The organism is Mangrovivirga halotolerans (genome assembly GCF_026241165.1).
Lineage (GTDB): Bacteria > Bacteroidota > Bacteroidia > Cytophagales > Cyclobacteriaceae > Mangrovivirga > Mangrovivirga halotolerans.
Genome location: NZ_JAPFQN010000009.1, coordinates 57,672 through 255,910, shown reverse-complemented (window position 1 = coordinate 255,910; position 198,239 = coordinate 57,672). Strand labels below are relative to the sequence as shown.

The window sequence follows — 198,239 nt, the reverse complement described above, 5'->3', positions numbered from 1 at the left end:
TTTTTAGGATACTTTAATGAAAACGATATAAGAATTAAACAACAATCGATAAGGCTCAGTACGATTTTAGTGTAAAGCATGTGACTTTAACTTTGTAAACCATCTGCCTTAACGAACATTAGGAAAAACTACATATGAAAATTTATATAATCATATTTACACTACTTTCATCTATCAATTTGTTCGGTCAAAATTCAATAAAAAGGACTATTGAACTTTCAGAAATAAAACTTTGTGAATTAACACTATCTGAATTAAAAAAACAGGATGAAAATTTGAAAGAAGTTGAATTAGAGGAAATGAATTTATGCTCTGATGGTTTTATTCAAGATGCTCGATTTGAGAATAGAAAAGGATATGTTTCAAAATATTATAATGGAATGATTTTCCAAAAAGACAGAGATTCTGATTTAATTTCGAAAATTAGATTAACGAAAGAGTTTAAGGGAAAACTACCAGATGGAAATTATATTGACCTTTCAAATTTGAATGCGGAAAAGGTTCTTGAGAAGTATCCGAAATTTAATACATGGAAATCTAGTGGTTGTTCAGACTATTGGAGTCTAACTGATGAATCAATGTATTTCTATGTCGCTATTGACAAAACGAAAGAATCAAGATATCCAATAGATGAAAAATTCTATATAACAAAACCAATTGAAGGAATTGATATTGTATCAAACTGTTATGAATTTACTCAAAATAATAAAAAAGAACCTTTGATAATTTTGAACGGAAAGGAAGTTACTAAAGCCCAAATTGAAAAATACAAACCTGAAGATATTGAATCAATTACCGTTTTGAAAGAATCTGCAATTGAAGAATACGGAGAAAAAGGAAAAAATGGAGTTATAATAATAATAACAAAATCGGTAAAATAACGTGTGCCAACACTGCCTAAGCTTCATACCCCACCCCGAGGGATGGGGTTCGCCGCTTAGCCTTAACGAACATTATGAAAAGACGTACAACAAACATATTAATCGGATTAATAATAGTCGGATTTGTTTCCTGCTTGGGAATTAAATCAATCGATAAGACTGATTATATAGGAAATTTCGAAGAGAAGCAATATGACTTCTTTGAATCATTTCGTCATAACCAGCTTGCGGACTATTATTATGAATTGCCGTTTGAGTTGAAATTCGGAGGAATTAGACCTTTCCCGTTTGATTCAACTGGAAATAAAGATTATTCTTGGTTGAGAAAACCTGAGAACTTGAAAATTGCCTTTAATGCATTCTCAACAGTCGGGCTTGATAAGTTTGTTTCTAAGGAAAAGTATTTTGAGAAAAATAACGAATGGTGTTGTGATACTGATTGGGAAAATAAATCATTAAACGAAATTGTTTCAGGTTTCATAAATTCAGACACCACTTCAAACGGACATGATTATTATTCAAAGTTTTGGCAACGTAGGAAACTTGAAAATAATGTAACAGTGACTTATGAAATCTTATCACAGATTGATAGATTCTACAATCAAAATGACCATGATTTGATTTACAAAAAGCAGGATTCTGTATTAATTGGACTTCTTGATTTTGATTCAAAGCTAACTCTCTCTGATTCTGCTAAATATAAAGCAAATGCAATTGAATATTTTAGTTTTCTAAAATCGGTTGGACTTGATTATTCAGCATTCAAACTGATTTGCAATAATCCTCGCCTTGACATTGATAAAAAACTGAAAGACAGCCTGATTATGACAATGAAATATGACACTTTATCAATTGACAATTGGGAGAATTTAAACGACAATAGAAACGGTTGGATAACGAGTGATTATTATCCTGACCCAAATAGATATTATGGACCTTAAAAAATAACGAAATGCCAACAATGTATAAAAAACATAAGTGGCTCAGTGCTTTACGAAGCTTTCGAGCATTTAATCAGCTCCGCCAAATCTGCGATTTGACGGGTTTGTTTAATATTTTAAAATTGTGTCAAAACGCAAATTTGGCTAAGTGCAACTTGACAGGTAAGAGCTTCGAAATCACTTACGTTTCTTATACTCACCGTTATGCTACATAAAACAATACTCTCATGGGAATGATGCCCCCTGGGCAAGATTAATCTTGTGCTTTTTACCCATTTAAATTCTGATAAATTTTTACAGATAAGATAGTCCACATATAATATTATCGTATAAAGTAAAATAGCAGGAAAGTGATAACCTGCTATTTCTTAAAGAATAATTCATTGAAAAAACTATATTTACTTAAGTTACATTCCCGGGCAATAGACTTAGGTGCATTGAATGACTACCTTTCCCCTTACTTTACGGTCCATCATTTCTTCTAGTGCTTCGGAAGCCTCTGCTAATGGGTATACCTTATGTATATGTGGAGTGACTTTTCCTTCTCCCAGCCATTGCATGAGTTGTTTAGTATTTTCCATATTCTTTTGTGGCGTTTTCATGGCAAAATTACCCCAAAACACACCAACAATAGAACATCCTTTTAACAAGGTGAGATTTAAAGGAATTTTGGGTATATCCCCGGCAGCAAAACCAACGACCAGATAACGGCCTTCCCAGGCCATGGTACGCAATGCCTGCTCTGAATACGCACCTCCTACAGGATCATATATCACATCCGCACCGTCACCATCAGTCAATTCTTTGATTCTTGTCTTTAAATCTTCTTGAGTATAGTTGATAAGTTCATAAGCACCATATTGCTTGCAAAGCTGTAATTTTTCATCAGTGGAAGCGACAGCAATCACTTTGGCACCCATTAGCTTGCCGAGTTCTACCGCTGCCAGTCCTACTCCGCCGGATGCACCTAAAACGACCAGTGTTTCCCCCGACTGTAATTTTGCCCGGTCCTTTAAGGCGTGATAAGAAGTTCCGTAGGCTATCATAAAAGATGCAGCGACTGAAAAGTCCATCTTATTCGGTTTTTTAAAACAAACATTGGCTGGAACTGCTACCTCCTCAGCATATCCTCCTTGCATGACAAAACCAAAAACTTCATCACCAACTTCCAGGTGTTTGACACCAGCGCCCACCTCCTTAACCACGCCCGCTACATCACTCCCCGGAATGAAAGGCAACTCGGGTTTAAATTGGTATAATCCCTGGATGATCAAGGTATCCGGAAAATTAACACCACAGGTTTTTACGGTAATTAAAACTTCTTTGTCTTTAATCTTTGGTGACTCAACATCTTCTACCGTGAGCTTCGATGGTGGACCAAACTCTTTACATACTACTGCTTTCATGTTACTCTTCGATCACTTTTAATACCAATTTACCCATTTTCTCTCCGGAGAATAAGCGCAAGAATGTCTCGTGAAAATTTTCTATCCCTTCATACACATCTTCTTTACTCTTCAATTTCCCTTGTGCGATCCAACCTCCCATTTCCCGGGCAGCTTTTCCGTAATCCTTCGCATAGTCCATGACCACCATGCCCTGCATAGTTGCCCGGTTTACCAATAAGGACAAATAATTACTGGGGCCCTTGACGTTTTCTTTATTATTATACTGAGAAATAGCTCCACAGATAACCACTCTGGCGTGCATCCGTAGCCTGGCTAAAGCAGCATCCAGAATTTCTCCTCCAACATTATCAAAGTACACATCAATACCTTTAGGACATTCCCGCTTAATTGCAGTGTGTACATTTTCTGATTTATAGTCGATAGCACCATCAAAGCCTAATTCTTCCTTGATATAGTTGCATTTCTTTTCACCACCGGCAATTCCCACTACTTTGCATCCTTTGATCTTGGCTATTTGCCCGACGATACTACCCACAGCGCCAGCTGCACCGGAAACAAGCACTACATCTCCTTCTTTAATCTTTCCTACTTCTAAAATACCAAAATAGGCAGTCATTCCCGGCATTCCCAGCGTGCCAATATACGTTGGTAAAGAGGCCAGGTTAGGATCTACTTTGTACCAATTATCACCATTTGTAACGACATACTGCTGTACCCCGCCCCAGCCAGTCACAAAATCTCCTTCGTTAAACTTTGGGTGGTTGTTGGATTTAATCACTTTCCCTATCGACCCTGAACGCATTACATCGTCAATTTTTACAGGCTCAATATATGATTTGCTATCGTTTATCCATCCCCGCATGGCCGGGTCGAGTGATATATAATGCTGCTGAATTAACACTTCGCCATCGCCAGGTTCCGGAACCGGATTAGATTGTAGTTCCCAGGTATCTTTTTCCGGTAGCCCTTGAGGTCGCTTTTTTAATATGATTTGCTTATTCATGATTATTTAAGGTTTTGTGTTTATGATTTTTTACAGGGAAGTTCCTCCATCTAAGGTGATGGTTTGCCCGGTAATAAATTTAGTGCTTTCTGATGCTAACCACACGATAGCTTCTGCAACTTCTTCTGCCTGTCCATAGCGCTTCATAGGTATCACACTTTTAAGCATCTCGTCCATGTCGGGCCTTACAGCTAATAGCTTATCTAACAGGGCTGATTCAGTATAACCCGGACACACGGCATTGATTCGAATATTTTTTGTCGCATATTCTAATGCTGCTGATTTTGTCATACCTACTACTGCAAACTTACTGGCAGAATAAGACAAGTTATTGAGCGATGCCTTAAGTCCTGCCAGGGAAGCCACATTAACAATATTGCCATGCCCTTGCTTCATCATCTGCTGCAAGGCGAGCTTCATGCCATAGAATACTCCCGTTTGATTGACAGCAATTACACTGTCCCAATCTTCGAGGGCATAATCGCCTGTTTTGGCCATCGTTTTTGGACCGATGCCTGCATTATTGACCATTACATCTAATTGCCCAAACTCTGCTACCGTATTATTTACCAGTTGTTCTACTTCATCAAACCGGGCAACATTGGCTACGATCGCTTTTGCCTCGCCACCTCTATCAGTGATTTCATCAACTATTTTTTGTGCTTTATCTTCTCGTATATCGGAGACTACCACTTTTGCCCGGTGGTTTGCAAAATGCTTTGCCGTAGCCGCCCCGATACCAGATCCTGCCCCGGTAACTATCACTACTTTATCTTTTACTTCCATAGGTCTATTTTCTTATTCTGGGTATCTAAAAATTTCTATTAATGATTACCGGAATGCTTTCTGATTACACTTTTACCCAATTGATACATGTGCACTTCGTCGGGCCCGTCAGCTAAACGCAATACCCTTGCCGCAGCATAGAAATGCGCGAGTGGCGTGTCCGGGCCAACTCCCATACCTCCGCGAATCTGAATGGCCCGGTCTATGACTTTAAGTGCCATATTTGGAGCAACTATTTTTATCATAGCGATCAGGTCTTTTGATGCTTTATTGCCAAGCTTATCCATTTTATCTGCTGCAGAAAGTGTTAATAACCGGGCCTGCTCTATTTCGCATTGTGATTGGGCAATCTCCTGACGAATACTGCTGTAATCTTTAAATGTTTTGCCAAAGGTAGATCGTTCTGTAGCCCGCCTGGACATTAGTTCTAACGATCGCTGTGCCATCCCTATCAACCGCATGCAATGATGAATACGACCAGGCCCTAATCTACCTTGTGCTATCTCAAAACCCCTTCCCTCTCCAAGGATCAGGTTTTCTTTGGGTACTCTTACGTTTTCTAATTCAATTTCTGCATGCCCTTCCGGCGAATCATTAAAGCCAAATACCGATAATGGCCTGGTCACCTTTACGCCCGGATTGTCCATCGGAACTAAAATCATGCTCTGTTGCTGATGTCGTGGCGCCTTGGGATCGGTTTTACCCATTACAATAGCAATTTTGCACGCAGGGTTCATTCCTCCTGAAGACCACCATTTTGTACCATTAATAAGATAGTCGTCACCCTCTGGCGTAATGGTCGTTTCGATATTGGTGGCATCAGAAGAAGCAACCTGAGGCTCAGTCATTAAAAAAGCGGAACGGATTGTACCTTCCATTAACGGGTTCAGCCATTGTTTTTGCTGTTCTGGTGATCCGTATTTTGCCAGCACCTCCATGTTTCCCGTATCCGGGGCATTACAATTAAAAATCTCTGATGACCACAAAATACGCCCCATTATTTCTGCCAGGGGGGCATACTCAAGGTTTGATAATCCTGGGCTTAAATCTCCATAGCTTTTTGGCAAAAATAAGTTCCATAATCCAGCAGTTTTAGCCTTTTCTTTAAGATCTTCCATTCCCGGCCATGGTTTCCATCGATTATCAGGATTGTAAAGAAACGCATTGACCTCTCCTTCTATCGGGAGTATGTACTCTTCAAAAAAACTGGTGAGCTTCTTTTGGAGTTCAATTATTCTTTCTGTGTAATCAAAATTCATCGTTTATGTATCTTTTTTGGTATTGGCTTTACAACATTTTAGAGCAGGAGCCATCGCTTTTTTTATGTTCTTTATGCGAGGAAAATGAATGGCAAATCGCGATAATCTAAGTTCATGAAATACGAGAAACTGTAAGGATCTACCCTTGCAAACGAATATACCCGTATTTAACCGGCAATTATACAGCTTTCAGGCCGGCATTTTCAATTCGTTAACTCCTTCATGAACTCCGTCTTGCCATTAATTAAAAACTTCTTTTTCTCCGGCAATTGTCAATACCTCCTCATTTTGTAACACTTCTGCCAGCCCATTAGTCTTAGGCAATTCGTATTTAAAATAGAATTTCATTGAGTGAATTTTGCTTTCATAGAACTCTTCCGAATATGTTTTCTTTCCGGTAACCAAAGCATTTTTAGCATTTGCAGCCATCTCTAACCAGATCCAGGATAATGTAATGGTGCTTAAATACTCCATAAAGGGGGTAGCATCTGACAAGAAACGTTCATAATCGCCTTTTTTGGCAAAACCAATCAAGTGCTGTATCACCCTGGATGCTTCTTGTAGTTTATCTCCTAATTTCCCGGCATATATTTTCAGATCATCATATTTTAAAGCGCTATTAATGGTCTGTTTAATCTCCTCAGTCAACAGTTGCAAGGCTTTGCCATCTTGTAACAACAATTTTCTACCTAACAAATCTTGTGACTGGATTCCTGTGGTTCCTTCATAGATAGAAAAAATACGGATATCGCGATGATATTGCTGTAAGATAAAATCAGTACAGAATCCATAGCCACCTAACACCTGCAACCCATTAGAAACTGATTGTGCCCCCATTTCAGACGGGTAAGTTTTGACCATTGGTATAATCAATTCCAATAATAAACCGTACTTCTCCTTCTCATTTTTATCTGTCAGGGTATGTTTTAAATCATAGTATTTAGATGCTAACAAAACCAGGCCCAAAGAGCCTTCTGATACAGTTTTCTGGAATAGCAACATTCTTCTAACATCCGGATGATTGATGATAAAGGTCTGTCCTTCCTCCGGGTCTTTTTTACCAGTACTGGCTAATTTTCTACCTTGGGGACGTTCTTTGGCATATTCTAATGATGCATGATATGCAGCCGTAGCAATGGCAGCACCACCCCTTCCTACTGCAATGCGAGCCCCGTTCATCATTAAAAACATATATTTTAGCCCTTTATTGGCCTCACCGACCAAATACCCCCGACACTCACCGGCATCGCCAAAGCCTAAATGAGTTGTACAATAGCCCCGCTGGCCCATTTTCTGAAAGTCTGCAACTGTGGTAACATCATTGGAAACCAAATTCCCATCTTCATCCGGACGTTTTTTTGGCACTACAAATAAAGAGATCCCTTTAGTTCCTGCCGGAGCACCCTCTATTCGTGCCAAAACCAGGTGTACAATGTTATCTGCATATTGATGGTCACCACCAGAAATAAAAATTTTCTGTCCGGAAATTTTATAAGAACCATCGCTTTGAGGAATTGCCTTTGTAGTAATATCAGATAAAGAACTTCCTGCCTGGGGTTCTGTCAAACACATGGTTCCACCCCAGTCTCCCGAGAGCATTTTGGGCACGTAAGTATCCTTTAATTCCTGGCTGGCAAAATTGATAATCAGTTCTGCTGCCCCTAAGGTTAACCCGGTGTAGCCGGTCAAATGATTATTGGCAGCTTCCTGTATAAAAGAAGAGGCCGTATAAAGCATCATAGGAAGTTGTAAACCTCCCTCTTCGTAATCAAAGGGCCCTGAGATAAATCCCATTTCTCCTCCTTGCTTCATCATTACACCAACCTGTTTATGTACTTCTACCCCACCATCTTTATAGTGGGCCGGGTGTTCGTCCATTTCTTTAAAATAAGGATACAACTCCCTGTCAGAAAAATCCTTAACAGAATCTAAAAATAAATTCATTGATGAGATATCATGATCATCAAATCGACCTTGATTTAACACCTCTTCTAATTGATACACATCATACAAAAGGTACTTCAATGTATTTATATCTACATACTTTTTTGCCATCACTAAAAGTTTTAAAGAATTTGATTATTAACGATTCAATAAATTACGGAGATATTTATTAAATAATAATTAAACTGGTTTAATAAATCATTTTCTCAGGAATGCCTGCTTTGAGGAACTGAAAAACGGTGGAAATAGTCTTTATTGTTAGCAGCTTACCATACCTGGTAAATACTTAAATAAAGGTATTATGAACTGACGGCTTTGTTCAGTGACTGGATAAAACTAGTCGGAAAGTAATTTTAGTTTTTAAATTGCCTCCTTGCTCAGTCTTTTGCGAATTTTAGAAAGCCCAACAGGAGTCAGTCCCAGATAAGAGGCTATGAGATATTGTGGTACACGCTGAAAAAGGGACGGTCTTTTTTCTAATAATTCCAGGTATCGTTCCTGGTTTGATATGTTCTTAATTTGGTGAATGCGTTGAAAATTATTGATAAATGCTTTTTGCATTGATAACCTGCCAAACCGCTCTAGCTGATGAGAATAATCAAAGATTTTTTCAACATCCTTTTTAGAGATTGTATATAAGGTAGAATCTTCCATCACTTCGAGGTAAGCGTGTGACGGCACTTCCTGGATATAGGCATATAAATCCGTAAAGAAATAACCTTCGGTAAAAAACTCCATCACTTGAGAGATACCCTCATCAACGGTATAATAAGTAACACAACCCTCCTTCATAAAGTAGAAAGAATCGATATACTGGTCAGGCTTTAATAGAAAAGAACCTTTAGCAACAGATTCCTTTTTATAAAACTGCAAAGCAAACTTCATATCAGCGTCGCTAACAGTAGTAAATGATCTTATTTTGCGTTGTAAATCCTCCAAGTTAGTAGTTTAGATAAGTACTACTAAAAAACAAAATATTCAATGATTGAGCAAGTATAGTCATGGCAATAAATAGATTAATCACTTTGCTAGTATAGAAAACCATTCAGGAATTGTTAGGGACTATTGTGATTTGCGTACAATTAAGAAAAAAGCGGTTGGAGCTCAGGTAATAAAGATTTTCCGGGGTTTTAAACGGGTATAAAATTATCCGATTACAGTCGGTTACAAACGCTTACTAACGGGTATTAATAATAGAAAATATTTGATTTTGAGCTGGGAACAGCTATTTTTAAGATTTAAAGGGATTTATTAACAACTAAAACAACGATAGTTATATAAGGAATAAGCGCGACAGAGTTGCGCATAGCCAATCGTTAGCTTGCATTAGGTACGATAAAGGTTCATCATTTATTAAATCATTTAAAGAATAGAATTTGATAAAAAACACTTGATTTTTAAAAAGAAAATATCAGCTTGATAAAGTAATTCTCAATGATTTTTAAAAAGAAAAAATCGACAAATCAATATGATCCAATAGTTAAAGAACTTAAGCTTAAAAAAGACTATAAATTCATGTATGAGAATTTTATTTTTTCAACTCAACATGAGTTATACCTATTGCTTGAGGAAAAAGAAGGACAAATTGAAGCATTAAGATTTCCATTTGCCATTTTTAAATATGGGTATCCAAATGACGAGATTAGTCACTCTTTAATGAAATATGGATTAGGATTTTATGGTTTATTTGAAACTCAAAATTCACCCTGGATTCAAGAACTCCTTGATTTAAACAGACAACATCCAAGCCATAAAGATGAACATTATTCAAACAGAAGACATTTCATTGCAAAATTTAAGGATGTGACTCTTGAAGTGATTGCTGATAGTTTTGAGGAATGTACAATTTCAAAAACTGATTTGATGGATTTATTTTCAACCGAGATAGATAATTTGAAAGAGTAACCCAAGCTAACATGGGCTATGGTCCACCGTTTTGTTTTTCAGTTGGGGCTATTATCTTTGGGTGTTAGCTATGCGTTTTTTTAAGTAGCCTTAGGTTTCGGCGGACACATAGCCTTGACGTTGTAGAATTTAATCGAGAAAATAATGAAAATCATATTTACTTTTTGCTTTCTTTTGACCTTATCAATTAATACAAATGGCCAAACTGATTCTACTCTGAAATATACTTTTAATGAAGAAAACGTAGTAGCCAGTGCCATTGATGGTGTTTGGAAGTCGAAAAAATCAGGTCTGAAGATTACTTTCAAAAAAGACACAACAGTACTCGCCATTATACCAAAGAAACACTATGATTTTCTAAATAATAAAGTTATATATCATGCCGGCTATATGACAATTGAAAATCAGGGTGGCAAAAAAATCAATACTCTATTTGTTTTAACGGAACATCATGGTAATCCGTATTTGATATATTATAAAGATAGCAGGGGTATACCTTATGGAAATCCTGATAGCCTAATTCTTTTTACTGTAACAGGTGAGGAGAAAAAAGATGATAAATTATTCCTTTGGGGCGATCGTAACTATGAACCATTTGTTGAATATATGAGAATTGAATGAAATACTTAAACATTGTGCATTATTCATACCTGGTGAACACCAAGGCTGTGCGGAGATTTGCGATAGGGTGATTTCAAACCTATAATGCAATGCCGGAAATGTATCCCCACTGTACAACAATATGTTTTATAAATAATCTCTTTTCTTCAATTTCATTTTGATTTAACATCTCAACTCAATTTCTTTTTTAAAATCTTTCCTGTGGCACTCAGTGGCAGCGCATCCATAAACTTGATGATCCGTGGATATTTATAGGCTGCGATGTGTTCTTTAGTCCATTCGATCAACTCACCTTCAGATATTTCCTGACCGTCCTTTAGCACTACACAGGCTTTGATCTCCTCCCCGGCTTCGTCATCCGGAACTCCGATCACCGCGACCATCGATATTGCATCGTGCTTCATCATCACTTCTTCTATTTCACGCGGATATACATTCAGTCCCTTCCTGTTGATCATTTCTTTTGTTCTGTCCACGATATAGAAAAAGCCGTCTTCATCTTTTACCGCGACATCACCTGAATGAAGCCAACCGTTTTTCAGAGTCACTTTATTGGCTTCAGGTTTATTGAAATAGCCTTTCATCACATTATGTCCACGGTAGACCAACTCCCCTTTTTCCCCAACGGGCACTTCTTTGTCGTTTTTATCGACAACCTTTACTTCAACGCCCCACACAGGAGTTCCAACTGATCCGGGCTTTTTACCAAATTGTTCCTGGTTAAAGGTCACCACCGGGGAACCCTCAGACATCCCATATCCCTCCAGGATATCCACACCGAATTTCTCAGCAAAACTTTCCAATACTTTAACAGGTAAGGCAGCACCGCCTGAAACACAAGACTTCAGGTTTGCTGCAATTGCTTTCAGATCGAACTTGGTATTTTCATAATGGAGTAATCCCCAATACATAGTTGGCACTCCGGCGAATATGGTGATCTTGTGCTTCTCCATTAGTCCAAGAACGGCCTCTGCATCAAATCGTGGTAAAAGTACTGATGTAACACCTTTATAAAGACCTGCATTCATTAGTACCGTCATGGCAAATATGTGAAACAGGGGCAAAACAATTAATAATTTATCCTCGCTGCCAGCCTCGACAATTTCAGTGGAAATAATAGCATTGAGTAGAAGATTTGAATGGGTTAGTTCTGCTCCTTTTGGCTTTCCTGTAGTTCCGGAAGTATAAATTATTACTGCTGTATCATCGGAAGAGGTCACTACATTTTCAAAAAACGGATCCTGGTCTTTCATCAGCATCCCCATGGTTTTTGTTCCTTCTATGGGTGAAGGAGCAGTCGGGTCACTGGTGATCACATAAAATTGTTCACAGCCGTCTGTTTCATCAAAACCGGCTTTCCCTTCCGTACCCATGGGTAATTCAGTACTGCCCTCAAAACAAAAGTAAGCCGAAGCACCGGAATCCTGAAGGTGGTAGGCTACCTCTTCCCTTTTTAAAAGAACCGATAGCGGAACTACGATGGCTCCCGTTTTGAGGATACCAAAATAGACCATCGGGAAATAAGGCAAATTAGGACAGCTAAGTGCAACCCGATCACCTTTTTTAATACCTGCTGCTACAAGCCCGTTAGCGATCTGGTTTGCCGCCCCATTAATCTGAGCAAAACTCAAATGCTTATCCATAAATATAAAGGCGTCCTTATCGGGAAATTTACGGGCGCTATCTTCTAATACCACTGATAGGTTAGTCATAATTTGTTCTTTTAGATTTTAAACCAGGCAAAATATCACTTTGACGATTAGACAAATTATGTATTACAATATACAACTAAATAACCTTTAGGGGTTTGATTTTTAAAGGAATTTCATCTTATGAAATTTAAGGATTGGCAATATGAATAAGCCTGACATCATTTGAACGGTTGCGAATATATTTCAAAAGTTGATTTCAGCTTTAATTCCAATTTTAACTTCAATTTCTTTGAGGTTCATCTATTATGATTATTTTATTCACTTATAAACATGGAGATAATCATCAAAAACAACTAAAACAGGACATCTAAAAAATTCTCAATAAATATGTTAACTATATAAATAAATAACCATTAATCTATAAACCTAAAACAATTTACAAATGACAACTTTTAGAGTAACCAAAACAATTTTGTTTAAAGCTATTTTTATAATGACACTCTTAGTGGGAGCTGTATCATGTGAAGTATTTGAAGGGCCTGAAGGTCCACAAGGACCTCAAGGTCCGCAGGGAGACCAGGGACCACAAGGCCCCCAGGGACCTGCCGGAGATGATGGAAATGCTGAAGTAATTTACAGCGACTGGATTCCAGCAAACTTCGAAGGGACATCATCTTCTGTCAAATATATGAATATCGATTTCCCAGCCGAAGTACCGAGTGCCGCAAGCATAAAAGACACGCACATCATACTGGTTTATTTTACCGGGTATGGCGATGGTAATGTATATCAGTTACCGATACTGAATTTCAGAGGAGCCCAATTTACTTTTGGTTTTGGCAGCCTTAGTACAGCTTCAGAAGATATTAGAATTCGTGCACAGGCATTAAGTGGCGATTTGAATGAATTTCAGATTGATCCTGCAAGAGGGAATAAATTTCGATATGTCATTATTCCTCCTACTGTACCTGTAGGAAGATCTTCAATGGACTTTTCTGACTATGAAGAAGTAAAAGAGTACTTCAATATTGAAGACTAACAAAATATCTTTATAAAACACTTAAAACCTTTGGTAAGATTTCACCAAAGGTTTTTTTATTGCTTCGGTTTATTACTTTTGAAAAGTGAAAACCCGGCACTGACTAAAACACTTTATGAAATCTTTTATTCCAATATTTTTGCTGATTACTTTTTTCACTTGTAATGCTGAAAATGTTTATGTAAACAAAGTCAGGCACATTAAAGATGATCTGTTTTACATTGATTTGAATTACAAAGATGGATACGATTGGAAAGCTCATGATGAAATAGAGATTTACTTAGGCAAAGCCCGGGAAGCGGGATCAGAATCTACAATAAGAAAAGTTCCCATTGACATAGCAAAAAAATATTTCAATCTACCACCGAATGAGGACTTATGGCTCTTTGATAATAGTTCTTATTCCAAAATTGGACTTTTACATTTTGAAGGCGTCGAATATTATGAAGACATGATATCTAGTTACTATGTCGCAATATTCAAAATCGAAAATTATCAAGTACCATCAAACAGTGAAAACCGTGAATACTTCTGCATAAGCTCCAACTCTTCATCTGGTTTCAAAAAGATAAACCCTGAAAAGGTAGATTCTGATTTATACTGTGAAGTAATTAAAAATAAGTATGAATACAATGACAAAATGCAACTTAGCTATTCATCTTTAGAACATGATAATTCAACCTTCACGCTCTGTTCATTCTATGATAAGAACTATAGTGGTAATTCAGTATTAATGGAATCTATTCAAGGCAAGCATACTATTCTAAATGAAATCCTCAACGATGAATATGTCATATGGGATTTTATAATAACTCCTGTGTATTACAATAATAAACCAGTTCTGATAATGGAAATGGCCGTACCCGACACAGATAACTACTGGACTCAAATTGGTATATATAACGGATCAAAATATATTCTCCAATCACCTGACAAAGCGATAGTAATAGAATAATAATTCTGTCCTATTCTCTCAATACATTATTTTGTCTCCCGCACCCCAATTTGATAGTAGGTAACATTTAATTACCTCTCAATTAAACCTATCCCCTTATTTTAGCGTTTGCTAAAATAAAAATAATTGTTACCTTACTGATCATGAGCGACACCAAATGCATAAGAAAAAAGGCTGATATCGATCAAATAAGCCGTTGTAAAGACAACGTAACTGGTTTGAGTGAAACGTTTGAATATTTAGAAAACGGACTCACAATGGCCGGCAACAACGTTCGGTTAAAAATCCTTTACTTATTATTTGAAGAAAAAAGACTGTGTGTCTGTGACCTGAGTGATATTCTGGAGATGAGTGTATCAGCAATTTCTCAACATCTTCGAAAATTAAAGGATAGAAAGCTCATCCAGGCAGACCGGGAGGCTCAGACGATCTGGTACTCTTTAAGCACGGAATACGAGAGGGTTTTAATTCCTTTCTTTTTAATACTTGATGAAAATAAATTGAAAACAGCATGAAATCTGACAATAAAATAATTGGGGCTGGTGTACTTACGGCAATCACCGCATCATTATGTTGTATTACCCCGGTCTTAGCACTAATAGCCGGAACCAGTGGTATTGCATCTGCTTTTTCCTGGCTCGAGCCATTCAGACCATATTTAATCGGACTAACCATTTTTGTTCTCGGTTTTGCCTGGTTTCAAAAATTAAGACCCCGAACAAAGGAAGAAATTGAATGTGCTTGTGAGGATGATGAAAAACCAAAATTTACTCAGTCAAAAACATTTCTGGGGATAGTCACAGTATTTGCGGTAGTCATGCTTGCTTTCCCCTACTACGCGGATGTATTTTATCCTCAAAATAACAACCAGGAGATAGTTTTTGAACAGGCAGACGTCAAGACCGTTGAGTTTAAAGTCTCCGGAATGACCTGCGCCGGATGCGAAGCCCATGTAAATAATGAAGTAAACAAGCTCGAAGGAATAGTAACTGTAAATGCTTCATATGACAATGGAAATGCAATTGTGAAATATGACCCGTCTAAAACAAGTAGTACTGAAATAGAACAAGCTATTAAATCAACAGGTTATAAAGTAACCAATGAAAATCAGCAGCAATGAGAGAATTTGATGTTTTTGTGATTGGCTCAGGAATGGCTGGAATGACTGTCGCAAACAAATGTGCTTCCGAAGGACTTTCAGTGGGTATTACCGATGAGCTTCCTTATGGTGGAACCTGTGCATTGAGGGGCTGCGACCCCAAAAAAGTCCTGATTGGAGCCACCAAAGTCATCAAATCGGCTAAAGATCTTCAGGGTAAAGGATTAGATGGATATCCTCAGGTCAACTGGAAAGACTTAATGTCATTTAAGAAATCTTTCACGGAGTCCATGCCTTCAAAAATAGAAAAGGGATATAAAAAGAATGAGATATCCACTTTTCATTCCCCTGCAAGATTCATTAATGAAAATCAGTTGAAAGTCGGCGATGAAACTGTCAAGGCAAACAAAATAGTTATTGCGACTGGAGCTCAACCTCACAAGCTGGATATTCCAGGTGGTGAATACGCTATAACGAGTACTGATTTTCTTGATTTGGACAAACTTCCCAAATCACTATTATTTGTTGGCGGAGGCTATATTGCTTTTGAATTTGCCCACCTCGCAGCTCGTTGCGGAGCCGAAGTAACAATCGTACATCGGGGTGAACTCCCTTTGGAGAAATTTGATCCGGATATAGTCAGTCATCTGATCTCAGCTACTGAAGATCTGGGAATCAAATTAATACTGAATACCGAAGTCACCCAAATACAAAAACATAAAGACGGCTACAAAGTCATTGCAGAAGGTCCTGAAGAATCTACTGAGTTGTTTACCTCGACTGTTGTGAATTCTTCAGGGAGAATACCATCAGTTTTTAACCTTGACCTTGAAAAAGCCAATGTAAAATTCAGTAAATCGGGAATTGAAGTCAATGAGTTTTTTCAGAGCGTCTCAAATAAGCAGGTGTATGCAGCCGGTGACACGGCAAACACTGATGGATTGCCCCTAACTCCCGTTGCGATTAAAGAAGGACATATAACTGCTTCAAATATTATTAACGGAAATCAAAAAAAGGCTGAATACAACGCAATTCCAACGGTAGTTTTTACCCTGCCGGCAATGGCATCAGTTGGATTGACCGAGGAAGATGCTAAATCAAAAGACCTTAATTTTAAAACAAATTATCAGTCTGTTCCCGAATGGTTTAATGCCAAAAGGATGAATGAAAAGCAATATGCTTTCAAAACGCTGATCGATAAAGACACAGACAAAATCCTGGGAGCACACCTTATCGGACCAAAGGCCGATGAAACAATCAATTTATTTGTACTGGCGATGAATGCCGGATTAAAGGCCAGTGAGATAAAGCAAATGATATTCTCCTATCCCACTCTGGCTTCTGACTTAACAAGTATGCTTTAAAAAATATTATATGGATATTATAACAACATCAATTATTACCTGTCCGGAATGTGGACACCAGAAAAAAGAAGAAATGCCAACCGATGCCTGTCAGTTCTTTTACGAATGTGAGAATTGTAAAACGGTTTTAAAACCGGAAAAAGGTGATTGCTGTGTGTTTTGTAGCTATGGCACTGTGAAATGCCCACCACTGCAACAAAACAAAAGTTGCTGTTAAATTAATTTAAAAGCAGGTCTGCTATACTTGTAATTATTACCCTTACAACTTGATAGATTGGTCTTTATATCCTTACTTAATAGTACTTAATTAATAAAGGTCATGAAGAAAAACACGATCGCATTCCTGGTATTAATTATTATCCCAACTACTATTCTTGCTCAGGATTCTAACCAGAGTTTCACCTCGCTCTGGGGTGAAAGTGCTAAAACTGCACTTGGGTTTTTCTGGAAATCAGGCTGGGCATTTGTTCTCGGATATATGATCAGCGGGGCTATCCAGGCTTTTGTTCCTAAAAAGAAGTTAACCCGTCATATGGGAAAAGGTGATGCCAAGAGCGTTTCCCTGTCAACTGCATTTGGCGCCATATCGTCCTCCTGCTCTTTTGCCGCCCTGGCAGCAGCCCGTTCCTTATTTCTTAAAGGTGCCCATTTCATCAGTACCGTGGCTTTTATGTTTGCGTCGACCAACCTGGTAATAGAATTGGGCATTTTGATATTCATTTTCCTTGGCTGGCAATTTATTGTAGCAGAAGTTATCGGTGGATTACTATTAATAATCATCAGTTCAATTATTATCAAACTCACCTATCCAAAAAAATGGATAGAGGCGGCCAGGGAAAGAGTTGAAGAGGAATCTGAAGAGGAAGAGGATTTTGACTGGCGGGAAAGAATTAAATCTAAAGAGGGCTGGTTTTTAGTAGGTAAAAAGTTCGTAATGGAATGGAAAATGGCCTGGGAAGATATTTTAATCGGCTTTACCATTGCCGGATTTGTTTCTGTTTTAGTACCTCAATCTTTCTGGGAAGCGATTTTCCTGAATAATATGCAGGAAGAATTGCCTGAATTTGTTATCCGTGTCGAAAATGCATTAGTAGCACCCTTTGTGGCAGCAGCAACTTTCATTGGATCCATGGGAAATATCCCACTTGCTACAGTTCTCAATGAAAACGGAATATTATTCGCAGGCTTGATGGGCTTTATCTATTCTGACCTGATGGTACCACCATTAGTTAATATAAATCGTAAATATTATGGTGTTAAGGTAGCTTTCTATATTGCCGGGGTAATGTATGTGAGTATAGTATTAACAGCTTTAATACTCAATTACAGCTTTGATCTACTCAATGTATTACCCGAAGGCAGCAGAAAAGTTAAAGAGGTGACTCAATTTAAAATAGACTATACATTTTATTTTAATATAGTCTTTGCTGCTTTTACTGTGTTGATGTTATACTTTAATTCAAAGGCTTCTAACAAAAGTCATGGACACGATCACGATCATAATGGTGGAGGTATTTCATTTAAAAGAATTGTCGTATATGTATTTGCTGCAATCGTGCTGATCGGGTTAATAATTCATTTTGTTTAAAAACTATATCAATAAAATCTAGATAAACCAATTTCAAATAATTGAGATTTGATTTTGGAATAAAAACAACTATTTTCGGAAAACAGATGGCAAGATTACTATGCCATAGATTTATTAATCAACCAAAACTATACTGCACTGTTAAATTTAGTGCTGAAGTAATTTGAATACCAAAGAGCAAAACAATCAATGTTGCAAAAGGAATTATATCAATTGTCTTAACTTAAAATAGCATTATTCCTTCGCGTTTAACACTTATTAATTTCAAAACCACCATACCTACATCAATGATCAACCTTTTTAGAAAAATCAGAAAACGACTTATATCCGAAAGTAAAATAGGCCAATTTTTAATCTATTCAATTGGTGAAATATTTTTAGTCGTCATTGGTATTTTATTCGCTCTTGGGATAAATAATTGGAATGAAAATAGAAAACTTCAGAAAAAAGAAATATCAACAGTAGAGAATATAATAGAAGAAGTTGAATTCAACAATGCAGTTTTAAAGGCTATAAATAACACTGACTCCTTGTCAATTATCAATAATAAAAAACTTTTAAAAATATTAAAGGACGAAAACTCTCAATACACCGATTCAATGAGTTATGCCTTTGGATACATGTTGGCCAATAAATTATTTATTATACGTAAAATCATATACGAAAACCTAAAATCTAATGATTTCAATGTAATAAGATCAGACTCCATTCGAACGAAGCTTTCATTTTATTATGATGGTATTTATTCATACCTTGAAAACCAGCAAAATCAAAGTAAACGATATGCTCGTAATACATTCATCGTGTCAATTTATAAGAATTTCGAACAAATCTCATTAGGTCGTTTAGTTCCGAATAATTATAATAAGCTAAAAAATGACAGGGATTTTAAAAATGCATTTTCGTTTTACACACATACTGTAGAGGCTTCTTATAATCAGAATATTTCGTATTATGTATATCTCGAAAGCTTCAAACAGGAATTGGATCAATATCTTTCTGAATTAAAAATCAGAGAAAAGAATCAACATTTATTTTCATGGCAATAAACAACAAATTAAAAAGAGATAATTGACAAGCAGTTTCAAGATAGAAAATGATTCAAAAACTATCAGCAACTCATATATTATCTAAAGGAAAAGATAAAATAAATCAATTTAAAAGATTAACTGATTCCTGAAATTCAAAGGAAAAATTCAGTGAAAAAAATTGAAACTTCAATTCTATTTTAGGAAAAGTACTTTTATAAACTGAAAATTTATCAGGTAGTAACTTTTAAAGGATTTATCATCTACAACAGAAAAAATATTTTACAATACCGATAGATTTCCTTGTAAAACATTATTAAACAGCTGCTTCTTTTTATATATTAATATAAATTCATTTATATTCCTCAAATGAGAAAGCATTTTTACCTGGCCTTAAGTATCGTCCTCTGGCTAATAATGATAGTTGGGTTTTCTGATAACTGGTTAACAGACATTGGTCAGCCCAGCAATTCTCAACCAAAATTTTTAATTCATGCCTTTTTTGCATTTAGCTGGTTTACTATTCTGGTTATTCAAAATGGTTTTATTAAAAAACAAGACTTCAGAACCCATATGAAAGTTGGAAAGGTGGGATTTCTTATTTACATAGGATTCCTGATAACTACTTTACCACTTTACCTAAAGGAATTTAAACCTCTTTCCATCATGGTTTTTAGTCAATTAGTCTTTGGTAGCACCCTGATAGGACTTTCCTATTATTATAGAAAGAGAGACTTGCAAACACATAAAATGAATATGATGTTTGGCTCCTTTTTATTGGTCCAGCCTGCCTGGGATCGGGCAGCAGGACACTTGTTTGGTTCACAGGGTTTAGAATGGCTTTTGTTCTACCTAATATTCTTTGGTTTATTTATATGGTATCACAAAAAGTTAAAATGGCAAGTTGCAACCGGATTTCTCATATGGGCTGCAGGATTGACTAACATAATACTCAATATGAAATGAAATGTTACCACAGATTTTCATAGAAAAAAGATAATCAGTTTAAATGAAAAATCTGACTCATTTTAAGCTTGGCGGTCTCTTTTTATTCCTTGGTTCTCTGATTTTACTAATCACTATATATTTTGAGTATCAAACAGGGTGGATCGGCGTGGAAAGAACCAATCAGGAAGTTCCTGTTTTTATGTTTGGAAATTGGACTGTTCTTGAAAAGATCTGGGGTTGGCAACTATTCACCCATGTGTTTTTCGTCATTGCCTATATCATGTTCATCAAAAAAGCTAACCCATTCATGTCGGTAATATGGTCTGCTATGCTGATTGGTTCCATCATGGCAATAATTGGTTATGGAATCACCCTGGGAAGCTACTATCCTGCCCTGGAAGTATTTGATACTCAACCGGCACTTTTTAACAGCATAAGAGGGGCGGTTCGGATTTTATTTGGCACAGGAATGACAGGAATGCTTTTATTTATTATCCCATTCTGTTACGAGTCTTTTACTTCTGAGGGAGCAATTAATAAAACATTTGGAATAGTGACTTTAGCTATTATTGCGCTATCAATAATCCTTGGAATGCTAACTAGCCTGGACATTAAAATTACCGGAGTTTCCTGGTTTTTCATGCCACTCATTCTTGGTATATCGTATTCCTTAAAATCAGCGAAATAAATCCCTGGTTTAATCGATGTTTACGTGCAATAAACTCACATTTTATTGTTAAATTTAGTTTAAAGCTCCCCTAATCTATCAATTGCTTTTAAAAGCAAGGTAGTTACTTTGATTTTACCACTTAACCACACACAATTATGAAGTCCTATCAAGTTAAGTCTCTCACTTTGATCATTGCTTTTATCCTCACAAGTTTCATGATCAACATTCAAGCTCAAAATGGTGCTTCAACTGATGATAGTCCAAAGCTAAGCCTTCAACACGTCACCATCGTAGTAACCAACTTTGAAGAAAGTAAGTATTTCTACACTAAAGTATTGATGCTAAAACCAATTAAAGCTGACTGGTTACCTGAAAAACAAATGTTCATTTCACTGGGAGACAATCTTGAATTGCATATGGGAGAAGTCGAAGGTGTAGAAGTCAACCCCAATAGTTTTAATCATTTCGCTCTGGCTGTTCCAAATTTTGACGAATTCCTGAAAGACCTTAAAGACAGGGGTTATACCTATGGTTCACTGGGTAAAGGAAATGATGATTTCATTAGTGAAAGACCGGATAAAGTACGACAAACATGGATCAAAGATCCCGATGGATACTGGGTTGAGATCAATGACATGTATAAGTAACTACCCAATCAAAAATAAGATTAATAGCTTAATGGGTTTCAAATGGAGTCAAAAATGGTTATTTTAGAATAACCCGTAAAACTTATAATCCCACTATAAGTAAAAGGAAACATAGAGCGAGAAGAAACCATGATCAACATTCTTTCGCAGAAGTAACCAAAATAAATAAAGATTAAAATATCACACACCATGGAACACGAAAACAACAATGGAAGTAATTACCTAAGGTTCTTTGCAATGATTGCTACATCAATGATTGCAATGTTCTTTTTAATGTACACTCATTCTTACCAAATCATTGATCATTTCTGGTATAGCGAAACACGATTGTTTATGACTTTGATTATGGGTGGAGCAATGATCATTATTATGCTTTCTTATATGCTTCATATGTATAAAAACAAAAGTAAAAATATGGCAATCTTTGCTCTTGGTATTTTAATGATCGGAGGATCTATTTGGCTGGTAAGAAGCCAGGCAACGGTTACAGGCGTTGATTACATGGAAGGAATGATTCCCCACCACTCCATTGCTATATTAACCAGTGAACGCTCTAAAATAAAAGATGTACGCGTTAGAGAACTGGCTGATGGCATCATCAAAGCTCAAAGAAAAGAAATTATGGAAATGCAGTGGCTGATCGATGATATTAAAAAAAATGGGATAGTAGAGACAGAAGAAGAAAAACAAGCTCGGCCGGTCCCGAAATTTAAGGGGAAACTTGATGAAAAAACAAGACAAACTGAAAGCGTCGAAACGAATTGAATTAGGGGCTACTTTTAAAAGCTGTTATTGTTGAAGCATCTATCGTCCTCGTTTGCAACGAGGATGTGCGAGAAGGGCAATTGTATTGCCTTGTATGAAGCGCAAGAGATAACTGAGGAATTAAAAACAGCGTTACAAACGCTGATCTCGGACACACTCGTTACGCTGCGCTAAACAAGTGCGATTGAAGCACCTTTTATTACGGATAACTACGGAGAACATAATCGTCCTCGTTTGCAACGAGGATGTGTGAGAAGGGCAATTGGATTGCCTTGTATGAAGCGCAAGAGATAACTGAGGAATTAAAAACAGCGTTACAAACGCTGATCTCGGACACACTCGTTTCGCTGCGCTAAACAAGTGCGATTGAAGCACCTTTTATTACGGATAACTACGGAGAACATAATCGTCCTCGTTTGAAACGAGGATGTGTGAGAAAGGCAATTGGATTGCCTTGTATGAAGCGCAAGAGATAACTGAGGAATTAAAAACAGCGTTACAAACGCTGATCTCGGACACACTCGTTACGCTGCGCTAAACAAGTTCGATTGAAGCACCTTTTATTAAGGATAACTACGGAGAAAACTATCGTCCTCGTTTGCAACGAGGATGTGTGAGAAAGGCAATTGGATTGCCTTGTATGAAGCGCAAGAGATAACTGAGGAATTAAAAACAGCGTTACAAACGCTGATCTCGGACACACTCGTTTCGCTGCGCTAAACAAGTGCGATTGAAGCACCTTTTATTACGGATAACTACGGAGAACACAATCGTCCTCGTTTGCAATGAGGATGTGTGAGAAAGGCAATTGGATTGCCCTGTATGAAGCGCAAGAGATAACTGAGGAATTAAAAACAGCGTTACAAACGCTGATCTCGGACACACTCGTTACGCTGCGCTAAACAAGTGCGATTGAAGCACCTTTTATTAAGGATAACTACGGAGAACACAATCGTCCTCGTTTGCAACGAGGATGTGTGAGAAAGGCAATTGGATTGCCCTGTATGAAGCGCAAGAGATAACTGAGGAATTAAAAACAGCGTTACAAACGCTGATCTCGGACACACTCGTTACGCTGCGCTAAACAAGTGCGATTGAAGCACCTTTTATTAAGGATAACTACGGAGAACACAATCGTCCTCGTTTGCAACGAGGATGTGCGAGAAGGGCAATTGTATTGCCTGTAATAAATAAAAGTATTAGACATTAAAGCAGCGTTACAAACACTAATCTCAACAACAACCTCGCTACGCTGCGCTAAACAAGTTCGATGGTCCAGTTTTAAATATGTTTCCACGGAGAACACAATCGTCCTCGTTTGAAACGAGGATGTGTGAGAAAGGCAATTGTATTGCCCTGTATGAAGCGCAAGAGATAACTGAGGAATTAAAAACAGCGTTACAAACGCTGATCTCGGACACACTCGTTTCGCTGCGCTAAACAAGTGCGATTGAAGCACCTTTTATTAAGGATAACTACGGAGAACACAATCGTCCTCGTTTGCAATGAGGATGTGTGAGAAAGGCAATTGTATTGCCCTGTATGAAGCGCAAGAGATAACTGAGGAATTAAAAACAGCGTTACAAACGCTGATCTCGGAGACACTCGTTACGCTGCGCTAAACAAGTGCGATTGAAGCACCTTTTATTAAGGATAACTACGGAGAACACAATCGTCCTCGTTTGCAATGAGGATGTGTGAGAAAGGCAATTGGATTGCCCTGTATGAAGCGCAAGAGATAACTGAGGAATTAAAAACAGCGTTACAAACGCTGATCTCGGACACACTCGTTACGCTGCGCTAAACAAGTGCGATTGAAGCACCTTTTATTAAGGATAACTACGGAGAACACAATCGTCCTCGTTTGCAACGAGGATGTGTGAGAAAGGCAATTGGATTGCCTTGTATGAAGCGCAAGAGATAACTGAGGAATTAAAAACAGCGTTACAAACGCTGATCTCGGACACACTCGTTTCGCTGCGCTAAACAAGTGCGATTGAAGCACCTTTTATTAAGGATAACTACGGAGAACACAATCGTCCTCGTTTGCAACGAGGATGTGTGAGAAAGGCAATTGGATTGCCTTGTATGAAGCGCAAGAGATAACTGAGGAATTAAAAACAGCGTTACAAACGCTGATCTCGGACACACTCGTTTCGCTGCGCTAAACAAGTGCGATTGAAGCACCTTTTATTAAGGATAACTACGGAGAACACAATCGTCCTCGTTTGCAACGAGGATGTGTGAGAAAGGCAATTGGATTGCCTTGTATGAAGCGCAAGAGATAACTGAGGAATTAAAAACAGCGTTACAAACGCTGATCTCGGACACACTCGTTACGCTGCGCTAAACAAGTGCGATTGAAGCACCTTTTATTAAGGATAACTACGGAGAACACAATCGTCCTCGTTTGCAACGAGGATGTGTGAGAAAGGCAATTGGATTGCCCTGTATGAAGCGCAAGAGATAACTGAGGAATTAAAAACAGCGTTACAAACGCTGATCTCGGACACACTCGTTACGCTGCGCTAAACAAGTGCGATTGAAGCACCTTTTATTACGGATAACTACGGAGAACACAATCGTCCTCGTTTGCAATGAGGATGTGCGAGAAGGGCAATTGGATTGCCTTTCTTTATTTCTCATCAACCTCCACCAGCTCATCGTCTTTCCAGATTCCACTTGCCACTACTTCACCATCCGACCCATAGAAGATACCTCGTCCATTTCTTCCATCATTGGCCCATTGGCCGACGAATTTCTCCCCATTGGGCCAGAAATAAGTTCCCGTACCATGGCGCTTGTCATTTTTATACTCCCCTTTATAATATTCTCCATCAGGCCAGAAAAAAGTACCTTCTCCATGACGCTGGTTGTTTTTCCATTCCCCTTCATAACGGCTGCCGGTTTTCAAAAGAGCAACTCCGGTTCCATTTGCCATTCCATCTTTAACTTGCCCGACATAATGCACTGTACTTCCCTTACTACTTTTAAAAGTAATATACTGGCCAAAAGACTTTTGTCTGAGCTGCTTTCGAAGGTTATTAAGTTGAACTTTTACTTTTCTCAAAGCAAAAGTCAACGAATCATATTGTCTAATCTCTGCAGGAGTCGCGACTCTTGTTGTTTGCTCAAGCGAATCAATATATGCCAGGGTAACACTATCTGTATCTGCCTCTACTTTTGTCTGTGGTTCATACATTAAACTTCGAACGAGCTTAATACGTTTCCTTATCGCATCGGCTTCCTTCTCAACACTTTCCTCAAGTTGCTTTTCATAAGCCTTCAATGCTGATGAATAATCGCCTTCCAACAAAAGAGAATCAATAGCCAGTACTTCTCTTTGCTTTTTAACATTCTCAAGAACCTGGTTTAATTCCTCGTTTCTGGATTCAACCTTCTTTTTGAGGCTTTGAGTTCTGAAAAAATAAAATCCAGCCAGGGCTATTGCTACAGCCAGGGCTACATATATGATTATTTTAATGCCTTTTCTTTTCATTGAAAACAATTATACCTTTAAAAAATCAATCATCCTTATGGATCGAAGGAAGTTTGTGCTTAACCTTTCTGAAATCGGGCGAGAAATAAACATGAAATCTCAACCCCATCTTTTGTTTGTAATACCCTCCATTGTGTAGTTCCTGACCTAAAGAATACAGAAAACCTGTAGCCATAGTTAATCTTGGACTAAGAATGTATCCAAAAGAAGCATGTAATCGCAAATCCTCCATCGGACTGTCAACAACAGCCTCCCCGCTCTGCATGATCAGCTCTGCCTCCGGAGCTATATAGAAAGTATTTGAAGCAAGTTTCGGCTTGTTGATCGGGATTTTGATTCTGAACATATATCTCCACCGGTTACGGTAAATATATTCGCTATCTTCCAGATATCCTTTAGACCATCGCTGTTCAAATCTAAAGCGATGATAGATCATCATCCTATCCAGCGGCATTGCAAATTGAGCCTGTTCCCAAATACGCCACTCAGGTACAGCTGACTTCTCGCCAGATTCAAGTACATCGCTGGTATTAAAATTAATACGCAGGACACCACCTACTGCAACATTAAATTTCTTAGAAAACAGGTATCCAAGGGCATGTCGGTTATAAACCTGTGCGATCTGACCAACCATCGGGGTTCCGCCTTTTTCCTGAAACCTAAAATGGGTCTGAGCTACCCAAAACAACCTTTTAGATAAGCGGATATTTCCGTAGGTATTAATCCAGAATATTGTAGTCGGTTCTTTTATTTTAGATTTTTCCGGCAAGACATTGTCTTGTGAAAAAGCCGGAAAGGAACAAATGACCAATAAAAGGATCAATAAAGTGGTATAGGTTTTATTTACTGTTCTCATCCGTCAATCTCATTATTTACTGCCTGAATATTTAGCATCTGAAGAACTTCCTGTGGATCCTTCTCTTTCTTCAACTTCCTCTCGATACGGGAAGTATCCTCTTCTTTTAATTCCAGTACTCTCAGGTAGGACTTATTAAGAAGATCATTGATCTCCTCTGTATTTTCACAAGTAAGATCGGACTGTACCTTTTTCAGGAAGTGAGGGATAAGTACTTCGTTATAGGCATTAGTTATTCTCTTCTTTACTTCTTCATCCATTAATGTAGCTGTAAATGGATTAAAAACTTCTTCAGTATATTCTTCCTTTATCTCCTGAGCTCTTGCCGGAAGATTCCCAATTGTTAATGATAGCTTTGTCAGATCACTAAAACATGTAATCAATTCACGTGCTCTATCTATTTTCACATTCGGATCCTCAATCGAAGAATAGTTTTTTAAATCACTATTCACCTTTTCTTTTATACTTAATACAGCTTGCTTTTCAGGTCCTTCAAGGATTGAACTTAAAGAGTCTGTAGCTTCATTTGCTGCATTCAAGCCCATAATAAGTTCTTCTTCCAGGTTTGCCAGTTTTTGTTCCTGCTGGCGCTCGGTGAGTTTATTACTCAATTGATCTTTTATATGCTCCAGACTGAAGTAAGAATATTCTGCTACCTCAGCTACAAGTTCAAGACCATCTTTATTGAAATTAAATTGTCTATTTTGTGGCCCTAAAAATGTACCTGATAATCCTTCGTCTTGTCCCTGATAGTTAACTTCAAATTCAGAACTATAATTTTCTTCCCCCTTAAATTCATTACGAGGTACGAATTCAAGAATATCAGATTCTTCATAACGGACAACATCCTTTACCAGTGAAAGGTAATTAGAGTTAATCCCCTTTGTAGCAGCAACCAAAAAGGCAACATCGTCATCGGAAAGTTGAAGGATTTTTAATTGCGAACTTTCAATAAAAAATTGATTAATCTCTTCTGACTTTATAACATATTCTTGTATATCATCGAGCAACTCCTTTTCATTATCAGTCAGTGGAAAATATTCAGCTTTTACTTTAAATTCAGGCATGAACGATGATTTACCGAGATTAGATAAAATGTCATCAATCTTTTTATAATTTGAAGCATTTTCGGCCAGAAGATTACCCATCTGGCTATCGTTAAGAACAGTATCACCTTTATTGATCAATTGCTGTCTCAATTGCAGGATTTTAATAAACCGCTCATCGAGATTTATAACCTTCGGGTTTTGCATCTTTCGCGGAAAACCTTTAAGTGTCCTGGTATTATTATCTTGCTGAATAATTATCTGCTCTAACCTTCCATCCTGAAAATACCAGTTCTCAGTTGCTCCCAGTGCGTCTGAACTATATAATTCCCATACATCATGAGCCAGACCATCGCGTAAAAATCTGCCGATTAGAGTCAGGCGCTCATTTTCAATATTAAAGCTTCTCTGCGGAACCCCATATTCAAAATTAATAGAACTATTAAACAGGACTCTTTCAATTTCTGAATTATCAAGTTCTTCTATTTTATGGGTCCATTTACCATTAGGCTTTCCGTTGTTGAGACTACCGGATGCTCTGTGAATGATACCATCTAATTTTACGCGGTAGGCATTATCTTCAAATTCAGCATTATTATTTGTGCCAAACTCACCGAAAACAAATTTCCAATACCCGTCAGGCAGATCATTTTTAAATCCTCCTTTGAAAAGGAAATAATCATCCTCTTCCTGGATCAATGATCGGGGATCTATCTGACTTAATTCAAAAGGTCCAGTTAAAATTGTATCGCCTTCTTCTATCTGATACTTAAATTCAGCAATCCCAGTATAACCGGATACGCTAAAAGGCCCTGAATATTCTGCTTCTCCCTGCCCCGCCATAGTAAAAGGTACTAAAAGCAGTACAAAAAGAAATCCTTTCAGGAATAGTGAAATTTTATCTGGTAAAAAGTACTTTCTAAACATTTAAAGCAGGTTTCATCTTTGCGAATGGCGCAAAATAACATCTATAAAATTAATAAAAAAGCTAATCTAGCATTTAGACCTTTTCCCATTTTAATAGATAAACTGAAATCCCTTTAAATTATAATTGAGACAATAAACAGAAATCATTTTATTATCCAGACTGACAAATAAAAAACAAACCAGATTGAAGGTCTATAAATATGTCATAAAAAAAAGGTAGTTCTTGCGAACTACCTTCTTTATGTGGAACAGCTAAAACTATTTATTTGATGTCAAACCGATCTGCATTCATCACTTTATTCCATGCTGCAACAAAGTCCTTATAAAATTTATCTTTAGAATCTTCCGTTGCATACACTTCTGCAAGTGCTCGTAGTTCAGAATTCGAACCGAAAATCAGATCTACACGAGTTCCTTTCCATTTTACTTCACCTGTTTTTCTGTCCTTACCTTCAAAAAGATCATCAGATTCAGAAACAGATTTCCAGGTTGTCCCCAGATCCAACAGGTTTATAAAGTAGTCATTAGTCAGTTTTCCAGGAGTTTTAGTGAATACTCCATAATCAGAACCATCAAAGTTCGTATCAAGGGCTCTCATACCGCCGATAAGCACTGTCATTTCAGGAGCAGACAAAGTAAGAAGCTGGGCTCTGTCGAGCAACATTTCTTCAGCTGTCACTGCATATTTTTGTCTCAAATAATTCCTGAAGCCATCCGCTTTAGGCTCTAATGGCTCGAAATTTTCAATATCCGTTTGTTCCTGAGTCGCATCTGTTCTTCCTGGTGAGAACGGAACTGATATATCCTGACCTGCATCTTTTGCGGCTTTTTCAATAGCGGCACTACCACCCAATACGATCAGGTCTGCGATAGATACCTTTTTATTACCTGATTGGCTATCATTGAAATCTTTCTGAATTTCTTCAAGTTTCCCAATCACTTTAGATAATTGCTCCGGATTGTTTACATCCCAGTCTTTTTGAGGAGCTAACCGTACTCTTGCTCCATTTGCACCACCTCGCTTATCCGATCCACGGAAAGTCGATGCAGATGCCCAGGCTGTTGAAACTAATTCAGATACAGACAATCCTGAATCTAAAATTTTTCCTTTCAGGGTTTTTATGTCTTTATCATCAACTAAATCGTAATCCGCTTCAGGTACAGGATCCTGCCAAATCAAATCTTCTTCAGGAACTTCAGGTCCAAGATACCTTGATTTTGGCCCCATATCCCTGTGAGTAAGTTTAAACCATGCTCGTGCGAAGGCATCAGCAAACTCATCCGGATTTTCCATAAATTTCCTGGAGATCTTTTCATATTCAGGATCAAACCTCAATGAAAGGTCAGTAGTCAACATGAATGGAGCATGTTTTTTATCCGGATTATGCGCATCAGGTATAGTTCCTTCTCCTTCTCCGTTCTTTGGTTTCCACTGATGTGCACCAGCAGGACTTTTTGTTAACTCCCAGTCGTATTTAAATAAATTCTCGAAATATTGATTACTCCATTTAGTAGGTGTTGATGTCCAGGCTCCTTCCAGACCACTGGTAATGGTATGTTCGCCTTTACCACTTTCAAAGGTATTTTTCCATCCCATTCCCTGCTCTGCAATGGTAGCTCCGGCAGGTTCAGGTCCAACAAACTTTAATGGATCAGCAGCACCGTGAGTTTTACCAAAGGTGTGTCCTCCGGCTATTAATGCAACGGTCTCCTCATCATTCATCGCCATACGACCAAAAGTCTCTCTTATATCATGAGCTGCAGTAACAGGATCCGGGTGACCATTAGGTCCTTCCGGGTTAACATAGATCAATCCCATCTGAACTGCGGCTAAAGGATTTTCAAGCTCTCTGTCTCCGGTATATCTTTCATCGCCTAGCCATTCTTCTTCAGCGCCCCAGTAGACATCCTCTTCTGGTTCCCATACATCTTCACGCCCTCCTGCAAATCCAAAAGTCTCAAATCCCATGGATTCCAGAGCTACATTCCCTGCTAAAATCATCAGGTCTGCCCAGGATAACTTACGGCCATACTTTTGCTTAATAGGCCATAATAACAAGCGAGCTTTATCAAGGTTGGCATTATCAGGCCAGCTGTTTAGAGGTGCAAATCTTTGTGCTCCTGCTCCTGCTCCTCCCCGACCGTCACCGATACGATAAGTACCGGCACTATGCCAGGCCATACGAATGAAAAAAGGACCATAATGACCATAATCAGCCGGCCACCAGTCTTGTGAGTCGGTCATTAGATCATTCAGTTCTTTTTTAACTTGTTTAAGATCTAGCTTTTTAAACTCTTCTGCATAATTAAATTCCTCATCCATTGGATTAGACAAAGAAGAGTTCTGCCGAAGAATACTTAATTTAAGTTGATTAGGCCACCAGTCACGATTAGAAGTACCTGTACCAGCGGTATGTTTTACCACGCCACCCATAAACGGGCACTTACTTTCCTTGTCAGCATTTACTTTGTATGTAGTTGCTCCGGCCAGAGTGTTGGGGTGTTTTTTATTTTCCATACAAAAATTATTTTGAGTTGTTTAGATTCTAATTTAATCAAAATTTACCGATAATTTTTATCGATAATTTCTATGATCACATAGAATTAATCTATGAGAGGATTGTAGATTTATCCTTTATTAATTTACAGAATTAAAGCCAGTAAACAAAGATTAAAATATATGCAGGAAATGGTTTAAATGACTAAGGCCATTTAAGATTTGATCATTCAAAAATCATTGATCTTTAACTAACTAAGGAGAGTTAAATGATCCAGAATAATATAAAGCAGAGTTCTAATAAACTAAAAGCCACCCGTAGGCTCAGATATTCATCAGGGATCTTATTTTTTCGGGAGTGAAATGCATACCGTCATCAGATTTGGATACCAGGAATAGATGAGCACTTAAGTTATTATGATCTGCATTTACCCACCCAAATATACAATGAGAATAGCCGGTATCTTTAAATGTTGATTCTATATATTCGTCTATAAAATTAATATCGTATCCTTCAGATTGAAAACAGGTGTTCTCACCCATTATTTTATATTTAATACATAGTTCACCAAGCATAATATTGGGAAGGGTATAGACAAATACTGCAGGGCTGGGCATATCTATTTCCTGTTGATGTGCTGTATCAGATAGTATAGAAGAACTACTATTGCCTATAACTATAAAAATATCTTCAGGGGGTACATCTTTTAAAATTTCACCCTTATCCGTAAGTAATTCAGCTGTAAGGAAGGCAAGTTTGCATAATGGATCCATTTTATGGAATTTCCCATATTTAATACCCAGCGCTTTATATATGTGCAATAAAAAATCATCTTGCCCCTCTTGATGATTAGGAACCACCAATTCTCCATTTTTAAAGGCTCCACCTGTATCTATTCGTGCGAAAGAGGATATTTTTAGTGTCATAGCTTACTAAATATTATTGCAGCATTACACCCTCCGAAACCCGAGGATGTTTTTAATACTCTTTCAATTTTAGAATCTATAGTATGTTTAATAACATTCATTTTCCCGGTAACCCCAATTTCATTAGTTCCTTTTGATCCTATTATAGTATTAGAATTCATTTGCCTGACAGCCATAATTACCTCGATGGTTCCTGAGGCACCTAAAGTATGTCCAAAATATCCTTTGAGACTATTAAGAGGGATATTTCCCATTTCAAGATCATTAAATGTGATAGACTCCATTTCATCATTGAAAAGAGTAGCTGTACCATGGGCATTGATATAATCAATTTCATCCACAGTAAGCTTTGCTTGTGACAAAGCTCTTAAAACAGCTAGTTTAAGTCCTGCTCCCGTCCTGGAAGGCCCTGAAATATGGTTAGCATCATTAGATTGTGCGCCACCCTTAATATACGAAAGGGCTTTATTGTTTCGATTTTGATCCTTTTTATTGGAAATGACAATAGTGCCTACTCCCTCACCCAGACTTATTCCATTTCTTGTACTATCATAGGGCTTACAGGGATGATCACTTACTGCCTTTAAACTTTGAAACCCTGACAGAGTAAACTTTGACAATAGATCTCCTCCACTGATTATAGCATTATCATATTTCCCTGTATTAATTAACTTCTGCGCTACCAGAATAGCTGAAACACCTGATATACAGGCATTAGAAACCAGCACAGGAGGATTGACAAAATTAAAATAATCACTAATACGTGTTGCTAAATCAGTTAATTTGACCCGGATACCAGAACCATTGTTTTCAAGTGTGTCAATATTTCCTTTTGTAGAAGACAGAACCAGAACCGTTCTTTTTAAATTAATATCGACTTCATCTAAAACTGTTGAAATTGACCTGCAAAACATGCCTTCCAATCGAGTTAAACTTTCATCAAACTCAGTAAATGGCTGTTCTATAAAAGCTCCTTGAAATGCTTGCGTTGAAAGTTTCTGGTTTTGCACCAGGTGAATACCAGTTTTACCATCCAGAATTGCTTTAAAATTAGCTTCTGTCGTTTCTCCTAACGGACTTAATATGTTATCTGCGATGGTATACAATAAATTAAAGATTTTATTGATGAATTATGCCATGTGATGATTTCCACTCTTCAAAGAATGGAGGAGTAACCAATTGTAATTCTCTATTGTGATTTATAAATACTTGAACAGTCTTTCCTTCAGCTAGTGTTTCCCCTGTTTCTTTACTGATAAGGGTATATTCAAATATTAATTTGGATGCTTTTTTGGGAATATATTTAGTTCGAACAATTACTGTCTGCTCATATTGGATAGGCTTTTTATACTCACAGTTTATCGAAACAATTGGCATAAAAAACCCTTTCCTGTACACATCCATATATTCAAGGTTATATTCTTTACCAAATGCCTCTCTGCCATCTTCGAAGTATTTCACATGGTTTCCATGCCAAACCACCCCCATGCTATCCACTTCACTAAATCGAATATTCACCTCCTGATCTACTACCAATTCCATTATGATTCTTTAATAAATATTCTTAATTCACACGATGCAATTAACTCACCTGCTTCACTTTTAACTTCACCATTTACTATTTGAATATTATTCAATTCGTTAGTAACCGTTGTTTTGGTTATTAACTCATCTCCTGTTTCAGGAAGTTTATTAATTTTCAGGTTCTTAATTCCGGCAATGTATCCCACTGGAACTTCTTTTCCTGAATCTTTAAAACTCACTCCTGCAAATAGCGCAGCAGTTTGTGCTATATTTTCAATTATCCCACCTTCCCTAAGCTGTCCATCTTCAAATAAAATATTGTCAGATGAAACTTTTAAGCCCGAAACCACAAAATTATCACCTTTTTCATATAATTTATCAATCATAAAAAAGGGAGGCCTTTGTGGTATATAGTTTTGTAAATCGGTTCCTTCAGATATACTATTCATCAATTAATATTTTAGAAAGATCATTCTTCAATAATTGCTCCGGTAGCTGTTTTACTCCAAAAGTCATAATAATTGAACCACTGATCAGGGTATTGAATTAGTTTCCCTTCTAATGTCTTTATATAATCATTTATTATTTCATTCTCCCCATTTTTGTTCAGGGGATCTAATACCGGAGTGGAAGATAATTCATAGTGTAAAGAATCTTTTGAAGATTTCATACAATACACGAAGGTATAAGGCACTTTAAATTTTTCAATGATTGAAAAAACGCCGGTAGGAAAATATGCCTTTTCACCCATAAAATCTTTTTGAATGACACGACTTCCCTGTACAAACCGATCGCCATGCATACATATAATTTCATTATTCGCCAGAGCTTTACGGATACTAATTATATGAGAAAGATCCCTTTTTATAGGAATTACTTTCATATTACCACTATCCATAATAGAACTGAGATACTGTTTAATTTTCTGATGTTCTGCTTCAAACATTACAACATTGATTTTCACATCAATTCGTTTCAGCAAAAACCCGGCAATATCCCAATTACCCAAGTGTGCACTTACCAGTACTCCGCCTCTGCCTTTCTTCTTAAGCTCAATAAGGTATTCTTCACCAACAAAATCGTAAGAATATTTTTCCTTCATACCAGACATAATAGCAACCTTATCCAATATGGTTTGTCCGAAAACATAGAAATTGGAATAAATTGCTGAATAGGCTTTTAAGCCTTTGACCCCATGAATCTGATTATAGTATTTTTTTATACTACGAAAAGCAGAGGGTGAAAACAACACAAAATAAGCAGCAACGACACGTAACAGCCAGTATGCAGGTTTGATTCCGAATGTATTTAAAACGGAAATAAAAATTTTATACCCTAACAGGCCACCGCGGGTCTTGCCCTTCCATGCCATTATTTAGTCTCTACTCTATCTGTTATATAATCGTAGAAATCCTGAAAGGTCTTGATATCAACAAAGTCTTCAGGTTGAACTTTAAAGCCAAAATTGCTTTCAATTTCTATGACAAGATCAACATAGTCAAGACTATCCATGTCAAGAGTTTCCTTCAAATCAGCATCTGGCAAAATTGCTTCTTGTTCAACTTCAAACTCCTCAACAAGAAATTCATTTACCTTTTCAATAATATCCTCTTTGCTCATTACTTCCATAAAAAATCAAATTTTTCTAATAATAATTGATGAATTTGTTCCTCCAAAACCGAAGGAATTAGATAAAAAAGTATTAAAATCAGTATCGACTCTTTCCTTAGCGAAGTTAAGATGTTTTATTTCGTCGTTGGGCTTATTTAAGTTAATGCTTGGGGCAATAAAATTGTTTTCCATCATAAGCAATGAGTACACAATTTCACTCGCTCCGGCCATCCACATTTCATGACCAGTCATTGATTTGGTTGATGAAATAAATGGTTTTGAGTTTCCAAAAATAGAATCTATCGCCTTTGCCTCATTCAAGTCACCAATTGGAGTTGACGTTGCATGGGCATTTATATAATCAATATCCTCAGGTTTGAGATTAGCCTGATTAAATGCATTTTCCAGAGACCTTGAAGGGCCATGCTGGTTAGGCCTGGAAATGTGATCTCCATCAGAGGAAAAACCATATCCTAATATCTCTCCATATATCTTTGCTCCTCGTTTCTGGGCAGACTCAAGACTTTCAATAATTACTGTTGCTGCTCCTCCACTTGGCACTAATCCATCACGTTCTACATCAAATGGTCTGGATGCTGCTGTCGGATCATCAGTTCGTACTGAAAAAGTACTTAACCCATCGAAGCTACCCATGCTTTGAGCGTTAATCTCCTGGGCACCTCCACATATCACTTTATCCTGGTAACCATGCTTGATCAACATATATCCCATCCCTATGGAATGCGACCCGCTTGCACAGGCAGCACTTATAGTCATATTGATCCCCTTCAACTTTAAAATTGTTGAAAGGTTCATTGTAACAGTAGAATTCATCGATTGAAAAATCGATCCACTGCCTATTAATGTTGTATCTTTTTTCTCACGGACAATATCAGACGCTTCAATTACAGGCTTAGCACTACTATCATTGCCATAAATAATGCCAACGATATTGTTATCCAGAAACTCCTGGTTCATTTTAGCATTATTTAAAGCTTCAAGAGTGGCCAGATAAGCATACTGTCCTTGTTCAGGCAAACCTATTCTTTCTCTTCTTTTTAAGTAAGGTTTAAGATCAGGAGTCTTTATAACTCCTGTCAATGGTGATCGGAAACCCATATCATATCGTTCTTCATCAATCCCGATACCAGATTTCCCATTGTATAACGAATTAATTACCTCCTCCAGGTTAACACCTAAAGTAGAATAAATACCAATTCCCGTTATAACTACCCTATTATCCATAATTATAGTAATCCCCCATTTATAGAAATAACTTCTCCAGTAATATAAGAAGCATCTTCTGATGCGAGAAAACCAACAAGTTTAGCTACTTCATCAGATGTCCCAAAACGCTTTAATGGAATTGTGGATTTATATTGCTTCTCATCAATATCTTCTGTCATATCTGTTTTTATAAAGCCGGGAGCCACCGCATTTACCGTTATGCCTCGACGCCCTACTTCCTGGGCAAGTGATTTTGTAGCTCCTATAACTGCTGCCTTCGCTGCTGAATAATTAGTTTGACCCGGCAATCCTTTAATACCTGAAAGTGAAACAATATTAATTATTCTTCCACCTTTATTTTTGATCATTGTATCCAGCGCAGCCTTGGTAACATTATAAAATCCTCCAAGGCTAATATTAAGTACCTGATCCCACTCTGAATCTTCCATCCATAGCATCAGGTTATCTTTTCGAATTCCAGCGTTATTAACTAATATTTCAAGCTTATCATCCGGGTGATTTTCAAACCAGGAATGAATATTTTTTCGCGTAACCTCCCGATCAGAAACATCAAACTGAAGTAATTCTGCCTTTACCCCTAGTTTTTCAATCTGAGCTTTTAATTCTTCAGCTGCAGTTGTACTGGAGTTATAATTAATTAAAATATTATACCCCTTTTCAGCTAAATTAAGACAAATAGCCTTTCCTATTCCTCTGGCTCCACCGGTTACTAATGCGTACTTCATTAATTAGTATTATAAAAATCGATCAAAAATAAATTATAAAATCAACATCCACAAGGTAGAAAATTTAATTATGCATGCAGACATTGCATGACTATTATAAATTTTCAATTGGTGAATTTTCCAATAAATATTTCTTCACCCTTTCTAAATCTTCATAGATTGGATAATCATTGGTAAACTTGGGCACTATATTTCTTACAGCATTGTAACACTCTTTAGATTTAGCTGATAATCCATCTGTTTTCTTAATTAAGTCCAAAGATTGAACAATGCTTATCAGCTCTATAGCTAATACCTCAAAAGTATTATCTATAACTTTTCGGGTAATAGTAGCTGCATTGGTCCCCATACTCACAATATCCTGATTATCATTGTTGTTGGGAATACTATGAATATACATAGGAGTTGAAAGTGTCTGGTTCTCTGCTGTAGTAGATGTAGCTGTAAATTGCACACCCTGCATCCCAAAATTAAACCCTAGTTTTCCAAGATTTGCAAATGGTGGAAGTAATCCGTTAAGTGCCGGATTCATTAAGAAGTTTATTTGCCTCTCAGCTAACATTGAAAGTTTGGTGATGGCAATTTTCAATTTGTCCATTTCAAATGAGACATAATCACCATGAAAATTACCTCCGTGAAGTACATTCCTGGCTTTTACATCAACGATAGGATTATCATTGGCAGAATTTATTTCTTCTACAAGTAATTTCTGACTTTGCTTAACTGTCTCTAGTATCGTCCCGACTATTTGAGGAACACATCGCAATGAATAATACTCCTGGACTTTATCTTCGAAATGTTTTTTATCTGAATTATCTCTGTATAAGCTAGACTCTCTTTTACGTATATATTGACTATCATTCATATAGTCATATAAAATTGAGGCTACCTGTTGTTGTCCTACGTGCTTTTTTGAATGATTTAATTCCCTGGAAAAATAATCATCATAAGAATCTACCATCTCGCAAATCATGAGAGTACTGGCTATAGACCATTCAATGGCTCGTTGGGCATAAATTGAGTTCACTATTCCTATGCCTGTCATCACACTAGTCCCATTCATGATTGCCAGTCCTTCTCTTAAATGGACTTTCATGGGTTCTATATCCAGTTCCTTAAGTACTTCTGCGGTAGGCCTTAATTCACCTTTATAAAACACTTTCCCCTCACCGATCATCACCAATGCAAGGTGTGCTAACTGCACAAGGTCTCCACTTGCTCCAACTCCACCATGTTCAAAAATTAATGGTGTGATATCATTATTAATGAATTCCTTCAGAATAGTTACTGCTGATAAATGAACTCCCGAATAGCCCAGGGAAAGCGTATTCATTCTGGCAATCATCGATGCTTTTACATCTTGAGGAGATATAGGCTTTCCGAAACCAGAAGAGTGACTTCTTATTAAATTATATTGAAGATCGAGCTGGTCTTTTTCTTCTATTTTATATTGAGCCATAGGGCCAAAGCCAGTATTGATCCCATAAATAACTTTATCCTTAGAAAAATCAGTTAAGAACTTATAGCTCTCTTCAACTTTCTCAATTAGCTCATCAGAAAGAACAATTTTTTTACCTTTGAAGACAATATCATTTATCCCCTCAAGGTTTAACGAAGAATACCCGATTTCTACCATAATATCACACTTTAGATCCCTAGCCCTATCCTAATAATGTTTGCAAGCTCAAAAATGTGCGCAAACTAACAAAAATCATCCTAAAGTACAATTAGCTAACCACATAAATCTAAAATGATTAAAAATTAAAATTATATTCTTAACTTGCAGGTTTTTAGAGCTATCGCTATACCATTTTTTTTATTGAACGATATTTTTTGTAGATGGAAAAGACTCAAGTTCTTATAATCGGAGCAGGACCTTCAGCCACTGTTGCCGCAGGTGTATTAAATAAAAAAGGGGTTTCTGTCAAAATAATTGAGAAGGAATCCTTTCCAAGATTTGTCATTGGTGAAAGCCTACTCCCAAGATGTATGGACAACCTTGAGAAAGCAGGGCTAATTGATGAAGTTAAAAAACAGGGTTTTCAAACTAAAAATGGCGCTAAATTCATCGATAACAACAACGTATGCGACTTTAATTTTTCAGATCAGTACACTGACGGATGGTCCTGGACATGGCAGGTAAAACGTGCTGATTTTGATTATTGCTTAGCAAAAGCAATTGAAGACAGAGGGGTCGAAATAGAATATAATACTATGGTGACCGATGTTGAGTTTTTTGAAGATGGCAAATCAATAACTACCGTATCAGATAAAAATGGCAACAGCAAACAAATTAGTGCTGATCATATTATTGATGCAAGTGGCTATGGCAGAGTATTACCCAGGTTATTGAATTTAAATAAACCATCTGATTTTCCGGTTAGAACCTCTCTTTTCGCTCATTTTAAAGATGATTTAAGACATGAGGAATCCGAAGGTGATCGAATAACAATTATTGTTCATACTCAGGAAATTTGGATATGGATTATCCCTTTTTCTGATCACACCACATCAGTAGGAATTGTCGGTAGTCCGGAAGATATTGATTGCTATGATGGTTCTGCAAATGAAAAGTTACAACAATGGATAGATAAAATACCTGAGCTAAAGAAAAGGTTTGGATCCATGCCAACTCTGTTTGATGCCAGGCAGATCACTGGTTACTCAGCAGCAGTCTCCCAACTTTATGGCAAAGGATTTACCCTTACAGGAAATGCCACTGAATTTTTAGATCCTGTATTTTCTTCCGGAGTAACTTTCGCTACTGAATCGGGAGCTCTGGCAGCTGAGTTGGTTGCCAAAAACCTGAATGGAGAAAATGTAGATTGGGAAAAAGAATATGCTGATTATATTAATAAAGGGGTAGATGTTTTCCGAACATTTGTAACCGGATGGTATGACGGAACTCTTCAAAAAATATTTTTCACTGAGAAAGAAAATGAGCTTATGAAAAAACAAATCTGCTCAGTTTTGGCAGGTTATGTCTGGGATAGTAGTAATCCGTTTGTTAAGAAACATAAAAGGGCTCTAAAGGCATTAAGCAATGCAATATAATTTATATCTATTGTAAGATGATCAATTAATTATTTTTTAAGAATTGACATTATTGACATCATAAATTAGCTTTAGAGCTATTAAATAAATCTTAATTATTGAAACAGTATTTTTAATTTGAATTCAACTATGAGAAATTTATTTACCGCACTCACACTATTTTTTATCGCATCAACCTTAATTTTTGCTCAAAATACCAACAAGTTGTTCTTCCCGGAGACACCAATAACCTGGCTAGGTGTTGATTATTCTCATATGAAAATAATTGGTGATTTTTCACAATTTGCCGGTAATGGTACGCTAACAGAAAGAGATATTAAAGACAAGTATTTTAAAAGCTGGAATAATCTATTCATTCGGGAATCAGAAAAATACGACATAAAAGGAATGTTAGATAAAACATCTATTTCCAATGACATAGATATGATCAGAGAGGTTAACCAGGCAACAGATCCTTCACAGATGGTTAGTAAACTAGTCCCTGGTTATACATCAGATCAAATCACTTCATTTGTCCAAAGTTATAACTGGGATAAGGTTGACAATAAAAAAGGTGTTGGTGTTTTATTCATAGCAGAAGCTTATGATAAAGTAGGCCTTGCAGGTTATTATTGGTTTGTCGCTGTAGATCTTGAAACAGGAAAAATATTGCTTAAAGATCGATTAATAGGTAAACCAGGAGGTTTCGGTATCAGAAATTACTGGGCAGGTTCATTCTACAGAATAATTAAAGATATTGACAGAAGACATTATAAAACCTGGATAAAAAGCAACTCTTAAACTCAATAAGAAAAAAAGTTAAAGGAATAGCGTTTGCTATTCCTTTTTTTATTTCCTTTTATTTCCTGAAATCGAAGTATTTCACGGGCTTCCGGCTATTTTTGGGATGGATTATGCGATAAAGGTCTTCAAAAGATTCTTCGATAAGCATCGGAGTTGCCCGAATATTTACACTAAACTGTTCCTTTAATACTTTTAAATCAAAATTACGTTCAGCGCTAAATCTAACTCTGATTTGATCATTCCCCAATTCATCTGAATACACTTCTATACAATATAGAGATATAAACTCTTGATTATCTAAAACATTGAATATTGCCGGAGGATAAATCGTAGTGCCTTTGAATTTAATCATTTGATTTTTTCTTCCTAATAAAGGCCCCAGGCGCGATGTTGTCCTGCCACAGCTACATGGGTCAGTAAATTTTCTACAAATATCCCCTGTTCGAAATCGAATAAGGGGCATCCCTTCAACTCCAAGCGTAGTTATTGTTAATTCACCAAACTCTCCATCCTTGACATTATTTCCCTCTTCGTCGATGATTTCAGTAATTATCAACTCGGGATGCTCATGTCCTCCCCTTCCGAATTTACATTCTGTAAAGGCTGTCCCCATTTCTGTGGAGGCATATGTAGAAAATAATTCTATATCCCACTTTTCTTTTATCCGGCTGCCTAAAGCATTTAATTTAAGATTATCATCTCTAATTGATTCTCCAATACAGACAGCCTTTTTAATAGAAGAGTTCTGGTAATCAATATGATTCCGTTCGGCATAGTCAATCAGCTTTACTAAAAATGACGGGACAATAATTAATGTGGTCGGGTTGAGTTCTTTAATATTTAACCATTGAAGTTCAGCTGGTGCAGGCCCCACCCTTACTAAGCCGGCGCCCAGGGCAATTACCCCCTGTGCATAAGCCAACCCAGCCATAAATCGGCGATCAATAGTTGTTGATAATTGATATATATCCTCGTCACTACCTTCAGCACAAGCAAGTGAAATAGCTTCGTTATAGGCTAGTCGATCGAGGTCACTTTTAGTAAGAGGTATCGTCACGGGCTGCCCTTCTGTACCGGAAGTATTACAATAGTCAACAATTTGCTTTGCAGGTGCGCACCAGAAATCTTTATTCCTTGATTGTAAATCTTTTTTACTAATCGGCGGAATTTTATTTAGCTCTGATATACTATTAATATCCTCAACATTGAGTTTATTGACTTTAAAATGATCTTGATAAAAAGCAGAGTTTTCTAACACATATTTTATGGTGTCCTTTAACAGATCATCTTGCTTTTTGATTATTAAAGCCTTGTCGCTTCTTTCTATGGTCGGATCAAACTCTTTCATTTCATTTCTCTAGTATCACCATGGCAGTTGCATAGCTCTTACTATGCGAAATTGATAAATGGATTGCTTCTATTTCACATTCTCTGGCATATTTTTCCACCTCCCCTTCCAATTCTATGAAAGGCTTGCCTTTTGAGTCATTTTTAATAACCACATCAGAAATTTTCATATTACCTGACCATCCAGTACCCAAAGCTTTAAACATTGCTTCTTTTGCAGCAAAACGACCAGCATAGGAGGATACTGTATTTGGGTTTTGTTCACAAATAGCAATTTCTTCAGGATGAAATACCATCCTTTTAAATTTCTCGCCTTTTTGAAGTGAAGATTTAACGCGATCTATTTCGATTATATCTGTACCTATTCCAAATATCATTTTTCTATGGCTGCAAGACATTCTGACAAAGCTTCCTCCATATGTCTCTTTTCACTTTCCCTTGCTACGTTTTTATGGAGTCCTAATTTAAAGGTTTCGATAGCTTTAGATAAATCTCCACTAGCCCTGTAGTAATCCCCTAAATAATAATAGGTCAGAAAACTTTCATCATTGCTATCGATAAATCGTTCAATTTCCTTATTTGTGAGCTCACCATTTTTTCCTGTAGATAAAAACACCTGAATTCGTTCTTTTATTTTCAGGAAATACTCATAATCTGTATACTCTTTAGAAAATAAAAAAGGATCAGCATCAATATTTGAACGATCGTTCTTAACATCATTAAATATTGAATTAAGATCATATTCCACAAATTCACCAAGGCTGTATGGAGCAGTAGCAACCCAGGCTGTTAATTCATATGGAGAAAATATTATTGAATGGTGTGCGATCAACTGATTCACAGCCTTTTCATTACCCATACCTAAAACATCACCATTTAAGCCTGAACGATCTCTTAAGATTAAAGCCATATCCTGTGGATTTAATAATTTTAATGAATCCATTAATAACTCTACTCTTTCAAATCTGTAGTCAGAGACTCCTTCGTTGCGATATTCAATATTTTCAGGAAGGTTCACCAGCCCTTCCCCCTGAAAATGATTTGTGACAATCATCCTTGAGGTATCAGGCATCATTAACCCTGTTTGATCTTTGGTTTTTTCAATCAGGCCTACCTTTTTATCCTTGCGAGATCCAATTAAAAAAGACTCTGAAACAAACGATTCATATTTATTGGCAATTTCATATGCCTCCTCAATAGTAGATGCATATTGTAATATATCCCTGGCAATAATTGAAACCGGGGTTTTCCCCTTCAAGGGAATAGTCGATTTAGCAGAATTAAGGGTAACAGTTAACCCATGTTCATTCATTCCTGAAACCACCCCGCTAAAGCATGCCCAGGTGACAGACATAAATTTATAACCTTTATCGGGATTATAGTAAGCGATGATCTTATCTTTTGCGAATTGCTGACCAAAGTAAAAATCAAAATTTCTGCCTATCAGCAGGAGACTGTCATCACTTTGTTCGTCCCATGAAGCAAAAGCTGTACAACCCACCAGGTTCATATTCTGAAGGGCATGTCCGATGTCATGCGCTGCATGATAATTCAATATTCTGTTATACTTTGGACCAACATAGTCAAAAGAATCAGACATATATTTAGATGCCCCATAAATTTCTTTCAGGTATTCTTCAGGAATGTAGTCATCCAGATCTCTATTAATCCAACCGACAACATATTTTAAAAATGTCAGAAAACCATCGTTAGGAACTCTGTTTCCTATTTCAGCAATAAATGCAGCCTCTTTTTCTTTGTGAAGTTCTTTGGTAAGCTTTCCAAAAGCTATTCCACGATCATAGGCAGACCCCTCCAGGTACATTTCCCAGGTGCCAAACTCATTTTTTTTAAGCCAATTTTCTCCTAAGGTATAATGATCTACTCCTGCAACCTTTCTTTCAATGGTCTCTAATTCACTAGATTTTACTTCTGGTGCATTTACATTTACATCGATTATGTAAATAGCTATTCCAAATAGTAAAAAGAGAATTAAACCAATTAAAAAATACTTTATTCCCTTAAAAAATTTACTCAATTCTTATCTTGTTTAAGTTCTTCAATATTATTTCCTAATGTACCACTCAGTCGCTTCCAGAAAGACTCTCTTTCTTTGATAGACTGAAAATTATCACGCTTTGCTAATGAAGGATCTATTTCAGGAGTTGACCTTTCCATGGTTTTTAAAGTATCAATAATTACTGGCAGATAATCTATTTCAAGATCATGTCTGTTAATAAATAATTTCAACAAAGCCATTTGATATGGATCTGTAGCTAAAGCTACCTTTTTATACCCTAATGAATCAGCCATTTGTAATGAATAATATACATTTTCACTACTATGTTCAGCTTTAGTTTCTGTATAAATATTTTCTTCCGGTATGCCTAATTCCAATGCATATAAGCGCATTATTTCAGCTTCAACATAAGGTGTATACACTGCTGAACCGGAATATATTATATTTTTAGTATAGCCTTTTTTATATAAATAATTTGACCAGTACACCCTCATTTTCATTACATCGTGCCATTCTTCCCCTTCGAATGGAAAACCTGGTACTATTATGGCTTCAAAGGGAGCTTTTTTGACTCCTTTAGTATATTCTTTATTAGCCTTATTAACTGCACATGAATGAAGAAGTATAGAAACTAAAAGGAAAGCAATCAACGGTGAAATTATAATTTTCAACCGGGAAACCTTCTTTTTTTTAGTCGTGTGTTTGGTAGATTTCATTGAGCCTGGTTAACTTTTTTCATAATATAATCATTTCCCAAGAATTCTGAACAGGTAATGATTGACCCAATGGTAACTCCTAAAACACCATGCATGTTTAAATTTTGTCCGGTAAGATATAAATTAGGCACTTTGGTTCTCGAAGAAATAAATGTCTTCAAGGGAGACTTATAATCTTTAACTATGCCATACATTGATCCTTCCCGGTCTCCAATATAATCTCTGTATGTCAAAGGACTTGAAGTGTAATAACTTTGTATACAACTCTTAATACCCGGCATCCGGCTTTCAAGAGTTTCTATCATTTTTTGAGCTTTCCTTTCTTTAAATTCATTATAGCTTTCTCCTCTTTCAGCCACTTCAGATACCACATTATAGGTATCTTTCCATTGCCTGGTTTCCTCTTCTCTCATATAAGCCATCATGGTCAGGGTATCTGCAAATTCATTTTGATTACTTGTTACCCCGGTAAATACTGCATAATTCATCGGCCAGTTTTCCTGAGTATATTGAGTCCCATTCCAAACGTCCGGATTATTAAAATGATAAAGATTATGATTAAAATATTTTAGCTTGTCTTTTTTTAATACTGCATGAAGAATAAAAACTGAGATAGAATTTTCAAGACTTAAAATTCTTTTTCGGTAGGCTTTTCGCATTAATCCTTCATCAACCATTTCAATTGTAACCGCAGGGTGAATGTTAGAAATAAATTTCTTACCAAAGAATTTTCTACCATCCTTAAGTTCAACTGACTCAATTTCCCTACCCTTGAAACCAAATTTTGTTGCATGGGCGTGTTTCAGTACTTTACCTCCATTATCTAAAATAATCCTGGTAAGAGCTTTAGCAATTTGAGTACTACCATTGACGCATCGATAAGCACTTTCTATATATGAATTAACCACCAAAGCATGAACATACAGAGGTGTTTTATCTGCTTCGCCTGCATATAAAAGATTAGAGCCAGCTAGTACCTGTTGAAGTCTTTCGTTTTTGGTGATGGATCGTATAAAATCATACGTATTTATATCCAGGTAAGGTAGTTTAGTGACATCTCCCCCGCTTTTTTCCAAATTATACATCGGAAAGGTATTACACACTTCACGGATTTTATTACAGTAAAGTTTGATTCCCTCCCTCTCTTCAGGAAAAATCTCACTAAGTTTATTTATAAAGTTATCATATCCTTGAGCGTGAGGATAAATAGTATCATCGTCATTAAAAGATATCCGGTCATATCCATCTTCATCTAACTTCTTAATTTTCAGACTATCCATAATCCCGAGATATTTAAAATATCCGTTTAGATTCTGGCCCTCATCTAACCCGCCGATATAATGAATACCTGTATCAAATATTCGCTTTTCCCTTGAAAATGTCTGCAAATTTCCTCCAAGCTGCTTATTCTTTTCCAAAACAAGAACCTTATAGCCTTCTCTACTAAGAATAACACCACATTCCAGTCCCCCAAGACCACTTCCAAGTATCACAACATCGTATTGCTCTTCCATCTTATATGCTCTTTTTCATTACAAAGACAGTATTTGAAGTAAGCTTTGTATTATCGATTATTTCAAGTTTTAAATTATTCTTCTGCGCAAATGATTTCATCATAGAACCTGAGATATAATTTAATTCATTGGCAGTTTTATTAAACCCTGATTTTGTGGAGAAAACCTCTGTCATTTTCGTTCCATTATGACGATTTTCTTTTTCGCTATCTCCGTCTCTTATAATTATCAATCCTCCTGGCAATAACTTTTCCAAAATATTATTTAATAGCAATTGCTGCTTTTCCGGTTTGATATAATGAAGCACGTCACTTACGATAAATGCATCTGCCTCTTGGTAATTATATTCAACCACGTCCCTCTCAAAAAATTGTATGTTTTCAGGCCGGTCCGGGCAATTACGAGCAACGGCAATTTTTTCTTCGTCGTAATCAATCGCCGTGATCTCCCGATCGGGTGAACTATAGCCAAGGGCATATGTCATTAAACCGTAACCACAGCCTACATCAACTACTTTACCTTCATTTGGTAATAGTTTATGAAACAGACTATAATTCCCTTCAAGTGAGTTTTTCACTTTTAAATACCATTCCAGAACAGGTCCTTTATAGATATAATTAGAGATCATGATATCTTTAAAAAACTCGGGTTTTTCCAGGCTTGCCCTTACCTTTCCGTATTCTTCCTTGAAATATTTACTTATCTTTTTTGTTCTTTCCGAATATCCGTTTCCAAACGCATTATCATCATGAAAAATCCTTGGCAAGGCTTTTATTGTTAGTGTTCCGGATTTTAAAAAGAAACCATCCTTTTTAGGTAACAGGTAATTAGTACCATGAAGTATCACCGGTTGAATATCTAATTTAAATTGTTCTGCCAGGTAAAACGCGCCTTTTTTAAATCTGCTAAGTTTAAATCCGGGTTGCCGGGTTCCTTCAGGAAATATAAAAATAGAATATCCGTCGTCTATGAGTGATTGAATTTTAGCTGATTGATCCTCAATACCATCAGAAGCCAAAATAAAATCTGCATATCGAACTATCCTACCAAAAATTGGTGAATTATAAACCCATTCATTAGTCACCAAAACCAATTTATGACTTAAGGTAAGTACAGCAAGAATATCTATAAAGGAGTGATGATTTGCAATAATTACTGAAGGCTTATCAAAATTAAGATTATCCAGATCAATCTTATTTTTCTTAACACTAAATGCTGAAAAAATAATAACCTTACAAAATCCCTGCAGGGCTTTATGAAAAAATAATTTCTTTTTCTTTTTATCTCCTATTGGTATTCTTAAAACAGGGATTAGCAATGACAAAATAAAGCACCCTAGCACAAAAAGGACAAACTCAAATAACGTATTGAGTATCTTTGAAAGGGTAAAAGGTATTCTACCTTTATCTTTTCTTGATTGAATTAATAAATCATATAAAACAGGAGGAATAATAAAAGTCAGAACCACAACTGAAACAATGCCGGTTATTGCTAAAAATGCGATAGACTTAAGTGCGGGGTGCTCAGCAAAAATCAGCACTCCAATACCAATCAAAGTAGATAAAGCAGATAAAATAATGCTTTGCTTAAACGAGACCTGGTCATCTTTATCATATTTATACTTTTGAGTAAGTCCCCTGACCATAAAAATTGAATAATCTATGCCCAGTCCAAAAATAAAAGTGCTGATTATTATGTTTACAATATTAAACTTCAAACCAAACAGTCCCATCAAACCCAATGTCCAAAGCCAACTGAGTGCAATTGGAGCGAAGGTTATAACAGCGAGTTCTATTCGGCCATAGCTCAATAAAATTATAATGAAAACTACTATAAGAGAGATATTTACCAGAAAAGAAAAATCTTCATTTAATAAGGATACCAGCCTTCTGGTAAAATAACTTTTATCCAGAATCACCACGCCCGGAATACCCTCTACCCTGTCTATAAACCTGGCTTTGTTTGCATCGGAGAGCTTAACATTTGTAACTACTCCAACCTTATCATCATAATTAATGAGGAAATTACCTCCAAATATATCTAAAAACCGCTTAGCATCTTCAGCAGAAATCCCGTTGTAATCATCTTTAATTAATTCCGTAAATGAATCGAATGTATTGGCTGCAAATCCGATTTTGACAGCTTGAGAATCTAATTTATTAATCAGTCTGCTTTTTGAACGCTGGTCCCAAAACTTATTCCATTCCTGTTCCTTAATTTGTTGCTCATTCGTTGTAGGAATAATTTCATTTACAGATATCACGTCTATAATTAAGGAATCTTCCTTTGCAGAATTAATAACTCTTAAAAGATCCTCATTCCGATCAATTGCAGACCATATATCATCCCCTGAAGTCACTAAGTAAACATTATTCAGCGTAAAATCAGATATCGAATTTAAATTATCCTGATAGTGCTCCAGTTCAGGACGCATATAATTGAGCTCCATCATATCTGATTCAAACTCATAGTTTTTCCAGGTAAACAGACTTACGACTGTAATAAGTGCAACTAATACCAGGATAGCTTTACTCTTATAAAATTGGTATGAAGCAATCTTGTTCATTATTCTTTGAATAAGATTGCTGCTTTTATTTTCGTCCCTCTTTTTATTTACAACCAAATGAGGAATCACAGTTAAAGTAAATAATGCAGCACTCAATACACTGATTCCAGCAAACAGACCAAGATCTTGTAATGCTCTTGATCCTATAAAAAGCAGACAGAAGAAAGCTGAAGAGGTGGTTAAAGAACTAATTATAATGGGAAGTGAAATATCTGAAAACAATCGCTTTACATTACTTTCATGTTTAGAATGAGTGATAAAATGTAATGCAAAGTCTAAAGTAACCCCAACCAAAACTGAACCAATCCCTAAAGAAATCGCAGAAATAGCAGGCCTTATCAGCACCAACAAAGCTATTCCCACGAGGGCACCAAACGCACCCGGTAAAAGAATAAGAAAAAATGAATGTAAATTTCTATAGAACAGCCCTACAAAAACAAAAAGAACTATTAATGCTAAATTAACCGTCAATAGTATGTCTTTCTTAATTCTTTGAGCATTTCCCACTGCTACGGCAGCCTTTCCAAAGTATTCAAAATGATAAGGCGTATCGACACTTTCAGTCAGGTCATCAAGAATTTTTATAAGTTTACCATTATTCTCTGTTTCACTTGACGGGTATTTTAAGTCTATAAAAAAAATAAGATGTCTTTGGTCTTCAGAAATTAGGTGATTCTGATACAATTCAATTTGCCCGCCACGGTTAAACTCACGTGTACTTTTTAATGGTCCACTGGCAAGGCCAAATGGATCCTTTAATAAATACTCTTTTGTCACCACACTTACAGGTGACATTAGCGTTCTTATTCCTGAAGACAAGGTTTTGTTTATTCCCTCGTCTGTTATTTGAGAATCTAACCGGGAATAGTCATCTTTTGATAAATAGTATGGAATATTTTCTATGTAATAATCATATAACCTGCCAATCGCAGCATCAGAAAACTCGATTCTAATTGAATCAATTAAATCCTCTCCGGCAATTGATACAGTATCTGCTATTTCATTAGCTTTTTTAATTAGTTGATCTGCACTAAGCTCAGCAGTTGAATCAACATATACATGAGCAACAAGCTGCTCATTCATCTTTAACTTACTGAATACAGACTCTGCTTCTATAATAGTATCATCTTGCGGGATCAGGTTAAGAATATTTTCTTCAAGTTTGATTTGGGTTGCAATCAACCCTAAAGCCACTACAATAAAAGAAATTCCCCCAAGAAAGGTTTTCTTATGTTGTCTGGTTTTTAAGTAGAATAAATAGAAAAAATTATTCATATTAATAAAAAATTACCCGAAGAATAAATTGAAGAAATCACAAATTTACTTAAACAATAACAATAGATTCCTAATTTATATCTTCACTATTTTTTAACCTGATATACCTCGAAAGCGAAAAATAAAAATAAGAAGTCACGAAGGTTAATAAACCCGCTACAACTGAAAATACCACCGCTCCTGCCAAATACTGCATTAGATTATTTTTAATTTGTTCCAGTGTTATACCATGTGAAAAGAATAAATCCATGGTTGGATTAGAAACAAAGTAATATCCTATACGATAGCTAATATATATTATAAAAGGTATCATCGGTGGTATACTTATATTCGCTGCCAGAATAAATAAGGCCTTGTTTAATCTGAAAAAATGCGCTAGTGGTATCCCCACGAGCAATTGATAACCCCAAATAGGAAAAATGCCCATAAACACTCCAAAACCCATAGATAAGGCTTTTGTATGGACAGGTTCGTCGGCATTAAAAAAATTCTCATTTATAAAATCCTTTATTCTTTGTTTGGTTAATGATTTAACAAAACGAACAGGAATAAAATATAAGGCTGCAAGAATAAAGAGATAAGTATTTAATATGCTTATTCGAGTAAAATCCCTGAAAGGACGGAAATGAGTAATTCTTTCTTTTCCGGGTTCATAATGCACCTTTATAGGAATGTTTTTTACATTTATTCCGCTCCAGGCGGACTTTACAATAACTTCGACTTCAAATTCAAACTTATTCGTATAAAATGTTATATCCGCTATCTCCTTTATTGGATACAACCTGTATCCAGACTGGGTATCTTCCAGGTTAATCCCCGTATCAATTTTAAACCAAAAGTTTGAGAATTTATTTCCAAAGCTACTTTTACCAGGGACATTCTCCTGAGTCATATTCCTGGCTCCAATTACTAAAGAATTCGGATTGACTTTAATTTCATCCAGGAAATATTTTAGATCTTCTGGAAAGTGCTGGCCATCACTATCAATAGTTATAGCATGGGTATATCCTAAATCCAGTGCCTTTTTAAAGCCATTTCGTAAAGCTCTGCCTTTTCCTCTGTTTACTTCATGATTTACTACTTCAATGTTATTGCTAAAGCTTCTTAAAATTTCTGATGTATTATCTGTCGCTCCATCATTCACCACAATAATATTTGATGTTACTTCAAGCACACCCTCAATTACCCCCGACAAAGTATTTTGATTATTATACGTAGGGATAATAACACAACAGTTTAACTCATCAAATTTGCTTTGCAATTGCATAATCAGTAAAAAACACCCTTAATTTTAAATGAAACAGACGTATCAGCCAGCTTAGCGTTTGCGGATACTTTTAGTTTACCTTCAGAATCAGAATAATTAATTTCAAATGTTAAGGTTGAATTCTTTTCAGGATCAACCAAGGATAAAAATTTAATATTCCCCGCTTCTTCAAGTTTATATTTTCTTCCTTTTGATTCCTCAATCAATTCCTTCATTATCTCCAAGGTACACACACCCGGAAGAATCGGCTGACCGGGAAAATGGCCTGCAAATATCTTGTGATTCTTATCCAAAACCACTGTTGCCTGGATTGCAGAACCATTATCAGTTAATTCTTCGACTTTATATAAATTGTCTTTAAACATATCTTCTATTTATAAATATCTAGCTTCATTAGTGAATCAACCATATTATGGCGTAATTCGATCGATGTTGGCACGATTGATTCATCATCATTATAAGAGTAACTAATCTTTGTCCTTGCTAGCACACAAAATCCTGATTCTCTTAAGTATAAATATTTATTATTATTGACTTTTAGTTTATATGAATATTTGCCTTTCACTTTATACTTCACACCCTCCTCATCAGAATTTTTAATTTTCACTTTACCCCGATCGAGATCTGTTAGCATTAACAGGGAAAAGTCTTTTTCCAATACCTTTTTAATTAATTTCTTATCTAAATATTTTAAAATTTTTATCCAGGTAAACTCACCTTCAACTATTTCAAATTCTAAAATGCCTAACCCCAACTTTGAAATAAATGCTCCATGGTAATTAAGAGAGTCACTTTTTTTTAAAATTAAAATCCCGCTTCCGTAATACTCCTTATATGAGAGTTTCATATCATAGATCACTTCATCCTTCTGATCAAGATATGAAATGGGTTTTTGATCTTGAGAATAAACATTACAGAATGAAATGATAAAAAATATAAATACCCTACTTAGCTGAGAAAACATCACTTGAAATTGAACTATTAAATTCTTTATTCTGGAATACAATTTCAGTATGATCGCCCCCAGGTTCATACATTTCAACTTTCTTTACTGAATAATCTGTCTTGTTAAAGTAAATAACTATTTCGGAGAAAAAAGCCCCGATTTTTTCTTTATCAATTGGAATTAAATTAACCTTATAATTCTCACTATTCTCAAAATAAGATAGTTTGAAACGACTTTCATCTAATACATTTCCCTGAACACTATTTACGATTAAGTCATTCATCTCAGAAAACATCTTACTTGAGTTTACCGAAAATGCATTGACGTTTCCATCATCATTTATTATAATCTCGTTTCCATTAAGTATTATATCATATTTATATGGCTCCCTATAAGTCCACCTAACTTTGTTTGGAGCTTTATACCTTATAACTCCTTTTGATTGTAGGGGCCGGGTTAAAATTTTCATGTGTTTATTCTGCAGAAAATCAGCCTCAATACTTTTAATAGATGCAGTTTGTTTCTCTAATTCTGACTTAAACAGCTTAACATTATTCATTTCGGTATAATCTTGCTGTGCAAAGCCTGTGGCAAGTATACATGAAGTGAATAATATGAAAATTATTGTTCTCATAATTGTATTGATTTATTATCCAGAGATACAGTTTTTAAATTATTCTCTGAGATATACTGCAATATTCCTTCCAGAATTTCCGGTGTCTTTTCTCTATCGTCATGTAGAAGAATAATTGATCCGGGTTTTATTTTTTTTATGATACGATTTACTACTCTTTCTGCATTGTGACCTACCGTATCAAATGACCGAATGCTCCAGCCAATAGATTTAACCCCAGATCTTTTTATGCCTTTTGATACGCTGGGATTAGTAACTCCAAAGGGAGGTCTGAACAATACATTCTTTTTTCCAGTAACAGTCTCCAGAAGATTATTGGTATCAACTATCTCCTTTGCTATTTTTTTTGAACTGTAGATTGGAAATGAAGAAGAATGAGAATAGGAATGATTTCCGATACTATGTCCTCTTGTAATTATTTCCTCTGCTATCTCTTTATTTTCTGTAATTCTCTTACCAATTAAAAAAAAGGTTCCTTTGGCATTATAATCGTCTAATACATCTAAAACCTTTAAGGTGTTTAATGTCGGGCCGTCATCAAATGTAATTGCCACCTGATTTGAATTTACTTTCAGGCGATTAATAGATGAAACAAAAAAATTAAATCGAATAAAATAAGCCCCTCCAGCAATGCTTAAAGCAAATAATATCATTGGAAGCATCACCCAATACAAGGATAACGCATCAGCTAAATAATGAGCTAATACGATCCCAATAACACAACCAATGGACAATATTTTTATAACCTGGTACTTCAAGGCTTACTTATAAGAATTAAAGTTCGATACTGATTTCCGTAATTATTTATCAATAACAAATGCTTAAATTCACCTTCTTTGTTATCGTTAATATTTATAGTTTCTATGCCTTTTTGAGCGTGCATAATATCAACCGAGACATGCAAGCCAAATGCGGTACTGGTAAAGTATTCTCCGGATAATTTTTTAAACTCATATACAGGTTTATCATTATAATGCCCGGCTATACTTTTATAAAATGCCGGATCATTAGGTAAGCCATTAGCACCGGAAACAATTCCACTCAAATCCTCCTCAGAAAGCCCGTTTTTGTTAAGTAATTCTTCTATTTCAGATATGATATCAACATTCGAGTTATCACCGAAAAAGCATTCTATATCAATGATTTCAACGATAGCATTATCTGGCTTATTAGTCAACATAAACATGGAAGCCCCCTCACCAGCTACAGGGATTTCCGAGTTATTTATTTTTCCGGAGCAGTTAAGTAACTCCAGCAATTCGATCGACTCAGATGTGATTTCATCAATACCTCCAATCAAAATATCATCATCACCTTCAGCAAGTTTTAATATTCCATCTTCCAGTGCATTTTCAAAAGAAAATCCACGGTTGGAAAAGGTGAAATTTTGATTTTCACATCCAATAAATAATGCAATCTGACCCGCTATTGTATTATGGGTTGACTGTATAAAAGAAGTTGGTGACAATAGACCTTCATCACTATCATCGATTTGTTTAAAAAACTTATAAGTATCTTCTAGGCATCCGAGTCCTGTACCAATTGAAATTGCTCCGGGATTTTCTACCTTAGCAGAAGAAAGACAGTCTAAGGCAGTAGCCATGCCCATCTTTATAACCCTGGCCATTCTCCTTGCCATCTTTGGGTTTAATATCGAACGATATGATGGCTCTATCGCTTTTAAATACCCCACCTCTTCTTCATTAAATTGAGTTAGATCTTTTTCGACTCCAAAGGATCTAACGGGGGATATAGATGAAGTAGCTGAGATAAATGCTTTCATGTTATTTATTAAATATAAGCGAGGTGCAATTACCTCCGAACCCTAAAGAATTAGAAAGTACAGCACTGGTTTCAGACTCGATAACTTCTAAAATCGGAGAACTGGAAGAAATTTCTAACGGCTCCTCTATACGTAAACAAGGAAATCTTACCCCTTTATTAATGGATAATAATGAATACACCGCTTCGATAGCACCTGCTGCACCCAGTGTATGCCCGGTAAAAGCTTTAGTTGAACTAAATTGAGGTATATTTTCACCAAAAACATTCTGAATAGCTGTGCTTTCAGATGAATCATTATTATTGGTACCGGTGCCATGTGCATTAATGTAATCAATGATAATATTACCAGCCATATTTAATGCCTTAGTCATTGCTAGTCCTGCTCCTCTACCTTCAGGAGATGAAGCTGTTTGATGATGTGCATCATTAGCATTTCCATATCCGACAACCTGACCTAAAATATTTGCGCCTCGTTGCAAGGCATGCTCTTCAGATTCAAGAACAAGATATGCTGCGCCTTCTCCCAGATTCAACCCCTGACGATTAAGGTCAAAAGGTTTACATGGTTGATCATCCAATATTTTAAGGGAATTAAAACCATTGATGGTGAATTTCGATAAGGCATCAGTTCCTCCAGCAATAACAACATCACACTTACCGGCTTTAATATATCGGGCAGCTTGCATTATTGAATTTGCTGATGAACTACACGCTGTACTGATAGTGATTGTTCCTCCTTTTGAATTAAGGTATTCAGCTATCTTATCAGTACTATACCCACAATCATGACTTTTAAAAAATTTTTTATACTCAGAATTTTTATTTTGAGTATACAACTTATGGTACTTTTCAGTACTCACCATCCCACCAACAGAAGTTCCATTAATAACCTTTGATGCAGCCAATATTGCATCAGTCAAATTACTTGAACTGATTGCCTCCTTAACAGCAAGCAATCCTAATAAGGTGGTACGACAATAAATATTTTTGGCAAAGTCTCCGATAAGTTCTCTAAGCTCATGATCAGTATACCTCACCTCTCCACAATACTTAGAGTTACCATAGTTAGAATCCAGAATTTCAGGCAGCTTAACTCCACTTTTAGCAGACTTGAGTGCCTGGAAATTTTCTTCAACACCAAATCCAAGTGCTGAAACTATCCCCCAACCGGTGACAACAACTTTACCAGCCATTATTATTTATTCTCTTCAATAAATTCAGCCATTGTTTTCACTGAATTAAAAACCTTACGTCCCTCTTCAGGATTTTCAATCTTGACACCATGGTTTTTTTCCAGGTAAACAATCAGTTCCAGTGCATCGATCGAATCCAGACCAATTTCATCACCAAATAATGGCTCTTCAGTTCCGATGTCTTCAACTGTAAGATCTTCCAGGTTTAATTGCTCTATGATATCTTCCTTGAGTTTTAGTATCAAATCATCCATTCTATACAAAATTTCAAAATCTAAAAAATCGTCTCAAATAAAAAAGTCCCACTTTTATAACAGCTCTTATACTATTATTCAGCTGGCAAATATAATAATTTAATGACAGAATATTTTTTTAAAAACAGAATTGTTAGTTACATGTAATTTGTAACCTAATAATAAAATAAAACTAAAATCATTTAAAAATACGCTAGTATAAAATCTTGCCTGAATAAGTATTCGGGTGATTTTAAATAGTAGCAAAAAATGGCTAATTTCACCTTCGAAATCAAAACACTATTTATGACTATCAACGAACTTCTAACATTAACTTTAGTTATTCTATCATTGGCATTATGGTTCTGGGCGATGCTTGACATTACAAGATCCAGATATAAAGATAACACCGTCCGATTATTCTGGTTTGCTATTGTCTTGATTTTCCCTATGCTAGGCTCATTAATTTATTTTTCATTCAAAAGAAAAATAACCTTAAGAGGGAAAAGGAAGTTTAACCCTGAATTTTAATCTTGTTTTGACGAAAAATCAGTTTTATTTCTAACTCGATTTCTTGTTTTTATTTTCTATTTAAGCAATAGAAGGCAGTTTATAGTTTGATTTAAAAGATCTTATCTTTAAATTATTACTAACGCCACTTACCAATTATTAGTGGTTATTATCAACAGGAAAATAACTGCCTTTTATGATTGAAACAAAGCCAAAATCCATCAAAATAGCCGGTGTAATTATCATTGTGATATCCACATTGGTGATACTGCTTAATTTAATTGGAGCGGCTATTTTCATGTTCTTATCAGATTTAAAGGACAACAGTTATGCTCACTTAAACTCATTAGACAACCAACTGTCTTTGGATAGCCTTTTAATTGGTGTTGCTGTATTTATGACTATTCTGGGAGTTCTATTTTTAATCAGTGGGATCAATATTTTTAAATATAAATTGTGGGCTAACAGACTAGCTACTTTTATATCTGTTTTTTATATCATCTACATATGGATCCTGATGTGGTGGGCTTCTTTTTATCTTATAGAAAACCCTGGTAATGTTTTGGGCACCTTAGAATTTTGGGAACTTTTTACTGCAGTATTCCTGACAGTACCTGCTATCATCCTGATTTGGTATTTAAACATCAAAAATATCAAAAGACATTTTGAACGGTGAAATAGTCAGAAACTTCCTTTTTGTAATAAAAAAGATCGTTAATAGTTTCATAATTGGATTAATTTTTGCTTTAATCTTGATTTCAAATAATCAATTATGAAACATATCTACACACTTTTAATTTTTATTTTATTTCTATTTACTTTTTCATCAAATGCACAAAATTCTGAAATCAAGAAAGTATTTATTGCCAATGGAAAAATCATAACGGCGGAAGAAGTAGCTACTTTAAAAAAAGAGGGCAAGATCAAATCAATGAAAGTCAGTCAGACTGATAAAGAAAAAGAGGAACTGGCCAAAATCCATGGAGATTTTATTAAAGATAGTTTTGTAGCAATACTTACCTTGCATTCTGATAAGCCTTCTAATGAGGAAAACTTAGATACCAAAGGTACTAATACTAAATCTATCGTCATTAAAAGAAATGCTGATGGAAAAATAGATAAGTCAGACCTGGAAAATCAGCTGACCAATCCAGTTTTGATAAAAGAAGGTGAGCAGGCTCCGGATTTTACAGCAAATTATACCAATGGTGAAAAAATCAACCTTTCAGATCTAAAAGGTAAAGTCGTTTTATTGAACTTCTGGGCAACATGGTGTGCTCCATGTCTGATGGAATTTCATGAGATACCTTCAAAAATATTAGAGCGATTTGAGGGTAAAGAGTTTGTCTTTATTCCGGTTGCCGTAAAAGAATCAAAAGAAAAAGTAGCTGGTAAAATGAGCAAATTAAAGCAAAAAGGTATTGATTTTCCGGTAGTCTATGATCCGAATAATGAAATCGGAAGCCAGTACTTTACTTCAGGGATTCCAAAGAATTTTATTATTGATCAAAACGGAGAGATAGTATACATCTCTACAGGTTATAATGAAACATCAGTTGATAAAATAGCCGACAAAATCGAAGAGACATTAATTAAAGTGAATTAAAGTCCCTTTTTATGGCTAAAATCAAGAAAGCATATTCAAATAGATTTTGGATATGCTTTCTTAAATATCATTAAATATCTTTCTTAGATATCAGTCGGTTATTCTTTGACTTTCTTATACCTAAATACAATCCCATAATTATAACAATACCCAGTACTAAATACCAGATCTCATTTTGTGCCTTTGATAATGGCTGAGCATTACCCTGAACAATAAAAGCCGACCAGTAATAAGGATGCTTAAAATATTTATTAGCAGGATCAGATAGAAAATCCTTTTTTGCCATAGCCAGTGCTTCATCCTTTGCCATGCCTTCATTTAAGTATTTAAAATATGACTCGATAATTAGGGAAGAAGACTTGTCACTTATATTCCATAAACTCATAGTAACTGAAGGACACCCGCTACTTTGAAAAGCTCTACCGAGGCTGATTACTCCTTCACCCCTGGCCCATCGCCCAAAACCTGTTTCGCAAGCACTTAATACAGCCAACTCTGAGTTAAACTGATAGTTATATAGTTCATAAAGATGGAGAGCACCATCCAATTCGAACCGTTGCTCATGCCTGGCTGAGTCAGTTTGGTCTATAAAATACACAGCACTATAATTCGGATTGTCATTATCAACAATTGCATGGGCGCTTAAATGTAAAATGCTGGCATTCTCAGCATACTTATTAAAATTAACTTCTGAAGCTTCCCTTCCAGTGAAAATTCGTCCACCCAATATGTTCTCTACAGATTTTACCTCCTGATTGTTGTAAGCCAGTGGTGAAAGATCTTTTCTGATCCCTGAAAAATTCTGATTATCCATTACAGCATAATCGGGAGCAAATCCGAGGTATTTCATCAAATCAGTTGCTTTATTATCAGATTTTGTTGATTTGAGTAACAACCTGATAGCAGACGAATAATATAAGCTTTTCCTTTCAAGTAACCATTTTTTCTTTTCAGACACTAAAGCTCCAAAAGGCAAATAAGAAAGCGGCCCATCCGGAATTATTATGATGGAATTTATTTTGGAATCTTTAACTCCTGAAGCGGCAGAAAATAATTCATAAAGCTTATTGCCCTTATTATATAATTCTTCCGGAACAGACCCCATATTTTCAGGTGGAGTCCTGATCAATTTTAAATATTGAAATAAGCTTTCTTGTAAAGTGGGGGTTTCAGATATCAAATGCAATTCAGCCCTGTCATCCATCAGCTCAAGACAATAAACATTTTCTTCACCCCAGAAAAACGACAAAAGTGACGAACTCCCTTTTATTTCAGAAATAACTTCATTAAAAGTCACCATCTCTGCATCAGGCATCCAGTCTTCATAGCTTGAATTTTTCTCTTTAAGAGATCGCTGAAAATCTTCATAATCTGCATATAACTGATCGAGAATTAAACGGTGCTTTTCAGGAGATCTACCCTCTTCGATCTGACGCTTATTAAAAGCAATCTTACTTTTGAATTGCTGTTGTTTCTCATATAATTCCTTTGACAGAATCCCCGCTTCAACCGCTTCAATATCTCTTACGGAATTAAATAATTGAATAGCCCTGTTTTTCTCGAAAAAGTAAATCAGATCATCTTCCCAATTCTCCACATCCTCTTTGTCTTTTTGCAAATCAAACAAGGTCGTAATTCCATTTTCAAAAACACGATATATATCAGATGATAAATACTGCCTGGATTCCCAGGATAAAAAATCTTTGGAGGTTCTATCAGCTAAACTAATTGTTTTCTTATACCAATTAATCGCTTCCTCCGGGTCTTTTAATCGGTAAGCATCTCCACGAAGGGAGTAAATTTCAAGCACCTCATAGTTATTGATCACTTTGATTTCACCTTCTCCCCCTCCAAACACAAAGAATTTTTCAGCACGATCCAATGCCACCAAAGCCGAATCAATATTCTTTTCTTTTATAAACTTTTTGGCTTTTTGCTTATTGATTAATCCATAATAACGGTGTGTAGGATCATAGTTTTCTTTGACAACCGAGAGTGCTTTATTAATAAACTCATCAGCTCTGGACAGGTTTCCTGTTCTTAGATATAATTCAGAAGCATGAATATAATTTCTGACTTTATCAGAAACTGACCTTGTTGGCCTTTCTATTAACTTTGAAAGGTATTGTTTTGCGCGTTCAGGCTGATTGCTTTCCAGATAACAGGACGACAAACTACGGTAAATAGCATTAACAAGACTCCAGCTTCCTTTTTCATTCATTAATGGTTTGATTAATTCCAACGCTTTTAAATAATGATCAATGGCAGCTGTCGGTGCTTTACTATTTTTATTAGCTTCCCATTGCCTGAACTTTACATGTCCCGACTGAGTATTTACAAAAGCCATCTGATAATCAAACCCCCGGCCAGCACTATAAACGGGATGTTCTCGCGGAACCCATGATCGAGCTAAATCAAAATGATGTTCGGCTAGTGCAAAGTCAGCCATATTCAGAGCGCTTTGAGCGATCGACACATGAGTATCAAAAAATAGTAAAGAATCTTTCTCTATTTCCGGCAGGTCGATAATGCTTTTATATGATTTGATTGCCTCTCTGTAATTAAAAAGTTCATAATAATATCTTCCCTGGAAATAATAAAAATTAGATCTCAAAAAGCCAGTTGAATCGTACTTTAAAATGTAGCTAGAATGTTTTTCGAGTACTTTCTGCCCTGCCTGAAGATAGGCATCCAATAATCTGAGACTATCAAGGTGGCTCGATACTGATGCCAGGTTAATAATGGCATGCAGATATTGATCCCACATTTGGATGTTCTCAGCCTTAGTGAGATTTTTCTTGTAAAGAAGTGCTGCTGTATCCGGACTATCAAAATAATACTTCTCCCCTATTTGCTGAAAATCCTTTTCAAACTGACTTCTGACACTATCATCATTTTGGCCAAAAAGAAAGGCAGTTATCTGAAAAATCAGAAATACTGCCAATGTCTTAGTATGCATATATAAAAATTATATGATATAATTATTCACTGAAAAACCCTACTCCAAGCTCTTTTTCGTATTGTAAATTATGGGTGGTCTCATCTTGTAAAGTTACCACAGAACTCACTTTTAAGGTTAGGATCTCTTCTCTAGGATATCCATCTACCCATCCAAGACCTGCTTCAACACTATTTGACTCTTCATCATATTCAATATAACCACCATTTTGAAGATCTGTATTAGCATATACCGCTCCATTATCATTAACAATTTGAACTACGGTCGAATTAAATTCTGCATTTGGAATTATAAAAACCAGATCTTGCAGTGCGGGCGGATTAGGAAAGCAATCTGCTCCTATTTCACATCCTCTCCCTCTGATCACAGTTGCGGTAGCAAAGGTGGTATTTTGATCAGAACAGACCAGATCGCAAAATGTGGGATTATCAGTTCGTTCACATTCACAATTCACTAATGATATCTGCTGAATTTCAGGATCTTGCGACACCTTATCCTCCTCGCAACTAATGAATAAAAATAATAATAATAGCGTGGTAATTGGTTGAATAGCTTTCATAATGTTTAATTTTTAAAACACTAAAATAATAAATTAATTCATGAATTCTAATTCATTCAAAATCAATCCAATAATAAAAATTCCCTTTTGGAAAACACTAATAATTTGATAAGCTGATTCTTATTTAAGATATTTCACAATAATTAGGGTAACCTTTTATATTTTCAACCCACTAATGAATACAAAACAAGTAAAGATCGGCGACAATGATTTGCTATTTTCAATAAGAAATGGCGATGAATCATTATTAAAGGAACTTTACGAAAATCACAGGTCTAAATTCATTGGCTGGTTTATGAAAAATCATTCCCTCGAACGAGAAACAATACTGGATATATACCATCGTGCTTTTACGATATTTTATTTTAATATTAAGGACCAAAAGATCCAGACCCTTGACAGTACGATTGAAACCTATTTATTCGGAATTGGAAAAAATCTTGTTAAAGCAGAATACAGAACTTTAAAAGTATCTGGTTCGCTGGAAGAAGTTTCGGGAATTGATCTGTCAATCAGAGATTATGAGGATAATGAAGAAGAAATAGAAAAAAAGAACTATATAAAATCTATTTTAAGTAAACTGAAAGACCCATGTAAAAAAATCCTCGAACTATATTATTTCCGGAATTTCTCCATGGAAAGTATAGCAAATGAATTAGGATACAAAAATGAATCAGTTGCAAAGAAAAAAAAGTGTCTTTGTCTTCAAAAAATCAGAGAAGAGATAGTAAAAAAAAATAGATAATAACAAGTGGAATACGACAGCGACATATTATTTATCGAAGCTTACTTTGAGGACAGGTTGACTCCTGATGAAAAGAAAGAATTTGAACAAAGGAGAATGGAAGATTCTGATTTTCAAAAGAAAGTCGAAGATTATCTATCAATATTCCGATCGATAAAAGAATCAGAAAAAGAAGCATTTCAAAATAAACTCAGGGACTGGGATGAAGAAATCGATTCAAAATCAAAAACAAGGAAACTACCTCCTTACCTAAAATATGCTGCAATAATAATTCTGCTAATCATTCCCATAGGTTTGTGGCAATGGGGCGTTTTTGAAAATGAATTGGGAAGCAGAGAAGCTTATTTAAGTTATTATTCACCCTATGAAGATGTAATTACACAAAGAAATGGAGATAAATCATCAATATTTATTAAGGGGATGGAATACTATAATACTGGTGATTATGAAAAAGCCGTTGAAACCTTATCTGCATTTACGGATGAAAATCCACAATCTGATATGGCTAAAATTTATCTGGGCATCAGTTTCATGGAAACTGGACAGAATAATAAAGCAATCTCTGTATTTCATGAACTTAAATCAAACGCTAACGGCCTTCCAAAAGAGCTCTCGGAATGGTATCTTGCTATGGTCTATTTAAAAACAGATAATGTCGATGAGTCCAGAAAGCTTCTTAATTCCATACATGAAAGCGACCATATCTATTCAGGCAAAGCTAAAAAGCTCCTTTCTCAACTTAAATAATAATTTTTCAAATATTTTTTTCATTCAATGGTAACCTTTTGATTTCAGCCTGCACTAAAGGTGAAATTAAAACTATTAACACTATGAAAAAGGTATTAAAACCAATCAGTAAACTATGGCTATTATCACTTTTAGCGATATTTTTTGCTTGTGATGAAGAGTTCGTTGAACCACCAGCCGTTGACAACTCAGATTTAAGAGTTGATTTAAGACCTCAACAAACCAGTGTCAAAAGCCAGGGAAGCAGAAATACATGTATCACTTTTGCAGCAGTAGCGGGACTGGAAGCCGCTTATAAAAGATTCGGTTACGGAGATCTTGACCTGAGCGAGGAATTTATGAACCACTTTGGTAAAACATTCTGGATTCACCCGGATTGGGATGATATATTAGCCAAAGGAGAAGATGGTAGTGAAACTCAGGTTGGTGCTTTTGGAGGTGGTGGAGGTGCCGGTTATATCAATGATATGATGAACACCGGCCTGAAAATTCCCCTGGAAACCTTAATGCCCTATGGTTCCGTCAATATTACTCCCAGTATTGATCCAACTCTGGCAGATTCAGACTGGCAATCTGACGTGTATAAAAAACAGCGTGTAATGAGTAATTATAATTTGGATCCAAACAAATTAACATGGGAATTACAGCACTCAGATAAGTTCTATGGTGTAGCTAATGGTAAGTTCTTCGGACCTTCAACAGGAAAAGCACGTGACACGGATTTTATCGAACAAATTCTGAAAAGAGAAATTGAATTAGTTTGGGATTTTTCAGGCACTGTAAAATACGGTGAAACCTGGAAACCATGTGATGCCGGTGATGAAGCTGTTTGCGATACCATTGCTCACAGTATGCTCATTGTCGGTTTTGACAAAACAAGTGAAAATCCGGACGATTATTATTTCCTTGTTAAAAACAGCTGGGGAAGTTGGCAGACAGGAACAGACGATAATTACACTAAAGTTTCTTATGACTTTGTCCGACGAAATGGTAGTGCCGTAGCATATATTGAGATTCCAATTCTGGATCCACAGGAATGGGAGGAATTTAAATTTATCGGAAGATGGAACCTTGTATTCGATGGTCATGATGGAATACTTGACATTTACCATTTACCAGGTTACTGGAATGATAAAATTGATGATAAACGAATTGGTTCTTTTTATACGACAGATGGGTCTGCATATAAAATTAACGGATCAATTGAAGGGAATAAAATAACATTCTATTTCGACGGTTCTAATCCAAATGCACACTGGGGAACTATCGGTAATGGTAGAAAGTTCGAATACTATTTAAGTGATGAAAACTACATGGCCGGATTCCATACAGACCCTGATGGTAAAAAATATGCTGGCTATGCAAAAAAAGGAGAATTATTTAGTGAAGGAGCTACTACTCCACGCCCGTACTTACCTGAAAGTTATGAGAATTCCACCTGGGATATAGTGATCGGTGAAACCAGGGGTACAATCACAATAGGTGAGTATGAATTAGACCCTGGAGTGGAATTTCCTGAATTCTATGACCTTCCGGGTACATTTACAGATGAGTCTGGTACAGTAAGCGCTTTTCAAATGCGCATACCACAAACTGTATACAATCATTTTTATATGCAAATGATGGTAAATGGTGGTGCCATATCTTTTGAAGGCAGGCATTTAAACCATACTCAGGGTAATATTTCAGGTCATACTACAGGTGCTGACCTTGTAAAACACCCATTCATTATGACCAGACAATAAAAAACAGGTTTAGCTTCTTAACACCGGCCCGGTACTTTGGTATCGGGCTATTTTATTCATTAAAAATGATGTTTATATCCTACCATCTTTTCCAAATGTCACAAAAAAATCACAACATAAAATAAAGACATTGATATACAGCCACTTATATAGATTAAAAAATATATAGTTTCGTTAATTACTTGTGATTGACAGGTAATACTTCCTCGCTAGTTTGCAGTAAACCTTAAAAGAACTAGCACAATGAAAAAGCATTTTATTTTACTTATGATTTTTGGTGGTCTTTCATTATTGACCATCAGTTGCGATGACGACGATGATGTAACTATTAATACTGAAGCAGGAACCCTCAGCGGAGGTCCATTTAATTTTGTTATTGATGGTAATCCTGATATGGTTGATGGCATTACTCAATCCGGAGAAATGCGGGGATCGAATTCAAGCTTTGTAATAACGGATGATGCTGGAAATATCCTGGGACTACCTCCTACCATGACTGATCTGGAAGGTGTAAATTTTGACGATGCCGGCCCGGGTATTTGCCTGATCTGGTATATCAGATATGAAGATGGTCTGATGGGACTGGAACCTGGTGAGAATGCAAATGATCTTTCAGGAAATTATGATCTATCCAATTCAATCACTGTAAACAGAGACGGTCTGAATGGAGGAATGATCGATGGCGGTCCTTTTACATTTATTATCGATGGTGAAGCAGACATGGTTAGTGGTATAAGCCTTGATGACACAGAGGTCAATGGCCCGAATACGACCTGGGTAATCACCGATGATGAAAATAATATATTAGGCCTTCCTCCTACTCTGGCTGATGTTGAAGGAGTTAACTTTGATGGAGCAGGTGGTGGAATATGCCTGATCTGGCATATGTCTTTCGGTACTGACCTGATGGGAGCGGAAGTCGGTAACAATGTTTCAGATCTTACCGGCAGCTATGGACTTTCAAACTCAATCATGGTAACCCGAGGTACTGCTGGAATGCTTGATGGCGGACCCTTCAATTTTGATATCGACGGCAGTCCGGATATGGTGAGTGGAATTACTGTATCAGATAATTTTGATCTTGCGAACACCAGCTATGTGATTACAGATGATCAGGGAGTTATACTCGGGTTACCTCCAACCATGGCAGATCTTGAGGGTGTGAATTTTGACGATGCAGGCACAGGGGTTTGCCTGATCTGGAGAATCACCTATTCAGAAGGATTAACCGGCCTGGAAGCAGGTGAAAACGCAGCAAATCTTCAAGGAACTTTTAGTTTGTCCAATTCAATTACTGTAAACAGGAATTGATTTTAGTTGAATTTTTGGTCACAAAAAAGCCTCTGCAGATATGCAGGGGCTTAATTTTTTTCAAAAAAATAATTGTAAACTACTGAAATACTCCCTCAAGCACATCCTTTGCTATGGGGCCATCCTGATAAACCACAAACAATATTGAACAGAATAAATTACCTGCAACAACCAGGTAATAGGGGAAGTAACTCCTCTTTTTTCTGTAAAAATCTAAACCGATAAGAATTAATATAACCAAGGCCGGAATGATAGTGCTGATTGCCAAAACATTTCCAACATTTGGAAATGTATCAGGTACAATTGTCATGTGCCATCTCATTGCTATTCTGAAAGTAGCCGGGGCCATAATCCAGAAAACTGTAGATATCATCCATCTTGCATGTGCATCGACATCCTTTGATTTTATTATTGCCATGACAACAGAAAATACAAACCCGGCTATTATAATCACGTTTGCCAGAGTAAGAGTATATTTTACCGGCATCAAGGGGCCTGAATCAATCAAGAAATTTGTCTTAATCACCATTAATGATGAAGCTGTGACTGCCCCAGCAATCAAAACCCCTATTATTCCAACTTTACGATGTGTTTTTATCGATTTATTATTATATATCCAGGGTTGAATAGCCAAAATTCCAAACCAGGCTATGGCAGACAATGAATGTAAATGTTGTTGAAATGAGGCTTCCTTAAAATAAATGAAATAGTTTTTGAACCCGTATAAAACAACAATAAAAACCAGGATTAACCAATAGTGTAAATTGGAGAATTTTTTCATAAAAACAGAAGTTTGATTAATAGTTTAGCTCTTTAATTAATCAAAATAATAAACAAATCAACAAATGCCAAATCACTGATATTTGCAGCATCAACCTATTTTCTAATTGCAATTATACAATTATTTATTATTTTATGAATAACTAAATACTTCTAAATTCTATTGAGTTAAATCGACTTATTACTATGAAAAATTTCATTTCCATCTTAATTTTTATAACCTGTTTTAACGGGGTTTATACACAATCAACCAATATAAAAATTGTCAAAGATTCTATATATTCAGAAACATTAAGAAATAAAGCCGGTAATAGTCTAAAGAGAAGTGTCACGGTTTATTTACCTCCTGGATATGAAAATAGTGAAAAGAATTATCCGGTAATATATTTTCTTCATGGATTCCTTGTAAATGACCACATTAACTCAATGTGGTTTAACACCGCGAAAAAGCTTGAATATGCTTTCAATAAAGAAAAGATAAGACCTTTCATTATGGTAATTGTAGACCAGTATACACTATTCCGCGGTAGTTTTTATACTAATTCTTCTTTAACAGGTAATTGGGAGGATTTTACGACCAAAGATTTGGCGAGTTACATGGATAAAAATTACCGAACCATTCCGGATAGAAATAGTCGGGGAATAGCCGGTTGGTCAATGGGTGGATTTGGAGCGATTAAACTAGGTATGAAACATCCGGACATTTTCGGAACTGTCTATGCTTTATCTCCTGCTACACTTGATCTTGTTAGAGAACTTGGTATACATGGTGAGGGCTATAAACAAGTTAATAATATAGAAAATAGGGAACTGCTTATTGATGGGTATAATTACATGTATCCAAATATAATTGTTGCTATGGGAAGAGCATTTACCCCAAACATGGATAATCCTCCTTTTTATGCTGATCTTCCATATACACTTGAAAATAAAACTGTTAAGATTCATCCTGAAATAATTAGTGAGTGGAAAAAGAACATGCCAATTTATATGATAGAAAATAATATCGAGAATCTTAAAAGTCTTAATGCGATTAAGCTTGATTGGGGAAGAAATGATTTTCATAAGCATATTCCTGAATCCAGCAAAGCTTTTAGTATGAAACTGGAACAATATGGCATCGATCATTATGCAGAAGAATATATTGGTGACCATGGAAATAAATTATGGACTTTAGATGGTCGAGTCATTAATGACATGCTTCCTTTCTTCGATCAGTTTTTAACCTTTGAATCAGATAAATTATAATTCACATCCTCATCATATATCACAATATCAAACCGGGTAAGTAAGATTTATCCGGTTTATTTTTTGTATAACTTAATCCTACTATTAACTTGGGTAGTTATTTTCTTAATACAATATGAACATCACAAAAGATCTAAAAGAACTAACCGAAAAGGGAGTTATTTCAGATGATATTGCTGAAAATATTCGAAGTTATTACGCATCGAAAAAGCAACCCGAATCTAATAAATTAGTATTAGCTTTTAGCATCCTGGGTTCCCTGTTGATCGGCTCTGGCATCATTTTGATAATCGCGCACAACTGGGATCAGTTTTCCCGGCTAACCCGAACAGTTATTGCATTCTTACCCCTTGTTTTGGGTCAGTTAGCCTGTGGTTTTGCCATTTTAAAAAAGAAGGACTCTCAAAGCTGGAAGGAAGGTAGTGCTGTCTTTTTGTTTTTATCGATTGGAGCAACTATTTCACTGATCAGCCAGATCTACCATATCCAGGGACAGCTTTCCGGATTCCTTTTAACCTGGGTTCTGTTAGGGCTACCCATTATTTACCTGATGAGATCTTCCATTAGTTCGCTATTTTATATTATTGGCATTACCTGGTATGCCTGTGAACTTAGCTATTGGAACTATCCCTCAACTACAGCCTATGGTTACTGGCTACTATTAGCTGCAGTTATTCCCTGGTACCTGTATTTACTGAGATCCAAACCCGAAAGTAATTTCACCTATTTTCATCATTGGTTTTTACCTCTTTCTGTAACTATCTGCCTGGGCTCATTATCAGGGAAGTTTGAAGAGTTAATGTTTATAGTCTATATTTCTTATTTCGGATTGATTTACCTCGTTGGTAATGGATTTAACGATCTGAAGCTAAGAAACAATGGATTTAAGATTTTCGGTGCCTTAGGAACAATGGTTGTTTTATACAGCCTGAGTTTCGATGAATTCTGGAACCATTTAAGAAGTGAACGATTTGATATCGATGGTATCAGCACCTCTCCGGAGGCTATTGCTTCGCTAATTTTGTTTGGAATTGCCTCCGTATTTCTCACGTTGAAAATAAAAAGCAAGGGCATAAAGAATGTTTCATTTCTTTCCCTGGTTTTTCCTTTAGTTGGGCTCACCTTTATTATTGGTTTGAGAGCACCAATGGCAGTTTTCCTAATTAATATATCCATCCTCACCATCGGGATCTTATATGTTAATGAAGGGGCTAAAAAAGACCACTTAGGAATAATGAATTTCGGAATGGTAACTATTGCCTTACTGGCTATCTGCCGATTCTTTGACTCTGACCTGTCATTTTATGTTCGGGGCGCACTATTTGTCATTGTAGGTATAAGCTTTTTTGTAGCGAATTATTGGATGTTAAAGAGAAAAAGTAAAAATGAAAAATAAAAAGATTTTACTCCCATTGTTTATCCTGGTGTGCCTTATCCAATTATATATCCCGGCCAAAATGATCATGGACAGAGAGGAAGTACTCAGTGAGGGACAAACTTATAAATTCAGGACCCAGCCAATTGACCCGACCGATCCGTTCAGAGGAAAATATATTGTATTGAATTATGAAGCTAATTCTGTCGAAATAGACACTTCAGATCAATGGATATATGGTGATCAGATATTCGTCACCCTCACTGAAAATGAGGAAGGATTCACTGTTCCTGATAAAGTATTTAAGGAGAAACCAGGGTCAGGTGAAACGTTTATTACTGCAAAAATTGGTGGAACCCAACCTTATAACAAACCACCAATCCTGATCATAGATTATCCATTCAATAAGTTTTTTATGGAAGAATCGATGGCTCCGGTAGCAGAGACAGTCCACAGGGAGTCTCAGCAGGATTCTCTTGTTGATTCATACAGCATTGTGAAAGTTCTTAATGGAGAGGCTGTGCTGGATGATGTGGTTATTGGGGATCGTTCGATAAGAGAAATCGTAAAAGAAAGACAAGATCAATCAAATAATAGTAACTAATTAGTTAATGTCTGTTTATAGAAAAATTGCGGAAGTAGGTTCAAAATTTATAAGTAAAGCAACATTATTTAAATATGGCTTTAATCTTTCCCCCATGTATCGTCGTAGTACGGGAAGGATAAAGTATGTTTCAGATGACCTGCTTGATATTACTATCAAAATACCCATCAGCTATAAAAATAAAAATTATGTCAATTCCATCTTCGGTGGAAGTATGTTTTCTGCGGTAGATCCCATACCCATGGTTCAGCTCATGAACCTTTTGGGTGATAATTATATAGTATGGGATAAATCAGCAAAAGTCCGTTTTAAAAAACCGGCAAAAGAAAATCTCTACGCAGACTTTCAGTTCACTAAAAATGAATTGGATAATATAAAATCATTAATTGAAGATCAGAATGAAATGGAACTTATAAAGCAGGTACATTTAAAAAATAAGGATCGTTCTGTGACTTTTTGCGAGGTTCAAAAGATATTATACATTTCTGATAAAAAACATTTTAAAAGAAAAAAGCGGAAAAAGTAAATAAAAACAACGACTATTAATATTTATATTTCCAAATCCCCCTTTCTTTTTATTGTCTAAAAACAATATATTTACCTTGTTGATTAGCTATTCAACATAAATCGGTTCATATTTTTTAATTTTCAACTAAAGATCCATGAAATCTATCATTTTTATTTTTTCAATTACGCTTTTATCATTCATAGGCAATGCACAAAGTACTACTCAGTTTAAAAAAGGTGAAGACTACAAAAAAGCTGAAAAGGAAGTTTTACAAGCATGCAATTATTTATTGGATAACCCCATTGATAAAGAGGAAGGAAAGCGTCAGCAATTGTTTCAATTCATTTTTCAATGGATGTCAGGAACTCCTGACCATACTTTTGAACTGGATGAAGAAATAGCAAAATTATATGGCAACAAGGAAGAAATACTTGGCATTTACCTTGTGTCTGCTGCCAAAGTCAGCATTGAGAATAATAATTTTACAAAAGAAAACCTCAAGAAAAAAGCTATTAATATGACTGTTGATTATTGCGCAATGGAAGAAAATAATATCAAACCTTCAAAAGAAATTAAAAAACTCATAAAAAAAAGAACTGAATAACCGATATCGGTAACTTAAAATAAAGATAGCTTCAAATGCCTTTAAGGAAATTCTAATGTCGATTTTCCTGAATTAATTAGTATATTAAATCAAACAGTGCAATAATGGTTATACGCTATCAATAAATGATTCAGCAATCAAACTCAAATAAATGACCACGAACTCTCTTGATCGTAAAATCGGAGTTCTGGGACTCAGCGCTAACCTGATCAATATTATCATTGGTGCAGGAATATTTGCTCTACCGGCTATCGTTGCGGCTAACCTGGGATCTGCCAGCATATATGCATATCTATTCTGTGGAATATTGATCTCCCTGGTAATGCTTTGCTTTGCTGAAGTTGGTAGCAAAATAACCAAATCAGGAGGTGTATATTCGTACATCGAAGTTAGCTTTGGCCGATACTTTGGTTATTTAACCGCTATCTTTTTTAGCCTGGCGGCCATATCCGCAGATGCGGCAGTAGCCAATGCCCTTGTCAATTTATTGGGTGCTTATATTCCGTTATTCCAGGAAAAGATTATACAGATTCTTTTCTTCCTCATTGTGTTTGGAGGATTGGCATGGATCAACATAAAAGGTGTCAAAGAAAGTATTGTGCTGGTCAAAACAATTACCTTTTTAAAGATTGTCCCCTTATTAGCTTTAATCTTTTTCTCCATACCTGAATCAAACATTGCAAACCTGAAAATCGAGTCATTTCCTGACCTTGAAAGCCTTAGTCAAACAGCATTAATACTATTCTTTGCTTTTCAGGGAGCAGAATCCGGATTATCTGTGAGTGGGGAGGTGATTAAACCAAATAAAACAATACCGAAGGCAATCCTGATCAGTATCCTTTGTGTGTTAACAATCTACATTTCCCTTCAACTGGTTTCTCAGGGCGTTTTGGGAGATGATCTCCCAAACTATACCGAGAGTCCCTTAAGTGAAGTTGCCAGCCACATTTTTGGTCCGGCTGGTTTCCTGCTCATATCAATCGGAGCAGCAGTATCTATGTTTGGAAACCTGAGTAGTGAAATATTCAGTATGCCCAGAGTATTGTTCCAGGCATCTCAGGATCGTATAATTAATATCCAGGCACTTTCACGGGTCCATAAAATATTCGGCACTCCATTTATTTCTATAATCATGTACTCAAGTATCGGGTTTGTTTTTGCTTCAATAGGGAGGTTTGATCAATTGGCTGTAATCTCTAGTGCAGCGGTCTTGTTTATTTACCTTGGAGTAGTTTTATGTGTTTTCAAACTAAGAATTATCAAACCATCAAAAGATAAAGACGCGTTTACTATTCCCGGAGGATTAATCATTCCCATACTCTCTTCCGTTGTAATAATTTTAATGCTCTTTGGTCTGAAAAGGTCCGAATGGATAGGTTTCCTAGCCGGTACAGCTGTATTAACTATTATTTATTTCCTTAAGAAAAAGTTCTTTTTTAAATAATGAAGAAAGATATTCTCAAGCTGGAAATCACTAATCATATTTAGTCGAAACAATAATCGCTTGAAATTGAATTATTAAAAGAATGAATATACCTTTTTGTTAATATTAATTCTTATATTTATTATAATAAGCCGTTAAACTGTCTTTAAAACAGAAAAGAGCCCAACAGTTTCACTGCATTACCACTATCAAATTTTATACTCATTATGAAAAAAATAATGTCATATTTTTCCCTGGTCATGATATTGATATTCATGACCTATTTTAAAAGTGATGCTCAGGAAATAGACCCCTTGACTTTGGTTGTTGACACCGAAAACATACAGGAACCAGCATATAAATATTGTTATTTTAGCGGCCAGCAACCTGGCACTGATATTCGTAATCACGTAGATACAGTAAGTGTCGGTGATATTGTAATTTGGAATGGGGTTTCGTCCTCTTCATCAAATCACAAAGTGAGAATAACAACCATCAGTCATCAGAGTGGTGATAACATTTTCGAATCAAATGTGCTTCGGGAAAGAAATGGTAACGGTAAGGTCCGGGGAAAAGTAAAAGAGGGAACCGAGGGAATGCAGGAAAAATACATAATCACCTTCAAGGTAATAATACCCGGATCAGGAACTGAAGAATATAGCATTGATCCAAAACTAGTAGTCCGGTCTAATTGATCTTAATGATTAAACTTATTACAAAATATTATCTCAATCTGAATAGCACTATATTCCAAATTGTGATACTTTTTGCTTTGCTTATTTTTCTTAGCGTACCCGCTTTAAAAGCTCAAAGCTCCAGTAACATTGATAGTGCAAGAATTATTTATGAATCGGGTGAATTCGTGGGTGAAGACCTTCTTCCCGTGCTTAGAATACTGGCAGAATACTCAGATGTGCCAGACAAGCTTCAATTTAGTAACGAGCTAATCGAGCTCGCATCAAAATACGACTCTCCTGAATACCTTTACATTGGTTATTTACAAAAAGGTAATTCCTACTTATTAATTAGTGAGTTGGTTCCTGCTTTAGAAAATCTTTTCGAGGCCGGGAGAATTGCAGAAGCTGAAAATATGAGTATAAAGGCTGGCAGAGCTAGCATTGCAATTGCTGATGTATATTCTGTGAGAGATGATCATACAAATGCCATCAGGTATTATAACCGGGCAATATCACAACTTAAAAATGAAAATGATTCGTTGGGCATTGCCACAGCCTATGAGAATATGGGCGATGAATATCTCACTGTTGGGGAACCTGATTCAGCTCTTAAATGCTTTGAAAAATCAGGCAAAATCTTCAAAGCATACAATTTCGAGGATGGAATCGCATATAATAATGGTAACAGGGGAATTGCACTTGCAATGATGGGGTTAAATGACTCAGCCAAAGTCATGCTTAATAAGGCTATTACTCAACTGGAATTGATGGAGGATTATTATCCGATCCCTATCTATCTAAGTTACATGTCTGATGTTTATATGAATCAGGGGAATGAAGTAGTGGCAATAAATTATTCCAAACAAAGTCTTGATATTGCTAAAAAATATGGCCTGACCGATCAGATAAGCGATGTAAATCTCAAATTATCTGAATTATATGAACAAACAGGTGATTATAAAAATTCTCTCGAGCACTACAAACAATACAAGGAATTCCGGGATAGCGTAAACGATCAGGCCTCGATTCAGGAAATGGCTAACCTGAGAACTGATTTTGAAATCAATAAAAAACAAATGGAGGTAGACCTGCTCAACCAGCAAAAAGAAAACCAACGGATAATTTTTATTGCAGTAGTGGTCGCCTTATTCCTCATGATAGTTATCGCTGTCGGATTATTTAGACGCAATAAATTTATCGCTCATACTAAAAAGATTATAGAAAGAGAAAAAGGCCGTTCTGATGACCTGCTTTTAAATATTTTACCCAGTGAAATTGCTGAAGAATTAAAAGAAAGCGGAAAGGTAAAGGCCAGAAGGTTTGAAGAAGTCTCCGTCCTTTTTGCAGACTTTATCGGGTTCACCAAACACTCTGAAAGTTTATCTCCGGAACAATTGGTTAACACAGTCGATTATTATTTTTCAAAATTTGACGAAATAATCGAAAAAAACGGATTGGAGAAAGTCAAAACGATAGGCGATGCTTATATGTGTGCCGCTGGATTACCTTTTCCAGATGAAGATCACGCCCTGAAAGTCACCAGGGCTGCATTTGAAATGGCTGAGTTCGTAGATCAATCAAAAATTATTGAGAACAATGAAATCATCCACTTTGACGTAAGGATCGGTATCAGTTCTGGTCCGGTGGTAGCCGGTGTGGTTGGGACTAAAAAGTTTGCGTATGATATCTGGGGAGACACGGTAAACATTGCATCAAGAATGGAATCTAATTCACAGCCCGGAAAAATTAATGTGTCTGAGTATACCTGTAAATTGATCAGTAATCACTATAACTGTGTGTCAAGAGGTGAAATAGATGTTAAAAATAAAGGTAAAATGAAGATGTATTTTGTTGAGCCTACAACCACTATTGCATCAAAAGAAACTGAAAAATCAAAAATCAGGGAATCCAATTATTAGTTTTAATCGGCCTTCTGCCTGGCAAATCTTCAGGATTAAGAGTATGAACAAATAACTTTTTTAACGGTTACTTTTTAATGGGAAATTTGATCACACAAGACCTCTCGCTTAATAAAATCAAATCAACTATACTCAATGAATTACAAAGAGCCGGTGAAGATAATCGTTCTGAATTTCACTTTGTCATACTGTCAACTGTCAACAGGCAAACGCCGGATTCAAGATATGTTGTCTTAAGAAAATTCATTCCTGAAGAAAGGAAGGCCTTTATATATACTGACATACGGTCAGATAAGATCGAACAAATAAAAGGTAATTACAATGTTTCTATCCTGACTTATGGAAAGAACAACCGATGCCAGGTTAAGCTTACCGGGACCTGCATCATCCATCATAAAGATGAAATAAGCAGAAACTATTACAATTCCCTATCTGATGGTAAGGAATCTTATAACTCAAAAAATCCACCCGGAACCAAAAAGGAAAATCACCAGGCTACGCAAGAACTTAAGGATGAATTTGACGATGAATATTTTGCAGTGCTCGAAGTAAATATCAGCCAAATAGAAGTTTTACAACTTAATAAGGAAAGACACATCAGATGTCTGTTTGATTTTGACAAAAAAGAAGAATCCTGGCTGGTTCCTTAGCCCCATACATACAGCTAAATTCTCGCTTACACTTTTTTAAAACCACTGACATAAATATCTAAACGATAGAGCTGTTTCATGCATCTTAAATATAAACGCAATTTATATGAAACACTTTTTTACTCTATTATTAATCATTACCAGTCCTTTTTTAAATGCTCAAAATTTCCCGGAGAAAATCGATTCTCTTATCAATGCCTCATTTAAAACCGGGGTGTTTAATGGGAATATTTTAGTTCATTATAATGACAAATTGATATATTCTAATTCTTTGGGCTATGCTGACAGTCAAAGAACTCCGCTAGCTAGTGATCATAGCATGCCCATAGGCTCAATATCTAAAGAGTTTGGCTCTGTTGGAATTATGTTTCTTGCCGAACAAGGTAAAGTTAACATTGATGAGCCCCTAATTAATTACTTGGATTTCTTACCGGAATACTGCTCAGATATAAAAGTTAGTCAAATCTTAAATTATACATCTGGTATAATTGCGACAGCGGGTTATGATACTGAAAGCCTGAAAGAATCATTATCTGAAGCCAAAGAATTAAAATTCAACCCCGGAACACGCTATGATTACAATTATTCCAATATCATTCTTCAGAAAGCATTGATTGAAAAGTTATCCGGAATGACTTTTAAAGACTTTCTGGAAAAAAGATTATTCAATCCAATTGGCATTGATCAAATATATCAACCAGAAAACGGAAAGCTATATGGAAAAATGGCTGAATCATTTAACAATGATGGTGAGAATACCACTTTTATTCATGACTACACAAAGGCAATTTATCTAACCCCTGATGATCTTCATCAATGGCTTAAATCATTGTATAATGAAGATATTATATCCTTTGAAACAATTTCTACGCTTAACAAAACATTTGACAAAGGCAGTCAGTCAGGCTTGGGACATCTAAGCTTAGATTCATTAGGTGTTTTAGAGCACTATCATCATGGATCAGGGAACAATTATGAGGCAATAATTTACTATTCCAGGGAATTGGAATTAGAAATAATTCTGATGACCAACAATCTGAATTTTAAGCTGGCTGAAATAGGAAATGGCATCATAAATATCATGCAAAACAAGCCATTTAAAACGCCAAAGAGATCTGTCTACCTCGACATCAGGGAAAAACTAAACGATGACTTTGAATCGGGAATTGCATTTTACCATCAGATCAGAACTGAAAAGGCAGATTCTTATGATTTGGATAATCAAGGAAATGACTTAATTAAGACTGCTCAATACCTGATGAGAAGAGAAAAATACACTGACGCAGCAACTTTACTCAATTTGGGATACATAACTTGTGAACTGAATAAAAATGATAAATCCAGTTTCGCCGAACTAATTGCTGATTGCTATTCCTCACTGGGCAAAAACGAATTAGCAAAAATCTATTACCAGAAAAGTATTCTTTTTAATGCCTCAAACAAAGGTGCTCAAAATAAATTAAACGATTTGATCTGAAAAAAGGATAAGCATAATAACAGGAGACGATTGGTAAATCTAATCGTCTTCTATTATTTTCTTATATTCATCTGCAGCCTCTCCCCCTTTCAAGTCTTCTTCAAGTTGCTTGTCGTTTACCGGGTATAACGAATGCTGAAAAACATGACCGTAAATCTCCCAAAAGGCCAAAAATAAGGCAGCGACCAGTGGACCAATGATTATCCCGGCAATACCAAATATTGCAAGTCCTCCGAGGGTTCCAAACAAGATCATGAGATCAGGTAATCCGGCATCTTTACCAACTAATTTAGGTCGGATCAGATTATCAATATTCCCGACCACAACCACACAGTAGATACCAAGTATTATCGCCGGGGTAGTATCTCCGATGATGAACAGATAAATTACTGCCGGCACCCACACAATCGCTGTTCCCAATGCAGGAATAATAGAAAATATAACCATCACCACACTCCAGAAAATAACATTTGGAATTCCTGCTATAGCCATTCCGATACCTCCTAATACTCCCTGGATAACACCAATTAAAAGCGTGCCTTTCAGGGTCGCTTTGGTTACCTTAACAAACTTGGTCAGAAGGGTCTTTTCCTCATCATTTTTTAATGGCAGGTAGTATAAAAACTGCTCCAAATAACTTTTGCCATTGATCAGGAAATAATAAAAGGTAAAAAGGAAAATAAAGAAGGAAAATATAAAATTAGCCGTTCCCGAAGAGAAACTCTGTAGTCCATCAATGATAAAATTGCCCAATCCCTTAACGACATTTCCAACGGTGCCAGCCAGCTTTTCATTATCCGGAAAAACTTTATGTACAATCGGTATCTTTTCTAATTCTGTTACAATTACGCCCGGCTGTTCTGCATATTTAGACAACCAGGGGCCTGCCAGTTGAACTGCACTGACAGCCTGCTCAATCACTACAACCATCAATGCTGCAAAAGGAAGCAATATGATGAGTACGAATAAAACTAACGTTATAGCTGCACTGGCAGATTGCCTCCCTCCAAGTTTAGCAGTCAGTCGTTTATAAAAAGGATAAAGCATTCCTGCGAAAATTGCCGCCAGGAAAATGGCCATCAAAAACCCCTTAACCATTATTAAAAACAACAAGGAAATTCCAAGAGTGAGGATTAAAACAGTGGCTTTATTCAGGCTTTGATCTTTCATTTTAGTTTTAATTAATAATTCCTAAATCTATCTGGAAATTATACTCCTGACAAATTTGTTATGCATCTTTAAAAGATATATTATCTGTTATAGTATTTTTGATACAATTTTTACTGATATATGGTTCTGTGATCAGATAAAAACTCAAATAAGATATTCACAAATTTTTATTATTAAAAGTCCATAATGATTTCAACTATAAAAAAGCACAGAAAAAAGATCTATTATTCATTATTGGTAGTAATTGGAATCGCCATGATCTTCTTTTCAATCAATAAAACCGAAAAGAATATCGATATCGGATCTGATTACTTTGTTTTCTGGAAAGCTGGTGTGGATTTCTTTGAAGGTAATGATCTGTATGATCCGATTGAAGGAGCCAGGGATTATATCTACCCTCCTTTTGCTGCTTTTCTTTTTCAGATTCTCGCAATCTTTCCTTTAAAAGTTTCAGCAAATATATTCTTGCTGTCAAATGTTTTTGTGCTTTTACCACTGGCTATTATCATTTTAATCCGAATTTGTAAAACACTCAATCTGTCTGAAGATCAGTACAAGATTCCAGTAATCCTTACCGTTGTTTTTTCTCTAAAGTATTTCTGGAATAACCTGATTACCTACCAGGTCAACTTTTTATTGCTTACTATAACTTTACTGGGAATATATTATTTCTTTAAAAATAAACCTGTCGCATCTGTTATAATTCTGGCAATTGCCGCATCTATTAAAATAATCCCGGTTGTTATTCTTGGCTTTGTGGTAGTTTATCACTGGAAAAAAATCAAAGTATGGATTGCAGCTTCAGGCACGGTTTTATTATGCTTTTTAATTCCATTTCTAATAAAAGGATGGCAGGTTTATGTCAATTATTATGAATTTTTCCTGAAAAAAGCGCAGAATCAGGCTGCGGAAGGGTTGATTTCTTATACAAACCATTCATTAATGGCATTTATCGTCAAACTAATTGCTCCGGAAACAATAAATAAGTCTGTTGGCAGTGAAATTATGGAACAGGCTGCCTTTTACAGAAACATCATCTTATTAGGATTAATTATTCTGATTTCCGCAGTTATTATTATATCAATCAGAAGGAAAAACAACATTACAAATCTTTTTGTGTTTGCAATTTTATTTTGTTTTACTCATTTAGTTTCTACAATCACCTGGACGGCACATTTAGTTACTTTCATGTATATTCTCCTGCCTCTATTTCTCACACAAAGGGAGTTTGTCCGGTTAAAATGGGAAAAAATATTTATTTACCTTCTGATCATAATCGCATTCTTCCTGGGAATTGAAGGTAGCGACACAACCGGCAAATTGCTCTACAATGTTTTACGTACCTATGATATTTTCACGCTATACCTGATCGTAGTCTTATTGTATTATAGTGGAAAGATATTCTTTTCGAAGGACCTGAAACAGAACAGGTTATCAAGAGTATATTAAATGTCAGGGATTTAACCACAGTCTAAATAAAACCTCTCCTTTTTTATAGAATTGATTGTTATTAATTAAATTCTATCTGATCAAAAAAAGGTGAGTTTATGACTGTATCAGAACAACTTTTAGGCATTCTAAGTAATGAAGGAGTAAAACACATTTTTGGAGTCGCCGGCGATGCGCTTAACCCTCTCGTTTGTGCCATAGGAAGCCAGGATAAAGTAAAATGGATTAAAGTAAAACACGAAGGAAATGGAGCATTTGCTGCTTTTGCCCAGGGCGAATTAAACGATAAGCTGGGAGTATGTGCCAGTACTGTGGGCCCGGGAGCCCTTCACCTGATTAATGGCCTCTATAATGCGAAAAAAGAACGGTCGCCGGTACTGGCCATCACCGGACAAATACCTGTGGAATATATTGGAACAAACTTTCATCAGGAGGTTGACTTGAAAAACATGTTTAACGATGTGTGTGACTACCAGGCAATCATCAGGAGTCCGGAAGAAGCTCCTCGAATATTCATCAGGGCAATGAGAACGGCGATCAACAATAAAGCTGTCTGCAGAGTAGAGTTACCGGCAGATATTGCTGAAATGGAAGCCAAAAACAATTATTTTATTCAGGATGTATTTGTCTCTGATTCAATCGTTATTCCTCCTGAATCAACTATCGATCAGGCAGCAAAGCTCATTAACGAAGAAGATAAGATCGGCATTCTGGCTGGTACCGGTTGCCGCGATGCACGAGATGAAGTGCTGAAATTTGCCAGTAAAATTAAAGCCCCGATAACTCATACCGTTCGGTCTTCTGATATATTCGACCATGAAGCTCCCGGTGTGGTGGGGCTATCCGGACTGATTGGAAATTCTGCCGGGTATGATGGAATCATGGAATGCGACCTATTGATCATGCTGGGTACGGATTTTCCTTATTTTGATTTCCTCCCAAAAAACAAAAAGATCATTCAAATCGATATCCGGCCGGAAAGCATCGGTAACCGGGCCCCGGTAGACCTGGGTATTCATGGTGATGTGAAATATGTAGTTGGTGAATTACTGGAAAAATGCACCGATAAAACTGATGACAGCTTTCGCAAAAAACTGGTCAAATCATTTACCAGTTGGAAGGAATCTAATTTGAAAAAATCGGATCCCAAAGGAAAGCTTTCTTTAGTTCAGGCCTCGGCGGTTTCCAAAGGCCTTAGTGATATTGCTTCTGATGACGCTGTATTTGTGGTCGACACCGGGACATCCACTATCTGGTCGACCAACTTCATGAACTTCAAAAAGGAAAGAAGAATGATCGGATCGTTTAATCATGGATCGATGGCTGTAGGATTACCGGCAGCGATTGGTGCACAGCTTGAATATCCTGACCGGGAAATCTGGGCAATGGTCGGCGATGGATCGTTTCACATGACACTTCATGAGTTTTCTACCGCAGTTGAATATAATCTACCCATTAAGATAATCGTATTTAATAATGCGGAACTGGGCTTCGTGAAAATTGAGATGGAAGAAGCTGGTCTGGCTCCCAATTATGATGCGTTGGCTATTAAAAATTTCGACTTCCAAAAATTTGCTGAAGTCACCGGAGGAAAAGGATTTACTATAGACAAGCCAGACAAGATTATCCCTGTATTAAAAGAAGCTCGTGCAACTAACGGACCTTGTATTATCAATGCCATTGTCGAACCCGGAGAACTATCTCTTCCACCGAAAATAGGCTTTGAAGAAGCGAAGAATTTTGGCACCTCAAAGATTAAAGAAGCCCTGCAATCGGTTAAAGGAGATAAAAGACAATGGGAAAACATCAAAAGTGAGATCAACGCCTTTATTGATAAAGAAATAAATGGAAGAAAGGAATAATTTAAAATCATTCCTCTTCATCCTGAAATATATCTTCAATAGGCTTTTTAAATAACTTTGAAAACTTAAAGGCCAGGGGTAAACTGGGGTCGAATTTACCTTTCTCAATGGCATTGATGGTTTGGCGGGATACATTAGCAGCATCCGCTAACTGAGCCTGGGTCATATCGTGCTCCGCTCGGAGTACTTTTAAACGATTTTTCATTTGTATCTGAAGTTTCCGATGATAATTGATACCATGTAAGTGATTCCGATCATCATCACTACGATCGATATTTCTGCATCGCCTTTGATGACATTCGTAATATCCATCATTGAGTAGGCCAACCCTCCGACTACCGCTACGCCAAGAGCCATCGCCATTGCATCCATAAAAATCTTGCGTTGCAGTTCATCGAGATCCATAATGTAACGTCTGTTAGCCAGTATGAGTCCGATACCCGTAATCAGGTTAAGGATAATTGCCGCAATAGAGATCGCCTCATTAAAATCCCACAGGAATTTAGCTCCGAAAGACACAAGGGCAACTGTAATAACCCAGGCAAACGTCCAGATGGACAATCGTTTCGTATTTTTCTTTAATTGGCTTTTGAGATTAGTGTGTTCTGCATTCATAATTGTAAAGTCTTATTTAATTAATGTAAAGTTTTATTGACACAAATATACAAAAAGAATTCATAATGTAAACAAAACTTTACAAAAAGATTATAAGAGTTTACTTTTCAAGTTATAGGCATGCAATACTTGTTGGCTGAACCTTTGAAATTTGAACATTTAATATTTATTTCAATCCGGGATTATCAATTAAGCAGTTTTTTAATGAGCACATTACTTTTTCAGTTTATCATCACAATTTCATCGCTAAATACCTTTTCACATAATGTTACATTTGGTGATATTAATTTAAACGATTCCAGATCACCCTCGGAATCTGAGCACTTATACCAAAACTATTTCAATTATGATCAAATCGATTATTACAGATTGATTTCAGATCAAAGAAAAGATTCTTTGCTAGAAGAAGCCTCAGAAAATGATCAGTCAATAATTAGTGGTTTCATGGATTCTGAATACCCAAAATATCAGAAGGATACTATCCACATCGATAAACTCGAAAAGTATGGCTTTAAGAAAACCCGAGTCCCCTATAGGAAATTTAGTTCTATTAATAAATTATTCAGAGTCAAAGAAGGTGATCTTATAAACCCGGATGACTGGGGCTGCTTCCCCATTTACAGAGACATCCTGGTTTTTAAAAAGAATAATCAAATAGTGGGTATTGCTAAGATCTGTTTTGGTTGTTCCGGAAGTTACTTTATTGGCACAAAAGTCACCACAAAGGGTTTTGGCACCCCGGAAGATTACGATAAACTGGAAAAGATTTTACATGGTAAATAAAGATTCACATTGTTTTTCAAAATCATCTTGGCAGTTTTCGAAGCATGTCGGTGGATAAATTAATATATCCTATGAGCCCGGGTTTTAATTGACAGCAGGCTTCTCTCCATGCATACAATGAGCGCCGAATCTTACCTGATCATTGCTTTCTGTTTTGCAATTTATAAATCCTGCATCACGAAATAATTTTTCGAGATCCTCAAGCTTATGCATGTAAAATTTTTCAGCCATGACCGGTTTATATTTTCCGAATTTTTCACGGAAGGGAAAGGTAACGGCCCCACGCCCGCTGGGTTTGAGCACCCGGTACATTTCTTTAAATACCGCACCCGGATCTTCAATTACGTATACCGTTGCTACTGTGATTGCCTTGTCAAATTCACCATCTTTAAATGGCAGTTGGCTGCCCGGAGCCTTATGAAGTTTTACCCTATCCTCTGAAATAGCTTTGGAATTTTTATCAGAAGCCATTTCTATTGCAGTGTCTGATACCTCGATTCCTGTAACGGAACCCCCGGACGCTTGTTGTGAGAGAAACTTAATGTTAGCTCCATTTCCAAAACCAATTTCAATGATATCATCATCCGGTTGGATATTCATAAGACTGGCCGTCCAGCGTGCAGGCTCAATAGTCGATTTTGTCATCACCGTCAACATGAGCTTTCCGAAAAGTCCTCTTGGGTACTTTATCTGCTTCCCTATTTCTTTGAGTATATTCATTATTCCAGGAGATTATACTTTAAAGCTGTCAGAACTAATTTACTTTTTGAAGCTGCCTTTAAATGTAATAATAAAGGGTGTGAGGTGAGCGAATCAGGTCGCTTAGACCATATTGTAAGTTAATGAAATGGATATTAGCCTACAACAAGAATGAAGCAGAATGCACCTTCAATTAGGGTTGTGTGCTGTTTTTAAATACTTTATCCCTCACTCCTCTCCTGTTTAACCAGACTGTCAATCCACAAAATAATATGGTTAAAAAATGATTAACAGAAGATACTTCACAATCCCCATTGTATATCGACCCGGAATATTCATGATAATGCCAGGGAAAAATATTATCGTACTCTGGAAGATTTATCCCTGTCAATCCGTTTAAAATACCCGGAGACAAGTCTACAAGGTCTGGAAACAAACTTCCCAAATAAATGAACCCGACAATAGAAATCCATTTCATTCTGGACTTCCAAAGAGCAAAAAGAATTAGAATCAGTCCGACAATCGCATCCCATTTAGAATTGATTGGGTAGCAATGAGGCGAGTAGTCTAATATTCCATGGGAAATCACTCCTAAGGTGAATCCTGTAATCGAAAGTTTTACCTGGTTACTCAGGCTATCATTCCTGAAATTAGAATGCCCGGCAATTATTGCTGTACCTGCAGCGATATGGAATATTACGTTCATTAAATTTTATTGGGAACCTTTAAAGTAATTTTAGAGCCATAAGGTGTTTCTAAATTTATAGCTAAACGAGTTATGCGAAAAAGTAACACAGCAAAAGGGAAAAATTCAAAAGCGGTTATAAAGTTAAATTTCGACTTTTTTATTTCTCTAATTCAGTTCTCCTTAAAATAGCAACATCAAAGATCTATTAATAAAAATTGTCGCAATTAAACAAGCAGTTATAATACTCAAATTAACAGATGCCCGAACTACCCATGACTGCCTTGAAAAATTATGTCTAAGGATTCTGGTGATCAAAACCGCTAATCCCATAATTAAAAACCAAATTGAAAAGAAAAACGATAGTTCACCTCGATAGATTGTGGTAACAGCATCATGTATCAGTCCACAAAAAATAAAGGTTAATAGTAATGAAAGGGCAACCGGAAGAAACCTTTTTAATGGTTTAAATATGAATTTCCCCAGATAATATCCGAAAATCGGATTCCAATAGTTCCAAAATGTAGAAAAGTTTTTTGAACCAAGTGAACGGTAAAGATTATTTCTTAATGATTTTGGACTTCCAATAGATACTCCATTCCTTTTTTTGATATAGTCAGTCAAAGTCATATTCATAGGTTGCTTTTTGGTTGGGCGTTAGGGTTAGTATATATTTCATAAGGAATTGCGAGTTTCAAATTAATCAAAATACCATTTAAAATCCATGCGTGTGATTTCACGAGAGGTATCTGAAACCCTTTTATATTTCTATTGGCGCGTAGCAAAGTAATTTGCCTACCTATAACAACAGTTTACAGGACAAGCGTATTGCTGAAAAAGCAATTCACGACTGTGGATATAAACTGATTTAATTTTTATTGGCATATTTCTTTTTAATCATTTTGTTTTTCCATTCTTCTCCGAAAAAATCAAAACTAATGAAGGAATAAATTCCTAAGAAAGCAATCCAGGCAATTAGCATATAAAAAAATACCCACCAGGCTTCTGAATCTGAATCATTAATTGCAATAACAAGGAATAAAATCAGGTTCACTACCGCTAAACCAAGAAGGCCATAAAATCCTTTTAACTTTTGAATATAAGCCTCCTCTTTTCTAATTTTTTCTAATTCTACTTTTTTATTTGAATCTTCAATATTGGTATCGAAAACAGCTGCTAATGATTTTAGAGATTCTAATCCTGCGTTTTCACCATTTTCAATTCTTTGAATGGTCCGAATACTTAACCCGCTCATTTCGGCTAATTGTTCTTGCGACCAGTGACGCTCTAATCTCATTTTTTTGATGTCTCTTAAATTTGTTTTGTTTGAATCCATTATTAATATTTTTTGATTTCGATGTAAAAGTAATATTTGAAGATTATTTGTTATTGTCAGCTACCTGACCTGCATATGACAGCAATACGACATTAACCGGACATACAGTTCAGATAGCTTAAAATGATGAGATTTACACCACGCGTCACTTTAATTGCAGTTAAAGGGTAGCGGTTCCGAAACACTGAACTTTCAGGTAAGCACAAGTTATAACATGAGATAAAAGTCCTTATTTCATTACCTTGTCGACTTTTTTCATATCCATTATTACCCCCTGGCTTTCTATTCATTTAATAATTTCTTCATTGTTGGAATTACCATTTGCCATCCTTGTTTTGATTCTTCGTATCTTTTTTCGGCATTATCTGCATCCTGAAAGTCGCCTTGCGTTATGACTAAATCACAACCATTTTCCTTTGGAATAACTTCATAAGTTAGATTCACGTAATTAGTTGGAATATCAGGTATTCCCATATTTGGGTCAAACATAGAAAAGGTTGTTTTTTTACCTTCTTCAAATTCTATAATCGAGCCTTTTACATAAATAACTTCTTTTCCATCTTCTGTTTTACCTTTCCAGATAATTGAGCTGCCTATTTGCCAATCAGAAAGAACTTCACAACCAAACATATATTGTTTAGTCATTTCCGGATTGATAACTAAATCCCAAACTGTTTTTGCATCAGAATTAAACGCTACTGTTTCTTTAATAATCATTGAATTACTCATTTTTAGCATTTTAAATTAAAAGTCCAAATTTGATTTTTTTTCAATTTGAGTAATTACAGAATCGGGATTTACTCTAACACTATTGGGAGAAATACCATATTCCTTTTTAAAGGCAGTAGAAAAATGTTGAGGAGAATTATATCCAGTTTGGTAAGCAATTTCCTTTGCTGATTTATCTGTACCTAAAAGTAATTTTTTGGCTAAGCTCATTCTGCTTTTGTGAATATATCCAAAAATGGTAGTTCCAAATAATTCTTTAAATCCCTTTTTTAATTTGTATTCATTTATTCCTGAGAGTTTTGATAATTCGGTTATCGTTGGGGGATTGTCAATTCTTGAATTTAGAAGTTCTTTTGCTTCTATAAGTTTGTCTCTGTCTTTAGTTGTTTTTATGAAAAGGTTGTTTTCCTCTTGTTGATATAGGTCAGCTTGTAAAACAAGGAGCTCGATACTTTTAGAAAGTAAAAACAAGTCTTTTAGTTCTTGTTGATAAGGACAATCTAATATTTCCTTTATGACTTGTTGTATTTTGAAATTGTTGGTTTTCCAATGATTGGATAAAATTGAATTTTCCTTTTTCAGAACTTTATCAGCGAACCTTTTTAACGGTTCATTGCCATTTTGAGCAATCTCTATGAATGATTCGCTCGTAAAATTGATTCCAAAAGTTTCAATTCTTTGACTTCTGTTTTCTACTTCAATTTCAAGCCCTTCAGAATACATGATGTTATTGTGGCTTCCAGAAAGGTCAAAAGAACTTCCCAATTGTGTATAATTGAATTGATAGCTACCGTGAAGTCCGAAATGAAGTCTTACTAAATCTGAATCGTTTCGAGATTTTGTTCTACCAAAGTCTTTATAGTCAATAACATTATGAGAAATCGAAAGCTTGTCTAATTCCCATGTTTTGGATATTCTATTTTCTATGTTATTAGTTTTATTCATTGGTTTTTTGCTGGTAGATTTTAGTATAAACTGCGTTTTAATACTTTTACAAAGTGTTGTAGTGAGTCATGTTTTAACAATAATTTTCCCGTTTGCTTTATTGTCTTCCATGTATTGATGCGCATTTGCTACTTCATCCAATTGGAATACTTTGTCAATATTCAAATTGATGTTTCCATTTTCAACCTCATCAATAAATTCCTGAAGTAACTCTTTGGAAAGGTTTTTTGATTCTCCCATGTAGACTGTCAACCTGCCTAATGATGGAATGTCACCCATTGGTGTGAACTCTTTCATAGTCCATTCATTTCCTAATATTCCTGTCATGCATACCATTCCTTTGGGTGCAATGCATTGAAGTGAATCTTTCAAAGTTCTTGTTCCAATTAATTCAAGCACTTTATTAACCCCGTCAGGGCGAATTTTTCTGATCTGGTCTTTGACGCTTCCTTTATCGATAGCCACATAGTCGGCACCATTATCTAGCAGTGCTTGTTTATTGTTAGGGTTTCTAGTAGTAGAAATAACGGTTAACCCTTTCGCTTTCGCAAGCTGGCATGACAACATTCCGATTGAAGAGGTACCCCCTCTGATGAGTAAAGTTTCACCATCCGCTATTTCCAAAGCTTGATTCAATGAGCCAGAAACAGTTTGAAACATTTCAGGAATTGCTCCAAGTGTTTCCCAAGGTAAATTACTTTTAAATGGAAATACGATCTCCACAGGAACACAGGTGTATTCTGCGTAGCCACCATCAAAAAACCTACCCATTCCACCCATGATAGCAGCTACCTGTTGTCCTTTTGAATAAGTACCGGAAGCATCTTCTTCAATAACCCCAACACATTCAATTCCCTGAATACGAGGAAATACAACACCTGGAGAATCACCCCTTCTTGTGAAAAGCTCAGATCTATTTAAGCCGAATGCCTCTACTTTAATTAAAACCCATCCAGTTTTAACTTTTGGCTTGTCAACTTCCTGAATTTCGATGACTTCTGGGTCTCCAGCTTTTGTTGTTATTGCTGCTTTCATTTTTTTAATTCACTACAACGAAGTAATAAGTACGAAGTTATTGCTCTTATTCCTTATATGGTGTTACTCATTTTGGTTGATAAATATTCTCCTGAAAATCCGAAAATAGCTTAATTAAACTCAAAATCAAATATTTTCACTTTTTAATACCAGTTGTAATAATCGTATACTAATGGAAAATATTCATATATATTTTTGAATCAATCTGGGTTTGAGCTTCAAAGAAAAACTTGATAGGTCATGCATCTATTTTTACGATGAGAACCGGTGAGGTTAAATCCAAATATTTATAGATGATAAAAAAGAAAGAAGTAACTAAGGAGCTTATTTCCCTAATTACTTCTTAATCATGTTTCTGTAAAATCAGAATTTCCTGACTTTATAAATCTTCATTCCCTGATATGTACCTTCCATTTTGACAAATTCTCTTCCTTTTTTAGTATACCAAAACTTGGTTGGTTGCGTACCTTTATAATCTGTAAACAACACCCAGGCATCTACAGATCCCAAACCTTCTACGTCTATTTTGGCTGAAGTTACTGTGTATTTATACCAACCAGGATTTGCCTGACCTCCTGCATGAAAAAATGGGATATAGAGCTCTTTACCGTCCTCAAAGGGCAATATGGAATACGTTTCTAAATCAAGCTCAAAATTAAACATCGGTTCATTAAGATCAGTTTTATAGTCCGCAGCTGTGTTTTGTTTTGCGCTATCCAGGCCAATTACCTGATTATCTAAAAAACGATATGCTTCTTTTCCTTTTCTTGAATTTCTAATCTGGATAACCGGCTTAAAAGTTTCCGCTTCCACTAAGGCAGTAAACCCTCCTTGCATTGAAGGGAGGCTAAAAGCATGACTGATTTCAACATATTCTTTTCCATTAATAATCACTTTTTTAGTTGTGCTTTTCATAGGCATAGAAGGGGTTTTCTTACCATCACGCACCATGTATACCTCAAAGTCATAGGGTTCATAATGTAACTCATCAAAGTCCTTAAATGGTTGGCCTACTTTTATGGAATCGGCATTTTGCGAAAAAGCAGAAATAGTGAATGTGAAAAAAAAAATTAATTGTAGGTATTTCATAATTTCATTTATTGTTTTGAGGTAATTTTGACTTAAATCCTTTTAACTATGAAATTTTTTAGATGCCTTAGGTTTATCACTCTGCCTTCTTATAAAATTTATCTACGGATCGATTTATCGACCCAACTGTGCAATCGGTAGATTCATACTTACTGACGGTCTAATTAGGTCTTTTCACATTACTTTCATTAAATAATTGGCTTATTTTTAAAAAATGAGATTGATCATAAAGCACAAGGTTCTGTTACTCCATATAATTTTTTGGGGCCTTTTTATCTCTTATCAGCTATACGACTATACCCGGTATTTGTCTTTTGATAAAGCCGCTCTTTTTTTGCTGTACCCAATGTCGTTTAACTTCGCCATAAGCTATGTGCATTATTTCTTCGTCTTGCCCTACTTACTCAAGAAAAACAAGCTTCTAAAATATATTGGCCTAACTCTATTACTATTTCTGATATTTGGAGCAATAAGAATTGCCTTTGATGAGTATACCGTGGCGAAAGCATCCCCGGATCCTGCCTATTATGAACAAATACATGTAGCCAGAATACTTAGTATTTTATGGGGATTTATTTCTTTTATGGTGTTTACGAGTATGATAAAGCTAACTGCCAATTGGTACGACCTGGAAAGTAAGAGAAAGCAACTTCAAAATGAAAAACTCACTGCTGAATTAAACCATTTGAAGGCTCAGATCAATCCACACTTTTTATTTAACACTCTGCATAATCTTAATTACTTAACTCTTAGAAAAAGCGATGAAGCCTCTGGTGTGATCATCAAACTTTCTAACATAATGCGCTATATGATCTACGAGGCCAATAAGGAAAACGTTCCGATCTACAATGAAATCAACTATATGAAAGATTATATTGATTTGGAAAAAATAAGATTAAATAAAAACTTTAAACTTGATCTCAATACTAGTGGATTAGATAAAAACATAACCATCGCCCCATTACTTTTAATTACCTTTCTTGAAAATGCATTTAAGCATGGAGTATCTGACAGAGCAAATAATTGTTGGATAAAGATTAAAATAGAAGCTTATAACAATGCATTGACCTATACGGTAGCCAACTCCAAAGTGAAAATCTCAAACAATCAAAATGCTTCTGGTTTTGGCCTTGATAACCTTAAAAAAAGACTCGCTCTTCAATACCCCGATTCACATAAACTTTCTATTAGTCAAAATGAAGACGAGTTCAAAACAAAACTTACTTTGAATTTATAATGATACGTTGCTTAATTATAGATGACGAACCGTTCGCCAGAAGCCTCCTGGCCGACTACATCAATAAGGTGCCATACCTTGATCTTATTGGTGAGTATTCTACAGCTATTGATGCTATTGAACATATAAATAGCAAAGAGATTGACCTGTTATTTTTGGATATACAAATGCCGGAACTTACCGGTGTCGAGTTTCTAAAAGTGATCGAGCACAAACCTCAGGTCATTTTTACTACGGCATTTTCAGAATATGCATTAGAGGGCTATGAACTTAATGTGATAGATTACCTTCTCAAACCTTTCGATTTTGCCCGCTTTCTCAAAGGCTGTGAGAAAGTAAAAAAAGCCTTACAACCTAAATTAGAAACAAAGGTTGAATCTAAGGATTATATATTCTTAAAAGACGGCAACAGCTTGCAAAAACAATATTTTAGAGATATTTACTATATCAAAGGATTAAAGGATTATGTCCGTGTGTTGGCCAAATCAAAGGAGCATATAGTTTTATATACATTTAAAGAACTGCTGAACGAACTACCGGAAAGGCATTTCATACGAATTCATAATTCGTATATAGTTAACGTTGATCATATATCAGCTATCGAAAAAAACAGGGTTTTGATAAATGATCAATATATCCCTATAGGCCGCACGTTTAGAGAGGAGATGAATAGAATACTTGAATAACAGTTATTACAAATAGGTTTATTCTCTCTGTTTGGAGTATTCGACAGGAACCCCTCCCCTCGATCGTGTAGCGAAGCAATATTCGCGTGCCTATATTAACAGTTCCACCTTTACAATACCCTTTTGATCTCAACAGGGCACGCGTTTTGCTAAAAAAGCAACGCGCCAGTGGGAAGTTATTTATTCAGTTTCTTTTTCTGTATTTGAGTTAATAAGTTGAATTAATCTTTCGAGAGATGACTTTATTTTGTCCGACTCACTCTTTTTTAGCATTAATTCCGCCTTGTTCTTCATTCCACTATATTTTGCGTTTGGATAGAGTTCAATTAAAGCAGGAAAATATTTGTCAATTCCCTCCGCTAGTTTTGCTCTTCCCTCTTTTGTTAATGCATCTTCGCGATTTATTAGATCCAAATAAATGAGATAGTTTTGTATCAGTGTACTAATATTCGAATTAATTTGGTTTTTTATTCTTGAAGAGTTTGGATCATCTGCATTTTCTTTAATTTGGATGTTTCCTAAATCGAAATATTTTAATTGAAGCTCCAAACCAAAATGCCAAACTTCAAGCATTTCCTTGTCGTATAAAAATTGGTCTTTTCTGTCAAGGTCATCATAGATTTTCATCATATCTTTCCACTCACTAAAGAATTTATCCGCAACTTCGTTTTTATAATTTAGCCCTAATTCGGTATCATCAAGTACAATGTTAAAATTCTGCTGGTCGGTGAGTTTTTCTACTATGATTCTTGTTTCAGGGTCGTCAAAAGTAGGGAGTTTTTCATCCTCTTCATAGCCATAATTTAATTTCAGAACTATCTCATCATAATCGTTCACATCCCAATATCGCTTGTCAACAGGAAAATCGTGTTTATCGGTATTACAATTTGTCAATATAATGCTTGCTAAAGCAAAAATGATAACTCTAATTTTAGTCATTAAATTCAATTTTTGGTTTTCTATATTCTATAAGTAAATTCAGTAAACTGTCGACTTCTCTTTCATATCTTTTTTGTTCGCTCAGAACGTAACTATGAAAAGTATTAAAGTCATAATCTTTTTGAAATTTTCTTTCTTCTCGCATTGTTTGCCTTATTATTCCCTCGATTTTGTTTTCATCAAATCTTTGGAGCTCTGAAATCCTTTCTTTTGCTTTTCTAACAAACAATTCAGTTATTTTTATATGATATTTTTCGTGTGTGAGTAGTTCTTTACTGTTTATGTTCTTTTTGTAAACAAATGATCTTGACGGATGGAAAAGACATTTAACAGTTACAGAATTGCCATCAAATTTACTTTCTATTGATGTCACTACGTAAGCAAACCTCTCATTTCCATAAAGTGATTTCTTGAAAAATTCTAAGCCTCTAAAATTCTCAAATGTTATCTGGTCATATTTATCAAAAGTCAAAGGCTTTTCGTAATTCAAAAAATTGGTGTGACTTAAAATGCCAAATCCAATGACTAAAAAAATTATAATCGAAAAACTATATTTGAGAAAGGTTTTGATCTTTTTTGAATCAATTTTATTCTCTTTTATTCCTAATCCCAATTGGTAAAAAACTGGAGAATATAATATTAGAATTATTAATATAACTATTAGTTTGTCATTCATTTGTTTTGGTTGGTCACAAATGCCTACACCGATCGTTTATGAGCCACACAGCACTACATAATTCTTATATAAATATCGTTTTTGGTTGTTAATAAATTCAATTAAAAGTCAAAATTAGCTACTTACAGCTTAAATTCAAACTTTTTCACATTTAATGCCGGTTAGCAAACATTTGTAACTTACTATAATCCAAAATCTCAAAAGTCCTCCTACTGACGCGTTGCGAAGCTCCACCTTTAACAACTCTTTTTTATGATCACAATAATCCCTGGCCGAACTCTGCTAATAATTTTCAGCTTCGTCAACTATTTCAGCATCTACTTACAGGGCACGTGTTTTGCTAAAAAAGTAACGAACCAGTGGAAGCCTGCGGATTTATTTATTACCCTCTGTATTCACTTATCTCAAATAAATGACCATCAGGGTCTCGAAAGAAACACCGGGTCTCCGCTCCCCTGATCACTGGCGGGGTAATAAATTCAGCTCCTCTGTCTTTTAATATTTCGTAAGATTTATTGCAGTCTTTTACCCGGATGGTATAAGAATGACTTACTCTATCCTTATTGGGTGGAATAACAAAATGAGTATCTTGTTTATCCTCTGTTGGCCCTCCGGGAGTTACTAGTAAAAGCCAATTTTCTAAAAACTCTAATACCAAAGAATCGCCGCCATATTCGCGAAATATATTTGCCCCTAATACATCAACATAAAAAGCTTTGGATTTGTCTATATCAGACACCACCAAAATGGTAGTCAAAGCTGAATCTTCAAATGGGTTATCCTGATTGTCATTCATATCTATAAATTTTATAGAAATATCTCAATTGTAAAGTAAAGGCGTGTAGCGAAGCAATACGCGTGACTATATTAACAGCTCCACCTTTAAAAACCCCTTTTTATGATCACAATAATCTCTTTCCGAACTCTACCTATAATTTTCAGTTTCGTCAACTATTTCAGCATCTGCTTACAGGTCACCCGTTTTGCTGAAAAAGCAATGAGTGCCAGAGGAACCAGGATCAATCTTCAACCAGTTCTTTACCTACCAATTTCGCACAAGTACATACTTGCGCAATTGGGGGGCATGTCTGGCATAGTCTATATTTGTTTATAATCATGTTCAAATAAGTACTTTTGCCCATTTACATATGATCCATAAATAGCATTAAAATGTCCTTGTGAGTATCCATTTTCACTCTTCAATCTATTATTTTCATCATAAATCTTCTTATGATATTCAATAAGCCTACCACTTGGGTCTTTAAATTCCTGACTTATTAAATTATTATTCTCATCGTACTCATTCTCTACGGTATAATATTCATCAATTTCATAATCTTTATGATCTTCAAAAATCACAAGATCATTTTTGATTTTATATTCAGAATCAATCAAAACATTATCATTTTTATTTTTCAGAGTGAATTTTAAAAGGTTTTTATTATCATCAAAAACCGAAAGACTATTAGAATAAATATCTCCATTTGAGTCAAACGTTTGAACAAATTCTGTATTTGTTTTGGGATCGAATTTGCCAATACGCTTTTCGTATAAATTTGAATCATCAAAAAATTCCTTTGTGAATTCAAATCCATCAGCCGACTCTTGATAATATTCTAATTTTTCACCTAGCCTGTTTGTGGTAATGGTATGTCCTTCTTGATTATAATCATAAATAACTTCCTCAAATAATTCATCTGCTACATAAAGACTTCTGGAAATCAAATTTTGATTTTGATCATACAGATATTCAGTTCTTGAACTTTCAATACCGTTTATAATTTCCCGATAAGATTTAATAAGTTTATTGGAATAATATTCATGAATCGCTTCAAATTCATCTGGTGATTGATAATCCTTAAAAGACAATAACAAACCGTGTTTATTAGTAATCTCTTCGTAGACTAATTCCTTTTCTCCTTCTTCAAGAATTTTATATGTTTTTCTATGTATCATCTGAATATTGGCAACCAATTAATAGCACCATCCTATTGCTATTATTCGGTATTTAGAATGCGAGTTTGTTGATAAATTTTATACTAAAAGTGCGAAAATAGGTGTTTCAATCTAAAAATCAAATATCCCCCAGCTGTTTGGAGTGTTTCCCCTGACGCGGGTAGTAAAGCCCCCGCTGTTTGGAGTGTTCCGCAGGACAACTTCAAACTTTTGTATAAAATGCAGAGTCTGTGACTCGGACACTTTACAACAAAATAACATCAATTAATCCCTGTTCCCCACTATAATTACTTGCACTTGAATAAAAATAATCTTCAGGACGTTTCACTATACCAGATTCTACAGGATTATTATGAATATATTATAATTTTTGATCTTTAAATTGATTAGTTATTAATTCTCTACTGGTGCCCCCGCTGTTTGGAGTGTTCCGCAGGACAACTTCAAACTTTTTATGAAATGCAGAGTCTGTGACTCGGACACTTTACAACAAACTAACATCAATTAATCCCTGTTCCCCACTATAATTACTTGCACTTGAATAAACATAATCTTCAGGACGTTTCACTATACCAGATTCTACAGGATTATGATGAAAATATTCTAATTTTTGATCTTTGAATCGATTGGTTATTAATTCTCCACTGGTGCGCGTAGTGAAGAAATACGCTTGCCTGCCATAATAATTCCAAAGCTATTAACCATTTGTATAAAGGATACGTGTTTTGCTGAAAAAGAAGCGCACACCAGTGGAGTCTCGAATTTTATAGCCTTTATCCATCAGTCAAATATAATGAAGCAAACTTATTTATTTGACCGGGATACAATCCCTGCTTTTCATTAAAAGTCTGAAGTTACACTATCGCTAAACTCCAAACAGCTGGGAGCGTTTTTAATTTATTTCGGCAGGACCAAATTGATAATCATAAATTATTCTATTCAGTACAAGTTTATTAATATTTTTAACCCCAATAGTTTTATCTTTTATGGGACTTCCAAATAAAGCAAGGTTCCAAATTGTACATGTTTTTTCAAATTCTTTATACTGAGGAATTCTTCTTGTTGAAATTCCATAAACCGTTGGGAATGGAATTTTTCCTGACCTTACTAAACTAAAAAAAGAAGGATAGATAATGCCATCAAATCCTTTATCTTTTACATAGAGACTTAATTCTTTTGAAATTTCATAGGAATGTTTGGAAGCTAAAAACAACATTTGTATTGATAAGTCAAGACTTTCAAATTCAGTGCATTCTTCATCAATAAGCTCTGTCAAGTCTAAAAGTTTTAAAGTCTTCTTTGGAGTTAATGTTGCAACATATATTTCGTCCTCTACTGTTACTCTGCATTCGTGTATGCACACTTCTAAATCTTGAGAACCATATAATACTTGATGATTTTCACTGTCTAATCTTCCTTTTCCTGGATATGGTGAGCTATCATATTCATTTTCAGCTCCTGGGTTCTCAGGGTTTATTCTAATTCTATAGAACAATTCATTTTCTTTTAATAAAACTGTCGGGAATTCTTTGATTATTCTTTTGAAAATTGATTTTCTTGTTTTCTTATCTTGCAAGTCTTTAAGAGGTTCAATCTCTCCTAGCATCCAAAGTCTAGGTCCATAATGAAAAAATCCAACCCCTAGTTCTTTTTCAAATAACTTGATGTCTTTTTGTAGTGATTTAGATAACTTAATATTTGTTTTTTTATGTTCATTGAATTGAATTATAGGTGATGCGCCATAGTCTGGTTTAAAGATACTGCCTACGACGAAAAATCTATAAGCTAAAGTTTCTATTTGTTCAATGTTTAATTTGATTCCATTTGAATTTGAACAATTGATGCAATTTTCGGGATTTTCTATTCCAATTCTCTCCGCCAAGAGTTTAAGTCCTTGATCTGTGAAACATTCTGAACAAAGTTTTTCTTTTAAATTCATTTTTTTTTTAAAATGACGCACAATGGTTTAACTAAAATGAGTTGTTATCCTGGTAAATAGAAATATTACAATTTCTCGTCTTCATTATTAAAACAAAAATGTTAGTTTGCATTTCCATTTTAGTGTTTATTGGGCAAAGTTGATATATTTTCTTTATTAGGTGCTTTACTCTCTAATTTTTCAATTCGTTTCTCTATTTCAATTAATTTGATATTTCTCAAACTATCAGAAGTTAAATTTTGCTCTACCGATTCTGACTTTAAATTTAATTCTAATTTTAAAATTTCAATTATTTGCTTGAGTTCATCATTCTTCTTCTCTTTAGGTTCCCCGGTAAATGGAAGGAACACTGCTATCACAATTCCAAACAGAATTGATTTTGTTTGGTAATCAAACCAGTTGGGATCAATGTTATCTTTAGTTTTCCAGTTACCTGATTCCCCACTTTTCTTAACAAGTTGGATTCCTTTCCCCCCAAAATACATACTTACAACAAATGCAATTAGTGCAAAAGAATATAGTGTGTAAAACCAACAAGTGGGGGTGCGGTTGGTAAGAACGAATGTTACTATCCCACCAGTTATTGCTATAAATGCAAGTGAGGCAGCAATCAATTGACTACTTAAGCCAACGGAAATTAATACCGCATCTTTTTTATGTTGTTCATTTTCAGTCATTCCACCATTCTTGTTTTGAAATATTCAGAGAATCCCAATGCTTATCTATTAAGGATAATATAGTATGAGCTGTGACTTCTTTCACCTGTGAGTTTTGTTTTTCCTCTTTTGCAAAATTCATCAAATCATTAATATCACTTTTAATAAAGCTATTAATGTTTTCAGTATTTACTGATTTTTTATCACTTAATATTGGGATGGCGACCATTTGGTGAAAGATTATTAAGGTAAATAGTTTTGCATCTGGTCGGATTGTTACATTACCAACTTTGAATTTTTCTGACTGTTTTAATTCTTGTTTTATAATTTGGATGATACTATTTCCTAATTCTGATCCAACATACATTTTCTTTTCGGGTGTATATAATATCCTACCGAAGAAGGGATACCCTTCATAAAAATCATTATAAATATTTTCAAGCTCTTTTCTCATTTGTATAAGGTGTAGGTTTATGTTCGTAAAGGCAGATGGTTTACAAAGTTAAAGGCCCACGCTTTATGAGCCATTGTTGTCTGCAGTTTATTGTTAGCTAATAACATTAAAATTTCTATCAATAGTTTGATTCAATTCCCTAATATAGATAGAATTAATATTTTGAAATTTAAAAAGTAAATCTTTTGCATAATCCATATTCTCAACACAAGGCCACCACCAGTTAATTGAATTATTATAAAGGATCTCATTGTATAGATAGAAATCACCTTTAAACCTCCATTCTCTCTCATGTGACCAATCTATTGGAGGAATTGAGTCTAAGTTTGTATTTACTAGTCTATATTTTTCTGTTAATGGCCAATTTAATCCCACACTATCTGTATAAATTACAGGTCTACCTCCTAGATACCAAAAAATTCTTTTTGCTACTATAATGCCAAATCCTTTTCGTTTATTTGGATTTGTGTCTATTAGTTGTTTTAGCGAACCTAGCGGCACATCGTAAAAACACGTTGCTCCTTCAGGATCAAAATTTGTAATTTGATAATGTTTTGAGGAATTGATTTTAAAAGAATTAAGAATACTTAATAAGTCCAAATATGCTTCGTCTTCATTACCTTTTGTTAAGTGAAGTAACCATTCTGAAAGGTCTGCTCTTTGAAGAGCTAAAATATAATCTTGGTTCATTTAAAGTATATTCAGATTATATCAACCAAACTTTCATCATGCCACACATTCTCATAATTATTACCATCAATCAAAAATCGATAACCAGCTGACAAATCCAAGTATTCAGTCAAATCCATTTTTATATATTTCGCAAGTTGTTTAATACAAATCGGTAAAAGGAATCTCCAGACCTAATATACAAGTAAATTATGTTTTCTTCTAAATGGTGTCTCAATCCATGTATTTCTCCATTTCCCAATGAATCAATCGCTAATCCAATAATTGAATCAGAATTTGGTCTATCAGGTTTTCACCTATCCATTCGCAAACTTTTTCTTTTTTTTCTAACCTTCATTTGTCAATCAATTAAGTGTCAGGGTGTCAGGCTAAATCGCACAAAACTATTGGCTAACTACGACTCTGTTGCGCTTATTCCATATATAGTGTTATGCTTAGTTGTTGATAAATTTCTTTCTAAAAGTTCGAAAATAGCTGTTTCCTTTACGAATTCAAACTCTTTCTATTATTAATACTAATTGATTAATGTTTGTAACCGGTTTTATTCACAAAATACCAAAGGTTCTTGTAATAATATAAAATGAACTTTAGAGGATTCTTAAACCATCATGTTAGTATTAAGAATTCCATTCGTTTTGAAAAATAGAAACAAAATATCCATCGCCTCAATACAATCACTTAACTTCTTTAAGCACATACCTCCCACCTCTAAACAAATAATATCCCAACCCTATTCCCATAACAATCAAATAGATAACCAGTAGCACCTTATTCCAGATCAGTAGTTGGGGAAGGTATTTTTTGATTTTCCATTTCTGCACTTCGAATACCGGGACATTGGCATTTTCAGGCAGTTGTTCCACATCAACCAACTCACCACTCACATAAATATCCTGGTGGTAGACTTCATAGTTGTAACTTTGAAGTAATGAATTGGAAGTCAGGTTGATCTCTTCTTTGTATAGATTCTTGTATTTACGGGTAATACTATCCGGTAATACTAATTCTCCGGATAGGATCTTAAATTCCGGGCATGGGCACCCCATCTCCTGCCCCTTGATGACCAAATCAAATTTTTCGTCCGGTATAAAAAATGAAAGTGGTTTTATCGGTAAAAAACCGGTTAGTATAATTACCAGGAATGGTAGGTTAAGTGTTTTATAATCATTAAATGCTTTAGTAGTCTCGGATAAAAAGGTTTCATCGTATTATTACTGCTTTTCAGGTCTTCGTTTTATCTTTTTCCAGGTTTTAACAGGTAATATGGGTTCGATAATTTGCCCTAAATATGTGTTCGGAGATTCTTCTTTTATTCCGAATTTCTCGGGTTCGGTATCCGGGCATTTATAGGTTCCGAATATCACATCCATAATGGGTGAAATATTGGCATAATTCCCGGCTCTCCTGTCCAGATCGTGATGCCAGTGGTGTAACTCCGGTGCCCCGATTAAAACTCTCAAAGGACCGATGGGTAACCTCACATTCGAATGAATATATATCGCCCATATTCCTCTAAATGCAATAATACCGGCAATAGACTCTAGCGGAAATCCCATGATAAATGCCGGTAAATTGATTAATCCAATAGTGTAAATAGAATCTAGCGGATGTTCACGGTGTGCAGCCAGCCAATCTAGATGCTCTGCACTGTGATGTACCTTATGAAATCGCCACAAAAAATCTACGCTATGCTGTAGCCTGTGCCCCCAGTAAATAAGAAAGTCACTCAAAAACAGCACTTCAAATACTTGAATTATAAACGGCTGACTTTTAATTATTGATTGAAAGGATTTGGGCACAATTGACGTTAAATATTCTCCAAAGTAGTTCAGAACCCATAAAACTAATCCGCTCCAAAGGAGATATTGTCCCAGGAAAAAGCAAAAATCCAGTATCCACCTGGGTCTGAAGAACTTTTGGTTTCTTTTTGCCGGGAATACTTTTTCCATTGGCAGAAATACCAAAATCAGGAAGACTAGGCTGATCCCGGTTGCTTCGATTATTTCATATAGTTCCGATCCTGTCATTTTCTAATCAGGGTATCGATTAATATTGAATCTTTCTTTAGTTTTTTATAATCCTCCGGCTTTAAAATGATTCCGGATTTCGAACTGTATATCAATGGGTTGATTTTCTTAGTTGAATCTGTTTGAACTGCATTAGTATCGTTAGTCTGAATGGTGTGATCTCTTAAAATCAACACTTTGGATGAGGACATCATTTCTATTCTTTTGAGCGAATCATCACCGGGAACAGTACCTGTTTGATTGTTTAACGCACTTCCATTTGGACTTACCTGGTACGTAGATTTCAACCCACCTAAATATCCGGACTTATATGCTACAAAAGAGATTATCAGACTTGAGAACATTAGTAGTGTAATTCCTTTTATGATACTGCTCTTCATTTTATTCATTTTTGATAATATCCTCTGATTTGGTTAATGTGCCACCTACAATGTCACGGTAATTTTTTATTTTTCAAAACTGATCTCTGCGTTCTTCGGCATATTTCCGATATAAATCTTTTAATGATCCATCAGGATAATTTGAGAATTCAATGTCCAGCTGGTCCATTAATTTTTCAGCATCCTCATCTGAGTTTTCATAAAACCAGCTACCGTCTTTTGGTAATAAACTAACGGCTTGTTTAATTATTTTTGACGATTGAATCGCTCCAATTTCATTTAGTGATTCTATTACCCTTTCCTTATATCCCGGAAACTCTTCTTGTAAAAAACTTAAAATACTATCTGCCTGGCCTGCATCTTCTAAATGCATAGTCAGAAATAAATTCAATTGTACTTCATTAAGTGAACTCGGATTTTCACTGTATCGCTTTACCAGTATTTCCTGGAGAGCTATCGAAAAATCCGAATTGTCAGTTAATAAAAACACCTCTTCAAGACCTTTATTGTCATTCATTTCAGGCACATTATTCATTCCCTTCCATTTCCTCCTCTGACCAGGCTGAATCGAGGAAATATTTATTGTTTTCTTCTTTAAAACTTCCAAACATCAATGTTGTATCTGAAGAACTTATTGTAAGCCAGGCGCCACTATTGATGGAATAATCATATTCAGCTGAATTTTGTATTAGTATACCGTCTATGCTACACGGATAATGTCCAAACAAATGATGCCATTCGGGTCCGTTTATTGGCTTTGATTCGTTGATTATCTTTTTTATCTCCGCTTTACTCAAGGTCCATTTTTCACATTTCGCAGTATCTGTATCGGAAGATGGATAATCATTTGATTTCTGAAGGTCTACAATGTCAAAATCTTTGTTGAGATCAAATAGTTCAGCCTTTTGCTCGGAGGTGGGTTGAAGGAAAATCGTGTCTGTTGAATTGTTTTGGAGGGTTATTTTCTCAGTTGTATACCCGGTTTTTGTGAAATACATAGTAATCTCGTTACAACTTCCTGCGACTCCACTAATTTCATACGACCCATTTTTTGTAGTTATTGTTTTTCTATTAAATGGATTATCTAAATCAGCCGTATCGGTCTTACCAATTGCAACACTCTCGATAGGATTACCAGACCTTTGGTCTAATACAACACCCGATAGCTGGTATCGACAATCACATGAACTGAATGTCAGGCAGAGGATAAAAAATAGGTTAATTGTATATTTCATTTTATAGGTTAATATAAGAATGATTAAAAAATTTATTCCTACAAAGTTATAATTATCGTGTATCCTTTAACTTTTCAGATCCTTTTCTAAAATAATCTTATGTTTACATTGTATTCCATTTTCAAAAATCGGTTCAGTATAATTTCTAATAAAAAAGTCTCTGTCAATTTCTTTAATTCCAAATCCTTCCTTTTGGTATAGCGCAAGTTGCCCAATGCTTGAGTTTCCTGTTGCAATAACTAATTTCTCATAACCTGATTCCCTGCTTATTATTTCTGAATGTCTTAAAAGTTCTTTACCTAGTCCTTCGCCTTGTTCGGATTCTACAATGGCTATGTTTTTTATTTCAATGCGGGTAGAGTCAATTTCATCCAGAACTAACACTCCCACTATTTTAGTATCCAGTTTTGCGACATAGCAGGTACCGGTTTTTAAATATTCATTTATATGACTCCTTGACGGATCCGCTAATTCAAGTAAATCAAATGGAATATCCCGGTTCTGTGTTACAGGCTTGATATGTAATTTGGATGCTGTCAATTTTAAGTCATTTGAAGATATACAATAGCTAAGCTCCAGCGAGAAGGAGTTGATCTTTTATTTACTTGCTGTCGGTCTGAATTTCTGAACCTTATTACTTAAAATGTCTCCTGTGTAAATATTTCCCGATCGATCGATTTGGATGTCGTGGTATCTCGCAACAGTGCCTTCGTAATTTCCGGATCTTCCAAACTGGACTTGTTGTTCTAAATCCAGATCAAACCGAAATATGTCTGAGCCTTTTACCAGGGTGTCATTTTCAACAAAGAAATCTACTCCGAAGAGATGCTCTCTGCTATTGTCCAACGTTACAGAATACAATTGCTCTGCTACCTTATTTTGCCATAGATTGATGAAATTCCCCAAAGAATCGAATTTTTGAATTCTGTTATTTTCCCTGTCTGCAACATAAACATTGCCATATTTATCCAAATCAACAGCATGTGGTGTATTAAATTGACCCTTTTCAATACCAAATTCGCCCCATTGGTATAAAAATTCTCCTTCCTTAGAAAATTTAATTATCCGACTGTTGCCATATCCATCACTGATGTAAAATGAGCCATCGGGAGTAACTGCGATATCTGTTGGCATATTAAAATGCAGGGAATCACTTCCGGGAATTCGTGCTTCACCAAGGGTCATTAATAAATTCCCCTCTTGATCAAATTTAAAAACCTGGTGCAGACCACAGTCTGTAACCCAAATGTTGTTTTCATTATCTACTTCCAGTCCATGAGGCATAATAAACAGATTCTTACCCCATGACCTCAATATTTCGCCTGTATTTGTGTCGATGGTGGATATGGTATTCTCCGGTATCAAAGGTAGAGTTGAAATAGTATCTCTATCCCATCTTCTGCTCGATCGGTGAAAAACCATTAGATTACCCTCCGTATCGAGACCTAAGCCTGCCGGACTACCTAACACCAGGCCTTCCGGAAGGTTTGGCCAGTCGGCAACTAATTCATACCGCCCCTTGGTATCTTCCCTGTTTGCTTCCCTGTTATCTTTACTCTTTGTGCAACTGAGGGTTAGCAATAAGACCAGGGTGCATATAAGAAAGCTATTATTGTATTTCATAATTGATGAATTAGATATCTGTAAATGACTGTTGCTATTAATCAAGTATAGTGGATATACAGTTGAAATTGAAATTTCTGAGTAATAATCGATGGTTACCGTTTCAGGGAAAATTTTAATACCCACTGTATTTTTCCGATATAGTGTTATCAGTTCAATTTTTTCATCATCTCAAATTGTTTTCCACTGATATTTATATTCTTTGATTCTAAAAATTTAGTCATTGAAAGACAGTCTGAATCGGCATTGATAATCTTTACTGTATTATGATGATTGTACTTTAAGAACTCATTCAATAATGATGATCCAACTCCTTGTCTTCTGTGATTTTTATCTACTGCGATCTGCATCAGATCACCAGAATGAGGGTCTGAGACGCTATATCCGATCAAGGTTTGTTCGATAAAAGCACCTGTGATATTGAAGTTACTTTCTTGCCTTTCAATTGCCTCAAAACTATTCTGCCATGATGGGTGGAAGTCCCAAAAGTTGGTGGCAGAAAGTATAGGGTTCAGGTCAACTTTTATTAGTTGAACCGGAAGTTTTCTGTAATGAACTTTATTATTTATGTTTTTTACAGCTTGTCTGAAGAAGTTAAATTCCCTGGTAATTTCGAATCCAAAATTCTTGTATATCGAAATTGCCTTATGGTTATGTTGCAAAACTTCAAGAAGATATTGTCTGATGTTTCTTTTTTTAAGCCAGGGCAGGGAATATTCCAAAATTTCAGAGACAAACCCCTTACCACGATATTCCTTCACTGTTCCGGTACCGGTATCGTAGACTGTCTTTTGATTGTTGAAATATCCTGTTCCGTTGAGGATGAATGAAACAATATCTTCACCTTCAAAAACGGCAAATGATAACTCCGGATCAAAACCTCTCCTGGAAAGCATGGCCTTAAGTTCATCACTGTTCCAATGAACTTCATAATCAGCAAAGGCCAATTGAAAAGCACTATTGATTTTTTTGAATGAAATATTTTTGAGGGAGTTTATATACATCGTTATTACTTCATTCGATTTTGAAAATAGTTAAACCGGGTAATTTAAAGTGAGGTCTTGATGTTTTTAAAACTATGTTATGATTATTATAATTTATAATAGCTACCAGGTTTCTTAGACTGATACTTATTTTACTTTTATAATATATTTCTTCTGTTCCGGGTTCTTAATTTGATACTCCATTTTATATACAATGTATTCACTCCTCTGGCGAGCGTAGCGAAGCAATACGCGTGCCTATTAATAGCCTTTACAATTCTTTACTGAAAAAGCAGCCCTCCTTTACTTTACAATAATCCACTTCTCTCCTTCTGTATCAGTAAATTCTATTAGCCCGATTTCCTTTGATACGATCATTGACTGCATTCTGAATCCTTCACATCTTTCGTCATTTTTACATGTTACTTTTAATATTGTCACTTTTTCATTTTGAAATAAATAATCTGTGACCAATTCAACGTTTGTAAAATCAGGAGAAGATGAAACATAATCATTCTGTAAATACAAACTAGCTGCAATCAACGTCGAATCATTCCCTGAGAATCGGCTTTCATTAATAGCTATTAAATCATTAAGCCTGGCATCAATGCTAAAAGCTAATGTAGAGTCTTCGGATGTTTTTAGTAAAGCTCTTTCTATTTCACAACCATTTACACACTCATCACCACCGCAAGATTCTACATCGGTTTCAAAAGCCACCCACAAAGTATCTTTTTGATTGCTCGTGTTTTCATAGACAAAATAATCTTTTCCCTGGTAGATACTTAACCATGATTTTGCTTCCGGAGTAAGTTGAGGATCAGGCGGATCTCCACAACACTCCTGGTTTGTATCACAACAGGAACTAAAAAATACGACCAGAATTATTACAAATACAAATCTTTTCATTTTCTTAATAATTTATCTGCTGATGAAGGCACAAATGCTTTCAATCAATTTAAATTAGATGTTTATTGATAATGGCGAGTGTAATAGAACTTATTAAATATACCATTAATTCTTTTTCAACCAGTCACCAAACGCTTTAAGTTGATCCGGATTTTCTAAAAGCCATTTTTTTGAATTTTCATTACCGCTCTGTGTGATGTATTTGCAATAAGCCTCCAGGTGTTCACTTTTTGCTATTTCATAAAATAATGGAGTATAAAAGTTCCACCAGATCTCCTTATTTTTTTTCTCTCTTAGCTCTCCCAGTATTTTGAAAAATTTCTCAGTATTTTGAACAAACATTTCGTCATCTGTCTTTCCCTTATTCTCATCTAATGATTTAGATGCCTCAAGCATTGAAACCATTAATTCTGCCGCTCCCATTTGACTGTCATCATTTGATGAAAGCATGATATTAATGGTTTTCACCTCATTCTCATCCTTAGTTACATTTCCACCGAAGCGTTTTTGAAGTATTGCATACCCTTCCGGTGACCTTTGACTATTAGGTTCTAATAATAAAAAATAATGCGATGCCAGTAAGGTTTGAATAGTATTACCTTTCTCATTATGAATACTTGCTAAAATTAAATGGCTACTCGAATGACTTGGGTTAAGTTCTATAGCTTTGATGATATTTTCTTCAGCATTATCGAGTTCATTTATTTTATAATAATTCAATCCCAAATTGTAATAAAGTAAAAAATGCTCTCCTGATTTTTTAATTGCCTTATTAAATAACTTAATCGACTCTTTAGTTTTCCCCAGCATATCCAGGGCCGAGCCCTTTATAATATAAGCTGGAAGCATATGATCCTTGTTTTGCTTAAGGACTACATCTGAATATTGCAGAGCTGCTTTATAATCTCCTTTTTCAAAATAGCTTAATGCAATTTCATAATTAACCAGGGAAGATTCAGGGTTTAGCTCTAAGGCCTTTTCATAGGTTTCAATGGCCTTTTCGTACTCACCTTTATCGTGGTACTGAATTCCTTCCTTTACAAATTTTTCAATATCTGATTGAGCAATAGCTTCCGGTGATAAAAAAAGCACGGCGGCTAAAAAAATAATTACATGTTTCATCTTTGTTTGGTTATGTGACATCCAACGATTAATTATGAGTCATTTGTTTACCCATATACTTTATTCAATATCGTTGGACTTCTTGTTAATAAATCCCTTAAAAATCCCTGAACAAGTAATGCTTGCCAGGACTTGTGGCCATGACTTTCAATGATGTCAAAACATGGCTTGCCAAAAATATCTGTTTTCAGCTCAAAAACAAAAATTTGTTATTTATACTAATAATAGAAAATTGTATTCCAGGGAAACTTTGATCACTTTTTCTTCTTAAACACAAAGGATATCAGTCTTGGAAGTTCTTTCTTGTTTTCATCATCAAACCATTCGTTTATTTCTATCAGTTCAAAGCCATTTGCCAATGCACCCTTAGTATACTCAGTAATGTGATGAGTGAAAACTTCTAATTCCTCCACTCCTTCTGCTGTGGTATATTTGGCTTTACTTCCTAGGTATTGTTTAAATGGATGTAACTCACTAATAAAAAATATCCCGTTTTTAACGAGTTTCTTATTTGCCTGTTCAAAAATGTGATTCAAATCTTCAATATGCTCTAGCGTAAGACTTGAAGTGACCAGGTCTGCAAATTGATTTTCGATTTCCCATTTCTTGTTGAGATCTGCTCTTTTAAATTCTACTCTATTACCGGTTATTTTCTTTTGGGCTTTATTTAACATTTCCTGAGAAAAATCAAGCCCGATTATTCGTTCAGCCTTTGTTAATAACCATTGGGTGTTTTTTCCGGTACCACACCCAAGTTCAAGTACATTTTTAAACTGATACTTCGATAAGGTTTCAATAGTTGCTATAGCATCCAGATCACGAGTTTTGTTTTCATTGCCATCATATTGAGCAGCCCAGGAATTATATGCTTTTTCTACACTCATTTTGATTTTAATTCAGTTTTTCAAAGCCACGCCCTACCCAAAAAATAATATGCATAATTGCAGGAATAAAAACCCAGAACAAGGTGAAATACAGTCCCGCTTTAAACATTCTTGGCCCATAGGTTTTAGTTCTCTTCATAAATATCTCAGTTAACCACCCCAACGAATATCCCAAATTACAAAGAATGGCGAACGAAATTATTGCTAGTGGCTCCTGCAGCTCCTCTCCTGCATCTAAATCTGTAAGAACTGACATTATTAACAGAGAAATAACTCCACACACTAATACAATTAGGTTGTATAGAATCCTTCTTACCTCCCACCAACCAATTATCTGAATAATGCTTCTGTCTTTCTCACGAACTTGCAAGAATGTATCTAATATATTCATTTATATTTCATAGATGTGACCTAAAACAATTCTATAAAAAGGTATAACTATAAACAAATTGTTGTTGATTATTTTTAATCTGTACAACAATAAAATAAGGATCATCATTAACTATAGAGGTACTTTGTTTCTCATTTTAACTGAATAACAGACCCGGAATTTTATTACGCACATAATGTTATCTTTTATAATTCAATACAATTGGGGTTGTCTGGTAGCGTTTTACTTTTAAGCATAAAAACATAAACTGAAATTAAACCTGAATAGTAAAATCTTAGGGGGAAATCTTATTTTCAATTATTCTTCAAAAACATTTTTCATTTCCGGGTTAAATATTACATTTGCCGTCAATATTTTTTTTAAGGGTTTTCAACTAAAACAAAATAAGCTTTAATCGTAATCGAGCATTAATCAGTTTTTTAATCCAAATATAAAAAGCTGTACTTATTGCCAAGTCAACTATAATTAAAAATCAAAACAAACACATTGATGAACAAGTATTACTTTTTTTTATTTGCCCTAATACTGGGTGTATCGAGCTGTAAAGATGAAGAAGCAGCTATTATTTCTTACACATTAACAACACAAGCTGAGGGATCTGGAAGTGTAAATCCTAATTCAAAAAAAGTTAAGTCAGGTGAAACAATCGAGGTGACGGCAACCCCTGAATTAGGGTCTGAATTCACCGGCTGGACGGGTGACATCAACTCAAGTGACAACCCTTTGGTTTTAACAATGGATAAGGATCTTAATATCACAGCTAATTTCACAAAATCCACTTATACTTTTACTGCAGAGGTAAATGGACCAGGATCAGTTTCTTTATCAACCAAAGAGGTTACATTTGGTGAAAAAGTTGAGATAACCGCAACTCCTGAAGAAGGTTATATATTTCATGGGTGGTCTGGAGATGTTAACACAATTGAAAACCCGCTATCAGTTACTATCAATCGAAACATGAATATTAAAGCTCAATTTATTGATGGTAATGGAATAATCAAATTAGCAGAAAATGGCGTTACACTATATTGTGAGCAAGAAGCTAAGATTGGATTAAAATATCCATACAATGGCGAGATGTATGAGATCGTTGATAACTCGAGATTAAAATCGATGACATATTATTCCGAAGATATGACTAAGGTTATTACAACGAAAGTCACTAGTATGGAAGACTTATTCCTTAGTAATTCTACATTTAACTCAGATATATCATCCTGGGATGTAAGCAATGTAACTAGTATGAAAGGAATGTTTGATGGAGCAGAATCTTTCAATCAAGATCTGTCAAATTGGGACGTGAGTAATGTAACTACAATGAATGCTATGTTCGAAAATGCAAAATCTTTTGATCAGGATCTATCATCATGGAATGTAGGTAAAGTAGAAAATATGGTATTGATGTTTCAGGATGCAATAAAATTCAATCAGGATTTATCATCCTGGGATGTTAGTCAGGTAACTTCATGTACTAATTTTGCAAATCAAGCTGAAAGCTGGTCAAAACCAAAACCCAATCTTGAGTGCGCTCAATAAAAATGATTTATAAATAGATAAAGATAATCTTTATTTATTTCGATAGATAAAAAAAGCTGCCTGGACGGGCAGCTTTTTATTTTTCTTTAAGATTGTACTCTTTAGGATGTATCCCGATGTCAAATGTTCAACGTTAGCCTGACTTAGTACCTTTTAGTAAATACATGTCAGCAGTGATTCAGGATTTATTGAAATATTATTTCCTGAGTTTGATCAACGAGTTCAGCGCCAGACTCAAGATAGTATTTAACTGTAAAAATAGCTTTATCAGGAATATTATCTATTTTAGTCATATCTGCTTGAAAAGCTTCTAGCATCATAGGGTTCTGTTCAAACAGGTCATTAATAGATAAAGATTCTCCTCCGTAACCCGGAATAGTAAAATTATTGGTAACATTGATCGTTTCCTGAGTTTCGGTATCTGTCACCTGGATGACTATCAGTATAATAGGATCAGTATCAATATATTTATGAGGCAGACAATCACAAGATGTTGCATATGCAGATGAATAACCAAACGAACTCAGATCGAATGCAGGTTGGTTATAGGCTACCTCATTTAAATCAAAAATTGTCTCAACAGTTATACCAAAAGAATTTTTATAGACTGTATCTGCAGAAGAAACAGGTCTGAATCCCGATGTATCCCAGGATTTAATTTCTACCCCATTATAAGTCTTTTCATACGTTAAAACCGGATCACAATTACAACAAGAGGTTATAATAAATTGCAAAAAATAGATCAGAAAAATTGAGGTGATTTTTTTACTCATAGTTAATAGTGTTTATAATGACAAAAGCATATCCAATATTAAAATATACCTTCGTCGCCAGATGTTTTGGTTGAATAATAAAGCCCATGAAAGCACTTCATAAGGCACGTTATAAGTCAAAAATATATTATTTCAACTCAAAAAGCTATGGTTTAAATAATAAATATTTCTTTAATGAGAAGGTTTCCAGGGACAAATTAATTCAACGAATAGTCTTATTTTTTTTAATATTATTACCGTTTGAGGTTGAAAAATAGTTCAAGGAGTTTTAATACCAAACTTACCCATTAAAAGCTATTATGGGTCTTAATTTTATCCAGCCCGATCCATTCGTGTTCAATATCTTTCATTAATAAGGCATTGTCGAACTTCACTGAACCTTCGGGAAATATATCCAGATTCTGAAAAAAGCTTGATTTGACTTCTTCCACTTCCAATGGAGTCACCTTCCAATTAATGGCTTTCAGCTTTAGGCCATCGAAACTATTGTTATCTCTTTCAGGTGAAAACCCCACAGCTCCCTTCTCAAAAAAATCTGACACGCATTCTAAATTATCAAAGACGCTTTCTTCATTCCAGGCATTTGTTTCTTTAGCCCGAATTGATATTGAAGTTTTATCATTACTTACAAATGAAACTTCATAAATCCCATTAGATTCATTCACTTTGAAGTCAGCCAAATGGTGTATCCCGGGAAATATGGTTCCACCAGCCATTGAATTTAGTTTGGAAGATGTATCTCGTCTGGGAATATAAACTCCTTCTTTCTGTTTACCATTTTCAGTCCACTGGACCGCAATTCGATGAGCTCCGTTTTCCGATGAGATTCCAATTTGCTTTGGAAGTCCTTTTGGCCTGATTTCCTTAAGTCTGATCAAACAGATCCCGGCTATTCCTTTACCATTGACAAGCTTTGGTTTAAAAGGCTCAGGTAAAAAGTCTGACAATACATCTTTATCAACCTGATAGTTTATTAAAATCCGTCTTTCAATCTTACCAGATATTGTTGGGATATGCATTGTCAAACTTTAATTAAAATCCTCCTATACTATTTATCATCCTTCGATAAAGGCGATATCATAATATGTGCTCTATGAGTTCCCGGCTCCATTATCCATGGATGATTAGGTGCTGATGGTGATTTAGGTAATCCGGTAGATTCTTGTGTAGCATAAGGCATATATACTACATAGCGAAGTCGCGCATCCTCTACTTCGTATGTTTCAGGATTATACGTTTCATTAGGACCGTAATATATATGCAGAGTTAATCCGGGAGTTATTTTAAGTTTACCTGATTCCATTTCTTCACCACGGATTTCAAAAATTTCATCCCTGGTCTTTCCTTCTGCCCTTAATTCTCTTCCTCTTGCCATGAAAGGCTCCAGGTCTTTGTGATAACAGGCTGCATTGAAGCCTTCTTTATTGGGATTATCTGCTAGTACAATAAACTCATTTTCTCCTTCTCTGAAAGTCACAAATTCACCCTCCATATTATAACCTATCACCTTACATCCTGAACGACTATCTTTAGGTGCAGCCATTAATGAGGTTGCTATTAGAGCTTCTTCCGTTTCGATGGGCTTAAATTGTTTGTCGGTATCAGATGTTAATTTCTCTGACACCATATCTACAGAAGTGGTGTCTTCTGTTTCAGTCTCCGATTCACTTGATGAATTACAGGAAAACAATAATCCTGATATAAGAATTGCTGTTATAAGATGTTTCATTTTATTGGGCATTTTCTTTCAACTTAATAAATCTACTGTTAAAAATGAAATGAGTTCAAAATTCATATTTTATTAATTTTTAATTATCCCGATCTAAGCATACCCAGAACAAAAACATATATCTTTAGGTATCGCAAATTACAAGTACATATACTATAACAGCAATTCCTCAATTATTCTTGTAATTTCTTTATCTGTCTTTTCCGTTGTATATCCAATTACTACTTTTTTAATCACTCTGTCTTCATCAAGAATGAAAAAAACAGGTACTCCTTGAATCTTATATTGTTCACTGGTCTTCTTGTTGGATACCAAAAATCTGTAATTAAGTTCGTTTCTATCCTTATACCGACCAATTCCGGAAACATTATCACTCCAGGTTTCAACAGAAACCAGTTCAAAGTTTTTGTCTTTATATTCGTCTGCTAATTTTTTTAGAAATGGAATAGATTTATGGCAAGGTCCACAACCAATTCCTGTAAATTGAATTAATACTATTTTTTGTTTTATCTCATCTAATGAAATGCTATCCCCGTGAATTTCTTTGAGCTTCCAGGATGGTGCTTTTGTATTCTCAAGATCATATGTCTTATCCTTTCTGAATTCTCTACCCTTTATTTTAAAATCAGCAGAAATCTGTTGCATTGAACTGAATTCAAAATCAATGTGCTTTGATATGTTTATATCCTTACAAGTTTCCCAACTTGTCTGATGGGGCATTTTTCTCACAAATTTGTATGGCAGGAAGTTTTTATCTACCACTATAACATACCTTGATTTTTTCCCGTCAAATTGTTTTACAAATGGCTGCAGGCTTATAAATTCAACTATCTTATCCTTAAAAGAAATATCTATTTGAATGGAATCTTTATACTCAGTATATTTTACTTCAGCACTATCAATATTGTCTTGAGTATACTGAATCAATGATTTTATTTTTACGAAAAATGGAGCAATTGGTCTTCCATATCTTGAAGTAAAAGTATCAATCTTTACCACCCTGTTTTCCCAATCAAATTCTACCCCATAATTTCCATCATAGCAATACTCATACTGATTGTGGTCATCAATAGAAGATCGTGTAAAAGCCGCTCCTAAGATGGTATCTTTTGGATTTATAAACATTGATACAAATTTCTCAGTAGTATGGAAAACAGTTGTATCACCTGGGGCACTTCTTGAAGATTTGCTTAAATAAGTGGCTGTTTTAATCGTATCTAACCGTTGTAAAATCTGGCTTAAGGTTTCATTTTGTTTCTGACCATATATCAAACCTACGGTCATGAATAGCATTACAGAAAAAAATAATTTTGTCATGGTAAAAAAATGTTGCTCTTAGATAGAATATATAGAATTCTAATACTTCTTTATAATTAGCGCAATATATTATAAAGCAACTAAAATTCTATAAATTTTTATTAACTATCCGGTCTTGAATTAGAAGGCATTTAACAGCAGGTTAAACCAACCATACATGAGATAAACGTGTTAAACAGCTGCTTTGGCCATGTACATCACATGGTGTAAACGTGAAGTTTCTATTAATACTGATGCCCTTAGCTTTTAGTCAAATCAAACCTAAAATCTACCCCCGCTATAAAGATCTACATCCATATGAGGCCTTACCCTTGGACCATTAGGACCAAAATCCATACTTACTCCTGCACTGGTGCCCCATCTCATATTGGAACAACCACTTAGTGTAAGTATTATCAATAGAATAAATGCGAAGACTATTCTTTTCTTTTTAAATCTCATGACTGTTTTATTATTAATTTTCTATAGGCCATTCCTGAACTGTAAGTTGTGCTCCCAGGGGATCTATCAATACTGCCACTTTCCCATTTCTAATTCCTTTGTCCGGCTTCATCATAATATATGCTCCGGCTGCTTCCGCTTTTGCCACAACCTCGTCAACATTTTCTACTTTTATATACGGCATCCAGGCACTCCTTCCTTCTCGTATTGGATTTTTAATAACTCCGCTAAGTTTTTTGTCATCCCTGGAAAATATGTAGTATGGAGCTTTAGCCTGCTCTACCTTTTCTGCATTATATTGAACTAGTCCTTTATAAAAGTCAAGGGACGAGTCTAGATCTGTTGTCCAGAGTTCATTCCATAACCATCCGTTGTTCATACCCGGCCCGATCTCCGGATCACCAGTAGATGATCTTAACAAGGCTACAATAGCTCCCTGGGGATCCTGAACCAAAGCTGTTTTTCCCCTGCCGTTGAATTCAGAAATCTGAAATATGGTCTTGCCTCCTCTAACTTCATTATAAGTTACAGCGGCATTCAAATCCAGAACAGAAATAGATCCAAGCCATTCGCTTTTATCTCCATATTTCTCTGCCAGTTGAAAAATTCCTCCAATTGGTTTTCCTTGATTTTTTACCACATGGTAAAGATCATCACCACTGCCCAAAGTCTCAAATTCCCAACCAAAGACATCTCCATAAAACTTCATAGCCCCTGTTGGGTTTGACGTAGCAAGATCATGCCATACGAATTGACCAGGATGGTAATTCTCTGCATCAGTTTCTGATATTGCCGGATAAGTAATACTACTGCCACAGCCCCAGCCCAACATAACTAAAATTGAGAAACAAAAAGCTTTGTACATGTGATTAATATTCATGATAATCTGATTAAAATTCCCCTAAATTCCAGGTTGTAACAAATGATTTATATTAAATAGAAACCCATTCTTTTTATATCCCAAAGCCGGTTATTATTTAAAATCCTGCTCTGTATCTATTAATGAATTTCTTATTATTGAATTTGATTATTATTTAAAATAATAAATTTAAGACAAATTTTCGGCATTTTCTGGTGTAATTATTTCAACAAAATATTAATAACGGTTTCGAATATATATTAACATGAAGTCACTAATATTTTTGTTAATAATCATTCCTTAATATTCACATATTCTATCTATTGTTTAATTTTTTAATCCCCACACTTTATCGAAATACTTTACGGATAGGAAATTTTGATACAGGACACCGGCATCAGCTATCAATTCTTCATTAAAATCAATTTGATAATCAAATAGTTAGGCCGTATATTATCCTAAAACATCCAATCAAATAATGTCCAACGATTCTATCTACATTAGTAAGAGATTTTACAAAAACTCATTCCTATTTCTATCATTGGGATTATTGGCAGTGATCATTGGTTTTTCACAATCAGTCACTTCAAGGTTTTCTACTTTTACATGGGTATATCATGTACATGGAATTAGTGCAACGCTCTGGATGATCTTACTAATAATCCAACCTCTAACCTATCGGTTTGACAAACTAAAAGCTCACCGGATTATTGGCTGGACTTCTTTGATTCTCGTACCTGTCATCGTCGTTGCAGGCTCAATAATGATGAAAAATATGATTCTTAATCAGGATAATTATCCTCCTCAAACTGTCTATAAACTTGCTTTTATCGATGCAACTACCCTGGTCGCATTTATAGGTTTTTATTCCCTGGGTATATACTATAGAAAAAAATTAAAATTGCATGCCCGATTTATGGTCTGCACCATATTTGCTCCACTAATACCTGCATTGACCAGAGTTTTCTTCGTTTTAAATCTTGCCGGCGGTTTTAATTCAGCTCTGACTTACTCCTACCTCGTGATTGAGTTAGCTATTCTAATTATATTATTCAGGGAAAGGAAGGCCACAGAAATAAAATTCACCTATCTTCCGGCACTAATATTCATTATTGTCCAGCATTTGCTTATGTATGATGCCAATAATTGGGACTGGTGGATACATTTCATGGATTATTATGCAGGGACCAATGTTTAATTGGGAAAATAATAAAATAGTAGGCTATATTGATTAATTTATAGGATAATTACCACCAGGGATTATGAAATATATGATTGAAAAAACTATTAACAAGCCCCTACATGAAGTTGTAGCGAAATTTGATAACCCTGACAATATGGATAAATGGATGGACGGGTTAAAAAGTTATGAGCATATTAGCGGAACACCCGGAGAAGAAGGAGCAAAAGCTAAATTAGTATTTAATATGAATAGCCGGGAAATTGAAATGATTGAAACAATTACAAGAAGAAATCTACCAGATGAATTTTCCGGAACTTATGTTGCCAATGGAGTAGTCAACAAGAATACTCATCGATTTCAGAAGATCTCGGAAAATAAAACCAGATATATTTCTGAACAGGAATTCCAATTAAAAGGCTTTATGAAATTGATGGGATGGTTTATGCCAGGTAGCTTTAAAAGACAAACTGCAAGGTATATGGACAGCTTTAAAAATTTCGTTGAATCAACAAATTAAATTATGACTGACAAATTACCGGCTGAATACCTTGAATTCATAGATAATAATTCAAAAAATGGTTTTAAAATATTCTTTAAGATCGAGGACTGGAACTTTTGGCCTATAGATGAGGCTGTAAGAAGAACAGAAGACTTGATACGAGACCACATTCTTGATAAGGATGAGTTTGCCATTGCAGATAATGAGGACGGGCAGTATTTATTTTATAAAACAACCCATCAGCCACCACATAATATTTTCATGGCTGATGAAAGTTTTGGCAAACCGTTTTTTACATTTTCAATTAAAGATTTTGAATTATTCGAAAAGACGAATGAATTGATCTCCGAGACCAATAGTAATAATTATAAATCTGCAGATATTTCGGCTATAAAAGATCATCCCGGGTCAGTTTATTGGTATGCCTTCAGTTTGATGACTTCCCCTTACGATGATGACTATTCTGAAGAACTAAATGAATATGCAGCTGAATTGTTAAAAGAAGCAGCTGAAGCCGGGCATCCGGAGGCCGCTGCTGAACTGGCTGATTATTATTCTTTTCAGGATGATATTGACATTGAAGAGGTAATTAAATGGAGAAAGAGATCAATAGAATTAGGTGACCAGGATGAGAAATATGAGTTAGCTGATTTTATTATCGATAATAAACCCGAAGACATCACGTTTGCTACTTCCCTATTAGAAGAGTTAACCCGGAATGAACGATTTTCAGACAGAGCTTATTTAAAATTATCAAAGATCTACATGTCTGAAGATAATGGATCTCACGATCCCCAAAAAGCTATTGATGCAGTAAACAAAGCCATTGAACTGGGTAATTTCGTTGCCAAAGCTGACCTGGCCTTCTATTACTATAATGGACTGGGAGTTGATCAGGATAAAAAGAAGGCATTGGAATTACTCATTGAAGCCAATAAGGAAGCAAGAAAAAAGATGGGTGACGAACCGTGGAACGAAGTCATTGATCACATAAAGAAAGAAATTGAAAGCTAAAAAGTAGCTGTTCGACATTTGCAATGTCGTACTGTTATCATAGGATTTGTAATCCATCGGCCTTGTTTAGCGAAGCGTAACGAGGTTGTTATTGAGACCAGCGTTTGTAACGCTGTTTTTTAAACGTTTATATTTTCCTGAATAATTTATTAGATCTTAAATTTAGATCGGTAAGGAATATAAATATTAATGTCTGGAGATAGATATAAGATTACTGATCAAAACGGAATTCATTTTTGCACAATCACTGTAGTGGATTGGATTGATATATTTACAAGAATGGAATATAGAGATATTATTGTTGAATCTCTTAAATATTGTATTTCGTCTAAAGGATTAGAATTATATAGCTGGGTTATAATGTCTAATCATATCCATTTAATTGGATCGGTATCTCCCCCACATAAATTTTCTAATTTCCTAAGAGATTTCAAGAAGTTCACTTCAAAAGAAATTGTTAAAGAGATTAATAGAATTAATGAAAGCAGAAGAGAATGGTTATTAGATAGATTTAGTTTTCAGGCAAGAAAGACTCAAAGGGCCAGGAATTATAAAATATGGAAAGATTCCAATCATTGTATTGAAATTGATTCTTCTATAGATATTTGGGAAAAGATTCATTATATCCATGAAAACCCTCTTAGAAATGGCTTGGTAGATGAGCCAGAAGATTATCGATACAGCAGTGCACGAGACTATATCAATTCTAATGGTTTATTAGATATAATTGTTATTTAAATGGCGATAAAATCGCCAACCTCACACATCCTCGTTGCAAACGAGGACGATTGTTTCTCTGTAGGCCAAATATTTAAATTTTGTTCCATCGACCTTGTTTAGCGAAGCGTAACGAGGTTGTTATTGAGACCAGCGTTTGTAACGCTGCTTTTCATACTTGATCCTTTCTTATGACTACATTCCAGGCAATACAATTGCCCTTCTCACACATCCTCGTTGCAAACGAGGACGATTGTTTCTCTGTAGGCCAAATATTTAAAATTTGTTCCATCGACCTTGTTTAGCGAAGCGTAACGAGGTTGTTATTGAGACCAGCGTTTGTAACGCTGCTTTTCATTCTTGATCCTTTCTTATGACTACATTCCAGGCAATACAATTGCCCTTCTCACACATCCTCGTTGCAACCGAGGACGATTAAAATCAAACATTTCGAAGTGTGAAGTTTGAGGTTGATAGTGTGAAGAAATAAAAAAAGAGGCCGAATTTCGCTCTCGCTTCTTTCGTCCTCTTTTCTTATTTTGTGAGCCCCCAGTCGGATTATTACTATTATTTTTTCATCAGCTTACCATTAGTATCAAATCTCTTGATCATCGCAAACAACATTCTTGACAACTCCTCCAACTGAGATAAATGCATATCATATTTTGATTTATCTATTTTACCTGAATCATATAAGTACTCCAAAACTGCCACACATTCAAAAGCACTTCCTCTTGAAATAACTGCATAATGTTTCTTCTCTTTTAAACTAAACCTGGAGCTTCCTTCTGCAATATTTAATATGATACTTAATGAAGCCCTTTTTAATTGATCGTTTACTGATCTGTGAAATTTATTCTGCTCTAACAATTCATCGATTCCCTGGACAAACAATTTACCCTTTTGGTAAACAGTTAATTTTTGAAAGTCAAACATTGGTAAGTGTGAAGTTTGAGGTTGATAGTGTGAAGAAATAAAAAAAGAGGCCGAATTTCGCTCTCGCTTCTTTCGTCCTCTTTTCTTATTTTATGAGCCCCCAGTCGGATTCGAACCAACGACCTACTGATTACAAGTCAGTTGCTCTGGCCAGCTGAGCTATGGGGGCGTTCCTTGTTGCTCAAATGCGATGCAAATATATGTAAGCTATTCTTAACTGACCAACCTTTTTTTTAAAAAAATTTAAGTATTTTTTTCATCAATCAGGATTAGCCTCATTTTCAAGATCTTGCAATACACGAAGCTGTTCCTTTAATTCTATAATCTTTTCTTCAGCTTGTTCGATCTTATCTTCAAAGTCTTTTAACAACTTATCTGCTGTCTTTGAAGAAGCAAAAAATGACATATTATTTTTCCAATTAACAATGTCATCCTGTAGCTTACTGATCTGTCTTCTGATCGCCCCTTCTTTTCTGACCATCTTTCTCTCAGCTTTATCACCCTTCATATTTCCAAAGCGAGCAACCATCTTGACTCTGGCAGCCTCCTCTGAATCTATTTCTGTGCTTTCATCGAGATACTGGTCAATAGCATGAATAAATTTATCTAGAGTAGCTTTAATATCTTTCTTTGGAACAAAGCCAATCTCAAAAAAGTCATCCATTTTATCTTCAAGCTTATCTATGTCATTGAGATCTTTCTCCCTCATATCATGGATCTCAGAAATTACCTTTTCTTTAGCTTCAAGATTCTTTTCGTAATTCTGGTCAAACTGTTTGTTTTGCTCTCTCCTGTTTTGGAAAAAGGTATCACAAGCGGCTTTGAATTTCTTAAATACTTCTTCTCTTACCTTTTGGGGAACAGGACCGACTTTTTTCCACTCTGCCTGTAGCTTTTTCATCTCTGCAGCTGTCTGTTGCCAATCAGTGCTATCCTTTAATTCTTCTGCCCTGGTAACGAGATCTTCTTTAAGCTTAAGATTTTCTTTTCTTTCTTTTTCAAGTTCTTTAAAGAATTTACCCTTACTGTTAAAAAAGGATTTAAAAGATCCCCAGAATTCTTTATTTACTTCCTTGGCTTTATTTCTAGGCATACCACCAATAGAATCCCATTCTTTCTGTATTGCCAGAATTTCTTTGGTCTTAGCATTCCAGTCGTTAATCCTGTCTGAACTAAACTCAGCAAAAGGCTTAACTTTCTCTACCAATGCAAGCTTCTTTTCCAGGTTTTCGCTAAGATCTTTTTTAAGCTGCTCAACATAATCTTTACGACGCATGTAAACCTTATCAGAAGCAGCTTTAAATCGAGTCCAAAGGTCTTCCTGAACCTCTTTTGGAACCGGCCCTACATGCTTATATTCTTCGTGAAGTTCATTTAGCTCTGCTATAGCATCTTTCAGAATCTCTACAGTCTCAAGTGCTTCTGCCCTTTTGATAAGATCTTCCTTGAGCGTCTGATTTCTCTTTCTATCAAGCTCTTTAAGCTCAAAGTAAATACTTCTGTTATCGTAGAAGCGGTCGATTAATGCATTATAATTTGCCCAGAGTGATTTTGCTGATCCTCCAGGTACCGGACCAACCTCTTTCCACTCTGTTTGAATTTCTTTTAACTTATTGATGCTAACATTGGTCTCTTCACTGTCAACGATCTCTCTTAATCTCTCAAGAATCTCATTCTTCTTATCAAGGTTTTTTTGCTTTTGCTCTTTTTGAGAACGGTAATGCTTAGACCTGCGGTCTTTAAGTAACTGAACTGTCGCATCAAATTCCTCAGTTACCTTGTCATATTTATAATCAAAGCCGTCTTCTTCTCCACCCTCTTCAATAAATTTATCCAACGCTTCCTGTCGTTCTTTATCTTTATATTCTTCATAGATAGGAACAACTTCTTTGAGAACACGACCTATTTTAGCCATATTATCAATTGCTGAAAGATCTTTTACTACTTTAAGTAGCTCTTCCTTTGAAAGATTGTGATAATCAATCTCCTCTTCGTGATCATCATCTTCCTCTTCATGATCATCATCGTGATCATCATCCTCATCCTGATCATCAGAATTTTCCGGTTGATCTGATGCAGAAGAATCCGTTTCTTCTTTCTTACTTTCTGAAACGGGCTCCTCTTTCTGCTTTTCTTCAGATTCGGGAATTTCCTTCTCTTCTTCTTTTTGATCTTCAGCTTTAGTTTCTAACGGACTCTCCTGAGTCTCATTCACAGGATTCTCTTGTTTTGAATCCTCACCAGCTAGCTCATTTTTTTCTTTATCTGTCATGACAGTGTTATTATTCTATAAAACCACTTCCCCCAAAATTATAAAATCCAGCTTAATTTAATCTCGGGTCTTGTGGATAATTTGCAAACATCTTAAATTCTCCCCCCATCTTCTTCAAAATATTCCCCCAGATCTGATCAGAATCGTGATTAAATACGATCTCTGGATCTGTTTCATCTGAAACGATCCAGGATGTTTCTTCAAGTTCCCTTTTGAGTTGTCCTTCAGACCATCCTGAATAGCCAATAAAAAACTTAAAGTCTTCATCCAGGTATATACCAGATCTCAATAAAGCAACTACCTGTTCAAAATTACCACCCCAAAAAATACCGTTTCCAAGGGGAACAGCTTCATCTACAAGATCCGGCCTTCGATGGATAAAGTGTAGAGTATCTTGCTGAACCGGCCCTCCTACATATAGCGGAATATCAATAGCCGTTTCTTCATCTAGTACTTCACTTAATGTTAAGATCGAAGGTTTATTGAGAACAAATCCAAAAGATCCATCATCATTATTCTCACACAACAATACCACCGAACGTTCAAAATTCGGATCCGGAAGGAAGGGTTCCGATAAGAGAAAAGAACCTTTTTCCGGATTAACTGATCCTGGTTTGGGGAAGAATTCCATAATTATCTTTTCATTACTTTTATTATAATCTTATTAAAGAGCTATTACTTTTAATTTAACCATATTTTTTTGATATAATCAATAATATCCTAATGTAAAGCTGCCCGTATTGGTAATTCTTTTAATATTTCTCCTTCTATTTTATTGAGTTCATCAAGCCTTGCATAAACCTCATCCTCAGGAAAATACAGCAACGCCATCTTAACGAAAATATTACCATGTTTAGCCTCAGAGGCCCATAATCGATGATAAAAACTCTTCAACTCTCCTTCGGGAAGTGCCTCATAAATCAATCTGAATCTCTCAGCTCCTCTGCATTCGATAATGGAAGCCAGTAATAATCGATCTCTGAACCTCTCCTCTCTCCCACTATGACATTTGTCAACTAATTTTTTAACGTAAATATCCTGACTTATTTGATGGGGCAGCTGTATATTTCGTTTTTCCATTACTTTATATACATCCTGGAAATGCTCAAGTTCTTCAATTGCCGTCTCGATCAACTCGGGAATTATTTCAGTCCTGTTTGGATATTTTGCCACCAGACTCATTGCCATAGACGAAGCTTTCCGCTCACAATTAGCGTGGTCCTGTAAAAATGAATCAAAATCATTCATGACAGCATCAACCCATTCCTGGCTGCTTTCCACAGATACCTCTAAACTTAACTTCATTTGTATTAAAAGATATTTAGATATTATTTTTGTCCAGCCTAAAACAAATCAGTTATTATTAAACAAACAAAGAATAATTGATTTTATATTGGTGATTTACAAAGGTATTCTCAATTTTACCCCTCTATAACAAGAATTCGTTTATCATGGATATAGCTGACATCAGAAAAGAGTATTCAAGACATTCTCTTAATATTGATGGCGTTGACAAAGACGCTGTAAAGCAATTTGAAAAGTGGTTTGAAGAAGCTGCAAAATCGGAGGTTCTCGAACCGAATGCAATGTCATTATCAACGATTACTGCTGATGGCAGACCATCATGCAGAATTGTTCTCCTGAAAGGTATCTCTGATGGAGGGTTTGAATTCTTTACTAATTATCAAAGCAAAAAAGGTCTGGAGATAGACGAAAACCCCTGGGTAGCACTAACATTCTTCTGGGGAGAACTGGAAAGACAGGTCAGAATCGAAGGTATTGCTGAGAGACTTACTGAAAAAGAATCTGAAGAATATTTTAACAGCAGGCCTGAAGGCAGCAAGATCGGAGCCTGGGTGTCACCTCAATCTCAACCTATTGCCAGCAGGGATATTCTCGATGAACGTCATGAACAGGTCAAACACAAATTTGAAGGGAAAACTGTGACTAAACCCAAACAATGGGGTGGATATAGGGTTAAACCCGTCATGCTAGAATTCTGGCAGGGAAGACCAAACCGTCTCCATGACCGAATTTCTTATAATCTTCAAAAAGACTTTACCTGGAAAATAACGAGACTGGCTCCCTGATGAAGGTTGAAAAAACGTTTTCAACATACCTGAACAGATATGCTACTGATGATTATCAGATAGAAGAAAAAATCCCTGAAGACACTGATGCTATAGTTGTTTTACCTTCTTTTTTTGAGGAAGGCCTTTTAAAAAGTCTTCAGTCTCTTGCTGATAACATTACTAATTTTACTGTTTGTGTTTTTGTTGTTATCAATGAACCAGAAAGCACAGATGATAAGATTGCACAGTTTCATAAAGAGCAATTTGAACAACTGAAATCCTGGATTAAAAAGAATGAAAGTCATAATCTGCATTTCTTTCCGGGTAATATCTGCAAAATAAGAAATAAGATCGCTGGTGTAGGCATGGCCAGGAAAGCAGGTATGGATGAAGCATTCAGACAACTGCAAAACATCAACAACCTTACAGCTCCCATAATCTGTTTTGATGCAGATGCTACTTGTCAGAACAATTACCTGGAATGTGTAATAAGCTATTTTAAAGACCACCCTAAATCCCCCGGTGCCTCCATTGCTTTCGAACACCCACTTACAGATAATGATCTGATCAATAAAGGAATAATCCTTTACGAAAGCCATCTGCATTATTATATAGCAGCTTTAAGATATGCTGAATATCCTTACGCATATCATACAGTGGGGAGCAGTATGGCCTGCAGAGCAGATGCTTATGCCACCATTGGTGGTATGAACAAACGTAAAGCCGGAGAGGATTTTTACTTTTTACATCGAGTAATCCCAATGGGGAATTACGGGCAGGTCCACAATACAAGGATTTTTCCTGAAGCCCGAATTTCTGACAGGGTGCCTTTCGGAACGGGCAGGGCAATGATCGAATTCACTAATGGAAAGGAAATTGAGACTTATTGTCCTGAGATCTTTTATATTTTAAGGCCATTATTCGAAATACTCAATAGCGGAAATGTCATAAGTGATTTTCATTTGAACCATCTGAAGGATATTCTTCATCCGGCTTTAATGGAATATCTTAGAGAAAATGATCTGATAGAAAAAATCAAAACAGCATCAACTGGTGCTAAAAACAATCATTCTCGTTTTAAAAAATATTATGAGGTTTTTGATGGTTTAACAGTCTTAAAGATTGTCCATCATTTAACAGACCATTATTATCAAAAAGTTCCGGTAGAAAGTGCTTCAAAATTTATTTTTCAAAAACACTATAAACTGAAGGAAATACCAATAGAGCCATTTGAAATACTTAAAACCTGGCGAGTTCTGTTTTATAATGAAGAGTACTCAATGCCTTTTGACTCATAAGATCTCCTGAACAAATTGCAGTGCTCTTCTTTCAGACCAGGTATATTCATCTCCTCTTTGCATAAACCCTACGTGTCCTCCGGTTTCTGGAGTTTCCAGAAAAAAATAAGTATGGCTTTCTGCCAATTTATAAGGGTAGCATGAATCAGAAAGGATTGGATCATTCTTTGCATTCACTAATAAAGATGGCACTTTTATCCCTTCAATAAAATTACCACAAGAGGCATTCTCATAAAATTCATCAACAGATCCGAAACCACTTATATTAGCGGTATAATGAGCATCAAAATCCTGAAAGTTTTTCACTTCATCAATTTTATTGAGGTCGATGAGCCCGTCAAACTGGTCTTTTTTTAATAAGAGTTTGTTTTTTAATTTATTTAAGAAACGCTTGCGATAAAAACCATTCCCTTTTTTATTCAGAGTCAGGCTACTTCCTCTCAGATCTGTAGGCACACTAAAAGCTATCACTCCCTTTAGATCCTTAATTTTCTCTTCCCGGTCTTCTCCAGCGTACTTTAAGCTCATAGCCCCTCCCATACTTAAGCCTGCAAGAATAATATTTTTGTTATTATAAAGTCTGCTAACCTCTTCAAGTACATAATGAAGATCATCGGTATCGCCATGATGATACAAACGCGGTAGCCGGTTTATTTCCCCACTGCAGCTTCTGCAATTCCAGGCACAGACATCAATGCCATTTTTAAAAAATAATTTAGCCAGCCCCATCACATACGGCCGATCAGAGCTTCCTTCAAGACCATGAGAAATTACGAGAATACTATCTTTTCTTTTGTCATGGAGAAGAAAATCAAGATCCAGAAAATCCCCATCCTGCAATTCAAGTCTCTTCCGTTCATAATTCACATCACTAACTTTCCTGAATGCAGATGGTATAATCGTTTCCAGATGCGAATTGATTAAATAGAATGGTTTCTTATAGTTGGATTTGATTAAAGGCATAAATTCTCTAACGGCTTATATCCAAAGTTATTAACGGCTTATGAAATTGACACTAATAATTGAAAATTTTACGTAACATTCGGTTGACAACCTCTTTTTATAGATATTTGTGTATATGAAAAAAGCATTTTTTGCCCTTGCATATATTATTTTATTTGCATCAACACCTGTTTTTTCACAGAATGTCAAAACCATAAATAAAGAAACCGGACTACCGGTTCAGGGTGTATCTATTACTTCTGTAGACGGATCCAACCAGGTGATCACTGATGAGTCAGGTATAGCAGATTTGTCTGTTTTCAATCAAGATGATCTGCTTAATATTAACCATTCATCTTATTACCCAGTGACCCTGACTAAGCAGGACATGCTTCAGGGAAATAAAGTTATATCCCTGGAAGAAAAGGTTATCAAGATCGATGAGGTGGTGATCTCAGCCAACAAATGGGAACAACCAAAATCAGATGTTCCTCAGCAGATGGCATCGATAGATGCTCAGGACATAATGGATACACAACCGCAGACCAGTGCAGATATGCTTGCGGCCACTGGCCAGGTTTTTGTCCAGAAAAGTCAGCTGGGAGGTGGTAGCCCAATGATAAGGGGTTTTGCTGCCAATTCAGTTCTTTTGATAGTTGATGGAGTAAGAATGAATAATGCGATCTTCAGAAGTGGTAATCTTCAAAATGTACTTAATATTGACCCGCTATCTTTACAAAGTGCTGAGGTTATATTTGGACCGGGATCTGTTATTTACGGTTCTGATGCACTGGGAGGAGTTATGGATTTCCATACAATCAACCCGGAATTCAGTATAGAAGGGACGAAGATCTCAGGAAGTGTTTCCGGAAGATACAGTACCGCTAATAATGAAAAGACAGGTCATCTTTCTTTGAATATTGCTGGTAAAAAACTGGCTTCTTTTACTTCTTTATCTTATTCTGACTTTGACGACCTTCGGGCAGGAGCAAATTATCCTGATGGATATGAGAGTTTTTTTAAAAGAGATTGGTATGTTAAACCTGCTGCTGATGCAAATGATGAAATCATTATAAACCCTGATCCCGAAAAGCAGATTCCCTCGGCATATGATCAGTATTCTTTCATTCAAAAATTCAAACTTAAAGTTTCTGACCGTATCGATGCAGGAATAAATTTTTACTATAGTTCTACCAGTGATATACCACGCTATGACAGACTGATCCTTGAAGATAATGGTAATCCTGAAAATGCAGAATGGTATTACGGTCCTCAGCAATGGATGATGAATAGCCTTAAACTAACATTTAATACACCTAATTCTGCTTTTGACAGGTTAAAACTCACATTAGCGTACCAGGATTATGAAGAAAGCAGAAATGACCGGAAATTTCAAAACGAAAGCCTGAGGACAAGAACTGAAAATGTAAAAGCATACTCAGTAAATGCTGAATTCGAAAAGAATTTTGAAAAATGGGCTTTATACTATGGCCTTGAATACTTCCATAATGATGTATTTAGTGACGCGATCAGAAAAAATATCATTAGCGGAGAAACCACACCTACCTCCACCAGATATCCTTCTGAAGGTTCTGATTATTTATCTGCAGCTATTTATTCATTTGCTAAATATCATCTCTCTGATCAATTACTCATTAATGCAGGACTGAGATATACTTATATTGAAACGACTGTTAATTTTGGAGATATAGGTCTTCCTTCCGATGGATTTACTAATAAAAATGGTGCATTAACAGGTTCTACCAGCCTGGTATTCCAACCCAATGATATTCACAATCTTAGTATAAGCTACGGATCAGGATTCAGAGCCCCGAATGTAGATGATGCTGCTAAAGTATTTGATTCAGAACCCGGGAATGTCGTTGTGCCAAATCCGGATCTCGAACCAGAATATAACCATAGTTTCGAATTCGGATATAAGGCTTATAATCCTGATAAATTCACTTTTGAATTTGCTGCTTTTTATAGCATCCTTGTCAATGCAATGGAACGCAGAGATTTTACATTCAAGGGAGAAGATTTCATCACCTACGACGGCACCTTAAGCAGAGTTCAGGCAGAAGTAAATGTCGGAAAAGCCGAAATTTATGGAGTATCCTTAAATGGATCATACCTGATCAATGAAAATTTCTCACTGGCTAGTACTTTAACTATTTCTGACGGCGAAACCTCCGATGGCAAACCTGTAAGACATGTTGTCCCGCTATTTGGAAGGACGTCATTACGTTATGACCGGTCTGAATGGGATATTTTTATAGATATGAGATACCAGGGAGGAATCGACTTTCAGGATTTAGCTCCATCAGAACAAAACAAAACCCATCTTTATACTGAGGATGGAGCATTAGGTTGGGTCACGATTAATTTGGGAGGTTCTGTGAATATTTTGAATAGCCTGATTGTTAATGCCGGTCTGGAAAATCTGGCAGATCTTCATTACCGCCCTTATTCTTCAGGAATCAGTGCCCCTGGCAGAAATTTTTATCTTGGTTTAAGGTATTTATTTTAAATACAATAGAGGCTAATTAAAGCCTCTATTGATCACAATTTTCTTCCTTCTTCATAAAGATCACGCAGGCAGGTTTTTAACAGATAATCCTTATGAATAACATTCAATGTTAAAAGGAAGAAAAATTATTTAATTATTTTTTGCTCCTGCATCTATCCAGCACACAATATCATCTCTTTGTTGCTGAGTAAGATCATATCCAGAGTTTTGCGGAGGCATAATCCCAGTACTTACTCGCTGCCTGATATTACTTGCATTAGCTTGTATATCATTATAATTGGCGAAAACAACTCTACCTGTACCCGCTACATGGCAACCAGGCACAGCACAATTATTCTGTATTAAAGGCTCAACATCGGAGTTAAAGGAAATTGACGCATCAATATTAAAACTTACCGTTGCTGAACAACCATTATTATCAGTTATTGTTGCAGTATAATCTCCAAATGTCAAACTATTAAACGAACCGGTCTGATTTGTAGAGCCACCCACATCATAAGTATATGGTTCGGTGCCTCCTGAAGCAGAAAGAGATACGGAACCATTGTCCACATCACAATCTGAAGGTGTAGTCTGATCGAGTGATGCAGTCAGGCCACTTTCAGAAGGAATAGTAACATTTGCAGTCGATTCGCAACCATCTTCAGCAACCAGAACCAGTTCATAAATACCGGCGGACAAACTTGTAACTGTTGATGAAACTGCAACACTTTGACCTCCTACAGACATGGATACAATTTGCTTTCCAGGGGTAGTGGACCACTCGAAAGATCCATCTTCTGCATCACAATTTGCCGGCATCGTATTATTTATTGTGATATCAAAAGGTTCTTCACAACTACCTCCCGGAGCAGGATTCTTCTCTGACTTACAACCAATTATGATTGCTGTCATTAATAAGATTTTACCAAGATTTTTCATCTTTATTTCTTTTTAAGTTAAAGGCTCTTGAAATATTAAAACCGAAGTGAATATCACCGGAGAAAAAGTCATTTACTGTACCGGGAATAATAGTATTCTCCACCATCCCTAGGTTATTTGTAAAAATCAATTGGAAAACATGTCCTCCGGTTTCCAATTCCCAACCAACTCCAAATGCATTATTTGTGTTTTCAGGGAAAGCAGAATCATTCAATCTCACAAAGTATTCCGCTGTAATGGCCATTCTTTTGGTGATCTTTACTCTTGTAGCAAGATTCAAAGCGAATGCCTCATTTTCCTCATTATATTCTACAACATTTCTATGCAACCAATACGGGGCAATCTGAAATGAAAATGCTGAATTAAATTTTCGGGCAATTAAAATTCCGGTCGCATAGCTTAACCTGTCCTCGGCCGGAGGCTGCTCCTCTCTGATATTGATGTCTAATGCAGCACTGCTAATTATAGTTGCACTAACAGGAATTTTACCAGGGGTTTGCTTAAGAAAGGAATACTTAATATATCCATCAAGATATTTAGGACTGCTACTACGACCAATTCCAATACTAAGATCATCAGTTATTCCATAATCTAATGCTAATCTGATTACGGCTTGATCTAATCCAAAAAATTCATCAATCCCCGAATTCAGTCTACCGAACCTGTGCATAATTAAAAAATCCAGATTCCCTGCTCCCCTGGTCTCAATTGTATGACCATTAATTAGCCTGGTACCCTTAAAAGTAGATTTAACCGGATATATTTCGTCATCTTCTGATAACTCACTTAACAAGTCATCTTGTGCATTCACCCTACAGAGAGAAAAAAACGTTATTATGGTCAGGAATATGTAAAATTTACATTTCATCATAAATAAAGTTGAGGTTTACTTCTATTTTGTCTGCTATATTGTAAAAGAGCACTTTAGGTTTTTCGATATCAAATGTTTCAAGGGGAACAAAAAAGGTTGTTTCCAGGTGGATTTTTCCATTTTTAACATACATCACGCCTTCTGCATTCCATTTTTCCTTTACTCCATGGATATAAATTTCTCCACTTGCTGTCACATTTTGTTTGCCGGAGGCATTGATATCAAACCCTGAAAAGCTACCCGAAAAAGAAGCTTTTGGATATTTATCAGACTCCATATAATTCTCATTGAAGTGCTCTTGCATGAGATCTTTTTCAAATTGGAAGCTTCTGATTGGCACTTCAAAAGCAATTCTATTTGATCCTATATCAACAATACTTTGACCTTTCTCGGAATGTGCTTCAATATCTTCTACAGGGGCTTTAGAATAAAAGTGAACTTCTCCATTTCGCTCAGCATATTTCTGTCCCTGAATAGATATTGATATCGAGGTAAACAATATGAATAAGTATAACCATTTCATGATCTTGTAATTTTCGTTTTACTAATGTTTCCTGAGTTTTTTTTATAAAAAGCAACACTTCAGAACCTCTAATTAAGCACATAGATATCCCATTCTCATATTTTTATGAGGTCAATTTTAAGTTTAATTAATCGTTATTTAAAAATTAATATTGTATCTGGGATAGTTATTAAAAGTCGGGGAATTTCGGATCCCCCGACTTTTATTCTTTCTTATTTATTGTGCATTTACACCAATATTGGCCTGGCTCACAATAACATCAATTGCTGCCGAAGAAAGATGGACATTTATATGACCATCATAACTCGTGGTTAAATCGTCATAAGAAACAGGGTTGGTTTCATTGTCTTCTCTAATTGTTGTCAATGCCATTCCAGTTGTTCCATCAACAGAACTCAGAGGAATAGTAACACCTCCACCTGTTTCAGCTGGATTAGCATGAATATGTGAAGGATGCTCAGTACCCTCTATTGTTCCGGTAAGATCAACAATTAGTAAGCTATGACCTCCTGCCCTTTCGTGAAATCGCGCAGTTCCAGATACTCCCGAGGCATTTACTTCTTGCATTGTATACTCAGTAAAAGTTCCCGTTAAAGCATTAGAACCGATATCTCCTTGAGCGATAAGGGTTCCCATTTGATCTACACTCATATGAATATTGATATAGCCATTATAGGAAGAGAGGGTAGCAAAATCCTGATCTTCAAGCAGGGTCGCTGAATAGTCAGTAGTACCATTAAGGCTATCTAAGGTTATCGCTATCCCACCGGTTTCAGCGGCAGAATTATCATGTATATGCATTGGATGCATTACTCCATCTACGCCGGGTTCAGCACTTACGGCAACCCATACATTCCCATCTGATCTCTCCACAAAGAATATTCCTCCATTTACTTGTTCCACAGTATTTGGCATAAAAAGAGGGTATGTTGCTAATTGACCACTCAATTCATTAGGACCTAAATCAGCTGTTGCTGCTACCGCAAGATTTTCAGGACTAACGTGAGCTGCTACATAACCGTTGTAATTAATGAGTTCATCATATGTGATGGCTGTTCCATCATTAGTCTCTGTAATAGTCGTAACACTTTCACCGTCCTCAATTGTATTTAAATCTATTACAATCGGTCCCTGTGCAAATGTATTTCCTGAATGAATATGTGCAGGATGTGGCCCGCTATTATCATTCAGGCTTATTGTTACCCGGGTGGAATTCTCATTGGTAGAATTATCGAGATACTCTTCAAATGTTACTGTACCAAATTCATTAAATGAATTATTGTATAATATAAACGATTTCTGTTCACCGGTTGGCAAAGGCCCTACCGGATCTTCATCGTCATCATCACAGGATATGGTCATTCCTGCAATTGCGAGGATCATTAATAAATAATGTAATCTTGAAATTAATCGTGTTAGCATCATAATAGTTTTTTAATAATTAGAAATTGGTTTTAGTTGAATTTTAGACCTATTTTCAGACCATTGCTAAGAAGTCTGACCTGCCCGTTACCTACACCTTTAAGCGGTAAGTTAAAATAAGGCGTAGCTGTAATTGACCATTTATTTGTTAGCCTGCGTTCGAGGCCGGCTTCAAAATTGAGAACACCAAACCAATGATAATTCTCATTTTCGCCGTACCATCCTGTTGGATTTTCATATTGATTATATTCGTAATAATAGTCATATCTTTCCTCAAGCATTAACCAACTTGATATCCCTGAAGAAATAAACCAATGTGTTTTACCTTTTGTATTAAAATAATATCGAACATTTAATGGAATATCCAATACCTCACAAACACCATAAGTTTGATCCGGATCTGAATAATAACCTCCAGTAGTATAACTGCCTTCATCTGCCCAATAGTATTTATTACTGATATTAGCTCCGGTTTCTATAGACCAATTTTCATTTAAATTAAGAAAAATCGAGAAACCAAATCGCTCGTCAAACCTGTCAAACCCACTAAAATTAACAGTAGTCATATCTGCTGCAACATATGCAGCTAATGAAATTGCCGGATGAAGGTTTACAGGTGATTCGAGTTCAATAATATTATTGTTTACCCCATAAAGAATTATTTGAGGTTTATCATGTACTAAGCCATTGTAATGAATAGTCTTCTTTTTTGTATAAAAGAAGTCCGAAGAGGCTTCGAGCATTTTCACATTACTTCCACTAACAACCTTTGAATCACCAATATTGCTATGGTCGACCCCTCCGGACCCAATGCTTTTTAAAATTTCATCATTCCCGGAAATGTCATTAGTTCCGGCAGTGTTATAACCATCAGAGTTACCATATTGTTTGTGTAGATCTCCAGGATTTGATTTACTAAAGGTTTGAGTAGATTTATTGCTTTCTGAATATTTCAGGGAGTTAGATTCGGAGTCATCGTTAAGAAAATCTTTAGATATAGATTCGGATATATTTTGATCGGTTATTTTTGATTCATCGATCTGATATTCTTCCTCACCGGAAATATTAAGTTCTGATAAATTTTCTCTATAAAGGGCATATTCCCGCCCACCCAGATACATCAATAATAAAATTATCACTCCAGTAAGTATGTACGAGATCTTCTTCCACTTATTAACCTGAGCTTCAGGGGCAGCATCTAATTTCTCAGACATACCCTCCCAATCAGACTCCCTGTAGTCTGTAGGTTCATAGGCTAAGCCCTTTCTGAACAATTCTTCCAGATTATCTCTATTTTCCATAATCCTCATTAAAAATTTTACTAACAGCCTGCTTCAAGTATTTTTTAGCTTTAAATAAGTTTGACTTAGAAGTTCCTTCTGAAATTTCTAATAATGAAGCTATATCTGAATGCTTATAACCCTCTATAACATATAAATTGAAAACTGTTCGGTATGATTGCGGTAATCCTCTGATTACTCTAAGCATTTCCTGGTAAGAAATTCCTGTGACAATCTCCTCCTCTCCTCCAATATTTAATGCATTATCAAGCTCCTGATGATTGGTGTGTTTTTTGTATTTTTGAATATGATTAAGTGCTGTATTAACCACTATTCTGCGAAACCAGGGCTTAAATGATCTTTTTTGATCGAACGATTTAATATTTTGAAATACTTTAAGGAATGAATCGTTCAAGACCTCAACAGCTTCATCTCTATTGTCCACATACCGTAGACAAATACTCATAGCATATCCATGATACAATTGATATAATTGCTTCTGGCTGTCCTTTTTCCATTTTCCACAGCCTTTTAGGATATTCCTGAATTCACTGTCAGATTCGAGTTCCAATTTTCACTGATTTTAATACCAGTACAGTGGGATAAAAGAAATGGTTGCCTTACTAAGTTAATTAATTTGAAAAACTTTAAATATTGATTGGTATAATTAATAAAATAAAATCCATGGCTGGGCACCATGGATTTGGATAGATAATATACTATGTAATCAACTGTTAAAAATATATATTCAAGCTCTTATCATTTCTATTTTCAGTATTAGTCTGATCTCCCAACTCTGGTTTTAATAGAAGTATTTCTTCTGCCTGATTTTTTTTCTCATTAAAGAATGTAGCCACTTCTTTTTTCTCACCTTCATCGGGAGTTAAAAACAGAGCCAGAAAAGAAAATAATAATTTAGCCATATAATTAATATTTGGTATGTAGAAAGTCAATTTCATACCAAAAATCACAAATAACTGAAAATCAATAAGTTATAAATTTGTTAGTTTTATACAAATAAAAAAAGTGTATCGTTTTGATACACTTTTATTTTCTTTTCGGACAGTTTTACGATAATTCTTACTCGTATCTAAGTGCATCAATAGGATCAAGCTTAGAGGCCTTATTTGCCGGAATAAAACCAGCGACCAAACCAACAACCATACAGACTGCAAATCCTAAGAAAATCCAGACAACAGGTAACACTACTCCTCCTTCACCTATTAATGATCCAACAATATTACCAATTAAAGCTCCGGCAATTATTCCTCCAACTCCTCCTATCAGACAAATAAGTATTGCTTCAATTAAGAACTGCCACCTGATAGTACTCGGTTTAGCTCCCAGGGCTTTTCTTAATCCAATTTCTCTTGTTCTTTCTGTCACAGAAACAAGCATGATATTCATAAGAGCTATAACTGCTCCCAATAAAGTCACACCACCAAGAGTAAAACCACCTACTCTCATATAGCTTGCAATATCTTCAAGCCTTTCAGCGACAGTTTGATTTTTTTCAATTGAAAAAGAATCATCAGTACCAATTGCATCTTCTCTAATCAGTCTCATGGTCTGACGTGCATTCGCTATAATGTCTTCGGTTTTAGTAGGATCCATTACATTGATTGTAACCTCATACTCGGGGCTTTGAGTAACTAATTGCCGAGCCGTAGTAATTGGAATCACAATTCTCCGGTCCTGACTATTGTTTCCACCTAATCCTCCTTGTTCTTCGGTTGTAGCTATAACCTTAAACCTCTTGCCCAGCACAAAAATGTAAGAACCGACGGCTTGTTCATAGTCTTCAAATAAAGACTCCTTAATAGCATATCCAATGATAGCAGTATTGGTACCACGCTCCACATCAAATGAAGTGAAATTTCGACCCTCTGCAATGTTTAAGCCTCTTAGTCCAAGATAATTTTCATCTCCTCCCGTAACACGAGTATTTGGATTGGTCTTTTTAGAACCTCTTTTAACTTCTGCTGTCCAGCTAGCTACCACTGAAAGACCAACCCTTTCTTCTTCTCCAAACCTATCTTTAAATTCTTCTACTTCAGCAAAAGTGAGTTTTGGATAAGACTTTTCATCTTTACCTCTTGAACTCCGGTCATAATTTCTCTTCGAACTTATTTCGATAGAATTTGCCCCAAGACTGCTAAATGAATTGGTAATGCTTGATTTCATAGCTTCGATTGCAGTAAGCACTCCTACTAAAAGCATGATCCCCACTGTAATAATCGCAGCAGTTATGATAGATCTTAATAGATTAGACTTTATCGAATCCAGGCTTACAGAAATATTTTCACGAATGTCCATAGTTCGCAATTGTTTTATTAAATTAAATATAGTTAATGCCCGGTTTACACATTAACCTTATTACGAAGACGGATAAATGGTTATACAAACGGTAATGATACTGGATTCTTGTAACCGTTACAGCTTTATTATCGTCTTAATTTTAAAGAAAGAGATATGCGCGGAGTTTTACTTTATTTATTTTTATTATTTATTGGATTTCAGGCCTGGTCAACGACCCTGCTAATACCAATGGATGAATCTCAAAAAAATCATCTTAAAGCTTACGGTATTACCTTCTGGGTACTTGAAAAAAAGATCCCTACGGACTGGCTGCTCAATTACAGAGGGGGAAGTTTTGCTATTGAATTTTATCCTTCTATTGAGAATGAGCTAATCATTAGGGGCGTGACCTATGAAAAAATAAATGCATCACAATATAAAAGTATTTTAACTGAGATCAGTAGTCCTGCTTCTAACATGGACATTATGAAGCTGGAAAAAGCTCCAAAAGTGGCAGTATATTCACCAAAAAGTAAACAACCATGGGACGATGCCGTAACTCTGGCACTTACCTATGCTGAAATACCCTATGACGTCGTTTTTGATACAGAGGTAATGGAAGGTAAGCTAACTGAATACGATTGGCTGCATCTCCATCACGAAGATTTTACCGGACAGTATGGCAAATTTTACAGAAATGCCAGAAACCAACCCTGGTATATCGAACAAAAAATGGAATATGAAGAACTGGCTGCAAAATTTGGATTCAAAAAAGTATCTCAATTAAAACTTGAAGTTGTTAAAAGAATTAGAAATTATGTATCTACCGGGGGGTTCATGTTTGCTATGTGTTCAGCAACTGACACTTATGACATAGCACTATCAGCTGATGGAGTCGACATGATCGATTACATGTTTGATGGTGATCCTCCTGAACCAGATGCGCAGAGTAAGCTGGATTTTAAAAGCACCTTTGCTTTCGAAGATTTTAAAATCAGTAAAAATCCTTACGAATATGAATATTCGAATATTGATATGCAGCCCGAATCAAGAGGGGTAACTGAAAAAAATGATTATTTCAATTTATTTAAATTTTCAGCTAAATGGGATCCAATTCCTACTATGCTTACTCAAAATCATACAAGGGTTGTGAAAGGGTTTATTGGTCAGACTACTGCGTTTAGGTTAAGTCTTATCAAACCTGATGTTGTAATAATGGGATCTAATGAGGCAATCGGAGAAGCAAGATATATTCACGGTGTGTATGGCAAGGGTTTCTGGACTTTTTATGGTGGCCATGATCCGGAAGACTATCAACATTTTGTTGGTGAGGAGCCAACTGATTTGAATCTCCACCCTAACAGTCCTGGTTATCGTTTGATACTTAACAACATTCTGTTTCCCGCTGCTAAAAAGAAGAAACAAAAAACCTGAGAAGTCCTAAATCCTGTTATTTTACCTTAAGTAGATAATCGCTCCAAGAGATAGATTAAATATCGACAAGGGTGAAAGGTAATCTGTGTTTTGAACATAACTCACAAGTTCCAGATCATGAGTTGAAAAATCGTAATATAAAGAGATAAAATCTTTATCGGAATTTCCTTTCTTTATATTCAATCCACCACCAACAAAAACTCCAAATCTGACTGACGGTGTCCACCAGTAATACCCATCCGGGTAATGAGAACTCCATCTGTTGAAATAATTGTCGCCAAATGCATAGTTTATAAAAAGCCCGACACTAAAAAAATTCAGGTCAACCTTATCATTTATATCAATTCTAACATCCGGAATATAGGTAAGCTTTGTGTTTAATGAATATTCTTCTATACCGCCAATCTTCTCTGGCAAATAACCAAAATAAAAGCCTAAGTTCAGGTGAGTAGGTTTTTCTGGCTTTAATAAATCATATCCTCCTCCGAATGAAATAAACCCAAAATTGCCTGCATATTGAAAATTGACGAAATCCGGTTGCAAATCTATCTGTGATTTAGATTCAAACGGAATCTGAAACAATAATATTAATATGAATTTAGATATTGTTTTCAAAACTCAATTATTTTAAAATCGAATCCATCCTCCCAAATTCTGATTTTCGTAAATGCTCTATCATCCATACTGGTTGTTATCCAATATGGAATATTTGTTTTAGGGTAAATTCCTTTTTTAAATTCATGACTATGACCATGTAAAGCAAAAAGGAAATTATCTCCGGCTGAATTAAGTATTGACCGGTATCCAGCAGCAAGCTTTGGATCAAACTCGCCACTTTCAGGTCCCATATGAGAGATTAAAATTATTTTTTCTGACGGTTGTCTTTCTGAAATTTGCTTTTGAAGCCATTCCAAATCTGGTATTAAACCATTAAATCCATATTCAAGAGAATTGGTATTGAGGAAAATAAAATGATGGTTGTTCCAGGTAAAGGAATAATTATCAGGCCCGAATATTTTTCTGTAGGCTCTATGACCATAAACAGGCACATCATGATTACCTATTACGGTTAAATAAGGAACATCCAGTTTAGAGAGTATATCATTGATCCACAAAAATTCCTCGGCTAAACCGAAATCGGATATGTCTCCTCCATGAATAACGAAATCAAAATCCTCCGAAACCGAATTAAAATGATGAACAAAGGACTCAGTCTCATCATAAAACCTTTGTGAATCACTTATAAAAGCTATTTTTAAAGTATCTGAACTTGGTAAGGAAAGTATCTTATCAATATTTCGAAGATTAACATCCTTTTCATCATGATCTGGGGTGATCTGATGTGCACTATACTCAAAAAGATCGCATGCTGTTATCAATATGCTAAAAACAGCATAAAATAAGTAGTGGAGTCGCATACCTGTTTAAACAGTAACCGACTCCACAAAGTTATATTTTTTCGATATTAAATACAAAAATGTCGTTAAGACTACATTATTATAGTAATATCAACAATATAATAATTAATATCAGGACACCAGCTCCAATATAGATCCCTCCACTAGCATGCTGCTTCATTTCTTTCTTAATCCCTCTCAATTCCTTCTTTATCTCTTTTCGTTCTGGTCTCTCCATTGTTTTGAGATCCATATTTTCGATCTCCTTAATTCTTTCTTCTAATAACCTGACACGCTCAGTTCTTTGCTGGTCAGTCATATTTTTAATTGTCTCTTTGTCTAGTGGTTTTATTTCACCTGCAAATAGTATTGTCGAAAAAGCAGTGAATAAAATAATTAAGATTGATTTTCTCATGGCTTATTATATTTATAAGTGATAGATACAATAATTTAACATATAATAAGCTTAAACCCAACACTTTAGAAATTATAATAAAAAAAAGGCTTCAAAAAGAAGCCTTCAATTGGTTTTACGCAATAAATAATTTATTTCTTTAAAGGGGATTCTATCTTTTTCTCTGCAAGCAAAACTGCTTTATAAATATTCAAGACACCACCAGATCTGCTTAATTCTCCAAATTTAACTTCATCTTCTGATCCAGGAAGTATTACACTACTATCGGAAAGGTCGGTAGTAGTTTTAACCAGAATATCTTTAACTTCTGAAGCTTTAAGATTTGGGAAATAAGACATTAAGATCGCAGCTGCACCTGATGTTACAGGGGCAGAAAAAGAGGTTCCCGAAGCAATCTTATAATTATTATCAGGTGAAGTGCTATAAATATCTACTCCCGGAGCAAAAAGATCAACTGTTTTGTCACCGTAGTTACTAAAACTTCCAACCATCTCTTTTTCAGGTTTCCAGTTTAAGGCTCCAACCTCAAGCCAGTTTGAAGCTTCTGATCCATCCAGATAAAACCTGGTAGGGAAATTATCTTTTTCATCAATATCTTTTGAACTATTACCTGCAGCATGGACTAACAGGACATTGTTTTCTTCAGCATATTTCACGGCCTTTTCTACAACCTCACGGTTTGGGGAAAATGATTTACCAAAACTCATATTGATTATTCTGGCGCCATTATCAACTGCATAATAAATAGCATTAGCCACATCTTTATCTCTTTCATCTCCATTAGGAACAGCTCTTACTGCCATAATTTTAACATTGTCAGCCACACCATCTATACCAATTCCATTATTTCTAATTGCACCGATAACTCCTGCCACAAAAGTGCCATGAAAGGCAAAACCTCCCTCTACATCATTATTACCATAAAATCTCTCATTAACATTTTCTATACTATCACCGACTATTTTTCTGGAATCATATTCTGTATTATATCCATATTCAATAGCAGTGGTGAAGTAATCTTTAGCTTCTGCTAACTGTTCCGGGGAAATCTCCTGGGAATAAACATATCCCATAAAATTCTTAGCCATTAAAAGAGACTCATCTTTTGTCTCAAGTGACATAACCAGTTCACTGGTCAGGCTATCAGTATCAAAGTGTTCTTTAAGAGCCTTGCTATATCTTTCATAACTTGAATAAAACCCTTTAAATCCCTCGTATTGTTTTACTATTTGACCCTTTTGCGCTTCGAATTGTTTTTTCACCGCCAGGTAGTAATCATACTCCGGATCGTTCTCTTTATCTTTATCCTGAATATTATCGAATTTTTCTGTAAGTCTCTTATATTCTCTGGTCAGTTCATAAGTATCTCGGATCACATTTTCATCCTTGCCTCCGATAAAATTCCATCCGTGAATATCATCGATATAACCATTTCCATCGTCATCAATACCATTTTCAGGAATTTCATCTTCATTAACCCACATTACTTCAGCAAGATCCTCATGATCCGGATCAACACCACTGTCTATTACTGCAACTATTACAGGACTTGATTTTTTGCCTTCGAGAATTTTATAAGCTAATTCAGTTTCAACACCGCGTATAGCATCCATTCCAAAAGATTTATTAAACCAGTTATCAGGTGCTTCGGAAATATAAATTGAGGTGTCTTTTTCAGTGTTTTGATTTTGGCCAAATACGATAAAAGAAATTGATATTAAGCCAAAAAAAACTGTGCTTTTGAGAGTAACTAAATATTTCATATATGTGAACGTAATTCTATAAAATAAACGGAAGAAAGCCAGAAATGGTCGGTTTAAGTAATATTTTTGGCAATTCTACATATTTATTACCTTCAATTATAGCAAAAAAAGAGGTTATCCGATAGAATTATCAAATAAAAGAGACATGCAGTCATCCACATCATTCACCCATTTTACTGAAGTATAAATACTTTTTGACAAAAACCCTTCATTTACGCAGTTTTCAATATGATTTTGCAGATGATCGTAAAATCCCTCACTGTTGATCACCACAATAGGTTTGACATGATATCCCAGCTGAAACCATGTATATATTTCAAAAAATTCATCTAAAGTACCAATGCCACCGGGAATTATAATAAATGCATCAGAAAGTTCATACATTTTTTCTTTTCGACCGTGCATTGTATCTGTCATATATAAACGAGACAATGACATGTGAGCCACCTCTCTTTGTGCCAGGCTTCTGGGAATTACTCCTTCAACTTCACCATTATTTTCAATAACTGCATCTGCAATTACCCCCATCAACCCAACTTTACCTCCTCCGTAAACTAATTTTATATTTCTTTTAGCAAGAGACTTGCCTAAATATCTTGCATATCTGGAGAAAAGAGGGTTATCACCGGGGCGGGATCCACAAAAAACGGCTACACTATTTATTTGCATATTGGTAAATTAATATTAATGCATTCTATCTGACCTTATTTCAAGGTTTTTAATAATCTCCGCTTCCTCATTGAGTAATTCTTGCCACCTTTTCATTACCTTTTCTTCAGAATTATATTTTTTTGCCAGTTCAAGGAAATTCCTGTAATGCCCGGCTTCGGAGATCATTAACTGATAATAAAACTCGCTAAGTTCTTTATCTTCAATATTTTTATGAAGCATTTTAAATCTTTCGCAACTTCTGGCTTCTATTAAGGCGTTCATAAGAAGCTTCTCTACGAGTTGATCCTCTCTACTTCCTCCTTTCCTGATTTTTTTTGCAAGAGCAGCAACATATTCATCCTTTCTCATTTTTCCTAAAGTCATGCCACGCTTTTTTAACTGCTCAATTACCATTTCAAAGTGTGACCATTCTTCTGACACAACTGGAGTAAGCATTTCTACCAGTTCTTCTTTATCAGGATAGGTAACTATTAAACTAATACAAGATGAAGCTGCTTTTTGTTCACAATATGCATGATCTACTAATATATCTTCGATATTCATGCCTGCTATGTCAGCCCATCTTGGGTCTGTTGGCAAATGAAGCCCAAGTACACTTTTATCTATATTGTCATTCATAATTTAATCAAAAAACAACCAGCTAACTCCGAAGTCAAATACTCTTCCTTGCAAAGGATATGCTGGAGTTATATAATACCCATCATTTATAAACCCTTGGTTAAAATGCTTTAACTTAAGTGAAAACCTCCAGCGATCTACTTGAAAATTTACGAAAAAATCTGCGATTATATAATCTTTACTCATATAGGCATTTTGGATAAAATACCTTTGAATTGCAGGATCGTAGGCCATTGCGTAAAATCCTGAACGATAGTTTGCGCTGAACCCGGTTCTTAAAAGAAGCGACCCCTGAAATAAAGAGTTTTGGTAAAAAATAGAAGCATTACCAAATAAATCCGGCACTCTGTACACTTCAGAAGCATTATCTGATACTATTGAATATTTACCATCTAAATCAATCCCTATATTTTTAAAAACTCTGAATTGAAGGCTCAACCCTGCATTCAATACCTGAAAACTTTCTGAAAATTGTGCTGGCAGAGTATCGGCGGAATAATAAACATAATTATTGTAATTATTGACACTTACGTATGGAGCAATCAGCTGTTCCCCAAGTTTAATTTTAAGTTTGCCATACAATTTATCTGCAGACACGTCATCAAAATTATTTTCCCAGCCTCTGTGATTTCCAAGATACTTCTGAAAAATGTAATCAGGCTTATAGGTGATTCTTTTAAAACCGGCGTCTATCCAATCTGTTTCAAGTAATGCATCAATATTATAGGTTTGTCCAAGCAAATATTCTACTGTACCTGATAATTTATTTCGCTGATTTAAATCGTAAGAAAGATATCCTCCAAGAAACAACTCATTTCTGGTAGCAACACCATTAATCTGCTCAGAATCAATCTTCAGATATCTATGCTTAAAGAAGGCTCTGTAAAAAATTCTGTTTGTACCTCCCGTGAGTCCAGCTTCATTTTTCAGGGTGGTGAAAAACACTCTGTCATAAGTATTTTCCTCATCAAGATAAATATCATTAAAATAACCGGAGGCCAGGTTTCCATCTGAAGGCTCTACTGTGAAGGTATTCCGCTCCTGGTTATATTCCAACTCATGATAAAATCTCAAAATACCAGTTGGCCTGAATGTTTGCAATAAATAACCATTCGCAACCCTATAATTTGAACCTGCTCCCTGAAGGGCCGGAGAGATACTTGACTGGTCATTTAAGCCTTGAAGAGCCGTGTTTCCATCTAAAAAATTTAATACACCACCTGACTCGGCCACTTTATGAGAATGCCGGAATATCCTGGTCATAAAGCTATAGGTGCTATCTTTATTGATAAAATTGGCATTTATATCATAAGCAATACCAACAGCTTGATTATCAAACCGTCTTACAGGGCCAAGATTCTTATCCGCCGCAATCCTGAATAGATTAAACCCAAGGTTAAATCGTTCGTTGACATTTCTTGAAAAGGCGATGTCAACTTTATTACGATTACCTCCACCAAACAACACTTCTACTTCTGTAAAAGGCCCTTTGGTATTAAAAAATCTTTGTTCATATGGAGTCCGTATATAAGGTTGATATGCAGTAAAGCCAGATCGCAAACCTGGGGTAGACGGTAATTCTGGATACAATTCAAAAATCGCAGTAGCCATGTTACCTAAATTCTGAGCCTCGTAATTCATTATTTCGAGCATCTCAAACTTGCCAAAGTTACCCAGTGTTGTATCTATCCTATAATGAATATCTTTACTATTCTTGACATCCTCAGCTTTAATGTAATATAGAGTGAAAGGTCCATAAGGATTTTTGGCAGAATCAAGCTGCAGCTTTCCATCATCCTCTTCAGGAACTGATACAGTATCTTCGTTTAAATCGAAATATTCATCTCTTCCCATTCCACTACCTCTAGGAGTACGGATTTGTGAGTAGGAATCATATCCCTGAAAAATAAGAATTAATAAAAAAATAAATTTCCCCAATCTCATAACTGTTGGCAAAAATAACCATCGGTGCATAACTACCCTATAAAAATTATCCTTTATTGAGCCCATTTATTCTGAAATCTAATAAACCGAGGAATTCTTCTTCTTCTGATCTATCTATAAACATCATTGAGATAGGTTGAATCACGAAATTCACATTTTCAGCATTTACATCAATAGTATGCGGTTTAATCCTCATCCAGTCTTTTTCGCTCACAACAATATCTGAAATGCTATTTTTCTCGCAATAATCCAGCCAACTTTTAACATCTGAAGCTTTAAAATTATAATGATCCGGGTAATTATAATGCTTTTGGATTTCTGTAATTCCATCCAAATGTTTTTTAAAATGAAACGGATTTGCTAATCCTGTTACAAGAATAGCTTTATGATTATACGGCCTTATCACCCCCTTTTCATTTACTGGCTCACTATAACCCACTGTAGTAAAAAAAACAGGGACTTTTTCTTTCGTATATTTCTGGATATTGTCTTTAAAATGGCTTTTCTCTTGCTCTGATATTTGCCCGGGAGATTTTGTAACGAGAACAACATCTGCTCTTTTAGCTCCTGATCTGTATTCCCTTAATCTTCCTACCGGAAGAATGTAATCATCAAAAAAGGGCTTATCATAAGTGGTTAACAATATAAGAAATTCAGGATTTACGTGCCTGTGCTGGAATATATCATCTAATAAAATAAGAGATGTTTCAGGTCTGTGATATAGTATTTCCGGTATACCGTGAATTCGTTCTTCATCCACTGCCACAGTGATTTCATCCCCATACTTTGAATAAAATTGCAACGGCTCATCTCCAATATCGATCGCAGTAGTTCGATAATCAGCTATTAAAAACCCTTTTGTTCTTCTGCCATACCCCCTGCTTAATGTAGCAACTTTCTCCTTATCTTTAAATTTGGAAATCAAATATTCTACTGCCGGAGTTTTTCCAGTACCGCCGACCGATAAATTACCCACTCCAATCGTTTTGACATCAAACCTGAAAGATCTGGAATATCCGATATCGAAAAGATGATTTCTAAGTTTAGTAATCAATCCGTAAATTAGTGCAAATGGCCAGAGCAAATGCTTTAACATCATTGGGTATGGCAATTAAAATATTGTAGTTTTGAAATCAACTGCAAAGTATTTACAATATGACGAAAATAAAAGATGTCATCAATTATTTAGAGTCCTGGGCTCCTCCTTCACTTCAGGAAGGTTATGATAACAGCAGGTTAATTGTTGGTAATCCTTCAGATGAAATAAAAAATGTTCTGATTACCCTGGATTGTGTTGAAGAGGTAGTTGAAGAAGCCATAGAAAAAGGCGCTAATCTTATTATTGCCCATCATCCAATTGTCTTTAAAGGATTAAAAAGCCTTACAGGAAAAAATTACGTGGAAAGAACTGTCATAAAAGCGATCAAAAATGATATTGCCATTTATGCAATCCATACAAATCTTGATAATGTTATTACAGGTGTGAATGCTAAATTAGCTGAGAAAATTGGCTTAAGCAATTTGAAAATACTTCAACCTAAAAGCGACAACTTACAAAAGCTGGTTGTTTTCGTACCTGAATCGCATGCAGAAAAAGTGTTAACAGCCATGGGTGAAGCAGGTGCTGGTCAGATTGGTGACTATAAAAATTGTAGTTTTTCTGTAAAAGGAACTGGTAGTTTCCAACCAACAGACAATGCCAACCCCTATATCGGTGAATCGGGCAAATTAGAGAAAGTAGAAGAGAAAAGAATAGAAGTACTTCTACCAAAGCATTTGAGTGGAAATATTCTCAATGCCGCTAAAAATGCACATCCCTATGAAGAAATGGCTTACTATATAAATGATCTTTCGAATGTTAATCAGGAAACAGGATCGGGTATGACAGGTACTCTCGAACAGGAAATGGATTCGAAGGAATTTTTGTTAATGCTAAAAGAAAAATTAAATTTAAAAACAATCAGGCATACTAGTCTCGTTAATAATAAAGTAAGGAAAGTTGGATTTTGTGGCGGAGCCGGTAGTTTTTTATTGGGTAAGGCAAAGAGTTCAGGTTGCGATATTTACATCACCGGGGATTTTAAATATCATGAATTCTTTGATGCGGAAGACAAAATTATTATCGCTGACATCGGCCACTACGAAAGTGAAGTATTTACAAAAGAATTAATAAAAGAGAAATTATATAAAAAATTCACTAATATTGCATTCAATTTATCCGAATTTAATTCGAATCCGGTTAATTATCTATAAATGGAACGTACAGTAGCTCAAAAATTAGACGCTTTAATCAAGCTTCAAACAATAGACTCAGAATTAGATGAAATCAAGAAAATCAGAGGGGCACTTCCTGAAGAGGTAGGTGATCTTGAAGATGATCTGGAAGGCTTAAAAACCAGAAAAGCTAAGCAAGAGGCTAAAATTGAAGAGCTTGAAGCAGAAATCAACAAAAGAAAATCTGGAATAAAAGAATCAGAAGCTCTTATTACTAAATATAAAGATCAGCAGAACAATGTTCGTAATAACCGCGAATATGATGCGATCACTAAAGAGCTTGAACTTCAGGAATTAGAGATCCAGGTTCACGATAAGAAGATCAAAGAAGCTTCGAACAAAATAGAGCAGGTTAAATCTGAAATAGAAACCACTACAGCTCTAATCGAGGATAAAGAAGCAGATCTTCAGGAAAAAAAGAAAGAACTTGAAGCTTTAACTTCTGAAAGTGAGGAAGACGAAAAGAAATTACTCAAAGACAGAGAAAAAGCAGTAAAAGATATTGAAGACAATCTATATCGTTATTACGAGAGACTACGTAAACACCTTACCAATGGTCTTGCCGTTGTAACTGTAAAGAATGGCGCTGCTCAAGGATGTAACATCGTTATTCCTCCACAAAAAATTGCTGAGATCAGAGAACGAAAAAGATTAATCATCGACGAACATAGTGGTAGAATTCTTGCCGGTGTTGATGATGAACCTGAATTCCAGTCTGATACCATCAAAAAACCAAAAAGAAGAACAACTAAGAGAAAAACTAAGACTACGAAGAAAAAGTCTTAAAAGTGTTTTTCAAATTTATCGATATTACAAAACAGGCATACCTTTTATGGTTATGCCTGTTTTTTTTATTTGATTTCGTTTCTTTATCTCAATCCGACTACTCATTTCTTGATCTTAACAATGATCAGCCTACTGAATATAAAAAACTATATTCTGATGGAATTAAAGTTTTATTAAATCCACAAGAAGAAAAAGCAGAAAAGATCATTGAAGAAATAGAGGATTTCATTGAAAAACCTGGCACATCAGAATACCTTAAATGCAGAGCATATCTGTTAATTTCAATGATAGAGGCAAGATATGAAAATAACTTTTCTGCTTTCAGGAATTTCAGAAAAGCCTATTCTATTTATGAGGATAATAAAAATCAAAATGATAAATATGCTCTGCCGGGAGGATTGATGCATCTAACTTTATCTTCAGTTCCTAAAAAATATGCCTGGATATTAGATCTGCTGGGCCTTAACGGAAGTAAAGAAACTGGAATCAAACTTATTGATCAAGCTGCCAAAGATAAAGATAGCTTTGAAAGCCAGGAAGCCCGGTTAATTTATCCATTCATTGCTAACTACTTTTTTCAAGATCAGGCTTTGGCTAGAGAAAAAGCAGGGGAATTGAACTTGGATTCTAATATTGCTTTGATTGTTTTCTTGATAAGTAACTCTAAAGCCAGAGGTGGAAATGTCATTCTTGAAAACATCACAAAGTTTAATGATGATGTATTTGAACTATTCCCTGCGGCTCACTTTCTGATAGGAGAAACATATTTGAGAAAAGGAGATTACGTTCTGGCTAGAAAATATCTTAACAGGTTCAGGAATAAACAATCATCTGATGAATATCTGTCGGCTGCTAACTTGAATATTTTCCTTTCTTTTTATTTAAATGATCAACCCGAAGAAGGAAAAAAGTTCTTATCTAAGGTAAATGTATATAGTGAAAAAACAGAAGCCGACCGGTATGCGATTCAATATTTGAAGAATTTCGATTTTGACTCTGATAATTATAAATTAATCTGGAAACTCAGGCTTGCTACTGATGGAGGATTTAATGAAAAGGCTCAAAATTTAATTGACAAGGATCCGGAGTTCATAAATAGAGAACACCAAACTGAATGGGTGTATAGAAAAGCCCGTTTTTTTCACAATACAGAAAAGATTGATCAAGCTAAAACTTTTTATCTCGATGTCATCGATAATCAGAAAGATAATAATTGGTATTACGCTCCTAACTCCTGCATACAACTAGCTCGAATTTATTTAAAAAAAGGCAATTCGAACAAGGCAAAATTCTTTATTAATAAAACAAAGCAATACAACAATTACCCATACCAGGAATCAATTGAGTATGAAGCTAATTTGATTTCCAGGGAAATTAAAAACGAGCAATAATTACCCCTTAAGGTGCTCATAATCATTACTCTTAAGCAATCTGAACCTGTTATTGTAATACAGCACCTTATATAATTGTAAGTTCCCATGCTTGAATATATCCATGTAGGAAAGTGGATAATTTAACAAATGGCTCAGTAATATTCGCATTGCCCTGCCATGAGTACAAACAAGAACTTTTGAATGATTCCCCTCTAAAACTTTATTAAATCCCCGCGACATCCTTTCCCTGACTTCCTCTGGACTTTCGCCCTTGTCAAATTTCAGATGTGTATTCCCATTATACCATTCTTTTATGAGATTAGCATAATCTGATTTATCTTCAACTGAAACTTTTTTACCCTCTTTTGAACCCCAGTTGATCTCGCGTAGATCCTCTACAATTTCATGATCAATACCTAGATTAATAAATCCGGTTACTGATTCAATAGTTCTGACCAGATCTGAAGTATAAACTTTCTCAAAACCTGAGTCTTTATAGTGATCAAAGAATGCTTCAGCTTGTGCCACCCCCTGTTCGTTTAAAGAGGCATTGATCCCACTCCCCTGGACAATTCCATTCTTATTATAATCAGTTTCGCCGTGACGTATTATATAAATGGTTTTAGTGCTCAATTTTTTTAATTATTTTTACCGCAAATTAAATTTTTATTTCTTGACTTCTCTATTTCACCCCGATATTAAAATCCAGGACCTGAATCAACAAATTCAGGACACAATGATTTCAACTATAGGTATTGAATTCACGCAAATTACTGAATCATTTCTTGAAGCTAAAATGCCTGTAAATGATAAAACAGTTCAACCTATGCGACTTCTACATGGTGGTGCATCTGTTACCCTGGCAGAAACTCTAGGCAGCATGGCCTCTCAACTTATTATTGATCAAACAAAACAATATAGTGTAGGTTTAGAAATTAATGCCAATCATATCAGATCTGCTACATCAGGATATGTATATGGTAGAGTAAAAGCTTTACATGTGGGAAGAAAAACACATATTTGGTCTATTGAAATTAAAAACGAAGAAGAGAAATTAGTTTGTGTAAGCAGACTGACAGTAGCGGTGATCAACAAATAATTATGGAACAAAAAGCGGAATTGGGTAAAGATCTGGAAATCGATAGAATAATTCATCTATCGCTGAATTATTGCATAGAAAACAACTATGGCTTGGCTATTTATCGCCTTCCCGCTTCACGCACAATCCACCTGGTTGCAAGTAAAAACCACCAGCTAATTGACCATAATAATCTAAACCAGCTTAAACCAGGCTATATCTCTGCACCTTTTTATGATGCCTTTGAAAATCTAAAATATATTCCGGCTGATCTCCATCTGACATGCGAACTCAAAAACGATAAATTTACCCTGAACAATATTATTTCGGGGGAAGAAGAGCTGGAAGGATATCTATTTGATCAGCCAAAAAAGGTGTTTTTAGAAGAACTACCCTCCCCTTCTACTTTAATCTCTGCTGAAAAAGACAAAACTCAATATATCGAATATGTTAATCAGTGTATCGAAGAAATTAGAAATGAAAGATTTAAAAAGGTAGTTCCATCAAGAGCTAAATACACGAAATTACCAGATGATTTTGACATTGCAGATCTCTATTGTCGTTTAGAAACATCATTTCCCAACGGAATGATTAACCTGATTTATTTACCCGATGAAGGGCTCTGGATCGGTGCGACACCAGAAACATTAATAGAGGTAGATAACAAAGAAACTTTCAAAACAATGTCTCTTGCTGGCACACAGAAAGCCCAGGATGACATAGAACTAAAAAATGTTCTTTGGAGGACAAAAGAAATTGAAGAACAGGCTCTAGTCAGCCGATACATTATAAACTGCCTCAAAAAAATCAGAGTACGGGAATTTGAAGAAGAAGGACCAAAAACTATCAGATCAGGAAACCTTTTTCATTTAATGACTGGTTTTAAAATTGATATGGAAAAAATCAACTTCCCTGAACTTGGTCAGGTAATGCTAGAATTACTTCATCCTACCTCAGCTGTTTGCGGAATGCCTAAAAATGAAACTGAACAATTCATTTTAGATCACGAACCAATAAACAGAAAGTTATTCGCAGGATTTATGGGACCTGTAAACATCAATGACAAAACTAATATTTTTGTCAATTTAAGGTGTGCTAAGATTTATAAAGAACATATTTTAACCTATGCAGGCGCAGGCGTGACCATCGATTCCGACCCTGAAAAAGAATTTGAAGAAACAGAATTAAAGTGTCAGTCAATTCTGCGTCACATTTAATTTTAAATTATTTCCTTTGCTTTCGAAACTGATATTTTAGTATTCCAAATCTTTTTTATCAGATCCTTACTTTAAAAATAAGGATTCCTTAGTCAATTAATATTACCTTCTTATTTCTGTCTCCCACCGGGCTTTCTTTTATCAAAAAGAAAAAACAAATTAAATCTTCCTAAATTAAAAGTTGGAATTATAATAATAAAGGATTCCGATTATACTATGGTAATTTATTAAAAATACCATAAATTAATAATTGATAGATTCTTTAGATTCTTAGTTACGATTAACAATAAAAAACCAAATAACAACCATGAAAATCCAAACATTAAGCGGTTACATTCATGAATACCAGAAAAGCATCATCAATCCGGAGCAATTCTGGAGTAGAATAGCTGATGAGTTTTACTGGAAAAAACCGTGGTCTAAAACTTTAAAATGGAATTTTGATGAGCCGAAGATTGAATGGTTTGTCGATGGAAAATTAAATATTACTGAAAATATTCTGGACAGGCATCTTTACACAATGAAAGATAAGCCTGCAATTATCTGGGAGCCCAATGATCCCAAAGAAGATAATCGTGTCCTGACTTATAAAGACCTTTACGAGCAAGTTTGCCAGTTCTCCAATGCAATGAAAGCACAGGGAGTTGAAAAAGGAGATAGGGTAATTATATATATGCCAATGGTTCCTGAAGCAGCAATCGCAATGTTAGCCTGCGCAAGAATAGGTGCTGTACACTCTGTTGTTTTTGCTGGTTTTAGCTCCTCATCACTTGCAGACAGAATTGATGATTGCAAGGCAAAAATGGTTTTGACATCAGATGGCAATTTCCGTGGTACAAAAAAGATTCCTGTTAAGGATGTTGTAGATGAAGCATTGGAAAAAACTTCTTCGGTAGAAAAAGTAATCGTATATAAACGGACTGAACAGGAAGTAAAATGGAATGATAATGTAGATCTCTGGTGGCATGATGCTATTGATGGACAGTCAAAAGAATGTGAGGCTGAAGAAATGGATGCAGAGGATTTGCTTTTCATCTTGTATACTTCAGGATCTACAGGTAAGCCTAAAGGTGTTGTTCATACTTGTGGTGGGTACATGGTCTGGACTGCATTTACCTTTCAAAACGTATTTCAATATATGCAGGGAGATACCTACTGGTGTACTGCAGATGTTGGTTGGATTACAGGTCACTCCTATATCGTGTATGGCCCCTTATTATCAGGTGCTACATCGTTAATGTTTGAAGGAGTACCTACCTGGCCCGATGCAGGACGCTTTTGGGAAATCGTAGATAAATATCAAGTGAACCAGTTTTACACTGCTCCCACCGCGATCAGGGCACTGCAGGCTCATGGTCTGGAACCTGTAAAAAAACACAACCTGGATTCTTTGAAAGTAATTGGTACTGTGGGAGAACCTATAAATGAAGAAGCATGGAACTGGTATCATACTCATATAGGAAAAACTAATTGCCCGATTGTAGATACCTGGTGGCAAACTGAAACTGGTGGAATTATGATATCTCCTTTAGCTGGTATCACTCCTAATAAGCCTAGCTATGCAACTCTACCTCTTCCTGGCATTCAGCCTGTTATCGTAGATAATGACGGAAATGAATTAAAAGGTAACGGTGTCGAAGGAAACTTATGTATCAAATTCCCTTGGCCAGGAATGTTACGAACCACTTATGGAGACCATGATCGATGCAAACAAACATACTTTAGTTCATTCAAAGGGCTTTATTTCACCGGCGATGGAGTAAAAAGAGACCATGATGGTTATTACAGAATTTTAGGACGTGTTGATGATGTGATTAACGTTTCAGGTCACAGAATGGGTACTGCTGAAGTCGAAAATGCAATCAATGAGCATCCAAGAGTAGTAGAATCAGCAGTGGTTGGTTATCCCCATGACATCAAGGGACAAGGAATCTACGCATATGTTATTGCAGACCTTTCCACCAGGACGGAAGAAAACCTCACCAATGAAATCAGGGATATGGTTGCCAATATTATTGGCCCGATAGCCAAACCGGATAAAATTCAAATTGTACCGGGATTGCCTAAAACCAGAAGTGGTAAAATTATGAGAAGGATATTGAGGAAAATTGCAGAAGGTAATACAGACAACTTTGGTGACACCTCTACCCTACTCGATCCTGGTGTAGTTGAAAAAATTATTAAAAATAGAAAATAACAAAAAGGCAGGTTTATCCTGCCTTTGTTCTTATCCCATAATATAAATTTCAATCCTTTTTACTCACTTTATTTTAGCCTTTAAACATCAAACGGGGAAAACTTTACACACCTCCCTACCCACCCTTTCATTACAAATTTAACCTGATTTTAAAGTTAAAATTAAATAGTAGCCTCATAAAAAAAGCCTTCACTCTAATTTTTTGGCCTGATTATTGGTAAATTATTTATAACTAAATATTAAGCCTATGAAAACTATTATTAAATTATTTATTCCAGTATTATTCTTAGTAATCAGTGCTTGTGAAGGACCAAGAGGACCCGTGGGACCTCAAGGTCCACAAGGTCCGGAAGGCGGCTTGCTGTTGGCTCAGGTTTTTGAAACTGAACCTGTTAGTTTTTTTGAAGAAGATGGTTGGCAGGTTCCATTTGATATTCCATTGGATTTTGAAATATTTGAATCGGATATTATCGTAGCTTATATATTGTGGAATACTGATAATGGCGTAGATAACTGGAGAGCATTACCTCAATTTGTTTATCAGGAAGAGCCTAATTTTGTGTATAACTTTCAATATAGCATCAATGAAGTAATATTTTATATGGATAGTGATATTCCATCAGAAATGAACAATCTTCCAGTAGAATATTTAGATAATCAGATATTCAGGTTTGTAGTAATTCCAGCCGAATTTGCTTCTGCCAAGGTAGATTTAACAAACTATGAAGAAGTCACAAAAATGCTTGATCTAGATGAGGATGATGTTGTGAAAATTAAAAAATAATTTTTGATATAAATTAAAAAAAGGGTAATCCCACAATTAGGATTACCCTTTTGTTCTTTAGAAGAAAGATCATTTAGTAGCAAAAGATGTAAGCATCCAATGCTTTTTCTCGAAGAATTTGATCATTTCATTGAACATCCTTTCACCTGCAAGGTCACCAATTTCAATTGATTCATTTACAGCATCGACAAAATATCCCAGCATAATTTCCATATCATGGAGTATATCTGCTAGCATTTCATCGGATGAAAGATCTGTTCCTGTTTCTTTGATCTCAGAAACTTCAAGATAATCTTTCAACAAACTCATTGGTTTCTTACCATAAACTCTAATTCTTTCAGCTATATCATCTATATCGATAATTGCCTGATTATAGAGTTCCTCGAATTTTTCATGGAGATCGAAAAAATCTTCTCCAGTTACATTCCAGTGGTAATTTCTGAGTTTCTGATAGTATACATGATAATTGGCAAGAGCGGAATTCATGGCTTTAACCATTTCATCAGCATCATTGCTGTCATACCCTAACTTTTTGTATACTTTCTTTTCAGTTATTTCTTCACTTTTCATCAACACTTAAATTTTTGAATTTTACAAATTCTTAACTTTTAATCGACTTCTTAGCTGTATCGACTAAATCTTTTGTTGAAGTGGCTAGTTCATCTAATTTACCATTAAAAGCAGTCATAGCTTTATCTTTATAACCTTCTGCTTCTTTCGCAAGTTTTTTTCTAGTTTTATCACCGGCTTCAGGTGCTAAAAGTAGTCCTGCGGCTGCACCAGCCATAGCTCCTACAATAAATCCTGCTACTAATTTTACATTTTCGTCCATAGTGTAATTAAATTTTAGGTTTCAAATAATTTATTGGTGAATAACATTTGGAACTGCCATAATATATTGACTGGCATCTTCCAAAACTTCCTCGGTTGTTGTACTTAAAAAGAACCGGGATAAATAATTATGGTGATTCGATAACAATACTATTGTATCTACTTTTAATTCTTTTGCGGCAAGGGCTATTCCCTTAGCTGTATCTTTATGATAGTAACTTACAATTCTGCAATTTTTCAAATCATGATCATGGGCAAATCTCTGTAATTTTTCTTCCATCTCTTTTTCCGATTTATCCGGATTATCATAAATGTGAATCAAATAGATCTCCATTCCGAATGAATCAGCGAAATCTTTTGCTTTCATGATAACTTCGCGATCATGATTGTTTAGATCATAAGTCAGCATAATTCGCTGAAACTTTTTATCAGGCAAATTTTCTTTCACTATCAGTACAGGACAATGTCCGTACTCAACTGCTCGTTCCGCATGATTTCCTTTAAATTTCTCCACGAAAGTACGCTCAGCACTTGAACCCATAACGATCATATCGATTTCGTAATTTTCGCATACGTGTTCTATACCAGCGCGGAAACCGTTTTCATTAAGCAGTGGAACAATCTTAATTCCTTCTTCAGAATATGAATCAATCATTTCATTCATACGCCTGTTGCTTGATCTGATTATCTCAGCCTTGTAGCGATCCGCTTCAGTCATTCCCTGATGAAGCGAAGTATCACCCGTTACTGTAAAAGAATCAGTAGAAGCAGGAAAAAAGTGTACCAGGTAGATTTCAGCGTTATGCTTTTTAGCTATTCTAACTGCTGCATCAAGACCTCTCCTGGCTATTTTCGTGAAATTAGTGGGTACAAGTATGCGTTTCATATTGTTAATATTTTAAATTAATAATCAAAAATTGTTCTATTACGGCCAACTAAAATGTGTTAGCCTTTCTTTAGTGATTTCAATCTCCTGATTGACATGGGCTTTTATAGCATCTAATTCTTCTATCAAACCATCTTCTGAATCAGCCCCGACTTCTTTTCGACATTTGCCGATAGTTTCATCTAAAACCTCGTCAGCCCGTATAACATGTTTTAATAAAGTTGGGGTGTTTTTTTCAACAAAAAGGTCACTGATAGTTATCTCAAGGTTTTCATACCATGAATCGAGATCAAAATTTGTAGATGATGATACCTTCATTCCTCTATCATCTAAATATTTCTTCAATCGATCGGCATATTCTTCTCTTTCCTGCGATAATTCTTTCAGATCTTTCCTCAGTGAAGAATTATGCGCAGCTTCGGAAGCTTTCTCATAAATTGTTTTGGAATGACAAATTGCTGAATATACCTCTTTTATTGATTTTTCTTTTGATGTCATTTTGTCTCTGTTTTAAAATATTTTTCTCTGAATTCTAAAAGTCTTGATGGAGTATCTACAATGAAACTTTCATCTTCTGACAGTACGATAGGCGTTTTCAAAAGCTCACTTTTCTCTGACAATACCTTAAGCCAATCATCTTCAGAAAGATCAACTCCTTCATATTCATTTTTAAAAAGATCTGATTCTCTATCAATTAAATCGTTAATTTCTACTCCTAAATCATCTGCTATTTCTTTTATCATTCGGGGAGTTAAGCTTGATTCATCCAGATTAACTTCTTGAACTGCATTTGGAGTTAACTTTGCATACCCCATTGCTTTTTTATCGAAAGACTTTTTATGATGTGTGATTAACTTAATCTCTTTACTGTGCTTTTCCATAAAAAATTATTTTTTCAGTTATGACAGTGTAAAAATCATTCCATACCGTTTTAAATGGTTTTCCAGCATTTTTTTTAAGTTTTCATAGGTATTGTGGGGATTTTTTTACACATTATATGTAGAAAAACAGTCTGTTGAAATACTGATTTTTTAAGATAATATCAGTAGAAAGCTTTAGTTCCATTCGGAATGAAGTTTGAACAACAATTAATAAATTTTTTAACAAATAAACAGAGCTGTAATGGATATAAGGAGAAGCGTTTTGGTGGTAGATGATGAGCAGGATATATGCCTTTTGTTATCTGCAATGTTAAAAAAAGAAGGTTTCAGAGTTGTTGTGGCTAGTTCACATGAAACGGCAGAGAAAATAATAGATGAGATAGAAAATGACTCAATAGCATTCATTGACATTAATTTACCGGATGGAAATGGATATGAATTAGCTAATAAATTAAAAAGTAAAAGCCAGGATTCTATTGTATATTTAATAAGTGCAAGAGAAATACCCGGGGAATTAGAATTAAGAAATTCTATGGCTGATGGTTTTATTCCTAAGCCTTTCTCCAAAAAAGAAATCTTTGAAGTAGTTAAAGAGGATTGAAAATTATATTAAAAATAAAATTTCCCAAAATATTATATGGCCAACGAATCAATATTAATTGTTGATGACGAACAGGATTTATGTACTATACTCACATCTTTTTTAGAGAAGAAAGGATTTAATTGCCATGCCTGTCATAATGCAGCTGAAGCTGTGGAATATTCAAAATCAAACCACATTGATCTTGCATTAATCGATCTGAGGTTGCCAGATGAAGATGGCATCACCTTAATGAAAAAAATAAAAATTTTTCATCCCGATATTGCTATACTAATAATCACAGGATATTCTGATGTAAAAACTGCTGTAAGTGCTATCAGGCTGGGCGCTTCAGATTATGTTTCAAAACCGCTCTATACTGATGAAATATATCAATCAGTTGAACAAGCTCTGGAAAAGAAGAAACAACCGTCTGCCTCAGAAAAAAAAGATAAGAACAAAAATTCTCCTTCTTCAAAAAAATCTAAAAGTAAAAAAACTCCTAAAAAAACTAATATTAATAAAGATTATGTTCTGGGATCTTCAGAATATTCTAAAACAGTTTTCGACCATATAAAACTTGTTGCCCCTACCGACCTAAGTGTGATTATCTCAGGGGAAACAGGAACTGGTAAAGAAGTTGCCGCTCGACTTATTCACCAAAATAGTAAAAGAAAAGATCAAAATTTCGTTGCTATTGATTGTGGTGCTCTTCCAGAAGATCTCGCGGGATCTGAATTATTCGGCCATATTAAAGGTGCTTTTACCGGTGCATTAAATGATAAAATGGGGTCTTTTGAAGTTGCTGATGGAGGAACCCTCTTTCTTGATGAAATTGGAAACCTTTCATACGAAAACCAGGTAAAGCTTCTAAGAGCAATACAAGAAGGAGAAATTAAAAGGCTGGGTAGTAATGATAACATTAATATTGATGTTAGAATTATTGTTGCTACTAATGAAGATCTCTCAAAATTAATATCAGATGAAAATTTCAGGGAAGATCTATACCACAGACTAAATGAATTTACCATTACCATGGCACCTATCCGCGAAAGAAAGGAGGACATTCCCGAATTTGCGGATTTTTTCCTTCAGCAAGCAAATGAAGCTCTTAATAAAGAAGTAAAAGGAATAAGTAATAAGGCCATGAAAGCTTTAAACAGATATGAATGGCATGGTAACCTACGGGAAATGAAAAATGTCATCAAAAGAGCTGTTTTATTGTGTAATGATGAAGAAATTCATGAAAAGCATCTTCCCCAAATGGTTGTCGAATATATCCCTGATCCTCCTGAAGAAAATTTCATGAACAATCTGCCTTTAGATTTAAAAGCAGCAGCGATGGAAGCTGAAAAGAGTGTTATTATACAAGCTCTCAGAAAGGTAGGATATAATAAATCAAAAGCTGCTGACCTCTTAAATATTGATAGAAAAACGCTTTACAACAAACTTAAGAACTTTAATCTTGCCACAGATTGATATATGAAAAATCAAAACTTTACCTGCCTGTTAATTCTAAATGAAAAGGAAAATACAATAATAAATAGCTGGGCAAAAAAAGATAATATCAAACTAACCTCTGACCCAAACCAGAAATACGATTTTTATATATCTGATCATCTTCTCGATCCAATAATAAAAAATCAAATAGAAAAACCAGGGTTATTGATAGGAGATTATCAACATGATTTGCTCTCAGAAAAACAATTTGGAGTAAAAGAAAATGAACTCAATCCAACACTATTAAAAATATTTCTTTCAAAAATCTTTGATGAACTCAATTATCGCTCTAAAATTCAGGAAGAAGAAGTCCTATATAAAAATCTTTTTCATGAATCATTAGATCCAATTCTTGTTGCTGATATTGAGGGAAATATAAAACTGGTAAATAAAGCTTTTAAAGAGCTTTTCGGCCCTGGAGCTAAACCGGGTAAAATCAAATTTGATGACCTTTTCCCGGCTAACATTGTCAGTAAAGTCATTAATGCCATTAAGGTTGGACTACCTATCGATAAAATGGGAGTCATGGCTGAATATGAAAGCCTTAAAATGGAGGGATTATTAAATGTGGTTCCTATCAAGGACAACATGAAAAACATTACAGGTTTTCACGCACTCTTCCATGATGCTACCATTGCAAAAAAAGCGGAAAAGATTATTAATAGGGCTAAAAAGCTTTCTATGACCAGCAGAATGGCACGGGCTATGGCTCATGAGATCAGAAACCCAATCACAAATGTCAATCTTGCCCTGGAACAACTATTAGAATCAAATCAAAATCACGACGATGAATTTGTGCTTTACACTAATATGATCCAAAGAAACACAAACAGAATAAATCTTCTAATAGATAAACTTCTAAAATCGTCTAATCCTGAAAAGATTGATTCAACAGAATTAATAAATCCGGAACAAACTATAATTAATGCTTTTGATACAATAAAGGATAGAATTCAACTTAAAAATATAGTATGTGGTATTGACCTTGATCCGGCTAATCAAACTAAGCGAATTATAGGTAATGAAGAACGACTTGAGATGGCTTTCACTAACCTGTTATTAAATGCCATAGAAGCTATTGAACACGACGAGGGAAAAGTAGGCATCTCTTGTGATGTATTTGATAGTAAATTCTTCATTATTTTAGAAGATAACGGAAAAGGGATGACAATAGATGAACAAGAGCATATTTTTGACCCATTCTATACCAATAAAAGCAACGGAGTCGGTCTTGGAATGACTACTGTTCATACCATTATACAAGAACATAATGGATCAATTGATCTTAATAGTAATTATGGAAAAGGAACTAAGTTTGTTATAAGTTTCCCGGTTGCCAATTAATTTTATTGCAATGATTTTTCAATTAACTCATCAGTCTCTTCCCAGTTTTTCTGCGCGGGCCTGATAATTAGTCTTATTCCTCTGTCATAATTCAAATAACTCCACATCCAGTTAACAAAAACTACCATTTTATTTCTAAAGCCAATTAGATACATTAAATGGACAAACATCCAGGTTATCCATCCCATAAATCCGGAAAGTTTTATATCTAGTGGAAGATCAGCAACAGCTTTATTTCTCCCTACAGTGGCCATAGTACCTTTATCCAGATAATTGAAAGGTCTGATCTTTTTATTTTTAGCGAGTCTGTTAAAAGTTTTACCAAGGTATTCTCCCTGTTGAATAGCCACTGGTGCAACACCTGGTAATCCATCGGGAAATTGCTCAGTTACCTGATAAGCCACATCACCCAGAGCATAAATATTGTCATAGGTAGACTGTCCTTCAGTGGTATAAACTCTGTTAAATTCATCAACATGAAATCTACCTTTAAATTGATCAGCTTCAATGCCTTCAATAATATTTGGCATGACGCCGGCAGCCCAAATCACTGTATCTGCATAAATTTCTTCGCCATTATCCAATACAGCTTTCTTACCATCATAATCTTTCATAAATGTTTCAAGCCTGACATCAACTCCTAATGTCTCAAGATATTTTTTAGAGGATTCTGATGAGGATTCAGTCATAGCGGGTAACAGCCTTTCAAGGCCTTCCAGGAGATAAACCTTCATCCTGTTGAAATCGATCTCAGGGTAATCATGTGGTAATACGTGCTTTTTCATTTCGGCAAGAGCTCCAGCCATTTCCACTCCTGTAGGACCGCCTCCAACAACAACAAAAGTAAGTAATTTATCTACCTCGTCAGTACCTCGACGTAATTCTGCTTTCTCAAATAATTGAAATAATTGTGATCTTAATTCCAAAGCATGGACTACTTGCTTTAAAGGAAATGCATTCTTTTCAATATTTTTATTACCGAAATAATTGGTTTTTGCTCCTGTGGCGACCACAAGGTAATCGTATTTTATTGAGCCAAGTAAGGTATAAACCCTACGCTCCTTTGTATCTACTTTCTGGACCTTTAACATTCTAAAATAAAGGTCTTTTTTTGTTTTGCATATCTTTCTTAGCGGGCCACAAACACTATCTGGCTCCAGACCTGCTGTGGCAACCTGATAGAGTAAAGGTTGAAAGGTATGGTAATTATATCGATCGAATAATACTATCTGATATTCATTTGAATTGATCTTATCTACGAAATTAATTCCGGCAAATCCTCCGCCGATAACTACTATCCGCTTTTTATGGGTAGATGGGACTGAAAGACTATTTTTTTCAAAGTGATCTTTCTCTTGGTTAGATTGGTTCATAGATAATTTTTTAAATTAAAATTCTCTAATTATAAACGTAGTCAGTACGACCATGTTTAATTAAAACAAAAAAACCGGCTTTTGCCGGCTTTTTAAAAGATGACTTAATATTATTTTAGTTTATTGTTATTTCTCCACTCCATTTGTCAGTACTAACGAAAACTTTAGAATCGCATTCTCCCTGGCCGTAATCAACAACAAAATCACTCAATTCATTGTTAGCCCTCACTCTGGAGATAGTTTTCACCCCTGAAACTGGAAAATATTTTCCGTTAGGTTGACAGCCGTAAGCGAAAACAATAGGAGAATCTGCTGATACCTGAATATCGTAAAAAGTTCCTAATCTATTCACTCCATTAGCAGTTCCATAAATTTTCATTTCCAGATTATTAAAATCGTAAATTCTAAATCTTGTTGAAGTTCGAGTAGCTACATTTCCATCCATAAAAGTCAATTTACCATTGGTCAATGATATCTTAAAAGTTGGCATTCCTCCGTTGGTAATATTTTCTACTACTCTCGTGCCCTCTATTTGGATATCATTTACAAAATACTGCTCTACTGTAGTCGTAATTATTGATCCGGCCTCCCAGTATCCTCCAGTATAGGAAATATTAACTACACCTTTTCTAACTCTGCCATATGGACCTTCGCACCCTTCAGTTCCAAAATCAATAGTAAAAGTTCCTTCTCCTGTTTCTGTATTATGATTCCAGGTAACTTGAGCGCACTTTAAAGTAGTTTGATTCTTATCTACAGCTACTACTCTGCCATTTGCTGGCCCCATCCCATTGATATCAAATGCGTCATAAATGACCTGGTCAAGATCCATATATTGTTCTTCAAAGTCTCCTTCCGCTGAAAGAGCTGATTTTTGGTCAGTAGAATCTACAGTTTCGCTCTCCTGGCATGATGTAATTGACATCACTAATGCAATTGCTAAAAATAATAATTGAAGTTTTCGCGTGTTAAGTTTCATAATAAAAGTTATTTGTTCTTTTGGTTCTTAGAGTCTGATTAAAAGAAAAGGTTTAATCTGTCTTAAGTTAAATTCCAAAAAACATGGATTAGTAACCCATACCAACAACTAAAACTTCATTACGAACACTCGTTTTATTATCAAAATAATATTTGCCCATATCAATTTTAAACAATATGAAAATTCTCTATTCTTTTATTTTGATCATATTATCAATTAATCAAATTTCATTTAGTAATGCATTATTACTATCATACCAGTTAAATAATTTCTATTTTTGTACAACCAGTAAAAATGATAAATATTTAACCTGTGAAGAATTTTGTAATCGACTTTGATAGTACATTTACTAAAGTAGAAGGACTTGATCTTCTAGTAGAAATAGCCTTGGAAAATCATGAAAACAAGGAAAGTGTAGTAAAGAAAGTCAAAGACATCACCGATAAAGGGATGAGCGGTCAGCTTGGTTTTGAAGATTCCCTTAAACAAAGGATTTCGCTCCTGAATGCGGATAAAAATGATGTCAAAGATCTATCTGAAAGGTTAAAAAATGAAGTTTCAAAAAGCTTTAAAAGAAACCAGGAGTTCTTTAATAAATATTCTGACAACATCTATATTGTAAGTAGTGGATTTAAAGACTTTATCATTCCGGTGGTAGAAGAAATGGGAGTAAAACCAGAGCATGTTTATGCCAATGAGTTCCGGTATGACGAAAATGGTAATATTATCGGTTTTGATGAAACAAATGAATTGGCCAAAGACAACGGAAAAGTTAATTTACTTAAAAACCTTAATTTAAAAGGCGACATCTATGTAATCGGCGATGGATACACCGATTATGAGATCAAAGCTTCCGGTCTTGCAAATAAGTTTTATGCGTTTACTGAAAATGTTCAACGGGGAAATGTATTGGAAAAAGCTGATCACATTGCTCCCAGTTTAGATGAGATACTTTATTTAAATAACATGAATACAGCGATTAGTTACCCTAAAAACAGGATTAATGTTCTTCTATTAGAAAATATTCATCAGGATGCTGTTGAAAGTATGAAAGAAGAAGGATATAACGTTGAAGTTTATCCGGCAGGCCTGGATGAAGACGAGTTATGTGAGAAAATAAAGAATGTCTCTATTTTAGGTATCAGATCTAAAACCCATGTCACCAGAAGGGTACTTGAAAACGCAAACAGGCTCATCGCTGTCGGTGCATTTTGTATTGGTACTAATCAAATAGATCTTGAAGCTTGTCTTGAAAAAGGAGTTGCTGTTTTTAATGCTCCATACAGTAATACAAGGTCTGTGGTTGAATTGGCTCTCGGTGAAATCATTATGCTTATGAGAAATATTCCTGACAAGAATATTGCTATGCATAATCAGAAATGGAACAAATCTGCAAGTGGTAGTTATGAAATAAGAGGAAAAAAACTGGGAATCATTGGTTACGGAAATATCGGCGCTCAACTTTCAATACTTGCTGAAGGGGCTGGCATGGATGTTTATTACTATGATATTGTTGAAAAACTCGCACTTGGAAATGCAACCAAATGTAATAGCCTTCATGAACTACTAAGTAAAGCAGATGTGATTTCCTTACACGTTGATGGGCGCCCTGAAAATAAAAACATAATTAGTGACAAGCAATTCGAACAGATGAAGGATGGAGTCATCTTCCTTAATCTGAGCAGAGGCCAGGTCGTGGATATTCCAGCATTAGCAAGAAACCTTAAATCTGGTAAAATAAGAGGAGCAGGAATTGATGTTTTTCCCGAAGAACCAAAAAGTAATGATGAACCATTTGAATCTGATTTACTTGGACTTCAAAATTTGATCCTCACACCACATATTGGCGGTAGCACGCTAGAAGCTCAGGAAAATATTGCTGATTTCGTTCCGAATAAAATAATGCAGTATATAAATACAGGTAGTACAACAAATAGTGTTAATTTCCCGAATTTACAATTACCTACCCTGGAAAACGCACATCGTTTAATTCACATCCATCATAATAAACCTGGTATTTTAGCAAAAATGAACAACGTGCTACTTGATCATGACATAAATATTGTGGGGCAATATTTAAAAACTAATGAAAAGATCGGTTATGTTATTACCGATATAGACAAGCAATATGACAAGGATGTGATTAAGGCTTTAAAAGCAATCGAAGGGACAGTTAAATTCCGGGTTCTATATTAAAAAAGACATCGGGGAAAGTTGCAGACCTTGCTAAATTAGCAGGATTTGGGCTATCCCTTTCCGGTCAACCTTCCACTGTTAACTTCTGAACTAACAGAAGACCTACAAAGTAGGTTGAGGCCCGGTTTCGCGGTGGGATTCACCCGGTATTGTTAATAGTGTTCAAAGTCGCAAAACGTCCCGATGCCTTAAATGCAAAGTTAGGAAGAAAAATATTAACGGCATGATTTGTAGCTTTCAAATTATTTTCGACTTTTGTTCAAAATTTTATCGGATATGCATCAACTATATTTTACACCTGGACCTTCTGCATTGTACCCAACGGTCAATCTGCATTTAAAAGATGCTATAAACAAGGGGTATCTGTCTGCCTCCCATAGGTCTGCTACTTTTAAAGACATATATAAAGAGACTGAAAATAATTTAAGGACTCTTTTATCACTACCCGATAATTTTTCAATTTTATTTACTTCTTCAGCTAATGAAGTCTGGGAAAGACTTATCCAAAACACTGTAGAAAATAAAACCCTACATTTAGTAAATGGTGCATTTAGTAAGCGTTTTGCCGATATAGCTACCGATTACAAAAAGGAAGCTGTGGTATATTCTGCCAAGGAAGGTGAAATCGTTAATGTCGGTGAAATAAAAGAGGATAACGAGGTTGAACTAGTAGCTATAACTCACAATGAAACTTCAACAGGAGTTTCTCAACCTCTTGAGGATATCCAAAAGCTCAGAAATAAATTTCCTGATGCATTAATAACAGTTGACGCTGTCTCTTCTTTGCCAATAGTTGATCTTCCCTATGATTTAATAGATTCAGCTTATTTTTCAATACAAAAATGTTTTGGTCTCCCTGCCGGGCTTGGTGTATGGATAGTTAACAACAGATGCATTGAGAAAGCAGAAAAGCTGGAAAATAAAGGGATTATAACCGGATCTTACCATAGACTGCTTTCCATGTACAAAAAAGGTAAGGATTACCAAAATATCGAAACTCCTAACGTATTAGGCATATATTTACTTGGTAAAGTTGCAGGTGATATGTTAACTAAAGGCATAGGCCAGATCAGAAATGAAACAATTTATAAAGCAGGTGTTTTATATTACGGGTTACAAACACATCCTTTACTTAACCCTTTTGTAGGTAATGAAAGGATTCGTTCTCACACAGTTTGTGTTTTTAATACAAAAGGTGAATCTGAAAGAATAATAAATGAATTAAAGAAAAATAATATGGTTATTGGAAGCGGTTATGGTAGCTTTAAAAGTAATCATATAAGAATTGCTAACTTTCCTGCTACCGGAAAGGAGCAGATAGAAATGCTTGCGGATAAAATAAATGAAATACAATAAAGTATAGATTTGCTATATGTATAAAATAAATAAAGTTTTAGTTGGCTTAGACCTATCGAAACTTGACGAAACGTTGATCGACTACTCGGATTATTTTATGAGATTAAATGATGCCGAGGAACTTAAATTCGTTAAAATAACTCCTGTTATTGCTGTGCCGGATGAAATTAAGAAAGAATTTCCTGACATGGTGAAAAAAGCTATAAGTGATAAAAAAGCCCAAATGAAGGAGGAAATTACTGAAAGAATAGGAAAAAAGCCTCCATTTAAATTATCATACGAAGTTTCTAAAGGGCAAAAAGCAAAAAGATTACTAAAGTATTCTCATTCTGGTGATACTGATCTGATCATTGTTGGAAGAAAGAAAAAGAAAGAAGGTTCAGGTATCATGGTAAACCGATTGGCCAGAAGAGCTGATTGCAGTCTCCTGATTATCCCTGAGGACACCAAACCAAAAATTAACAAAATCCATGTCCCAATTGACTTTTCGAATAATGCTAAACTTGCTCTGGAAGAAAGTATTCAAATAGCTTCCATGATTAAGAGTCATGAAAACAGAGACATTGAAATAATCTGTCAGAACGTTTATACTGTTCCTTCAGGATATCACTACAGCGGAAAATCATATGAAGAATTTTCTGAGATAATGCGTGATAATGCCAAAAAGAACTTTGCGACTTTTCTAAAAAAAATAAATACAAAAGACGCTAATATCAGAGCCATCTACTCCCTGGATACCAACGAAAATCCAATTGAAGATATATACAATCTTGCAAAAGGAATTCAGGCTGATCTGGTAGTCTTTGGTGCTAAAGGACGAACTGCTCTCCCTTCCCTTTTTATCGGAAGTATGGCTGAGCGATTAATCCAGTTTTTAAAAGACATACCGGTGATGGTAGTTAGAAGCAAAGGAAGTAATGCAGGAATACTTGAATCACTGAGGGAATTTTAAACAATTTTTCCAGTCAGATTAAACCTTTATTATTTTTTAGTATCTAAAATTCAGATACAAAATCATTTTTTGTGGAAGAACAATTGACCAAAAATAATCTGACTGAAATTGAATTCTCTGTTATCCTTACCAATTATAAGGAAAGAATTTATTGGCACATTAGAAAAATGGTCATTGATCACGATGACTCAGACGATATTACCCAGGATACGTTTATCAAGGTTTATGAGAACTTAGAGAAATTTAAGGGTGATTCTGATCTTTTTACCTGGATATATCGGATAGCAACAAATGAATGCCTTAAATTTCTAAGGAAGAAAAAAAGAGCGAGTATATTTTCTTTCTCAAGCCTGGAAAGTGAATTGAATAATTCACTAACTTCCTCAGTTTATGTTGACGGAAACGAAGTAGAAATCAAACTTCAAAAAGCATTATTAAAGCTTCCTGATAAACAAAGGTTAATATTCAACATGAAATATTTCGACAATATGTCTTATGAGGAAATATCATCAATAACTGAAACTTCTGTCGGAGGACTGAAAGCCTCATATCACCATGCCGTGAAGAAAATAAAAAAATATATTTCATTACCTGATTAAACCTTTAAGGATTTAAAGCATCAAATAATAAAAAGGATATGAAAAAAAAATCGGAAAAGCATCCTTTTAAAGTACCTGAAAATTATTTCAGTGACCTGGAAAGACAAATTAAGTCAAAGGTTAAAGATAAAGGCCAAGACAGTAAAGTGATATCCATTAAACCGGCTTTACTTAAAGTAGCAGCAACTGTTTTATTACTCTTGACCATAAGTATCGTACTTTATAAAAAAACTAATACTGATCCGATTCAGATAGCGGGGAATTCAGAAGTAAATGAAATTTTAAAGGATATTCCTGATGAAGCAATAATTGAATATCTGACAGAGTCTAACTTGGAGGTAGAACAACTGATAAATTTTGCTGCATCAAAAAATATTAATGAAACTGAATTGGAAGAAAAAAATGAAATTGAAGAGGAGATTTTAAAAGATTACATTGATAACTATCTTTAAGAAATATGAAAAAAACTATACTATTTTCAGGATTACTTATACTGGCTTTTATTGCTAATGCACAATCCGGCCCTGCTAAAGAAAGAATAGAAAGTGCACGTATAGCTTACATAACTAAGAAAGTAGAGTTAACACCGGACCAAGCTCAGCAGTTTTGGCCAATTTATAATGAATTCCTGGCGAAACGTGCGGAAATGAGAAATGAGCTCAGGCAAATGAGAGGCAATAAGCAATTAAAAGAGATGTCAGAAGAAGAACAAACAGCGATTTTAAATAAAAGCCTGGAAATCAAAGAAAGAGAAGCAAAACTAGAAAAAGATTATAGTAAAAAATTACTGAAAGTCATCTCCCCTGCCCAATTGATTGCTCTTCATCAGGCTGAAAGAGAATTTAAAGAATTGTTGCTGGAAAAAATCGGTGAAAGAAGAGGAGAAAGAAAAGGTAATTAAACTGTTTTAATGCTATTTTATTTACAAACCTGGCTTTTAAGTCAGGTTTTTTAATTTTTCTAATAAAATATAACGTTTAAATTATATGAGGCTTCTTTATATTGTTTCATTTCTAAGTTCTTTATTGTAGTTTAGAGACTGCAAAAAGAATTAACCATTTTTTTTACATTTTTTTGTAATTACTGGGTTACATTTTATTTTCAACACGTATAAACCATTGAAGCGCTTTAGATGAAGGATCAAGAGATTCTTGAACGAATAAGTAAAGGTGATGAAACTGCACTGGATTATCTGTATAAGAAATACTACAGAATGATGTCCAGGATAGTCATTACTAATAGTGGTACTGAAGAAGAAGCAAAAGATATCTATCAGGAAGCTTTGATAGTATTTTGGCAAAAAGTCGTCAGTGGAAATCTGGTGCTTACTTCTAAAATTAGTACTTTTCTATACAGCATCTGCTTGAATCTATGGCGTAAAGAGCTTGATCGTAAAAGCAGATTGAGTAGAGAAGAAAAAGATAATCCTGAATCAATGGATTTTGAACAGGAAGAACGGTTGAGAATAATCACAGAATGTATCAACGAATTAGGCGATACCTGTAAAAAAATATTGACGTACTTCTATTTTGATGGTATGTCGATGCAAAATATAGCTTTAAACTTAGGCCTGGCAAATACTGACACAGCAAAAACAAAAAAGTACAAGTGTAAAAAAAGGTTAGACGAACTGGTGAAATCGAAGTATTCTGCCGGTGACTTTTTAGACTAAGAATTATGAACTTAAACGAATCAAATATCATCGATGATTACCTAATGGGTAATTTATCTGCAGCTGACCGAATGGCCTTCGAAAAGAAAATGGCAGCTGACCCGGAGCTTCAAAACGAAGTATCCGTCCAAAAAGATATTATTAAAGGCCTTGAGCAAGTCAGGGTCCAACAGCTCAAAGCGCGTTTAAATAAAATCCCGGTATCGTCTTCTGCATGGTACCAAACTACTTCAGGTAAAGTTGCTCTTGGTGTTTCTCTTTTGGTAGCAATATTATTAGGAGCTCTTCTATTTAACCTCGGAGATGATAATAATATCACTTCTTCTGATCCTGTAGTTATAAATGACCAAATTATTAGCACCCCTGAAGAAGCTGATGAATTAACACCTACAAAAGAAGATAATACTGATATAATATCTGAAGAGGAAGACAACGAAATTCCTCAATTAGCTGAAGGAAAAGAGAAAGAAAGAAAAGAAGACATTACTCAAAAACCAGTAATTAAACCTGAAGCTGATAAATCAGAAACATTCATCACAGAGAAAACTGAAAACAATAACCTTGTTACTGAAGAGAAATTAGATTCTGAAAAAGAAATTGCGAATAAAGTTGATGAAACTGCAGAAACAGCTTCTGAAGCTTCAGACTATAATCCGTATAGATTAATTGAAATAGAAACTACTAAAGGTAGTCGATTTGGCTTTCACTACAGATTTTATGAAAATAAGCTTTCACTTTACGGTGATTTTGGTGGTGAAAGACCTTATGAAATTCTTGAAATTAATAATGATAATATAAGAGGACTTTTCCTTTATTACGAAGGGCAATTCTTCGAACTAGACACAACACAGGTTGCGGTACCTCTCAAGCCGCTTGATAATACAGAGGTAGTGCAGGATCTGATGGAAATTAAAAATCAAAAATAATTCAAGGGACTCTTCGGAGTCCTTTTTTATTTGTTCTTTTTAATACTTTTTAACCTCCCATAATCTAGGAACTCTCAATTCATGATGCTAGATTTACATTTTAACTGGAACAACAATTCGATATATGAGTGGAAAAAGCTCAAATACAAAGAAGAAAAAGAAACTGGGAGCATTTCCTTTCCTTAGTATTATTACATCAAATACATTAGCATTGACAGCAATTGGACTTTTTGCATCAATGATTTTGTTTGGTAATTATTTTGCTACTGTAGTAAAGGAAAATTTCGAGATTCAAGTAATTCTTGAAAGAGATGTATCGGATAACGATAAAAGAAAGATTCTTAAAACCCTCGAATCAAAACCCTTTATCGCTGAAAAAGGTGATACCTTAAGAATAAACTTCATTAGCAAAGAGCAAGCTGCTGAAAATTTAACTGATGAAATTGGTGAGGACTTTGTAAATATACTCAACAATAACCCCTTAAGAGATAGTTACCAGATTCATATCAGCGAAGAATTTCAAAGTGAGGAGAAGCTGGAATCAATCAAATCAAATTTAGAGGAAATTTCAGGTATATATGAGGTCAGTTATGTGCCTAACCTCCTGGAAGAGATCAATGAAAATATTTACAAAATAAGCACAGTATTTCTGGCTATTACTTTATTGATGTTGATCATCTTCATATTACTGATTAATAATACAATTAAACTGGCATTATTTAGTCAAAGATTTCTAATAAGATCAATGCAATTGGTGGGAGCTACCAAAAACTTTATTCAAAAACCATTTTTAGGACGAGCGTTCGCTTACGGGTTGGTTTCAGCAATCCTTGCTTCTGGTCTTATTTATGCCATTATTTACGGAATTAATTCACAGTTCGCACAAATAGAATTGGAACCTTTTTATGACGGCTTACTAATCGTGACCGGTTTGTTAGTTGTAGCCGGTTGCCTGGGATGTGTGCTAAGTACCTGGTTTGCTGTAAATAAATATCTTAAACTTTCACTGGACGAATTATATTAATAATGAAAAATAACAACTCACTGCCTTTTGATAAAGCTAATTATATCTTATTGATAGCTGGAATTTTAATAATTGCAGCCGGATTTTACATTATGACTTTAGATACAGAACCATACGGTTTTGGCACCTTAGGTCTTACAGTTGGTCCATTAACTGTTTTAGTTGGTTTTGCTGTCGAATTTGCGGCAATTTTTTATAAGCAAAAAGACACTTCTAAAGATCAGTAAATAAAAAATGACCATAATTGAAGCGCTGATCCTTGGTATTATCCAGGGCTTAACAGAATTCCTCCCTGTAAGCAGCAGTGGACATATCGAGTTAGGGAAAGTATTATTAGGTGTTAAAGCTAAAGATAATCTGCTTTTTAGTATTCTAGTTCATGGCGCCACAGCTTTAAGTACAATTGTTGTATTCAAAGATGATATTTTTCAAATAATTAAAAATGGGTTCCGCCTTCCTCTAAACAATTATTCCAGGTTTATTATCTACATATTAATATCAATTATTCCTGTAATGATTGTGGGGCTGTATTTTGAAAAAGAAATCGAAGCTTTTTTCACCGGAAACTCTTTACTGGTTGGAGGAATGTTATTACTTACAGGGCTGCTCTTATTATTTGCTTCTTTCACTGGCAATCCTGAAGGCGACCTGTCTCCTTTTAAAGCTTTCATTATCGGTATAGCTCAGGCAATTGCGATATTACCCGGAATATCCAGGTCGGGGGCAACTATCGGAACTGCTTTACTTCTTAAAGTAAACAGGGAACAAGCAGCCAGGTTCAGCTTCCTTATGGTTCTCATCCCTATACTTGGTGCTGCCTTTTTAAAATCTCTGGACCTTTTTTCTGAAGAAACAATAAATATTGCTGAAGTAAATGTAACAGCAATGATTGTGGGATCACTGGCTGCATTTATCTCTGGATTAATTGCGTGCAGATGGATGATTAAGATTGTCAAAAAAGGAAAGCTTATATTCTTTGCTGTATATTGTTTTATTGTTGGTTCGCTTGCGATCATTGGTGCTTTTATCCAATCTTGATATTAATAAAGTCTTCTTTTTAGTATTTTCGCACGAGATAATAATTTAAAATTTCTTTTAAGTGAGAAAAGCTATCCCCACCCCATATTTTGACGATGGTCAGGTAATTTGCATTGATAAACCATATGAATGGACTTCCTTCGATGTTATTAAAAAAATCAGGTTTGGTCTGAAGATCAAAAAAGTTGGCCATGCGGGGACTCTGGACCCACTTGCTACAGGATTACTTGTGATCTGCACCGGAAAAAAAACCAAAGAAATAGAAAAATACCAGGCTGAAGAAAAAGAATATATCTGCGAACTGGTGCTCGGAAAAACTACTCCCAGTGTAGATCTCGAAACAGAATTTGACTCCAATACAAGTACAGACCATCTTTCCGATGAAGAAATAATGGAGGTTGTCAACTCCTTTAAAGGTGAAATAGACCAGGTCCCCCCTATTTTTTCTGCTATAAAAGTAGATGGAGAGAGAGTCTACGAAAAGGCCAGGAAAGGTGAAAGTGTTGAATTAAAATCCCGAAAAGTAACAATCAGTGAAATTGAGGTGATCAAATTAAATAATCCCGAAATACAGATCCGGATCGTATGTTCAAAAGGCACTTACATTCGTAGCCTGGTAAGAGATATTGGAGAAAAACTGGGTGTGGGAGCATATATGAAAGGACTGGTTAGAACCCGTATCGGCAATTTCACATTAGAAGAAGCTGTTTCTCCTGAAGAATATGTTGAAAAAAATAAATCCAGAGTAAACTTTCCTGATAAAAAATAGCTTTATGAATACGATAATAAGGTATTACCACTAAGGCTTATTAAATTGAACTTTTAAAATCCAAATTACCGTTTATGAAAATATATGAAGGTCTGACCGAATTTTCCCCTCCTGACTTTCCTGTCGTAACCAGCGGTACTTTTGATGGTGTTCACAAAGGCCACCAGAAAATAATTGAAAGGATTAAAACAATAGCCGACAAAAATAACGGCGAAACAGTCCTGATCACCTACTGGCCACACCCTCGATTTGTATTAAATCCCGATGATGATTCGCTCAAACTACTTAATACTTTTGAAGAAAAAGCGGCTCTTTTAGAAGAAATGGGGATTGATCATTTAATAAAATTCACCTTTGATAAAAAGTTTAGTAGCCAGACATCTGAAGAATTCATCAAAAATATTCTCATTGACGGAATAAAGACTAAAAAACTGGTGATCGGGTATGACCACAGATTTGGTAAAAACCGGGAAGGCAGTTTTGAACACCTCAAGGAAAATGCAGGTAAATATGGGTTTGAAGTAGAAGAAATACCCGAACAAGATGTTAATAACGTGGCTGTTTCCTCTACTAAAATAAGAAAGGCTCTTGATGAAGGTGAAGTTGAAGTAGCCAGAGAATATCTTGGCAAAGACTATAGTATAACTGGATTTGTGGGAGAAGGTGAAAAAAGAGGTCGGGAATTAGGATTCCCCACAGCCAATATTACTATCCCAGAGAAATTCAAAGAGATCCCGGCTAATGGTGTGTATGGAGTTCATGTCCAAACCCGGGGGAAATCATATAAAGGAATGATGAATATAGGGGTAAAACCTACCTTTAGTGGAAAACAGAGAAGTCTTGAGGTACATCTTTTTAATTTTGATGATAATATTTATGGAGAAAAAGTAACTGTCTACTTTGATAACTTCGTCAGGAAAGAAAAGAAATTTAACAATACTGAAGAGTTGATCAAACAGCTTCAAAAAGATAAGCAGGTTGTACTTAACCGATTAAATCAGTAATTTCGATTGCAACATTTAACCCGATAATAAAACATGATAAACAAAGTTGTAAAAGACGCCATTAAAGCGACCGAGGATATAAAAGACGGATCTGTTTTAATGCTTGGAGGTTTTGGCCTCTGCGGAATTCCGGAAAATGGTATTCAGGCACTGTTGGATATGAAAGTAACAGACCTGACATGCATATCAAATAATGCCGGAGTTGATGATTTTGGAATAGGATTACTTCTTCAAAAAAAACAAGTTAAGAAAATGATCAGCAGCTATGTCGGAGAGAATGCTGAATTTGAAAGGCAATTATTATCCGGAGAGCTGGAAGTTGATCTAATACCGCAGGGAACTCTTGCTGAAAGAATTAGAGCTGGAGGCGCCGGTATTCCTGCTTTTTTTACACCCGCCGGATATGGCACAGAAATACAGGAGGGAAAAGAAACCCGGGAGTTTGATGGCAAGATGTACTTAATGGAAAGATGGTTGAAAGCTGACTTTTCACTTGTAAAAGCCTGGAAAGGTGATACAGCAGGTAACCTGATTTTTAAAGGTACAGCAAGAAACTTCAACCCGATGATGGCGGCTGCAGGGAATATCACTATTGCAGAAGTTGAAGAATTAGTTCCTGCTGGTGAGCTTGATCCAAATGAGATCCACACCCCTGGAATTTATGTTCAACGAATTTTTGAAGGTAAAAACTACGAAAAGAGAATTGAACAAAGAACAGTTCGAAGCTAATTCACCATCAACTAAAAGAAAACAACATGTCACTTGATAAAATAGGCATAGCCAAAAGAATATCTAAAGAAATAGAAAATGGAATGTACATAAACCTGGGTATTGGAATTCCAACCCTCGTTGCTAATTATATTCCGGATAATTTGGAAGTAGTATTACAATCAGAAAACGGTCTTTTAGGTATAGGCCCCTTCCCTACCGAAGATAAAGTCGATGCAGACCTGATCAATGCAGGAAAACAAACGGTAAGTATGCTTCAGGGTTCTGTATTATTTAATTCATCTGAAAGCTTTGCCATGATCCGTGGTGGCCACGTTCACCTTACAATTCTAGGTGCAATGGAAGTTTCAGAAAATGGCGACATTGCAAATTGGAAAATCCCAGGCAAAATGGTAAAAGGTATGGGTGGAGCCATGGACCTTGTTGCTTCTGCAGAAAATATAATCGTTGCAATGCAACACACCAGTAAGTCTGGTAAATCAAAATTATTAAAAGAATGCTCACTCCCTATAACCGGGATTAGGTGTGTAAATAAGATTGTCACTAACCTGGCTGTAATGGACGTACATCCTGAAGGAGGCTTTATTTTAAGAGAAAGAGCACCAGGAGTAAGTGTTGAAGAAATCAAAGAGGCAACAGAAGGCAGGCTAGTGGTCGACGGGGATATTCCCGAAATGAAAATTGATTAAAAAAAGCCCGCTTTTGCGGGTTTTTTAGTTTTTATAGTAAAATTCATTCGTGTTGTTACTACTTTTGCATTGGTAATATTACACTCAGAAACCTGATAGAATACAAGGATAATGAAAAAATCATCTATAAAATTCAACGTCATTCTGGATGACGAAAATGTTCCTGAAAAAATTGAATGGACAGCTGACGATAAGCCGGGAGGCGGACTTGATGAAACTAATGCCATTAGTGTTTCAGTATGGGATCAAAGCCAGAATAATACGCTTAGAATTGATCTATGGAACAAAGAAATGCCAGTCAATGAAATGAAAAAGTTCTACATTGATATTATCGGTGGACTTGCTCAAAGTCTTCTTACCTCTACCGCAGATGAATATATGACCAATGAAATGAACAGTCTTTGCGATAGATTAATTGAACATGTCAGGAAAGAATCTCAAGGAAAATAATCAAAAGCAGCGTTGCTGCTTTTTTTTTATCCTTTAAAATAAATAATAAACCGCTAAAAGTATTTTAAATGAAAATTAAGCGTTTTATTTTAGGATTAAATTTTTAATATATTATTTTTGACAGAATAATAGTAGGCATGCCTACTAAATAACCCAACGATTAATAACCAATTTTTGAAAACTTATATGATCTTTCGATTATTTAACTTGAATGACAATTAATTAAAATTTTAACTAAACCTTAACCAGAATCCTTAAATACAAATAAACATGACATCTATGCAAAAGATTCTAAAGCGGGGTCTTGGCATGTTGGTGCTGTTCGTTATGACCTCAGTATTAGCATTTGCCCAGGACAAGACAACTATTACAGGTACGGTTACCGATGAATCCGGTGAGCCACTTTACGGTGTGAACGTAGTTGTGAAAGGAAAAGTTATCGGAACTATAACTCAGGCAGATGGTTCGTACGAACTAACTGTAAATGCCTCTCCTCCGATGACTCTTATTTATTCTATGGTTGGATTTACTTCCCAGGAGAGAGAAGTAACTGAAAACAACCAGTCAATCGATGTTGAACTTGGCGAACAAAGTCTTGTAGGTAATGAAGTAGTTGTTTCAGCATCAAGAGTTGAAGAAACTATACTTGAATCACCTGTTTCTATTGAGAAAATGGATGTTCTTGCAGTTCAAAACACCTCATCAGACGATTATTACAAGGCAATTGGAAATCTTAAAGGTGTAGATATGACTACTTCAAGTGTTAACTTCCAGATTGTTAACACTCGTGGATTCAACTCTACAGGTAATGTGAGATTCGTACAGCTCATAGATGGAATGGATACTCAGGCGCCGGCTCTTAACTTCCCTATCGGAAGTTTGAATGGTCCTTCTGTTCTTGATGTTGAAAGTGTTGAGTTACTTCCAGGTGCAGCCTCTGCATTATATGGACCTAACGCTTTTAATGGCATATTATTAATAAACTCAAAAAATCCATTTGATTATCAAGGCCTTAGCGCTTTTGCTAAAGTTGGTGTCAACCATATTGGTGGTACCTCTAGCCTAAACTCATTTGGTAATGAAATAGGGCCAGGGCAGGCACAGCCAATGTATGAAGGTGCTATTCGTTATGCGAAAGCATTTAATAATCGATTTGCATTTAAGGTAACTGCATCATATTCGAAAGCAGAAGACTGGTGGGGAACTGACTTAAGAGATAATACACCACAATTTAAACCTTCAGGATTTGATCCTTATACCGGTGGAGATTTAGGTGCACAAGAAGATCTTAATGTTCTTTACCCGTTCTTTTATGAAAATCCTGGTGCGGACTTGATTCATGCATTTGGTGATGAAGTTCAGATTAGCCTTCCTCTTGTGGGGCTTAGCTCAACATTCCAGCAACTTCTTGAATCAAACGGTTTATCTGATTATGCTGGTGACATCCCTAATCAAACAGTATCAAGAACACCTTATTTAGAAAAAGATTTGGTTGATTATGGAGCAGAAAATCTGAAGCTGGGAGCATCACTTAACTATAGAATAACTGATGAGCTTGAAGCTTCTTACCAATTTAATTATGGAGCAGGAACAACAGTTTACACTGGTGCTCAAAGATACTCCCTATCTAACTTTAATATTCAACAGCACAGATTACAGCTAGAGTCTGATAATTTCTATATCCGTGGATATACAACAATAGAACAATCAGGTGATTCTTATATAGCTGACCTTACTGGTGTATTAGTTAATGATAACTGGAACCCAAATTCACAATGGTTTGCTCAATACACCTTGGGTTATCTAGGTTATTTAGCAGGAAGTGGCGTTGCACCGGGAACTTCGACTGAAGATCAAAGACAGGCAGCACACCTTGCTGGTCGTCAATTTGCTGATCAAAACAGAATTGCTCCGGGAACAAATCAGTTTGAAACTGTTGCTGATAGAGCAAAATCAGAATCAATACCAAGAGGATCAAAGTTTGATGATGCTACAGCTATGTACATGGCTGAAGGTATGTATGACTTTACTAAAAACCTTAATGACGCTTTTAACCTTCAGGCAGGTTTCCAGTATAGACTTTATGATCTGGAATCTAACGGAACAATTTTCCCGGATACTACAGGTAATGATATCACCATTCAGGAAGTTGGTGCATTCGTTCAGGCAGGTAAAAAAATATTTAACGAGAAGGTTAAACTTACCGGTAGTTTGAGATGGGATAAAAACGAGAATTTTAACTCTCAGCTTAACCCTAGAATCTCAGCAGTATGGACATTTGCAGAAAATAACAATTTCAGAGCTTCTTTCCAGACTGGTTTCAGAAACCCAACTACTCAAGGACAACATATCGACCTAAACGTAGTTTCAGCACGACTTTTAGGTGGATTACCACAGTATGCTGATGCCAGGAACATCTATGAAAATGCATACACACTGAATTCTGTAGACACATATATTTCAGAAATCACAGAGGCTATTGGTGAAAACCCGGAATTAGGCGGAGCGGTAATTGCCAGACCTGATCTACTCGATATCCTAGATCCAGCAGATTTTGACCCGGTTAAACCAGAAGAAATCAAAGCTTTTGAAGTGGGTTATAAAGGAATTATTGGAAAGTACCTTTATGTTGACTTTGCTTATTATTATAATATCTATAATAATTTTATTGTACAGCGTCTATTGAGAAAAGCTGCTGGCGATATAGATTTCTCAACAAACCAGATAACTGAGCAAAACATTAGAAACGCTCAGACTCTTTTAAGTCCAAACACTACCCCTGGAGAAGAAAACACTTTCCAGACTTATACAAACGTTGACAGAGAAATCACAGCGCAAGGTATGGCTCTTGGTGTAGATTATAATTTCAACAGAGGCTACACCCTATCTGCGAACTATAACTGGAATAAGCTTAGCGAAGATCTTGGAGAAGAATTCGTGGAAGGTTTCAATACTCCGGAACATAAATACAATGTTTCTTTCAGTAACAGAAAAGTAACGGATAAACTTGGATTTAACGTTACCTACAGATGGCAGGAAGCATTTATGTGGAGTTCTTCATTTGCAAACCAGGAAGTTCCTGCTGTAGGTACTCTAGATGCTCAGGTAAGCCTGAAACTCAAAAGCATGAAGTCAACACTAAAATTTGGTGGTTCAAATATCCTGAATGAGCGATATGTTATGAACGCAGGTGGTCCAACTTTAGGAGCCATCTATTATCTATCAATCACTTTTGATGAATTGATGAACTAAAACCTGAATAATTATGAAAAATATTAAATTTTCTATATATACAATTCTGAGTGCATGGATGCTATTTTCATGTACCTACGATTTCCCTGAATCTACAGAGCCACAAGTACCAACATCTGGAGATGCTGACTTTACAAAAGTGGTCGCAATAGGTAATTCACTTACTGCAGGCTATATGGATGGAGCACTCTACAGAAGTGGTCAGGAAAATAATTTTGTAGCTATAATGGCAGCCCAAATGCAAGATGGGTACGGAGGTGGTGATTTTAACATACCTCTGGTAGATAGTGATCATATTTCTGGTAAATTAATTCTGGCAAACCAACCAGGTGGATCACCTGCTCCTACTCCTATTGATATTATTGAAAATTATCCGTTTGAAGTCCAGCAAATTGGACCTTATGATGGTGAAATTTCTGCTTTAAATAACTTTGGAATCCCTGGTGTTACTATCCAAACGGCGCAAACTCCAGCATTAGGTACTCCGGGAAGCCCTTTATTTAATGGTCTGTATGCAAGAATAGCTTCTTCACCAGGATCTTCTACTTTATTAGGTGATGCAGCAGCTGCAATGAGTGATGGAGGTACTTTCCTGGTATTCTGGTTAGGGAATAATGATGTGCTTGGATACGCTACCGGGGGAGCTTCCAATGAAGCAATTCTTACTGAAGATGCAGCATTTCAGGCCGCATTTAATAATGCACTCAATACGATGTTAACCGCCAGTCCCAATGCTAAAGGTATTGTTGCGAATATTCCATATGTAATTGACATACCTTTTTTCACAACTATACCTTATAATTCTATAACTTTCACTTCGGCAGATGAAGGTACAATTAATGCTTTAAATAGTTCATTTGAAGGGTTTAACAATCTGATGGATTTTTTAACTGCAGAAGGTGGTTTTGAAGATTATAATCTGCAATCAAGAAAAGTAAATTATATTGTGGGTGATAATCCTATACTAATAAATGACGAGGACTTATTAGATCTGGGACCTGTTTTTGATATCTTACAAGAAAACGGGATGATGGATCAGAATACAAGAGCAGCGTTAGTTCCTTACGAACAGTCGAGGCCAGCAACATCTGAAGATCTGTTTACATTAACTTCTGGAAGAGTATTAGGCACTGCGGCTGATCCAAATAATCCGCTATCGATAATTGGTGTGGTGGTTCCTTTGTCAGACCAATTTGCTTTGACACCTCAGGAGAAATCCCTAATAAAAGAGAAAGTTGATACATTTAATGGGGTAATAAATTCTGCTGTTAACGATAATAATGACAGACTTGTTCTCGCAGATGTTAATGCGCAATTGACTCTTCTAAGAACTTCAGGGATTAACATTAATGGTTCTTCATTAAATGCAACCTTCGTACCTCCTAATGGTGGATTCTCAGTTGATGGAGTTCATCCAAACCAAAGAGGCCATGCCTGGTTAGCGAATTACATGATTGATCGAATAAATGCGAAATTTGGATCTAATATTGAAAAAATAAATCCAAATGACTATTCTGGTAATTCTCTACCGTTTGTGATTCAATAGCAATCAACAACCTGATATATATAAAAGCCCCGGCAAATTGTCGGGGCTTTTTATTTATTTTGTTGTATCAAAATCCCTAACTTGCTAAAAATTGATACCTGATGATAAAGAAAAACACTTTTATTATTACTACCCTTTTACTTGGCCTGATTATTCTTACTAATTTTTTCCAAATCAATTTTAACAGGGGAGTTATAAGTCAATTAATAAGCAGTAATGACAGCCTCTCTTTAGTAGTAAAAGATTTATCCGATAAAAAAGGATTTAACGTGCATGTAAACATGCAGTCATTAAAAACGCGTCAGAACCTTTTAAATACCTCTTTAGAAGAAGAGAAATGGGAATTATCGAAATATCATTATGAACGTCTTACAGAACTCTTTAAACAATATGAAAGGGCTAATTATATAGCTGATGGGAAAAATGTAAGTGAATTAACAAGGGAATTAGTAGATACTCCGTTAAAAAATATCTCAAAATCTATCACGTCAAAAGATAAACAGTCTGCCCTTGAAGGTTCCGTTTCACTTGAAAGGTCATGTAATGCCTGTCACTCCCTATCGGGGATGGATTACCTCAATGAACTGAATAATTAACCGTGTTTTTCAAGATCCCGGTATTTTTTTAATTCATAAAATAAGACAAGCTGTAATACAAAAGAAGCCAATAATCCAAAGAATAATTTAGCACGCCCTATTAACACATCATTTTCTTGAATCTCAAGAGAAATACCACCATCGGATAACCAATAGATTACATCCGGTAGTAAAAATCCCGCACAAACAAGCGTTATAATTATTCCTCCTATTATCAAAAGCCCTTTAAATTGGCCTTTGATAACAAGAACAGAAATAATGCATGGATAAAAAAAGCAAAGTGACCACCAGTTACTAACCGGAAGAAGAAAGACCAGCCCCCCCAGAATAAGAAATATTAAACAAATAAAATATAAAAAATACTTAATCATACGATCATCCTGTTCCTCTTCTAATTAATTTAAGGATTAAAGCCCATAACAAAAATAGTAACCGTCATTGAAAACGGTTAAATCGATGTTAAATTATTTATTAGGCAAAAAAAAACGCCGGAGAAGTCCGACGTTTATTGTAGCCCGTAGGGGATTCGAACCCCTGCTACCAGGATGAAAACCTGGCGTCCTAACCCCTAGACGAACGGGCCGTGCTAAAAGGTGATGCAAATATAATGACTCAATTTAATTTTTCAACACCCTGACAAAATATTTTCTTATATAAACCATCTAACTAGACCTTACTAACTGATAATGAAGGAGAAAAATTTTTTTGTCAGGAAAAAATAAAAACATAAAAAAATCCCTCGCTCTATAGAGAACAAGGGATTATCAAAGTAGCCCGTAGGGGATTCGAACCCCTGCTACCAGGATGAAAACCTGGCGTCCTAACCCCTAGACGAACGGGCCGTGCTAAAAGGTGATGCAAATATAGATTATCATTTTAAATTTTCAACACTCTGATTAAAAAAAATCATATTTTTTTACCCCAACAGAAATAACTATTTGATATTTAAGCAGTTAAATTTCAAGGTAAATTTTAATTCAAAATACCATTTATTTTACCAAGTAATCACCATTCAAAATGTAATATTCTTAATTGAAATTCTGAATTATTACAAAAAAAACATTTCAATCGATTGCAAGGATAAAAGGTGTCAGTCAATTCATTGTTTTTCCATAGTTAACATAGTATTTTTACCCCTTAATTACTTACACACTAATATTTACACATAAAAACCGTAAAAAATGGCTATCAAAGTTGCAATTAACGGATTTGGAAGAATAGGAAGACTTACATTCAGAGCTCTTCTTGAAAAAGATAATGTGGAAGTTGTCGCGATCAATGATCTTACTGATAAAGCAACACTCGCACATTTATTAAAATATGATACAGTTCATGGGAAATTCCCTGGTACAGTTGAATCAACTGAAGACAGTATCATAGTAAATGGAAACTCTATTGCGGCTTACGCTGAAAGAGATCCTGAACAATTACCATGGAAAAAGCATGATGTAGATGTTGTTCTTGAATCTACTGGTCGATTTGTAGATGAAGAAGGATCAGGCAAACATCTTAAAGCTGGTGCGAAAAAAGTATTAATCTCTGCTCCTGCAAAAGGTAATATCCCTACAGTAGTACTAGGTGTTAATGATGACACTTTAACCGGAGATGAGAAAATAGTTTCAAATGCTTCTTGTACAACCAACTGCCTAGCTCCTATGGCAAAAGTTTTAAATGATGCATTTGGTTTAAAGAGAGGATATATCACTACTGTTCACGCATATACTGCGGATCAAAATATTCAGGATGCTCCTCATAAAGACTTGAGAAGAGCAAGAGCTGGTGCAGTATCTATTGTACCTACTTCTACAGGTGCAGCTAAAGCAGTTGGGTTAGTTCTTCCTGAACTTAAAGGAAAACTTGATGGAATAGCTATGAGAGTTCCGGTACCAGATGGTTCTGTGACTGACCTTGTTGCTGAAGTCGGTAAAGATGTAACTGCAGAAGAGGTAAATGAAGCGTTAAAAGCTGCTGCAAATGGACCTCTTAAAGGTATTCTTGAGTATGTTGATGAACCAATCGTTTCTTCAGATATCCTTGGAAATCCTCACTCTAGCATCTTTGATTCATTATTGACCTCAACTCAAGGCAATATGGTTAAGGTTGTTAGTTGGTACGATAACGAAGCTGGTTACTCTAACAGATCTGCAGATATGATCGTTAAGCTTGGATCTTAATTAAAGATTCTGAATTAAATAAAAAAAGCTTTCCAAAATTGGAAAGCTTTTTTTATTTAATCAAAACGAATATTTCACATTAAAATAACACCATCGGCTACTAATGAATATTCAATTTCATTACCCTTTATCTTTTCAATATCTTCTTGTGATTTCTCCTCATCTGCAGCATAATGCTTTCTCATTTCTTCTGATTGTACTTCTTTCTTTAATACTCCTTTGACTATTACTTTTCTACCTTCTATATTCTTCGGAACAAAAAAACTATAATCTTTAAATGTTACTCTCAATGGTTTTAACTGGCCCGGAATATCTAAAGTCATCCAACAGCCTTTTTTCTTACAAACACTTGACACCTCTCCTGTTACTTTCACAGTAGAACTGTCTTTACCATTAAGTAGATCTTCTGGAGAAGATAATTCCGAGTAACCTGATTTAGTAATTTCTTCTCCATAGAATGAATATTCGCTTTGATTGAAATCAACACTCTCAGAAACTACCTGATCTGCATTATTTTTTTCTTTATTAGAATTGCAGGAAATTATAGTGAAAACTGCAAGAAAAATTAAAAACAATAACCTTTTTTTCATTTTATAAATGATTTTGAATTTCTAATACTGAACTTTGACTAATGGTCATGCAGTTGTAAATTTATTTACCTTTGTGACCAAACTTATTGATTAAAAATACATATTCCTTTGGAAACTTATTCGCTTTTAGAACTAAATCATAAAATTAAAACTGTTTTAGATGATAACCTGGATTCAAGTTACTGGGTTGTTGCTGAAATAGCTGAATTAAGAACAAATTATAAAGGACATTGCTATCTGGAACTGGTAGATAAAGACGAAGATCAGGTTCTGGCTAAAAACAGGGCAACAATTTGGGCTTATACGTTTAGGGGAATAAATGCATGGTTTTTGAAGATAACAGGATCCGAATTAGCACAGGGTATGAAAGTGTTATGCAAGGTAAAAGTAACCTTCCATGAGGTTTACGGAATGTCTTTAAATATCACTGATGTTGACCCAAAGTTTACTCTAGGAGAAAGAGCTGCTAAAAAGCAAGAAATTCTTCAACATCTAGAAGAAGATGGTGTGATAAACATGAATAAAGAAATCCCATTACCAATTGTTCCGCAAAAAATTGCCATTATAAGTAGCGAAACAGCAGCAGGCTATCAGGATTTCATGAGTCAATTACAGTCAAACCAGTTTGGATATATGTTTCACACAACTCTTTTTAATTCTGTGATGCAAGGAAACCAAGCTCCGGAAAGCATAATAACTGCTCTTCATCGCATTCACGCTTCTTCAAAAGATTTCGATCTGACTGTTATTATAAGGGGTGGTGGGGCCCAACTTGATCTTGAATGTTTCGATAATTATGAAGTTGCTTTACATACAGCTCAGTTTCCTATTCCAGTTTTAACAGGAATAGGCCACGAAAGAGATGAAACTATTACTGACCTGGTAGCTAACACGGCATTAAAAACCCCGACTGCTGTTGCTGAATTTCTAATCAGTGGAATGTATAGTTTTGAGGAAAAATTAGTAGCTGCCCAAAAAACATTATCAGATAAATCCAGGGGTTTTATTCAATCAGCTTCTGAAAAACTAAATTTTTACAATCATAATATTCAGAAAGCTTCTGAAAACTTAATTAAAGAATACAATTATTCTTTGAATGATCTTAAAAATAAAATTGAATTCATAACAAAAAATATTATAAAAAAGGAATTAGATTTTCTTAATTCCAGTGAAAAACTACTCTCAAGTATGAATCCAAAAAAAGTAATTGAACGAGGGTATACCTACACAGAAATAAATGGTCAAAACATCAATAAGGCAGATCAAATAAATAAAGGATCACAAATAAGAACAATATCAAAGAAATTAGATATTATAAGTACCATCGATAAAGTAGAGAAAAATGCCAAATAAAAAGAAATTAAGCTACAAAGAATCAATTAAAAGATTATCGACTATTCTGGAAAAATTAGAGAACCAGGAAGGTGATATTGATGAATTGATGAAAGATGTGGAAGAAGCAACAACAATCATTAAGCAATGCCGGGAAAAATTAAGAGGAACGGAAGAACAACTATCTAGTAAATTTGACGAGATCGATAATTAAACAACTAAAAATTGTTATTTTTCTATTTTAAAATGTGTTTAAATACAATATAATAGACATTTAATCATCTTAATTACAAATTCATCAATTTACACACTTAAATAAGTGTGTTTTTTTTACATATCTAAATAAGTCAAAATATTAATTAACATTATCTTAATTCCTCCCGTTGATTATGTAATAAAAACCTGTTTTAAGCAAAATTTCGAACATCTTTCGGTAGATTAGAAGGCTCATATTTTTGAATAACAGGTAAAGAATGAACATAGCACAGGAATTTAAAGATAACTGCGGCTTCGGTATGATGTCGCAAATTAAGAATATTGCGTCCAGACAAATGGTTGATGACTCAATCGAAGCATTAAAAAGAATGATGCATCGTGGAGCTATTGCCGCAGATGGGAAAAGTGGGGATGGATGTGGATTTCTGTTTTCAATGCCACATAAATTCATGAGAAAAACAGCCTCATTAAATGGCTTTGATCTCCCTTCGAAATATGCTGTCGCAATGACGTTTTATACTGATGATGAACAGAAAATAATATTTGAAGAGACCTGTAAAAGAAATGATCTAAAAATACTTTTCACAAGATCTGTACCTACCGATGAATCAAACCTGGGAGAACAGGCAAAAAAAATAATGCCTGAGATTGTTCAGACCTTTGTTATTCCAAATTCGCCAATGGCGCAAAGAAGATTTGAAGCATTATTATACCTTACCAGAAAAGATGTTGAATCTGAAATCGAAGACATTAATTTTACAATTGCTTCCTTTTCTGATAAAATGATATCCTACAAAGGGCTCCTTTTACCTACATTAATTGATGAATTTTACACAGATCTCAAAGATCAGGATTTTGAAGTGACCTTCGCTGTATTTCACCAGCGATTTAGCACCAATACAATGCCAAGATGGCCTCTGGCACAACCATTCAGGTGTGTAGCACATAACGGAGAGATTAATTCCATAAAAGCCAATAGATATAATGTCAGGGTTAATATGGAAAATATGGCTGGTAATATTTTTGATGAAGAAGAAATGAAAAGGCTAATGCCTATTCTTCAAAAAGAAACCAGTGATAGTGCTTCATTTGATAATTATTTTGAATTCCTAATCCAGAATGGTGTCGATTTTTTCAAAGCTGTTCGTTCTATGGTCCCCCCTCCTTTCCAAAACGCACCACATCTAGATGCGAGATTGAGAGCCTTTTACGAATATACTGCTTGTAACTTCGAAGCATGGGATGGTCCTGCAGCATTAAATATTACGAATGGTAGATATGTAGGAACTGTTTTAGACAGAAACGGACTCAGACCTGCTAAATATATAATAACTAATGATGATCGCCTGATTATTGCAAGTGAATATGGAATCATAGATCTGGAGCCTGAAAATATTAAAGAACAGGGCAAATTAACTTCAGGACAAATGATTGCTGCAGATCTGAAGTTTGGTAAAATATATAAGAACCATGAGATTAATGAATATATAACTAACACCATCCCTTATGAAAAATGGTTAAATGACAACTCTTCTTATTTAATGGAGCATACTGAAAATAACTTCAGTGATTTTTCTGACTTAAGACCTCCAAATCTTGTGGAAATGCAACGTTACCACAATTACACTAACGAGGTAATGTCTTCTATTATTGAACCCATGATCAAAAATGGCAAAGAAGAAACCGGCTCAATGGGAGATGACACTCCTGCCGCATGCTTTAGTGATCATCAAAGAAATTTCACTGACTTTTTCAGGCAAAAATTTGCCCAGGTAACCAACCCACCAATTGACCCATTACGTGAAAAAATCGTAATGTCAACAGCGGTTTCTTTTGGAAGCAGAAATAATGTTTTAAAAGAGACTCCTGACCACTCTCATAGACTAATCTCCATGTCTCCTATAATGTCAAAAGAAAAGATGGAGATTTTGACTGCATTCGGAGATGAAAATCATGAACTTTATGATCCATATTATAAATATGAATCTTTTGAAACTTGTTTTACTGGAGACCTTAAAGAATCTCTTGTTGCATTAGGTGAAAAGATTATCAAATCGGTCAACGAGAACGGGGTCAGACAAATTATTTTAGATGACAGATGTCTGAGTGAAGAAAATATGCTAATGCCTATGCCATTAGTTATTGGCTATTTAAACACCCTGTTTCTAAAAAAAGGGATCCGAAGCAAAGTAAACTTCACGGCAATAACCGGCGAAGTATTGGATTCCCACTCTGCTGCTGTTCTTCTTGGATTTGGCGCAACTGCTGTATATCCTTATTTACTTTACGCTTCTGCCCTTTCGGTAATAGAAAGACAAAAAGACTGTAGACATAATGCCAGAAAGATCGGATTAAAAAAGGTTCAGACTTCAGTTAATAACGGCCTATTAAAGATTATGTCAAAAATGGGCATCAGTACAGTAGAAAGTTACATTAATGCGGCTCTTTTCGACGTGATCGGATTATCTGAGGAGATAACTGAAGAATGTTTTCCAGATGCCTCAGTGATCATCCCAGGTCTTAACTACCTTGACATTGAACATCGATTGAGAAAAGCGCATAAAAATGCTTATATCAGTCATTACAGAAAGAAACTCTATCCCCTGGAAGTCGGTAGCTTCTATAAATACATGGACAAAGGAGAATATCACGATTTCTCCCCTGATGTAGTTCACCATGTCCACAAATTTGCCAGATCAGGTAAGCCTGTTGATTATGAAGAATATAAAAACAGGATTAACAACAGAGGATTAAAAATGATCAGGGATTTCTTTGAATTTAATCCTGATAAAGAAAAAATTGAAATTGATAAGGTCGAACCGATCGAAGAAATAACACGAAGATTTACTTCTGCAGCTATGAGTCTTGGGTCTATCTCACCCGAAGCACATGAAGCAATCGCAGAGGCAATGAATACGCTTCATGCTAAATCTAATTCAGGAGAAGGAGGCGAAGATAAAGCGAGGTATAATACAATTAAAAATAGCTCTATAAAACAGGTCGCATCAGGTAGGTTTGGTGTTACCCCTGCTTATCTAAGAAGTGCTTCGGAAATACAGATCAAAATAGCACAGGGAGCAAAACCCGGAGAAGGCGGTCAACTTCCGGGATCTAAAGTAACACCACTGATAGCAACCCTTAGATATACAATTCCCGGAGTAACACTGATATCCCCTCCCCCACATCACGACATTTATTCAATTGAAGATCTTGCCCAGCTTATTTTCGACTTAAAGCAGGTAAACCCTAAGGCAAGAGTAAGTGTGAAATTAGTTTCTACCGCCGGAGTAGGAACTATTGCATGTGGCGTTGCTAAAGCATATGCAGACAGGATAGTTATATCCGGTGCTGACGGTGGTACGGGAGCAGCTCAACTTGGAAGCATCAAATTTGCCGGTAATCCCTGGGAACCTGGTCTTGCTGATGCACATCAGTCTCTTAAAGCCAACAATTTACGTCAAAACGTCCAACTGGTTACTGATGGTGGACTAAAAACGGGCCTTGACGTAGTAAAAGCTGCTATTCTTGGTGCTGAGGTCTATGGCTTTGGCACGGCATTACTTTCAACAGTAGGGTGTAAAATCTTACGTGTTTGCCATCTTAACAAATGTAGTGTCGGAATTGCTACCCAGGATGAATTACTTCGAAAATATTATGTAGGAACAGTAGAGGGCGTAATCAATTATTTAAAAGCGGTTGCTCAAGAGGTTAGAGAGATCCTAGCTGAACTGGGTTACGAAAAGCTCGATGATATAATTGGAAGAACTGAATTATTAAAAGTTGTAAATGATGAACTTGCTTTGAAGTTCAATTTTGATAAATTACTTCGAAGAGTTGATGGGTGTAACACTTGTCAAAAAGGGTTTAATGAACCTTACGATAAAAACGAATTTGAGAAATCAATCTATAAAGAAGTTGCCGAAATAATTGAAAACAATTCCGGTCCTGTTACTCTTAAAAAGGAAATAAGAAATACCAACCGAAGTTTCGGAGCTTATATCAGTGGGTTTATTGCTGAAAAACACGGCGATATAGGAATGCCAAAATACTCGATCAATTTTGACCTCAAAGGAACTGCGGGTCAATCATTTGGAGCATTCTTAATGAATGGAATGAGTTTAAACCTGCTTGGTAGCGCCAATGATTATGTAGGAAAAGGAATGCGTGGTGGACAAATTATTGTTAAGCCCCATGATCCTCAACAATTACTAAATCTTGCAGGAAATACTTGTCTATATGGAGCAACCGGAGGAAAATTATTCGTAAGTGGTTCTGTAGGCGAACGTTTCGCTGTTAGAAATAGTGGTGCTTTGGCAGTTGTTGAAGGCACGGGAGATCATGCCTGTGAATATATGACTGGCGGAACAGTAGTTATCCTGGGTAATACAGGAATTAACTTTGGAGCCGGAATGACAGGCGGAGTAGCATTTGTTTACGACAAAGAACATGCTTTCATGGACAAAATGAATCATCAGTTAATTCACGCTCAGAGAATTGATACTGATGAAAATGACGAAGCCAGATACTATCTTAAAAGCATTCTAAGCAGTTATTTAAGAAAAACGGCAAGTCCAAGGGCAGAAAAAATACTCGAAAATTACCGTGAAGAACTCAGATATTTCTACATGGTAAAATCAAAGGATATGAACAATGTTCCATTAAATCCATTTGATGGTAACTAAGAAATTTAAAAGGAGGAGAAATTGCAGGAATTCACAAAAATAGAAAGAATCAATCCAAAGGTTAAACCTGGCGACGAAAGGGTCAATAACTTTGATGAAATATACGAGATCTACACCGAAGAAGAAGCTGGTTCACAGGCAGATCGATGTATACAGTGTGGCAACCCTTATTGTAGTTCTACCGGTTGTCCATTGAGTAACAATATTCCTCAGTGGCTAAAGTATATTGCTGAGAAAGATCTTGAACTTGCTTTTGAGATAAGCAATGAAACTTCACCATTCCCTGAAATTCTAGGCAGAATTTGCCCTCAGGACAGGCTATGTGAAGGAGCTTGCACGCTGGATGACGGTTTTGGAGCGATCACTATTGGTTCTATCGAGGTAAGTATTACGGAAAAAGGTTTCGAAAAAGGCATGAAACCTGAATACCCGGGAATAACATCAGATAAAAAAGTAGCAATAATCGGATCAGGACCGGCAGGTATATCTTGTGCCACTTTTTTATTAAGAGCCGGAATCAAGCCTGTTATTTTTGAAAAAGCAGATAAAGCAGGCGGCCTTCTAACTTATGGAATTCCTGGATTCAAGCTTGAAAAAGAAGTTGTAGATAAAAGAATGAATCAGCTTTACCAGGCTGGTCTGGAGATCAAACTAAATACTGAAATCGGCAAGGATGTATCATTCGAAAAATTAAAAGAAGAATACGATGCTATCTTTATTGGTATCGGAGCAATGGAGGGTAGATTGTTGAACTATGAAGGGTATAGTGCAAATAATGTATTTATGGCTGTTCCCTTTCTTACTAATATCCAAAAGAAAATTTTCGATCAACCATTTGACAAAAAATACTCTGTTAAAGGCAAAAATGTCATGGTCATTGGTGGAGGGGACACAGCTATGGATTGCGTAAGAACATCAATAAGAGAAAATGCAACAAAAGTACGATGCGTTTATCGAAGAGATGAAGAAAACATGCCTGGTAGCGCTAAGGAAGTCCAGTCAGCAAAGGAAGAAGGTGTTGAATTTATCTGGCAAATGCAGCCAAAGGGTTTCGTGGCAGATGACAGAGGGAATATTATTGGTGTTAAATTCATCAAAACCAAACTTATCCCTTCTCCGGAAGGAGGCAGAATGCAGGTAATTGAAGAAGAAGGCACAGAAGAAATCAAATATGCAGATGTAATTATCCTTGCCCTCGGATTTAACAATGAAAAGTTAACATTTTTAGAAGAAAATAATATTAAAACAAATAAATGGAATGCCATTGAGGTGACAGATAAATGCGAGACCAACATAGAAGGAGTTTACGCTGGTGGAGATGGAAGCCGAGGTGCTGACCTTGTAGTTAACGCTGCATTAGACGGGCGCGAGGCGGCTTTTGCAATAATGGATTACATTTACGAAAAAGAAAACAAGGAAAACAAAGCGCGATCATTCCCCGGCTAACCCAAACATGAATATTAAAAGCCGATCGCGAGGCTGTTTGATCTTCAAACAGCCTATTTTTATACATAAAAAAACCTCTGTAAAATTTACAGAGGTTTAAGTTTTAATATTATGACTTATTAATTACCAAATAGCCTGTTAAAGAATCCTCTTTTGTTTCTTCCTCCAAAACTACCCGGATAATTAGTTCTGTTTCTATAATTTCCACGCTGTGATTTGGCCTTGTTTCTGTTAATACCCAGGTAATATTGTAATTTTAACTGAATAAACATATACCCATCATTTTCACTAGGGTTACCGCGTATGTGCCCTGCTTCCCATGGTTCCAGACCAGCTCTGTAAGGCCTCATATCTGCCAGCCATTTTTCTGTTTGAGTTGGGAAATTAGATTGATCTATATATTGAGTGCTAACATCATCAATATAATCAGTAGTAGTTATTCTCCAGCCAGCTTCTGCCATAAGACTCATTCTATAGTTTATTTTGGCAGTTACACCAAGTCCTCCATTAAAATTAGCATGAATTGGTGAATAACTAACACCTTCAGTTTCAACAGGTCTCAAAGCATACCATTCTCCTTCTATTTCAGCTTTAGGATTACTATAAAATGCTCCAATACCTCCAAAAGCATAAATATTAAATGGAGGTCTGATATAATACGAAAGCCCATTATTGAAGAAATAGACAACAGCCTGAACATTTAATTCAAAATTATCTGCTCTAAAACTTAAATATCTTTCCCTGATAGAAGTTTCATTTCTACTATCCCTGTCATCACCTGATAACCTGAAATAAGTTAATTCAGATCGTAATGAAAGGTGCTGATTGATCTTATACATCCCTCCGACTGAGATATTGATATTATCGTCGATCCAACGACCTTCTTTCAAATCACCGTAATACGTACTTACTCCGCCGCCGAATGTTACCTGCCATGGCCTGTCCCTACGAAGCCCATAGAAACTTTGAGCATCTAATTCGATGACAATAAATGATATGAAAAGAATAAATAATAAGACCCTTTTTATTTGCATAATAGTTGTTCTGCAGGTTTAAAGTAAAAATATGAATTCTGATGGCCTATTCATAGCAATTAAACAAAAAATTATGAAAACATAACGTATGTTTTCGATAAACATTTCTAAATATTAATAAGTTCAGATGCTTTTTATTAATATTAATATTATACAGCCTTCTAATTCCTTCTTGTTATAAAATTGAAATAGTACAAAAAAATCTTACTTCACAATCAAACGAATAAAGGCATATAAAAATAAAAAAGAGGTCTCCAATTTTAATTGAAGACCTCTGTGCACCCGGAAGGATTCGAACCCTCAACCCCCAGAGCCGAAATCTGGTATTCTATCCAGTTGAACTACGGGTGCTTTAAATATTTATAATCTTAAGATAATACTTCTTTTACTTTTGCAGCTGCATCTTTAAGAACGATTGCTGAAGAAACTTTCAATCCTGAATCTTCGATAATCTTAGCTCCTTCTTCTGCATTAGTACCTTGAAGCCTAACAATGATAGGAACATCGATATCACCAATCTTTTTATAAGCTTCTACAACACCGTTTGCTACTCTGTCACATCTTACGATACCTCCAAAAATATTGATAAGAATAGCCTTAACGTTAGGATCCTGCAAAATAATCCTAAACCCTGCTTCAACAGTTTCAGCATTAGCTCCACCCCCAACATCAAGGAAGTTTGCTGGCTCACCACCTGAAAGCTTAATAATATCCATTGTTGCCATAGCAAGACCGGCTCCGTTTACCATACAGCCTACATTACCGTCAAGCTTTACATAATTCAATCCGGCAGCATTTGCTTCTACCTCTAACGGGTCTTCTTCAGTAATATCCCTGAATTCAGCAAGATCCTTATGACGGAATAATGCATTATCATCAAGATTAACCTTTGCATCAACTGCAAGGATCTTATTATCTGAAGTTTTAAGAACAGGGTTGATCTCAAACATTGAAGAGTCAGTTTCTTCATATGCTTTGTAAAGAGACATGATGAATTTCACCATTTCTTTAAAAGCATTTCCTTCCAGACCTAACGCGAAAGCAATTTTTCTAGCCTGAAATCCTTGAAGTCCTGCAGCAGGATCTACCCACTCTTTAAATATCTTATCAGGTGTTTCTTCAGCGACATCTTCAATGTCCATTCCACCTTCAGTAGATGCCATAATTACATTGCATCCCTTTGCCCGGTCAAGAAGAACTGAAAGATAAAATTCTTTAGGCTCTGATTCACCCGGATAATATACATCCTGTGCGACCAACACCTTGTGAACTTTTTTACCTTCCTCACCTGTCTGATGAGTAACCAATGTACCACCAAGGATACCTTTAGCTTTTTCTGGTACTTCGTCAAGGCTTTTTGCAAGAACAACTCCATTAGAGCCAGTTTCCTGAACTTTACCTTTTCCTCTACCACCAGCGTGGATCTGAGCTTTAATAACGAACCATTCGGTGCCTGTTTCAGCTTTAAGTTCTTTAGCTGCAGTCAATGCTCTGTCAGCGGACTCTGCAACCAGACCTTCCTGAATTCGACAACCGTACTTTTTTAATATGGATTTTGCCTGATACTCGTGAATGTTCATGTCTCAAAATTTTGCACGAATCTAGCCCTTTTAAGATTATATTTCAAGCAGGATAAACTTTTTTATATTTAATGCAATCGTTAGAATTAAATCTTTCAATAGTTTTTCGTGGCTTGAATCATAAATTAATTATAAGTTTTTGATTGAAAATGAGGCATTTCTATCTAATAAAAGTATAATACGAATTCATATCGACTATTTTTTTATTAAAATTCATATCTTGCGCCAGTATGCTGCAAGCTGAACAAATCAAAAAGAAATACGGTACTCTTGAAGTACTAAAAGGAATAGACATAACTGTAAAATCTAACGAGGTGGTTTCCATCGTCGGAGCTTCGGGAGCTGGAAAAAGTACCCTGCTACATATATTAGGGACTCTGGACAATGCTGATTCAGGAAGGGTAATCATGCAAAACAAAGAGATCAGCAAGCTTAATAAAAAAGCAATGGCCAGATTTAGAAATGAAAATATTGGGTTCATTTTTCAGTTTCACAATCTAATGCCAGAATTTACTGCTCTTGAAAATATATGTATCCCGGCATTTATAAATGGAAAAAAAAGCAAACTGGAAACAGAAAATGCTGCAAAAGAATTAATGCTAAAGCTCAATCTTAAAGACAGGTTTCATCATAAACCTTCTCAAATGAGTGGAGGGGAACAACAAAGAGTAGCTGTAGCAAGGGCGCTGATCAATGGACCGAAGATTGTTTTTGCTGATGAACCATCAGGAAATCTGGATTCCAAAAACGCCGCAGAATTGCACCGGTTATTTTTCGATCTGAGAGATGAATTTGGAAGGGCTTTTGTGATTGTCACCCACAATAATGAATTAGCATCAATGGCCGACCGATGCCTGGAAATGAAAGATGGACTTATAGTGTAACTTCCAGCTCAGCTATTATTCTTTTCATTTCTTCAATATGTTTTTCTGCTCCAAACATGTTCTCATATGAATACCTTATTATATGGTCATGATCCAAAAGATAGGTGATTCGCTTAGTCATATTAAGAAATGGGACTTTAGCCCTGTACATCTTCGATACTTTCCCGGTTTCATCTGCAAGGAGATCAAACGGAAGATCAAATTTATTTTTAAAATGTATATGAGTAACCAATTCATCCCGGCTTATTCCATAAACCGGAATTTCAACCGAACTGAAATATTCAAACTCATCCCTGAATGAACAGGCCTCCTTTGTACACCCAGGAGTAAAATCCTTAGGGTAGAAAAATAAAATACAAGGCTTCCCTTTTAAGGTCTCTTCGAGAGAAAATAAATTTCCCGCGGTAGATGCTAAACTAAATACTGGTGCTTTCGTTCCTTGTTTTAATGGCATTTTTAACAGACGCTAAAATCTTTAACAATCAATATGTATTTATCTAAGGGAGTACGTTTTATGTTATTGTCAGGCATTTGCTTTTCATTAATGAATGTACTCGTAAAGTACCTTACTAACATTCCTGCAACAGAAATAATTGTTTTCCGATCCCTCATTTCTTTTATATTAAGTGCGATGATCCTCCGAAGGCAAAATGTATCTGTCTGGGGTAACAATAAGAAGTTACTCATTGGCAGAGGTCTTGCCGGAGCTATCGCTTTAACAATATATTTCTATACTTTACAACGTATTCCGCTTGCAACTGCTGTCACTTTGCAGTTCCTTGCTCCTGTTTTCACTGCGATTTTGGGCATTTTTATTGTAAAAGAAAAGCTTAGCCCGTGGCAATTTATATTTTTCCTCGTTTCTTTTGCCGGAATACTAATAATTAAGGGTTTTGATGAACGAATTTCAACGGAACTACTTGTTCTTGGTATACTTTCTGCATTTTTTGCAGGCTTGGCCTATAACATTGTCCGAAAGCTAAATACTTCTGAACATCCTTTAGTAATTGTCTTCTACTTCCCCCTTGTAACATTACCATTGGTGTCAATATATTCTGCTTTTCATTGGGTAACTCCTCAAGGTATCGAATGGCTCCTTCTCCTGGGTGTGGGAGTCCTTACACAAATAGCTCAGTATTATATGACGAGAGCCTTCCAGGAGGAATCGATTTCAAAAGTAGCAGGACTAAAATATCTTGGTATAATTTATGGCCTTGGTTTTGGATACCTTATTTTTGATGAAACATTTAATTTTTACACCTATGTCGGTATGGCTGTTGTACTAGTTGGGGTGATTTTAAATGTCTGGTATAAAACATGGTCAGATAAAAGAAAAGTAGCAACTCAAAAGAGTGAATAGTAATTCTGTTTTAAACAGGAATTTTCAGACTTTTATTTAAGAAATGATATAATTATTTTTGTAAAAAAAGTTTTTTATGGCAGGACACAGTAAATGGGCGAACATAAAGCGCAGGAAAGGTGCACAAGACGCCAAGAGAGGAAAGATATTTACCAAACTTATTAAGGAGATCCACATTGCAGTAAAAGAAGGTGGAAGTCCTGATCCGGATGCTAATCCTCGTTTGAGATTAGCAGTTCAAAATGCTAAGGGTGTAAATATGCCCAAAGACAATATTGAAAGAGCGATTAAGAAAGCTGCCGGGGAAGATGCTACTGAATATACTGAACATACTTATGAAGGATACGCCCCACACGGTATCGCAGTTTTTGTCGAAACGATGACTGATAACCTAAACAGAACAGTCGCAGCTGTAAGGGCTGCCTTCACTAAATATGGTGGTTCATTAGGTACAAATGGTTCTTTGGATTTTATATTTGACAGAAAAGGTGTATTCATATTTAAAAAGCCAGAAGGTATGGATAAGGAATCTCTTGAGCTTGAAGTAATCGATGCCGGTGCTGAAGAGGTCGAAGAACACGATGAATTCATCACTGTATACACTGCAATGGAAGACTTTGGATCCATGCAATCGAAACTTGAAGAACTGGGGATAGAAACTGAGACTTCAGAACTTCAAAGAATTCCAAAAACGACTACCGAACTGGGCGATGAAGACCTTCAAAGTGTCTGGAAACTTATTGAAGCATTAGAAGATGATGATGATGTTCAAAAGGTTTATCACAATCTTGACATAAACGAATCACAGTACGAATTAATATAGTTTAACATCTTAAAATGAAGCACAGGTATAACACTTGTGCTTTTTTTTTCGTTAATTACACACCCATCAGCCAGCCATAATAATAATTTACCATTTTTATAATTTGACAAGATCTCTTGCAATCGAGAGAATATATTTGTGTGAAAAACCCAATAATTAATATTGATGAAATACTTTAATAAACTTTTATTATTCATTTTTATGCTGTCGCCATTAATAACAATGGCTCAGAA

Annotated in this window: 196 protein-coding genes and 4 tRNA genes (1 of these 200 only partly in view); 87 read left to right on the top strand and 113 right to left on the bottom strand. The window is 35.5% G+C overall.

Features of this window, described 5'->3' with window-relative positions; all coding sequences use genetic code 11:
* Positions 1-134 precede the first annotated feature (134 nt).
* Positions 135-881, top strand: coding sequence for a hypothetical protein (locus OO013_RS16180; protein WP_266057994.1), 747 nt, complete (start codon positions 135-137; stop codon positions 879-881).
* Positions 882-955: 74 nt separating this feature from the next.
* Positions 956-1,822 carry a hypothetical protein gene (locus OO013_RS16175; RefSeq protein ID WP_266057993.1) on the top strand — a complete coding sequence of 289 codons (867 nt, stop codon included), beginning with the start codon at positions 956-958 and terminating at the stop codon, positions 1,820-1,822.
* Between the two features lie 428 nt (positions 1,823-2,250).
* Here the strand turns inward: OO013_RS16175 and OO013_RS16170 are convergent, their stop codons facing one another.
* The 6 genes from OO013_RS16170 to OO013_RS16145 all read right to left on the bottom strand — a co-directional run bounded on the left by OO013_RS16170 (position 2,251) and on the right by OO013_RS16145 (position 9,162).
* Positions 2,251-3,228: an NADPH:quinone oxidoreductase family protein gene (locus tag OO013_RS16170; RefSeq protein WP_266057992.1), complete on the bottom strand. Its 978-nt coding sequence runs from the start codon at positions 3,226-3,228 to the stop codon at positions 2,251-2,253.
* Position 3,229: 1 nt separating this feature from the next.
* Complete coding sequence (locus tag OO013_RS16165) at positions 3,230-4,234, bottom strand: NADP-dependent oxidoreductase (protein ID WP_266057990.1); 1,005 nt, start codon at positions 4,232-4,234, stop codon at positions 3,230-3,232.
* A 30-nt stretch (positions 4,235-4,264) separates the two neighbouring features.
* Positions 4,265-5,020, bottom strand: coding sequence for an SDR family NAD(P)-dependent oxidoreductase (locus OO013_RS16160; protein ID WP_266057988.1), 756 nt, complete (start codon positions 5,018-5,020; stop codon positions 4,265-4,267).
* A gap of 38 nt (positions 5,021-5,058) precedes the next feature.
* Positions 5,059-6,279 (bottom strand): acyl-CoA dehydrogenase family protein, encoded by a 1,221-nt coding sequence (locus OO013_RS16155; protein WP_266057987.1) that lies wholly within the window; start codon positions 6,277-6,279, stop codon positions 5,059-5,061.
* Between the two features lie 240 nt (positions 6,280-6,519).
* Positions 6,520-8,334 (bottom strand): acyl-CoA dehydrogenase family protein, encoded by a 1,815-nt coding sequence (locus tag OO013_RS16150; RefSeq protein ID WP_266057986.1) that lies wholly within the window; start codon positions 8,332-8,334, stop codon positions 6,520-6,522.
* 249 nt (positions 8,335-8,583) lie between these two features.
* Positions 8,584-9,162: a Crp/Fnr family transcriptional regulator gene (locus OO013_RS16145; protein WP_266057985.1), complete on the bottom strand. Its 579-nt coding sequence runs from the start codon at positions 9,160-9,162 to the stop codon at positions 8,584-8,586.
* Positions 9,163-9,657: 495 nt separating this feature from the next.
* Between OO013_RS16145 and OO013_RS16140 the strand changes: the two genes are divergently transcribed.
* Positions 9,658-10,128, top strand: coding sequence for a hypothetical protein (locus OO013_RS16140; protein WP_266057983.1), 471 nt, complete (start codon positions 9,658-9,660; stop codon positions 10,126-10,128).
* A gap of 144 nt (positions 10,129-10,272) precedes the next feature.
* Entirely contained in the window at positions 10,273-10,749 is a 477-nt protein-coding gene (locus tag OO013_RS16135; protein WP_266057982.1) for a hypothetical protein, read from the top strand.
* 170 nt (positions 10,750-10,919) lie between these two features.
* On the opposite strand, the gene OO013_RS16130 is transcribed toward OO013_RS16135, so the two are convergent.
* Positions 10,920-12,461: a long-chain-fatty-acid--CoA ligase gene (locus tag OO013_RS16130; RefSeq protein WP_266057981.1), complete on the bottom strand. Its 1,542-nt coding sequence runs from the start codon at positions 12,459-12,461 to the stop codon at positions 10,920-10,922.
* Positions 12,462-12,843: 382 nt separating this feature from the next.
* On the opposite strand from OO013_RS16130, the gene OO013_RS16125 reads away from it, so the two are divergent.
* The 12 genes from OO013_RS16125 to OO013_RS16070 all read left to right on the top strand — a co-directional run bounded on the left by OO013_RS16125 (position 12,844) and on the right by OO013_RS16070 (position 22,504).
* Positions 12,844-13,440, top strand: coding sequence for a hypothetical protein (locus tag OO013_RS16125; protein WP_266057980.1), 597 nt, complete (start codon positions 12,844-12,846; stop codon positions 13,438-13,440).
* A 115-nt stretch (positions 13,441-13,555) separates the two neighbouring features.
* Entirely contained in the window at positions 13,556-14,395 is an 840-nt protein-coding gene (locus tag OO013_RS16120; protein ID WP_266057979.1) for a hypothetical protein, read from the top strand.
* Positions 14,396-14,538: 143 nt separating this feature from the next.
* Positions 14,539-14,910, top strand: coding sequence for an ArsR/SmtB family transcription factor (locus OO013_RS16115; RefSeq protein WP_266057978.1), 372 nt, complete (start codon positions 14,539-14,541; stop codon positions 14,908-14,910).
* Positions 14,907-15,515, top strand: a complete 609-nt coding sequence (gene merTP, locus OO013_RS16110; RefSeq protein WP_266057977.1) for a mercuric transport protein MerTP — start codon at positions 14,907-14,909, stop codon at positions 15,513-15,515. The genes OO013_RS16115 and merTP overlap by 4 nt, the downstream gene beginning before the upstream one ends.
* Positions 15,512-16,858, top strand: coding sequence for a dihydrolipoyl dehydrogenase family protein (locus OO013_RS16105; RefSeq protein ID WP_266057976.1), 1,347 nt, complete (start codon positions 15,512-15,514; stop codon positions 16,856-16,858). Before merTP ends, OO013_RS16105 begins: the two co-directional genes overlap by 4 nt.
* Positions 16,859-16,868: 10 nt before the next feature.
* A complete protein-coding gene (locus OO013_RS16100) occupies positions 16,869-17,075 on the top strand; it encodes a GDCCVxC domain-containing (seleno)protein (protein WP_266057975.1) in 207 nt (68 codons plus the stop codon).
* Between the two features lie 102 nt (positions 17,076-17,177).
* A complete protein-coding gene (locus OO013_RS16095; protein WP_266057973.1) occupies positions 17,178-18,446 on the top strand; it encodes a permease in 1,269 nt (422 codons plus the stop codon).
* 287 nt (positions 18,447-18,733) lie between these two features.
* On the top strand, positions 18,734-19,495 hold the full coding sequence (locus OO013_RS16090) for a hypothetical protein (RefSeq protein WP_266057972.1): 762 nt from the start codon (positions 18,734-18,736) through the stop codon (positions 19,493-19,495).
* A 348-nt stretch (positions 19,496-19,843) separates the two neighbouring features.
* A complete protein-coding gene (locus tag OO013_RS16085) occupies positions 19,844-20,440 on the top strand; it encodes a hypothetical protein (RefSeq protein WP_266057971.1) in 597 nt (198 codons plus the stop codon).
* Between the two features lie 43 nt (positions 20,441-20,483).
* The gene (locus OO013_RS16080) at positions 20,484-21,110 is read left to right on the top strand and encodes a hypothetical protein (RefSeq protein ID WP_266057970.1); all 627 of its coding nucleotides are present in this window, start codon (positions 20,484-20,486) and stop codon (positions 21,108-21,110) included.
* 137 nt (positions 21,111-21,247) lie between these two features.
* Positions 21,248-21,739, top strand: a complete 492-nt coding sequence (locus tag OO013_RS16075; protein ID WP_266057969.1) for a VOC family protein — start codon at positions 21,248-21,250, stop codon at positions 21,737-21,739.
* A 189-nt stretch (positions 21,740-21,928) separates the two neighbouring features.
* Complete coding sequence (locus tag OO013_RS16070) at positions 21,929-22,504, top strand: DUF305 domain-containing protein (RefSeq protein ID WP_266057968.1); 576 nt, start codon at positions 21,929-21,931, stop codon at positions 22,502-22,504.
* A 2,635-nt stretch (positions 22,505-25,139) separates the two neighbouring features.
* On the opposite strand, the gene OO013_RS16065 is transcribed toward OO013_RS16070, so the two are convergent.
* The 13 genes from OO013_RS16065 to flxA form a co-directional block, all read right to left on the bottom strand.
* On the bottom strand, positions 25,140-26,003 hold the full coding sequence (locus tag OO013_RS16065) for an MORN repeat-containing protein (protein WP_266057967.1): 864 nt from the start codon (positions 26,001-26,003) through the stop codon (positions 25,140-25,142).
* 25 nt (positions 26,004-26,028) lie between these two features.
* Positions 26,029-26,859 carry a DUF2490 domain-containing protein gene (locus tag OO013_RS16060; RefSeq protein ID WP_266057966.1) on the bottom strand — a complete coding sequence of 277 codons (831 nt, stop codon included), beginning with the start codon at positions 26,857-26,859 and terminating at the stop codon, positions 26,029-26,031.
* Positions 26,856-28,832, bottom strand: a complete 1,977-nt coding sequence (locus tag OO013_RS16055; protein ID WP_266057964.1) for a hypothetical protein — start codon at positions 28,830-28,832, stop codon at positions 26,856-26,858. The genes OO013_RS16060 and OO013_RS16055 overlap by 4 nt, the downstream gene beginning before the upstream one ends.
* 262 nt (positions 28,833-29,094) lie before the next feature.
* Entirely contained in the window at positions 29,095-31,350 is a 2,256-nt protein-coding gene (gene katG / locus OO013_RS16050) for a catalase/peroxidase HPI (RefSeq protein ID WP_266057963.1), read from the bottom strand.
* A 303-nt stretch (positions 31,351-31,653) separates the two neighbouring features.
* Positions 31,654-32,256, bottom strand: coding sequence for a hypothetical protein (locus OO013_RS16045; RefSeq protein WP_266057962.1), 603 nt, complete (start codon positions 32,254-32,256; stop codon positions 31,654-31,656).
* The gene (locus OO013_RS16040; RefSeq protein ID WP_266057961.1) at positions 32,253-33,362 is read right to left on the bottom strand and encodes a beta-ketoacyl synthase N-terminal-like domain-containing protein; all 1,110 of its coding nucleotides are present in this window, start codon (positions 33,360-33,362) and stop codon (positions 32,253-32,255) included. Before OO013_RS16040 ends, OO013_RS16045 begins: the two co-directional genes overlap by 4 nt.
* A 13-nt stretch (positions 33,363-33,375) precedes the next feature.
* Entirely contained in the window at positions 33,376-33,798 is a 423-nt protein-coding gene (locus tag OO013_RS16035; protein WP_266057960.1) for an acyl-CoA thioesterase, read from the bottom strand.
* Complete coding sequence (locus OO013_RS16030) at positions 33,798-34,229, bottom strand: hotdog family protein (protein WP_266057959.1); 432 nt, start codon at positions 34,227-34,229, stop codon at positions 33,798-33,800. The genes OO013_RS16035 and OO013_RS16030 overlap by 1 nt, the downstream gene beginning before the upstream one ends.
* A gap of 20 nt (positions 34,230-34,249) precedes the next feature.
* Positions 34,250-35,152 carry a lysophospholipid acyltransferase family protein gene (locus tag OO013_RS16025; protein ID WP_266057958.1) on the bottom strand — a complete coding sequence of 301 codons (903 nt, stop codon included), beginning with the start codon at positions 35,150-35,152 and terminating at the stop codon, positions 34,250-34,252.
* A complete protein-coding gene (locus OO013_RS16020; protein WP_266057957.1) occupies positions 35,152-35,409 on the bottom strand; it encodes an acyl carrier protein in 258 nt (85 codons plus the stop codon). The genes OO013_RS16025 and OO013_RS16020 overlap by 1 nt, the downstream gene beginning before the upstream one ends.
* Positions 35,410-35,415: 6 nt before the next feature.
* A complete protein-coding gene (locus OO013_RS16015; protein ID WP_266057955.1) occupies positions 35,416-36,636 on the bottom strand; it encodes a beta-ketoacyl-[acyl-carrier-protein] synthase family protein in 1,221 nt (406 codons plus the stop codon).
* A gap of 2 nt (positions 36,637-36,638) precedes the next feature.
* Complete coding sequence (gene flxB / locus OO013_RS16010; protein WP_266057954.1) at positions 36,639-37,364, bottom strand: flexirubin biosynthesis SDR family reductase FlxB; 726 nt, start codon at positions 37,362-37,364, stop codon at positions 36,639-36,641.
* A gap of 94 nt (positions 37,365-37,458) precedes the next feature.
* On the bottom strand, positions 37,459-39,000 hold the full coding sequence (flxA, locus tag OO013_RS16005) for a flexirubin biosynthesis tyrosine ammonia-lyase FlxA (RefSeq protein ID WP_266057953.1): 1,542 nt from the start codon (positions 38,998-39,000) through the stop codon (positions 37,459-37,461).
* Positions 39,001-39,203: 203 nt separating this feature from the next.
* On the opposite strand from flxA, the gene OO013_RS16000 reads away from it, so the two are divergent.
* Both OO013_RS16000 and OO013_RS15995 read left to right on the top strand, forming a co-directional pair.
* Positions 39,204-40,418, top strand: a complete 1,215-nt coding sequence (locus tag OO013_RS16000) for an NAD(P)/FAD-dependent oxidoreductase (RefSeq protein WP_266057952.1) — start codon at positions 39,204-39,206, stop codon at positions 40,416-40,418.
* 129 nt (positions 40,419-40,547) lie between these two features.
* The gene (locus OO013_RS15995) at positions 40,548-41,198 is read left to right on the top strand and encodes a hypothetical protein (RefSeq protein WP_266057951.1); all 651 of its coding nucleotides are present in this window, start codon (positions 40,548-40,550) and stop codon (positions 41,196-41,198) included.
* A 58-nt stretch (positions 41,199-41,256) separates the two neighbouring features.
* Here OO013_RS15995 and flxY read toward each other — a convergent pair whose 3' ends face one another.
* From flxY to OO013_RS15925, 14 genes are all read right to left on the bottom strand, one after another.
* Entirely contained in the window at positions 41,257-42,549 is a 1,293-nt protein-coding gene (gene flxY / locus OO013_RS15990) for a flexirubin biosynthesis putative acyl-CoA ligase FlxY (protein WP_266057950.1), read from the bottom strand.
* Position 42,550: 1 nt separating this feature from the next.
* Positions 42,551-42,925, bottom strand: coding sequence for a holo-ACP synthase (gene acpS, locus OO013_RS15985; protein WP_266057949.1), 375 nt, complete (start codon positions 42,923-42,925; stop codon positions 42,551-42,553).
* Positions 42,922-44,586: a C45 family autoproteolytic acyltransferase/hydrolase gene (locus tag OO013_RS15980; RefSeq protein ID WP_266057947.1), complete on the bottom strand. Its 1,665-nt coding sequence runs from the start codon at positions 44,584-44,586 to the stop codon at positions 42,922-42,924. The genes acpS and OO013_RS15980 overlap by 4 nt, the downstream gene beginning before the upstream one ends.
* Complete coding sequence (locus OO013_RS15975) at positions 44,583-45,284, bottom strand: YdcF family protein (protein ID WP_266057946.1); 702 nt, start codon at positions 45,282-45,284, stop codon at positions 44,583-44,585. The genes OO013_RS15980 and OO013_RS15975 overlap by 4 nt, the downstream gene beginning before the upstream one ends.
* Positions 45,281-46,798 (bottom strand): phytoene desaturase family protein, encoded by a 1,518-nt coding sequence (locus OO013_RS15970; protein ID WP_266057945.1) that lies wholly within the window; start codon positions 46,796-46,798, stop codon positions 45,281-45,283. Before OO013_RS15970 ends, OO013_RS15975 begins: the two co-directional genes overlap by 4 nt.
* Before the next feature lies 1 nt (position 46,799).
* The gene (locus OO013_RS15965) at positions 46,800-50,639 is read right to left on the bottom strand and encodes an MMPL family transporter (protein ID WP_266057944.1); all 3,840 of its coding nucleotides are present in this window, start codon (positions 50,637-50,639) and stop codon (positions 46,800-46,802) included.
* A gap of 70 nt (positions 50,640-50,709) precedes the next feature.
* Entirely contained in the window at positions 50,710-51,906 is a 1,197-nt protein-coding gene (locus tag OO013_RS15960; RefSeq protein ID WP_439651859.1) for a DUF2062 domain-containing protein, read from the bottom strand.
* Positions 51,907-51,908: 2 nt separating this feature from the next.
* A complete protein-coding gene (locus tag OO013_RS15955; RefSeq protein WP_266057941.1) occupies positions 51,909-52,271 on the bottom strand; it encodes an ApeI family dehydratase in 363 nt (120 codons plus the stop codon).
* Between the two features lie 5 nt (positions 52,272-52,276).
* Entirely contained in the window at positions 52,277-52,870 is a 594-nt protein-coding gene (gene lolB2, locus OO013_RS15950) for a flexirubin biosynthesis protein LolB2 (protein WP_266057940.1), read from the bottom strand.
* A complete protein-coding gene (gene lolA2 / locus OO013_RS15945; protein WP_266057938.1) occupies positions 52,851-53,486 on the bottom strand; it encodes a flexirubin biosynthesis/transport protein LolA2 in 636 nt (211 codons plus the stop codon). Before lolA2 ends, lolB2 begins: the two co-directional genes overlap by 20 nt.
* Positions 53,483-54,244 carry a polysaccharide deacetylase family protein gene (locus OO013_RS15940; RefSeq protein WP_266057937.1) on the bottom strand — a complete coding sequence of 254 codons (762 nt, stop codon included), beginning with the start codon at positions 54,242-54,244 and terminating at the stop codon, positions 53,483-53,485. The genes lolA2 and OO013_RS15940 overlap by 4 nt, the downstream gene beginning before the upstream one ends.
* On the bottom strand, positions 54,241-55,269 hold the full coding sequence (locus tag OO013_RS15935; RefSeq protein WP_266057936.1) for a beta-ketoacyl synthase chain length factor: 1,029 nt from the start codon (positions 55,267-55,269) through the stop codon (positions 54,241-54,243). The genes OO013_RS15940 and OO013_RS15935 overlap by 4 nt, the downstream gene beginning before the upstream one ends.
* A 1-nt stretch (position 55,270) precedes the next feature.
* Complete coding sequence (locus OO013_RS15930) at positions 55,271-56,464, bottom strand: beta-ketoacyl-[acyl-carrier-protein] synthase family protein (RefSeq protein WP_266057935.1); 1,194 nt, start codon at positions 56,462-56,464, stop codon at positions 55,271-55,273.
* Positions 56,465-56,466: 2 nt separating this feature from the next.
* Complete coding sequence (locus OO013_RS15925; RefSeq protein ID WP_266057934.1) at positions 56,467-56,718, bottom strand: phosphopantetheine-binding protein; 252 nt, start codon at positions 56,716-56,718, stop codon at positions 56,467-56,469.
* A 249-nt stretch (positions 56,719-56,967) separates the two neighbouring features.
* On the opposite strand from OO013_RS15925, the gene OO013_RS15920 reads away from it, so the two are divergent.
* The 3 genes from OO013_RS15920 (at position 56,968) to OO013_RS15910 (ending at position 58,813) form a co-directional block, all read left to right on the top strand.
* On the top strand, positions 56,968-57,228 hold the full coding sequence (locus tag OO013_RS15920) for a PLDc N-terminal domain-containing protein (protein ID WP_266057933.1): 261 nt from the start codon (positions 56,968-56,970) through the stop codon (positions 57,226-57,228).
* A gap of 175 nt (positions 57,229-57,403) precedes the next feature.
* Complete coding sequence (locus OO013_RS15915; RefSeq protein WP_266057932.1) at positions 57,404-57,883, top strand: hypothetical protein; 480 nt, start codon at positions 57,404-57,406, stop codon at positions 57,881-57,883.
* 96 nt (positions 57,884-57,979) lie between these two features.
* Positions 57,980-58,813 (top strand): TlpA family protein disulfide reductase, encoded by an 834-nt coding sequence (locus OO013_RS15910; protein WP_266057931.1) that lies wholly within the window; start codon positions 57,980-57,982, stop codon positions 58,811-58,813.
* A 70-nt stretch (positions 58,814-58,883) separates the two neighbouring features.
* Here the strand turns inward: OO013_RS15910 and OO013_RS15905 are convergent, their stop codons facing one another.
* Positions 58,884-61,772: a CHAT domain-containing protein gene (locus OO013_RS15905; RefSeq protein WP_266057930.1), complete on the bottom strand. Its 2,889-nt coding sequence runs from the start codon at positions 61,770-61,772 to the stop codon at positions 58,884-58,886.
* 22 nt (positions 61,773-61,794) lie between these two features.
* A complete protein-coding gene (locus tag OO013_RS15900; RefSeq protein ID WP_266057929.1) occupies positions 61,795-62,331 on the bottom strand; it encodes a hypothetical protein in 537 nt (178 codons plus the stop codon).
* 175 nt (positions 62,332-62,506) lie between these two features.
* Here OO013_RS15900 and OO013_RS15895 point away from each other — a divergent pair, with 175 nt between their 5' ends.
* The 4 genes from OO013_RS15895 (at position 62,507) to OO013_RS15880 (ending at position 66,879) form a co-directional block, all read left to right on the top strand.
* Positions 62,507-63,076: an RNA polymerase sigma factor gene (locus OO013_RS15895; protein ID WP_266057928.1), complete on the top strand. Its 570-nt coding sequence runs from the start codon at positions 62,507-62,509 to the stop codon at positions 63,074-63,076.
* 6 nt (positions 63,077-63,082) lie between these two features.
* Positions 63,083-63,823, top strand: coding sequence for a tetratricopeptide repeat protein (locus OO013_RS20310; protein ID WP_266057927.1), 741 nt, complete (start codon positions 63,083-63,085; stop codon positions 63,821-63,823).
* 83 nt (positions 63,824-63,906) lie between these two features.
* Positions 63,907-65,568, top strand: coding sequence for a C1 family peptidase (locus OO013_RS15885; protein WP_266057925.1), 1,662 nt, complete (start codon positions 63,907-63,909; stop codon positions 65,566-65,568).
* 243 nt (positions 65,569-65,811) lie between these two features.
* Positions 65,812-66,879 (top strand): hypothetical protein, encoded by a 1,068-nt coding sequence (locus OO013_RS15880; protein WP_266057924.1) that lies wholly within the window; start codon positions 65,812-65,814, stop codon positions 66,877-66,879.
* 79 nt (positions 66,880-66,958) lie between these two features.
* Here OO013_RS15880 and OO013_RS15875 read toward each other — a convergent pair whose 3' ends face one another.
* Positions 66,959-67,660, bottom strand: a complete 702-nt coding sequence (locus OO013_RS15875) for a hypothetical protein (protein ID WP_266057923.1) — start codon at positions 67,658-67,660, stop codon at positions 66,959-66,961.
* Positions 67,661-67,845: 185 nt separating this feature from the next.
* Here OO013_RS15875 and OO013_RS15870 point away from each other — a divergent pair, with 185 nt between their 5' ends.
* The 10 genes from OO013_RS15870 (at position 67,846) to OO013_RS15825 (ending at position 78,144) form a co-directional block, all read left to right on the top strand.
* Positions 67,846-68,907, top strand: coding sequence for an alpha/beta hydrolase (locus OO013_RS15870; RefSeq protein WP_266057922.1), 1,062 nt, complete (start codon positions 67,846-67,848; stop codon positions 68,905-68,907).
* 115 nt (positions 68,908-69,022) lie between these two features.
* Positions 69,023-70,303 (top strand): DUF2157 domain-containing protein, encoded by a 1,281-nt coding sequence (locus tag OO013_RS15865; RefSeq protein ID WP_266057921.1) that lies wholly within the window; start codon positions 69,023-69,025, stop codon positions 70,301-70,303.
* The gene (locus OO013_RS15860; RefSeq protein ID WP_266057920.1) at positions 70,293-70,886 is read left to right on the top strand and encodes a GDYXXLXY domain-containing protein; all 594 of its coding nucleotides are present in this window, start codon (positions 70,293-70,295) and stop codon (positions 70,884-70,886) included. Before OO013_RS15865 ends, OO013_RS15860 begins: the two co-directional genes overlap by 11 nt.
* 7 nt (positions 70,887-70,893) lie before the next feature.
* Positions 70,894-71,412 (top strand): PaaI family thioesterase, encoded by a 519-nt coding sequence (locus OO013_RS15855; protein WP_266057919.1) that lies wholly within the window; start codon positions 70,894-70,896, stop codon positions 71,410-71,412.
* A 136-nt stretch (positions 71,413-71,548) separates the two neighbouring features.
* Complete coding sequence (locus OO013_RS15850) at positions 71,549-71,998, top strand: hypothetical protein (protein WP_266057918.1); 450 nt, start codon at positions 71,549-71,551, stop codon at positions 71,996-71,998.
* A gap of 151 nt (positions 71,999-72,149) precedes the next feature.
* Positions 72,150-73,442, top strand: coding sequence for an APC family permease (locus OO013_RS15845; protein WP_266057916.1), 1,293 nt, complete (start codon positions 72,150-72,152; stop codon positions 73,440-73,442).
* 206 nt (positions 73,443-73,648) lie between these two features.
* Complete coding sequence (locus OO013_RS15840; protein WP_266057915.1) at positions 73,649-74,116, top strand: hypothetical protein; 468 nt, start codon at positions 73,649-73,651, stop codon at positions 74,114-74,116.
* A 5-nt stretch (positions 74,117-74,121) separates the two neighbouring features.
* Complete coding sequence (locus tag OO013_RS15835) at positions 74,122-76,017, top strand: adenylate/guanylate cyclase domain-containing protein (RefSeq protein WP_266057913.1); 1,896 nt, start codon at positions 74,122-74,124, stop codon at positions 76,015-76,017.
* A gap of 77 nt (positions 76,018-76,094) precedes the next feature.
* Entirely contained in the window at positions 76,095-76,667 is a 573-nt protein-coding gene (locus tag OO013_RS15830) for a pyridoxamine 5'-phosphate oxidase family protein (RefSeq protein WP_266057912.1), read from the top strand.
* A 106-nt stretch (positions 76,668-76,773) separates the two neighbouring features.
* Positions 76,774-78,144, top strand: a complete 1,371-nt coding sequence (locus OO013_RS15825) for a serine hydrolase domain-containing protein (protein ID WP_266057910.1) — start codon at positions 76,774-76,776, stop codon at positions 78,142-78,144.
* A 39-nt stretch (positions 78,145-78,183) separates the two neighbouring features.
* Here OO013_RS15825 and OO013_RS15820 read toward each other — a convergent pair whose 3' ends face one another.
* Complete coding sequence (locus OO013_RS15820) at positions 78,184-79,314, bottom strand: AI-2E family transporter (RefSeq protein WP_266057909.1); 1,131 nt, start codon at positions 79,312-79,314, stop codon at positions 78,184-78,186.
* A 186-nt stretch (positions 79,315-79,500) separates the two neighbouring features.
* On the opposite strand from OO013_RS15820, the gene OO013_RS15815 reads away from it, so the two are divergent.
* Both OO013_RS15815 and OO013_RS15810 read left to right on the top strand, forming a co-directional pair.
* Positions 79,501-80,763, top strand: a complete 1,263-nt coding sequence (locus tag OO013_RS15815) for a glycosyltransferase family 87 protein (RefSeq protein WP_266057907.1) — start codon at positions 79,501-79,503, stop codon at positions 80,761-80,763.
* A gap of 98 nt (positions 80,764-80,861) precedes the next feature.
* A complete protein-coding gene (locus OO013_RS15810) occupies positions 80,862-82,625 on the top strand; it encodes a thiamine pyrophosphate-binding protein (protein WP_266057905.1) in 1,764 nt (587 codons plus the stop codon).
* Positions 82,626-82,632: 7 nt separating this feature from the next.
* Here the strand turns inward: OO013_RS15810 and OO013_RS15805 are convergent, their stop codons facing one another.
* Together OO013_RS15805 and OO013_RS15800 are read right to left on the bottom strand one after the other, a co-directional pair.
* Entirely contained in the window at positions 82,633-82,830 is a 198-nt protein-coding gene (locus OO013_RS15805; protein WP_266057904.1) for a helix-turn-helix transcriptional regulator, read from the bottom strand.
* Complete coding sequence (locus OO013_RS15800; protein ID WP_266057903.1) at positions 82,827-83,240, bottom strand: hypothetical protein; 414 nt, start codon at positions 83,238-83,240, stop codon at positions 82,827-82,829. Before OO013_RS15800 ends, OO013_RS15805 begins: the two co-directional genes overlap by 4 nt.
* A 204-nt stretch (positions 83,241-83,444) precedes the next feature.
* Between OO013_RS15800 and OO013_RS15795 the strand changes: the two genes are divergently transcribed.
* Positions 83,445-84,023, top strand: coding sequence for a hypothetical protein (locus OO013_RS15795; protein WP_266057902.1), 579 nt, complete (start codon positions 83,445-83,447; stop codon positions 84,021-84,023).
* 84 nt (positions 84,024-84,107) lie between these two features.
* Here the strand turns inward: OO013_RS15795 and OO013_RS15790 are convergent, their stop codons facing one another.
* The 8 genes from OO013_RS15790 to OO013_RS15755 all read right to left on the bottom strand — a co-directional run bounded on the left by OO013_RS15790 (position 84,108) and on the right by OO013_RS15755 (position 90,541).
* Positions 84,108-84,743, bottom strand: a complete 636-nt coding sequence (locus OO013_RS15790) for a class I SAM-dependent methyltransferase (RefSeq protein WP_266057901.1) — start codon at positions 84,741-84,743, stop codon at positions 84,108-84,110.
* Positions 84,744-84,915: 172 nt separating this feature from the next.
* Positions 84,916-85,428, bottom strand: a complete 513-nt coding sequence (locus tag OO013_RS15785) for a hypothetical protein (RefSeq protein WP_266057899.1) — start codon at positions 85,426-85,428, stop codon at positions 84,916-84,918.
* Positions 85,429-85,590: 162 nt separating this feature from the next.
* Positions 85,591-86,043 carry an acyltransferase gene (locus tag OO013_RS15780; protein ID WP_266057897.1) on the bottom strand — a complete coding sequence of 151 codons (453 nt, stop codon included), beginning with the start codon at positions 86,041-86,043 and terminating at the stop codon, positions 85,591-85,593.
* Between the two features lie 232 nt (positions 86,044-86,275).
* Positions 86,276-86,743 carry a helix-turn-helix domain-containing protein gene (locus OO013_RS15775; protein ID WP_266057896.1) on the bottom strand — a complete coding sequence of 156 codons (468 nt, stop codon included), beginning with the start codon at positions 86,741-86,743 and terminating at the stop codon, positions 86,276-86,278.
* 282 nt (positions 86,744-87,025) lie between these two features.
* Complete coding sequence (locus OO013_RS15770) at positions 87,026-87,472, bottom strand: SRPBCC domain-containing protein (RefSeq protein ID WP_266057895.1); 447 nt, start codon at positions 87,470-87,472, stop codon at positions 87,026-87,028.
* A gap of 15 nt (positions 87,473-87,487) precedes the next feature.
* Positions 87,488-88,417 carry a helix-turn-helix transcriptional regulator gene (locus tag OO013_RS15765; protein WP_266057893.1) on the bottom strand — a complete coding sequence of 310 codons (930 nt, stop codon included), beginning with the start codon at positions 88,415-88,417 and terminating at the stop codon, positions 87,488-87,490.
* A gap of 66 nt (positions 88,418-88,483) precedes the next feature.
* Complete coding sequence (locus OO013_RS15760; RefSeq protein WP_266057892.1) at positions 88,484-89,452, bottom strand: zinc-binding alcohol dehydrogenase family protein; 969 nt, start codon at positions 89,450-89,452, stop codon at positions 88,484-88,486.
* A gap of 363 nt (positions 89,453-89,815) precedes the next feature.
* On the bottom strand, positions 89,816-90,541 hold the full coding sequence (locus OO013_RS15755) for a DUF3108 domain-containing protein (RefSeq protein ID WP_266057891.1): 726 nt from the start codon (positions 90,539-90,541) through the stop codon (positions 89,816-89,818).
* Positions 90,542-90,755: 214 nt separating this feature from the next.
* Here OO013_RS15755 and OO013_RS15750 point away from each other — a divergent pair, with 214 nt between their 5' ends.
* Complete coding sequence (locus tag OO013_RS15750) at positions 90,756-91,778, top strand: sensor histidine kinase (protein WP_266057889.1); 1,023 nt, start codon at positions 90,756-90,758, stop codon at positions 91,776-91,778.
* Entirely contained in the window at positions 91,778-92,464 is a 687-nt protein-coding gene (locus OO013_RS15745) for a LytR/AlgR family response regulator transcription factor (RefSeq protein ID WP_266057888.1), read from the top strand. Before OO013_RS15750 ends, OO013_RS15745 begins: the two co-directional genes overlap by 1 nt.
* Before the next feature lie 180 nt (positions 92,465-92,644).
* Here the strand turns inward: OO013_RS15745 and OO013_RS15740 are convergent, their stop codons facing one another.
* From OO013_RS15740 to OO013_RS15645, 21 genes are all read right to left on the bottom strand, one after another.
* The gene (locus OO013_RS15740; protein WP_266057887.1) at positions 92,645-93,403 is read right to left on the bottom strand and encodes a hypothetical protein; all 759 of its coding nucleotides are present in this window, start codon (positions 93,401-93,403) and stop codon (positions 92,645-92,647) included.
* Entirely contained in the window at positions 93,396-94,079 is a 684-nt protein-coding gene (locus tag OO013_RS15735) for a hypothetical protein (protein ID WP_266057886.1), read from the bottom strand. Before OO013_RS15735 ends, OO013_RS15740 begins: the two co-directional genes overlap by 8 nt.
* Before the next feature lie 382 nt (positions 94,080-94,461).
* A complete protein-coding gene (locus OO013_RS15730) occupies positions 94,462-94,875 on the bottom strand; it encodes a VOC family protein (protein ID WP_266057885.1) in 414 nt (137 codons plus the stop codon).
* Between the two features lie 302 nt (positions 94,876-95,177).
* Entirely contained in the window at positions 95,178-96,035 is an 858-nt protein-coding gene (locus tag OO013_RS15725) for a hypothetical protein (protein ID WP_266057884.1), read from the bottom strand.
* 892 nt (positions 96,036-96,927) lie between these two features.
* Entirely contained in the window at positions 96,928-97,974 is a 1,047-nt protein-coding gene (locus OO013_RS15720; RefSeq protein WP_266057883.1) for an RES family NAD+ phosphorylase, read from the bottom strand.
* Between the two features lie 119 nt (positions 97,975-98,093).
* A complete protein-coding gene (locus OO013_RS15715; RefSeq protein ID WP_266057882.1) occupies positions 98,094-98,651 on the bottom strand; it encodes a hypothetical protein in 558 nt (185 codons plus the stop codon).
* The gene (locus OO013_RS15710; RefSeq protein WP_266057881.1) at positions 98,644-99,084 is read right to left on the bottom strand and encodes a hypothetical protein; all 441 of its coding nucleotides are present in this window, start codon (positions 99,082-99,084) and stop codon (positions 98,644-98,646) included. The genes OO013_RS15715 and OO013_RS15710 overlap by 8 nt, the downstream gene beginning before the upstream one ends.
* A gap of 93 nt (positions 99,085-99,177) precedes the next feature.
* The gene (locus OO013_RS15705; RefSeq protein ID WP_266057880.1) at positions 99,178-99,774 is read right to left on the bottom strand and encodes a hypothetical protein; all 597 of its coding nucleotides are present in this window, start codon (positions 99,772-99,774) and stop codon (positions 99,178-99,180) included.
* Positions 99,775-99,785: 11 nt separating this feature from the next.
* A complete protein-coding gene (locus OO013_RS20335) occupies positions 99,786-99,926 on the bottom strand; it encodes an immunity protein Imm33 domain-containing protein (RefSeq protein WP_439651860.1) in 141 nt (46 codons plus the stop codon).
* A gap of 522 nt (positions 99,927-100,448) precedes the next feature.
* A complete protein-coding gene (locus tag OO013_RS15700; protein WP_266057879.1) occupies positions 100,449-100,841 on the bottom strand; it encodes a hypothetical protein in 393 nt (130 codons plus the stop codon).
* Between the two features lie 144 nt (positions 100,842-100,985).
* Complete coding sequence (locus tag OO013_RS15695; RefSeq protein ID WP_266057878.1) at positions 100,986-101,801, bottom strand: sterol desaturase family protein; 816 nt, start codon at positions 101,799-101,801, stop codon at positions 100,986-100,988.
* Positions 101,798-102,181, bottom strand: coding sequence for a hypothetical protein (locus tag OO013_RS15690; RefSeq protein ID WP_266057877.1), 384 nt, complete (start codon positions 102,179-102,181; stop codon positions 101,798-101,800). Before OO013_RS15690 ends, OO013_RS15695 begins: the two co-directional genes overlap by 4 nt.
* A 73-nt stretch (positions 102,182-102,254) precedes the next feature.
* The gene (locus tag OO013_RS15685) at positions 102,255-102,698 is read right to left on the bottom strand and encodes a DMP19 family protein (protein ID WP_266057876.1); all 444 of its coding nucleotides are present in this window, start codon (positions 102,696-102,698) and stop codon (positions 102,255-102,257) included.
* Between the two features lie 10 nt (positions 102,699-102,708).
* Positions 102,709-103,416, bottom strand: a complete 708-nt coding sequence (locus tag OO013_RS15680; RefSeq protein ID WP_266057875.1) for a carboxypeptidase-like regulatory domain-containing protein — start codon at positions 103,414-103,416, stop codon at positions 102,709-102,711.
* Between the two features lie 66 nt (positions 103,417-103,482).
* Positions 103,483-103,956 (bottom strand): GNAT family N-acetyltransferase, encoded by a 474-nt coding sequence (locus OO013_RS15675; protein ID WP_266057874.1) that lies wholly within the window; start codon positions 103,954-103,956, stop codon positions 103,483-103,485.
* Positions 103,957-104,013: 57 nt separating this feature from the next.
* On the bottom strand, positions 104,014-105,039 hold the full coding sequence (locus tag OO013_RS15670; protein ID WP_266057873.1) for a peptidyl-alpha-hydroxyglycine alpha-amidating lyase family protein: 1,026 nt from the start codon (positions 105,037-105,039) through the stop codon (positions 104,014-104,016).
* A gap of 149 nt (positions 105,040-105,188) precedes the next feature.
* Entirely contained in the window at positions 105,189-106,043 is an 855-nt protein-coding gene (locus tag OO013_RS15665) for a GNAT family N-acetyltransferase (RefSeq protein WP_266057872.1), read from the bottom strand.
* A 282-nt stretch (positions 106,044-106,325) separates the two neighbouring features.
* Entirely contained in the window at positions 106,326-106,931 is a 606-nt protein-coding gene (locus OO013_RS15660) for a hypothetical protein (protein ID WP_266057871.1), read from the bottom strand.
* Between the two features lie 105 nt (positions 106,932-107,036).
* Positions 107,037-108,053 (bottom strand): tetratricopeptide repeat protein, encoded by a 1,017-nt coding sequence (locus OO013_RS15655; protein ID WP_266057870.1) that lies wholly within the window; start codon positions 108,051-108,053, stop codon positions 107,037-107,039.
* 254 nt (positions 108,054-108,307) lie between these two features.
* Entirely contained in the window at positions 108,308-108,937 is a 630-nt protein-coding gene (locus OO013_RS15650; RefSeq protein WP_266057869.1) for a class I SAM-dependent DNA methyltransferase, read from the bottom strand.
* A 7-nt stretch (positions 108,938-108,944) separates the two neighbouring features.
* The gene (locus tag OO013_RS15645) at positions 108,945-109,328 is read right to left on the bottom strand and encodes a hypothetical protein (protein ID WP_266057868.1); all 384 of its coding nucleotides are present in this window, start codon (positions 109,326-109,328) and stop codon (positions 108,945-108,947) included.
* Between the two features lie 489 nt (positions 109,329-109,817).
* Between OO013_RS15645 and OO013_RS15640 the strand changes: the two genes are divergently transcribed.
* Positions 109,818-110,864 (top strand): BspA family leucine-rich repeat surface protein, encoded by a 1,047-nt coding sequence (locus OO013_RS15640; protein WP_266057867.1) that lies wholly within the window; start codon positions 109,818-109,820, stop codon positions 110,862-110,864.
* Positions 110,865-111,049: 185 nt separating this feature from the next.
* Here OO013_RS15640 and OO013_RS15635 read toward each other — a convergent pair whose 3' ends face one another.
* From OO013_RS15635 to OO013_RS15610, 6 genes are all read right to left on the bottom strand, one after another.
* Complete coding sequence (locus OO013_RS15635; RefSeq protein ID WP_266057866.1) at positions 111,050-111,637, bottom strand: hypothetical protein; 588 nt, start codon at positions 111,635-111,637, stop codon at positions 111,050-111,052.
* A 287-nt stretch (positions 111,638-111,924) separates the two neighbouring features.
* Positions 111,925-112,656 carry a DUF2071 domain-containing protein gene (locus OO013_RS15630; RefSeq protein WP_266057865.1) on the bottom strand — a complete coding sequence of 244 codons (732 nt, stop codon included), beginning with the start codon at positions 112,654-112,656 and terminating at the stop codon, positions 111,925-111,927.
* 29 nt (positions 112,657-112,685) lie between these two features.
* Positions 112,686-113,366, bottom strand: coding sequence for a hypothetical protein (locus tag OO013_RS15625; protein ID WP_266057864.1), 681 nt, complete (start codon positions 113,364-113,366; stop codon positions 112,686-112,688).
* 153 nt (positions 113,367-113,519) lie between these two features.
* The gene (locus tag OO013_RS15620) at positions 113,520-114,683 is read right to left on the bottom strand and encodes a peroxiredoxin family protein (RefSeq protein ID WP_266057863.1); all 1,164 of its coding nucleotides are present in this window, start codon (positions 114,681-114,683) and stop codon (positions 113,520-113,522) included.
* A 261-nt stretch (positions 114,684-114,944) separates the two neighbouring features.
* Positions 114,945-115,124 carry a hypothetical protein gene (locus OO013_RS15615; protein WP_266057862.1) on the bottom strand — a complete coding sequence of 60 codons (180 nt, stop codon included), beginning with the start codon at positions 115,122-115,124 and terminating at the stop codon, positions 114,945-114,947.
* A gap of 13 nt (positions 115,125-115,137) precedes the next feature.
* Positions 115,138-116,004 carry a VOC family protein gene (locus OO013_RS15610; RefSeq protein WP_266057861.1) on the bottom strand — a complete coding sequence of 289 codons (867 nt, stop codon included), beginning with the start codon at positions 116,002-116,004 and terminating at the stop codon, positions 115,138-115,140.
* Between the two features lie 457 nt (positions 116,005-116,461).
* Between OO013_RS15610 and OO013_RS15605 the strand changes: the two genes are divergently transcribed.
* The 4 genes from OO013_RS15605 (at position 116,462) to OO013_RS15590 (ending at position 119,417) form a co-directional block, all read left to right on the top strand.
* Complete coding sequence (locus OO013_RS15605) at positions 116,462-117,181, top strand: hypothetical protein (RefSeq protein WP_266057860.1); 720 nt, start codon at positions 116,462-116,464, stop codon at positions 117,179-117,181.
* 64 nt (positions 117,182-117,245) lie between these two features.
* Complete coding sequence (locus OO013_RS15600; protein WP_266057859.1) at positions 117,246-117,683, top strand: SRPBCC family protein; 438 nt, start codon at positions 117,246-117,248, stop codon at positions 117,681-117,683.
* Positions 117,684-117,686: 3 nt separating this feature from the next.
* Positions 117,687-118,679, top strand: a complete 993-nt coding sequence (locus tag OO013_RS15595; RefSeq protein ID WP_266057858.1) for a tetratricopeptide repeat protein — start codon at positions 117,687-117,689, stop codon at positions 118,677-118,679.
* 189 nt (positions 118,680-118,868) lie between these two features.
* On the top strand, positions 118,869-119,417 hold the full coding sequence (locus OO013_RS15590; protein WP_266057857.1) for an REP-associated tyrosine transposase: 549 nt from the start codon (positions 118,869-118,871) through the stop codon (positions 119,415-119,417).
* A gap of 546 nt (positions 119,418-119,963) precedes the next feature.
* On the opposite strand, the gene OO013_RS15585 is transcribed toward OO013_RS15590, so the two are convergent.
* The 5 genes from OO013_RS15585 to OO013_RS15565 form a co-directional block, all read right to left on the bottom strand.
* The gene (locus OO013_RS15585) at positions 119,964-120,332 is read right to left on the bottom strand and encodes a four helix bundle protein (RefSeq protein ID WP_266057856.1); all 369 of its coding nucleotides are present in this window, start codon (positions 120,330-120,332) and stop codon (positions 119,964-119,966) included.
* Between the two features lie 95 nt (positions 120,333-120,427).
* A tRNA-Thr gene (locus tag OO013_RS15580) sits at positions 120,428-120,501 on the bottom strand.
* A 90-nt stretch (positions 120,502-120,591) separates the two neighbouring features.
* Positions 120,592-122,604, bottom strand: a complete 2,013-nt coding sequence (locus OO013_RS15575) for a DUF349 domain-containing protein (RefSeq protein WP_266057855.1) — start codon at positions 122,602-122,604, stop codon at positions 120,592-120,594.
* Between the two features lie 52 nt (positions 122,605-122,656).
* Entirely contained in the window at positions 122,657-123,235 is a 579-nt protein-coding gene (locus tag OO013_RS15570) for a YqgE/AlgH family protein (RefSeq protein ID WP_266057853.1), read from the bottom strand.
* 89 nt (positions 123,236-123,324) lie between these two features.
* On the bottom strand, positions 123,325-123,909 hold the full coding sequence (locus OO013_RS15565) for a MiaE family protein (protein WP_266057852.1): 585 nt from the start codon (positions 123,907-123,909) through the stop codon (positions 123,325-123,327).
* A 146-nt stretch (positions 123,910-124,055) separates the two neighbouring features.
* Between OO013_RS15565 and pdxH the strand changes: the two genes are divergently transcribed.
* Both pdxH and OO013_RS15555 read left to right on the top strand, forming a co-directional pair.
* Positions 124,056-124,694 (top strand): pyridoxamine 5'-phosphate oxidase, encoded by a 639-nt coding sequence (gene pdxH / locus OO013_RS15560; protein ID WP_266057851.1) that lies wholly within the window; start codon positions 124,056-124,058, stop codon positions 124,692-124,694.
* Positions 124,694-125,974 (top strand): glycosyltransferase family 2 protein, encoded by a 1,281-nt coding sequence (locus OO013_RS15555; RefSeq protein WP_266057850.1) that lies wholly within the window; start codon positions 124,694-124,696, stop codon positions 125,972-125,974. The genes pdxH and OO013_RS15555 overlap by 1 nt, the downstream gene beginning before the upstream one ends.
* On the opposite strand, the gene OO013_RS15550 is transcribed toward OO013_RS15555, so the two are convergent.
* Positions 125,969-126,937 carry a YheT family hydrolase gene (locus tag OO013_RS15550; protein ID WP_266057849.1) on the bottom strand — a complete coding sequence of 323 codons (969 nt, stop codon included), beginning with the start codon at positions 126,935-126,937 and terminating at the stop codon, positions 125,969-125,971. The genes OO013_RS15555 and OO013_RS15550 overlap by 6 nt on opposite strands.
* 115 nt (positions 126,938-127,052) lie before the next feature.
* Here OO013_RS15550 and OO013_RS15545 point away from each other — a divergent pair, with 115 nt between their 5' ends.
* Positions 127,053-129,446 carry a TonB-dependent receptor gene (locus OO013_RS15545; RefSeq protein WP_266057848.1) on the top strand — a complete coding sequence of 798 codons (2,394 nt, stop codon included), beginning with the start codon at positions 127,053-127,055 and terminating at the stop codon, positions 129,444-129,446.
* Between the two features lie 129 nt (positions 129,447-129,575).
* Here OO013_RS15545 and OO013_RS15540 read toward each other — a convergent pair whose 3' ends face one another.
* From OO013_RS15540 to OO013_RS15505, 8 genes are all read right to left on the bottom strand, one after another.
* Complete coding sequence (locus OO013_RS15540; protein WP_266057847.1) at positions 129,576-130,340, bottom strand: hypothetical protein; 765 nt, start codon at positions 130,338-130,340, stop codon at positions 129,576-129,578.
* A 10-nt stretch (positions 130,341-130,350) separates the two neighbouring features.
* Complete coding sequence (locus tag OO013_RS15535; protein WP_266057846.1) at positions 130,351-131,235, bottom strand: DUF5777 family beta-barrel protein; 885 nt, start codon at positions 131,233-131,235, stop codon at positions 130,351-130,353.
* Entirely contained in the window at positions 131,225-131,761 is a 537-nt protein-coding gene (locus OO013_RS15530) for a YceI family protein (protein ID WP_266057845.1), read from the bottom strand. The genes OO013_RS15535 and OO013_RS15530 overlap by 11 nt, the downstream gene beginning before the upstream one ends.
* Positions 131,762-131,977: 216 nt before the next feature.
* The gene (locus OO013_RS15525; RefSeq protein ID WP_266057844.1) at positions 131,978-133,183 is read right to left on the bottom strand and encodes a hypothetical protein; all 1,206 of its coding nucleotides are present in this window, start codon (positions 133,181-133,183) and stop codon (positions 131,978-131,980) included.
* Between the two features lie 32 nt (positions 133,184-133,215).
* Positions 133,216-134,484, bottom strand: a complete 1,269-nt coding sequence (locus tag OO013_RS15520) for a porin family protein (RefSeq protein ID WP_266057843.1) — start codon at positions 134,482-134,484, stop codon at positions 133,216-133,218.
* On the bottom strand, positions 134,474-135,034 hold the full coding sequence (locus OO013_RS15515; protein WP_266057842.1) for an RNA polymerase sigma factor: 561 nt from the start codon (positions 135,032-135,034) through the stop codon (positions 134,474-134,476). Before OO013_RS15515 ends, OO013_RS15520 begins: the two co-directional genes overlap by 11 nt.
* 163 nt (positions 135,035-135,197) lie before the next feature.
* The gene (locus OO013_RS15510) at positions 135,198-135,386 is read right to left on the bottom strand and encodes a hypothetical protein (protein ID WP_266057841.1); all 189 of its coding nucleotides are present in this window, start codon (positions 135,384-135,386) and stop codon (positions 135,198-135,200) included.
* A 157-nt stretch (positions 135,387-135,543) separates the two neighbouring features.
* A complete protein-coding gene (locus OO013_RS15505) occupies positions 135,544-136,779 on the bottom strand; it encodes an ABC transporter permease (RefSeq protein WP_266057840.1) in 1,236 nt (411 codons plus the stop codon).
* A gap of 156 nt (positions 136,780-136,935) precedes the next feature.
* Between OO013_RS15505 and OO013_RS15500 the strand changes: the two genes are divergently transcribed.
* A complete protein-coding gene (locus OO013_RS15500) occupies positions 136,936-138,195 on the top strand; it encodes an asparagine synthetase B (RefSeq protein ID WP_266057839.1) in 1,260 nt (419 codons plus the stop codon).
* 21 nt (positions 138,196-138,216) lie between these two features.
* Here the strand turns inward: OO013_RS15500 and OO013_RS15495 are convergent, their stop codons facing one another.
* The 8 genes from OO013_RS15495 to lpxK all read right to left on the bottom strand — a co-directional run bounded on the left by OO013_RS15495 (position 138,217) and on the right by lpxK (position 146,103).
* On the bottom strand, positions 138,217-138,810 hold the full coding sequence (locus OO013_RS15495; RefSeq protein WP_266057838.1) for a hypothetical protein: 594 nt from the start codon (positions 138,808-138,810) through the stop codon (positions 138,217-138,219).
* Positions 138,807-139,613: a metallophosphoesterase family protein gene (locus OO013_RS15490; RefSeq protein ID WP_266057837.1), complete on the bottom strand. Its 807-nt coding sequence runs from the start codon at positions 139,611-139,613 to the stop codon at positions 138,807-138,809. The genes OO013_RS15495 and OO013_RS15490 overlap by 4 nt, the downstream gene beginning before the upstream one ends.
* 79 nt (positions 139,614-139,692) lie before the next feature.
* Complete coding sequence (locus OO013_RS15485; RefSeq protein ID WP_266057836.1) at positions 139,693-140,007, bottom strand: hypothetical protein; 315 nt, start codon at positions 140,005-140,007, stop codon at positions 139,693-139,695.
* 131 nt (positions 140,008-140,138) lie between these two features.
* A complete protein-coding gene (locus OO013_RS15480; protein ID WP_266057835.1) occupies positions 140,139-141,770 on the bottom strand; it encodes a S8 family serine peptidase in 1,632 nt (543 codons plus the stop codon).
* A gap of 114 nt (positions 141,771-141,884) precedes the next feature.
* Positions 141,885-142,439, bottom strand: coding sequence for an LOG family protein (locus OO013_RS15475; RefSeq protein ID WP_266057834.1), 555 nt, complete (start codon positions 142,437-142,439; stop codon positions 141,885-141,887).
* A gap of 15 nt (positions 142,440-142,454) precedes the next feature.
* Positions 142,455-143,060 (bottom strand): MiaE family protein, encoded by a 606-nt coding sequence (locus tag OO013_RS15470; protein WP_266057833.1) that lies wholly within the window; start codon positions 143,058-143,060, stop codon positions 142,455-142,457.
* Between the two features lie 3 nt (positions 143,061-143,063).
* A complete protein-coding gene (locus tag OO013_RS15465; RefSeq protein ID WP_266057832.1) occupies positions 143,064-145,070 on the bottom strand; it encodes a putative porin in 2,007 nt (668 codons plus the stop codon).
* Positions 145,051-146,103: a tetraacyldisaccharide 4'-kinase gene (gene lpxK / locus OO013_RS15460; protein ID WP_266057831.1), complete on the bottom strand. Its 1,053-nt coding sequence runs from the start codon at positions 146,101-146,103 to the stop codon at positions 145,051-145,053. Before lpxK ends, OO013_RS15465 begins: the two co-directional genes overlap by 20 nt.
* A 56-nt stretch (positions 146,104-146,159) precedes the next feature.
* On the opposite strand from lpxK, the gene OO013_RS15455 reads away from it, so the two are divergent.
* From OO013_RS15455 to OO013_RS15445, 3 genes are read left to right on the top strand one after another with little or no spacing between them, the layout of a single operon-like run.
* The gene (locus tag OO013_RS15455; protein WP_266057830.1) at positions 146,160-147,257 is read left to right on the top strand and encodes a Nif3-like dinuclear metal center hexameric protein; all 1,098 of its coding nucleotides are present in this window, start codon (positions 146,160-146,162) and stop codon (positions 147,255-147,257) included.
* Entirely contained in the window at positions 147,258-148,064 is an 807-nt protein-coding gene (locus OO013_RS15450; RefSeq protein WP_266057829.1) for a zinc ribbon domain-containing protein, read from the top strand.
* A 2-nt stretch (positions 148,065-148,066) separates the two neighbouring features.
* Entirely contained in the window at positions 148,067-149,455 is a 1,389-nt protein-coding gene (locus OO013_RS15445) for a tetratricopeptide repeat protein (RefSeq protein ID WP_266057828.1), read from the top strand.
* On the opposite strand, the gene OO013_RS15440 is transcribed toward OO013_RS15445, so the two are convergent.
* Entirely contained in the window at positions 149,456-150,070 is a 615-nt protein-coding gene (locus OO013_RS15440) for a histidine phosphatase family protein (RefSeq protein WP_266057827.1), read from the bottom strand. It abuts the gene before it with no gap.
* Positions 150,071-150,173: 103 nt separating this feature from the next.
* Here OO013_RS15440 and OO013_RS15435 point away from each other — a divergent pair, with 103 nt between their 5' ends.
* From OO013_RS15435 to OO013_RS15420, 4 genes are all read left to right on the top strand, one after another.
* A complete protein-coding gene (locus OO013_RS15435) occupies positions 150,174-150,536 on the top strand; it encodes a hotdog fold thioesterase (protein ID WP_266057826.1) in 363 nt (120 codons plus the stop codon).
* A gap of 2 nt (positions 150,537-150,538) precedes the next feature.
* Entirely contained in the window at positions 150,539-151,732 is a 1,194-nt protein-coding gene (locus OO013_RS15430; protein WP_266057825.1) for a chorismate-binding protein, read from the top strand.
* Positions 151,733-152,018: 286 nt separating this feature from the next.
* Positions 152,019-153,929 (top strand): acetate--CoA ligase, encoded by a 1,911-nt coding sequence (gene acs / locus OO013_RS15425; protein WP_266057995.1) that lies wholly within the window; start codon positions 152,019-152,021, stop codon positions 153,927-153,929.
* A 247-nt stretch (positions 153,930-154,176) separates the two neighbouring features.
* A complete protein-coding gene (locus OO013_RS15420; protein WP_266057824.1) occupies positions 154,177-154,713 on the top strand; it encodes a hypothetical protein in 537 nt (178 codons plus the stop codon).
* A gap of 69 nt (positions 154,714-154,782) precedes the next feature.
* Here the strand turns inward: OO013_RS15420 and OO013_RS15415 are convergent, their stop codons facing one another.
* Genes OO013_RS15415 through OO013_RS15395 form a run of 5 tightly spaced genes read right to left on the bottom strand, consistent with a single transcriptional unit; the run spans position 154,783 to position 157,311 of the window.
* Positions 154,783-155,283: a Dps family protein gene (locus OO013_RS15415; protein ID WP_266057823.1), complete on the bottom strand. Its 501-nt coding sequence runs from the start codon at positions 155,281-155,283 to the stop codon at positions 154,783-154,785.
* Positions 155,284-155,314: 31 nt separating this feature from the next.
* Entirely contained in the window at positions 155,315-155,545 is a 231-nt protein-coding gene (locus tag OO013_RS15410) for a YtxH domain-containing protein (RefSeq protein ID WP_266057822.1), read from the bottom strand.
* A 30-nt stretch (positions 155,546-155,575) separates the two neighbouring features.
* Positions 155,576-156,430 carry a universal stress protein gene (locus tag OO013_RS15405; RefSeq protein ID WP_266057821.1) on the bottom strand — a complete coding sequence of 285 codons (855 nt, stop codon included), beginning with the start codon at positions 156,428-156,430 and terminating at the stop codon, positions 155,576-155,578.
* Between the two features lie 39 nt (positions 156,431-156,469).
* A complete protein-coding gene (locus OO013_RS15400; protein WP_266057820.1) occupies positions 156,470-156,928 on the bottom strand; it encodes a hypothetical protein in 459 nt (152 codons plus the stop codon).
* Positions 156,925-157,311: an arsenate reductase family protein gene (locus tag OO013_RS15395; protein ID WP_266057819.1), complete on the bottom strand. Its 387-nt coding sequence runs from the start codon at positions 157,309-157,311 to the stop codon at positions 156,925-156,927. Before OO013_RS15395 ends, OO013_RS15400 begins: the two co-directional genes overlap by 4 nt.
* Positions 157,312-157,552: 241 nt before the next feature.
* On the opposite strand from OO013_RS15395, the gene OO013_RS15390 reads away from it, so the two are divergent.
* From OO013_RS15390 to OO013_RS15380, 3 genes are read left to right on the top strand one after another with little or no spacing between them, the layout of a single operon-like run.
* On the top strand, positions 157,553-157,912 hold the full coding sequence (locus OO013_RS15390) for a response regulator (RefSeq protein WP_266057818.1): 360 nt from the start codon (positions 157,553-157,555) through the stop codon (positions 157,910-157,912).
* 36 nt (positions 157,913-157,948) lie between these two features.
* Positions 157,949-159,370 carry a sigma-54-dependent transcriptional regulator gene (locus OO013_RS15385; protein WP_266057817.1) on the top strand — a complete coding sequence of 474 codons (1,422 nt, stop codon included), beginning with the start codon at positions 157,949-157,951 and terminating at the stop codon, positions 159,368-159,370.
* Positions 159,371-159,373: 3 nt separating this feature from the next.
* The gene (locus tag OO013_RS15380) at positions 159,374-160,735 is read left to right on the top strand and encodes a two-component system sensor histidine kinase NtrB (protein ID WP_266057816.1); all 1,362 of its coding nucleotides are present in this window, start codon (positions 159,374-159,376) and stop codon (positions 160,733-160,735) included.
* 2 nt (positions 160,736-160,737) lie between these two features.
* Here OO013_RS15380 and OO013_RS15375 read toward each other — a convergent pair whose 3' ends face one another.
* Both OO013_RS15375 and OO013_RS15370 read right to left on the bottom strand, forming a co-directional pair.
* The gene (locus OO013_RS15375; RefSeq protein WP_266057815.1) at positions 160,738-162,108 is read right to left on the bottom strand and encodes an NAD(P)/FAD-dependent oxidoreductase; all 1,371 of its coding nucleotides are present in this window, start codon (positions 162,106-162,108) and stop codon (positions 160,738-160,740) included.
* A gap of 115 nt (positions 162,109-162,223) precedes the next feature.
* Positions 162,224-163,087, bottom strand: a complete 864-nt coding sequence (locus OO013_RS15370) for a hypothetical protein (RefSeq protein ID WP_266057814.1) — start codon at positions 163,085-163,087, stop codon at positions 162,224-162,226.
* 312 nt (positions 163,088-163,399) lie between these two features.
* Here OO013_RS15370 and serA point away from each other — a divergent pair, with 312 nt between their 5' ends.
* The 19 genes from serA to OO013_RS15275 all read left to right on the top strand — a co-directional run bounded on the left by serA (position 163,400) and on the right by OO013_RS15275 (position 181,885).
* Positions 163,400-165,283 carry a phosphoglycerate dehydrogenase gene (serA, locus tag OO013_RS15365; RefSeq protein ID WP_266057813.1) on the top strand — a complete coding sequence of 628 codons (1,884 nt, stop codon included), beginning with the start codon at positions 163,400-163,402 and terminating at the stop codon, positions 165,281-165,283.
* Positions 165,284-165,559: 276 nt separating this feature from the next.
* Positions 165,560-166,639, top strand: coding sequence for an aminotransferase class V-fold PLP-dependent enzyme (locus OO013_RS15360; protein ID WP_266057812.1), 1,080 nt, complete (start codon positions 165,560-165,562; stop codon positions 166,637-166,639).
* A 16-nt stretch (positions 166,640-166,655) separates the two neighbouring features.
* A complete protein-coding gene (locus OO013_RS15355; protein WP_266057811.1) occupies positions 166,656-167,591 on the top strand; it encodes a universal stress protein in 936 nt (311 codons plus the stop codon).
* Between the two features lie 83 nt (positions 167,592-167,674).
* Positions 167,675-168,190 (top strand): RNA polymerase sigma factor, encoded by a 516-nt coding sequence (locus OO013_RS15350; RefSeq protein WP_305067244.1) that lies wholly within the window; start codon positions 167,675-167,677, stop codon positions 168,188-168,190.
* 38 nt (positions 168,191-168,228) lie between these two features.
* Complete coding sequence (locus tag OO013_RS15345; RefSeq protein WP_266057808.1) at positions 168,229-168,642, top strand: hypothetical protein; 414 nt, start codon at positions 168,229-168,231, stop codon at positions 168,640-168,642.
* A gap of 5 nt (positions 168,643-168,647) precedes the next feature.
* On the top strand, positions 168,648-169,091 hold the full coding sequence (locus OO013_RS15340) for a Spy/CpxP family protein refolding chaperone (RefSeq protein ID WP_266057807.1): 444 nt from the start codon (positions 168,648-168,650) through the stop codon (positions 169,089-169,091).
* A gap of 231 nt (positions 169,092-169,322) precedes the next feature.
* Complete coding sequence (locus tag OO013_RS15335; RefSeq protein ID WP_137091466.1) at positions 169,323-169,862, top strand: RNA polymerase sigma factor; 540 nt, start codon at positions 169,323-169,325, stop codon at positions 169,860-169,862.
* 5 nt (positions 169,863-169,867) lie between these two features.
* On the top strand, positions 169,868-170,788 hold the full coding sequence (locus OO013_RS15330) for a hypothetical protein (RefSeq protein WP_266057805.1): 921 nt from the start codon (positions 169,868-169,870) through the stop codon (positions 170,786-170,788).
* 124 nt (positions 170,789-170,912) lie between these two features.
* Positions 170,913-171,812, top strand: coding sequence for a cell division protein FtsX (locus OO013_RS15325; protein WP_266057804.1), 900 nt, complete (start codon positions 170,913-170,915; stop codon positions 171,810-171,812).
* 2 nt (positions 171,813-171,814) lie between these two features.
* Positions 171,815-172,039 carry a DUF3098 domain-containing protein gene (locus tag OO013_RS15320; protein ID WP_266057803.1) on the top strand — a complete coding sequence of 75 codons (225 nt, stop codon included), beginning with the start codon at positions 171,815-171,817 and terminating at the stop codon, positions 172,037-172,039.
* 7 nt (positions 172,040-172,046) lie between these two features.
* Entirely contained in the window at positions 172,047-172,850 is an 804-nt protein-coding gene (locus tag OO013_RS15315) for an undecaprenyl-diphosphate phosphatase (protein WP_266057802.1), read from the top strand.
* Positions 172,851-172,911: 61 nt separating this feature from the next.
* Positions 172,912-173,619: a tRNA pseudouridine(55) synthase TruB gene (gene truB / locus OO013_RS15310; protein WP_266057801.1), complete on the top strand. Its 708-nt coding sequence runs from the start codon at positions 172,912-172,914 to the stop codon at positions 173,617-173,619.
* Positions 173,620-173,693: 74 nt separating this feature from the next.
* On the top strand, positions 173,694-174,623 hold the full coding sequence (locus tag OO013_RS15305) for a bifunctional riboflavin kinase/FAD synthetase (RefSeq protein ID WP_266057800.1): 930 nt from the start codon (positions 173,694-173,696) through the stop codon (positions 174,621-174,623).
* Between the two features lie 33 nt (positions 174,624-174,656).
* On the top strand, positions 174,657-175,352 hold the full coding sequence (locus OO013_RS15300) for a CoA transferase subunit A (RefSeq protein ID WP_266057799.1): 696 nt from the start codon (positions 174,657-174,659) through the stop codon (positions 175,350-175,352).
* Positions 175,353-175,378: 26 nt separating this feature from the next.
* Positions 175,379-176,041 (top strand): 3-oxoacid CoA-transferase subunit B, encoded by a 663-nt coding sequence (locus tag OO013_RS15295; RefSeq protein WP_266057798.1) that lies wholly within the window; start codon positions 175,379-175,381, stop codon positions 176,039-176,041.
* A gap of 111 nt (positions 176,042-176,152) precedes the next feature.
* A complete protein-coding gene (gene gldC, locus OO013_RS15290; RefSeq protein WP_137091474.1) occupies positions 176,153-176,491 on the top strand; it encodes a gliding motility protein GldC in 339 nt (112 codons plus the stop codon).
* A 279-nt stretch (positions 176,492-176,770) separates the two neighbouring features.
* Positions 176,771-179,743, top strand: coding sequence for a TonB-dependent receptor (locus OO013_RS15285; protein WP_266057797.1), 2,973 nt, complete (start codon positions 176,771-176,773; stop codon positions 179,741-179,743).
* A 13-nt stretch (positions 179,744-179,756) separates the two neighbouring features.
* Entirely contained in the window at positions 179,757-181,289 is a 1,533-nt protein-coding gene (locus OO013_RS15280; protein ID WP_266057796.1) for a hypothetical protein, read from the top strand.
* Between the two features lie 101 nt (positions 181,290-181,390).
* The gene (locus tag OO013_RS15275; protein ID WP_266057794.1) at positions 181,391-181,885 is read left to right on the top strand and encodes a hypothetical protein; all 495 of its coding nucleotides are present in this window, start codon (positions 181,391-181,393) and stop codon (positions 181,883-181,885) included.
* On the opposite strand, the gene OO013_RS15270 is transcribed toward OO013_RS15275, so the two are convergent.
* From OO013_RS15270 to OO013_RS15260, 3 genes are all read right to left on the bottom strand, one after another.
* Positions 181,882-182,256, bottom strand: coding sequence for a hypothetical protein (locus OO013_RS15270; protein ID WP_266057793.1), 375 nt, complete (start codon positions 182,254-182,256; stop codon positions 181,882-181,884). The genes OO013_RS15275 and OO013_RS15270 overlap by 4 nt on opposite strands.
* 140 nt (positions 182,257-182,396) lie before the next feature.
* Positions 182,397-182,468 (bottom strand) — tRNA-Glu (locus OO013_RS15265).
* A gap of 187 nt (positions 182,469-182,655) precedes the next feature.
* Positions 182,656-182,727: transfer RNA gene (locus OO013_RS15260), tRNA-Glu, on the bottom strand.
* Positions 182,728-183,066: 339 nt separating this feature from the next.
* Between OO013_RS15260 and gap the strand changes: the two genes are divergently transcribed.
* Positions 183,067-184,059 carry a type I glyceraldehyde-3-phosphate dehydrogenase gene (gap, locus tag OO013_RS15255; RefSeq protein ID WP_266057792.1) on the top strand — a complete coding sequence of 331 codons (993 nt, stop codon included), beginning with the start codon at positions 183,067-183,069 and terminating at the stop codon, positions 184,057-184,059.
* 74 nt (positions 184,060-184,133) lie between these two features.
* On the opposite strand, the gene OO013_RS15250 is transcribed toward gap, so the two are convergent.
* A complete protein-coding gene (locus tag OO013_RS15250) occupies positions 184,134-184,649 on the bottom strand; it encodes a DUF4920 domain-containing protein (protein ID WP_266057790.1) in 516 nt (171 codons plus the stop codon).
* A gap of 108 nt (positions 184,650-184,757) precedes the next feature.
* Between OO013_RS15250 and xseA the strand changes: the two genes are divergently transcribed.
* From xseA to OO013_RS15230, 4 genes are all read left to right on the top strand, one after another.
* Complete coding sequence (xseA, locus tag OO013_RS15245) at positions 184,758-186,002, top strand: exodeoxyribonuclease VII large subunit (RefSeq protein WP_266057789.1); 1,245 nt, start codon at positions 184,758-184,760, stop codon at positions 186,000-186,002.
* On the top strand, positions 185,992-186,195 hold the full coding sequence (gene xseB, locus OO013_RS15240) for an exodeoxyribonuclease VII small subunit (RefSeq protein ID WP_266057788.1): 204 nt from the start codon (positions 185,992-185,994) through the stop codon (positions 186,193-186,195). The genes xseA and xseB overlap by 11 nt, the downstream gene beginning before the upstream one ends.
* A 259-nt stretch (positions 186,196-186,454) precedes the next feature.
* Positions 186,455-190,879, top strand: a complete 4,425-nt coding sequence (gene gltB, locus OO013_RS15235) for a glutamate synthase large subunit (RefSeq protein WP_266057787.1) — start codon at positions 186,455-186,457, stop codon at positions 190,877-190,879.
* 21 nt (positions 190,880-190,900) lie between these two features.
* Positions 190,901-192,325 (top strand): glutamate synthase subunit beta, encoded by a 1,425-nt coding sequence (locus OO013_RS15230; RefSeq protein WP_266057786.1) that lies wholly within the window; start codon positions 190,901-190,903, stop codon positions 192,323-192,325.
* A 119-nt stretch (positions 192,326-192,444) separates the two neighbouring features.
* Here OO013_RS15230 and OO013_RS15225 read toward each other — a convergent pair whose 3' ends face one another.
* The 3 genes from OO013_RS15225 to sucC all read right to left on the bottom strand — a co-directional run bounded on the left by OO013_RS15225 (position 192,445) and on the right by sucC (position 194,939).
* A complete protein-coding gene (locus OO013_RS15225) occupies positions 192,445-193,359 on the bottom strand; it encodes an outer membrane beta-barrel protein (RefSeq protein WP_266057785.1) in 915 nt (304 codons plus the stop codon).
* Positions 193,360-193,636: 277 nt separating this feature from the next.
* A tRNA-Arg gene (locus tag OO013_RS15220) sits at positions 193,637-193,710 on the bottom strand.
* Between the two features lie 17 nt (positions 193,711-193,727).
* Positions 193,728-194,939, bottom strand: coding sequence for an ADP-forming succinate--CoA ligase subunit beta (gene sucC, locus OO013_RS15215; RefSeq protein WP_266057784.1), 1,212 nt, complete (start codon positions 194,937-194,939; stop codon positions 193,728-193,730).
* A 230-nt stretch (positions 194,940-195,169) separates the two neighbouring features.
* Between sucC and OO013_RS15210 the strand changes: the two genes are divergently transcribed.
* Positions 195,170-195,823: an ABC transporter ATP-binding protein gene (locus OO013_RS15210; protein ID WP_266057782.1), complete on the top strand. Its 654-nt coding sequence runs from the start codon at positions 195,170-195,172 to the stop codon at positions 195,821-195,823.
* On the opposite strand, the gene OO013_RS15205 is transcribed toward OO013_RS15210, so the two are convergent.
* Complete coding sequence (locus OO013_RS15205) at positions 195,813-196,277, bottom strand: peroxiredoxin (protein ID WP_266057781.1); 465 nt, start codon at positions 196,275-196,277, stop codon at positions 195,813-195,815. The two genes, OO013_RS15210 and OO013_RS15205, sit on opposite strands and share 11 nt — an antisense overlap.
* 33 nt (positions 196,278-196,310) lie before the next feature.
* Between OO013_RS15205 and OO013_RS15200 the strand changes: the two genes are divergently transcribed.
* From OO013_RS15200 to OO013_RS15190, 3 genes are all read left to right on the top strand, one after another.
* Complete coding sequence (locus OO013_RS15200; protein WP_266057780.1) at positions 196,311-197,183, top strand: DMT family transporter; 873 nt, start codon at positions 196,311-196,313, stop codon at positions 197,181-197,183.
* Positions 197,184-197,259: 76 nt separating this feature from the next.
* Positions 197,260-198,006 carry a YebC/PmpR family DNA-binding transcriptional regulator gene (locus OO013_RS15195; RefSeq protein ID WP_266057779.1) on the top strand — a complete coding sequence of 249 codons (747 nt, stop codon included), beginning with the start codon at positions 197,260-197,262 and terminating at the stop codon, positions 198,004-198,006.
* Positions 198,007-198,228: 222 nt separating this feature from the next.
* Positions 198,229-198,239, top strand: partial view of a M1 family metallopeptidase gene (locus tag OO013_RS15190; protein WP_266057778.1) — the 5' end (the start) only. The gene runs 1,771 nt beyond the window's last position; only the first 11 of its 1,782 coding nucleotides appear in the window; its start codon is at positions 198,229-198,231; the stop codon falls past the right edge of the window.

Coding starts and splice junctions, on each gene's coding strand:
- OO013_RS15955 (WP_266057941.1), bottom strand. CDS start 52,271: ATGTTTAAAGACAATTTATATAAAGTCGAAGAATTAACTGATAATGGT.
- OO013_RS15710 (WP_266057881.1), bottom strand. CDS start 99,084: ATGAGAAAAGAGCTTGAAAATATTTATAATGATTTTTATGAAGGGTAT.
- OO013_RS15435 (WP_266057826.1), top strand. CDS start 150,174: ATGATTTCAACTATAGGTATTGAATTCACGCAAATTACTGAATCATTT.
- OO013_RS16170 (WP_266057992.1), bottom strand. CDS start 3,228: ATGAAAGCAGTAGTATGTAAAGAGTTTGGTCCACCATCGAAGCTCACG.
- OO013_RS15615 (WP_266057862.1), bottom strand. CDS start 115,124: ATGAGATTTAAAAAGAAAAGAATAGTCTTCGCATTTATTCTATTGATA.
- OO013_RS15825 (WP_266057910.1), top strand. CDS start 76,774: ATGAAACACTTTTTTACTCTATTATTAATCATTACCAGTCCTTTTTTA.
- OO013_RS16070 (WP_266057968.1), top strand. CDS start 21,929: ATGGAACACGAAAACAACAATGGAAGTAATTACCTAAGGTTCTTTGCA.
- OO013_RS15800 (WP_266057903.1), bottom strand. CDS start 83,240: ATGAATGCAGAACACACTAATCTCAAAAGCCAATTAAAGAAAAATACG.
- OO013_RS15525 (WP_266057844.1), bottom strand. CDS start 133,183: ATGCTAACACGATTAATTTCAAGATTACATTATTTATTAATGATCCTC.
- OO013_RS15695 (WP_266057878.1), bottom strand. CDS start 101,801: ATGACAGGATCGGAACTATATGAAATAATCGAAGCAACCGGGATCAGC.
- OO013_RS15395 (WP_266057819.1), bottom strand. CDS start 157,311: ATGGAAAAGCACAGTAAAGAGATTAAGTTAATCACACATCATAAAAAG.
- OO013_RS15840 (WP_266057915.1), top strand. CDS start 73,649: ATGAAAAAAATAATGTCATATTTTTCCCTGGTCATGATATTGATATTC.
- OO013_RS15335 (WP_137091466.1), top strand. CDS start 169,323: ATGAAGGATCAAGAGATTCTTGAACGAATAAGTAAAGGTGATGAAACT.
- OO013_RS15390 (WP_266057818.1), top strand. CDS start 157,553: ATGGATATAAGGAGAAGCGTTTTGGTGGTAGATGATGAGCAGGATATA.
- OO013_RS15975 (WP_266057946.1), bottom strand. CDS start 45,284: ATGAAATCTACCAAACACACGACTAAAAAAAAGAAGGTTTCCCGGTTG.
- flxB (WP_266057954.1), bottom strand. CDS start 37,364: ATGAAGTACGCATTAGTAACCGGTGGAGCCAGAGGAATAGGAAAGGCT.
- OO013_RS15845 (WP_266057916.1), top strand. CDS start 72,150: ATGACCACGAACTCTCTTGATCGTAAAATCGGAGTTCTGGGACTCAGC.
- OO013_RS16135 (WP_266057982.1), top strand. CDS start 10,273: ATGAAAATCATATTTACTTTTTGCTTTCTTTTGACCTTATCAATTAAT.
- OO013_RS15470 (WP_266057833.1), bottom strand. CDS start 143,060: ATGAATGACAATATAGATAAAAGTGTACTTGGGCTTCATTTGCCAACA.
- OO013_RS15835 (WP_266057913.1), top strand. CDS start 74,122: ATGATTAAACTTATTACAAAATATTATCTCAATCTGAATAGCACTATA.
- OO013_RS15680 (WP_266057875.1), bottom strand. CDS start 103,416: ATGAAATATACAATTAACCTATTTTTTATCCTCTGCCTGACATTCAGT.
- OO013_RS15730 (WP_266057885.1), bottom strand. CDS start 94,875: ATGAATGACAATCAGGATAACCCATTTGAAGATTCAGCTTTGACTACC.
- OO013_RS15315 (WP_266057802.1), top strand. CDS start 172,047: ATGACCATAATTGAAGCGCTGATCCTTGGTATTATCCAGGGCTTAACA.
- OO013_RS15650 (WP_266057869.1), bottom strand. CDS start 108,937: ATGAGTGTAGAAAAAGCATATAATTCCTGGGCTGCTCAATATGATGGC.
- OO013_RS15205 (WP_266057781.1), bottom strand. CDS start 196,277: ATGCCATTAAAACAAGGAACGAAAGCACCAGTATTTAGTTTAGCATCT.
- OO013_RS15645 (WP_266057868.1), bottom strand. CDS start 109,328: ATGAATATATTAGATACATTCTTGCAAGTTCGTGAGAAAGACAGAAGC.
- OO013_RS15225 (WP_266057785.1), bottom strand. CDS start 193,359: ATGCAAATAAAAAGGGTCTTATTATTTATTCTTTTCATATCATTTATT.
- OO013_RS15210 (WP_266057782.1), top strand. CDS start 195,170: ATGCTGCAAGCTGAACAAATCAAAAAGAAATACGGTACTCTTGAAGTA.
- OO013_RS15555 (WP_266057850.1), top strand. CDS start 124,694: ATGAAGGTTGAAAAAACGTTTTCAACATACCTGAACAGATATGCTACT.
- OO013_RS16045 (WP_266057962.1), bottom strand. CDS start 32,256: ATGACACTAAAAATATCCTCTTTCGCACGAATAGATACAGGTGGAGCC.
- xseB (WP_266057788.1), top strand. CDS start 185,992: ATGCCAAATAAAAAGAAATTAAGCTACAAAGAATCAATTAAAAGATTA.
- OO013_RS15910 (WP_266057931.1), top strand. CDS start 57,980: ATGAAACATATCTACACACTTTTAATTTTTATTTTATTTCTATTTACT.
- OO013_RS15885 (WP_266057925.1), top strand. CDS start 63,907: ATGAAAAAGGTATTAAAACCAATCAGTAAACTATGGCTATTATCACTT.
- OO013_RS16060 (WP_266057966.1), bottom strand. CDS start 26,859: ATGAGAACAGTAAATAAAACCTATACCACTTTATTGATCCTTTTATTG.
- OO013_RS15340 (WP_266057807.1), top strand. CDS start 168,648: ATGAAAAAAACTATACTATTTTCAGGATTACTTATACTGGCTTTTATT.
- OO013_RS15735 (WP_266057886.1), bottom strand. CDS start 94,079: ATGAATGACAAACTAATAGTTATATTAATAATTCTAATATTATATTCT.
- OO013_RS16105 (WP_266057976.1), top strand. CDS start 15,512: ATGAGAGAATTTGATGTTTTTGTGATTGGCTCAGGAATGGCTGGAATG.
- lolB2 (WP_266057940.1), bottom strand. CDS start 52,870: ATGTTTTCTCAGCTAAGTAGGGTATTTATATTTTTTATCATTTCATTC.
- OO013_RS15545 (WP_266057848.1), top strand. CDS start 127,053: ATGAAAAAAGCATTTTTTGCCCTTGCATATATTATTTTATTTGCATCA.
- OO013_RS15465 (WP_266057832.1), bottom strand. CDS start 145,070: ATGGGCTCAATAAAGGATAATTTTTATAGGGTAGTTATGCACCGATGG.
- OO013_RS15970 (WP_266057945.1), bottom strand. CDS start 46,798: ATGGAAGAGCAATACGATGTTGTGATACTTGGAAGTGGTCTTGGGGGA.
- OO013_RS15665 (WP_266057872.1), bottom strand. CDS start 106,043: ATGTATATAAACTCCCTCAAAAATATTTCATTCAAAAAAATCAATAGT.
- OO013_RS16150 (WP_266057986.1), bottom strand. CDS start 8,334: ATGGCAAAAAAGTATGTAGATATAAATACATTGAAGTACCTTTTGTAT.
- OO013_RS15930 (WP_266057935.1), bottom strand. CDS start 56,464: ATGGCTGGTAAAGTTGTTGTCACCGGTTGGGGGATAGTTTCAGCACTT.
- OO013_RS15330 (WP_266057805.1), top strand. CDS start 169,868: ATGAACTTAAACGAATCAAATATCATCGATGATTACCTAATGGGTAAT.
- pdxH (WP_266057851.1), top strand. CDS start 124,056: ATGGATATAGCTGACATCAGAAAAGAGTATTCAAGACATTCTCTTAAT.
- OO013_RS15630 (WP_266057865.1), bottom strand. CDS start 112,656: ATGCATATCCCAACAATATCTGGTAAGATTGAAAGACGGATTTTAATA.
- OO013_RS15655 (WP_266057870.1), bottom strand. CDS start 108,053: ATGAAACATGTAATTATTTTTTTAGCCGCCGTGCTTTTTTTATCACCG.
- OO013_RS15625 (WP_266057864.1), bottom strand. CDS start 113,366: ATGAAACATCTTATAACAGCAATTCTTATATCAGGATTATTGTTTTCC.
- OO013_RS15660 (WP_266057871.1), bottom strand. CDS start 106,931: ATGAAAAGATTTGTATTTGTAATAATTCTGGTCGTATTTTTTAGTTCC.
- OO013_RS15920 (WP_266057933.1), top strand. CDS start 56,968: ATGGCTAATTTCACCTTCGAAATCAAAACACTATTTATGACTATCAAC.
- OO013_RS15415 (WP_266057823.1), bottom strand. CDS start 155,283: ATGAAAAGTGAAGAAATAACTGAAAAGAAAGTATACAAAAAGTTAGGG.
- OO013_RS15275 (WP_266057794.1), top strand. CDS start 181,391: ATGATAAAGAAAAACACTTTTATTATTACTACCCTTTTACTTGGCCTG.
- OO013_RS15720 (WP_266057883.1), bottom strand. CDS start 97,974: ATGAATTTAAAAGAAAAACTTTGTTCAGAATGTTTCACAGATCAAGGA.
- OO013_RS15635 (WP_266057866.1), bottom strand. CDS start 111,637: ATGAGTAAAAAAATCACCTCAATTTTTCTGATCTATTTTTTGCAATTT.
- gltB (WP_266057787.1), top strand. CDS start 186,455: ATGAACATAGCACAGGAATTTAAAGATAACTGCGGCTTCGGTATGATG.
- OO013_RS15520 (WP_266057843.1), bottom strand. CDS start 134,484: ATGGAAAATAGAGATAATCTGGAAGAATTGTTCAGAAAGGGCTTAGCC.
- OO013_RS15450 (WP_266057829.1), top strand. CDS start 147,258: ATGGAACGTACAGTAGCTCAAAAATTAGACGCTTTAATCAAGCTTCAA.
- OO013_RS15925 (WP_266057934.1), bottom strand. CDS start 56,718: ATGGATGATTTGATACTAAAACTCAAGGAAGATATCATAGAGCAATTA.
- OO013_RS15475 (WP_266057834.1), bottom strand. CDS start 142,439: ATGCAAATAAATAGTGTAGCCGTTTTTTGTGGATCCCGCCCCGGTGAT.
- OO013_RS15715 (WP_266057882.1), bottom strand. CDS start 98,651: ATGACTGAAAATGAACAACATAAAAAAGATGCGGTATTAATTTCCGTT.
- OO013_RS15855 (WP_266057919.1), top strand. CDS start 70,894: ATGTCTGTTTATAGAAAAATTGCGGAAGTAGGTTCAAAATTTATAAGT.
- OO013_RS15860 (WP_266057920.1), top strand. CDS start 70,293: ATGAAAAATAAAAAGATTTTACTCCCATTGTTTATCCTGGTGTGCCTT.
- OO013_RS15420 (WP_266057824.1), top strand. CDS start 154,177: ATGAAAACTATTATTAAATTATTTATTCCAGTATTATTCTTAGTAATC.
- OO013_RS16140 (WP_266057983.1), top strand. CDS start 9,658: ATGATTTTTAAAAAGAAAAAATCGACAAATCAATATGATCCAATAGTT.
- lolA2 (WP_266057938.1), bottom strand. CDS start 53,486: ATGAGAACAATAATTTTCATATTATTCACTTCATGTATACTTGCCACA.
- OO013_RS16075 (WP_266057969.1), top strand. CDS start 21,248: ATGAAGTCCTATCAAGTTAAGTCTCTCACTTTGATCATTGCTTTTATC.
- OO013_RS15750 (WP_266057889.1), top strand. CDS start 90,756: ATGAGATTGATCATAAAGCACAAGGTTCTGTTACTCCATATAATTTTT.
- flxA (WP_266057953.1), bottom strand. CDS start 39,000: ATGGTAGAAATCGGGTATTCTTCGTTAAACCTTGAGGGGATAAATGAT.
- OO013_RS16160 (WP_266057988.1), bottom strand. CDS start 5,020: ATGGAAGTAAAAGATAAAGTAGTGATAGTTACCGGGGCAGGATCTGGT.
- gap (WP_266057792.1), top strand. CDS start 183,067: ATGGCTATCAAAGTTGCAATTAACGGATTTGGAAGAATAGGAAGACTT.
- lpxK (WP_266057831.1), bottom strand. CDS start 146,103: ATGATGTTAAAGCATTTGCTCTGGCCATTTGCACTAATTTACGGATTG.
- katG (WP_266057963.1), bottom strand. CDS start 31,350: ATGGAAAATAAAAAACACCCCAACACTCTGGCCGGAGCAACTACATAC.
- OO013_RS15610 (WP_266057861.1), bottom strand. CDS start 116,004: ATGAATATTAATCACATGTACAAAGCTTTTTGTTTCTCAATTTTAGTT.
- OO013_RS16085 (WP_266057971.1), top strand. CDS start 19,844: ATGAGAAAGCATTTTTACCTGGCCTTAAGTATCGTCCTCTGGCTAATA.
- OO013_RS15880 (WP_266057924.1), top strand. CDS start 65,812: ATGAAAAAGCATTTTATTTTACTTATGATTTTTGGTGGTCTTTCATTA.
- OO013_RS16080 (WP_266057970.1), top strand. CDS start 20,484: ATGAAAAATCTGACTCATTTTAAGCTTGGCGGTCTCTTTTTATTCCTT.
- OO013_RS15430 (WP_266057825.1), top strand. CDS start 150,539: ATGGAACAAAAAGCGGAATTGGGTAAAGATCTGGAAATCGATAGAATA.
- OO013_RS15815 (WP_266057907.1), top strand. CDS start 79,501: ATGATTTCAACTATAAAAAAGCACAGAAAAAAGATCTATTATTCATTA.
- OO013_RS15300 (WP_266057799.1), top strand. CDS start 174,657: ATGATAAACAAAGTTGTAAAAGACGCCATTAAAGCGACCGAGGATATA.
- OO013_RS16015 (WP_266057955.1), bottom strand. CDS start 36,636: ATGGATAATAGGGTAGTTATAACGGGAATTGGTATTTATTCTACTTTA.
- OO013_RS15510 (WP_266057841.1), bottom strand. CDS start 135,386: ATGGCTAAATTATTATTTTCTTTTCTGGCTCTGTTTTTAACTCCCGAT.
- OO013_RS16090 (WP_266057972.1), top strand. CDS start 18,734: ATGATCAACCTTTTTAGAAAAATCAGAAAACGACTTATATCCGAAAGT.
- OO013_RS15410 (WP_266057822.1), bottom strand. CDS start 155,545: ATGGACGAAAATGTAAAATTAGTAGCAGGATTTATTGTAGGAGCTATG.
- OO013_RS15375 (WP_266057815.1), bottom strand. CDS start 162,108: ATGAACCAATCTAACCAAGAGAAAGATCACTTTGAAAAAAATAGTCTT.
- OO013_RS15605 (WP_266057860.1), top strand. CDS start 116,462: ATGTCCAACGATTCTATCTACATTAGTAAGAGATTTTACAAAAACTCA.
- OO013_RS15725 (WP_266057884.1), bottom strand. CDS start 96,035: ATGATACATAGAAAAACATATAAAATTCTTGAAGAAGGAGAAAAGGAA.
- OO013_RS15385 (WP_266057817.1), top strand. CDS start 157,949: ATGGCCAACGAATCAATATTAATTGTTGATGACGAACAGGATTTATGT.
- sucC (WP_266057784.1), bottom strand. CDS start 194,939: ATGAACATTCACGAGTATCAGGCAAAATCCATATTAAAAAAGTACGGT.
- gldC (WP_137091474.1), top strand. CDS start 176,153: ATGAAAAAATCATCTATAAAATTCAACGTCATTCTGGATGACGAAAAT.
- OO013_RS15370 (WP_266057814.1), bottom strand. CDS start 163,087: ATGAAACTTAACACGCGAAAACTTCAATTATTATTTTTAGCAATTGCA.
- OO013_RS15585 (WP_266057856.1), bottom strand. CDS start 120,332: ATGTTTGACTTTCAAAAATTAACTGTTTACCAAAAGGGTAAATTGTTT.
- OO013_RS15380 (WP_266057816.1), top strand. CDS start 159,374: ATGAAAAATCAAAACTTTACCTGCCTGTTAATTCTAAATGAAAAGGAA.
- OO013_RS15935 (WP_266057936.1), bottom strand. CDS start 55,269: ATGAAAGCATTTATCTCAGCTACTTCATCTATATCCCCCGTTAGATCC.
- OO013_RS16100 (WP_266057975.1), top strand. CDS start 16,869: ATGGATATTATAACAACATCAATTATTACCTGTCCGGAATGTGGACAC.
- OO013_RS15795 (WP_266057902.1), top strand. CDS start 83,445: ATGAGCACATTACTTTTTCAGTTTATCATCACAATTTCATCGCTAAAT.
- OO013_RS15535 (WP_266057846.1), bottom strand. CDS start 131,235: ATGAAATGTAAATTTTACATATTCCTGACCATAATAACGTTTTTTTCT.
- OO013_RS15280 (WP_266057796.1), top strand. CDS start 179,757: ATGAAAAATATTAAATTTTCTATATATACAATTCTGAGTGCATGGATG.
- OO013_RS15270 (WP_266057793.1), bottom strand. CDS start 182,256: ATGATTAAGTATTTTTTATATTTTATTTGTTTAATATTTCTTATTCTG.
- OO013_RS15195 (WP_266057779.1), top strand. CDS start 197,260: ATGGCAGGACACAGTAAATGGGCGAACATAAAGCGCAGGAAAGGTGCA.
- OO013_RS16155 (WP_266057987.1), bottom strand. CDS start 6,279: ATGAATTTTGATTACACAGAAAGAATAATTGAACTCCAAAAGAAGCTC.
- OO013_RS16125 (WP_266057980.1), top strand. CDS start 12,844: ATGACAACTTTTAGAGTAACCAAAACAATTTTGTTTAAAGCTATTTTT.
- OO013_RS16120 (WP_266057979.1), top strand. CDS start 13,556: ATGAAATCTTTTATTCCAATATTTTTGCTGATTACTTTTTTCACTTGT.
- flxY (WP_266057950.1), bottom strand. CDS start 42,549: ATGAAAGAGTTTGATCCGACCATAGAAAGAAGCGACAAGGCTTTAATA.
- OO013_RS15780 (WP_266057897.1), bottom strand. CDS start 86,043: ATGAATATGACTTTGACTGACTATATCAAAAAAAGGAATGGAGTATCT.
- OO013_RS15295 (WP_266057798.1), top strand. CDS start 175,379: ATGTCACTTGATAAAATAGGCATAGCCAAAAGAATATCTAAAGAAATA.
- OO013_RS15670 (WP_266057873.1), bottom strand. CDS start 105,039: ATGAAATACAATAATAGCTTTCTTATATGCACCCTGGTCTTATTGCTA.
- OO013_RS15805 (WP_266057904.1), bottom strand. CDS start 82,830: ATGAAAAATCGTTTAAAAGTACTCCGAGCGGAGCACGATATGACCCAG.
- OO013_RS16095 (WP_266057973.1), top strand. CDS start 17,178: ATGAAGAAAAACACGATCGCATTCCTGGTATTAATTATTATCCCAACT.
- OO013_RS15540 (WP_266057847.1), bottom strand. CDS start 130,340: ATGACAGCAATCATAATTGGTTGTAAGTCAGAGAAGAATCCTGCTCCG.
- OO013_RS15915 (WP_266057932.1), top strand. CDS start 57,404: ATGATTGAAACAAAGCCAAAATCCATCAAAATAGCCGGTGTAATTATC.
- OO013_RS15960 (WP_439651859.1), bottom strand. CDS start 51,906: ATGCAATTGCAAAGCAAATTTGATGAGTTAAACTGTTGTGTTATTATC.
- OO013_RS15620 (WP_266057863.1), bottom strand. CDS start 114,683: ATGACAAAATTATTTTTTTCTGTAATGCTATTCATGACCGTAGGTTTG.
- OO013_RS16175 (WP_266057993.1), top strand. CDS start 956: ATGAAAAGACGTACAACAAACATATTAATCGGATTAATAATAGTCGGA.
- OO013_RS15530 (WP_266057845.1), bottom strand. CDS start 131,761: ATGAAATGGTTATACTTATTCATATTGTTTACCTCGATATCAATATCT.
- OO013_RS16055 (WP_266057964.1), bottom strand. CDS start 28,832: ATGTTTAGAAAGTACTTTTTACCAGATAAAATTTCACTATTCCTGAAA.
- OO013_RS15575 (WP_266057855.1), bottom strand. CDS start 122,604: ATGACAGATAAAGAAAAAAATGAGCTAGCTGGTGAGGATTCAAAACAA.
- OO013_RS15325 (WP_266057804.1), top strand. CDS start 170,913: ATGAGTGGAAAAAGCTCAAATACAAAGAAGAAAAAGAAACTGGGAGCA.
- OO013_RS15830 (WP_266057912.1), top strand. CDS start 76,095: ATGGGAAATTTGATCACACAAGACCTCTCGCTTAATAAAATCAAATCA.
- OO013_RS15485 (WP_266057836.1), bottom strand. CDS start 140,007: ATGAGAAAATCAATCTTAATTATTTTATTCACTGCTTTTTCGACAATA.
- OO013_RS15345 (WP_266057808.1), top strand. CDS start 168,229: ATGAAAAAAAAATCGGAAAAGCATCCTTTTAAAGTACCTGAAAATTAT.
- OO013_RS15995 (WP_266057951.1), top strand. CDS start 40,548: ATGAGAAATTTATTTACCGCACTCACACTATTTTTTATCGCATCAACC.
- acpS (WP_266057949.1), bottom strand. CDS start 42,925: ATGATATTTGGAATAGGTACAGATATAATCGAAATAGATCGCGTTAAA.
- OO013_RS15505 (WP_266057840.1), bottom strand. CDS start 136,779: ATGGACATTCGTGAAAATATTTCTGTAAGCCTGGATTCGATAAAGTCT.
- OO013_RS15250 (WP_266057790.1), bottom strand. CDS start 184,649: ATGAAAAAAAGGTTATTGTTTTTAATTTTTCTTGCAGTTTTCACTATA.
- OO013_RS15200 (WP_266057780.1), top strand. CDS start 196,311: ATGTATTTATCTAAGGGAGTACGTTTTATGTTATTGTCAGGCATTTGC.
- OO013_RS15900 (WP_266057929.1), bottom strand. CDS start 62,331: ATGAAAGCTATTCAACCAATTACCACGCTATTATTATTATTTTTATTC.
- OO013_RS15550 (WP_266057849.1), bottom strand. CDS start 126,937: ATGCCTTTAATCAAATCCAACTATAAGAAACCATTCTATTTAATCAAT.
- OO013_RS15500 (WP_266057839.1), top strand. CDS start 136,936: ATGCGCGGAGTTTTACTTTATTTATTTTTATTATTTATTGGATTTCAG.
- OO013_RS16000 (WP_266057952.1), top strand. CDS start 39,204: ATGGAAAAGACTCAAGTTCTTATAATCGGAGCAGGACCTTCAGCCACT.
- OO013_RS15565 (WP_266057852.1), bottom strand. CDS start 123,909: ATGAAGTTAAGTTTAGAGGTATCTGTGGAAAGCAGCCAGGAATGGGTT.
- OO013_RS15400 (WP_266057820.1), bottom strand. CDS start 156,928: ATGACATCAAAAGAAAAATCAATAAAAGAGGTATATTCAGCAATTTGT.
- OO013_RS15590 (WP_266057857.1), top strand. CDS start 118,869: ATGTCTGGAGATAGATATAAGATTACTGATCAAAACGGAATTCATTTT.
- OO013_RS15690 (WP_266057877.1), bottom strand. CDS start 102,181: ATGAAGAGCAGTATCATAAAAGGAATTACACTACTAATGTTCTCAAGT.
- OO013_RS15865 (WP_266057921.1), top strand. CDS start 69,023: ATGAACATCACAAAAGATCTAAAAGAACTAACCGAAAAGGGAGTTATT.
- merTP (WP_266057977.1), top strand. CDS start 14,907: ATGAAATCTGACAATAAAATAATTGGGGCTGGTGTACTTACGGCAATC.
- OO013_RS15820 (WP_266057909.1), bottom strand. CDS start 79,314: ATGAAAGATCAAAGCCTGAATAAAGCCACTGTTTTAATCCTCACTCTT.
- OO013_RS15305 (WP_266057800.1), top strand. CDS start 173,694: ATGAAAATATATGAAGGTCTGACCGAATTTTCCCCTCCTGACTTTCCT.
- OO013_RS15765 (WP_266057893.1), bottom strand. CDS start 88,417: ATGAATAAAACTAATAACATAGAAAATAGAATATCCAAAACATGGGAA.
- OO013_RS15760 (WP_266057892.1), bottom strand. CDS start 89,452: ATGAAAGCAGCAATAACAACAAAAGCTGGAGACCCAGAAGTCATCGAA.
- OO013_RS16180 (WP_266057994.1), top strand. CDS start 135: ATGAAAATTTATATAATCATATTTACACTACTTTCATCTATCAATTTG.
- OO013_RS15455 (WP_266057830.1), top strand. CDS start 146,160: ATGACGAAAATAAAAGATGTCATCAATTATTTAGAGTCCTGGGCTCCT.
- OO013_RS15355 (WP_266057811.1), top strand. CDS start 166,656: ATGTATAAAATAAATAAAGTTTTAGTTGGCTTAGACCTATCGAAACTT.
- OO013_RS16165 (WP_266057990.1), bottom strand. CDS start 4,234: ATGAATAAGCAAATCATATTAAAAAAGCGACCTCAAGGGCTACCGGAA.
- OO013_RS15490 (WP_266057837.1), bottom strand. CDS start 139,613: ATGCGACTCCACTACTTATTTTATGCTGTTTTTAGCATATTGATAACA.
- OO013_RS16065 (WP_266057967.1), bottom strand. CDS start 26,003: ATGAAAAGAAAAGGCATTAAAATAATCATATATGTAGCCCTGGCTGTA.
- OO013_RS15285 (WP_266057797.1), top strand. CDS start 176,771: ATGCAAAAGATTCTAAAGCGGGGTCTTGGCATGTTGGTGCTGTTCGTT.
- OO013_RS15570 (WP_266057853.1), bottom strand. CDS start 123,235: ATGGAATTCTTCCCCAAACCAGGATCAGTTAATCCGGAAAAAGGTTCT.
- OO013_RS15745 (WP_266057888.1), top strand. CDS start 91,778: ATGATACGTTGCTTAATTATAGATGACGAACCGTTCGCCAGAAGCCTC.
- OO013_RS15595 (WP_266057858.1), top strand. CDS start 117,687: ATGACTGACAAATTACCGGCTGAATACCTTGAATTCATAGATAATAAT.
- OO013_RS15480 (WP_266057835.1), bottom strand. CDS start 141,770: ATGAAATATTTAGTTACTCTCAAAAGCACAGTTTTTTTTGGCTTAATA.
- OO013_RS16025 (WP_266057958.1), bottom strand. CDS start 35,152: ATGGCATGGAAGGGCAAGACCCGCGGTGGCCTGTTAGGGTATAAAATT.
- OO013_RS15640 (WP_266057867.1), top strand. CDS start 109,818: ATGAACAAGTATTACTTTTTTTTATTTGCCCTAATACTGGGTGTATCG.
- OO013_RS15810 (WP_266057905.1), top strand. CDS start 80,862: ATGACTGTATCAGAACAACTTTTAGGCATTCTAAGTAATGAAGGAGTA.
- OO013_RS15790 (WP_266057901.1), bottom strand. CDS start 84,743: ATGAATATACTCAAAGAAATAGGGAAGCAGATAAAGTACCCAAGAGGA.
- OO013_RS15905 (WP_266057930.1), bottom strand. CDS start 61,772: ATGCATACTAAGACATTGGCAGTATTTCTGATTTTTCAGATAACTGCC.
- OO013_RS15895 (WP_266057928.1), top strand. CDS start 62,507: ATGAATACAAAACAAGTAAAGATCGGCGACAATGATTTGCTATTTTCA.
- OO013_RS16115 (WP_266057978.1), top strand. CDS start 14,539: ATGAGCGACACCAAATGCATAAGAAAAAAGGCTGATATCGATCAAATA.
- OO013_RS16020 (WP_266057957.1), bottom strand. CDS start 35,409: ATGGAAGTAATGAGCAAAGAGGATATTATTGAAAAGGTAAATGAATTT.
- OO013_RS15755 (WP_266057891.1), bottom strand. CDS start 90,541: ATGAAATACCTACAATTAATTTTTTTTTTCACATTCACTATTTCTGCT.
- OO013_RS15320 (WP_266057803.1), top strand. CDS start 171,815: ATGAAAAATAACAACTCACTGCCTTTTGATAAAGCTAATTATATCTTA.
- OO013_RS15770 (WP_266057895.1), bottom strand. CDS start 87,472: ATGAGTAATTCAATGATTATTAAAGAAACAGTAGCGTTTAATTCTGAT.
- OO013_RS15360 (WP_266057812.1), top strand. CDS start 165,560: ATGCATCAACTATATTTTACACCTGGACCTTCTGCATTGTACCCAACG.
- OO013_RS15965 (WP_266057944.1), bottom strand. CDS start 50,639: ATGAATAATTTTTTCTATTTATTCTACTTAAAAACCAGACAACATAAG.
- OO013_RS15870 (WP_266057922.1), top strand. CDS start 67,846: ATGAAAAATTTCATTTCCATCTTAATTTTTATAACCTGTTTTAACGGG.
- OO013_RS15705 (WP_266057880.1), bottom strand. CDS start 99,774: ATGAACCAAGATTATATTTTAGCTCTTCAAAGAGCAGACCTTTCAGAA.
- OO013_RS15785 (WP_266057899.1), bottom strand. CDS start 85,428: ATGAACGTAATATTCCATATCGCTGCAGGTACAGCAATAATTGCCGGG.
- OO013_RS15875 (WP_266057923.1), bottom strand. CDS start 67,660: ATGAAAAAATTCTCCAATTTACACTATTGGTTAATCCTGGTTTTTATT.
- OO013_RS15775 (WP_266057896.1), bottom strand. CDS start 86,743: ATGGATTCAAACAAAACAAATTTAAGAGACATCAAAAAAATGAGATTA.
- OO013_RS16130 (WP_266057981.1), bottom strand. CDS start 12,461: ATGACTAACCTATCAGTGGTATTAGAAGATAGCGCCCGTAAATTTCCC.
- OO013_RS16030 (WP_266057959.1), bottom strand. CDS start 34,229: ATGAATAGTATATCTGAAGGAACCGATTTACAAAACTATATACCACAA.
- OO013_RS15600 (WP_266057859.1), top strand. CDS start 117,246: ATGAAATATATGATTGAAAAAACTATTAACAAGCCCCTACATGAAGTT.
- OO013_RS15740 (WP_266057887.1), bottom strand. CDS start 93,403: ATGACTAAAATTAGAGTTATCATTTTTGCTTTAGCAAGCATTATATTG.
- OO013_RS15685 (WP_266057876.1), bottom strand. CDS start 102,698: ATGAATGACAATAAAGGTCTTGAAGAGGTGTTTTTATTAACTGACAAT.
- OO013_RS15405 (WP_266057821.1), bottom strand. CDS start 156,430: ATGAAACGCATACTTGTACCCACTAATTTCACGAAAATAGCCAGGAGA.
- OO013_RS15850 (WP_266057918.1), top strand. CDS start 71,549: ATGAAATCTATCATTTTTATTTTTTCAATTACGCTTTTATCATTCATA.
- OO013_RS16035 (WP_266057960.1), bottom strand. CDS start 33,798: ATGGAATTGGTAGTAGATCAGGAGGTGAATATTCGATTTAGTGAAGTG.